At 49.1% G+C, this 172907-nt stretch carries 174 protein-coding genes and 1 tRNA gene (1 of these 175 running past the window's edge); 68 read left to right on the forward strand and 107 right to left on the reverse strand.

The window, feature by feature from the left end; genetic code table 11:
• A protein-coding gene (locus CWI84_RS01100) for an efflux RND transporter permease subunit (RefSeq protein WP_126840729.1) crosses the window boundary here: on the reverse strand, positions 1-2008 show its 5' portion. 323 nt of this gene lie to the left of the window's left edge; 2008 of the gene's 2331 nt are visible here — the first part of the coding sequence; the start codon lies at positions 2006-2008; the stop codon falls past the left edge of the window.
• Between the two features lie 9 nt (positions 2009-2017).
• Positions 2018-3163, reverse strand: a complete 1146-nt coding sequence (locus CWI84_RS01105) for a YCF48-related protein (RefSeq protein ID WP_126840730.1) — start codon at positions 3161-3163, stop codon at positions 2018-2020.
• 250 nt (positions 3164-3413) lie between these two features.
• Here CWI84_RS01105 and CWI84_RS01110 point away from each other — a divergent pair, with 250 nt between their 5' ends.
• Positions 3414-4763 (forward strand): DUF1329 domain-containing protein, encoded by a 1350-nt coding sequence (locus CWI84_RS01110; RefSeq protein ID WP_126840731.1) that lies wholly within the window; start codon positions 3414-3416, stop codon positions 4761-4763.
• Between the two features lie 75 nt (positions 4764-4838).
• Here CWI84_RS01110 and CWI84_RS01115 read toward each other — a convergent pair whose 3' ends face one another.
• Genes CWI84_RS01115 through CWI84_RS01130 form a run of 4 tightly spaced genes read right to left on the reverse strand, consistent with a single transcriptional unit; the run spans position 4839 to position 8103 of the window.
• Positions 4839-5708 (reverse strand): NAD(P)-dependent oxidoreductase, encoded by an 870-nt coding sequence (locus CWI84_RS01115; RefSeq protein WP_126840732.1) that lies wholly within the window; start codon positions 5706-5708, stop codon positions 4839-4841.
• Positions 5705-6577 carry a diacylglycerol/lipid kinase family protein gene (locus tag CWI84_RS01120; RefSeq protein WP_126840733.1) on the reverse strand — a complete coding sequence of 291 codons (873 nt, stop codon included), beginning with the start codon at positions 6575-6577 and terminating at the stop codon, positions 5705-5707. The genes CWI84_RS01115 and CWI84_RS01120 overlap by 4 nt, the downstream gene beginning before the upstream one ends.
• Positions 6574-7341, reverse strand: coding sequence for a methyltransferase domain-containing protein (locus CWI84_RS01125; RefSeq protein ID WP_126840734.1), 768 nt, complete (start codon positions 7339-7341; stop codon positions 6574-6576). The genes CWI84_RS01120 and CWI84_RS01125 overlap by 4 nt, the downstream gene beginning before the upstream one ends.
• Positions 7342-7347: 6 nt before the next feature.
• Complete coding sequence (locus tag CWI84_RS01130; RefSeq protein WP_126840735.1) at positions 7348-8103, reverse strand: Nif3-like dinuclear metal center hexameric protein; 756 nt, start codon at positions 8101-8103, stop codon at positions 7348-7350.
• 134 nt (positions 8104-8237) lie between these two features.
• Between CWI84_RS01130 and CWI84_RS01135 the strand changes: the two genes are divergently transcribed.
• Entirely contained in the window at positions 8238-8645 is a 408-nt protein-coding gene (locus tag CWI84_RS01135) for a hypothetical protein (RefSeq protein WP_126840736.1), read from the forward strand.
• A gap of 61 nt (positions 8646-8706) precedes the next feature.
• Here the strand turns inward: CWI84_RS01135 and CWI84_RS01140 are convergent, their stop codons facing one another.
• From CWI84_RS01140 to CWI84_RS01190, 11 genes are all read right to left on the reverse strand, one after another.
• Positions 8707-8958: a DUF3912 family protein gene (locus CWI84_RS01140; RefSeq protein WP_126840737.1), complete on the reverse strand. Its 252-nt coding sequence runs from the start codon at positions 8956-8958 to the stop codon at positions 8707-8709.
• A 77-nt stretch (positions 8959-9035) separates the two neighbouring features.
• A complete protein-coding gene (locus tag CWI84_RS01145; RefSeq protein ID WP_126840738.1) occupies positions 9036-9572 on the reverse strand; it encodes a DUF3833 domain-containing protein in 537 nt (178 codons plus the stop codon).
• 1 nt (position 9573) lies between these two features.
• Positions 9574-10092, reverse strand: coding sequence for a chalcone isomerase family protein (locus CWI84_RS01150; protein WP_126840739.1), 519 nt, complete (start codon positions 10090-10092; stop codon positions 9574-9576).
• Positions 10089-10592, reverse strand: a complete 504-nt coding sequence (locus CWI84_RS01155; RefSeq protein WP_126840740.1) for a DUF2878 domain-containing protein — start codon at positions 10590-10592, stop codon at positions 10089-10091. Before CWI84_RS01155 ends, CWI84_RS01150 begins: the two co-directional genes overlap by 4 nt.
• The gene (locus CWI84_RS01160; RefSeq protein ID WP_126840741.1) at positions 10577-11821 is read right to left on the reverse strand and encodes an SAM-dependent methyltransferase; all 1245 of its coding nucleotides are present in this window, start codon (positions 11819-11821) and stop codon (positions 10577-10579) included. The genes CWI84_RS01155 and CWI84_RS01160 overlap by 16 nt, the downstream gene beginning before the upstream one ends.
• A gap of 5 nt (positions 11822-11826) precedes the next feature.
• Positions 11827-12609, reverse strand: coding sequence for a DUF1365 domain-containing protein (locus tag CWI84_RS01165; RefSeq protein WP_157980977.1), 783 nt, complete (start codon positions 12607-12609; stop codon positions 11827-11829).
• Entirely contained in the window at positions 12584-13873 is a 1290-nt protein-coding gene (locus CWI84_RS01170) for an NAD(P)/FAD-dependent oxidoreductase (protein ID WP_126840743.1), read from the reverse strand. The genes CWI84_RS01165 and CWI84_RS01170 overlap by 26 nt, the downstream gene beginning before the upstream one ends.
• Before the next feature lie 12 nt (positions 13874-13885).
• Complete coding sequence (locus CWI84_RS01175) at positions 13886-14605, reverse strand: SDR family NAD(P)-dependent oxidoreductase (RefSeq protein ID WP_126840744.1); 720 nt, start codon at positions 14603-14605, stop codon at positions 13886-13888.
• Complete coding sequence (locus tag CWI84_RS01180) at positions 14605-15039, reverse strand: nuclear transport factor 2 family protein (RefSeq protein ID WP_126840745.1); 435 nt, start codon at positions 15037-15039, stop codon at positions 14605-14607. The genes CWI84_RS01175 and CWI84_RS01180 overlap by 1 nt, the downstream gene beginning before the upstream one ends.
• Positions 15032-16438 carry a cryptochrome/photolyase family protein gene (locus tag CWI84_RS01185; RefSeq protein WP_126840746.1) on the reverse strand — a complete coding sequence of 469 codons (1407 nt, stop codon included), beginning with the start codon at positions 16436-16438 and terminating at the stop codon, positions 15032-15034. Before CWI84_RS01185 ends, CWI84_RS01180 begins: the two co-directional genes overlap by 8 nt.
• A 3-nt stretch (positions 16439-16441) precedes the next feature.
• Positions 16442-17374, reverse strand: a complete 933-nt coding sequence (locus CWI84_RS01190) for a YbgA family protein (RefSeq protein WP_126840747.1) — start codon at positions 17372-17374, stop codon at positions 16442-16444.
• A gap of 143 nt (positions 17375-17517) precedes the next feature.
• Between CWI84_RS01190 and CWI84_RS01195 the strand changes: the two genes are divergently transcribed.
• The 3 genes from CWI84_RS01195 to CWI84_RS01205 all read left to right on the forward strand — a co-directional run bounded on the left by CWI84_RS01195 (position 17518) and on the right by CWI84_RS01205 (position 19485).
• A complete protein-coding gene (locus tag CWI84_RS01195; RefSeq protein ID WP_126840748.1) occupies positions 17518-18096 on the forward strand; it encodes an LON peptidase substrate-binding domain-containing protein in 579 nt (192 codons plus the stop codon).
• Positions 18097-18245: 149 nt separating this feature from the next.
• Complete coding sequence (locus CWI84_RS01200; protein ID WP_241968695.1) at positions 18246-18827, forward strand: sigma-70 family RNA polymerase sigma factor; 582 nt, start codon at positions 18246-18248, stop codon at positions 18825-18827.
• Entirely contained in the window at positions 18820-19485 is a 666-nt protein-coding gene (locus CWI84_RS01205; RefSeq protein WP_126840750.1) for a ChrR family anti-sigma-E factor, read from the forward strand. Before CWI84_RS01200 ends, CWI84_RS01205 begins: the two co-directional genes overlap by 8 nt.
• Positions 19486-19559: 74 nt before the next feature.
• Here CWI84_RS01205 and CWI84_RS01210 read toward each other — a convergent pair whose 3' ends face one another.
• The 7 genes from CWI84_RS01210 to thrS all read right to left on the reverse strand — a co-directional run bounded on the left by CWI84_RS01210 (position 19560) and on the right by thrS (position 26494).
• On the reverse strand, positions 19560-19859 hold the full coding sequence (locus CWI84_RS01210; RefSeq protein WP_126840751.1) for an integration host factor subunit alpha: 300 nt from the start codon (positions 19857-19859) through the stop codon (positions 19560-19562).
• Between the two features lies 1 nt (position 19860).
• Entirely contained in the window at positions 19861-22254 is a 2394-nt protein-coding gene (gene pheT, locus CWI84_RS01215) for a phenylalanine--tRNA ligase subunit beta (RefSeq protein ID WP_126840752.1), read from the reverse strand.
• A 13-nt stretch (positions 22255-22267) separates the two neighbouring features.
• On the reverse strand, positions 22268-23248 hold the full coding sequence (pheS, locus tag CWI84_RS01220) for a phenylalanine--tRNA ligase subunit alpha (RefSeq protein ID WP_126840753.1): 981 nt from the start codon (positions 23246-23248) through the stop codon (positions 22268-22270).
• Between the two features lie 122 nt (positions 23249-23370).
• Entirely contained in the window at positions 23371-23724 is a 354-nt protein-coding gene (rplT, locus tag CWI84_RS01225) for a 50S ribosomal protein L20 (RefSeq protein ID WP_006955397.1), read from the reverse strand.
• 15 nt (positions 23725-23739) lie between these two features.
• Positions 23740-23937 carry a 50S ribosomal protein L35 gene (gene rpmI, locus CWI84_RS01230; RefSeq protein WP_054487561.1) on the reverse strand — a complete coding sequence of 66 codons (198 nt, stop codon included), beginning with the start codon at positions 23935-23937 and terminating at the stop codon, positions 23740-23742.
• 77 nt (positions 23938-24014) lie between these two features.
• Entirely contained in the window at positions 24015-24557 is a 543-nt protein-coding gene (gene infC, locus CWI84_RS01235; RefSeq protein WP_126840754.1) for a translation initiation factor IF-3, read from the reverse strand.
• Between the two features lie 17 nt (positions 24558-24574).
• Positions 24575-26494 carry a threonine--tRNA ligase gene (gene thrS, locus CWI84_RS01240; protein WP_126840755.1) on the reverse strand — a complete coding sequence of 640 codons (1920 nt, stop codon included), beginning with the start codon at positions 26492-26494 and terminating at the stop codon, positions 24575-24577.
• A 175-nt stretch (positions 26495-26669) separates the two neighbouring features.
• Here thrS and CWI84_RS01245 point away from each other — a divergent pair, with 175 nt between their 5' ends.
• Positions 26670-27563, forward strand: coding sequence for a DMT family transporter (locus CWI84_RS01245; protein ID WP_126840756.1), 894 nt, complete (start codon positions 26670-26672; stop codon positions 27561-27563).
• A 63-nt stretch (positions 27564-27626) separates the two neighbouring features.
• A complete protein-coding gene (locus CWI84_RS01250; RefSeq protein WP_126840757.1) occupies positions 27627-27836 on the forward strand; it encodes a CPXCG motif-containing cysteine-rich protein in 210 nt (69 codons plus the stop codon).
• Here CWI84_RS01250 and CWI84_RS01255 read toward each other — a convergent pair.
• Positions 27830-28444, reverse strand: a complete 615-nt coding sequence (locus CWI84_RS01255) for a riboflavin synthase subunit alpha (RefSeq protein WP_126840758.1) — start codon at positions 28442-28444, stop codon at positions 27830-27832. The genes CWI84_RS01250 and CWI84_RS01255 overlap by 7 nt on opposite strands.
• On the opposite strand from CWI84_RS01255, the gene CWI84_RS01260 reads away from it, so the two are divergent.
• The 5 genes from CWI84_RS01260 (at position 28406) to CWI84_RS01280 (ending at position 31538) form a co-directional block, all read left to right on the forward strand.
• The gene (locus CWI84_RS01260; protein WP_126840759.1) at positions 28406-29536 is read left to right on the forward strand and encodes a DUF3080 family protein; all 1131 of its coding nucleotides are present in this window, start codon (positions 28406-28408) and stop codon (positions 29534-29536) included. The genes CWI84_RS01255 and CWI84_RS01260 overlap by 39 nt on opposite strands.
• Before the next feature lie 118 nt (positions 29537-29654).
• Positions 29655-29731, forward strand: a tRNA-Val gene (locus tag CWI84_RS01265).
• 168 nt (positions 29732-29899) lie between these two features.
• Positions 29900-30412, forward strand: coding sequence for a DUF6436 domain-containing protein (locus CWI84_RS01270; RefSeq protein ID WP_126840760.1), 513 nt, complete (start codon positions 29900-29902; stop codon positions 30410-30412).
• A gap of 115 nt (positions 30413-30527) precedes the next feature.
• A complete protein-coding gene (locus CWI84_RS01275; RefSeq protein ID WP_126840761.1) occupies positions 30528-30929 on the forward strand; it encodes a Kelch repeat-containing protein in 402 nt (133 codons plus the stop codon).
• 24 nt (positions 30930-30953) lie between these two features.
• Complete coding sequence (locus CWI84_RS01280; protein WP_126840762.1) at positions 30954-31538, forward strand: Kelch repeat-containing protein; 585 nt, start codon at positions 30954-30956, stop codon at positions 31536-31538.
• Positions 31539-31549: 11 nt separating this feature from the next.
• Here the strand turns inward: CWI84_RS01280 and CWI84_RS01285 are convergent, their stop codons facing one another.
• Positions 31550-32800 (reverse strand): DEAD/DEAH box helicase, encoded by a 1251-nt coding sequence (locus CWI84_RS01285; RefSeq protein ID WP_126840763.1) that lies wholly within the window; start codon positions 32798-32800, stop codon positions 31550-31552.
• Between the two features lie 190 nt (positions 32801-32990).
• Between CWI84_RS01285 and CWI84_RS01290 the strand changes: the two genes are divergently transcribed.
• On the forward strand, positions 32991-33569 hold the full coding sequence (locus CWI84_RS01290; protein ID WP_126840764.1) for a hypothetical protein: 579 nt from the start codon (positions 32991-32993) through the stop codon (positions 33567-33569).
• Between the two features lie 937 nt (positions 33570-34506).
• Here the strand turns inward: CWI84_RS01290 and CWI84_RS01295 are convergent.
• From CWI84_RS01295 to CWI84_RS01305, 3 genes are all read right to left on the reverse strand, one after another.
• A complete protein-coding gene (locus CWI84_RS01295; protein ID WP_157980978.1) occupies positions 34507-34950 on the reverse strand; it encodes a toll/interleukin-1 receptor domain-containing protein in 444 nt (147 codons plus the stop codon).
• Positions 34951-34981: 31 nt separating this feature from the next.
• Complete coding sequence (locus tag CWI84_RS01300) at positions 34982-35656, reverse strand: hypothetical protein (RefSeq protein ID WP_126840766.1); 675 nt, start codon at positions 35654-35656, stop codon at positions 34982-34984.
• Between the two features lie 272 nt (positions 35657-35928).
• The gene (locus tag CWI84_RS01305; protein WP_126840767.1) at positions 35929-36243 is read right to left on the reverse strand and encodes a hypothetical protein; all 315 of its coding nucleotides are present in this window, start codon (positions 36241-36243) and stop codon (positions 35929-35931) included.
• Between the two features lie 75 nt (positions 36244-36318).
• On the opposite strand from CWI84_RS01305, the gene CWI84_RS01310 reads away from it, so the two are divergent.
• The gene (locus CWI84_RS01310; protein ID WP_126840768.1) at positions 36319-36576 is read left to right on the forward strand and encodes a hypothetical protein; all 258 of its coding nucleotides are present in this window, start codon (positions 36319-36321) and stop codon (positions 36574-36576) included.
• Here the strand turns inward: CWI84_RS01310 and CWI84_RS01315 are convergent, their stop codons facing one another.
• The 3 genes from CWI84_RS01315 to katG form a co-directional block, all read right to left on the reverse strand.
• Positions 36577-36774 carry a helix-turn-helix transcriptional regulator gene (locus CWI84_RS01315; RefSeq protein ID WP_126840769.1) on the reverse strand — a complete coding sequence of 66 codons (198 nt, stop codon included), beginning with the start codon at positions 36772-36774 and terminating at the stop codon, positions 36577-36579.
• Complete coding sequence (locus CWI84_RS01320) at positions 36771-37178, reverse strand: hypothetical protein (RefSeq protein WP_126840770.1); 408 nt, start codon at positions 37176-37178, stop codon at positions 36771-36773. Before CWI84_RS01320 ends, CWI84_RS01315 begins: the two co-directional genes overlap by 4 nt.
• 169 nt (positions 37179-37347) lie before the next feature.
• Positions 37348-39528, reverse strand: coding sequence for a catalase/peroxidase HPI (katG, locus tag CWI84_RS01325; RefSeq protein WP_126840771.1), 2181 nt, complete (start codon positions 39526-39528; stop codon positions 37348-37350).
• A 307-nt stretch (positions 39529-39835) separates the two neighbouring features.
• Between katG and CWI84_RS01330 the strand changes: the two genes are divergently transcribed.
• The 4 genes from CWI84_RS01330 (at position 39836) to CWI84_RS01345 (ending at position 43525) form a co-directional block, all read left to right on the forward strand.
• A complete protein-coding gene (locus tag CWI84_RS01330) occupies positions 39836-40453 on the forward strand; it encodes a porin (protein WP_157980979.1) in 618 nt (205 codons plus the stop codon).
• Positions 40454-40556: 103 nt separating this feature from the next.
• Complete coding sequence (locus CWI84_RS01335; protein ID WP_126840773.1) at positions 40557-41504, forward strand: HlyD family secretion protein; 948 nt, start codon at positions 40557-40559, stop codon at positions 41502-41504.
• Entirely contained in the window at positions 41497-42426 is a 930-nt protein-coding gene (locus tag CWI84_RS01340) for an ABC transporter ATP-binding protein (RefSeq protein ID WP_126840774.1), read from the forward strand. Before CWI84_RS01335 ends, CWI84_RS01340 begins: the two co-directional genes overlap by 8 nt.
• Positions 42410-43525, forward strand: coding sequence for an ABC transporter permease (locus CWI84_RS01345; RefSeq protein WP_126840775.1), 1116 nt, complete (start codon positions 42410-42412; stop codon positions 43523-43525). The genes CWI84_RS01340 and CWI84_RS01345 overlap by 17 nt, the downstream gene beginning before the upstream one ends.
• A 10-nt stretch (positions 43526-43535) precedes the next feature.
• On the opposite strand, the gene CWI84_RS01350 is transcribed toward CWI84_RS01345, so the two are convergent.
• The 6 genes from CWI84_RS01350 to CWI84_RS01375 all read right to left on the reverse strand — a co-directional run bounded on the left by CWI84_RS01350 (position 43536) and on the right by CWI84_RS01375 (position 50524).
• On the reverse strand, positions 43536-43922 hold the full coding sequence (locus tag CWI84_RS01350; protein ID WP_126840776.1) for a YchJ family protein: 387 nt from the start codon (positions 43920-43922) through the stop codon (positions 43536-43538).
• The gene (gene prpF, locus CWI84_RS01355; RefSeq protein ID WP_126840777.1) at positions 43922-45100 is read right to left on the reverse strand and encodes a 2-methylaconitate cis-trans isomerase PrpF; all 1179 of its coding nucleotides are present in this window, start codon (positions 45098-45100) and stop codon (positions 43922-43924) included. Before prpF ends, CWI84_RS01350 begins: the two co-directional genes overlap by 1 nt.
• Positions 45101-45112: 12 nt before the next feature.
• The gene (gene acnD, locus CWI84_RS01360) at positions 45113-47710 is read right to left on the reverse strand and encodes a Fe/S-dependent 2-methylisocitrate dehydratase AcnD (protein WP_126840778.1); all 2598 of its coding nucleotides are present in this window, start codon (positions 47708-47710) and stop codon (positions 45113-45115) included.
• Between the two features lie 86 nt (positions 47711-47796).
• The gene (gene prpC, locus CWI84_RS01365) at positions 47797-48924 is read right to left on the reverse strand and encodes a bifunctional 2-methylcitrate synthase/citrate synthase (protein ID WP_126840779.1); all 1128 of its coding nucleotides are present in this window, start codon (positions 48922-48924) and stop codon (positions 47797-47799) included.
• Between the two features lie 30 nt (positions 48925-48954).
• Entirely contained in the window at positions 48955-49836 is an 882-nt protein-coding gene (gene prpB, locus CWI84_RS01370; RefSeq protein WP_126840780.1) for a methylisocitrate lyase, read from the reverse strand.
• A gap of 1 nt (position 49837) precedes the next feature.
• Entirely contained in the window at positions 49838-50524 is a 687-nt protein-coding gene (locus CWI84_RS01375; RefSeq protein WP_126840781.1) for a GntR family transcriptional regulator, read from the reverse strand.
• 159 nt (positions 50525-50683) lie between these two features.
• Here CWI84_RS01375 and CWI84_RS01380 point away from each other — a divergent pair, with 159 nt between their 5' ends.
• Both CWI84_RS01380 and CWI84_RS01385 read left to right on the forward strand, forming a co-directional pair.
• Complete coding sequence (locus CWI84_RS01380; RefSeq protein WP_198674463.1) at positions 50684-53167, forward strand: EAL domain-containing protein; 2484 nt, start codon at positions 50684-50686, stop codon at positions 53165-53167.
• Between the two features lie 123 nt (positions 53168-53290).
• Positions 53291-54796: a peptide MFS transporter gene (locus tag CWI84_RS01385; protein ID WP_126840783.1), complete on the forward strand. Its 1506-nt coding sequence runs from the start codon at positions 53291-53293 to the stop codon at positions 54794-54796.
• Between the two features lie 43 nt (positions 54797-54839).
• Here CWI84_RS01385 and CWI84_RS01390 read toward each other — a convergent pair whose 3' ends face one another.
• The 5 genes from CWI84_RS01390 to CWI84_RS01410 form a co-directional block, all read right to left on the reverse strand.
• Positions 54840-55856 (reverse strand): sensor domain-containing diguanylate cyclase, encoded by a 1017-nt coding sequence (locus CWI84_RS01390; protein ID WP_126840784.1) that lies wholly within the window; start codon positions 55854-55856, stop codon positions 54840-54842.
• Between the two features lie 117 nt (positions 55857-55973).
• Positions 55974-58199 carry an NADP-dependent isocitrate dehydrogenase gene (locus CWI84_RS01395; protein ID WP_126840785.1) on the reverse strand — a complete coding sequence of 742 codons (2226 nt, stop codon included), beginning with the start codon at positions 58197-58199 and terminating at the stop codon, positions 55974-55976.
• Between the two features lie 93 nt (positions 58200-58292).
• Entirely contained in the window at positions 58293-58733 is a 441-nt protein-coding gene (gloA, locus tag CWI84_RS01400; protein ID WP_126840786.1) for a lactoylglutathione lyase, read from the reverse strand.
• A 127-nt stretch (positions 58734-58860) separates the two neighbouring features.
• Positions 58861-59919 (reverse strand): NAD(P)-dependent alcohol dehydrogenase, encoded by a 1059-nt coding sequence (locus CWI84_RS01405; protein WP_126840787.1) that lies wholly within the window; start codon positions 59917-59919, stop codon positions 58861-58863.
• Positions 59920-59975: 56 nt separating this feature from the next.
• Positions 59976-60140 (reverse strand): DUF2256 domain-containing protein, encoded by a 165-nt coding sequence (locus CWI84_RS01410; protein WP_126840788.1) that lies wholly within the window; start codon positions 60138-60140, stop codon positions 59976-59978.
• 23 nt (positions 60141-60163) lie between these two features.
• On the opposite strand from CWI84_RS01410, the gene CWI84_RS01415 reads away from it, so the two are divergent.
• On the forward strand, positions 60164-61789 hold the full coding sequence (locus CWI84_RS01415) for an acyl-CoA dehydrogenase family protein (RefSeq protein ID WP_126840789.1): 1626 nt from the start codon (positions 60164-60166) through the stop codon (positions 61787-61789).
• Positions 61790-61795: 6 nt separating this feature from the next.
• Here the strand turns inward: CWI84_RS01415 and CWI84_RS01420 are convergent, their stop codons facing one another.
• From CWI84_RS01420 to CWI84_RS01435, 4 genes are all read right to left on the reverse strand, one after another.
• Positions 61796-62962, reverse strand: a complete 1167-nt coding sequence (locus CWI84_RS01420) for a vWA domain-containing protein (RefSeq protein ID WP_126840790.1) — start codon at positions 62960-62962, stop codon at positions 61796-61798.
• A gap of 1 nt (position 62963) precedes the next feature.
• The gene (locus tag CWI84_RS01425) at positions 62964-63791 is read right to left on the reverse strand and encodes an AAA family ATPase (RefSeq protein ID WP_126840791.1); all 828 of its coding nucleotides are present in this window, start codon (positions 63789-63791) and stop codon (positions 62964-62966) included.
• Between the two features lie 62 nt (positions 63792-63853).
• Entirely contained in the window at positions 63854-64720 is an 867-nt protein-coding gene (locus CWI84_RS01430) for a substrate-binding periplasmic protein (RefSeq protein ID WP_126840792.1), read from the reverse strand.
• Positions 64721-64782: 62 nt separating this feature from the next.
• Positions 64783-66723, reverse strand: a complete 1941-nt coding sequence (locus CWI84_RS01435; RefSeq protein WP_126840793.1) for a PAS domain-containing hybrid sensor histidine kinase/response regulator — start codon at positions 66721-66723, stop codon at positions 64783-64785.
• 100 nt (positions 66724-66823) lie between these two features.
• On the opposite strand from CWI84_RS01435, the gene CWI84_RS01440 reads away from it, so the two are divergent.
• Positions 66824-67303 (forward strand): SEL1-like repeat protein, encoded by a 480-nt coding sequence (locus CWI84_RS01440; RefSeq protein WP_126840794.1) that lies wholly within the window; start codon positions 66824-66826, stop codon positions 67301-67303.
• Here the strand turns inward: CWI84_RS01440 and CWI84_RS01445 are convergent, their stop codons facing one another.
• Both CWI84_RS01445 and CWI84_RS01450 read right to left on the reverse strand, forming a co-directional pair.
• A complete protein-coding gene (locus tag CWI84_RS01445; protein WP_198674464.1) occupies positions 67304-68374 on the reverse strand; it encodes an alpha/beta hydrolase in 1071 nt (356 codons plus the stop codon).
• A gap of 61 nt (positions 68375-68435) precedes the next feature.
• The gene (locus CWI84_RS01450; RefSeq protein WP_126840795.1) at positions 68436-68759 is read right to left on the reverse strand and encodes a DUF3392 domain-containing protein; all 324 of its coding nucleotides are present in this window, start codon (positions 68757-68759) and stop codon (positions 68436-68438) included.
• A 130-nt stretch (positions 68760-68889) separates the two neighbouring features.
• Here CWI84_RS01450 and xthA point away from each other — a divergent pair, with 130 nt between their 5' ends.
• Both xthA and CWI84_RS01460 read left to right on the forward strand, forming a co-directional pair.
• The gene (xthA, locus tag CWI84_RS01455; protein ID WP_126840796.1) at positions 68890-69702 is read left to right on the forward strand and encodes an exodeoxyribonuclease III; all 813 of its coding nucleotides are present in this window, start codon (positions 68890-68892) and stop codon (positions 69700-69702) included.
• A 1-nt stretch (position 69703) separates the two neighbouring features.
• Positions 69704-70345: an energy-coupling factor ABC transporter permease gene (locus tag CWI84_RS01460; RefSeq protein WP_126840797.1), complete on the forward strand. Its 642-nt coding sequence runs from the start codon at positions 69704-69706 to the stop codon at positions 70343-70345.
• Here the strand turns inward: CWI84_RS01460 and yfbV are convergent.
• The gene (yfbV, locus tag CWI84_RS01465) at positions 70342-70764 is read right to left on the reverse strand and encodes a terminus macrodomain insulation protein YfbV (protein WP_126840798.1); all 423 of its coding nucleotides are present in this window, start codon (positions 70762-70764) and stop codon (positions 70342-70344) included. The genes CWI84_RS01460 and yfbV overlap by 4 nt on opposite strands.
• Positions 70765-70983: 219 nt before the next feature.
• On the opposite strand from yfbV, the gene CWI84_RS01470 reads away from it, so the two are divergent.
• The 5 genes from CWI84_RS01470 to CWI84_RS11785 are packed head-to-tail and all read left to right on the forward strand — an operon-like array spanning position 70984 to position 73739.
• A complete protein-coding gene (locus CWI84_RS01470; protein WP_126840799.1) occupies positions 70984-71433 on the forward strand; it encodes a PTS glucose transporter subunit IIA in 450 nt (149 codons plus the stop codon).
• Positions 71434-71781 carry a Spx/MgsR family RNA polymerase-binding regulatory protein gene (locus tag CWI84_RS01475; protein WP_126840800.1) on the forward strand — a complete coding sequence of 116 codons (348 nt, stop codon included), beginning with the start codon at positions 71434-71436 and terminating at the stop codon, positions 71779-71781. It begins immediately after the preceding gene.
• Complete coding sequence (dapE, locus tag CWI84_RS01480) at positions 71760-72920, forward strand: succinyl-diaminopimelate desuccinylase (RefSeq protein WP_420843700.1); 1161 nt, start codon at positions 71760-71762, stop codon at positions 72918-72920. The genes CWI84_RS01475 and dapE overlap by 22 nt, the downstream gene beginning before the upstream one ends.
• A complete protein-coding gene (locus tag CWI84_RS01485) occupies positions 72904-73623 on the forward strand; it encodes a M15 family metallopeptidase (protein ID WP_126840801.1) in 720 nt (239 codons plus the stop codon). The genes dapE and CWI84_RS01485 overlap by 17 nt, the downstream gene beginning before the upstream one ends.
• Before the next feature lie 26 nt (positions 73624-73649).
• Complete coding sequence (locus CWI84_RS11785; protein ID WP_241968704.1) at positions 73650-73739, forward strand: hypothetical protein; 90 nt, start codon at positions 73650-73652, stop codon at positions 73737-73739.
• Here the strand turns inward: CWI84_RS11785 and purC are convergent.
• The 3 genes from purC to dapA are packed head-to-tail and all read right to left on the reverse strand — an operon-like array spanning position 73736 to position 76446.
• On the reverse strand, positions 73736-74446 hold the full coding sequence (gene purC / locus CWI84_RS01495; protein ID WP_126840803.1) for a phosphoribosylaminoimidazolesuccinocarboxamide synthase: 711 nt from the start codon (positions 74444-74446) through the stop codon (positions 73736-73738). The two genes, CWI84_RS11785 and purC, sit on opposite strands and share 4 nt — an antisense overlap.
• Before the next feature lie 18 nt (positions 74447-74464).
• Positions 74465-75556, reverse strand: coding sequence for an outer membrane protein assembly factor BamC (bamC, locus tag CWI84_RS01500; RefSeq protein ID WP_126840804.1), 1092 nt, complete (start codon positions 75554-75556; stop codon positions 74465-74467).
• Positions 75553-76446, reverse strand: coding sequence for a 4-hydroxy-tetrahydrodipicolinate synthase (dapA, locus tag CWI84_RS01505; protein ID WP_126840805.1), 894 nt, complete (start codon positions 76444-76446; stop codon positions 75553-75555). Before dapA ends, bamC begins: the two co-directional genes overlap by 4 nt.
• A gap of 154 nt (positions 76447-76600) precedes the next feature.
• Here dapA and CWI84_RS01510 point away from each other — a divergent pair, with 154 nt between their 5' ends.
• Together CWI84_RS01510 and bcp are read left to right on the forward strand one after the other, a co-directional pair.
• On the forward strand, positions 76601-77155 hold the full coding sequence (locus CWI84_RS01510; RefSeq protein WP_126840806.1) for a glycine cleavage system transcriptional repressor: 555 nt from the start codon (positions 76601-76603) through the stop codon (positions 77153-77155).
• A gap of 9 nt (positions 77156-77164) precedes the next feature.
• Positions 77165-77635 (forward strand): thioredoxin-dependent thiol peroxidase, encoded by a 471-nt coding sequence (bcp, locus tag CWI84_RS01515; RefSeq protein ID WP_126840807.1) that lies wholly within the window; start codon positions 77165-77167, stop codon positions 77633-77635.
• Between the two features lie 49 nt (positions 77636-77684).
• On the opposite strand, the gene CWI84_RS01520 is transcribed toward bcp, so the two are convergent.
• Positions 77685-78761, reverse strand: coding sequence for an AI-2E family transporter (locus CWI84_RS01520; RefSeq protein ID WP_126840808.1), 1077 nt, complete (start codon positions 78759-78761; stop codon positions 77685-77687).
• 146 nt (positions 78762-78907) lie between these two features.
• On the opposite strand from CWI84_RS01520, the gene bepA reads away from it, so the two are divergent.
• Positions 78908-80350 carry a beta-barrel assembly-enhancing protease gene (gene bepA, locus CWI84_RS01525; RefSeq protein ID WP_126840908.1) on the forward strand — a complete coding sequence of 481 codons (1443 nt, stop codon included), beginning with the start codon at positions 78908-78910 and terminating at the stop codon, positions 80348-80350.
• Between the two features lie 2 nt (positions 80351-80352).
• Here bepA and CWI84_RS01530 read toward each other — a convergent pair whose 3' ends face one another.
• On the reverse strand, positions 80353-80799 hold the full coding sequence (locus tag CWI84_RS01530) for a TlpA family protein disulfide reductase (protein WP_126840809.1): 447 nt from the start codon (positions 80797-80799) through the stop codon (positions 80353-80355).
• A 57-nt stretch (positions 80800-80856) separates the two neighbouring features.
• Between CWI84_RS01530 and arsC the strand changes: the two genes are divergently transcribed.
• Genes arsC through CWI84_RS01545 form a run of 3 tightly spaced genes read left to right on the forward strand, consistent with a single transcriptional unit; the run spans position 80857 to position 82186 of the window.
• Complete coding sequence (arsC, locus tag CWI84_RS01535) at positions 80857-81204, forward strand: arsenate reductase (glutaredoxin) (protein WP_126840810.1); 348 nt, start codon at positions 80857-80859, stop codon at positions 81202-81204.
• Entirely contained in the window at positions 81201-81776 is a 576-nt protein-coding gene (wrbA, locus tag CWI84_RS01540; RefSeq protein WP_126840811.1) for an NAD(P)H:quinone oxidoreductase, read from the forward strand. Before arsC ends, wrbA begins: the two co-directional genes overlap by 4 nt.
• Positions 81773-82186 (forward strand): DUF2069 domain-containing protein, encoded by a 414-nt coding sequence (locus CWI84_RS01545; protein WP_241968697.1) that lies wholly within the window; start codon positions 81773-81775, stop codon positions 82184-82186. The genes wrbA and CWI84_RS01545 overlap by 4 nt, the downstream gene beginning before the upstream one ends.
• A gap of 2 nt (positions 82187-82188) precedes the next feature.
• Here CWI84_RS01545 and hda read toward each other — a convergent pair whose 3' ends face one another.
• Together hda and CWI84_RS01555 are read right to left on the reverse strand one after the other, a co-directional pair.
• The gene (gene hda / locus CWI84_RS01550) at positions 82189-82920 is read right to left on the reverse strand and encodes a DnaA regulatory inactivator Hda (RefSeq protein ID WP_126840812.1); all 732 of its coding nucleotides are present in this window, start codon (positions 82918-82920) and stop codon (positions 82189-82191) included.
• Entirely contained in the window at positions 82920-83996 is a 1077-nt protein-coding gene (locus tag CWI84_RS01555) for a DUF2066 domain-containing protein (RefSeq protein WP_126840813.1), read from the reverse strand. The genes hda and CWI84_RS01555 overlap by 1 nt, the downstream gene beginning before the upstream one ends.
• A gap of 194 nt (positions 83997-84190) precedes the next feature.
• Between CWI84_RS01555 and CWI84_RS01560 the strand changes: the two genes are divergently transcribed.
• On the forward strand, positions 84191-85480 hold the full coding sequence (locus CWI84_RS01560; protein ID WP_126840814.1) for an MFS transporter: 1290 nt from the start codon (positions 84191-84193) through the stop codon (positions 85478-85480).
• A gap of 24 nt (positions 85481-85504) precedes the next feature.
• Here CWI84_RS01560 and pgm read toward each other — a convergent pair whose 3' ends face one another.
• Together pgm and CWI84_RS01570 are read right to left on the reverse strand one after the other, a co-directional pair.
• Positions 85505-87139: a phosphoglucomutase (alpha-D-glucose-1,6-bisphosphate-dependent) gene (gene pgm, locus CWI84_RS01565; RefSeq protein WP_126840815.1), complete on the reverse strand. Its 1635-nt coding sequence runs from the start codon at positions 87137-87139 to the stop codon at positions 85505-85507.
• Positions 87139-87627 (reverse strand): replication initiation regulator SeqA, encoded by a 489-nt coding sequence (locus CWI84_RS01570; protein WP_126840816.1) that lies wholly within the window; start codon positions 87625-87627, stop codon positions 87139-87141. Before CWI84_RS01570 ends, pgm begins: the two co-directional genes overlap by 1 nt.
• Positions 87628-87716: 89 nt before the next feature.
• Between CWI84_RS01570 and CWI84_RS01575 the strand changes: the two genes are divergently transcribed.
• The 6 genes from CWI84_RS01575 to CWI84_RS01600 are packed head-to-tail and all read left to right on the forward strand — an operon-like array spanning position 87717 to position 91160.
• Positions 87717-88508, forward strand: a complete 792-nt coding sequence (locus tag CWI84_RS01575) for an alpha/beta fold hydrolase (RefSeq protein ID WP_126840817.1) — start codon at positions 87717-87719, stop codon at positions 88506-88508.
• Between the two features lie 52 nt (positions 88509-88560).
• Positions 88561-88776: a DUF2788 domain-containing protein gene (locus CWI84_RS01580; protein ID WP_126840910.1), complete on the forward strand. Its 216-nt coding sequence runs from the start codon at positions 88561-88563 to the stop codon at positions 88774-88776.
• A complete protein-coding gene (gene ybfE, locus CWI84_RS01585; protein WP_126840818.1) occupies positions 88777-89097 on the forward strand; it encodes a LexA regulated protein in 321 nt (106 codons plus the stop codon).
• A 3-nt stretch (positions 89098-89100) separates the two neighbouring features.
• Positions 89101-89631, forward strand: coding sequence for a flavodoxin FldA (fldA, locus tag CWI84_RS01590; protein ID WP_126840819.1), 531 nt, complete (start codon positions 89101-89103; stop codon positions 89629-89631).
• A 48-nt stretch (positions 89632-89679) separates the two neighbouring features.
• Positions 89680-90123, forward strand: a complete 444-nt coding sequence (fur, locus tag CWI84_RS01595; RefSeq protein ID WP_126840820.1) for a ferric iron uptake transcriptional regulator — start codon at positions 89680-89682, stop codon at positions 90121-90123.
• A complete protein-coding gene (locus tag CWI84_RS01600; protein WP_126840821.1) occupies positions 90123-91160 on the forward strand; it encodes a saccharopine dehydrogenase family protein in 1038 nt (345 codons plus the stop codon). The genes fur and CWI84_RS01600 overlap by 1 nt, the downstream gene beginning before the upstream one ends.
• A gap of 13 nt (positions 91161-91173) precedes the next feature.
• Here CWI84_RS01600 and glnS read toward each other — a convergent pair whose 3' ends face one another.
• The 7 genes from glnS to CWI84_RS11710 all read right to left on the reverse strand — a co-directional run bounded on the left by glnS (position 91174) and on the right by CWI84_RS11710 (position 96242).
• On the reverse strand, positions 91174-92865 hold the full coding sequence (gene glnS / locus CWI84_RS01605; RefSeq protein ID WP_126840822.1) for a glutamine--tRNA ligase: 1692 nt from the start codon (positions 92863-92865) through the stop codon (positions 91174-91176).
• Positions 92866-92959: 94 nt separating this feature from the next.
• The gene (locus tag CWI84_RS01610; protein ID WP_126840823.1) at positions 92960-93910 is read right to left on the reverse strand and encodes a 5-oxoprolinase subunit C family protein; all 951 of its coding nucleotides are present in this window, start codon (positions 93908-93910) and stop codon (positions 92960-92962) included.
• A complete protein-coding gene (pxpB, locus tag CWI84_RS01615; RefSeq protein WP_198674465.1) occupies positions 93903-94637 on the reverse strand; it encodes a 5-oxoprolinase subunit PxpB in 735 nt (244 codons plus the stop codon). Before pxpB ends, CWI84_RS01610 begins: the two co-directional genes overlap by 8 nt.
• Complete coding sequence (locus tag CWI84_RS01620; RefSeq protein WP_126840824.1) at positions 94621-95379, reverse strand: 5-oxoprolinase subunit PxpA; 759 nt, start codon at positions 95377-95379, stop codon at positions 94621-94623. Before CWI84_RS01620 ends, pxpB begins: the two co-directional genes overlap by 17 nt.
• Positions 95380-95383: 4 nt before the next feature.
• Positions 95384-95779, reverse strand: a complete 396-nt coding sequence (locus tag CWI84_RS01625) for a hypothetical protein (RefSeq protein ID WP_126840825.1) — start codon at positions 95777-95779, stop codon at positions 95384-95386.
• A 16-nt stretch (positions 95780-95795) separates the two neighbouring features.
• Complete coding sequence (locus tag CWI84_RS01630; RefSeq protein WP_126840826.1) at positions 95796-96062, reverse strand: hypothetical protein; 267 nt, start codon at positions 96060-96062, stop codon at positions 95796-95798.
• A 21-nt stretch (positions 96063-96083) separates the two neighbouring features.
• Positions 96084-96242: a hypothetical protein gene (locus CWI84_RS11710; protein WP_157980980.1), complete on the reverse strand. Its 159-nt coding sequence runs from the start codon at positions 96240-96242 to the stop codon at positions 96084-96086.
• Between the two features lie 138 nt (positions 96243-96380).
• On the opposite strand from CWI84_RS11710, the gene CWI84_RS01635 reads away from it, so the two are divergent.
• Positions 96381-97331 carry a pirin family protein gene (locus CWI84_RS01635; RefSeq protein ID WP_126840827.1) on the forward strand — a complete coding sequence of 317 codons (951 nt, stop codon included), beginning with the start codon at positions 96381-96383 and terminating at the stop codon, positions 97329-97331.
• Positions 97332-97380: 49 nt separating this feature from the next.
• Here the strand turns inward: CWI84_RS01635 and sucD are convergent, their stop codons facing one another.
• From sucD to sdhC, 8 genes are all read right to left on the reverse strand, one after another.
• Positions 97381-98253: a succinate--CoA ligase subunit alpha gene (sucD, locus tag CWI84_RS01640; protein ID WP_126840828.1), complete on the reverse strand. Its 873-nt coding sequence runs from the start codon at positions 98251-98253 to the stop codon at positions 97381-97383.
• A complete protein-coding gene (gene sucC, locus CWI84_RS01645; protein ID WP_126840829.1) occupies positions 98253-99419 on the reverse strand; it encodes an ADP-forming succinate--CoA ligase subunit beta in 1167 nt (388 codons plus the stop codon). The genes sucD and sucC overlap by 1 nt, the downstream gene beginning before the upstream one ends.
• Before the next feature lie 135 nt (positions 99420-99554).
• On the reverse strand, positions 99555-101102 hold the full coding sequence (odhB, locus tag CWI84_RS01650) for a 2-oxoglutarate dehydrogenase complex dihydrolipoyllysine-residue succinyltransferase (protein WP_126840830.1): 1548 nt from the start codon (positions 101100-101102) through the stop codon (positions 99555-99557).
• 13 nt (positions 101103-101115) lie between these two features.
• On the reverse strand, positions 101116-103920 hold the full coding sequence (gene sucA, locus CWI84_RS01655) for a 2-oxoglutarate dehydrogenase E1 component (RefSeq protein ID WP_126840831.1): 2805 nt from the start codon (positions 103918-103920) through the stop codon (positions 101116-101118).
• A 126-nt stretch (positions 103921-104046) separates the two neighbouring features.
• Complete coding sequence (locus CWI84_RS01660; protein ID WP_126840832.1) at positions 104047-104760, reverse strand: succinate dehydrogenase iron-sulfur subunit; 714 nt, start codon at positions 104758-104760, stop codon at positions 104047-104049.
• A gap of 13 nt (positions 104761-104773) precedes the next feature.
• Positions 104774-106540, reverse strand: a complete 1767-nt coding sequence (sdhA, locus tag CWI84_RS01665) for a succinate dehydrogenase flavoprotein subunit (RefSeq protein WP_126840833.1) — start codon at positions 106538-106540, stop codon at positions 104774-104776.
• A complete protein-coding gene (gene sdhD / locus CWI84_RS01670) occupies positions 106541-106888 on the reverse strand; it encodes a succinate dehydrogenase, hydrophobic membrane anchor protein (RefSeq protein WP_126840834.1) in 348 nt (115 codons plus the stop codon). It lies immediately after the preceding gene.
• Positions 106882-107256: a succinate dehydrogenase, cytochrome b556 subunit gene (gene sdhC, locus CWI84_RS01675; protein WP_126840835.1), complete on the reverse strand. Its 375-nt coding sequence runs from the start codon at positions 107254-107256 to the stop codon at positions 106882-106884. The genes sdhD and sdhC overlap by 7 nt, the downstream gene beginning before the upstream one ends.
• A 426-nt stretch (positions 107257-107682) precedes the next feature.
• On the opposite strand from sdhC, the gene CWI84_RS01680 reads away from it, so the two are divergent.
• The 4 genes from CWI84_RS01680 to CWI84_RS01695 all read left to right on the forward strand — a co-directional run bounded on the left by CWI84_RS01680 (position 107683) and on the right by CWI84_RS01695 (position 117422).
• A complete protein-coding gene (locus CWI84_RS01680) occupies positions 107683-108963 on the forward strand; it encodes a citrate synthase (RefSeq protein ID WP_126840836.1) in 1281 nt (426 codons plus the stop codon).
• A 1023-nt stretch (positions 108964-109986) separates the two neighbouring features.
• Positions 109987-111063 carry an efflux RND transporter periplasmic adaptor subunit gene (locus tag CWI84_RS01685; RefSeq protein WP_126840837.1) on the forward strand — a complete coding sequence of 359 codons (1077 nt, stop codon included), beginning with the start codon at positions 109987-109989 and terminating at the stop codon, positions 111061-111063.
• Between the two features lie 24 nt (positions 111064-111087).
• On the forward strand, positions 111088-114336 hold the full coding sequence (locus tag CWI84_RS01690) for an efflux RND transporter permease subunit (RefSeq protein WP_126840838.1): 3249 nt from the start codon (positions 111088-111090) through the stop codon (positions 114334-114336).
• A complete protein-coding gene (locus tag CWI84_RS01695) occupies positions 114333-117422 on the forward strand; it encodes an efflux RND transporter permease subunit (protein WP_126840839.1) in 3090 nt (1029 codons plus the stop codon). The genes CWI84_RS01690 and CWI84_RS01695 overlap by 4 nt, the downstream gene beginning before the upstream one ends.
• 30 nt (positions 117423-117452) lie before the next feature.
• Here CWI84_RS01695 and kdsB read toward each other — a convergent pair whose 3' ends face one another.
• The 5 genes from kdsB to CWI84_RS01720 all read right to left on the reverse strand — a co-directional run bounded on the left by kdsB (position 117453) and on the right by CWI84_RS01720 (position 123427).
• A complete protein-coding gene (gene kdsB / locus CWI84_RS01700; RefSeq protein ID WP_126840840.1) occupies positions 117453-118208 on the reverse strand; it encodes a 3-deoxy-manno-octulosonate cytidylyltransferase in 756 nt (251 codons plus the stop codon).
• Positions 118205-118396 (reverse strand): Trm112 family protein, encoded by a 192-nt coding sequence (locus tag CWI84_RS01705; RefSeq protein ID WP_126840841.1) that lies wholly within the window; start codon positions 118394-118396, stop codon positions 118205-118207. The genes kdsB and CWI84_RS01705 overlap by 4 nt, the downstream gene beginning before the upstream one ends.
• Entirely contained in the window at positions 118383-119381 is a 999-nt protein-coding gene (lpxK, locus tag CWI84_RS01710) for a tetraacyldisaccharide 4'-kinase (protein ID WP_126840842.1), read from the reverse strand. The genes CWI84_RS01705 and lpxK overlap by 14 nt, the downstream gene beginning before the upstream one ends.
• Positions 119378-121126 carry a lipid A export permease/ATP-binding protein MsbA gene (gene msbA / locus CWI84_RS01715; RefSeq protein WP_126840843.1) on the reverse strand — a complete coding sequence of 583 codons (1749 nt, stop codon included), beginning with the start codon at positions 121124-121126 and terminating at the stop codon, positions 119378-119380. The genes lpxK and msbA overlap by 4 nt, the downstream gene beginning before the upstream one ends.
• A gap of 66 nt (positions 121127-121192) precedes the next feature.
• Positions 121193-123427, reverse strand: coding sequence for a DNA internalization-related competence protein ComEC/Rec2 (locus CWI84_RS01720; protein ID WP_126840844.1), 2235 nt, complete (start codon positions 123425-123427; stop codon positions 121193-121195).
• Positions 123428-123450: 23 nt separating this feature from the next.
• Here CWI84_RS01720 and CWI84_RS01725 point away from each other — a divergent pair, with 23 nt between their 5' ends.
• Positions 123451-123969, forward strand: coding sequence for a DUF2062 domain-containing protein (locus tag CWI84_RS01725; protein WP_126840845.1), 519 nt, complete (start codon positions 123451-123453; stop codon positions 123967-123969).
• 4 nt (positions 123970-123973) lie between these two features.
• On the opposite strand, the gene CWI84_RS01730 is transcribed toward CWI84_RS01725, so the two are convergent.
• The 3 genes from CWI84_RS01730 to CWI84_RS01740 are packed head-to-tail and all read right to left on the reverse strand — an operon-like array spanning position 123974 to position 127132.
• Positions 123974-125212: a lipoprotein-releasing ABC transporter permease subunit gene (locus tag CWI84_RS01730; protein ID WP_126840846.1), complete on the reverse strand. Its 1239-nt coding sequence runs from the start codon at positions 125210-125212 to the stop codon at positions 123974-123976.
• Complete coding sequence (gene lolD, locus CWI84_RS01735; RefSeq protein ID WP_126840847.1) at positions 125209-125907, reverse strand: lipoprotein-releasing ABC transporter ATP-binding protein LolD; 699 nt, start codon at positions 125905-125907, stop codon at positions 125209-125211. The genes CWI84_RS01730 and lolD overlap by 4 nt, the downstream gene beginning before the upstream one ends.
• A complete protein-coding gene (locus CWI84_RS01740) occupies positions 125900-127132 on the reverse strand; it encodes a lipoprotein-releasing ABC transporter permease subunit (RefSeq protein WP_241968698.1) in 1233 nt (410 codons plus the stop codon). Before CWI84_RS01740 ends, lolD begins: the two co-directional genes overlap by 8 nt.
• 89 nt (positions 127133-127221) lie before the next feature.
• Between CWI84_RS01740 and CWI84_RS01745 the strand changes: the two genes are divergently transcribed.
• From CWI84_RS01745 to msrB, 5 genes are all read left to right on the forward strand, one after another.
• Complete coding sequence (locus CWI84_RS01745; RefSeq protein ID WP_126840848.1) at positions 127222-127827, forward strand: PilZ domain-containing protein; 606 nt, start codon at positions 127222-127224, stop codon at positions 127825-127827.
• Between the two features lie 71 nt (positions 127828-127898).
• Entirely contained in the window at positions 127899-131381 is a 3483-nt protein-coding gene (mfd, locus tag CWI84_RS01750; RefSeq protein WP_126840849.1) for a transcription-repair coupling factor, read from the forward strand.
• Between the two features lie 22 nt (positions 131382-131403).
• Positions 131404-132501 carry a CsiV family protein gene (locus CWI84_RS01755; RefSeq protein ID WP_126840850.1) on the forward strand — a complete coding sequence of 366 codons (1098 nt, stop codon included), beginning with the start codon at positions 131404-131406 and terminating at the stop codon, positions 132499-132501.
• 26 nt (positions 132502-132527) lie between these two features.
• On the forward strand, positions 132528-133010 hold the full coding sequence (locus CWI84_RS01760) for a MarR family winged helix-turn-helix transcriptional regulator (RefSeq protein ID WP_126840851.1): 483 nt from the start codon (positions 132528-132530) through the stop codon (positions 133008-133010).
• A gap of 80 nt (positions 133011-133090) precedes the next feature.
• A complete protein-coding gene (msrB, locus tag CWI84_RS01765) occupies positions 133091-134236 on the forward strand; it encodes a peptide-methionine (R)-S-oxide reductase MsrB (RefSeq protein ID WP_126840852.1) in 1146 nt (381 codons plus the stop codon).
• A 786-nt stretch (positions 134237-135022) separates the two neighbouring features.
• Here msrB and asnB read toward each other — a convergent pair.
• The 4 genes from asnB to CWI84_RS01785 form a co-directional block, all read right to left on the reverse strand.
• A complete protein-coding gene (asnB, locus tag CWI84_RS01770) occupies positions 135023-137038 on the reverse strand; it encodes an asparagine synthase (glutamine-hydrolyzing) (RefSeq protein WP_126840853.1) in 2016 nt (671 codons plus the stop codon).
• 18 nt (positions 137039-137056) lie between these two features.
• Positions 137057-138124, reverse strand: coding sequence for an aspartate/ornithine carbamoyltransferase family protein (locus tag CWI84_RS01775; RefSeq protein WP_126840854.1), 1068 nt, complete (start codon positions 138122-138124; stop codon positions 137057-137059).
• Positions 138125-138237: 113 nt separating this feature from the next.
• Positions 138238-139674: a sodium:solute symporter family protein gene (locus CWI84_RS01780; RefSeq protein ID WP_126840855.1), complete on the reverse strand. Its 1437-nt coding sequence runs from the start codon at positions 139672-139674 to the stop codon at positions 138238-138240.
• Positions 139671-140090, reverse strand: coding sequence for a hypothetical protein (locus CWI84_RS01785; RefSeq protein WP_126840856.1), 420 nt, complete (start codon positions 140088-140090; stop codon positions 139671-139673). Before CWI84_RS01785 ends, CWI84_RS01780 begins: the two co-directional genes overlap by 4 nt.
• Before the next feature lie 383 nt (positions 140091-140473).
• Here CWI84_RS01785 and CWI84_RS01790 point away from each other — a divergent pair, with 383 nt between their 5' ends.
• Positions 140474-140863, forward strand: a complete 390-nt coding sequence (locus tag CWI84_RS01790) for a 2-amino-4-hydroxy-6-hydroxymethyldihydropteridine diphosphokinase (RefSeq protein WP_241968699.1) — start codon at positions 140474-140476, stop codon at positions 140861-140863.
• Positions 140860-141567, forward strand: a complete 708-nt coding sequence (locus CWI84_RS01795) for an SDR family NAD(P)-dependent oxidoreductase (protein ID WP_126840857.1) — start codon at positions 140860-140862, stop codon at positions 141565-141567. The genes CWI84_RS01790 and CWI84_RS01795 overlap by 4 nt, the downstream gene beginning before the upstream one ends.
• An 883-nt stretch (positions 141568-142450) precedes the next feature.
• On the opposite strand, the gene acnA is transcribed toward CWI84_RS01795, so the two are convergent.
• Positions 142451-145138 carry an aconitate hydratase AcnA gene (gene acnA / locus CWI84_RS01800; protein WP_126840858.1) on the reverse strand — a complete coding sequence of 896 codons (2688 nt, stop codon included), beginning with the start codon at positions 145136-145138 and terminating at the stop codon, positions 142451-142453.
• A 153-nt stretch (positions 145139-145291) separates the two neighbouring features.
• Positions 145292-146020 (reverse strand): glycosyltransferase family 25 protein, encoded by a 729-nt coding sequence (locus CWI84_RS01805; protein WP_126840859.1) that lies wholly within the window; start codon positions 146018-146020, stop codon positions 145292-145294.
• Positions 146021-146161: 141 nt separating this feature from the next.
• Between CWI84_RS01805 and tesB the strand changes: the two genes are divergently transcribed.
• Positions 146162-147025: an acyl-CoA thioesterase II gene (gene tesB / locus CWI84_RS01810; protein WP_126840860.1), complete on the forward strand. Its 864-nt coding sequence runs from the start codon at positions 146162-146164 to the stop codon at positions 147023-147025.
• A 16-nt stretch (positions 147026-147041) separates the two neighbouring features.
• Here the strand turns inward: tesB and CWI84_RS01815 are convergent, their stop codons facing one another.
• Positions 147042-148250 (reverse strand): NupC/NupG family nucleoside CNT transporter, encoded by a 1209-nt coding sequence (locus CWI84_RS01815; protein ID WP_126840861.1) that lies wholly within the window; start codon positions 148248-148250, stop codon positions 147042-147044.
• Between the two features lie 17 nt (positions 148251-148267).
• Positions 148268-148906 (reverse strand): uridine kinase, encoded by a 639-nt coding sequence (udk, locus tag CWI84_RS01820; protein ID WP_198674466.1) that lies wholly within the window; start codon positions 148904-148906, stop codon positions 148268-148270.
• Positions 148907-149081: 175 nt separating this feature from the next.
• Between udk and CWI84_RS01825 the strand changes: the two genes are divergently transcribed.
• Both CWI84_RS01825 and CWI84_RS01830 read left to right on the forward strand, forming a co-directional pair.
• A complete protein-coding gene (locus tag CWI84_RS01825; RefSeq protein ID WP_126840863.1) occupies positions 149082-151874 on the forward strand; it encodes a M16 family metallopeptidase in 2793 nt (930 codons plus the stop codon).
• On the forward strand, positions 151861-152478 hold the full coding sequence (locus tag CWI84_RS01830; RefSeq protein WP_126840864.1) for a CPBP family intramembrane glutamic endopeptidase: 618 nt from the start codon (positions 151861-151863) through the stop codon (positions 152476-152478). The genes CWI84_RS01825 and CWI84_RS01830 overlap by 14 nt, the downstream gene beginning before the upstream one ends.
• Here the strand turns inward: CWI84_RS01830 and CWI84_RS01835 are convergent.
• Positions 152447-152911, reverse strand: coding sequence for a DUF3429 domain-containing protein (locus tag CWI84_RS01835; RefSeq protein WP_126840865.1), 465 nt, complete (start codon positions 152909-152911; stop codon positions 152447-152449). The genes CWI84_RS01830 and CWI84_RS01835 overlap by 32 nt on opposite strands.
• A 116-nt stretch (positions 152912-153027) precedes the next feature.
• On the opposite strand from CWI84_RS01835, the gene CWI84_RS01840 reads away from it, so the two are divergent.
• The gene (locus tag CWI84_RS01840) at positions 153028-154365 is read left to right on the forward strand and encodes a DASH family cryptochrome (protein ID WP_126840914.1); all 1338 of its coding nucleotides are present in this window, start codon (positions 153028-153030) and stop codon (positions 154363-154365) included.
• A gap of 11 nt (positions 154366-154376) precedes the next feature.
• On the opposite strand, the gene CWI84_RS01845 is transcribed toward CWI84_RS01840, so the two are convergent.
• The 7 genes from CWI84_RS01845 to CWI84_RS01875 all read right to left on the reverse strand — a co-directional run bounded on the left by CWI84_RS01845 (position 154377) and on the right by CWI84_RS01875 (position 161606).
• Positions 154377-155570 (reverse strand): EAL domain-containing protein, encoded by a 1194-nt coding sequence (locus CWI84_RS01845; protein ID WP_126840866.1) that lies wholly within the window; start codon positions 155568-155570, stop codon positions 154377-154379.
• Between the two features lie 9 nt (positions 155571-155579).
• Complete coding sequence (locus CWI84_RS01850) at positions 155580-157028, reverse strand: GGDEF domain-containing protein (protein ID WP_126840867.1); 1449 nt, start codon at positions 157026-157028, stop codon at positions 155580-155582.
• Positions 157029-157156: 128 nt separating this feature from the next.
• Positions 157157-158080, reverse strand: coding sequence for a M14 family metallopeptidase (locus tag CWI84_RS01855; protein ID WP_126840868.1), 924 nt, complete (start codon positions 158078-158080; stop codon positions 157157-157159).
• Between the two features lie 15 nt (positions 158081-158095).
• A complete protein-coding gene (locus CWI84_RS01860; RefSeq protein WP_126840869.1) occupies positions 158096-158458 on the reverse strand; it encodes a DMT family protein in 363 nt (120 codons plus the stop codon).
• 24 nt (positions 158459-158482) lie between these two features.
• Entirely contained in the window at positions 158483-159997 is a 1515-nt protein-coding gene (locus tag CWI84_RS01865; protein ID WP_126840870.1) for a DHA2 family efflux MFS transporter permease subunit, read from the reverse strand.
• Positions 159994-161160, reverse strand: coding sequence for an HlyD family secretion protein (locus tag CWI84_RS01870; RefSeq protein WP_126840871.1), 1167 nt, complete (start codon positions 161158-161160; stop codon positions 159994-159996). The genes CWI84_RS01865 and CWI84_RS01870 overlap by 4 nt, the downstream gene beginning before the upstream one ends.
• Before the next feature lie 14 nt (positions 161161-161174).
• A complete protein-coding gene (locus CWI84_RS01875; protein ID WP_126840872.1) occupies positions 161175-161606 on the reverse strand; it encodes a MarR family winged helix-turn-helix transcriptional regulator in 432 nt (143 codons plus the stop codon).
• A gap of 115 nt (positions 161607-161721) precedes the next feature.
• Between CWI84_RS01875 and CWI84_RS01880 the strand changes: the two genes are divergently transcribed.
• Positions 161722-162585, forward strand: a complete 864-nt coding sequence (locus CWI84_RS01880) for a DMT family transporter (RefSeq protein ID WP_126840873.1) — start codon at positions 161722-161724, stop codon at positions 162583-162585.
• Here CWI84_RS01880 and CWI84_RS01885 read toward each other — a convergent pair.
• On the reverse strand, positions 162582-163427 hold the full coding sequence (locus tag CWI84_RS01885) for a mechanosensitive ion channel domain-containing protein (protein ID WP_241968701.1): 846 nt from the start codon (positions 163425-163427) through the stop codon (positions 162582-162584). The genes CWI84_RS01880 and CWI84_RS01885 overlap by 4 nt on opposite strands.
• 231 nt (positions 163428-163658) lie before the next feature.
• On the opposite strand from CWI84_RS01885, the gene CWI84_RS01890 reads away from it, so the two are divergent.
• The gene (locus CWI84_RS01890) at positions 163659-164063 is read left to right on the forward strand and encodes a BON domain-containing protein (protein WP_126840874.1); all 405 of its coding nucleotides are present in this window, start codon (positions 163659-163661) and stop codon (positions 164061-164063) included.
• Positions 164064-164230: 167 nt separating this feature from the next.
• Positions 164231-165121, forward strand: a complete 891-nt coding sequence (locus tag CWI84_RS01895; RefSeq protein WP_126840875.1) for a sensor domain-containing protein — start codon at positions 164231-164233, stop codon at positions 165119-165121.
• Between the two features lie 11 nt (positions 165122-165132).
• Here the strand turns inward: CWI84_RS01895 and CWI84_RS01900 are convergent, their stop codons facing one another.
• A complete protein-coding gene (locus CWI84_RS01900; protein WP_126840876.1) occupies positions 165133-165483 on the reverse strand; it encodes a VOC family protein in 351 nt (116 codons plus the stop codon).
• A 27-nt stretch (positions 165484-165510) separates the two neighbouring features.
• Positions 165511-166137, reverse strand: a complete 627-nt coding sequence (locus CWI84_RS01905) for a YiaD family glycine zipper/OmpA-like lipoprotein (RefSeq protein WP_126840877.1) — start codon at positions 166135-166137, stop codon at positions 165511-165513.
• 162 nt (positions 166138-166299) lie between these two features.
• Between CWI84_RS01905 and CWI84_RS01910 the strand changes: the two genes are divergently transcribed.
• Together CWI84_RS01910 and CWI84_RS01915 are read left to right on the forward strand one after the other, a co-directional pair.
• On the forward strand, positions 166300-166575 hold the full coding sequence (locus CWI84_RS01910) for an autorepressor SdpR family transcription factor (RefSeq protein WP_126840878.1): 276 nt from the start codon (positions 166300-166302) through the stop codon (positions 166573-166575).
• A gap of 9 nt (positions 166576-166584) precedes the next feature.
• The gene (locus tag CWI84_RS01915) at positions 166585-167226 is read left to right on the forward strand and encodes an SdpI family protein (RefSeq protein WP_198674467.1); all 642 of its coding nucleotides are present in this window, start codon (positions 166585-166587) and stop codon (positions 167224-167226) included.
• Between the two features lie 19 nt (positions 167227-167245).
• On the opposite strand, the gene CWI84_RS01920 is transcribed toward CWI84_RS01915, so the two are convergent.
• The gene (locus CWI84_RS01920; protein WP_126840880.1) at positions 167246-167941 is read right to left on the reverse strand and encodes an MgtC/SapB family protein; all 696 of its coding nucleotides are present in this window, start codon (positions 167939-167941) and stop codon (positions 167246-167248) included.
• Between the two features lie 148 nt (positions 167942-168089).
• Between CWI84_RS01920 and CWI84_RS01925 the strand changes: the two genes are divergently transcribed.
• Entirely contained in the window at positions 168090-168293 is a 204-nt protein-coding gene (locus CWI84_RS01925) for a putative periplasmic lipoprotein (RefSeq protein ID WP_126840881.1), read from the forward strand.
• A gap of 55 nt (positions 168294-168348) precedes the next feature.
• Entirely contained in the window at positions 168349-168942 is a 594-nt protein-coding gene (locus tag CWI84_RS01930) for a DUF938 domain-containing protein (RefSeq protein ID WP_126840882.1), read from the forward strand.
• 77 nt (positions 168943-169019) lie between these two features.
• Here CWI84_RS01930 and CWI84_RS01935 read toward each other — a convergent pair whose 3' ends face one another.
• A complete protein-coding gene (locus CWI84_RS01935; RefSeq protein WP_126840883.1) occupies positions 169020-169229 on the reverse strand; it encodes a cold-shock protein in 210 nt (69 codons plus the stop codon).
• A gap of 213 nt (positions 169230-169442) precedes the next feature.
• Positions 169443-169868 (reverse strand): hypothetical protein, encoded by a 426-nt coding sequence (locus CWI84_RS01940; protein WP_126840884.1) that lies wholly within the window; start codon positions 169866-169868, stop codon positions 169443-169445.
• Positions 169869-170153: 285 nt separating this feature from the next.
• Between CWI84_RS01940 and CWI84_RS01945 the strand changes: the two genes are divergently transcribed.
• The gene (locus CWI84_RS01945) at positions 170154-170819 is read left to right on the forward strand and encodes a DUF6624 domain-containing protein (protein WP_157980981.1); all 666 of its coding nucleotides are present in this window, start codon (positions 170154-170156) and stop codon (positions 170817-170819) included.
• A 6-nt stretch (positions 170820-170825) separates the two neighbouring features.
• Here the strand turns inward: CWI84_RS01945 and CWI84_RS01950 are convergent, their stop codons facing one another.
• Both CWI84_RS01950 and CWI84_RS01955 read right to left on the reverse strand, forming a co-directional pair.
• Positions 170826-171386 carry a DUF924 family protein gene (locus CWI84_RS01950; RefSeq protein ID WP_241968702.1) on the reverse strand — a complete coding sequence of 187 codons (561 nt, stop codon included), beginning with the start codon at positions 171384-171386 and terminating at the stop codon, positions 170826-170828.
• Complete coding sequence (locus CWI84_RS01955) at positions 171370-171555, reverse strand: hypothetical protein (RefSeq protein WP_126840886.1); 186 nt, start codon at positions 171553-171555, stop codon at positions 171370-171372. Before CWI84_RS01955 ends, CWI84_RS01950 begins: the two co-directional genes overlap by 17 nt.
• Before the next feature lie 159 nt (positions 171556-171714).
• Between CWI84_RS01955 and CWI84_RS01960 the strand changes: the two genes are divergently transcribed.
• On the forward strand, positions 171715-172206 hold the full coding sequence (locus tag CWI84_RS01960) for a hypothetical protein (protein WP_126840887.1): 492 nt from the start codon (positions 171715-171717) through the stop codon (positions 172204-172206).
• A gap of 344 nt (positions 172207-172550) precedes the next feature.
• On the opposite strand, the gene CWI84_RS11855 is transcribed toward CWI84_RS01960, so the two are convergent.
• Positions 172551-172718 (reverse strand): SEC-C metal-binding domain-containing protein, encoded by a 168-nt coding sequence (locus CWI84_RS11855; protein ID WP_420843701.1) that lies wholly within the window; start codon positions 172716-172718, stop codon positions 172551-172553.
• Positions 172719-172907 lie beyond the last annotated feature (189 nt).

The raw sequence follows: 172907 nt of genomic DNA on the forward strand, positions 1-172907 counted from the left end.
CAACTTTGATACCTATACCCATTACTGCCATTAGCCCTTGTGACATTACCGTGGTAAACGCCAACGGTAGGATGATACAAGCAACAGTACGGAAACGCCGGAAGGTGATGAAACACAACACAATCACTACGCCATACACCCATAGCAACATCTTGGTTTGCGCCGATTCAATAACCGAGTTGGTTGCCGCCTCAATACCGGCATTACCCGCCGCCATTAGGAACTCAACACCTTGAGGCTGGTATTGTTGCTTAAACTCTTCCACTGCAGCAACAACCGTCTTCAGGGTTTCGGCTTTATGGTCGTCTAGATATATAATGATCGGTGCCATCGAACACTCAGGGTTTATCAAGCCATCTGGCGCTTTGCCCACCGACGCGTTGATCACATACTGATTGCGATTTAGGCTAAACCACTTTAGGTTGCCCTCGTTTAACCCAAACATGCCCATTTTAGACACATAAACGATGGATTTAACGTCTTGAACACCCTTCGTGTTTTCCATGACCCAACTGAACCGATCCATCATTTCCAGATTTTGGTACGCTATACATTTTTGCGGTTCGGTTTTTGCCATCACCACAAAAATGTCGGTACTGGAACTGTAGTTGTCTACTAAGAAGGCATTATCTTTGTTGTAGCGCGAATCTTGACGTAATTCTGGCGCCCCTGAATCTAAATCACCAATGGCCAATTGTTGGCTGTAATACAGCCCCCACGACAGCAACACTAGCGATACGGCTATTGCGCTATATGCCCATTTGGGTTTGGCGAAGCGTGAGAAAAAAGTCAGCAATGGGTGCGATTGTTGCTCTGATTTTTGTAGATATTTCACGCCGTGCTCTGACACCCCAACGTAAGACATTAATACCGGAAGCAGACCAAGGTTGGTTAACACGACAACCGCAACACCAATACTCGCCGCAATCGCCAGTTCTTTTATAACCTCAATGTCTATGACCATCAGCGTAGTAAAGCCAATCGCATCCGAGGCTAACGCCGTTAAGCCGGCAATATACAAGCCTCTAAATGCCAACCGGCTGGCTTGCAATTTATCATTGCCATGAATTCGATTGGCACCGACGGCATTGATAATTTGCACACCATGCGACACCCCAATGGCGAATACCAAGAACGGCACCAACATTGAGTACGGGTTAATTCCGCTGCCAATCAATTTAATGATGCCCAATTGCCAAATCACGGCGATGATGGAACAACTCAGCACCGTCAGGGTGCTGCGCCAACAACGGCTATACCAATAGAGCATCACCAAGGTTATGACAATAGCTAGCAAAAAGAACAAGCCCACTTGCTTGGCACCTTCAATCAGATCCCCGATTAATTTGGCGAACCCGGTAATGTGAATGGCGATATCTTTGCTGGCATATTTGTCGCGAATGGTGCTTTCTAACTTGTCAGAAAAAGCGCTGTAATCCAGTTGTTCTCCGGTGTCTGGATTAATTTCGTCTAACGGAATATAGATCACTGCCGACTTGAAGTTGTTGGCAACCAAGTTACCGACTTCGCCCGAACGCAATACGTTGGTGCGCAATTCTTCTAACGCATGTTCACTGCCATCGTAGTCGTCAGGAATTACCGGACCGCCAACGAAGCCTTCCTCGGTGACTTCCATCCAGCGAACATTCGGTGTCCAAAGGCTTCTGAGACCGCTGCGATTAACACCCGGAATATAGAACACCTCGTCGGTAATTTTCTGCAACGTCTGTTGATAAGACTTTTCGAAAATCGTACCGTTTTTATTCTCAACCACCACCCGAACGACGTTACCTAAGGTGGCAAGATCAGAACGGTAATCAAAATAGTTTTGAATAAATGGATGCTTGGCCGGAATCATTTTGCTTAAGCTCGCATCGGGACGAACTTGTGCAGCCTGATAACCTAGAAACACGGTCAGAATGGCGAAAATAATAAACCACGTTTTGCGGAAGCTAAACAGTAGCTTCTCAATGGCACCTGGCTTCTTTTGTGTTGTTAAATCTTCCATCCTGGCTCCCTACTTCTGTGCCGCTTGTTGTGATTCTGACCACGACAAAACACCTTGCCGACCGACTAGCCACCAACCACCATTGGGGTTGGGGTGAATGTTAGTGAGCACAGCACCTGATGGATGGGTGTATACCTTAACGTCGTCGGCGCGCCATTTAACGATGGTTCCCGAGTGACCGACAAGATAGGTTGTGCCATCGGCTGTACTGTAACCGCCAGATAAATTGACCGAGGTATTGGTTGTCACTGCGCTAAAGCTATCCCCCCAGTCGCTTGAGCGAAACGCATGACCGCGTAAACCATAAATCCAAAGGTTATCTTGCGCATCGACATGGCAACCAAAAAACGACCCATTATAGGGTGAGGTTAAGGTTTGCCACGTTGCCCCCGCATCGTTACTGCGGAACACTAGTCCAGCCTCGCCGGCAATAAACAACTTATTGCCAGAACCACACAGCGCGTTTAAGTGAAAACCGTTTGGGTTATCAATAGCATCCGACGCTAAGCGCCACTGCTTACCGCCGTCATCACTTTTTAACAAAGTGCCGTAGGCTCCGCTAGCAAGCAAAGTATTAGCATCCACCGCGTATACACTTAGCAGAGGCTTAGAAGGTCCCTCTTGCTGAGCAATCTCAACGTTCTGCAATTGGAACTGCGCATCGTCAAGTGCGTAACTCAAATCGCTATCATCGGGGTTCGCGGCAAGTTGCTGCTGTAATTGCTTGACTTTATTTTGATAAAACTGCGCTTCTAGGCTGATCAGATCAAACCCGGTGAACTGTCGTTGCCAGCTCTGGCCGCCATCACTGGTATGGATAATGACACCATGGTGGCCTACCGCCCAACCTTGTTTGGGGTTGGCAAAATCAACCGAGGTTAACAACACACTGGTTGCGACTTGCGCTTTCTGCCACTGATCTTGCTCATTGCTACGAAATAGAACATCGCCATGAGCACCCACCGTAACAGTGCGCGAACCAGCGTCTGCAAAATCAATAAGAACGGCCTGATCGGCAATATTCGATGGCAAAGAATCGGCATAGATAACGTCAAACCCTTGCTCTGCTTGTTGTTCGTTGTTCGATTGAGCTGCCGTCACAGCGCCGCTAAACAGCACGACAACTAACCCCCAATGCGCGGAACGCAAACGCATGGAACCTCCTGCGTAAATGAAAATACCGTCTGATTGTATAAGGTGACCAGAATTTGAAAACCTTTTTTCGGTAATTTCCCGTAAATTTCCGATCAGTTTGCCGATTTTTCAAACATTCTCAAGAAACATCGAAATTGTTTTACGCAACGGTTGCAAAAAAACTGCAGTCGATACATGCTTAGCCTATTGCCTTACAGGTCAGTCCTCTGGCAAAGTTGAACAACAAGTAGAATTAACAAGGATAACTACAATGAATAAACTGATCCTTAAAGCCAGTTTTTTCGCGCTTTCAGTGGTTTCAGCCAGTGTTATTGCTAAGGTCAGTCCAGAAGAAGCCGCCCGCTTAGGACAAGACTTAACCTTCATTGGTGCAGAGAAGGCTGGCAACGCCGACGGCTCGATACCAGCATGGACTGGTGGTTACAGTGATCATAGCGTCGAAGAAGTTCGCGGCACGAATCCATTTGCAAGCGATAAAATTCTGTTTACCATTACTGCGCAAAACGTTGCTCAGTACAAAGACCAGCTTAGCCCGGGACAAGTCGCGATGTTCAAAAAATATCCCGACTATAAAATGAACGTGTATCCAACGCACCGTTCTGCCACTTACCCAGACAAACTAATGCCGGTAATTCAGAAAAACGCAAAAAACACCGAGTTAGTTGCAGGTGGTAATGGTTTAGAAAACTTTGATACCACCATACCGTTCCCAATTCCGCAAAATGGTTTGGAAATTATATGGAACCACATTACCCGTTATCGCGGCGGTAAAGTGACGCGTCACGTGAACCAGTTTCCTGTGCTAGCGAATGGCGATTACGTTCCTGTGGAATTGCGCGAAACCTTGGTATTCCCGGAATATTTGCGGAGTGGCCGCCAAGCTGCAGACGACAATGTATTGTTCTACTTCATGCAAGAAGTTTTAGCCCCCGCTCGATTAACCGGGACAGTATTGTTGGTTCACGAAACCATCAACCAAGTTAAAGAAGCGCGTCGTGCGTGGATTTATAATGCCGGTCAACGTCGTGTGCGTCGCGCGCCGAACGTTGCCTATGACGGTCCAGGTACCGCATCTGATGGTCTTCGTACATCGGATAACCTTGACATGTTCAACGGTGCGCCAGACAAGTACAACTGGAAGTTGGTGGGTAAAAAAGAGATGTATATCCCATACAACAACTACAAAATGATGGATCCGAAACTCAGCTATGATCAAATCATTAATGCTGGGCACATGAATCCAGAATATGTTCGTTACGAAAAACACCGTGTTTGGGTGGTTGAAGGAACCCTGAAAGACGGCGAACGCCATATTTACTCTAAACGTACCCTGTACGTAGACGAAGATACTTGGACAGCGTCTGTAATCGACCATTACGACGGTCGTGGTGATTTGTGGCGTGTAGCAGAAGCCTACAACGTACAATTCTACAACCAAGACGTTCCGTGGATGGCTGCTGAGGCACTTTATGACCTTAACTCTGGCCGCTACTTAGTGCTCGGTCTTGCTAATGAAGAAAGTGAATACATAGACTGGGATATTGAACCAGAGCGTGATGACTTCACCACCAACGCCCTTCGTCGCATGGGTATCCGCTAAGCCATTAGCAATCCATTGACAGAAAAAAGGCCAACAAGTGTTGGCCTTTTTTATTGTCGTTCTTTTACCGCGGGATTAATCGTCGCGTTCTAAACGCGCTAACAGACTTGAAGTATCCCAACGGCTTCCGCCCATTTTCTGCACTTCCGCGTAAAATTGGTCAACCAGCGCGGTTAACGGCAAGCTAACGCCTTTGGCATCGGCTTCAGTAAGCGCAATTTTTAAATCCTTGCGCATCCAGTCTACGGCAAAACCGTGTTCATACTCACCCTGCCACATGGTTTGGTAACGGTTAACCATTTGCCACGAACCGGCAGCCCCTTGGCTGATGGCAGCAATCAGCGAGTCAGGGTTTAACCCAACTTTGCGAGCGAATGACAAACCTTCCGCGAGTCCTTGTACAACGCCAGCAATACAGATCTGATTCACCATTTTAGCTAACTGCCCGGTTCCAGCTTCGCCCATCCATTGGCGGGTTTTAGCGTAGCACTGGAGCAGCTCATCGGCTTGTTCCGCGATGCTCTGTTCGCCACCGATCATTGTGGTTAATACGCCATTTTCGGCGCCCGCTTGGCCACCTGAGACGGGTGCGTCAAGGAAATGTCCTTGCTGTTTTGCCACTGCCTCAGCCAGCTCACGCGCTAACTCGGCCGACGCGGTGGTATGGTCGATCACTACTGTACCAGGCTGTAATCCGGCTAGAATGCCATCTTCACCGTAAAACACTGAACGCACATCGTCATCGTTACCCACACAGACCATCACGTAATCTGCATTCTCAGCGGCTTGTCGCGGTGTTTCAGTGAACGCTCCTGAGTAGGTTTGCTGCCAGGTTTTGGCCTTTTCTTGGGTGCGGTTGTAGACCGTCACCTGATGGCCATTATTCTGTAAGTGTCCAGCCATGGGGTAGCCCATGACACCAAGACCGATAAAGCCACATTTCATTGTTCTGTCCTGTCGTTATTTTGCGAATGAATGGGAACACGAAAACGTGCGGGTTGTGGTAAAATACGTAAATGCTTTGGCGATAGATGATAGGTTTCACCATCCATTTCTACCATGGTGGCATCACTTAGCAACGGCTGTTCTTGCTCCTGCACCTGTTCTGTCAGCCATTGGCGCGGGTAACGCCGACGTAGCACGGCACAAATTAAACGGCACTGCTGCCAGCGCGAGATCTTTTCTACTGCAACCTGTGTTACCGATTGACGCTGGCGATCAGTATCTTCAGCGAGGTAAAAGCCACCGCCAAAGCGCGGTCCAATATGCCAGGTCACGGCAAGCATGGCCTTGCCATTAAATTGCACACTGCGCTGATTGAATAACCACACCAGCAGGCCAATGGCGTAACTGAGGTGCGCAATGCCGAGCTTTTGTAGCAACCGTTTAACAACGCGCGGAATGTTATTATTCACCTGTGGGCTTAAGCCGATACCCGCCGAATTGATAAACCGAATACCGTCGATTTCAGCGATAGCAGAAAGCACCACCGTAGATTGCGGCAGCCACCGCCAATCATTATCGGCTAACCCTAAACCCGCTGCCGTATCATTGCCTGAACCACAAGCAACCAACGTGATCACCGGGCGATTATTACCAAGCGCGTTAATGACGGCGTGTAAGGTACCGTCGCCACCGTACACCCAAACCGCCTCGCAATCGTTGAGCAACGAGCGTAACGCCGCTTTATCCTCTAAGCCATTGGCTGAGGTAAAAAACGCCCTAACGTCGCCGTTGGCTTGCAGCTTTTGCTGGTCGGCGTGAGCCAATCGTTTAGCCTGCAATGCAGGGCCTGCAACCTGAAGGGTGGTCACTCTGCCGTTTTCCTAATCAGCCAATGTTGATAGCGACCCAACGGCTGAAACGGTTGGGTTTGGTTATAGCGCATCTCAATCGCCAGTAACTCATGGTAGCGCTGTTGGTCAGCCGGGTCGCGCAAGTAATCATGAAAGCAGCGCACCCCGGTTTTGCTGATAACCTCAAGCTTCTGCTGGTCCAGCCAAGACGTCATATCGGCTAACGCAATGGGATGCTTAGGACTCATCCGCACGGTCTTTTTTACCTTTAAGCCGCGTTCAATGTAATCAAAGTTACCGTATATTGCGTTGGCGAGCAGCTTGGCATCCCGGTTGTAAAACATCAGCGATAACTGCCCACCCGGCTTTACCCAAGATAACGCGTCCAGCAGGCCCTGTCGTGGGTCATCTAACCACTCTAGCACCGCATGACAGAGCACAAGATCAAACTGTTGCTGACCTAAATGCTGTGGTAACTGCTGCAGCGGACAGGCTAAATATCTGACGTTGTCAGTCAGTCCTTGTTGTTGATGATAAGCTTTGGCATCCGCCACCATTTCCGCGGCTATATCGCTATGCACTAAGCGATGCCCCGCGGCTAAAAACCAACTGTTCACCTGCCCCAAGCCGGCGCCAATATCTAATACGTCCAGCGTCGGAGCTTGAACGAGTGGCTGCAAATCCCGCGCTAATACCGCCATCCGCAATTTACCCTTACTCGAAGCGTAAATTGATTTTGCGAATTTCTCGCTGATGCCGTTAAAATTCCCTTTATTAGCCATCTTGCACTACGCTGGGTTATCGATATCGATAAAGCTAACATCAAGCTGATGTTGCTCAGCAAGGTACCCGCCCAGAGCTTTTACGCCGTAGCGCTCGGTCGCGTGGTGGCCTGCCGCGAAAAAGCCCAACCCATGCTCGCGCGCACTGTGTATGGTCTGCTCTGAGACCTCGCCGGTAATAAAGGCATCAACGCCGTAATCGGCAGCAGCATCAATGAAGCCTTGCCCACCACCGGTACACCAAGCCAACGTTTTGATCTTACCCGGAGCCGCTTGCATTGCCGTTAGCGACCTCCCTAATCGTTGTTGCAACGACTGTTGTAGGGTTTCGCTATCGACTGCTTGCGCTAATTCGCCTGTCATAACACAAGCCAGTGGCCCTTCTGTTGCCAAACTACCGGTTACCTGCCACTGCATCAGTTTTGCGAGTTGCGCGTTGTTACCCAATTGCGGATGGATATCCAACGGTAAATGATAGGCATAAAGGTTAATATCATGGGCCAACAACGCCGCGATACGGCGCTTTTTCATACCAACGATAGCGTCCGCTTCGCCTTTCCAGAAGTACCCATGATGAACCAACAGAGCATCTGCGTTTTGCTCAATCGCTTTGTCAATTAACGCCTGTGAAGCGGTAACGCCGGTCACAATACGTTGCACCTCAGCCCGCCCCTCTACTTGCAGGCCGTTTGGGCAGTAATCTTTAACCTTGGTTGGCTGCAGTAGCGCATTCAGAGTCTTAGTGAGTTGTTGACGTTGCATAACGCCCCCTTTTTACTTCGAATGCGTCGATTTTACCCGAAATTAGACAATAATCCGAAAAAACGGTATAAAAAGTACGTAGGATAAAGTTTGACCATTAAATTGATTACGATGACATAAATAGGACGACTTGAATGAGCAAACTGGATAAAGAGAAAGTACTTGCTGAATACACTGAAGCTTATAAAAAGGCTCACGGCAAGGCGCCTAAAATTGAGAGTAGTAACGGCTGGTATAGCGTCGACGGCGGTAAAAACGTACGTTTAACTGCACTAGCTGAGGAAGCAAAATCTTTGTCTTCAGGCGGTAACGCTAAAGCTGAGAAGCCAGCGGCCAAGAAAACCACAACGAAAAAAGAAACGGCTGCAAGCAAAAAGGCACCCGCTAAGAAAACTGCTGCGAAAAAATCAACAGCGAAAAAGCCTGCCGCTAAAACAGCCACAGTGAAAAAGTCATCAGGTGGTCTTACTGCGAAAGAACTTTGGAAACAAAAACTTGAAAGTGACGCATCGGCTTGCCGCTTGCCTCGCGGAAAGTTCTAATCGAGCAAGGTTAAAACAAAAAAGCGACCTTCGGGTCGCTTTTTTATTGGTGTTTTATCGCTTATAACACTTCTGGCGTTCTGCCGGTTACCCGGTCAATCGGTACCTTGATTTTACGGAATCGATAGACCAAAAACTCTTCGCGTTTAAACGATACTTCGTCTTTACCGAAGTCGCCTTGCGACACAACGTATTCTTCGTTGTCGATAATTTTACTAACAATTCCCAACTTACCCTGATGCTGGCCACGTTTAATAAAAACCGTCTGCCCTTGAATTCGTGGGTTGTTGTAACTGAATGTTGGACCGGTCATAAATGCGATGCGTGGTTCCGAAAAGTGTTGATACTTAGGTTATCGCCCAAGCCGCATTATTCTTTAGCTAAGGACGCTTACAGGCGCCCAATATACAGCGTAATTTCACCGACGGGCAAGCCATATTTATACATTTGCGACCGATTGATTAGATTATTTTCATCAACCAGATACATCCAGTCGTCCAAGGTGATCGTCATGGGTTCGCCGTCCACCTCAACCTGCAACTGATACTCCCAATTCAATGCGTTGCCTTTGGTGGTGCCAACCGCTACCCCGTTTACGTCACCTGCCCGCCCCTCATAAGTATCTGGGCCGGTTTTAGTCAGTTTCCAGACCCGTTCTTGAGTACGACCATCGGCGTAAACGAAGTGTTCTTCCAACGTTCCTTTATTGCCTTCCCAACTACCTTCAAGCTGCGCAGTGAAACGCTGAATAACTTTGCCTGAGTAATCTTGGACAATGCCATGCGCTACCAATTTACCGGAAAAGAACTGCTCAAGTTGTAGCTTCGGTTGCTCCCCTTGGTAGTCATCAATACTCGCTGAACAGGCGCTGAGTAGCATCAGCGCCGACAGTGCGGCAAACAACGGTTTGATCAATGCAAATCGCATATTACTCTCCTATTAGCTCTTTCCGTTCATCTGGATAATCGGTTTGCGGCGACAGCCAAATGGCTAAAAATTGCTCGGTAAAGGTTTCGCTATCAATGGTGCCTAAAAGCGTTGTTCCCTGATAAAACTGGCTAGCGCCGGTTTCGGTTTGTAGTAGCAATAAACAGTCATTTTCTTTGATGTCAGGCCAAATATCTCTGAGGGTCTGTAACCATTGTGACTGCCGCTGGTCAGAAAAACCCATTCGTTGCCATTCTTCGGCGGTTTTATCGACCAAATCGGCAGCGTCAATATCTCGCAGGTAGTCTAATTGGAGTGCCACCTGTTGTTGCCCCAATGGCCAATTAAAATCTCCGGACTTGCTGTACAGTGTGGCGTCATAGACATCCCAAAACAGCACACTTAGGCGCGTTTTACCGACGCTTTTGAAGTCGCTGGGCACTTCACTTTTACATTGGCTCAACGCCCATGCAGGGCTCGCCAGTAGAGCCAGCGCAAGCAGCGCTATTCTTGCCTTCATGTCGTCCTCCCCATGCGTTGCATTAGGTGACTGAATAACCACAGGTATATACCCCAAGCGATGGCATAACCACACACCATGGCTAGCACGGACGGCGTCGTCGCCGCGCCGAGTTTTAGCCCGGCGTAATAAGTGCTCGCGCCAGCCAATGCCCCCAAACAACACGCTAACTTCGGCATGCCAACCAACCAAGTTAATGCCACTGGCGCCATCACCGCGAAGCCTAGCCACAAACACAGCAACCAAGCAGGGAACCACCAAATGCCGTTAAAGCTGACTAAACCAAGCACTTGCATCAACGATTCCATCAGCAAGCCGAGGAACAGACAGCTCAGCACCGCAGCGAATGGCGGGCGCCAAAAGTAACTGCCGATAACAACAAACAACAGCGTTAATGTCGCTGTTAATGCAATGCCTTGGTCGCCACCAACCACGGCTAAATACCAAATAAGGTTAAAGCCGATAAAGCTGCTGACTTTATCGATTACACGCTGAGACATCGTGGTTTGGTTGCCATTAGCTGTACCACCGAAATGGTGCGTTCACGGAAGCCCCCCTCGCAATAGTGGAAATAGTAATTCCACAACCGCGCAAAACGTTCGTCGTAACCCAATGGCCGCAATTCCTCAAGCCGCTGATTAAAGCGTTTAGACCAATCGCTGAGCGTACGCGCGTAATCCAACCCGTGATCGTGGATTTGCCGCACCACTAAATCGGTGTGGGTGCGCAACAATTCACTCATCATCGTAATTGAGGGCAAAAAGCCGCCAGGGAAAATATGCTTTTGGATAAAATCCACAGAGTTGGCATAGCTTGCCATCCGTTGATCAGCAATAGTGATAGCCTGCAGCGCCATGCGTCCGTTGTCTTTCAACAACTCACTGCATTTAGCGAAAAAGGTTGGTAGAAAAGATTTACCAACGGCCTCAATCATTTCTACCGACACCAATTTATCGTATTGCCCGGTCAAATCACGATAGTCTTGTTTCAATAACGTGATTTGCTGTTGCAATCCGTGTTTTTCCACCTGCTCTTGGGCATAGCGATATTGCTCTTCCGAAATTGTGGTGGTGGTGACCTTACAGCCATAATGTTGAGCCGCATAAATCGCTAACCCACCCCAGCCGGTACCGATTTCCAATAAATGGTCATCGGCGGTTAATCGCAAGTCTTCGCACAGGCGGCGGATTTTGTATTCTTGCGCCTCATCCAAGCTGCTGTCAGCGGCAGGGTACACTGCACTGGAATATTGCATGCGTTGGTCTAAAAACCGCGTGTAGAGTTCATTACCCAAGTCGTAATGCGCGGCGATGTTGGCTTTTGCTTGTTGCTTGTTGTTGCGATTTTTCCAGTGGGCGAACTTTTGGAATGGCAAGGTTAACCACGCAAAGCGTTGTTCTAATTTATCCAACGCAGGTAAGTTGCGAGCGAATAAGCGGATAACCGAGGTTAAGTCGGGCGTCTCCCAAGCATGCTCAACATAAAGTTCACCCGCGGCAATACTACCGCCCATCACTAAACGGCGGTAGAAGTCCGAGCGGCGGACATTCACTTCGGCGTGGATATCACTGCCTTTGCGACCGAACTCGGCAATCAACTGATCATTTTCGCGTAAAACCAAATGACCGTCTTGCAAGTGTGCTAATAGTTTTAGCGCTAACTCACGAAACGTCTTATTTAGGCCCTTATAGCGCAACTGCTGGGTCATCACATTTTCACCATTCGACATCTACATTAATCCTTCTCAGTGTTCTTATTATTCGTTTTCGGGTGCCCATACACGGGCACGCCTTTTATAAAGAGTTTCAATGCCTGCCAGTAAATACCCCCGAGCACTTGCAAGGTCATTAGCGGAAAGCGCTTAGCGAATTTCCGAATCGCTTTAGACGTTAGCGCCTCTCGCTCAAGTTGTATACCCGCATAGAAGGCTTTTTCACTGGTTTTCACATCAATATGAATAGATACGTTGGAAGTAGGAGATTGGATGCGCCAATGGTAGGTCATTGCCATCGGGTTAAAGGGAGAAACATGCAGTTTTTTTTCATCAACGGGACGTTTTTCAGCAAGATCCACCACATAGTACTGCTTCTCTAGCCATGGAGTGTTGGTCACTTCGGCAAGCATGTAGCGGTAACGCGGAATATCCTCGGTGTTGGCGCTGCCTGCTTCAGCAATAAAGAAACAATTAATCGGGCTAAAATAGAGCCCCATGGTTCGCACAGCACCGAGAAAGAACACCTCCCCCGCCAAGTATTCTCCGGTCTGCTGGTAAACCTTGTCACGTACTGCCTGAGCGAGATCGCCGTTATGCCCTGGCAAATAGTCAGCACTGTTAAACCGAAAAGGTGCCCATTTATTTACCGAAAATGCGCGTGAAATGCTGTCAAGTTGCGGCAATTCCGATAAAGCGATCCCCCACAGTGTTGTGGGGTAGCTAAATTTATGGGGCTTTGGAATGAACCGTTGGTGTACCACCCGCCCCGAATACAAACTACTCAGCATGGTGGACAGCTTCATAACACGCCGGCAACGCATCAAAGCGCTCGAGAACGTCCATAGCGCTACGCACACCATCTTCATGGAATCCGCTATACCAGTACGCCCCGCAGAAATGGGTATGGTTTTTACCGCAAATCTGCTGCCGTTGTTCACGCGCCCGGAATGAATCGATGCTATAGCTCGGATGGTCATACTGAAAGCGTTGGCGAATTTTAGCCGGATCAATGGCTTGTGTATTGTTTAGTGTTACACAAAAAGTTTCCGACGCTTCAATGCCCTGCAGGATATTCATATTGTACGTTACAGAGCTAGGCTGTTGTTGCGCATCTTCAGCTTCGCGCAAGCGGTAGTTCCAACTCGCCCAAGCGGCTTTACGCTTTGGCAGTAGCGCCGTATCGGTATGCAACACAACGTCGTTGGGTTGGTAGCCAATACGACCAAGGATATCTTTTTCGTCGGCGCTTGCATCAGCCAGTAACCGCAATGCTTGGTCGCTGTGACAAGCCAAAATGACCTCATCAAAGTATTGTTCTTCGCCTTGCTCAGTCACTAACATAACTTGCTCTTGCTGACGCTCAATTCGCGCGATACCGCACTGCAGGTGAATATTATCCTGCCATTGTTGGGTTAACGCGGGAATGTATGCGCGAGAACCACCAATCAAGGTATGCCACTGCGGTCGGTCAGCAATATTGAGCAAACCGTGATGGTTAAAGAAGCGCAGGAAAAAGCCTAACGGAAATTGCTCTGCCTCTGCCAGCGTCGATGACCAGATAGCGGAAATCATTGGTAGTAAATAAAGCTCTGAGACCCGTTTGTTAATCCGCTTCTCGCGTAAAAACTCCCCTAAGGTCTGGTGGTCGACATCCTCACCCTGCTCCAGCGCTTGCTTTGCTAAGCGGTTGAAACGCACAATACCGAACAGCAGTTGATAAAAACTGGGGCGCAATAAATTGCGCTTCTGCGCAAACAGTGTGGCTAGTGTGTGACCGTTGTACTCTAACCCGGTTTTCGGATCTTGCACCGAAAAACTCATTTCGGTATCGCGCCACTGGACATCTATCTCATTCAACAACTTTTTAAAGCGCGGGTAGGTTCTGTCGTTAAATACAATAAACCCTGTATCTATGTAATAGTGGCTAGCACCAATTTTTTCATCGACCGTGTGGGTGTGGCCACCGAGATAATCATTCTTCTCAAACAGATGTACATCAAACTTCTTTGCTAAAAAATGGCCCGCAACCAGACCAGAAATACCACTACCTACAATTGCAATTTTCATGGAAATCCCAAATTACGAGGCCATACGACGCGAAATTGCGACTTGCCAGCTCTGCGGCATTAACGATAAACATTTTAACAAGGTGGCAAATACCCAAGGGAAAGCAATATCGCGCTTACCTTTGGCAATACCCTTACGAATAGCACTAGAGGCAAACTCTACCGACACCTCCATTGGCATTTCAAAGTCATTTGCCGCCGTCATTGGAGTTTTCACAAAGCCGGGCGATACCGACGAAACCTTAATGCCGCGCTGCCCCAAATCCACTTCCAGCGAGCGTGTAATATAATGGATGGCGGCTTTAGAACTGCCGTACACCTCAGCTTTGGTAAACGGCAGTAGTCGCGCTGTGCTCCCGACTAAGACCAAGTGACTGCCACGTTTCAAATTAGGTAGTAGTGCTTGCACACAATACATCGTGCCAAAAATATTGACCTGATAAACCCGTTCAAACATCGCGGCATCAAAATTTTCAACGTCTAGATATTCACAAACGCCAGCACTCAAAATGACCAAGTCGATGCCCGTTAAGGTACGCAACTTAGCCAATGTTTGCGCTTTGTCGGCGATATCAAACGCCAAGCTGCCAATGCGATCAGGGTACTTCTGCGTTAATTGCTGCAAGGTCTCTTGGTTGCGACCGCAGGCAATCACTCTATGGCCTTGTTCGGCATAATCCAGCGCGAGTTGCTGACCAATGCCCGAAGTTGCTCCGGTAATTACGATGTTCATTAGTCACCAATCAAGCGTTGTTTAATTTTGTCGATGACATAACCAACGAGTGGCACGTGCTCATAGAGCATTGCACCCATGTCGTAGTAGTCTTCTTGTTCTAACACCTTGCCGTCTTTAAGACGGACTTTTGAAACGCCAGGCAGCACAATTTCTTTGCCGTCGGCGAGCTTAGGATGGCTAAAACGCATCTGCCAAGACAAGAACGCGCGGTCATCATTGACCACTTGGTCATCAAAGGCAAAATGACAATATTTGACATTTTCCATGGTGTTTTTTAGATAGCCACGCAAATCTTCCAACCCTACCACTTGGTGAATAGGGTCAGAAAAAGAGACATTATCGTGGTAAATCTCATCTAACTCGTCCAAACGTTCTACGGTAAATTCGTCGTATAACGACTGCAATTTATCTAACACGTCTTCCTTAGCCATTTTTCACCTGCTTGAAAGTCTCTAAAAATCGTTTGCGAGCGTCTTGGTGGTCAACCATCGGTTGTGGGTAACCGTTTAATTCGTTCCCAGTGAGTTGCTCATGCGGCCAGTGAATATACTTAGCTGGCACTGCCTTCAGCTCTTTAACCCATTTACGAATGTAGTCACCCTCGGGATCAAACTTTTTACTCTGCGTAATTGGGTTAAATACCCGAAAATACGGCACTGCGTCAGTCCCTACAGAGGCACTCCACTGCCAACCGCCATTGTTTGCCGGAAAGCTGCCATCAATAAGATGCGTCATAAAGTGCTTCTCACCCCAGCGCCAATCCAATAGCAGGTCTTTCACCAGAAAGTTTGCCACTATCATGCGCAACCGGTTATGCATGTATCCTTCATGCAGTAACTGCCGCATGCCGGCATCAACAATCGGGTAGCCCGTGCGCCCTTCACACCAGCGACGGAAGTCTTCCTCGTTATCACGCCAGCGAATGTCATCGCCCATTTCAATAAAGCTATTGCCGCGACTGAGTTTGTCCTCATGAAACATTAAATGTTGATAAAACTCACGCCAGGCAATTTCGGTGAGCCAGGTGTCTGGGCCCGGCGGTAAGCCGTGAGGAAATTCCGGCGAAAATTGTTGCAAGCCTCTGGCCGCGGTTTTCGGCGACAGCATTCCTAGTTCCCAGTACGGCGATAACCGAGACGTAGCATCTTCATAGGGAATATCTCTAAGCTTTTTATATGTGCTCACACTGTGGCCGATATACTGCCCTAATTTACCGAGCACTTGTTGCTCACCAACCACCCATGCACTGCTGTCCTTACGCGTTAACGGACAGTCTGGAAGTGCAGGAGCGCTGACGGCCTCACGGCCACTGTATTGTTTCTGTTGCCAGTCGACTGCCTGGCTTACATAGTCGCGCCAAGCCCGATTAAACGGAGTGAACTTCTGGTAGTAATGGTGGCTTTGTGTTTTGACACATTCAGGCGGCACGATAACCACCCCGTCATACAGTTCTAACGACACCTCATCGTAACTCAAACGCGCTTTTACATTCTTGTCACGGCGCCGCTCATGCAGCGGATATTCGCGATTGGCAAACACCTGTTTCGCACCGTGACGGCGACAGAAGTCCGCTAATGCTTGCGGAACGTCGGTAAAACTGTCGATGACTTGCACCTGCAGCGGCACCCCCTTGGCGGCAAGTTCTTGCGAAAACGCTGCTAAATGCCGCCACAACAAGTCAACTTTTATCGGTGCCCAGTCATGCTCTTTAAAGGTCTGCGTGGTAAAAAAGTACACGGCTTTAACGTCGTCTGTTGTCGCCATTGCCGCTTCAAAAGCCGGTTGATCAACCGTTCGTAAATCGTTTTTAAACCATACAATTCGGGTCATCTTTTACAGTCCATAGCGAAGTTTTAATTGCTCTGGGTAAGGCACCAAATACCACTGTTGCTCAAGGTAGTCACTGGGGAATTCGCGTAAGTAGTGGCGTAACAAGGTGAGTGGTGCCATCAACGGCATAACACCATCGTGGTAATCATCGATCACCTGACGCAACTCTGCTTTCTGTTGTTTACTCAGTTGCTGTTTAAAGTAGCCCTGAATATGTTGCAGAACATTGGTATGGTTGGCGCGGGTTGCGGGCTTACTCAGTGCTGCCATCACATCTTCGATATACGCAACGCAAAACGCCTCATCAATCGCTTTTGCCTCGCCCAGACGCTGGCCTAATTCGCGATAGGCGGGTTGATTATGCGCTAACAACATCAGTTTTAACTGTGAATGAAACTGGATCAACTGCGCTTTAGTGAGTGGCTTAGGCAAGTTTTGCCAGCGCGCGTAAACAAACACACGCAACACAAAGTTCTCGCGCAATAGCGGATCGTTAAGGCGCCCATCTTCTTCCATGGGCAGTGCTGGAAACCGTTGTTTTAGTCTCGCAACAACAATGCCTTCTGCGGCTTTCTGCGCATGGCCTGTTTCCGGGTCGTAAAGTTTAACCCGCTCCATACCGCAACTCGGCGATTTTGCGCACCAAACATAACCGCTGAAGGTCCCAACCTTATCGGCGATTTTGTCGGCATAAGCAGCCAGCTTATCGGTCACATCTTCCCCGGTTTTCGGAATAATGGCTCTGATTGTTTGGTGTTGTTCTAAACGAATGGTCGGTCGGGGTACGGGCAGACCAATGCCCACCTCTGGACAGAATTTTACAAACTCTACGTACTTGGTTAATTCATCATCGCAAAATGCCGAGCGTTTGTGGCCGCCGTCGAAACGCACGGTATCCCCTAGTAAACAAGCGCTGATCCCAACTTGTATTTTCATTCGTTATTATGACCTCACTGCGTTATTTAGCCCTGATACGCCGCGATTCGTAAATTAGATTGCAGCAATCGGTTTTTTTAGATCCAATTTGCTTTGCTGTCTCGTAATGACACTAGCAATACCCTAGTTTTACGTTGGAGATTATGTCATTTAGCCAAGAAATCCCTTTGTTTCCGCTGACTGCGCAAGTTTTGCCAGGCGGCAAAATGAAGCTTCGAATATTTGAGGCTCGCTACACGCGCATGGTTAAAGAAGCGTTGCGCAATGCCAGCCCTTTCGCTATTTGCATGATCAATCAAAGCGTCGACAAAGACCATGATAACTATATTTTGCCTCTTGCGACATTAGTACAAGTTATTGATTTTGAACCCTTAAACGACGGCTTCTTAGGAATTACGGTGGAAGGTACGGAGCGCTGTCGGGTGACTCCATTGAGAATAGAGAAAGACGGTCTGCGGATCGGCAACGTCGAGCCGTTGGGGCAATGGCAAGAGCTGCCGTGCAGCGATAAAGACCAAAGCTTACAGCAGCGTCTTAAAGAGATTTACCGCGTCTACCCTGAGCTTGGCGAGCTTTATCCCGAGCCGGAACTCAACAGTGCGACCTGGGTTTGCCAGCGTTGGCTTGAAATTTTGCCGCTGGAGCCCGAAGTTAAACAGCAGCTTCTTGATCACGATAGCTGCCAGTCAGCTCGTGAATATTTGCAACAACTGGTACAATGAAATCACATTCATCGACTAAGGGCTGTCTGGGCCTCCACAAGTGATCCAATTAGCTAACGTATCCGTAATCGTTTTTACAACAGGCTAATAAGCAATAATAGGGCTACACTATGGAAACCGTGTCAGGACACGCATCGCAACGGAAAGTTATGAAACGTGCTCAGCAAGACACTGCCGAAAGAGCGGCAGAGCTGCTCGCCACTGTGGCCGAAAAACGCAGTCGTGCAGCATTTAGTGAGTTGTTCAGCCATTTTGCGCCAAAGCTCCAAGCGTACGGCACGCGTCAGTTTGGCAACGAGCAAACAGCAATGGACTTGGTTCAAGAAACCATGACCAACGTTTGGCACAAAGCACACCTTTTTAAGCCGGATCGCGGCTCCCCATCTACGTGGATTTTTACTATCGCTCGAAACATTCGTTTCGACTTGTTGCGTAAAAATAAACGTCGTAAAGACGAAATCAGTGCAGATGAGTTGTGGCCGATTTTGTCAGAACAAAACGATAATTTGGATGATGACTACGCGTTAGATCATGATGTGCTAATGCAAGAAATCAAACACTATTATCATCAGCTTCCTGATGCGCAGCGCATCGTTGTAGAGAAGATATATGTGGAAGGGAAATCTCAGCAAGAAGTCTCGGACTCGCTGAATATTCCTCTAGGTACGGTTAAATCCCGTACCCGTTTAGCGCTAAAGAAATTGAAAGAGTTGATTGTAGAACATGATTAAAGCACATCCTTCTGAAGCACTGCTCTACCAATACTCGTCGGGCGAATTGAGTTGCGCGATGTCGTTAATGGTGGCAACCCACATTGATATGTGCCCGAGTTGCCAAAGAGTGAGTGCCGAAATTGAACAGCATTTGTGCGAGAAGCACTTTGATGAAATTGCCGCTAAGTGGGATCAAAAGCAATGTGATGACATGCTGGCAGCCATTTTTTCGTCAGAGTCTAGCCACCCGCTGATTCATAATGACCCGAACAATATGATTTGCTTGCAAGGTCGACGATTTAATTTGCCGCCAACGCTAGCGAACAATGCCTACCGCATTGGTGATTGGAATCATATGTTAGGAAAGTTATGGCGTGCCCCGGTCTCTATTGGTGGTGTTGAGAATACGAATCTCATTTACATGGAGCCCGGCGCCACAGTGCCAGAACATACGCACAAAGGTGTAGAGGCCACATTGGTCGTCAATGGCACCTTCAGTGATGAATACGATAGCTATGAAGATGGCGACTTTATTATGTTGGACGCGTCACGCAAGCATTCTCCGCGCACTGTACAGGAAGATTGTTTAACCTTGGCAACACTGGATGCGCCACTACATTTTACTTCGGGTATTAGCCGCCTTCTAAACCCATTTAGCAGCTTATTTTTTAAGTAAGCCAAGGGGTTGTACAAAACGCCATCAAAAAAGCCGACATTACGTCGGCTTTTTTATTGGCTAAATTGACTGACTTAATCGTCTTTTGGGGTTGAGCCCTCAACGCGGCTTTTGAATTTCTGACCCGGCCGAAAAGTTACCACTCGACGCGCCGAAATGGGAATGTCTTCACCCGTTTTCGGATTACGCCCTGGGCGCTGATTTTTCGTCCGCAATTCAAAATTACCAAAGCCGGAGAGTTTTACTTCTTCACCACTCTCTAGCGTCGCCCGAATTTCTTCAAAGAAGTCTTCGACAAGTTGTTTCGCGTCTGCTTTATTAATTCCAAACTTATCAAACAATTGCTCTGCTAACTCGGCTTTGGTTAGTGCCATATCATGAATCCCTTAACGTTGCGTCAAACTCGGCTTGCAAGGTATTAATTAACGTCGCCATGATGTTATTAATATCTTGCTCTTCCAGCGTTCGTTCGTTGTCTTGTAACGTTACCGACAACGCGAGGCTTTGGCGCCCTTCTGGCACTCCCTCACCACGATAAACGTCAAACAAGTTTAGGCTAACAAGTTGTTTTACGCCAACATTTTCGAGAGAGGCAAGAACTTCACCGGCTGCAATATTGGCATCTACAATGACCGCAAGGTCACGGCGTATGGCTGGGTACTTAGACACCGCTTGCGCCTGAGCAATATGGCGTTGGCTGACTAACGTTAAATCTAACTCAAATACGTAAGCACGGCCATTTAAGCCAAGCGCTTTCTCGAACTTAGGATGGATAGCACCTACGACACCGACTTTTTGACTACCGAGGTAAACGGCAGCCGTTTGCCCTGGATGCAGCGCATCGTGTTGGTCAGCAACAAAACGGAATTCAGCGGCGCGCCCGGTGCGCGCTAACAACGCTTCTACGTCGCCTTTAATGTCGTAGAAATCGACTTGGCGATCACCATCTGACCAGTGCTCTTGGTGCGCTTTACCATAACGAACGCCAGCAATAACCGGGGTTTGTTTCACCCCTGAAGCTTCACTGTCGTCAGGAACGAAACGTAAACCAGTTTCTACAAACGCCAGCATCGACTGTTGGCGTTTTTGGTTGTGTGCCACAGCACCCAATAGTCCTGGCCACAGACTAACTCGCATCGATGACATATCCACCGAGATCGGGTTTGGCAGTGTCAGTGCTGCGATATCGTTAAACAGTAACGCTTGATGCTTTGGATCGACGAAACTATAAGTAATGGCCTCTTGATAGCCGCGCATCACCATGGCGTCGACTAATTGATGACGCGATAGCTGTGCTTCGCGGTGCTCACTCATGCGCAATTGCGCCGCAGGAGCTGCCGCTTGAATAGTGTTATAACCGTAGACCCGCGCAACTTCTTCAATCACATCTTCTTCTATCGCAATGTCGAACCGGTAAGACGGCGCTTGAATCACCCAACGCGTTGCGTCCTGTTCAACAATCGTCAAACCAAGGCGAGTAAGAATATCCGTGACTTTTTTGGCATCAATACTGGTTCCAAGCACTTTCGCTAACCGCGCTGCGCGTAATTCGACTTTGCTACGTTGTGGTAATTCCGCTTCATTGACCGCTTCCACGATAGGTCCAACCTTACCACCACAGATATCAACCAATAGCGCAGTAGCACGCTCCATCGCTTGGCGCTGCAAAGCGGGGTCAACACCGCGCTCATAACGGTGCGAAGCATCGGTATGCAGACCAAAACGGCGTGCTTTACCCAAAATCGCTTCAGGGGCAAAAAAGGCACTTTCTAAGAAAATATTCTGTGTTGCAGCGGTGACACCTGATGCCTTACCACCGTACACACCGGCCATAGCCAGTGCCTTGTCTTCATCGGCAATAACCAACACATCGTCATCTAAGCTGACTTCTTGCTCGTCTAACAATGTGAGCTTTTCACCTTGTTTCGCATGGCGGACATGAATATCGCCACTCAGGGTATCAAGGTCAAAGGCGTGCAGTGGATGGCCCAGTTCCAGTAATACGTAGTTAGTCACATCTACCACTGGGTCAATACTGCGAATGCCGCTACGGCGCAGACGTTCTGTCATCCAGATTGGGCTTTTCGCGTCGAGGTTAATGCCTTCGATCACTCGGCCTAGATAACGCGGGCAGTCACTGGCGGCGTCCAAATGAATCGCTTTTTGGGTGTCTGAACTGACGCTTACTGGAGCAATTTCTGGCTCGTTAACAGGAAGCTGGTTCAACACCCCGACTTCGCGAGCGATGCCGCGAATGCTTAAGCAATCACCACGGTTTGGGGTTAAATCGATGTCGACAGTAACGTCGTTAAGCCCTAAGTATTCGCGATAATCGGTTCCTACCGGCGCGTTTTCTGGTAATTCGATAATCCCTTCGTGTTCATCAATCAGGCCTAACTCTTTAAACGAGCACAACATGCCATGAGAAGGCTGACCGCGAAGTTTGGCTTTTTTAATTTTGAAGTCGCCAGGCAGCACTGCACCGACAACTGCAACGGCGACTTTAAGCCCTTTGCGACAGTTTGGTGCGCCACAAACGATATCAAGTAACTCGCCGGTACCGGCTTCGACCTTCGTTACCTGCAATTTATCAGCGTCAGGATGCGGCCCGCATTCAACCACTTCACCCACCACAACACCGCTAAATTCGTCTGCAACCGGCAATAAATCGTCGACTTCAAGCCCAGCCATACTCAGCTGCTCGGCCAATGCGTCGCTGTCGATTGCAGGATTAACCCATTCCCGTAACCATTTTTCACTGAATTTCATACTGGACTGCCTACTAATTAAATTGCTTTAAGAAACGAAGATCGTTCTCGAAGAACGCACGTAAATCGTTGACGCCATAACGCAACATTGTCAGGCGCTCAACGCCCATGCCGAAGGCAAAACCGGTGTACTTTTCAGGATCAATGCCTACCGCTTTTAATACGTTGGGGTGCACCATGCCGCAGCCCAAAACTTCTAACCATTGACCGTTTTTGCCTTTTACGTCCACTTCTGCTGAAGGCTCGGTGAACGGGAAATAAGAAGGACGAAAACGTACTTCCATGGAAGCTTCAAAGAAGTGGTTCAAGAAGTCGTGCAGAATACCCTTTAGCTGGGTGAAACTGACATCGGTATCGACCATTAGCCCTTCGACCTGATGAAACATCGGGGTATGGGTTTGGTCGTAGTCGTTCCGATAAACACGCCCGGGAGAAATAATCCGCAACGGCGGCTTTTCCGTTTCCATGGTACGGATTTGTACCCCCGAGGTTTGCGTCCGCAACATCGTGCTGGGGGTAAAATAGAACGTATCGTGATCGGCTCTTGCCGGGTGGTTAGCTGGAATGTTCAAGGCATCGAAATTGTGGAAGTCGTCTTCCACTTCTGGGCCTTCCTTCACGCTAAAGCCTAAGTCGCCGAAAAAGGTCTCGATACGACGAATGGTTTGCGTAACAGGGTGCACGCCGCCGACCGCTGATGCCCGGCCAGGTAACGACACGTCAATGCGCTCGGCATCGATTTTGGCTTGCAGTTCGGCCTCTTTAAGCACCTCTTTGCGTGCATTAATGGCGGTTTGAACTTGCTGTTTGGCTTCGTTAATTTTTTGCCCAGCTTCTCGGCGTTCTGATGGGTCTAGTTTGCCTAGCCCTTTGAGCAGTTCGGTTAACCGCCCTTTTTTGCCCATATACTCGACCCGCACTTCGTCCAGTGCGGCGGCTGACGACACCTCAGCGATAGCTTGCTGCGCCTGTCCTACAATTTCCGCTAACTCCATGATACCCCTCAAAGCCGTTCACAATCGGGTAAAGATAAAGCCGCTATCATACCGAAAAGCCAACAAAAAAGGGAGCCATTTGGCTCCCCTTTTACCGCTTTTCCTCGTTTAAGAAGAAAAACTTATAAAGCGCCTTTCGCCTTCTCTACCAACGCAGCGAAGCCACTTTGGTCGTGAACAGCGATATCCGCTAGGATTTTGCGATCGATTTCTACTGACGCTTTTTTCAAACCGTTGATAAAACGGCTGTATGACAAACCATTTTGGCGAGCGGCCGCATTGATACGCACAATCCACAATTGACGGAATTGACGTTTCTTGTTGCGACGGTCGCGGTATGCATACTGACCCGCTTTAGTGACAGCTTGTACCGCAACGCGATATACGCGACTGCGAGCACCATAATAACCTTTCGCCTGCTTCAGGACTTTTTTGTGACGCGCGCGTGCGATCACTCCACGTTTTACTCGTGCCATCTGCTAATTCCTCCCTTATGCGTACGGTAACATACGAGCGACTAATTGAACGTCGGCCTCATGGACCATGTTCTTAGCGCGCAGCTGACGCTTACGCTTAGGGCTCTTCTTAGTCAGAATGTGACGCAAGTGCGATTGTTTACACTTAAAGCCACCCGAGGCAGTTTTCTTAAAGCGCTTTGACGCGCCCTTGTTTGATTTCATTTTTGGCATGAAATTAAACTCCGCATTGTTGATTAAAAGTGTGACAGGGTGAGACCGACTTACGCCGACCTACTTGTGTACCACAATCACTTCTTAGCAGGCGCCAGAACCATAATCATCTGGCGACCTTCAGCCCGTTTTGGGAACGACTCAACAGTTGAGATTTCTTGCAAATCGTCTTTAACACGATTCAACAATTCAATCCCAAGCTCTTGGTGCGCCATTTCTCGGCCACGGAAACGAACGGTGACTTTCGCTTTGTCACCTCCCTCTAGAAAGCGAGTCAGGTTGCGCAGTTTTACCTGATAATCGCCTTCATCAGTGCCAGGACGGAATTTGACTTCCTTAACCTGAATCTGTTTCTGTTTTTTCTTCTGTTCCTTTTGATCTTTACTTTTTTCGTAGAGGAACTTCCCATAATCCATCAAGCGACAAACTGGTGGCTCTGCATTAGGACTGATTTCTACCAAGTCCACACCGGCTTCTGCAGCCTTATCCAGTGCCTCTGCTAAACTGACAATACCAGCCTGCTCGCCGTCCGTGTCGATTAAGCGTACTTCATCGGCACGAATTTGGTCGTTGATACGGTTTTTATCAACAGCTTTCTGAGATTTTCTTCCGCCTTTAATGGTTCATTCCTCCAAAATTATTGATCAATGGTGCGCTCAGCCACTTGTTTTTCCACGCTTGCGATAAAGTCATCTAGGCTAAGTTTTCCTAGGTCTTCACCCTTGCGTGTGCGCACGGCCACCTCGTTTGCCTCGACTTCTTTATCGCCGACAACGAGTAAATAAGGAACACGTTTAAGAGTGTGCTCGCGGATTTTAAAGCCTATTTTCTCATTTCTCAAGTCGGCTGTCGCGCGAATTCCCTTTTTATTCAGGGTTTTCGTGATATTTTTTACATAATCGGCCTGATTATCGGTAATATTCATCAAAACCACTTGCGTTGGCGCCAGCCACAATGGGAAGTGCCCTGCATATTCTTCGATCAAAATTCCGATAAACCGTTCTAACGAACCGACAATGGCACGGTGAATCATCACCGGCGTGTGACGTTCGTTATCTTCACCTACGTATGTGGCGCCCAAACGGTTCGGTAACACGAAGTCTAATTGCACGGTACCGCACTGCCACGCCCGGCCTAAGCAGTCATACAAGGTGAATTCAATCTTCGGCCCGTAGAAAGCACCCTCGCCCGGCAAATATTCAAATTCAATGTCATGGCTCTTTAATGCTTCTGCAAGGGCCTTTTCCGTGCGATCCCAAGTTGCATCGTCGCCTAAGCGCTTCTCTGGACGCGTCGACAACTTAACATCGACTTTATCGAAGCCAAATGTGCGGTAGGTGTCGTACACCATCGAGATACAGCTCGAGACTTCTTCCTGCACTTGCTCTTCGGTACAGAAAATATGGGCATCGTCTTGGGTGAAGCCACGCACACGCATCAACCCGTGTAATGCACCCGATGGCTCGTTACGGTGGCAACAGCCAAACTCTGCCATTCGCAATGGCAAGTCGCGATAAGACTTCAAACCTTGGTTAAAAATCTGCACGTGCCCTGGGCAGTTCATCGGCTTAATTGCATACTCGCGTTTTTCCGATTCTGTAGTGAACATGGCATCGGCATATTTATCCCAATGGCCTGAGCGTTCCCACAGGGTGCGGTCCATCATCAATGGGCCTTTCACCTCTTCGTATTCGTATTCGTTCAGCTTTTCCCGAACAAAGTCTTCCAACTCGCGGAAAATTGTCCAACCGTTATGGTGCCAGAACACCATACCTGGGGCTTCTTCCTGCCAATGGAATAAATCTTGTGCTTTACCAATTTTACGGTGGTCGCGCTTTTCAGCTTCTTCCAAGCGTTGTAAATACGCTTTTAATGCCTTTTTGTCGGTCCACGCAGTACCGTAAATACGCTGCAACATTTTGTTTTCTGAGTTGCCACGCCAATACGCACCCGCCACCTTCATCAGTTTAAAGTGCTGGCAGAATTTCATGTGAGGCACGTGCGGGCCACGACACATATCAATGTATTCTTCGTGGTGGTAAAGTCCTGGGGTCGCATCTTTTGGAATATCTTCATCCAAGATCGCGACTTTGTAAGGTTCATGACGTTCAACAAAGGTTTCCCGTGCCTGCTCCCAGCTCACCACTTTTTTGACCACCTGATACTCGGTTTTAGCCAGCGCTTTCATCCGCTGTTCAAGCTTATCGAGATCTTCTTGGCTGATGGTGTGGTCTAAATCGATGTCGTAGTAAAAGCCATTATCGATAACCGGGCCAATCGCCATTTTCGCATCCGGAAATAGCTGCTTCAGTGCGTGCCCCAATAAATGGGCGCATGAGTGGCGAATAATGTGCAGGCCATCAGCATCTTTTGGGGTGACAATCTCAACGGCAGCGTCTTCTTGAATAAGCTCACAAGCATCGACTAATTCGCCATGAATGCGCCCCGCCACTGTTGCTTTAGCAAGGCCAGGGCCGATATCTTCGGCAACTTGCATAATAGTGACAGGTTTATCGAATTGGCGTTGGCTACCATCGGGGAGAGTAATTAACGGCATGAAATATCCCTTTGTACAGTGGTGACACCTACCAAGTGCCACGTGCGAAAAAACTTTGCAGCTCAGGCAGTTAGAAATAAGGCCTGAGAACAACGAAAATCTGACGTTCGGTACCATCGAACGGAAAACGCTACTATAATCGACCGCCTCAATCACCGCAACCCTAGGGCTGTAGATGGAAAACCTCGTGGGCCAACTGGCAGCGCTGTGTGCTGCTGGCTTTTGGGCTGTCGCTACATTGTTGTACCACCGCGCTGGACACCACTTTTCGCCAGTGCAGTTAAACTTGGTTAAAGGCGTGATCGCGACACCGCTGCTATTACTGTTCGCCTACTTTGGCGGCAGCGCGTTGGTCGCGTTCGACAATACCCCTGGGGTACTCCTCCTGATCAGTGGCGTAATCGGCATTACCATTGGTGATAGCTGTTATTTTGCCGCACTCCGGCGCTTAGGGCCGTGGTATGCGATGTTACTGGAATACTTGGCGCCGCCCCTTGCGGCTGCCCTAGCTTGGATTGCCCTAGGCGACACCTTGGGTCCATGGCAGCTTATCGGCTCTACGGTAACCTTAATGGGGGTGCTCACCGTGGTAATCGAAAAGCCCAATGGTGAACGCCAACGGCTATCATTATCCGGCGTACTATTCGGTATATCCGCTGCCGCTTGCCAAGCGGTGGGCTTGGTGATGTCGTTTCACGCCCTGCAAAGTTTCGAAGTGAGTGCCGCCAACGCGGCATTGTTACGATTGTTTGCTGGCACAGCGGCACTGAGCATCATGATTATTGCTTGGCGGCCGCGCTTGCTGCCGGAAACCTTGCACGCGTTTCGTAAGGTCAGTGTGCTGCCGTTACTGTTAGCGGTGATATTCGGCACTTTCTTGGCCATTTGGCTACAGCAGCAAGCGATTGCACGAATAAACCCGGGTCTTGCTCAAACCTTACTCGCCACGGCTCCGTTGTTTATGTTGCCGATAGCCTGGTGGCAACAGCAAACGCCGTCGCTACGTTCAATCAGCGGCGCAATAATTGCCTTAGCAGGCATCGGCTTACTGTTTTTAACGCCCTCGTGAGTGGCAAATTAGCCTAGAGCAACCATACTCAAAGCATCATTGAATGAACACGAGGAGTCGGTGATGCAAAACGACAACATCAAGAACACCACCGTTAAGTGTCCGCACTGCGGGCACCACACGCATTTGGTGTTAGACCCAACAGAGGGCGATCAAGATTACCAAGATGAGTGCGCAGCCTGCGGTGAACTCATCCACGTACACATGGAAGTTGACCAGCTACGCGAGAAAATTCGGGTCAAACTCGACGGCAACGACGAGCAGTTTTATTGAAGTCCATCGCGTTGCAGCATCCGTTTTACCGTGGCAACAATCGTCATGGTTTGCTGATCCATCTCTATATTCAGTGCACTGCCCGGCTGTGCTTGCGCCAAGTTGGTTAGCCGCAGGGTTTCTGGAATAAGGTGCAAACTAAAGCGGTTTCCATCGACTTCTCCCACCGTTAAGCTTGCGCCGTTTACGGCAATAAAGCCTTTACTGAACAAATACTCTTGGTGCGGCTCAGGAAGTTCTATCCAAATCGCCCAATTGTCTTCGCTTTTACGCACATCTACGACCTTACCCACGGTATGAATATGCCCTGACACATGGTGGCCACCGATCTCGTCGCCGACTTTTAATGAGCGTTCGAAATTGACGTTATCGCCCTGCTGCAACTGGCCCAGATTGGTTAACCGCAAGGTTTCATCAATAACATCGAATTGCACATGGCTATCGTCGAATGCTACCGCCGTTAAACAACAGCCGTTAATGGCAATGCTTGCGCCTTTTTCCAGCGCAATGAGGAACTGGGGTTCCACCTTTAACGTCAATTGCCTAAACTCGTGCTTATCGGTAATCGCATGAACAGTGGCTTGGGTTTGAACAATACCAGTAAACATAACTACAGAACTTTTGGCGAGTTAATCATAGCCCGTAGTTTACGTGTTTTTACGCGTTATGACTACGGCTGCTGGCTAGCAACGCTGCTGCTGGCGATTGCTTTGACTGGCTGCCAGCCCAACCGTGAAATTAGCGAGACGTGGCAAACTTATCAAAGCCGCTTAGCCAATACCCTAGCCATTACCACTCCGCCCTCCACTGAATTTAACCAAAATCGTTGGCGTTACCCCGCGCGGCGCGAGCTATTCCAAGCGCTGCCGCCTGTGACCATGAATTTTCTTGATAGCTTTCGCTTAGGTCACTGCCGCGCCGCACAATTACTCGCTAAACGCAACAGTGCCCTTGGTAAGTTGCAACAAGGCGTTGATGGCTACTTACACAGCGTGCAACTGATCGAGTCGCTGGCAGCTTGTGTTGCTGAGGGTGATTTAGATCGAGACGTTGCAAGCGATTTACGTGCAGTGATAGCAGCCAAACGGCAGCAACGTGAGCAGGCTTTGGCGAATGCATTAGCAACAGATGATGCGCTGCGTTATGCACTTACCCCCGCAACAACGGGGTTAGTGCAATTAGACCGCGCGGCGCTACAGCCCGAAGCCGCAGCGCTAAAAAACATTGTTAGCCAATTGCAGGCTAGCCTGCGCGGCGATGTTGCTGACGATGCCGAGCAATGGAACCAGCGCTTAAAAACCCTCGCACAACAGCGTTACCTGCCGCAACTCTGGCATAGCGCTATTGTTTTGACCGAACGCATTAACGCACTCACCCCACAATTAACGCAGATCAGTGAACTTGCTGGCTGCACGCACAAGGGACAACCCAAACGCGCGACGGTCGCAAGAACCCTATTCCTTAAATTCTTCAGTGCTGGCGTGCAAAAACAGTCGGCTGAATTGGTGTACCAGCTTAACGTTATTGCTCCAAGCCTGGCGCAACTCCAGCAATTGAGCAATCAACCAAAGCTAATGCAGCACATACAGCGCCTACAACACCTTGCTGAAGCACTGACCGCCGCGAACCGCGCGCATGTGCAACCTTGGCAACAGTTCTTTGCCGACTGTGGCTTCACTCCTGGGCAATCTGGCGCCTGAACGAGGCAAATAGATGAAGAAATAGGCAAACGCACAGGCAGCCTAAAAAAAGACTTGCGTGGCGGCGGCTGAATCACTAATATACCGCCCGTTCCAAACGCTTACTCAAGCGCATTGTGCGTCCGTAGCTCAGTTGGTTAGAGCGCTGCCTTGACATGGCAGAGGTCGGTAGTTCGAGTCTACTCGGACGCACCACTTTCTCCTGTTTTTATCCTTTCCTTTTGTTTTTTCTCGAAATTAAAAAAAACCATAGTTAACAAATGTCACTATAATTGCTCGTGGCAATCGAGCGTGTCAGAGACCACCGAAAAGCTGGCAACGGTGTTGCAGCGCTTTGCGATTTAGCACTTTAGGTAGGTAGCAGTGGAAACAGCCAAGGCGAAAATGCCGAGTAAGCGCGCGTGGTGGATTCTGGCCATTTGGCTGTTGGCCACTACGATATTTTTATTCTGGTGGCGGTTAATCAATTACGGGGTGTTTGATCCACATTCGGCGTGGTTGGATAATGCGCCACTGACGGTTAGCGGAGAACAAACACCGTTAACCGGCAAGCATATCTACCATGTGCGCTCAGGGTGCTATTGCGACGTGTTAGCAAACCGCCATGTGGATTTAATGGCGGCCTACCCAGACTACCAACAGCACCGTGTCAGCGCGACAGACATGCGAAAAATGGGTATTCCAGTGCCGTCAACGCCAATGTTAGTGGTGGTTGAGCAAGGCAACGTGATTTATGCCGGGCCTTACGCGGCGGGGCCGAATTGCAGCCCCTCCGCCAGTTTTATTCCACAAATCATTGGCCCGGAAAGAAACATCACCACACCTTGGTATAACGGTAATGTCAGTGCCTGCCGTTGCGCAGAAACGGCTGGCTGACACAGATAATTAAGCGCTGCATAGTTCCCTAAAATTAACAATATTGCAACTTTTCTTGTATTAGAAAGATCAGAAGGTAAAATACCGTTTTTAACTTGGGTTACAGGATGTAGCTGTGTTGTTTAAACGTATTTCGATGAGAATCATTTTGGGGTTAATGGGCAGTGTGCTGTTAACCGGTTGCGCTTCAACTACCGCGGACATTGATAAAACCGCCGCGACGAAGACCAGCAACAGTGCACAACCATGGAACGGCCCGACGCTTGACGTTGCCCGCTACGGTCATGCTGCAGCCGCCGACAATGAAAACATTTACGTATTCGGCGGCGCTAATAAAGATGGCTTTTTATCCAGCATCGAAATCATAGACCCCAAAACTAACCAGGCTACACTGCTGGAAGATAAAATTATTCCACGCCGTTACTTTACTGCGGTTTGGGACGGCAAACAGTCAATTTACTTATTCGGTGGTATAAGTCTGCGTAATGGAAAAGTTCGCCAAGAACCCACCGTCTAAGTCTTTAATACCCACACCCATAAAGTGACCACAACCACACCGATGGTTCTACCACGGCGCACTAATAGTGGTGTTCGGATTGGCGATAAAATTTATTTAGTCGGTGGTACAGCCTATTACCCGACCTACCATGAACGAGGCTTCAGACAACACGCGACGGCAGTATTAAGCGTATTCGATTTGCACACTAAGCAATGGGCCCCCTTGCAAAACCTACCGGCGTCGCTTGATACGCGTGCGGTAAAATTCAAGGGCATGGTCTGTGCCATGGGTGGCTACGATGGTTACCACACATGGAAAACCTTCCAGTGTTATAACACCAGAACCGGACAATGGGGCTTAATGCCGGATGCGCCACTGCCCGCAAGTGCACACTCGCTCGCGGTGCATGAGGATAAACTCTATGCCTTTGGTGATTACACGCAGATGAGCCAAGTGGAAATGTACAATGCTGCAAACCATCAATGGTCACAACCAAGCATACCGTTTCAACCCGCTCGCCACGCCGCCGCGGTGACTTTTGGCAATGACATTTATGTGATCGGCGGCAACACTGGCAGCAACGGCCCGTACTTGGACAAGATACAAGTGTTCTCCGTGGCAAACTAAAAACTGGGCACCTAGCTTGAGTGCCCTTTTCCTTTCTTAACCGCCGAATCGCTGTTACGGGCTGGTCTGCGCCGTTGTTGCCGACGAGGCTGTTGGGTCTTTTTCGGTGGTGGCGTTTTGCCGTTCAGTTCAACCTCGGTAAATCCCGCCAACGAACGGCGCTGAATAGGTTGCCCGATTAACTTTTCAATGGCTTTTAAGGTTTTGAACTCCTCATCCATCACTAATGAAATAGCATGCCCCACCTGCCCGGCGCGGCCCGTACGACCAATTCGGTGCACGTAGTCTTCAGCCACTTGCGGCAAATCGTAGTTAATCACATAGGGCAACTTATCGATATCCAAACCACGTGCGGCAATATCGGTAGCGACCAACACTTGAACATCACCCGCTTTAAAATCCGCTAACGCTTTGGTTCTTGCACCCTGGCTTTTATTGCCGTGAATGGCTGCGGCTAAGAAGCCGTCGCCGTTAAGCTGCTTTACCAAACGGTTGGCACCGTGCTTGGTGCGCGAGAACACAATCACCTGCGGTAGTTTGAGATCACGCAATAACTGCATCAGCATGCGCGGCTTTTCGCTTTTCTGCGCTGGGTAAAGTTCTTGCTCGATACGTTCCGCAGTCGAATTCGGTGGCGTTACCGAAATTTCGACCGGATCATTCACTAAACCTTTTGCCAGCTTGCGAATACTGTCGGAGAACGTCGCTGAAAACATCAAGTTTTGACGCTTCGCCGGCAACAGCCGCACAATCTTTTTAATATCATGGATAAAGCCCATATCTAACATGCGGTCGGCTTCATCCAGCACCAACACCTCAAGCTTGGGAAAACGCACCGCATTTTGTTGGTATAAATCCAATAACCGCCCTGGTGTCGCGACCAGAATATCGACCCCCTTACGCAGCTTCATCATTTGCGGGTTAATCTTTACCCCACCAAACACCACCGCGTAGTTTAAGCGTAATTCGGCGCCATAGGTTGCCACGCTCTCGCCCACCTGCGCAGCCAGCTCGCGCGTAGGCGTTAAAATAAGCACCCGTGCAGTGTTGGCTTTCGCCCGCTCACCGTCTTTAAGCTTCTCTAAAATCGGTAAGGTAAAGCCCGCCGTTTTGCCCGTGCCTGTTTGCGCCGCCGCCATCACGTCTTTACCGGCAAGCACCGGAGGAATGGCTTGTGCTTGAATGGGGGTTGGTTCGGTATAACCTTGGCGTGTAAGGGCGGTAAGGATTTCAGGGCAAAGCTGGAGTTCAGAAAATGTCATGTATAAAAGTGCAACGTAATAATTATAAGAACCACCATTCTACCCTACCACAGCGTTAGACGCAGTTTATTTCCGCTAGGTGGCCATCTACGCACCGAAGATCTCGCTGTAATCGAAACTTTTTATGCAGTTGGCAGTCTTTAGGTATGCTTAATTACATTTTTTTAACATCACGTAAGGGAATACACCGATGACAGCATTAAGATACCTAATGACGGCGGTATTGCTCACCGCTCTGACCGCCTGCAGCAGTATACCGCTGACTACCATGGTTAAACTCATGAACCTTAACCCATTAACAACCAACCCGAAAAAGCTATTAGTCGCAGTAACTGGGGACGAAGACATTGAAATAACCAGCGGCGATGTGGTGCTTGATTTTAGTTTCCGTACCGATGACCCCAATGTGAGTTTTAATCATCACTTTCCTGTAGTGACCTACCCTAATTATACAGTCCCGAGCGAGTTACAGGATGAAATAGATAGCGGTGAACGTATTACCATAATGCACCTGTCCGATACTGATGCCGCAACCATGCTGGCCGACCAGCAAACGATAAAACGTTATCGAGAAAAGCACGAAAACGGCGGTGCCGGCAGCATTAACGTAAGACTGGTTTCTGCCTGCAAAAAAAGCCGAGAAACCCCAGAAAATTCGGAACTCAACGTTTATCTAAAAACCGAAAACGACACGGAATTTTTCTTATTCTTGGAAGACATCGATCTTGAAAGTCTTGATGAGGCGGCAGGTTGTGATGCTGGTCGATAACATTCGATAGTCTGGTGAAAACGTCTGTTTTGTGCCAATAGCGGACGTTAACGCCGCAAACAGTGGCAGTTTTGAGTGGCTTATAGCGTAACGACGGGACTCTTAAAACTGTCCGACCTCTTTGTTTTAAAATGCAGCACCGGCATTACAGGTTTCCGTTCTTTAACCATGACCCCACTACAACCTCAATTATTCGTTCGACCTGCACCGAATCTTTGGAGCTACCGCCGTGCGCCTCTAGGGCATCGAGAGTTTTTATGGCTATATATCTCGCCTGAGATTTGGAGACCGCATACCTAGACTGGATCTTAGTAGCAGTTCTTTTAATCAACACGTTTCCGTACTTTTCTTCTGCGTTCACTATTACCCCGATATCATGTAACGCCCACCTAAACGGAGAGAAAGCTGTTGCGAGTCGAGCGGTCGCAGGAGGCAATATTTAAGGCGTTTGTTAGGTTTTTGCAATGTACGCATATATAGCCAGTTCAGCTAGTAAATACCATAATACACATGCGAGCGAAATTCCGACGGATATAATTACTTCCTTTTTACCGTAATGTTCTTTTTCAAGTCGTCGACTAAAAATAATGAAGCCAACAATGAAAAAACAAATTAGATAAGGAGGAATGAAAACTCGGAAACCTTGTAGGTTTGACGCAATAGCCATTTGCGGTGCAGCAATAAGCGCTCGAACAACAAACGTAATTATTGCTGTCAGATAAATAGTACGAAATGGCTTATTTACCCTAAATAATCGATAACGCTTCCCTAACCACTTTAAAAAAATGACAGGTATCAAGGTAATAACAAGAAACCCAACGCAGATAACCAGCCCGATCAGAAAGAATGTAGGAACAGAAGTCATAATTGAGACCTAACGCCAAGGTAATGGCCACCAACGGAGAGGAGCGTAGTTCGCGTCCCGTTGACCACCTTGTTAGCTTTCGATTTGTTTAATTTTTTCAAATATAGACTCAGCTACTTCAAGGCTAGCAATATCAATGTTATCCCACGTCGAAATAGGCTTCCCATCTGTGGGCAGCGCCTGCAATTCTCCATAGGGTGAAGCTGTCCAAGCACAAGGCCTAAGAATGACTGGTATTACAACTGCTTCGCCACTCGCACTCCTCTTCAATGCCTCTTGGCCCTCAATTTCGTAGCAATAACGAGAATCAATAAAGTGCGGGCTGAGGAAAAGTAAAATGACCTTGGCGTCTCTTAAACGGTCATCAATCGTACCTTTCCACTGATCTCCCGGAGGAATCATGCGATCGTACCACTTCAGCAAATATCCTTCCTGCTCATAAACGATCATCTGCCTTCTAACTTCATCCATAAGTTGTTCATCTTCGTGTGCATACGAGAAGAATATTTCGATCATGCCTGATCCTTTTTGAAAGCTAACGCCGCATTCAGCGGCTCGTCCGCTGCAATGCATTGTTAGGCATTTCTATGCCTGTTGTGATGACATGAAAGTCGCCACCGTCAATTTTGTATAGTTCCTTCACAGGGTCATAGAACAAGTTTAAAGTCCCAATCTCACACTCGAGAAAATCGTCGCCCAACAATTGCCCAAGTCGATGCAATTTACCATCCTCCTTGATTCTCGTTCGATCCCCTTCGGCCTGAATTACATCTTTCGCTCGGCAGGCTCCATAGCTCACGCTATTAAAGTCTATTACTATTCCTCCAGGTGTGTATTGCTCCATGTCCCTAACCTGATCGGAAAGTTTCCTATTTTTACCTTTCCAATTTTTCTTTGACTGAAAAGGCAAACCTTTAGAGCGAATCACGTTCCCATTTGCATCGTAAATACGAATCTGGAATATCCCATCCGAGCCATATATGCGCTCAGGCGCGTTCTTACCCCTACCTCTTAATTTTGTGTATCCAATGTCAACCGTATAAAGCCCTTCCGGAGTGGAAAACTTCTGATTTCTCGGCATCGCCACGGCCTGACCCAGCGCTCCAGTAAGGGCATCTTCATCTCCAGAGTTCATCCCGAAAGTGCTTTCCGCATCTGAAACAGCGGCCAAGTATCTATCTCGGAGTGATTCCATTATAAATTCTGGAAGGATGTCTCTCATATTCGCCTAACACTTGTATATTGTGCATGCTCAATTAAATTCTAACGAGCGCATAATACCTAACTTTGATTTTTAGTTATGTAATTGATAGTAAAAGACTTAAATACACAACACAATAACAAAACTTGCAATAACGCAGAGATAAGTGTGCTGTGCCTAATTCGCCCCCAAACTTACTAATGACAGGAAGGCGAGTAACCAATTAAGTTCAACAAAATCCCAAGGGCCGGTCTTCGCTCAAAGCAGACTCTCAATGATCGCCACCAAAAGTCTTAAACCTGCCCCAACGTCTGCTTTCCGAACTGCCGTTTGATAACTTGATAGCAAAAATAAATAATAAATCCGGGGCCTAGAAAAATCGACTTATAGGAGAAAGTTTGGACGTAGGTTGTTGGAAGTGTCTCACCTAATATCCAAGCAAAGGATAGTATTAACGCAGAAAGACCAAAAATAAAAAGCAGGCAAACAGATAAGGCTCTGGTTGCCGTTGGATAACGGCGTAACAAACCACCTTTTGCAACGCCTCTGTACAAAAGGATGTAAAAAGTGGCTATCAGAATATTAGCGAAAAATAATGGGTCATCCATTCACTTAGCTTTGATATGATTAACTAATATCCCCATCATTTCAGACAATCTAAGCAAGCACAAGCAGGATAAAACATGCCTTTTACCATTCAGCAATTAAGCTGGCATAAGCGCCGCAAGGCGACGGTGGAGCCGCAACCTGTGGCTATTGAAGTGCCTGACTTTAAAAAGCAGGTGAACCATCTGTGTGATATTACGGTGCAATTCGATAATGGTGAGAGGTTGGTGCTTACTGGGCGCGTCACTCAACACCCGATTACTGGCGTGTGGTCGGTGAATGGCATCAATGGTAGCGGCCAAGCGGTGTCGGCGCGCTACCATGATGAGGGCTAATTAATCCTCTTGGTCAGAGAAAATGTCTTCAATCGGTAGTTGGAACAACCGAGCGGCTTTAAACGCCAACGGTAAACTGGGATCAAACTTCCCGGTTTCTATGGCATTCACCGTCTGCCGCGATACTTCTAGCGCTTGTGCGAGATCGTTTTGGGTCCAATTACGCTCTGCCCGTAACACCTTTAAACGATTTTTCATTGGTACTTCCTCATGCCCAAAAGCAACGCCACAATATAAGTTACACCCAGCAATAACATAAGGTGGGAGATATCAAACTGAAAGCCGATAACGCCCTGCTGCTGCAATGTGGTCGCTGCTAAGCCTAACACCACGCTAATGCCTAAGGCTAAACTCATTGCTTCTAACTGCACTTTGCGTTGCAGTTCATCTTGGTTTCCCAAGTGGCGTTTATTGGCAATGATCATCGCCACGCCCAAAATAATATTAATCACCACCGAAACAATGCTCAGCGCTGAAGAAGCCCACAAGTACGAAGGGTCAAAGGTGGCAAGCGCCAAACTGAGCACCCATAATCCAGTCCATAAAGCTAACGAGCGGTTCGATTGACATTGCTGTTGTTGCCAAGAGGTTTTGCTATTCATAGGTAAATCCTTATTGTCATAAAGTAAAGTGTGCTTTACCAAGATAGCGCAACCGAAATTTATGTCAAGCACATTTGACATAAAGTTAATAAAACTTTTCTTTTACCTTTACCAAACCCATAAAAAAGCCCCGGGGCATAACCCCGGGGCTGGTACTTTCCTACCGCGCTTATTTCACATCAAAGCGGTCAGCATCCATCACTTTCACCCAAGCGTTAACGAAGTCTTTCACAAACTTCTCTTGGTTATCGTCTTGTGCGTACAATTCCGCATAAGAGCGCAAGATGGAATTCGAGCCGAACAACAGGTCAATACGCGACGCGGTCCACTTCAGCTTATCACTGGCGCGATCCCGCACTTCGTAATGGTCACCGGCCTTTTTCCAGGTGTTATTCATGTCGGTCACGTTAACGAAAAAGTCGTTGGTTAAGGTGCCCACACGGTCGGTAAATACGCCCTGTTGCGATTCGCCGTAGTTAGCGCCCAGCGCTCGCATACCGCCAACCAATACCGTCATCTCTGGCGCGGTGAGCCCCATTAACTGAGTACGGTCGAGCATGAGCTCTTCTGCCGGTACCGCGTAATCCTTTTTCAGGTAATTGCGGTAACCATCGTGCAGTGGCTCTAACGGCTCAAAGCTTTCTGCATCGGTCATCTCTTCCGTCGCATCACCACGGCCTGGGGTGAACGGTACAGTGATGTTATAACCGGCATCATGCGCGGCCTTTTCAACCGCCGCCGTACCACCCAGCACAATCAAGTCTGCTAAGCTCACCTTTTTATCTAAGCCTGCTTGCAGCTTTTCAAGTGTTTGCAGCACCTTCGCCAGTTTCGCCGGTTCGTTGCCGTGCCAATCTTTTTGTGGCGCTAAGCGAATGCGCGCACCGTTGGCACCACCGCGATAATCTGAGCCACGATAAGTTCGGGCGCTGTCCCACGCGGTCGAAATGAGCTCGTAGCTGGTCAACCCGCTACCGAGTAGCTGTTGCTTAAGGTCTGCTATTTCTTTATCCGACAAGGTGTAGTCCACTTTCGGAATCGGATCTTGCCAAATCAAATCTTCGCTCGGCACATCAGCACCCAGATAACGGTCTTTTGGCCCCAAATCACGGTGCGTCAGCTTAAACCATGCGCGGGCAAAGACTTCACGGAAGTATTCTGGATCGTTATAGAATTTTTCCGAAATTTTGCGATATGCCGGATCAACCTTCATCGCCATATCGGCATCGGTCATAATCGGATTATGGCGAATCGATGGGTCTTCCACATCTACCGGCTTGTCTTCCTCTTTAATAGCCACCGGTTCCCACTGCCAAGCACCGGCGGGGCTTTTCTTGCTTTCCCACTCATGGTTTAACAATAACTCGAAGTAACCGTTATCGAATTGTGTTGGGTGGGTGGTCCAGGCGCCTTCTAAGCCACTCGACATGGTGTCGCGGCCTTTGCCTTTTCCACCACTGTTACGCCAACCCATGCCCTGCTCTTCAACATCTGCCGCTTCTGGCTCTGGGCCAAGATTTTCTTCTTTGCCGTTACCGTGGCATTTACCTACGGTGTGGCCGCCAGCGGTCAACGCCACGGTTTCTTCGTCATTCATTGCCATGCGCTTGAAGGTTTCGCGCACGTCTTGCGCGGTGCGCATGGGGTCGGGTTTACCATCTACACCCTCTGGGTTTACGTAAATCAAGCCCATTTGCACTGCCGCTAGCGGGTTCTCTAACGAATCGCGTTGCTCATCAGAGGCATAACGGTTCTTGGTTTCCGCCAACCATTCTTTCTCGCTACCCCAGTAAATGTCTTCTTCTGGGTGCCAAATGTCTTCACGGCCACCGGCAAAGCCAAAGGTTTTTAAGCCCATGGATTCATAGGCCATATTGCCCGCCAGAATAAATAAATCCGCCCATGACAATTTGTTGCCGTATTTCTTTTTAATCGGCCACAGTAAACGGCGTGCTTTATCCAAGTTTACGTTGTCGGGCCAACTGTTTAGTGGCGCGAAACGCTGGTTGCCGGTACCACCGCCGCCGCGGCCATCGGCCAAGCGGTATGAGCCCGCTGAGTGCCATGCCATGCGGATCATTAAGCCGCCGTAATGGCCCCAATCTGCTGGCCACCACTCTTGGCTGTCGGTCATAAAGTCTTTAAGGTCTTGCTTCACCGCTTCCAAATCGAGTTTTTTGAATTCTTCTGCGTAGTCAAAGTCTGCGCCCATGGGGTTTGCTTTGGTGTCGTGCTGACGCAAAATTTCCAGCTTTAACGAATTAGGCCACCACTGAGTGTTGGTTTTACCTGTCGAGGTCATGCTGCCGTGCATGATTGGGCATTTACCGCCTGAATGTGAATTACTCATAACGTCCCTTGCTGTTTCTGTTGAATCACTCGGTGAATGAATAAGTGAATGATTTTGTTGGCGTAAGTATTGTTCTGTTCATTAAAGCGTCTACCTAATTCCTACGCCCTTTAGGTGTATTTAGATTTATAGCAACGGCTAGGGAAATAGCCAAAGGGATTAAAGCGGTTAGCCTCATAGAGTTAGCCGATTGCCCACTGTCATGTCCGCTCCCAACCCCGTTATTCCTTGCTTTTCAACCACTAAGCTTGCTCGGTTTGGGACAAAACAAACACCCTTTTACCACCTTTTTACTGGGAGACAATGCATGGAAAATGGATTCGAAAAACTCGCTCACTGCGTTTTTGCCTGCTTAGTATTGCTGCTTTTAGGCACAGCAAAGCCCGCAGTGGCGCAACAACAAAACTGGAATAATGTTGACCTTTCTTACCAGCGCGACAGCGTGAGTAGTAAGGGCAATAGCCAAGATTTTCAAGGTTTTGGTATTGGCGCAACCATGGCGCTAACCAATAATGTGTTGGTACTGGGCGATTATCATTCGCTCAGTAGCGATAAGCCAGCATCACTCGATTATCAAGAATGGTTAGTCGGCGTTGGTTACCGCCAAACTGTCAGCCCCAACACCGACGTTTATGCTGCGGTTCGTTACGACCGTCTCAACGCCGATGCGGGTAATAATTCTGCCGTCAATGACGGCATTGCCGTAGGTGCGGGAGTGCGCTCCAGTGCAAGCCCTGGCTTAACCTTGCAAGCACATGTGGACTATTCAATGATGGAATTAAGCAACGCTTGGCGTGCTGGCGTTGGCGTATTGCTTAACCTTAGCCAGCAATTCTCTATAGGCATTGGTTATGAGCGCCTTGCCGCGAGTGACACCGATGAAACCATAAACTCGCTTAACGCCACGGTGCGTTACCACTTTTAATGGCCTATAACGTGTTGAAACAGTGCGGCTTGTATTTGCACACAGGCCGCTTATTCCCTTATGCTGATAACTACACGACTTCTTTAACCTGCAGGTTAACAGCATGTTCAGCCATCGTTTGTTTATTGTCGCCCTGTCATTGATTGTCAGTGGTTGCCAATTTGGCGAAGATTCCCAAGCTTTCGGTACGGTTGAGCGTGAACGTTTCACCTTATCCGCCACCGCCGACCAAGTGATTACCGAGGTCTATGCCGAACAAGGGCAAACACTGCAACAAGGCGACCCGATTCTGCAATTAGATCCGCAACTTCAGCAACCGCGGGTGGCACAAGCTCAAGCGCAGTTTCAGCAAGCGCAGGCACGCCTGAGTGAATTACAGAACGGTAATCGCCAACAGCAAATCGCCAGCGCTAAAGCCGAGCAACAACAAGCGCAAATAGAACTCGCAGAAGCACAACGGCAACTCCGCCGGCAGCAGGCGCTGGTTCAGCAACAACTGGTCTCAGAGCAGCAACTAGAACAGTACCAATTGGCGGTTGATGTTGCCGAGCAGCGTTTGGCCCGCGCAACGCAACAATACCAATTGCTCCGCGAAGGCAGCCGAACTGAAGTCCTTCGCCAAGCAGAGGCGGCGGTCGCAAACGCGCAAGCGGCTGTGACTGAACAACAGCGGCTGCTAGACCAGCTCACTGTGCGCGCCCCACGTGCGGCGTTGGTGGACGATATTCTTTATTACCGCGGAGAACGCGTGCACAGTGGCACGCCAGTGGTGTCACTGCTAGCACCGGACTCAGCTTATGTGCGGGTCTACTTGCCGCAAGCATGGTTAAGCGATTACCAAGTGGGCGACCAGGTGCAGTTAACGGTTGATGGTCGCCAGCAGCCACTCACTGGCACTATCCGTTGGATCAGCGCGGAAGCCAGCTTTACCCCGAATTTTGCCTTACATCAGCAAGAACGTGCGCGGTTGATGTATTTAGCCGAAATTACGTTGTCGGGAGACGTCACGCTGCCATCAGGCACACCTGTTCAGTTGCACCACAATGGCTGACGTGGTTATTCAAGCGTCGGGGTTAACCCGCAAATTTACCGACGTGACCGCCGTGAATGCATTGGACTTACGCGTCGAGCGTGGACAAATTTATGGCTTTCTAGGGCCTAATGGATGCGGCAAGTCTACCACCATTCGTCTGCTCACAGGGCTGCTTACGCCGACCGAAGGCGAAGTTGAAGTATTGGGCTATGTGTTACCCAAGCAGGCCGAGGCGCTGCGCCAAAAAGTGGGTTATATGACCCAACAATTCTCACTGTATCAAGATCTCAGCGTGGTAGAGAATTTGCGTTTTGTTGCGCGCATCTATGGCATCACCGGTGCAGAACAACAGCAGCGTATTGAACAGCTACTGCAACAATACCATTTAGAAAATAAAGCAGAGAGGCGCGCTTCGGCATTGAGTGGTGGTCAACGCCAACGCTTAGCGTTAGCCGCCGCTGTGGTGCACAATCCCCAGCTACTGTTTCTCGATGAACCCACCGCAGCCGTGGATCCAGAAAACCGTCGCGATTTTTGGGAGCGGTTATTTGACCTTAGCGATGCCGGCACCACCATTTTGGTCTCTACCCACTACATGGACGAGGCCGAGCGCTGCCATCGCATTGATATTTTAGAACAAGGCCACAAACGTGCCGAAGGTGCACCCGAGCAGCTTATGCAAGAGCTCCCCTGCGAGGTGTTTGAATTACGTGGTGATGGGCTGCGCAATGTGCGTAAACAATTGATGCAAGAGCAAGCGGTACTCTCTACTGCCCAAATTGGGCAAAGCTTACGGGTGCTGGTTAACAAGCAACAACAGCAACCGCAGCAGTGGCTAGAACAACAACTATCCGGTGAAATAGACGTCCAAGCGGTAAGACCATCGCTAGAAGATGTGTTTGTTGCTAATACAGGAACCCGCCATGTTAGCCGCGATTAGAACCTGGGCGATTGCGGTAAAAGAATTCCGCCAACTATCACGTGATCGCATTACCTTTGCGATGATTGTAATGATCCCGCTGATCCAGCTCATGCTATTTGGGTATGCCATCAATACCGAGGTTCGGCATGTGCCGAGTGGCGTTGTTAACCTTAGCCATAGCGCCGTTGCTCGGCATGTGATTGCCGACCTGCAAGCATCTAAAACCGTTAACTTTATTAATAGTTACGATTCGGTTAAGCAAGCCGAAGATGCGCTCCGCCGCGGCGATGTGCACGCCATTTTATATTTACCCAGCGACTTTCTGCGGCGCTTCGAAGAGTATCGCCTAGGCATTAGCCAACGCCCGGTGGCACAGTGGATAACCGATGCCTCCGACCCATTGCTCAGCAGTGCGATTGCCAGCCTGCGGCAGGTGCCGCTAGCAAAATCCGGATTACAGTCGAGCAATGGCTTCGCGACTCCATTTCGGGTGGTGCAGTTTTATAATCCCGAGCGCCGTAACCCAGTGAATATTGTACCGGGATTAGTCGCCGTTATTCTTACAATGACGATGATTTTGTTTACTTCTGCGGCGATCGTCCGTGAACGTGAACAAGGCAACATGGAATTTCTGATCAATACCCCAGTACAACCCATTGAGCTTATGCTGGGAAAAATCACCCCCTATGTGGTCATTGGCTTTATTCAGACCGCGATTATATTGAGCTTGGGCGCGCTGCTATTCGCGGTACCTTTGCCTGAGAATATCGGCTCTTTGCTGCTAATGACGCTACTCTTTATCACCGCCAGCCTAACCCTGGGGTTACTGATATCCACCCGTGCACAAACGCAATTGCAAGCGATGCAACTCACGGTGTTTATCCTGTTGCCGTCGATACTATTGTCGGGTTTCATGTTTCCGTACGATGCCATGCCAGTGCCAGCGCAGTGGATAGCAGAAGCCCTTCCGGCGACCCACTTTGTACGGAGTATTCGCGCCGTGGTATTGCGTGATGCGTTATGGTGGGAACTGTGGCCAGATGTGGTATTTTTGGCCGGATTCACTTTATTGGGAATGTTAGTAGCAACATGGCGCTTCCAAAAACGCCTCGATTAGTTCGCCTCAATTAAATGGCATCAACATACCACCAACGTTGGTCTTCGAACACGAATTGCGAACGTTCTTCAAGCATATCGACATCACCCCCGTTGTCGAAGAAGGCACGAAAATGTACGTATCCCTGCTCGCCACGTTGCCAATGCTCAACCAGTTGTAGCTGTAACCAGTGTGGATTGTCATCGCTGGCTAGTACTTGTGGCCGGGTGCTGGGGTGCCACGTCGCCAGCAAGTAATCGGTTAACTGTGGTTGCTGCGCCAGCAGAGCGTAAGCGGAATAGCGCGATCGCATTAGTTGCTCTGGGGTAGAAGCTGTGGCCGCTCCACGATGGAAGCGGCCACAACATTTTGCGTATTTGCCGGCCAGTTTACCGATTCCGCAGGGGCATTTCGCCATTAAAAGCTATCCCCAGGAACCCGTACCCAACCTTCCATTAACACCCGCGCACTGCGGCTCATAATGGCTTGCTTGACCGTCCACTCACCATTCACTTGCGCTGCTTGTGCGCCAACTTGGAGTGTCCCTGATGGGTGGCCAAACACGATTTGGGTGCGCTCACCGCCACCGGCAGCTTCACTGACTAAGGTGCCAGGCACTGCTGCTGCGGTCGCAATCGCTACTGCCGCGGTGCCCATCATGGCATGGTGCAGTTTACCCATCGACATCGCCCGCACTAACACGTCAATGTCATTGGCGCCGACTTCTTTGCCACTGCTGGCAATATAAGATTTGGCAGGCGCAACAAACGCAATTTTCGGGGTATGTTGTCTTGCAGCCGCTTCTTCGACATTACCAATTAAACCCATTTTCACCGCCCCATGCGCACGCAGCGTTTCAAACATCTGCAGTGCTTCTGGGTTGCCATTGATATCGTCTTGCAGCTCAGTGCCTTGGTAGCCAATATCTGCGGCGCGGACAAAGATGGTTGGAATACCCGCGTTAATAAAGGTCGCTTCCAAACTGCCAATACCGGGCACCTCAAAGCGGTCAACCACATTTCCCGTGGGGAACATTTGTTCGCCGTCGGCAGATGGGTCAACAAAAGCGACCGGAACTTCAGCGGCTGGGAAGATCACACCGTCCAGTTCAAAATCACCGGTTTCCTGAACTTCACCATTCACCATCGGCACTTTATTGATCAAGGTTTTGCCGATATTTGCTTGCCAGATGCGCACTTCACAGATGCCATTTTGTGGAATTTTATCGGCATCGATCAGGCCGTTGGCAATCGCGAATGGGCCAACCGCAGACGATAAGTTGCCGCAGTTACCACTCCAATCAACAAATGGCTTATCAATAGAGACCTGGCCAAATAAGTAGTCAACGTCGTGGTCGGCACGTTCACTTTTCGACACAATCACGGTTTTACTGGTGCTCGAAGTGGCGCCACCCATGCCATCGGTTTGTTTACCGTAAGGGTCTGGGCTACCAATCACGCGCAGCAGCAGGTTGTCCCGTGCCGCACCGGGTTGTTGTGCCCGCTCTGGCAAATCTTGAAGGCGGAAAAACACCCCTTTTGAGGTTCCGCCACGCATATACGTGGCGGGGATTTTTACTTGCGGAACTGCTGTCATAACCTTCTCCGCTTAAGCAACGCTTTCATTAATGAAATCTTGCGCGAAACGTTGCAACACGCCACCTGCCTGATAAATTGAGACTTCTTCGGCGGTGTCGAGGCGGCATTTCACTGCGACCTTGTCGCTGTCACCATTGGCACGGTGAATCACCAAGGTCAAGGTTGCGCCGGCTTCTGGCTCGCCTTCAATATCAAAGGTTTCGGTACCATCAATATTCAGCGACTTGCGGTTATCACCGCCAGTAAACTCGACCGGTAATACACCCATACCAATCAGGTTGGTGCGGTGGATGCGCTCGAAGCCTTCCGCAACAATCACTTCTACACCCGCTAAGCGTACACCTTTGGCTGCCCAGTCACGTGAAGAACCTTGGCCATAATCCGCGCCAGCAACGATGATCAGAGGTTGCTTACGTTCCATGTAGGTTTCAATTGCTTCCCACATGCGCAGGTTTTTGCCTTCAGGCTCTAACCGCGCCATCGACCCCTGAATCACTTCGCCGTTGTCGTCACGAACCATTTCATTAAACAGTTTCGGGTTGGCGAACGTTGCACGTTGTGCCGTTAGGTGGTCACCACGGTGGGTCGCGTAAGAGTTAAAGTCCTCTTCCGGTACACCCATTTTGGCAAGGTATTCACCCGCTGCACTGGATGCCAAAATCGCATTCGATGGCGACAAGTGGTCAGTGGTGATGTTGTCACCCAATACCGCTAGTGGGCGCATGCCTTTCATTGTCCGCTCTGCCGCTAACGCGCCTTCCCAATATGGCGGACGGCGAATATAGGTACTTTGTAGACGCCACTGGTATAACGGATCGTTCTTTTCGCCGTAATCAACCGACAATGAGAACATTGGGTCATAAACGGTGCGGAACTGCTCCGGTTTAACCGATGACTTCACAATGGCATCGATTTCTTCATCGCTTGGCCAAATATCTTTTAAGGTAATCGGATTACCTTGGTCATCGTAACCGAGCGGATCTTTTTCGATATCAAAGCGCATGGTTCCGGCAATCGCATAAGCGACCACCAACGGTGGTGACGCTAGGAAGGCCTGCTTCGCGTAGGGGTGAATACGGCCATCGAAGTTGCGGTTACCCGACAACACCGCGGTCGAATAGAGGTCACGATCAATGATCTCTTGTTGGATTTTCGGATCCAACGCACCACTCATACCGTTACAGGTCGTACAGGCGAATGCCACAACACCAAAGCCAAGTTGTTCTAACTCTGGCAACAGCCCTGCTTCTTCTAAGTACATTTTTACCGTTTTAGAGCCCGGTGCCAGCGACGACTTAACCCACGGCTTACGCAATAGGCCTTTACGGTTGGCATTACGCGCAATCAGACCTGCGGCAATCATGTTGCGTGGGTTACTGGTATTGGTACAACTGGTAATCGCGGCAATAATGACCGCGCCATCAGGCATTAGCCCCTCGGCTTCCGGCTCCACGTGCTTGGCAATACCGCGCGCCGCCAACTCTTCCGCAGGCAGTAACGCGTGTGGGTTTGACGGCCCCGCCAAGTTACGTTTTACGCTAGATAGATCAAACGTCAGCACGCGCTCGTATTCTGCTGCGTTCAAGCTGTCAGCCCACAACCCGGTTTCTTTCGCGAATTGTTCAACCAATGCAACTTGTTCATCATCACGACCGGTCAATTTCAGGTAATCGATGGTTTGCTCATCAATGTAGAACATGGCCGCCGTAGCACCATACTCTGGCGTCATATTAGAGATGGTTGCGCGGTCGCCAACGGTCAGCTTCGACGCGCCTTCGCCAAAGAACTCAAGGTACGCACCCACTACACGCTCTTTACGCAAAAACTCGGTCAATGCTAACACCAAGTCGGTACCGGTAATCCCCGGTTGTAGCTGGCCAGTCAGTTCTACCCCCACGATATCCGGCAAGCGAATATAAGACGCACGGCCAAGCATGACGCTCTCAGCTTCTAAACCACCCACGCCAACAGAAATAACGCCTAATGCATCCACCATAGGTGTGTGGCTATCGGTACCCACGCAGGTATCTACAAACGCCACGTTATCGCGCACTTGCACCACCGGAGACATTTTCTCCAAATTAATTTGGTGCATAATGCCGTTGCCCGGAGGAATCACATCGACGTTTTTAAACGCCGTTTTGGTCCAATTAATAAAATGGAAACGGTCGTCGTTACGGCGGTCTTCAATCGCGCGGTTTTTCTCGAACGCGTCTTTTTCAAAACCCGCGTGTTCAACCGCTAACGAGTGGTCGACGATCAATTGCGTCGGCACCACTGGGTTCACTTTCGCTGGGTCACCGCCTTTATCTGCAATGGCGTCACGCAAACCGGCTAAATCCACTAATGCGGTTTGGCCAAGGATATCGTGACAAACCACCCGCGCAGGAAACCACGGTAAATCGCGTTCGCGCTTGCGCTCGATAAGCTGCATCAAACAGGCGTCGCGTTCTTCTGGCTCACAACGGCGTACTAAGTTTTCCGCCAATACGCGCGAGGTATATGGCAAGCCATCGTAGGCTCCCGGCTTTAACTTTTCTACGGCTTCACGCGCGTCAAAATATTGCAGCGTGGTTCCCGTTAGGTTTTTCCGAAATTCAGTTTTCATTTGCTAACCATGAAATTATTCAGTCGTTGAATCAAAAGGAGCAGCACCCGGCTGCTCCTATTTTACCCTATCTGCATTGGCGCAGTTTAGCCACGGTCTGCCATGGCTGGCACTGGGCGTGCTTCAGGGCCGGTATAATCCGCACTTGGACGAATAATCCGGTTATTAGCACGCTGCTCTTTCACGTGTGCTGTCCAACCCGTTACCCGCGACATTACGAAAATTGGGGTAAACAATTTGGTTGGGATGCCCATGTAGTGATAAGCAGAGGCATGGAAGAAGTCAGCGTTCGGGAATAATTTCTTCTCCCGCCACATGACTTCTTCACAACGCTCAGACACGTCATACAGACGGCTGTCACCGACTTGATCTGCCAATTTCTTCGACCACGCTTTGATCACTTCATTACGTGGGTCGAATTCGCGGTATATCGCGTGCCCGAAGCCCATGATTTTTTCTTTGCGCTCTAACATACCCATCAAGGTTTTCTCAGCGTCTTCTGGATCTTTCATGTCTTCAATCAGATCCATCGCCGCTTCGTTTGCCCCACCGTGCAATGGACCACGTAGTGAACCAATGGCGCCGGTTACGCATGAATGGATGTCAGATAAAGTCGACGCACAAACCCGCGCAGTAAAGGTAGACGCGTTGAACTCGTGCTCTGCGTATAGAATCAATGAGGTATTCATTACCGCAGCGTGCAACTCAGACGGTGGTTCGTCGTGCAACAACTTCAAGAAGTGCGCGCCAATCGAATCTTCGTCGGTTTCAGTGTCAATACGCACGCCGTCGTGAGAGAAGCGGTACCAGTACAATACGATGCCTGGAAATAACGCCAACATACGTTCAATCGCGCTATCTGCTTGGTCAAAGCTCTCTTCTGTTTCTAAGTTACCCAACATCGAGCAACCAGTACGCATAACGTCCATCGGATGCGCTTCTTTCGGAATGCGCTCAAGCACGTCTTTCAACGCTTGTGGAATAGCGCGCATAGATTTCAAGCGTGCTTTATAGTCACTTAACTGTTGCGCGTTTGGCAACTCGCCTTTAGCCAGCAAGTACGCCACTTCTTCAAAGCTAACTTTTTCCGCTAATTCTTTGATGTCATAACCACGGTAAGTAAGGCCAGACCCGGTTTTACCCACGGTACAAAGTGCCGTTTCGCCAGCGACCTGACCACGCAATCCTGCGCCACCTAACTTCTTATCGACCATGTTCCTGCTCCTGGTTATTAAACTAATGACTTATTTTTTTGAAAATAGGTTATCGAGCTTTTCTTCAAATGCGTGGTAGTTCAAGAAATCATAAAGTTCTGCACGCGTTTGCATATCATCAACGACCGCTTTCTGGTCGCCGTTTTCTAAAATGCTATTGTAGACGTTTAATGCCGCTTTGTTCATCGCACGGAAAGCACTCAGTGGATACAACACCATGTCCACACCCACTTCAGCCAGCTCTTGCTTGTTGAACAACGGCGTTTTACCAAATTCGGTAATGTTCGCCAATACCGGCACGTTCAATGCGTCAGTAAAAGCTTTGTATTGGTCTAGCGTATGCACTGCTTCGGCAAAGATAGCATCGGCACCAGCTTCTACGCAGGCACGAGCACGGTCTAATGCCGCGTCCAATCCTTCCTGTTGCAGCGCATCGGTGCGTGCCATGATCACGAATTGCTCGTCCGTACGAGCATCGACCGCCGCTTTCACCCGGTCAACCATTTCGCCTTTGGTCACAATTTCTTTATTTGGGCGGTGACCACAGCGCTTTTGTGCCACTTGGTCTTCAATATGGAAGCCCGCCGCGCCCGCTTTGGTCATGTCTTTTACCGTACGCGCGATATTGAAAGCGCCACCCCAACCCGTGTCTGCATCAACTAACAACGGCAGATCAGACGCACCGGTAATGCGGCGAATGTCTTCACATACGTCATTTAACGAGGTCATGCCCAAATCTGGAAAACCAAATGACGCATTGGCAACGCCTGCACCCGAGAGATATAACGCTTTATGACCAACGCGCTCGGCCATCATTGCCGTGTAAGCATTAACCGTTCCGACAATCTGTAATGGATTCTCTTGCTGAATTGCTTGGCGTAAACGTGCGCCTGCACTCGTTAATTGACTCATGTTACTTCCTCTCTTGCAATAATTGGCGTTCAATATTAGTTTTTGATGCCGCGATATGGCGGCGCATTAATAAATCGGCGAGTTCGCCATCACGGTTGGCAATGGCCTGCAAAATAGCACGATGTTCGTCGAAGGCGCGCGACACGCGTGGTCCTATCATGCCCATTTGCACACGGTACATGCGTACAAGGTAGTACAACTCGTTGCACAGCATGTTAATCAAATAAGGATTTTTACTGCCTTGGATAATGCGGTAGTGAAAGTCCACATCTCCGGCTTCTTGGTAATAGCTCTCACCCTCTTTCACCCGTTGGGTCGAAAGGTGCTGCTCAAGTAACTGCTGTAACTCAGCAATCTCGCTATCAGCCATTTGCTCTGCCGCCAGTCTACAGGCTAGGCCCTCAAGTTCTTCACGTAACTGATACAGCGACAGTAAGCCTTCAGGGCTGAGCGTCACCACCCGCACACCGGCATTGGGAATCCGTTCGACTAAGTGACAACGCTCTAACCGCGCCAGCGCTTCGCGAACGGGTGCACGGCTAACGTTAAAACGGCGAGCTAACTCTTGCTCACTCATTTTGCTGCCAGCGGCGATGTCACCCTCAACTATCGCCCGTTGCATTTCTTGCAACAAGCGATCAGAACTGGTGATCGCTAGCGGTTGATTGGTTAATTGCGGTTGGCTCATTAATTGTCGACACTTTTTGTGATTTAGGTGGCAAATAATAGAGTAATCCGCGATTTTATGCAATTCCCTCGCTAGAATTGTCGACAATGTAGCAGTGGTCGCCGTTACCGCATGAAAACCATTAGGATCTTTCAAAGATCCTTTGGTAAAGTGCTTACGATGAACAGTTGGCTCTCGGCATTTTTTGATTTTGGTCAATTCGGGAATTTGCCCCTTCCCGCGCATTACCATTTTGGCTTGGTATTGTTGTCCTACCTGACCGCACTCACTGGCAGTTATACCGCACTGCGTATGCTCGACCGTGCGCGCGCTTATACTGAAGTTGAAACCAAAACCATTTGGCTAGTAGTCACGGCAATGATCGGTGGAATCGCCGTATGGAGCATGCACTTCATCGGCATGATGGCGTACGAAGTGCCTATTCCGATGAGCTACAGCCTGAGCCTCACTTTGTTGTCTATTATTCCGGCGATGATCGGTGTAGGCATTACCTTTGGCTTACAAATTTTTTATCCGCAACAACACGTGCCGAACTGGGTGTGTCAGCTTGGCGGCGCGGTACTGGGTGCAGGTATCGGCGCAATGCACTACATTGGCATGGCAGCTATGCTGATGCCCGCGGAGCTGCGTTACGACCCGTTACTGTTCGCCTTATCTATCGTCACGGCAGTCGGCTTAGGGATTGTTGCCGCCTATAGTTATCGAGCGTCCATTCAGCGTGCCCAAGATCGGGAAAAACCCTCTTCGCGCTCCAGCTTTTTCACCGCGATTGTTATTTCTGTGGCTATCAGTGGCATGCACTATATTGCCATGTTTGCGGCACGCTTATATGCGCCCTCCAGCGCCATAGCACCGAGCGCAGAAATGCACAGCGACTGGCTGCCAGTGGTTATCGTTGTTGGCGTCTGCATTCTTGCCTTTTTTGGCTTTGTTGCCAGCCGCATCGATTTAAAAATGGTGCGTAATTTGCGCTTGCTACGAATGTCCGGCGCGCAGTTGTACGAAGTGATCGGCGCCATCGACGATGCGGTTATGCTATTTAACAGTGAGCGCAAATTGGTGTTATGCAATGACGCGGTAAGCAATATCCTCGGCTACTCACAAAAAGACATTGTTAACCGTCAGCTATTGCTTGACGATTACCTGGTGGATGGCGCAGCCATTATTTTAGAAATTCGGGAAACCTTGGTTTCAAAGCCTAGTTGGCGGGGCGAGGTAAACGTACGTCATAGCGATGGTCACCCAGTCCCTGTTCGGTTGAGTGTCTCTATTGTTCAGTACAACGATAGCAATGAGCATCATTATGTTATTTTGATGACAGATCTCACTCAGCAAAAACAATCAGAAGCACATATTCGGCAACTCGCATTCGAGGATAGTGTAACCGCGCTGCCAAATCGACGAGCGCTGCTAGACGAGCTCGACCGACTCCTAAAGCGCCAACACTACGGCACCCTGCTACTCATCGACATCGATAAGTTCAAGGCCCTCAACAACACCATGGGAACCAAAGCTGGCGACGATTTCTTACGCCAATTTGGGGCGCGATTGCGGGCAAGCTTCGACGACGATTGCGTAGTCGCTCGGGTAGCCAGTAACGAGTTCGCAGTGGCGTGTTCTAAGCGATTTAGCTCTGCAGGGAGCGACGAACTTCATGAAATTCGTAATGCATGTAGAATGCTGCAAGCAGAGATTGCTGAACCGTTCCAGTTGCGTGATTATCAGCACAGCTGCTCGGTTACTATGGGCGTGACCCAACTGCGGCAAGGGGTTGATGCGAACCAATTGATGATAGAAGCAAGTTTAGCCTTGTCGCAGGCGAAAAAAGAAGGTCCTGCCTCGGTGGTCATTTACTACCAAGGCCTAGCCACCGCAATCAGTGAACGCGTGGTACTCGAGCAAGAATTACGTGCTGCCATTAGCGACAATGAACTACGACTGTACTTGCAACCTCAAGTCGACACTGATGGAAAAATTATTGGCGCCGAGGGTTTACTGCGTTGGCCCCACCCCACCCGGGGTTGGATTTCACCGGGGCAATTTATTCCATTAGCAGAAGAATCCGGGCTGATAGTGGCGCTTGGCGATTGGGTCGCTGACCAAGCTCTGGAGATTCTCGAGCGTTGGCAAAGCCAGCCGCACTTGGCCAATCTCATCTTGTCGATTAATGTCAGTGCACCGCAATTTCAGCAACCCGACTTTACTAGCAAAATGCGCGGGCGAATGAATCAACACCCCGGTGTACAGTCACGGCTCAAATTAGAACTTACCGAAAGCGTATTGATGGAAAACATCGACAGCACTATCGATACCCTGCACCAGTTAAAGCAACACGGCGTACTTTTTGCGCTGGATGATTTTGGTACCGGCTACTCGTCGCTTTCTTATTTAATGAGAATTCCGTTCGATACCCTCAAAATTGACGTCGCATTTGTCCGCGATATGCATGAATCGGCACAAAAAGCCGCCATTGTTAGAACCATCACTGAGCTATCTCGGGTGTTATCCATGGATACCATTGCCGAGGGTGTAGAACGCCCAGAACAGCGTCATCAGTTAGAAAGTCTGGGTTGCCATATTTACCAAGGATTTTTATACAGCCCAGCGGTAAGCCTAGAAGAATTTGAAAAGTTAGTCGGTTAAAACCTACCATCAAGCGCTTTTGCTCTAGCGTTTAGTGCAAGATTATGCGAGTCTATCGGCTGTTTTTGCCACGCCAACCGTTGGCGTTGAAGGTTTATTATTAGAAGAAAAGGCATAACATTAATGACAACCAAACAATCAAGTAAAAGTGATAATAGCTTTTTCGGTCAGCCTGCTGGCCTGCAAACGCTATTCTTCACCGAAATGTGGGAGCGCATGAGTTACTACGGCATGCGCGCGCTATTAGTCCTGTTTATGACCGCGGCATTACAAGAGGGTGGCTTAGAAATTACTGTCGCGTCGGCAACAGCCATTTATGGTCTGTATACCGGAGCAGTCTATTTCATGGGCTTACCCGGCGGCTGGATGGCTGACCGCTTAATCGGTGGCCAAAAAGCTACTTGGTATGGCGGCATCATCATCATGTGTGGCCACATCGTATTGGCCATTCCGTCTAACGACACCTTCTTTATTGGTTTGATTTTAGTGGTTCTTGGAACCGGACTATTAAAACCAAACATCAGTGCCATGGTTGGCCAGTTATACGACAACGACGATGACCGTCGTGACGGTGGCTACACCCTGTATTACATGGGGATTAACCTCGGCTCGATCATCGGCTACCTAGTGTGTGGCTGGTTACAAGCCGATGCAGGCTGGCACTATGCGTTTGGCGCGGCCGCTGTGGGTATGGGTATTGGCCTTGTTCAATATCGCTTAACCCTACCCAAACTGAAAAGCGTTTCTGCAGAACCTGCGAAGCCACTATCACCAGCGGGTGCAAAGAAAGCTTGGGCAGTGATTATTGCGTTGCTGGCGCTGTTGGTCGTGGTGACCGGTTTAACGATGAACGGTACCTTAGTTATAGACCCGGTAGCGATTGCAGAGAAAGTCGCTATTCTCTTTACCGCGATCTTCTTTATTTATTACTTAGCTATTTTCCTTTTCGGAAAATTGACCAAGCCTGAAGCTAAGCGATTAATTGCCCTATTCTTGGTTTGTATCGCATCATCGTGCTTTTGGGCAGGTTTCGAGCAAGCGGGTTCATCGTTTAACTTATTTGCCCGTGACCTAACGGATCGTATGGTTGGTGACTTCGAAATTCCAACAGCATGGTTCCAAATGTTGAACTCGCTGTTCTTAGTTACCCTGTCTCCATTCTTTGCCGCACTATGGATTAATCTGGGCAAACGTATGTTGAACCCATCTTATGGGTTTAAGAGTGCGCTCGGTTTAGTCATCATGTCATCGGGCTTTATTGTCATGTTTATGGCATCGCAAATTGCCGCCAGTGGCATGAAAGTGGCTCCAACTTGGTTGGTCGCAGTCTACTTCATTCACACTGTTGGCGAGCTGTGCTTGAGCCCAGTCGCGTTAAGTGCGGTCAGTAAGTTGGCGCCAAAACGTATGGCGGGCCAAATGATGGGTGTATTCGTGCTTACCTATTCAATCGGTAACGTGGTTGCTGGATTGATGGCCGGTGGTATGGACCCAGACGAGCCATCTGCAATGGCAGACCTCTACTTACAAATCACCTACTTCGGTGTAGGCGTAGGCTTAGTGGTGTTCTTATTTGCCCTGAAAACACGCAAATGGGAAAAACTGGCAGACGCGTCAGATGCGAGCTAACGCACTGCAGTGAATCGCAAAGGCCGCTAATCAGCGGCCTTTTTTATGGGTTCGTAGTTTGCGCCGATTTTCGTGCCCGCTTTTGCTGATACATTCTGGCATCAGCGACCGCCAGCCACTCCTCTATCGACGCACTGTTATCGCTGATAGCAACAATTCCGACGCTACCCGAACGGTAAACAATGGTATCTGCGGGCGTTTTCACATCACTATTAATCGCCGCAGTCAGTTGCCGTTGGAAATCTGCTTCACTATCTTCGGTTAGGGCTTCAACCTCACGAACAACAACAAATTCATCGCCGCCAATACGGGCAATGATGTCGTTATCGTCGAGTTCATGCCGCAGGGTGTCAGCTATCGCTAGCAAAAATCTGTCGCCGATGTCATGGCCATACTGATCATTCAATTGTTTGAAATCGTCTAGGTCAATGTAGGCTAACAAATAGTGCTGTTTCTTTGCTGCCAGTTTCAACGCAATTTGCGCCAAACGGCTCATCAGTCCGCGCCGATTCAGCACGCCTGTTAACGGATCGATTTCTGCATCTTTATGCAGTTTCGCTTTCTCGGCTTTTAATTCAGCGATCAGGTTTTCGCGAGAAATTTCCTTACCGATAATACGCGAAAACATCACCAGCCACTGGGTGGTTTCTTCGTTCAACAACACTCGGCTGCGGCTGGCACCACAGAGCGTCCCAAACACATCACCAGCGCCATCGTAAACCGGCTGGCTTACGTACGACTGCAACTGTAACTCACGTGCGGCATCCGACTCTGGCCAACACTTTGGCACATCATCGGTGGCGAAGGTTTCGCTTTCAAGCGCACGTTTACACAGGGTATCTTTCCATGGCACGGCAAGGTTTTCAGGAATGTTTAAGGCGCCGGTGTTTTTAGAAAAAATGATGGTTTGCTGCAGTTCGGCAAAGTCGATACGGGTTAAATACACCGAGTCTAATCCAGTAATCTCTGCCAACACATCAAGCAATGGTGGTACAAGGCCCTCAAGGTTTGGAGCCAATAGTGCTTCGCTAATGCGTTTGACGATCGCTTTTTCGTCCATAACCTTACATTACGTTCGTTGGCGTTCTCTTAGCGTGAGCGTAAATAGGTGTAAAATCAAGCAAAAAAAGCCAGCGCTTTATCAGCGCCGGCTTTTTGTTTTCTCTAGGACTGTAACTTACAGTGCGGCTAAAGCGTCGTTCAGCAGCGCACAAGGGCGCATTGCACGAGACACTTTGTCGGCTTCTGGTTCATAGTAGCCACCGATGTCCACTTTAACGCCTTGAACATCGTTAAGCGCTTTGATAATCGCCTGTTCGTTGTCCTGCAATGCTTTCGCAAGTGCTTTGAAACGTTCCGCCAGGTCACTGTCTGCTGTCTGCTCAGCTAAAGCTTCTGCCCAATACATGGCCAAGTAGAAGTGCGAACCACGGTTATCAATCTCGCCGACTTTGCGCGATGGCGACTTATTCTCTTCTAAGAATTTTGCCGTCGCCTTATCGAGGCTGTCTGCCAAGATCTGCGCCCGCGCATTGTCGGTCGCGCGACTCAGGTGTTCAAGAGACGCCGCCAATGCAAGGAATTCACCCAGCGAATCCCAACGCAAGTGGTTCTCTTCTACAAATTGCTGCACGTGCTTAGGTGCAGAGCCGCCCGCGCCGGTTTCGAACAAGCCACCGCCGTTCATCAATGGCACGATAGATAGCATCTTCGCAGACGTACCCAACTCAAGAATCGGGAATAAGTCAGTCAGGTAATCACGCAATACGTTACCCGTTACCGAAATGGTGTCTTTACCTTCTTTGACCCGTTGCAAGGTGTGGCGAGTCGCTTCTACTGGCGCCATAATGCGTAAATCTAAACCGTCAGTATCGTGCTCTTTTAAGTACATTTCGACTTTCTTGATGAGCTGTGCATCGTGTGCACGGTTGCTGTCTAGCCAGAATACTGCAGGCATTCCGCTTAACCGTGAACGCGTTACCGCCAGTTTCACCCAGTCACGAATCGGTGCGTCTTTCACTTGGCACATGCGCCAGATGTCGCCTTTTTCGACCACATGCTCAAATACCACTTCGCCCGATTGATTAACTACTTTCACAGTGCCCGCTGCAGGAATTTCAAAGGTCTTATCGTGCGAACCATATTCCTCGGCTTTCTGTGCCATCAAACCTACGTTAGGCACCGTACCCATAGTTGCTGGGTCAAACGCGCCATGTTCTTTACAGAAGCTGATGGTTTCTTGGTAAACCCCCGCGTAGCAGCGGTCCGGAATCATCGCTTTAGCGTCTTTCTGGCCGCCTTCACGGTCCCACATTTTACCTGAGTCGCGAATCATGGCAGGCATTGACGCATCAATGATGATGTCACTTGGAACGTGCAGGTTGGTAATCCCTTTATCAGAGTTTACCATTGCTAGCTCGGGTTGCTGCTGGTAAACGGCATCCAAGTCTTGTTGCAATGCTTGACGCGTTTCAGCCGGCAATTGATCCAGTTTGTTGTAGAGATCACCAATACCGTTATTTGGATCAAAGTCGATCGCTTTCAGGGCATCGCCGTATTGGTTCATGATGTCTTTAAAGTACACCCGCACCGCATGACCGAACATGATCGGGTCAGAAACCTTCATCATGGTCGCTTTCAAATGCAATGAGAGCAGAATGCCCTCTTCTTTCGCTTTTGCCGTTTCTTTTTCAAAAAACGCCTGCAATTTATTTTTACTCATTACCGCAGCGTCAACGACTTCGCCGTTCAACACTTTTACGCCTTCTTTTAGCACAGTTTGCTGGCCATCGTGGTCCAAAACAATGCTAAGCACATCATCTTTTGCCATTGTCGCCGACTGTTCAGTGGCGTAGAAATCACCGTCGTCCATGTGCGCAACATGCGATTTTGAGTCTTTACTCCAAGCTCCCATGCGGTGTGGGTTTTTCTTGGCGTAGTTTTTCACCGCACTTGGCGCACGACGGTCAGAGTTACCTTCACGCAGTACCGGGTTCACCGCACTGCCTTTGACTTTGTCGTAACGCGCACGCACGTCTTTTTCTTCATCGGTTTGCGGATCGTGCGGGAAGTTTGGCAAGTTAAAACCCTTGCCTTGCAATTCTTTAATGCAAGCGACCATTTGTGGAATCGAAGCACTGATGTTTGGCAGTTTAATGATGTTCGCTTCTGGCGTTTTTGCCAATTCACCCAATTCAGCCAACGCGTCAGACTGGCGCTGCTCTTCGCTCAGGTACTCAGGGAACTGAGAGATAATCCGACCCGCCAATGAGATGTCGCGCGTTTCTACGGCTACACCAGCGGCTTTAGTAAAGGTCTGGATGATGGGTAATAACGAGTAAGTTGCCAGACGTGGCGCCTCGTCAGTTTCGGTATAAATAATTTTTGATTTATCCGTCGACATAGTCGTTCCTGTTTCTATGAATCCAATGACTCCGCTTGATAAGCGCGAGATTATACCAGCTAGCGGACAGCAAGCCCAGCTAGCACTCGCCTATTACCAAGACCCCGTATTTTCCATGCTTGCCCAAGGCTCTTGGGGTGCAAGCGCTTCGCCTTTTTGCAGCAACTCAATCGAGATGCCGTCAGGGCTGCGAACAAAGGCCATATGGCCGTCCCGTGGCGGCCGATTGATGGTCACGCCGTTACGCTGCAACTTCTCGCACAGTGCGTAAATGTCCTCTACTCGAAACGCCAAATGGCCAAAATTGCGACCACCATCATAGCTTTCTGGGTCCCAATTATAGGTCAGCTCAACCATTGGCGCATCATCACGCTTGGCGCGCTCCAGATCTTGTTCAGCAGCTAAGTAGACCAAGGTAAAACGGCCCTTCTCAACGTCTTTTCGGTAAACTTCTTGCAACCCGAGCAAGTCGCAATAGAAATGCATCGATTGTTCTAAGTCTGCGACTCGAACCATAGTGTGGAGGTACTGCATAACGTCTCCTTGTTGCTTGCATTGTTAAACTTAGCATGTCGCATCATTGCGCCAGGCTAAAAACAAAACACCGACGCCAAAGGCATTGGCAGTCGGTGCTCTTTCATCGTTCAGCGTGATGCTGAGATTAATCAGCGTTTTTCAACGACTGCATATCAATAACGAAGCGGTATTTTACATCACCTTTCTTCATTCGCTCATAAGCGTCGTTGATGTTCTGAATATCCAGCATTTCTATGTCACAAGTAATGTCGTGCTCAGCACAAAAATCCAGTACTTCCTGAGTCTCTGGCATACCACCGATCAACGACCCTGCAACAACGCGGCGTTTCAACACCAATTGCCCCATTTCTAATGGTGGCTCTACAGACTCTAGAAGACCCACAACAATGTGCGTGCCATCGTACTTCAAGCAATTGATGTAGGGGTTAAGATCGTGTTTAACCGGCACGGTGTCGAGCAAGAAATCAAAGTAACCCGCAGCGTCTTGCATCTGCTTTTCATCGGTAGAGATGATCACTTTGTCGGCACCTTGCTTCTTCGCTTCCGCCACCTTGCTTTCTGAGCGTGTAAAAATAGTCACTTCAGCGCCCATGGCTTTGGCAAATTTAACGCCCATGTGGCCTAATCCGCCCATGCCGATCACCCCAACTTTATCGCCCTTTTTCACACCATAGTGGCGCAATGGCGAGTAGGTAGTAATGCCAGCACAAAGCAATGGCGCTGCCGCAGCCTTATCAAGGCCGTCAGGCACTTTCACCACAAAACGGTCGCTGACCACAACACGTTCTGAATAACCGCCGTAGGTCACCGAACCATCGTGACGGTCTTCACCGTTGTAGGTTGGTGTCATGCCATTCAAGCAAAACTGCTCTAAGCCATCTTCGCAAGCAGCACATTCGCGGCATGAGTCGACCATACAGCCTACGCCAACGTTGTCACCGACTTTGAAATTTTTGACATTTTTCCCAACGGCAGTGACATGACCAACAATTTCATGCCCGGGTACAACCGGATAAATTGTGCCACCCCAGTCATTTTCTACATAATGGATGTCGGTGTGGCAGACGCCACAGTAATCGATTTCAATAGCAACGTCGTCGTCGCGCAGTTCACGACGTTCAATATTATGGGGGGCTAGACCTGAATCTGCGGCTTGCGCAGCATAGGTTTTGGTTGCGCTCATTAGTGTCCTCCATTGAGCTATGGCATGGAAACGTGTTTTGCATCTACGGTTTTAGCCTAACGATTGGATTGCTGGCGCCGAAGTTTTTTTGCCGAATGTGCACAAGCGCGTGAGCAATAGACTACTTCAGACCAGTTTTTTTCCCAGCGTTTGCGCCACGAAAACGGTCGCTTACACACTGGACAGATCTTTTCCGGAAGGTGTACTTTCTTATGTACCATAGCAACAACAGAGCTCCTAAGTAATGTCTCAGCCCTATACACACGTTGTAGAAAATCAAGCCCAGCGCCTGCTTAATTACAACAGTTGGGAGCAAGACCCCGCTTTACAGCAGGCCGTGCGACAGTTTGCCGGCTCTTGGGGAATACCCGAGTTGCAACATTTTGGTTCACAGTGTGGCAGTGCTGAGCGCATTGCTTTGGGCTTTGCCGCCAACCGTTATCTTCCAGAATTTCAAAGCCATGATGAAAGGGGTTTTCCCTTACAACGGGTCAATTTTCACCCCAGTTATCACCAATTAATGACGATTGCTATGCAACAACAATTGCACTCGGCGCCATGGGCTCAACCGCGTGCTGGTGCGCATGTTGTCCGCGCCGCTAAATACTATTTGCATAGCCAGGTTGAAGCCGGCCATGGCTGTCCTATCACCATGACCTTTGCTGCTATTCCGGTGATTGAAAAATATGCCAAGCACTTGCCCGTGTGGCTGCAAAAAGCGCTACAGTCAGATTATGATGCAACTGACCGACCGGTCACGGCAAAATCCGCGGTAACCTTTGGCATGGCCATGACCGAGAAACAAGGCGGATCCGATGTGCGAGCAAACACTACAGTTGCCAAGGCGGACGGCGACCGCTATCGATTGACCGGACATAAATGGTTTATGTCAGCGCCAATGAGCGATGCCTTTTTAACCCTAGCGCAAACCGAAGCCGGACTGAGCTGCTTTTTGGTACCGCGCCGGCTGGATAATGGCGAATTGAATGGCATTGTTATCCAACGCCTAAAAGATAAGGTCGGCAATCGCTCAAATGCCTCTAGCGAAGTCGAATTTAACCGCGCCCAAGGTTGGTTATTAGGCGAACAAGGTAAAGGTGTGAATACCATTATCGAAATGGTCGCTATTACCCGTTACGACTGCATGATTGGTTCCGCCGCAGGCATGCGCCAAGCGGTTTCCCAGGCGATTCATCACTGCCGCCAACGGCGCGCGTTTGGCGAGCTTTTGGTTAACCAACCGTTAATGCTAAATGTCCTCGCCGATTTAGCCTTAGAGAGCGAAGCCGCAATGGCTCTGAGTATGCGGATGGCGTATGCCTTTGACCAACGAGAGGACAAACAGCAACAGTTACTGATTCGTATTGCCACCGCTATTGGTAAGTATTGGATTTGTAAGCAAGCGCCGCAGCACGCCTATGAAGCGATGGAATGTTTAGGGGGTAACGGTGTGGTGGAATTGGATATCCTGGCGCGTATCTACCGCGAAGCGCCCATCAACGCCATCTGGGAAGGTAGTGGCAACATTCAATGCCTAGATGTGATGCGCGCGCTGCATAAGTCACCAGAGACCGTAACCGCGTTATTTGACGAGCTCGACGGTGTCGACAATAACCAGCACTACACAGATGCAGTCAATGCCGCTAAACAGCAACTACAGCAGGCGCCTGACGCTTCGCAATTACGCCGTACGCTAGAACTGTTGGCGAAGCTGTTGCAAGCGAGACAACTCGCGCGAACCAGTCCAGATTGGTTATTTCAGGCGTTTTGCAATAGCCGTTTAGCCCCTGCAGGTTTCCAACAGTACGGCTGTTTACCCGAGTCGACACCGCTAAAGGCTATTGTTGAACGGGCTTTTGCTGCACTGTAGTGGTTGTTAGAGTTTTTCGATGGCCTGTTCAATACCATTCAACGTCAGCGGAAACATGCGTTCCTGCATCAGTTCCTGAATAATGTTGATGCTGGGGTAATAGCGCCACCGTTGCTGCGGCTGAGGATTAAGCCACACCGCTTTGCTGAAGTGGTGTGTTAAGCGGTTTAGCCATTCTGCACCAGGTTCTTCGTTCCAGTGCTCTACACTGCCGCCGGGATATAGAATTTCGTAAGGCCCCATGGTCGCATCACCGACGAAAATTAATTTGTAATCACTACCAAACCGTTGCACCAAATCGCCGGTTGGAATCGCTACTTCACCTCGGCGCGCCGCACTCGGCCATACCGCCTCATACACACAGTTATGAAAATAAAAGGTTTGCAAGTTCTTAAACTCATCGCTGGCCGCACTGAACAATTGCTCAACCTGCTCAATATAACTATCCATTGAACCGCCAACGTCAAACAAAATCAGTACATTGGTGGCATTGTGGCGCTCCGGCCGCCATTGCAGATCCAACAGTCCGCCTTGTTTACCCGTCGCTTTGATGGTGGCGTCTAAATCCAACTCCGTTGCCGCGCCACTGCGGGCAAACGCGCGCAGCTTTCGTAAAGCAACTTGAAATCCTCGTTGTTGTAGCGGCGCATCACGGTCTAAATCGGCAAATTGGCGTTTATCTAGCACCTTAGAAGCGCTGAACTGGCGATTACTCGCCTGCCCTAAACGAATACCTCCTGGATGGTAACCATAGGCGCCAAATGGTGAGGTCCCTCCGGTTCCGATCCATTTACTGCCGCCCTGGTGGCGTTCTTGTTGCTCCTCCAGGCGCTGTTTAAACTGTTCTAATAGCTGCTCCAAACTCTCATATTGTTTGAGCACCTCTTCATCGAGTTGGCCCAGCTGACGGACGAGCGGATCACTGAGCCACTCATTAGGAATCCGCTCGCTAATATCCACCTCATCTAACGCCTGCAGATAGGCGTAAAAGGCCTGATCAAAACGGTCAAAAAGGCCCTCGTCTTTTACCAATATTGTCCGCGCTAAATAATAAAACGACTCAATGGAGTAGCCCGCTAGCCCTTTATTCACAGCCGCGAGCAAATCCAGCAGCTCGGTAATCGACACTGCCACGCCATAGCGTTTCAATAACTGCAGTAAGCCAATAAACATGTTAGCCCTGGCGCAAATAACGTAACTGCGGAAAATCTTCTTCGTGTTTTAATAATGCGCCGTATAGAGACTGGCGTTGTTCGTCACTCATCCATTCTCTCAACTGCCCCGGCTTCGGGGGGTCTAGTAACAACAACTTCAACCAATCAAGCAACTCAGAGGTGGATGGCTTTTTCTTCAAACGCGGCAACTCCCGGATTTGCACAAATAGGTCCAACGCCTCAGTCACAAGTTGCTGTTGAATATTGGGATAATGCACCTCAATAATTTGCCGCAGCGTTTGTTCGTCTGGAAATTCAATAAAGTGAAAGAAACACCGCCGCAAGAACGCATCCGGTAACGCTTTTTCGTTATTAGAGGTGATAATGACGATAGGCCGTTGCTGAGCGGTAACCGTTTCTCCAGTCTCGTAGACATGAAACGCCATTTGATCGAGCTCATGCAGCAAATCATTGGGGAACTCAATATCAGCTTTGTCGACTTCGTCGATCAGCAATACCGGCCGCTGCTTTGCCGTGAACGCCTGCCATAACTTACCGGGCTTAATGTAGTTAGCGATATCATGAACCTTATCGCTACCCAGTTGGCTATCGCGCAGGCGAGAGACCGCATCATACTCGTACAACCCTTGTTGCGCTTTAGTGGTAGATTTTATTGACCAGTGCAGTAACTCAGTGTCCATCGACCGCGCTAACTCCTGCGCCAAACGGGTTTTACCCGTGCCCGGCTCGCCTTTCAATAATAACGGCTTCTCAAGCGCGACGGCTGCATCCACGGCTAACTGCAGAGCGTTAGAGACAATGTAGGTATCAGTACTGGAAAACGACATATCACCACTCCTTATATTGCGAGCGGCTTATGATGCCTGAAAAGCCGGTCTAGCCCAAGCCCCTATTGTTGGCTAAGACTAAACCACCAAGGTTGGGTAGTCTGTTTTGCGTCGAGGTTTAGTGAGGGGTCTGACAACTCAATCACGTGCCGGTCTGCAAGTCGTAATCGTTGGAGCCGTTGACGATAGAACTGCTCAAACAAACGTTCATACTCACCGTTTGCATATAAGCCGAGTAAACCCTTTTTTATCCGTTGCGCGAGTTCTGGATTGCCAGCGTTTACGTAAAACCAATCGGCTAGCGGGTAATGAACAATAATTTGGCTAGCATCAACAATGCCTAAGTTCGGAAACTCTTGACGTTCAGCCCCTACTTCCATCACCGAGCGACTCAACACATCAAAACGGCCATTGGCAAGCATTTGATAAAGGCTTTTGTAGTCGGCGGCAGACTCTACGGCAGCAAAGTAACGCTCCATCAACGGACGCTCAACCCAATCGCTGCCAAACCCAGTAGAGAACTGGCGCAATTGGTTGGCTGTCCTTACCTTATTTAAAGCGGCTACGTGTTCTTGACGGGTCAACAAAATACGCCAACCTAACAACCCCTTGCGAATTGGAAAGTCGATCGCAAACAACCCATTCTCATGGCGATAAGCGGAGGCCATGACCGCTACGTCAATGGTATTTTCCCGCAATGCTCGCAATAATCTGGATTGGGTCATACGCACGGGAAAACGCTCGACCTTTATCACATCGTTAGTAGCTGCTGAGTGGCGCAGCGCAGCGTCCAACAAAGTATAGGCAAAGTCGCGTTGTAGTGTGTCAGTTGACGAGGTGAGATTTATGGTAACGCGTAACGACTCAGCGGCCGCAGTCGGTAGCCATACCCAAGCGAATAAAATGCCTATCATCAAATAGTTACGCATTTACTTTACTCCCAGCGCGTTTCTTTAAAGCTGGCATAGCCGACGCAAAAGTCAATTTTTATTTACTGGTCACCCTTTTGTTGGTTGGCGTCGAGCGCGTCCGCTGCTTGGATTAATATCCGTGCAATATCCTCTCGCACAAACGGTTTTGTCACATAGTTATCCATTCCCGCTCGCAGCGCTTGGGTTTTGGTTTCAACAAACGCATTGGCAGTCAAGGCAACGATATAGGGCTGTTTCAGCGGCATGTCACGAATCATTTTGGTTGCCTGCAAACCATCGAGCTCAGGCATGTGAATGTCCATAAACACCACATCAAACGGTCTTTGCTGCAATAGCTCAAGCGCTTCTGTCGCGTTATTTGCAAGCTCACATTGCTGCTGCAACGTTTTCAACATTTCACTAATAATCAAGCGATTCACTGAGTTATCATCAACCACTAGGCAGCGCATAGGTGGTAGCCTTTCCAGCCCGACAAACGTTGGATCAGCCAGTTCGTTTTCCGCCATCGCTGAGCTCGGAAGCGTGACGGTGAATGTTGACCCTTCACCTAGGCGACTATCAACACGAACCGTTCCATTCATTAGTTGCACCAAATGGCGGACAATTGCGAGCCCCAGACCGGTGCCAGATTGCGCTTGATCGATACCAGAGCGTTCTTGCTCGAACAGCTGCCAAATGCGGCGCGTATCCTCAATGCCAACACCACTGTCTTTAACCGTAACAACCAACTCACCTTTCTTATGGTTGTTATCCTTTTGCCACCCTGCAACAACCTCAACTTCACCGTTCTCGGTAAATTTAATCGCGTTGTTAATGAGATTACTCAACACCTGCAATACCCTTGCTTTATCCAGCAATAGTATTTTAGGCACTTCAGTGTTGACTCTAATACTCAGCTTGATGTCTTTGGTTACTGCAGTTTGCGCGAAAAGTGTTTGCAAATGGTCGAATATGGCTACAACATCGCTGCGCCCGCGATGAATCCGCAATTGCCCTTCCTCCGCCCGAGTGAGGTCGAGCACATCATTTAAGGTATTCAATAAGTAACCGCCGCTCTCCTTAATGGTAGCAACCAAGTTTCGCTGGTTAGCATCGAGGTCGGTATCCTTCAGCACTGAAGCAATACCTAAAATACCGTGCAATGGGGTACGAATTTCATGCGACATGTTCGCGAGAAACACGCTTTTCGCATGGGCCGCTCTTCGCGCTTCCATTTCAGAATGCTTTTGCGCACTAATATCGGTCAAGGTGCCAGCAAAGCGCGTAGCTTTGCCACTGCTGTCCCGCTCTATCACCTTGCCACGGTCCAATACATATAGGTAATGGCCATCACGGTGGCGAAGACGATGCATGCTCTCATAAAAGGGCGTTTCGCCATCTCGATGCGCCCTGACTAATTCCCACACTCTGTCATAGTCATCTGGGTGCAAGCGACTCGACCAAGAATCCACGTGATCGCCTAGCTCGGCAGTGCTGTAGCCGAACATCTGTGCCCAACGTTCATTAAACAGTACCTGCCCTGACTGAGGGTTCCACTCCCATGTCCCCAGTCGCGTTGCATCTAGCAGAAGTTTGAGGCGATTACGTTCTAGTTCGAGCGCCAACTCAAGTGATTTACGTTCAGTAATATCAATAAGGTAGCCAAACATATTGCGGCGGGAACCGTCTTCGTAACGGTCAATTAACGTGGTGTCAGAAACCCACACCCAGTGTCCGTCAGCATGACGAATACGATAGTCGCTGTGATTAACCGATTCACGGGTTAAGTCGGCAACTGCATCGGCCGCCTCAGCTCGAATCCTGTCATAATCGTCTGGATGCACTAAACGTTTATAGTCGACTCGCTGTGATTCAAAGTCTTCTTTACTGTAACCAATCAGCTCTACCACGTTCGGCGAGGTATAGCTTACCGGCCAGTTCGGTCCGTCCGCCCAAACCATCAGTGACATCTTACTGCCGACTGAAAACAGTCGTGTTATATCAATTTCTGAGAGCTTCATAACGTGTATCTATTTGCCGATTGAAGAAAATAGTGACAACAGTTTGCCCTCTACGGAGCTTGATGTACACTGGCAATAATCTGGGTCATTTTATTGGATTATGACGGAAACTCAGCAGCCTAAAAAAATGGACGTTAGCCGTTGGCAGGAAGCACTCCTGACCCAGCTTGAGCAACTTGAGCAGCAAGTTGAAAAGTGGCGCGCCGCTCCAACAAAAACAGTCAGAGGCCCTAACTTCTGGCACAAGGTGGCTGTGCACTATTACTTGCAGGCGGCGGAAAAACTCAAGCAACAGCAAATGTTCGAGGCTGCAAAATACTTCCGCCGAGCCGCCATGCTCGGGCATCCAAAAGCGATGAGTTATTTAGGGCAAATGTTCTTACAAGGCGAACATCTGCCACACAGCCCGTTCCATGCCTATTGTTGGCTAACCTTAGCGAAATTGGCCGGTGAGCAAAGCGCTGCAAGCGCGCTCGACAAACTCACACCGCAACTCACCGCACATGAGATCAATGCAGCATCTCGGCTCGCAGCAGATCGTTTCGAATTGATTGCAGACGCAAGCTTCCAAATGCTCTAACTACGCCGTCCATTGTTCGACGCGATGACGAATTGTTCCGCTTTCTACTGCCTCGGCAAACTCATCCGCTAACCGTTGTCCTTGCTCGACGGCTTGTTTCCAATAACGTTTACGCTCAGCCACAGGCAGCTGTGCAAAATCTTTGCGATCTGGAATTTTGCCGTAAGGTAAGCTCGCTAGGAATTCGTCGGTCGGCGTCAACAGCACTACATTCGGCCACCGCTCGCCGTAGGTGCGACGCCAACGCAAGTGCTTATCGAACCAACCGGGCACAACCTGCTGAGAAAAGTGTGGGTACAACACGAGGCCGTTAACCTTAGAGAGGTCGACATCAAAGTGGTAGTCGGTAATGCCGCCATCCCGATAAAGTCCCGCCGGTGCCCCAGGAATATTTTTCACACCATCAAGTACCAGTGGAATAGCGCCGGTTGCTAATAGTGCCGAGCGAAAATTTTCATGGGTTAAGCTAACAAACTGGGTGTTAAACTCTGTCCAGCCGCGCATAAACCCGCAATCTGATGCCGGGTGATGGAAAATCACTCGTTGGTAAAACGCTTTTAACCACTGCCGGTTAACGCTGTTTAGCGAGGCAGCGGCCAACAACCCCAATGCCTGGCGTCGGTCTTCATGAGCTGACCAGCCGCGGCTTCGAGCAACAATCATATGCTGCCGCACTGCGGTTTGTCCGAGAATTTGACTGACGGCATGCTGCGGCACATATTTCTCTAATAACGCGACCGCTTCAGCGGTAATTTCATGGCGGTCGGGGTTAGCGCTGTATTCTTGGGTCCGATAGAGCTGACAAAATCGTTCACTGGCTTCAACCGGATCATCCTGCCCTAGTGAGGCAAAACGCCAAGCGCCCGCCGACGTTCCAAGCGTATCAAGTGGTGTTTGCCGTTGCGCGAACCAATCACCAAATAAGTAGCGGTCGAGGCGCTGTAAAACAAACCATTTGGGGCCGCCTGAGGCACCTAAAAGCAGTTTTACATCGTCTGCTTGTAGGCCTTGTTCTTTAATCTGCTGGTAAGCCTGCTTACCCGCGCGAATGCTCAGCATTGTTCCTTTCATCAATGAGTTCCCTTTCACAAACACATAATGACCCTTGGTCAACTATATAAATGACCCATGGTCACATTTGTTTTTTGCGTTCTGCTAGCCAGCCTAACAGCAGAAAAATACCAACCACGACAAAGCCAAGGTAAATACTTGGAATCTTTGTCAGTGCACTGGCGACAACGGGAGTCAGTGCAACCAATAATAAACCGTAACCAAAGGCACACACCAACACAAATATGATTGTTCGCACAATAAACGCAGCGTTCGCCACTTGTTTGCGAACAAACGCATTAACGTCATTGCCGTAAATCACCAGAAGTGTCGCCAAAATCATCATCGAAATATTGTGAATATAAGGTTTTAACCACGCGGCAAAACTTAACGCAAACTGCTCCATTAACTTGGCTCCATGGAATTTTCAGAGTGGCAGTATACGAACTTTCGAACGCGCTCGCATCCCTCGCATAGCACCGCAGATGGTGTTAGCATTAAAAGCCATAGTTAAAAGCCGAAATTGGAACCCACTGATGAAAGTTATTTCATTCAATATCAACGGCATTCGTGCCCGTCTCCACCAATTACAAGCATTGATCGATAAACACCAACCAGACGTGATTGGGTTACAAGAAACAAAAGTTCACGATGACCAATTTCCCATTGAAGACGTTGAAGCCATGGGCTATCACGTTGCGTTTCATGGGCAAAAAGGTCATTACGGCGTAGCTTTACTCAGTAAGACGCCGCTGCAAAATATTACACGCGGCTTTCCCAGCGATGAAGAAGATGCGCAACGGCGAATGATTATGGGTGATTTTGCCATGGAAAATGGCGAAACCGTGCGCGTTCTCAATGGCTATTTCCCGCAAGGCGAAAGCCGAGACCACCCAACCAAGTTTCCCGCAAAAGAGCGCTTCTATCAGGACTTAATGAAGTATTTAGAAAACGATTTAAGCCCTAAGCAGCCGGTCATCATTATGGGCGATATGAATATTTCCCATACCGACGATGATATTGGTATTGGTGAGAGTAATGCTAAGCGCTGGTTACGCACCGGTAAATGTTCTTTCTTACCAGAAGAACGAGATTGGCTGAACCGCCTGATAGATTGGGGTTTGGTCGATACTTTCCGGCAACAAAATCCTGAGATCACCGACCAATATAGCTGGTTTGATTATCGATCGCGCGGATTTGACGACAACCGCGGCTTACGCATCGACCTCATTCTAGCAACGAAGACCTTGGCTGAACAATGCAATGACAGCGGTATTGATTACCCGTTACGAGGCATTGAAAAGCCGTCCGACCATGCGCCTATATGGTCGTCTTTTGCGGTGAAGTAAAATGCTATTCGCTTCCGCACTGCCTTGGATAGTTGCTGCTTGCATTATTATGCTGGCAGTGCGGAAGGCGTTTTTCCCTTGGCTACGAAATAGTCGGCTATTTCAACACCTGTTTTTTGGCACGACGGCGGTTACCGCCTTTATCTGGAGCTTCCACGCCAGCATTGCCAACGGATTAGCGTTTCACTTCTTATTGCTAACCAGCATTACCTTAATGCTCGGGTTCAGGGCGGCGCTGCTTGTAGGTGCTCTGGTGGTAACGCTTTATGCATTGTTTATTGGTTTCGAACACGGTGATTGGGCACAACATTTTCTGGCCTTAGCCGTTATACCGGCCGCCGTTACCTACGTTGCTTACGCCTGGATTTACCACCATTTACCACGCCATCCGTTCGTTTACATTTTTCTTAACGCTTTTATTGCCGCGGCAATAAGCCTGCTAATGGCTCAAGTTGCACTAGCACTGTTAATTTTTTGGCAAGGCGCGTTAAATTGGGAACAACTGTGGCAGAATTACCTATCAATTACCCCGTTGCTAATGTTTCCGGAAGCCTTACTTAACGGCATGGCAGTCACATTAATGGTGGTCTATCGTCCCAATTGGTTAGCCACGTTTAGCGACAATACCTATCTAAACGATTAATGTTCGTGTGGCGGCAGCGTATCTAACGCTCGCCGCAGTATACGCGCTAAATCCATATAGGTTGGCTTAGCTTGTTGTGGTTGCGGAACCTCGCCACCACTGCTTCGCAGCTTTTGCTGCAGCTCTTTGTACCAACGGATTAAGTGTGGTTGTAACGGTTGCTTCGACCGCCAACCTAACCAGACTAAACCTTGCAAAGGTAAACTCAGCATCACTAAAGACATTATCAAGCCTTGTGAAAGCTGCTCTTTAGGCAACCACTCTAGGTAAGCAAAAACATTCATCACCGCAATGGCGGGGATCCACTTTATCCCCAACTGGGTCGCTGGAACCACCCGAGATTCGGTCATTGTCGCCACCACCGAATGCTGCGGCCATTGTGTTAAGTAACGTGAGCCATCACGCAGAAGTTTCCACATAAACTCATAACCTGCCTAAAAAAACGCCGTTATGATCATAAAATAGACCATTGTACGTTATTCGAACTAAACCAATAAAGCTTATAAAAACAAACGGTTACAGTCTTATTTTCGGCTAGTTCACAAACATATCCACAGATAATGTGGATACTGTTGAAAGCTTACCAAAGCTTTGCCACTATAGCTCAAGATTTCTGACCGTTTTTGGCATTCATCGTCATGCAATTGTTCGCTCCCGTTAACGGCCGCCTTTGTCCGCCGACATCTCACCCTAGCGCCATTATTCGTCATGGTTTTGCTGGGCAAGGCATTACTCTAACGGTTACCGGCAATGAGATTTTCGCCCCCTGTGACGCGACCATCATACAGAGCTCTGCTGCTGGTCACTATTGGCTATTGCAAACTCCACAAGGAGACAGCGTAACGCTGCTCCTGGGGCAGGTAGAACAATTGCATCCCGCTTGCCAACGGCGTGAAAGCACTCGTAACGTCGAACATATCGCTCAGGGTGAATTGCTTGCTCGCGTCAACACCAGTGTTTTGCGGAGCCTTCCGGCAGCCGCACAGTGTTTAGCAATCTATTGCGATAATCCTCATTGGCAATGGCAAAATATTAGCCGAATTAGGGTCGGAGAAAAGGTTGCACAATTTGAAGATGGAGTGGTTTAAATGATTACGATGTATGGTATTGCTAACTGCGACACCGTTAAAAAGGCACAAAAATGGCTAACGGCTAACGACATCGCGTTTGCGTTCGTTTCCTTCCGTGAACAACCGTTAACGTCTGAAAAGGTCAATCATTGGTTAACGACACTTGGCGTGGAGAAACTTATCAATAAGCGCAGTACTAGCTGGCGCCAGTTGAGTGAAGAACAAAAACAACAAACCGATGCTTCCGCGTGGGTAGATACCATCATTGCTCAACCCACATTGATTAAGCGGCCGCTGCTCGAGTTGGAAGATGCTACCCTAATCAATGGATTTTCGGAATCAGTATGGCAACAGCAACTGAAATGACACAACATCCGACACTGCGCTTAGCCCACGAACTGTTGGCTCGCGCATCGATTACGCCTGCCGATGAAGGCTGCCAAACCGTCATCGCTGAACGCTTACGTGCGTTGGGTTTTAGTACTGAAACGATGGTATTTGAAGATACCACCAACTTATGGGCACGCACCCAATCAGACAAACCCGTTTTCTGCTTTGCTGGCCATACCGACGTTGTACCAACAGGCGATCCGCTTAGCTGGCGATTTCCACCGTTTCAACCGACCGAGCATGACGGATATTTATATGCCCGTGGCGCCGCGGACATGAAAGGAAGCCTTGCGGCGATGATTGTCGCCACAGAGCGTTTTATGGCCGAACATACTGCATTGCCTTTCGATATTGCCTATTTGATTACGAGCGATGAAGAAGGACCGTTTATTAATGGCACCAAACGGGTTATCGAAACCCTGCAGCAACGGCAACAAAACATTGACTGGTGTATTGTTGGCGAGCCCTCTTCTACCCACACTATTGGTGATATCGTCAAGAACGGGCGCCGTGGTTCATTATCGCTGTCATTAACCATTATCGGCCAGCAAGGTCACGTCGCATATCCGCATTTGGCGGATAATCCAGTGCATCGCTTTGCGCCCTTGTTGCAACGGTTGGTGTCTGAGCATTGGGATAATGGCAACGCATTTTTTCCAGCCACCACCTTTCAGATCTCCAATATTCATGCTGGCACAGGCGCCGGCAACGTTATTCCGGGGGAGCTCCAAGTTGAGGCAAACTTCCGCTTCTCCACCGAAGTGACCGCAGAACAGCTCCAGCAGCGCGTCGAAGCGTTGATTGCCGAGGCGGGTATAACGGCGAAATGTCAGTGGAAACTGAATGGTGAAGCTTTTGTTACTGAAGCTGGGGTGCTGCTGGACATCGTTCAGCAGAGCATTAGTCACTGCACCGGTCAGCTACCGCAGCTGTCCACAGCGGGTGGCACCTCAGACGGACGCTTTATTGCCCCAACTGGCGCTCAGGTTGTGGAGCTGGGTCCAGTAAATGCCACCATACACAAAGTGAATGAGTGCGTTAAGATAACCGATCTTATTGCCTTAACCGATATCTATTATCAGGTATTAAAAGGGTTCTATGCTCAACTTCGATGAACGCTATGGTTTAGCAACCACCCATCTGCAGCCCGTGACGGGTGATCAGCAATTGCACTCAGCGGCCATTGAAGCCTGGCAGCAGATGCAGCGTGATGCTCAGCAACAAGGTGTTGAGCTCGCAATAGCGAGCGGTTACCGGAGTTTTCAACGGCAGGCACAAATTTGGAACGCCAAGTGGCAAGGGCAGCGCACCTTGCTCGACCAACAGGGCAAACCACTTGTTAACGAGCAACTGAGTGTTGGTGAAAAATTAGCGGCAATTCTGCATTGGTCTGCCTTACCAGGGCTTAGCAGACATCATTGGGGTAGTGATTTTGATGTTTACGACCCACGCCCATTTGCCGACGAAACGCGGCAATTGCAATTGGTACCGTCAGAGTACGTTGATGATAACGGCCCCTGCTACCAAGCTTGGTGTTGGTTGCGGCAACATGCTAAGCACTACGGTTTTTTCTTCCCTTATGCGCGTTATCAAGGCGGTGTTGCAAGCGAACCTTGGCACCTGAGTTACCGAGCGGTATCAGTGCCAACGTTGAAGCAATTATCAGTAGCGGATTATCGTCAGGTTTTAGCGGCTCAGCCGATTGCCGGAATGGCAATTATTGTTGAGCAACTGCCAGAAATTTTCGAAAAGTACGTTAACAATATATGTGAGGACGACGGATGGACCGATATTTGGTGTGGCTACTCGTCGCCTTAGTGGTCGGCGTGGTGGTAAGTAATATTATGGTACTGAAATACGCGGCCAAATTTAAATGGCCCGGGCAACAGAAGTCTCAGTCGCCCGAGCAGAAAGATTCAAAGGTCGAGGATTAAAGCGATACGCCGAGGCGTTTTGCCACCTCTTCGTAGGCCTCGACTACACCACCAAGGCCTTGACGGAAGCGATCCTTATCGAGCTTTTCACGGGTTTCTTTATCCCATAAACGGCAGCCATCGGGGGTGAACTCATCACCCAAGACGATATCGCCGTTGAATACGCCAAACTCTAGCTTGTAATCGACCAGCAATAAACCTGCATCTTCAAACAGCTTTTTCAATACGTCGTTAACTTTGAACGTGAGCTGTTTCATGGTCGCGATTTGTTCAGCGGTCGCCCAACCAAATGCCTGAATGTGGTATTCATTCACCATTGGATCGTGCAGTGCGTCGTTTTTCAAGAAAAACTCAAACGTTGGTGGATTCAACGTTTTACCTTCTTCGACACCCAAACGGCGCACCAAAGAGCCCGCCGCAATATTACGCACAACGCATTCAACTGGAATCATATCGAGCTTTTTCACTAACGACTCAGTGTCGCTCAGCAATTCGTCAAGCTGCGTTGGAATACCCGCCTGCTCCAGTTTAGTCATAATAAAATGATTAAACTTATTGTTGACCATTCCTTTACGGTCTAATTGTTCAACTTTCTCACCGTCAAACGCTGAAGTGTCGTTGCGGAACGCTAACACTAGGCGTTGTGGATCGTCAGTTGTATAAACCGTTTTTGCTTTACCTCGATACAGCTCGTCACGTTTTTGCATAGGGCTCTCACTCACCAGTTACATCTTGCTTTGCGCTTTAATTGCCGTCGATAGACCTTGGAATACTTTATTAATCCAAGCGCTATCTACCACTTTGTCGTTATACCAAACAGTTACCGAGACCCGCGTACCTTGCTCAATCATACGGAACTCATACTCACCTTCAGCGATACCATAATCGGCGTAGTCGTCGCTGCCAAAGGATAAGAATCCTGAATCTGGCTCGGCATAGTCCGTGTAGTAGACACCCGTTTCACGGTTTAAGTCAGAAACCACAAAGCCACTTTGATTCAATGCAGGCTCCAACACCGACCAGGCGCTATCGAAATCAGAGTCGATAATGTACGCGGGTTCGCCGTCTGCGTTAAAGCCACGTTCAACATCTAAACCATTTTTTAAGCGCGTTTTTAAGTTTAACTGATGCTCGCGGTTAACTTCTGAAATAATATCATTCAATAACGTCGCGGCAGCATTGTGCTTAACATATTCGTCAGCTACAGCCTGCGGCCCGTGGTGCTGAAAATTCTCTGCACTAATGACGATCTCGGTCGACCGACCATGCGCCGCTGTGTCGAACTGGATAACAAAGTTCATCGTTGAACTATTTGGAAAGCTTGACGCATCTTTAACAAAGGTGAAGTACGGTTGATTGTCATCGGCAATTCGCGAGATATAAGTCGCTCGCCCAGTACGAATCTGTTTAAGCATTTGCTGTTCATCAACCGCAATATCAAGCCGATCCAACACGGTTTCCGTTGCGCCCCAAACGAATCCCGCAATTGAATCACCCATTCCATCGACTAAGTCAAAACTGGCATCAACTGCTCCGTCTGTCTCGCTCGTTTGCGAACCTAAGGCTAAAGGACGCACTTGGACTGGTGCCATAACGTTCACGTCATCACCAATGGGTGCGTTGTTATTCGAAGGTTTAGGAATGTTGTAGTCGTCACGAGTATTTGGAGCGGCTAAGCCTTTGGCAATCTTAAGGTCTGGCAGTTGTTGTTCCGTTACGTAATCGGCTTTTCCTTGCACCTGCTGTAGGTCGGTACTACTACACGCGCCAACTATAGCGCTTAAGGCTACAATAACCGCCACTTTACTCAACTTCATGATTGCTCCTGGACATCAATTAAATGCGCTCGCTCTAACACTCTACGGATTTCTGCTTGGTGTCCTTCCGTTGGCGCGGTTAGTGGAAGCCGATAATTCGCTTGTAACCACCCCATCAGTGCAAGGGCCCATTTTACGGGGATAGGATTAGATTCGATAAATAACATTTGGTGCAACGGCACTAATTGTTTATCAATGGCTGCAGCGCGCTCAGCGTCACCGGCACAAGCTGCATCGACTAATGCCTTCATTTGCTCAGGTGCAATATTAGCCGTGACACTGATAACACCATCGCCACCAGCCAACATAAAATCTTTACTGGTAGGATCGTCGCCACTCAGGAGAATGAACGACTCTCCACAACGCTGGCGCAATTGCTGAACGCGTTCAACATCACCGGTCGCCTCTTTTATGCCCACAATATTGTCGATTTCAGCAAGACGTTCGACGATATCGGGTGTCATATCTGATGCCGTTCGGCCGGGAACGTTATACAGGATTTGCGGCTTATCTGAAGCGGCGGCACAAGCACTATAGTGCGCCAGTAAACCATCAGGCATGGGCTTGTTGTAGTAAGGCGTAACATTCAAAAAGCCGTCGATGGGGAGTATGCCCATGCGCTCGGTAAGCTGCACCGCTTCAGCGGTAGAATTTGAGCCATTACCAGCAATCACACCGATCCGCCCGGCGCTAATTTCTGTCACAGCTCGAACAACATCGATATGCTCATCATGGGTTAGGGTCGTTGATTCGCCAGTCGTGCCCACGGCAACGATAGCATCGGTACCAGCTCTTATATGTTGCTCGACCAGAAACTCAAGTTCGCTGTAATCGATATTTCCATATTTCGTAAAAGGGGTAACTAGTGCAACTATGCTGCCCTTAAGCATACAGACTCCGCTATTATTTTTGGCTGACAATGGTAAAGCTAGGCACTGATAAACACAAGTGTCAGAGCACAAACTGACGAAAAGGTTCACGGTTTTTTATTATTCATTTCTCCGCTATTATACCACCGCTTTATCACTAACTAAGGCAGGCCTTGTGAACCAGCAACTAATTGTGACTGCGATGGGCGAAAATCGCGCCGGTTTGGTGAGCGACCTTACCCAGTTGATCCACCAACAAGGTGGTAATATCGTTGATAGCCGCATGGCTCAGTTTGGCGAAGAGTTTCTGATCACGCTGTTGCTGGCGGGCGATCCTGCCATTATCGATCGTCTAGAGGTCATCTTACCCGGTGCTGCCGCAGAGATGCAGCTACTCACCATGACTAAGCGTACCAGACCACGCGCGCCAGTAAATTTAGCGCATATCGTCCACGTTAAATTGCAAGGTAACGATGCACCGGGCGTTCTCGCGGGCGTGAGCGCGCTACTGGCGGAAAGAGACGTAAACATCGTGACGTTGCGGAGTGATAGTATCGGCAAAGACAGTCAGCATCCGCTGCACATATCAATGAACCTTGACGTTCCAGAACGTACTAGCACTAACGATCTAAAACAGGCTCTGCAAGCGTATTGTGCGGAACAACAGATTCAATGTCGCTTTATCGAGACGGACAGTAGCGATAGCGACCACCCGAAGCGTTATCTTTAAGGAGTGTCTATGAATACTTTGCAGGCGGGCGACAAAGCCCCAAATTTCAAACTATTGGACGCCGAGGAAAACAGCGTCGAATTAGTCGAGTTGCTAAAACAACACCGCGTGCTGGTGTACTTCTATCCGAAAGCCATGACGCCCGGTTGCACCGTACAAGCGCAAAATCTGCGTGACCAAAAAGCGGCATTGGCTAAACACAACGTGGTATCGGTTGGCATTAGTCCTGATGCGCCTAAACGTTTGGCAAAATTCACTGAACGCGATGATTTGAATTTCACCTTGTTGAGCGACGAAGACCACAAAGTCGCGGAAGATTTCGGTGTTTGGGGATTAAAGAAATTTATGGGCAAAGAATACGATGGTATTCACCGCATCAGCTTTTTAGTTGATCAAGACGGCACCATCAGTCACGTATTCGATAAGTTCAAAACCAAGGACCACCATCAAGTTGTGTTAGACCATTTAGCTGACAACTAAGCCCAGCAAGCGCCCACAGTTGTTAAAAAACGCGTGGGCGCGCAGTCATTTAGTTTACCGCGCCTGAATCCACAGGCAGTGCTCTGCCAGCCCACGCCGTAATAATGGCCTTAACCAAGCTCGCTAACGGAATCGCGAAGAACACGCCCCAAAATCCCCAAATACCGCCAAACAATATCACCGCAGCAATAATGTATACCGGATTCAGGTTTACCGCTTCGGAAAATAGTAACGGCACAAGTAGGTTGCCATCTAACGCCTGAACCACTAAATACGCTAACACCACATACACAAAGTCACTGGTTAAGCCGAATTGAAACAGTGCAACTAATACAACTGGCAAGGTCACCACTGCTGCGCCAATGTAGGGGATCAACACAGACAAGCCAACCAACACTGAAAGCAACGCCGCGTATCGCAAGTCAAAGCTGATCAACACGATGAAAGTAGCAACCCCAACCACAGCAACTTCAAGTGCTTTACCGCGAATATAATTCATAATTTGAATGTTCATTTCGCTGCCGACCTGGGCGATCAGTTGTCGGTTTTTAGGTAATAGGTAGCTCATGTGGCGAAGCAGTACAGCCCTATCCTTCAACATAAAAAACAGCAGTAACGGCACCACAATCAAATATACCAATAATGCCATAACCGACACCAAGGAGCTTAGCGACGATTTGAGTATGCCCTCACCTAAGCCCATGACTCTGCGCTTAACAGCAAGCAGTAGTTCATTAATTTGACCTTGGTCAACAAAACCTGGAAACATTTCCGGCAACTTATGCAGCCACACTTGTAAGTCGGCAAACATATCCGGTAATTCGGCAATTAAATTGACACTTTGCTGCCAGACCACTGGCACGAGAAACAGCATCAAGGCAATCGCCACACCAATAAACAAGGTGAACGTGATAACCACCGCCGAAAACCGTGGAATCCCTACTTGCATTAATCGTAATACCGGCCATTCCAATAAATAAGCCAAAGCGACAGCGACAAGAATGGGAGCCAGCAATCCGCCAAAAAATACAATCAACAGGACGCCAACTATCACTAACAACAATAGCGTGTTTGCATTAGGATCTGAGAACTTACGCCTACACCAAGTTTTAAGTGCGTCCCACATAGCGGCTGTCCATTTTAAAAAAAGTATGCTGGCATAATACCAGCGCCATTTCCAAGAAACAGTAAAGAACGAGAAAAAGGAACTCTTTTTTACCTTGCTGTTCAAAATGCTATGCTAAAACGCAATAAATGACTGATTGGCTGTTCATGAACACAACTCGACTCTTACTTATCCTGTTTTGCTGCTCATCGTATGTACTGGTTTCAAGCCCTAGCAATGCGCAGCAACGTCAACAACTTCCTGAAATAGGAACGACTGCCGCAGCAGTTATGTCAATCGAAAAAGAGAAACGTGTTGGCGAAATCTACATGCGGCAAATCAGGTTAGCTGCGCCATTGATCTCAGATCCTGTATTACAAGAGTATGTCTCTGGGATCGGCCAGCAGTTGGTTCGAAACACCGATGGTGTAAAATTTCCATTTGAATTTTTCCTTATCAATCAGTCGTCCATCAATGCTTTCGCATTCTTTGGTGGCCATATTGGCGTGCATACCGGCTTAATTGCAGCGGCACAAACAGAGTCGGAACTTGCCGCCGTTCTAGGCCACGAAATAGCTCACATTACACAACGTCACATGATTCGACGTATGCAAGAACAACAACGGTCAACACCGCTAACTATCGCCAGTATGATTGGTGCTATTCTTCTGGGAATAGCAAACCCTGAAGCGGGGGCAGCGGGCCTTTACACGGCAGTTGGCGCATCTGCCCAGTCGCAAATTAATTATACCCGTGCTTACGAGCAAGAGGCTGATCGCATCGGTATGCAAACCTTATATCATGCTGGGTTTGACCCTAAAGCGGCGCCCAACTTTTTCGCCCGCTTAGCTGAGCAGTATCGTTATACTTCTAAGCCGCCGGAAATGTTGCTGACCCACCCGTTACCCGAGTCGCGTATTGCGGATACTCGCTCTAGGGCGGCGGCACTACCATCAGTAGACGTAGCGCCCAGCCTAAATTTTATGCTCGCTAAAGCCCGCGTCCAAGCACGTTATACGCACGACAAAAGCGCGTCTGAGTTTGCTCAAATGGCACAGTCGACACAATTATTTCAGCAGCGTGCTGGGCGTTATGGCCTTGCGATCATTGCGTTAGATAAGGGCAACCCACAACAAGCACAGGACTATCTTAAGCCGCTGTTAGACGATGACCCACAAAACGTTTTCTATCTTGACGTGGAAACTGACATATTGCTCGGATTGGGAGATGCGCAAGCGGCCCAAGATATGCTGCGCACCGCCTATGAACGACGCCCTAATGAACAGACCATTACCATGAATTTGGCCAATGCTGCGCTCAAAAACCATAACCCGCAACTGGCTATTGCAGTGCTACGGGACTATTTATTACACCATTCAGACAGCTATCTGGCGCAACAAATGCTGGTAGACGCTTATGGTAAAGCAGGGAATCTTGCCGCAATGTATGAGTCGCGCGCAGAGGTGATGGTCATGCAAGGACGGTATGACATTGCTATCGACCAACTACAAACCGCACATAACCATACCGACAACGATACCACCCACAACCGTTTGGATGGTCGTATTGAACAAATACGCGAACTGCGCCACCAAGCAGAGCAGCTTTAGGGCTATTTGCGTAGCGCCTGATTTAGTGATTCCACGGTTTGCTCACCCAGTAGTGGCCCAGTGACACTGCCATCGGAATGGACAATATAGGTCGCAGGTAGCATTTTGGGCCGTTCGAATGGGAATTTTGGCGCAGGATTCGGTAGCACCAGAGGGTAACCAATGTGGTGCTTGGATTTTAGCGCTGCAAGTTGTTGATTCGACATCGGGTCGAAGCTAACGCCAAAAAGCTTCACATCATCGCCCTTTTGTTGGTAAAAACGATTAAGCTCGGGAACCTCACGTAAACAAGGCGCACACCACTCCGCGAAAAAATTGACCACCACCGTTTTTCCTTGTAACTGTTGCCACTGATAGCTTTGTTGGTCATCAGAATGAAAGTCGGCTTGCGGCTGACAGCCGCTAATTAACAGCAGAAAACACAGCGCAATTGTTTTGTTAAGGTTCATGTTATTCCTCGGCTAAGGTAAGCTATAGGCTTTCCCCATGGTAAAAGGAATTGATCAATGAACCAAGTCGTCATTTACCACAACCCGCGCTGCTCAAAAAGTCGCCAGACGTTGGCGTTATTAGAAAAAAAAGGTATTCAGCCAGAAGTGGTCGAGTATTTGAAAACGCCATTGGACGAAAGCCAAATTCGCGCATTACTCGCTAAGCTGGACCGCTCCGCGAGCGAGATAGTGCGGCGCAAAGAAGCAGAATATAAAGAAGCCGGTTTAACCGCAGACAGTTCCGAGCAACAACTCATTAGCGCCATCGCAAGCTATCCTAAGCTGCTGGAACGGCCAATTGTGGTTAACGGTGATAAAGCAGAAGTGGGACGTCCCCCTGAAGCGGTGCTAAATATCCTATGAGTTGCCGCATTGTCATTTTCTATTTCAGTCGCCATGGTGCCACTCAGCAACTTGCTGACGCAATAGCCGAAGGGGTAAGCAAGGCCGGCGCTGAACCGCTAATGCGCACCGTTGAGAGTGATAGCGAGGCAAAAAGTGCTCGCGATATCAGCATTAGCCGTGATGACCTGAAACAGTGCGACGGACTGATTCTCGGCAGTCCGACCCGCTTTGGGCACATGGCAAGTGGCCTGCAAAAATTCTGGGAGTCGACCAGCAGTGAATGGTTAGCGGGTGCACTAGAGGACAAGCCGGGAGCGGTATTTACCTCCAGCCAAAGTTTGCATGGCGGACAAGAAAGCACGCTCCTGACGCTGGCATTACCATTACTGCACCATGGTATGACCCTTGTTGGAATACCTTACAGCGAACCCGCCGTACAACAAACCCAATCTGGGGGTAGCCCTTACGGTGCTAGCCATGTTGATGGCATTTCCAATACACTCAGCGCTCACGAACGGCAATGTGCTATCCGCCTTGGCCAACGTGTGAGCCAAATTGCTAAGGCTATGCAGGAGTTACCTAAGCCATGACCGACCGCTCTATTGTGCCTGAAGATTTCCCAAGACGTGCCAAAATCATGCGCCGTTTAACCCTTATCAGCTATATTCCTCTGCTGCTGTTTGTGGCTTTTTGGCAATTTAGCACCCGTGAAGCTAGCCTCGGCCAATTGCCGACCTACCTTAGTGTTGTGTTGTGGGTTGTGCCCCTGTTACTGCCATTGCATGGCATCATTAAAGGCAAACCTTATACCCATGCTTGGGCAAACTTCATTTTGGTTTGGTACTTCTTGCATTCATTGACCACCCTTTACACCCATCCTGATGAGCGCGTTTTTGCTGCCATTGAATTACTATTAACCAGCTTGGCATTTATTGGGGCGACCGGTTATGCACGCTATCAAGGGCGCGTATTAGGCTTAGGACTGAAAAAACAAAAGTAGGATTAAATAGCCAACACTTGTTTGATAAAGGGAATGGTCAAGCGCCGCTTTTGTGCCATCGAAGCGCGATCTAAACGCTCTAAACACTGCATTAGGTCGCGCATATCGCGCCCCAAGCGCAATAGCATAAAGCGCGCAACCTCATCACCTAACTCCAGCCCACGTTGTTCCGCACGGACAATTAACGCTTCGCGCTTTTGCTCATCGGTTAACGGCTCTAAATGATAAGTCGCGGCCCATTGCAATCTTGATAACAAATCATTCAAGGCTGCCTGCAAATGTTGCGAAGACTGTGAAGCGGTGATCAATAATAGACTCCGACTATGGTCAGTTAAGCGATTAATTAAGGCAAACAGTGCCTCTGCCCACTGTTGCTGCTGTAACACTTCATCAATGTCATCAAGGCAGATCAGGTCGTAATGCTCGAGCCCCTCAAACATCGCCGGCGAGGCTTGCCCTGCCAGCTCCCTTAGCGGCATATACATTACCGTCAGTCGTTCTGCGGCGGCGGCACATAGCGCATGCAGTAAGTGAGACTTACCAGCAGCTTGCGCACCCCAAACCAAGCTCATGCGGGCACTGATGGAATCTTGCGGGGGTTGGTGCAACCAGTTTTTTAACATCGACAAGGTTTGCCCATTTGCCCCCTCTATGAAGGTAACAAAGGTTTCATCATCAGGAAGCTGCACCGCTAAAGCAAGCTGCTGCGGTCCAGCAGAGCGTGTTTCAGCCATCAATCGGACCACACATAGCGGTTTGCTGTAAGGGTTTCGGGCATTGCGAACGGTGACCGCTGATGCTGTGTTAAACGACCATCCAGATCGATTGCTTGATAGACCCGCTCGGCACTACCCAGTAGCCATAGTTTGAAGCGCCCTTGCTGATGACCGTATTGTTCCAATTGCACTCGTTGTACTGCAGCGATACTTTTCAAAAAACTTTCCACATTTAATACATCTGCCAGCGAATCTAATCCTTCAATTTCTACTATGAGCTGCGACGCTTCACCGGCGTCAGTGCGGACACTAAACTGTTGCGCCAAACGGTTACCAATGTCGTCCACTAACGGTACCGCCATATAATCTGGATCATTGCCTTTAATTTGCCCATGCAAGCGCTCGTTACCGATTTCTAAATACCAGTTTAGCCGCCAATTCGGCTGTTGCTCAGGTTGATACAGCAAGCGACCCACTACCACCCCATCAACATCATAGCGTTCGCTTGCACGGCGAATGGGGCTGATAAAACGCCCCCACACGTCGGTTAAGCTCACCGCCATAGCATCCCTAAGATCCATCAGTGGCAATGCCATGGGTACACCGCGAATGGTGGCTTGGTTACGCAACTGCTGGGTAAAAATCGATTCGCTGTCGCTGGCGAGAATTTTGCGTTCGCCATCACGGCTTTCGACCGCCATCCACAACATTAACTGAGGTCGGCGTTTACCCCATATGGGCAACTGTGCAGAACGTAATAACGCTGTTATTTTGGTCTCATCGAACTCAGCCTGCAAAAACGTCTGACCGTTATGTTGGGTATAAGCGTACTGAATCAAATAAGTATCAACATCCGCTAGGGCGCGATCAATTGCTGGCGCAACGTTATCCCAGTCACTGATATTACTCACCCTCGCCAACGTTTGCTTAAACGCTTCCCGAAGTGCGCGACTGCGCTCTTGCCCGGTCTGAGTATTCACCGATACTTGGCTTTTATAGAGATCTTCAAGAATTTCGGCATGTGCCGGCAGCGCTGTTACCACCAACAATGACGCGCAAAGTAAGTAACCGCAAAGGGCTCGGGTCAAACGCATGGATATCCTTTTGCTGAAAAAACGTGCTCATTACAAGGCCTATCGCTGCATCATAAACAGCCGCCAGCCAATCGGCAAGTAACAAGCTGTGGATAACTAATTTGGTTAATGACTATCGAAAAAGTTCCCACAGGTGATACAGTTAGCAATTAGCTATCTTCTGTCGTACTGCAGCCACTGGGAGACAATACCGCATGCTTAAACAACAACTTCGTGGCGTTAGCTCATTACTTACCAGCATCAGCTTGATTGGTATCTGCGTGGGGATGACCAGTACCCTACTCAGTTTACGGGCGACCATCGAAGGGTTTGGCACCTTAGTAACCGGTGTGATCATGTCGGCCTACTTTATCGGCTACCTGTTTGGCAGTACTCGCGCGCCCAAAGATATTCGCCGTGTTGGTTATATTAGAGCTTTTGGCGGTTTGGCGGCGCTAGCGGCATTTTCTATTTTAGTGCAGGCCATTTGGGTGAACCCCATTGTTTGGTTCTTGATGCGTTTTCTGACCGGTTTCGCTATTTCAGCGATTTTCGTGATTGTTGAGAGCTGGCTCAACACCATGGCAGACAACCGCAGCCGCGGCACCCTGCTTTCCATCTATTTAGTACTCATTTACGGCGGTTTGGTGGCCGGTCAATTAATTTTGGGGGTGGCCGATCCTGGTGGATTTGTCGCCTTTGCCATCGTCGCATTGCTCATTAATTTGGCGCTGATCCCAATTCTTATTAGCGTTACTGTAGAGCCAACCACGCACGAGTCAAAAAAAGTGCCCGTCAAACTGTTACTTAGCACCGTCCCACTCGGTGTGGTAAATGCGTTTATTATGCAGGCCTGTTATGCCATGTTTTATGCCATTGGGCCAATGTATGCGTCCTATATTGGTTTGAGCATCTTTCAGGTGACGTTATTTATGGCCGCCTTCATCCTTGGTGGATTGATTTCCCAAGCGCCCATAGGGTTACTCTCAGACCGCGTTGATCGGCGTTTGATGATTACCATTTGTGCGTTTGGTGGCACCGCTGTGTCTTATCTATTGTCACAACTTCCTGCCGATCAAGCGGGACTGATTTATGCTGCGGTGGCACTCCTCGGGGCGTTTATTTTGCCGCTTTACTCGCTGGGCATGGCGCATACCAACGACTATCTTGAACGCGACCAAATGGTCGGGGCAACCGGCGCTATTATTAAAATTGGCGGCGCGGGCTCGATCATCGGGGCTCCATCAGTGGCGGCCTTAATGGAGTTCGGTGCGATAGAGTTTTTCTTTTGGTTACTGGCTATTCTCACAGCTATCGTCGGTGGCTACGCGCTTTACCGTGTAACCCGTCGTGCCAAAGCAGAAGATCAATACCATTCAAGTTTTGCGGTATTGCCACCTTCGCAAACATCAGATGAGCTATTAACCGCGATGGCAGAAGAAGTACCAGAAGAGGAAGAAGCGGAATCGGATGAGATAGAGGCGCACGCAATTCTTAAACGCTAGCGCCCCATCAACAGGGTTAACGAGTTATTGCAATAACTCGTTAACCCACGCTTGTGCTTCACTAATAATAGCGTCTAGATGCGCCTCATCGACAAAGCTTTCGGCGTAGATTTTATACACCGGCTCTGTGCCTGAAGGCCTTGCAGCAAACCACCCTTTGGCGGTTTCTACTTTAATTCCACCAAACACCGCGCCATTGCCTTTGGCTTTGGTGTCGATTGCGGTGACTGCGTCACCTGCCAATTGCTCAAGCTTCACTTTATACGCACGAATAGCGCCAAACTGGCGATTTTGTTCTGCGCTCGAGGCGGTATCGACACGGCGGTAATACCCCGTGCCGTGCTGTTGGCAGAGTGCTTGATAATATTGTGCAGGAGTTTTCCCGGTTGCAGCAACGATCTCCGCTGCCAACAACGCCATTACAATACCGTCTTTGTCGGTGGTCCAAACATCGCCGCTGCGGGTCGCTAAGGTGGCTCCAGCACTTTCTTCGCCAGCGAATACCAAACTCCCGTCGTGCAACCCTTGCGCAAACCACTTAAAACCTACAGGGGTTTCTAACAGTGGCCGTTGATGTTGTGCTACCACTTTATCGATCAAGGCACTAGATACCAGCGTTTTACCAATGGCTGCTGTTGCCGACCATTGCCGATGCTGACACAAATAATCGATGGCAACCGTTAGGTAGTGATTGGGGTTCATCAAGCCAACGTCAGGGCTGACAATGCCGTGACGATCAAAATCTGGGTCATTGCCAAATGCTAACGCATAGTTATCTTTGTACTGTAGTAGCGATGCCATCGCCGAAGGTGAGGAGCAATCCATCCGGATTTTGCCGTCTTTATCTAAGCACATAAATCCGAACTGAGGGTCAACCACGGCGTTAAAAATATCCAGATTTAACTGATAACGCTGGGCAATTTGCTGCCAATAGCGACTACCTGCACCACCCATTGCATCAACGGCTAAGGCCAAATTCGCTTGGCTAATAGCGTCCATATCGATGACCGTTGTTAACGCTTCAATATAGTCACTGCGCCAATCACAAAATACCAACCGCGGATGCTTGAGGACATCTCCTTCACAGGTTTGTACGCCCATCAAATCGGAGCTTAGCAAGGCGTTCGCATACTTCTCGATGGTTCGCGTGGCATCGGTATCCGCCGGTCCCCCATGAGGCGGATTATATTTGAAGCCGCCGTCTTGAGGAGGATTATGCGACGGCGTGATCACCACCCCGTCCGCCTGTTGCTTAGGATTTTTGGCATTCCACGCAATCACTGCACGGCTCAAGCTGGGCGTCGGGGTATAGTCGTGTTCAGTTTGCACATGCACCGTCAAACCATTTCCCAAAAACACATCAAGTGCCGATAAGTAGGCAGGCTCGGACAGTGCATGGGTGTCTTTCGCTAACAATATCGGGCCGCTAATCCCCTGCTCTTCGCGATAGGCACAAATGGCCTGAGCAATCGCTAAAATGTGGGCTTCGTTAAAGGATTTGTCGAGCGCACTCCCGCGGTGCCCAGAAGTCCCGAATTGCACCTGTTGTGAACGCTGCCGAGGATCCGGCTCGTTGACATAATACGCGGCTACCAATTGCGCAATATTGATTCGGTCAGATAACTCAGCTGGCTGTCCAGCGCGAGGGTGCATCGCCATTATAAAAACTCCCTAATTCTCTCAGCATCGGCTGCACTGTAACCCAGTTCCTTGGCCACTTGGGTTAACATGGATTTCTTTTTCGTGGTGTTGGTGTTGGTGATCACCCAAAACGGTGAATCCGGAATAGGCTTCGGGTTGGTGCTATTTCCTGAGGTTAACAAGGCTTGCTCAGAGGTTGCAAAGTACTGTCGGTCTCGGCCAGTGATACCCAACACTTTTTCGAAGCTGTCGCTATGGCAGCGATACAGCGTGCTCAATATATACAGAAAACGCCCTACCACACTCTTCTCTATGGTCATGTCTTGCACAGTAATGCGGTTAAATATGGAATCGGATGTTGCGATAGGAGCCGCTTCCGCAACAGCCTGAGCGTCGCCATCAATATTCAATAGGCGGCGCAATATCGTCGATGCACTCTCACCGATTTGTTGGGTATGGCTAGCAATATATGCGTATACATCGTCTTCAACTTCAATACGTTTCATAGCCTTGTCCGACTTCCTTCTTCCGTAAACTTGCAACCACAAGGGATTCTATCGAAAATAGCCGAAAGTCTATCACCAAACGGACAACGATGGCAGATTTACCCTTATTAAACTACGAAACCCTCGGCAATAAACAAGACCCTGCAGTCTTTGTGATTCATGGCTTATTCGGCGACAAAGATAATTTAAAAGCTATCGCGAAACCGCTCGACGGCTACTTTCGCATTTTAGTCGATGCCAGAAACCACGGTGATTCGTTCCACTCTGATGATTTTAGCTACGTAGCAATGGCTGCTGATATTGCTCGCCTTGCCGACCATTTAGGACTAGACACCTTTGCCGTTCTTGGCCATTCAATGGGCGGCAAAATAGCCATGGAAACGGCGTTACAGTATCCGCAGCGCGTCACCGCAGTGATTGCTGCGGACATTGCCCCTGTCGCCTACCCCGCACATCACCAAACCATTCTTGAGACCATGCAAGAGCTGGATTTGGCGCAATTGACATCACGCCGCCAAGCAGACCAGCAGATGGCACAAAACATTAAAGAACAAGGGGTGCGCCAATTCTTATTGAAGAATTTGCGACAAACCGACAATGGCTATCAATGGCGATTAAATTTGTCCGGCTTAATTGATCATTATGAAGCCGTTGCCGGCGCGGTCAGTGAAGGCAATTACTCGGGCCCAGTGTTGTTTATTAAGGGCGGCCAGTCCAACTATCTCACGGCCGATCACCAAGCCGCCGTCGAGCAGCGTTTCAGCAACACCCAAGTAAAAATTATTGAAGGCACCGGCCATTGGTTACACGCTGAAAAGCATCGGATTTTCGAACGTTTGTGCCGCGAGTTTTTCGATCGCGAAATTCGCCATGAAAGCTGACATGTGGTAATCTCGGCGTATCTTTAAAGCGTATTGCTGAGTGAGTACCGTTATGCTGTCTAAGTACTATGAGCAAATCGAAACGATTGGGCTAAACTTTGCGTTAGCCATTTTATTTTTACTCATCGGGCTCGCCATCCGCGACGTGCTCAATCGGGGAAATGTCCCTAAATTCGGTCGCATTATTGTTTGGCTAGTGCTTTTTCTTGGCTGCTTCGGTTTTATCGCCAAAGGCATTATCGAAGTGATTTGGGAAGGTGGATTATAGGTGGCAAAGGAAAGCGCTGATGCGGTAACAATTGATTTGTTCGTGCAGCAAAAGAAACCTGGCAGACCTCGAACAAATCCTTTACCGCGCAACGAGCAACTTCGCATCAACAAGCGCAAACAATTACAGCGCGATCGTAGAGAGGGTCGCCGCCGTATAGAATTAAAAGCAGACCAACAGGTCTACCAACAACTCAGCGAGCTGGCCGAACAATTAGATACTCGTCGTAGCCACCTTGTTGAGGACATCATCAAACTCGCGTTGGCGCATCCTGACATTGCGCCAGCAGTCATTAACGCGTTAAAAGCAGGTAAAACGTAAACTATGGCTACTGTAGGAATCTTTTTTGGCAGTGACACGGGCAACACCGAAGCAGTTGCACAAATGATCCAAAAGTCACTGGGAAAGAAATTAGTGGATGTAAAAGACATCGCTAAATCCACAAAAGAAGATATTGCCGAATTCGACTTATTATTGTTCGGCATTCCAACTTGGTATTACGGTGAAGCGCAGTGCGACTGGGATGACTTTTTCCCAGAGCTGGAAGAAATCGACTTTACCGATAAGTTAGTCGCAATTTTTGGTTGTGGCGACCAAGAAGACTACGCCGAATATTTCTTAGACGCGATGGGCGTGGTGCGCGATATCGTCGAAAGTAAGGGCGGCATTATTGTCGGTCATTGGCCAACTGACAGCTATTACTTCGAAGCATCAAAAGCCTTGGTCGATGACAATCACTTTGTCGGCCTCGGTATTGATGAGGATCGTCAACCGGAGCTCACCAAAGAACGTGTCGAGAAATGGTGCGCGCAAGTTTATGAAGAAATGTGCCTAGCAGAACTGGCAAACGACTAGCATTTCAGAGTAAGCTGACAAATACATTCCGTTACGACAAGCGAAATCATGGCAACTAACGACGAACAATTGAAAAAAGCTGGGCTCAAAGTCACGTCGCCTCGGATGAAAATTCTTGAGATTTTAAAGCAGCCTGATAATCAACATATTAGCGCTGAAGACGTTTACCGCATTTTGCTTGAGCAAAAAGAAGAAATCGGTTTAGCCACGGTATACCGGGTGCTGAACCAATTTGACGATGCCGGTATTATCACCCGCCATCACTTTGAGGGTGGGCGCTCGGTTTTTGAACTCAGCAAAAAAGATCATCACGATCATTTGGTCTGTTTAACCTGTGGACACGTGTTTGAGTTTGAAGACGATGTAATTGAGGAGCGCCAAGAGCGCGTTGCTGATCAAAACAACCTTACACTCACCAACCACAGCTTGTACCTCTACGGCGAATGCCAAAACGCTGACCATTGTCAGCACAATCAGCTCGAGGAAGAGTAATGGCGCTGCGCTGGCTGATCTATGGGGCCTATGGTTACTCTGGTCACCTGATTGCGCAGCAGGCCAAAAAGCTGGGGTACAGTCCGGTACTGGGTGGCCGCAACGCGGCTAAGCTAGAAACCGTTGCTAATCGCTTAGAACTTCCCTTTCAGGCATTTTCACTGGATGATGCAGGCGCTATAGAAAAAGCGTTAAAAGATGTGGATTTAGTCATTAACTGTGCTGGCCCCTTTCAATATACCGCCGCACAGTTAATCGCAGCGTGTCTTGCGACGAAAACGCACTACCTTGATATTACAGGTGAAATCGAAGTCTTCGAATTAGCCCATCAATACGCTCGGCAAGCGCGTGAAGCGGGCGTTGTACTCTGCCCTGGCGTCGGTTTCGACGTTATCCCTACCGACTGCGTCGCCGCGCGGTTGAATGCGCAAGTGCCCGATGCGGAATACTTGGCATTAGGTTTCGATTCAACCTCACGAATGAGCCAAGGCACAGCAAAAACCTCGATTGAAAGACTGAGCAAGGGTGGCGCGGTTCGGCACAATGGCGTTATTGAGAACGTTCCTCTGGCCTATCGTACCCGTACTATCGACTTTGGCAATGGCGAAAAACTTGCTATGACGATCCCTTGGGGGGACGTTTCCACCGCCTACTACACCACCGAAATACCGAACATAGAAGTCTATGTGCCAGCAAGTCCCAAGTTGGTTAAGCGGTTACGGATGCTCAACTGGTTTCGCTGGTTATTCTCGTTCGCTTGGGTGAAAAAGCGTTTAATCGCGAAAGTAAAAGATCAACCTGCAGGACCAGACACACAGGAACGCAAAAATAATCCAACCTACGTGTGGGGCGAAGTTCGTAACGCTAAAGGCTACACCAAAAGCCTAAAAGTAAAAGTGAAGAATGGTTACAGTGTAACTGCTGAAGGTGCAGTAATGCTGGCAGTTTATACTCTACAGAACCCACAAAAAGGGGGCTTTTACACCCCCTCTAGACTTTACGGCGCCAAATTGCTTGACGCCTTTATTGTCGATTAATCAGCCGCAGGCGCTAGGCTTCGGTGGCACCCTGTTGCATTTGCTGCTCAATTTTTGCCCAACTATCGCGCAACCCAACCGTTTGGTTGAACACCAACTGGCCTTCCGCTGCTTGGTTGTCTAGCACGTAATATCCCAAACGCTCAAACTGTAGCGGTTGGTCGCTAGTTGCTTGTTGCAAACTAGGCTCAACAAAGCCTTGCTTGATGACCAATGACTCTAGGTTTAAGGTTGAGAAAAAATCTTCCTCTGCCGCTGGGTTTGGCACCTTGAACAAACGATCATAGACACGGAACTCCGCCGCTACTGCATCTGCCGCCGATACCCAGTGGATGACACCCTTAACTTTACGGCCGTCACTCGGATCGCGCCCTAGGGTTTCGGCATCATAGTGGCAATATATAGTAGTGATGTTGCCGTCAGCGTCTTTTTCAACCTTATCGGCGCGTACCACATAGGCATTACGCAAACGTACTTCTTTGCCTAACACCAAGCGTTTGAATTTTTTGTTGGCTTCCTCACGGAAATCTTCACGCTCAATCCATAACTCACGCGAAAAGGGTACCTTACGTGTGCCCATGCTTTCGTCATTAGGATGGTTTGGCGCGTCCAGCAATTCAGATTCGTCCTCAGGGTAGTTTTCGATAACCACGCGAACCGGATCCATAACCGCCATCGCCCGCGGCGCACTGGCATTCAGGTCATCGCGGATACAGGCTTCGAGCATGCCCATTTCCACTTGGTTATCCATTTTGGTTACCCCGATGCGATGGCAAAATTCCCGAATAGACGCTGGCGTATAACCACGCCGTTTCAGCCCGGCAATGGTCGGCATCCGTGGGTCGTCCCAACCACTGACTTTGCCCTCTTCCACCAGCAAGTTCAATTTACGCTTGCTCATTACCGTGTATTGTAAATTTAACCGTGAGAACTCGATTTGTTGCGGGTGACAATCGATACTGATGTTATCTAACACCCAGTCATACAAGCGGCGGTTATCTTGAAATTCCAAGGTACATAACGAGTGCGTAATCCCTTCTAGCGCATCGGAAATACAATGGGTGAAATCGTACATAGGGTAAACACACCACTTATCACCGGTCTGGTGGTGGTGAACATTACGAATCCGATACAACACCGGATCGCGCAGCACCATAAACGGTGATGCCATATCAATTTTGGCGCGTAAACAACATTCACCCTCATTGAACTCGCCAGCCGTCATGCGTTTAAATAATTCGAGGTTTTCCTCTACGCCGGTATCACGGTATGGGCTGTTGCTTCCTGGCTCCTTCAAGGTGCCACGCATTTCGCGCATGGCCTCTTGAGTAGAAAAGTCGACGTAAGCAAGACCTTTCTCGATAAGCTCTATTGCGTAACCATGAAGCTGGTCGAAGTAGTTTGAGGAGTAGCGCGGCTCACCCTGCCACTGATAACCTAACCACTGTACGTCACGTTTAATCGATTCAATATAATCCACTTTTTCTTTCAACGGATTGGTGTCGTCGAAACGCAGATTACATGTGCCTTGGTAGTCTTCAGCAATACCAAAATTCAACACAATAGATTTAGCGTGACCAATGTGCAAAAAGCCATTCGGCTCTGGTGGAAACCGAGTATGCACAGATTGGTGTTTGCCGCTCTTTAAATCAGCATCAATAATCTGACGGATAAAATTCGTTGGACGGACGTCAGTGTCAGCCATCAGCCAATGGACTCCCTACTACAATAAAAAATAAGCGCCTATGATCGCAGTTTATCGACGCACAGGCAAGCCACAGTCGGCAAAAGCTAAGGTTTTATCCTCTGCCTCCAGCCATTGGCTTAACCCCAAAAAAGCGGTAGAAGCGCCGCGCTTGCTGTTGCGCGGTTTGTTGGTCAATAAAGGTAAAACGAATGTCTTGATCTGGACGCGTTTGTGCCACTTTACCGAGGTCAATAGCACTGACCACGCCCAATTTCGGGTAACCGCCCAAGGTTTGTCGATCGTTTAGCATGATAATGGGTTGCCCATCTGGCGGAATTTGAATCGCACCAATGCTGATACCCTCCGAAATCAATCCACCGTGTTCATAGGCAACTGCAGGCCCTTGTAACCGAACCCCCATCCGATCACTTTGCTGTGAAGCGGTATACACGCCTTGCTCGAAACACGCCTGGGCTTCTTCACTAAAGTCGTCAAACTGGAACGCAGGAACCACACCAACAGTGGCTGCACGGCTATAATTAGGTTTGTAGGGCCATCCAATTCGCCGCCGCACGGCGATAGAGGATGCCTTACAGGCAATTTCATCACCGTCCTGCAACGGTTTACCCATTCCATCTAAACCACCCAACTGCTCGCGCGTGACCGTCGCGCAACTACCCAGCTTAGGCGCCACCTGAAAACCACCAGCGACCGCTAAATAGCTTCTAACGCCGGCGCTGGCAAATCCAATTTTCAATCGTTGCCCTGCTTCCGCGGTGTAAGTCTGCCAGCCATTTAATTGCTGCTTATCCAGCGTCAATGGCACTTCCGCTCCGGTAACAACGAACGCCGTAGGCTGGCTAAATTCCACTTCAAGACCGCCCAACAGGCATTCAATTTGCGCACAATTAAAATGATTACCCAGCAATCGGTTAGCCCACAGGAACGCATGTTCATCTACGGGTCCGCCTCGTGTAATGCCCGAGGCCAAATAGCCAAACCGCCCGAAATCTTGAATCAAGGACTGCATCCCGCTGCTGACAACAATCACACCGTTACTCATCAAGCAGCCCTCCTTGCGCTAAAAATGCCTCTTTACTGATTCCGGTAAAGCGCACCCGGTCACCGCTTTTCATGGTATTCAGCTCACCGCTACTCGGATCGTAAAGGGTTTTTGCAGTGCGCCCAATGATGTTCCAACCGCCTGGAGAAGGTAACGGATAGACCGCAGTCTGCCGCTCAGCTATGGCCACGCTGCCTGCGGCCACTTTTTCCCTCGGACTATCTAAGCGTGGCGTCTGTAAGTCTTCAGCCACCTCGCCTAAATAAGCAAAACCGGGGGCAAACCCTACCGCGTAGACTCGATAACTTTGCTGTTGGTGCTTTTCAATCACTTGTTCAACGGAAAGACCATGTTGCTTAGCCACCCTTGCCAAATCAGGCCCCACGGATTGGTCGTAATAGACCTCGATAACATGCTCGGTCACCTGTTGCTGCTCGCCGCTAGTGGAGGCGTCGTCTAAGCTCTCAAGCAACTCTTTTAAGCTATGTTTGACTTGGCTCTCGGTTCGCTGCAATACATCGTAATAAACCAATAATGAACTATAAGCGGGAACCAGCTCTGTTATCCAATCGCCAGCGTTGCGCTGCATGTAGTCGCGGAATTGTTGCACCCGCTGATTCGCCGACTCGGAAATATGGTCAGCAAAATAAAGTATAATGGCATCGACGCCGGCACGAACCATCATCGGCCGTTCGAGTAAATTGCTGCGGTTATTCTGACGACTCATTATTGATCTCATCTATTAGGCTTCTAATAGCTTTTACGGTTTCTACCGATTTTGGATTGTCGCCATGTACACAAAGTGTATCGATAGTGATATCCAATGGTTCGCCATTAATGCTACTGATTGGGCGTTTTTTCGCAAATGCCTCAACTTGGTCGAGAATCTTCTGGTTATATTGATAAACGGCATCGGCACGGTTGCGTGAGCGTAAACGGCCGTTATCATCGTAGGCTCTATCGGCAAAACCCTCGAACCACAAAGACACACCATGTTGGCGCGCCTGCTCCCTATTCTGTTGGTTGTCTTCGGTGGCCAATACCACCAAACGCATACCCTCACCTAAATCGGCAATGGCGCGCAGTACGGCATCAAATAGCCGTTCATCGGCGGTCATATCGTTGTACATGGCACCATGCGGCTTTACATACTCAACTCTAGCACCCTGCGCCTTCGCTATGGCTTGTAGCGCCCCCACTTGGTATTGCACCATGGCGTAGATCTCGTCCGCCGAACAGTTCATGCTACGCCGCCCAAACCCTTGCAAATCCGGGTAACCAGGGTGAGCGCCAATTTTTACCTCGTGCTCCACGGCTAAAGCTACCGTCCGTTGCATCACTAGCGGATCGGAGGCGTGAAAACCACAAGCAATATTGGCCATATCGACATAAGGCATCAATAATTGATCGTCACCCATGGTCCAAGGGCCAAAGCTCTCTCCGATATCGCAATTCAATCTGATGGTCATACGATTACTGCTTCTCTTGTTCGCTGTCGCCGGCGGCAGCTAACCGCGCATAACTGTATCCAACCAAATACAAACCAATACCTAATGTCGCCAACTGTAATGGCGGCATACAATAAACCAGCTGTTGGTGTTTGGCGAACACCGCCACCGCACCGGTTAATCCCATCGTGGTTAAGCCCGCACTGACGTAGGTCAGAGGCCCTAGCCAACGAGCCACAATCTGCAACCGCAGTAACGCACAAAGCCCTCCTAAAATTACCCCCCAAGCCATGGGCACGCCAACCCTATACCATCCTAGTTGATATTGGTTAATCACCTCGGTTAGTTGCTCGGTTGAGGCCGAATAAAACATCAGCCCAACGGCTCCAGCCAAAATTATAATACGGGTTGTCAGGTTCATTTATCTGCGCCTCTCGTTACATCGCTAAACTCATCAATAACACCACTACCGCAGCTACCGGAACCCATAACACTGGGGATTGATACCAGCGCAGCGGCGCCGACTGTGACGCCTCTTGGTGTTGCTGCTGTTGCGCTGGCATTCGGTATAACCAAATGATCCCGACTAACATCAGTGCCGCGCCTACCAAGCGAATGACATCTGCATGTTCGCTAAGGGTGCCAAGCAAGGCGACTAATAACCCGGCGATAAGTAATAGCAACGGCAACATGCGTTTTAACATTGCGTCCTCTCTTATTATTGTTTATTGACGTTTCTTAGCCCGCGTCCACAGCAAGGCAAAGCCGATGACTGATACCAACATCACTAACAGTCCAACCACTACGGCGACCATCTGTTTTTCTAAAACACCGCTCATAAAAGATGCCAAACCCACGCAAAATGCTAACAGTGCAATAACCATGTGATGCTCCCAAAAAAACTTTTACTGTCCCACAGTAGCGCGTTTTCGCGTGAGCGAAAAGCCACAACGTAATCCTTGCAGGTATAGTCCTTAGTCGTAATACTATCAATAAGTTAAATAGCATCAAAAGGTTGGCTTATGACCCGTGCGCAACAAGACAATGATATTGAGCAATGTGAGTCCGAGTTAATAGAACGCGACAGCACTGTGATTAACCATTTGCGCCGTCCATTAACGCCTTGGTTGACGGTAGATCGAGCGATTCCCCAGCGTACCCTACGGATGGTAGGCCCGTGGTGCTTTGTCGACCATTTTGGTCCGGTTGCCGCCGCTGATTATCAGGCGTTTGACGTGGCTCCACATCCTCATATCGGTCTACAAACCATCACTTGGCTTTTCAGTGGGCAATTATTACACCTCGACTCACTAGGCAATGAACAGCCGCTCCGCGCCGGGGAACTCAATGTGATGACCGCCGGTAAAGGTATTAGCCATGCCGAAGTTGCGGATGTGCAAAACCAAGCGCCACTGCACGGACTACAGCTATGGAGTGCGTTACCACTAAAACAAGAACAGTGTGAGCCGGCCTTCGAGCACCACCGCCAATGTCCGCTGTTTTCTATCAATGGCACAATGGCCACGTTGTTGGTCGGCCATTACGAAAATTACCGTTCACCCGCAAGCTGCTATCATCCGCAAATAGCCATGACCTTAACCTCGCAGCAACCACAAACCAGTAAACTCCATCTAAAACCAGAATTTGAGTACGCTCTGGTTGTTTGTCAGGGTCGTATTTATGTGGATGGGAAGGCAGTTAATGCCCAGCAAACGGTGGCTTTGGGATCATCCAGAAGCAGTGTTCACATCGAGTTTTCAACAGATACTCGGGCGCTATTGATTGGCGGCGAGCCGTTTCCGCAACCCGTTACTATGTGGTGGAATTTCGTCAGTCAGAAAGTCGAGCGCTTAGCGCAAGCGGCTAAGGATTGGCAGCAGCATCAGCCACGCTTTGGGAACGTCAGGGGTTACCAAGGTACGCGAATTGAAGGGCCCGAATTCCCCAACAACCTGAAGCAGCAAGGTGATTAAACAAAAAAGCCCGGCACTGTAGCCGGGCTTTTACTATCGAGTCAGTGGCTTACCAACCGGTTTTTTCACGAACCGCTTTGCCGATATCTGCCAAACTGCGAACGGTTTTAACGCCCGCCGCTTCTAATGCAGCGAATTTCTCGTCAGCCGTTCCTTTACCGCCAGCGATGATCGCACCCGCGTGACCCATACGTTTGCCTGGAGGCGCTGTTACGCCGGCAATGTATGAAACAACAGGTTTGCTTACGTGATTTTTGATGTATTCAGCCGCTTCTTCTTCTGCGGTACCACCAATTTCACCAATCATCACGATGGCTTCAGTTTCTGGATCTTTTTCGAACAACTCAAGGATGTCGATAAAGTTAGAACCTGGGATTGGGTCACCACCAATACCGACACAGGTTGATTGACCAAAGCCTTCGTCGGTTGTTTGTTTCACCGCTTCATAGGTCAATGTACCTGAGCGTGAAACAATCCCCACTTTACCTTTCTTGTGGATGTGGCCAGGCATGATACCAATTTTGCACTCATCAGGCGTAATAACACCTGGGCAGTTTGGACCAATCATGCGAACGCCTTTGTGCGTTAAGTATTCCTTAACGTACAACATATCCAGCGTTGGAATACCTTCAGTAATACAAACAATCAGTTCGATGCCAGCATCTGCCGCTTCGATGATTGAATCTTTACAGAATGGTGCCGGAACATAGATAACAGACGCAGTAGCGCCAGTTGCTGCAACGGCTTCTTTTACCGTGTTAAATACCGGTAAACCTAGGTGAGTTTGTCCACCTTTACCTGGCGTTACACCGCCAACCATTTGCGTACCATAGGCAATGGCTTGCTCTGAGTGGAACGTACCTTGACCACCAGTAAAGCCCTGGCAGATCACTTTGGTGTTCTTATCGATCAAAACACTCATTATTGACCTCCTGCCGCAGCAACCACTTTATCGGCTGCGTCTTTCAAGCTTTCTGCAGCGATAATATTCAGGCCACTTTCATTCAATTTTTGTGTACCCAATTCTGCGTTGTTACCTTCTAAACGAACAACAACAGGAACTTTCACACCAACTTCTTCAACTGCACCGATGATACCTTCAGCGATCATGTCACAACGGACGATACCACCAAAGATATTAACCAATACGGCTTTCACACTGTCGTCTGACAGAATGATTTTGAACGCTTCAGAAACACGCTCTTTGGTCGCGCCGCCACCAACATCCAAGAAGTTTGCTGGTTCGCCGCCACTCAATTTAACGATGTCCATAGTACCCATCGCCAAACCTGCGCCGTTAACCATACAACCGATGTTGCCGTCTAACGCTACGTAGTTCAGTTCCCATTTAGCCGCTTCGGCTTCACGCGCGTCGTCTTGTGACGGATCGTGCATTTCACGGATTTTCGGCTGACGGTACAAGGCGTTGCTGTCGATGCCTACTTTCGCATCTAAGCAGTGCAAGTTACCTTGGTCAGTGATAACCAATGGGTTAATTTCTAACAACGCCAAGTCGTAGGTTTCGAACATCTTCGCCAAGCCTAAGAAGATCTTGGTGAACTGTTTTACTTGGTCTGGGGTTAAGCCCAACTTGAAACCTAGCTCACGACCTTGGAATGGCTGTGCGCCAACCGTTGGATCGATTTCTACTTTGAGAATTTTTTCTGGGGTTTCTTCTGCGACTTTCTCAATTTCTACGCCGCCTTCGGTTGATGCCATGAACACGATTTTACGTGAGCCACGGTCAACCACTGCACCTAGGTACAATTCATCAGCGATGTCAGTGCAGCTTTCAACCAAGATCTTAGCGACCGGTTGGCCTTTCTCGTCGGTTTGGAAAGTGACAAGGTTCTTACCCAACCAGTTATTCGCGAAATCGCGAATTTCTTCGTGGGTTTTAACCAATTTCACGCCGCCCGCTTTACCGCGGCCACCGGCATGAACCTGACACTTGACGACCCACATGTCGCCGCCAATTTTCTTTGCAGCTTCAACAGCTTCATCCGCTGTATCGCACGCAAAACCTTCAGATACAGGCAAACCGAACTCTTTAAAGAGTTGCTTACCCTGATACTCATGCAAATTCATGATGCTCTTCCGATTCGTTTTAACAACAAAAGCAGCCTGATGCTGCTTCCCCGAAATCCGCGCGGGATTTTACCCCGAACGGCAGTAAATTAACAGCCGCAACGACAATCGTTGCGGCGTTATTCGTAGAAAATCCTATACGTCTAGGATTAAGCGTTGTGGATCTTCCAACAATTCTTTCACGGTCACCAAGAATCCAACAGATTCTTTACCGTCGATGATGCGGTGATCATAAGACAGCGCCAAATACATCATTGGCAAAATCTCAATTTTTCCATCCACAACCATAGGACGCTCTTGGATTTTGTGCATACCCAAGATAGCGCTCTGTGGTGGGTTCAAAATCGGCGTTGATAACAACGATCCAAATACCCCACCGTTGGTGATAGTGAAGTTTCCGCCTTGCATTTCGTCAAGCGTCAACTTGCCATCACGGCCTTTAATAGCAAGCTCACGGATGCCATTTTCGATGTCAGCCAAGCCCATACGGTCGGTGTCACGCAATACCGGCGTTACCAAACCACGAGGGGTCGATACCGCGATACTGATATCGAAGAAGTTGTGATAGACGATATCATCGCCGTCGATTGATGCGTTCACTTCTGGGAAACGTTTCAATGCTTCAGTGACAGCCTTCACATAAAAGCCCATAAAGCCTAAACGCGTACCATGGCGCTCTTCGAAGATGTCTTTGTACTTCTTCCGCAAGTCCATGATGGGCTTCATGTTGATTTCGTTAAACGTGGTCAACATTGCAGTATCATTTTTCGCCTGCAACAACCGTTCTGCAATACGCTTACGCAAGCGGGTCATTGGCACACGTTTTTGATCACGATCACCGGCAGCTGCTGGTGCCGCCTTCTGCGAAGCTGACGCAGATGATGCGCTAGACGAAGACTGTTGTTGGCCCTTAACGTGTTTTTCCACGTCTTCTTTGGTGACTCTTCCACCTTTGCCTGTGCCTTTTACGTCACTGGCTTTCAAGCCGTGTTCACCGAGTAAGCGACGCACCGCTGGACCCGCCACATCGGCATCGCCTTCATCGCTGCTGCTTTCGGCTTTACTGTCGCTGCTATCAGCCGTTTTGCTAGAACCAGCAGAAGCGCCGGCTTCAACAATACCAATCACATCATCAGCGCCAACGGTATCGCCTTCGTCATGCTTAATTTCCGCCAACACGCCGTCAGCAGGTGCAACCACTTCTAAAACCACTTTGTCGGTTTCAATATCGACAAGGTTTTGGTCACGCGTTACCGCTTCACCCGCCTTAACGTGCCAGGTTGCGATCGTCGCATCTGATACCGATTCTGGCAGTTGCGGAACTTTAACGTCGATCTTTTCACCGCTGCCCGAAGCGTTATCCGCTGATTTTTGCTTTTTCTCAGCGCTGTCGTCGCTGTTAGATTTGCTGTCAGCTTTGTTATCGCTGCCAGATTTCGCCGCATCGCCTTCTTCGATTTTACCGATGACTTCTTCTGCGCCAACGGTTGTACCTTCTTCAGCAATGATTTCACCGATCACACCATCGGCCTCAGCAACGACCTCAAGAACAACTTTGTCGGTTTCAATATCGACCAAGTTTTGATCGCGCTCAACCTTATCGCCAGGTTTCACGTGCCATGTTGCGATGGTCGCATCCGCGACCGATTCAGGTAACTGAGGAACTTTAATATCAATCGCCATGATTTATCTTCACCTATTCAATGGTTAGCGCTTCGTCAACGAGTTGTTTCTGCTGCTGATTGTGCTCAGACAAGTAACCGACCGCAGGCGCCGCAGAAGCTTGTCTGCCTCGGTACGATAACTGTGCCCCCGCCGGAATCGCTGCCCAGAAGTGATGCTGGCTACTATACCAAGCACCCTGGTTCTGAGGTTCTTCCTGACACCAGACAAAGTCTTTGACGTGCTGATAGTCTTTCATAATTTCCGCAACTTCTTCCGTTGGGAAAGGATAAAGTTGTTCGATCCGAACCAACGCCACGTCTTCTTGTTCGCGTTCTCTACGTGCTGAGAGCAGATCGTAGTAGACCTTGCCGGAACAGAAAACCACCCGTTTTACTTTTTTCGGATCTAACGAGTCGATTTCGCCAATCGCATTCTGGAACCCGCTGTCCGCGAGTTCATCCATTTCTGACACTGCCATTGGATGACGCAGCAACGATTTTGGCGTCATAACAATCAATGGCCGACGCACAGGGCGCAGCTGTTGGCGTCGAATCATATGGAACACCTGTCCTGGCGTGGTAGGTACGCACACCGACCAGTTGTGGTCTGCCGATAACTGCAAGAACCGCTCTAAGCGTGCAGAACTGTGCTCTGGACCTTGGCCTTCATAGCCATGCGGAAGCAACATGGTGAGTCCGCATAAGCGTCCCCATTTTTGCTCGCCGGAGCTTAGGAATTGGTCAATGACCACCTGCGCACCATTGGCGAAGTCGCCAAATTGTGCTTCCCACATCACCAACGACTTAGGCTCTGCTGTTGCATAGCCATATTCAAAGGCAACAACCGCGGCTTCTGAGAGCACCGAGTCATAAATCTCGATTTGCTCTTGGTCGTCGCTCAAATGATTCAATGGCATGTAAGTGCTGGCATCTTTTTGATTATGCAACACTGCATGACGATGGAAGAATGTTCCACGCCCACTGTCCTGACCGGTTAACCGAATATGGGTGCCCTGCGTAACCAACGTTGCATAAGCCAAGGTTTCGGCAAAGCCCCAATCCATGGGTTTATCGCCCTTCGCCATTTTCAACCGTTCTTGGTAAACCTTCGCAACACGAGATTGCAGTTTATGAGATTCTGGGTACTGACAGATTTTCTCACCCAATTCACGCAAGCGCTTGGCATCGACTTTGTGGTCGTAAGCAACATCCCAATCGTTACCGATGTATGGAGACCAGTCTACTGAGTGGGCTTTCATTGGGCGATATTCTTCCACCACCACTTCACCCTTATCTAAGGCGTCGCGGTAGTCGCTGACTCGCTGTTTAGCTTGCTCTTCGTCCAGCAAGTTTTCTTCTTGCAAACGCTTCGCGTAGATTTCGCGCGGTACCGGATGCTTTTTAACTTTGCTGTACATCAACGGCTGTGTAGCACTTGGCTCATCTGCCTCGTTGTGACCGTGACGGCGGTAACAGACCAAGTCGATCATGACATCGCGCTTAAAGGTGTTGCGATAATCCAACGCCAACTGTGTTACGAAGACAACCGCTTCTGGGTCATCCGCGTTAACGTGGAAAATCGGTGCCTGCACCATTTTCGCGATGTCAGTACAGTATTGCGTTGAACGCGCATCTTCCCGCTTCGAGGTAGTGAAGCCGACTTGGTTATTGATGACGATTCGAATCGAACCACCCACTTGGTAGGCCCGCGTTTTCGACATATTAAAGGTTTCTTGCACGACACCTTGGCCGGCGATGGCGGCATCACCATGGATAGTGATAGGTAATACTTTGCTACCCGTGCTGTCTTGCAAGCGATCCATCCGTGCGCGCACCGAGCCCATGACCACTGGATTAACAATTTCCAAGTGCGATGGGTTGAAGGCTAACGCTAAATGCACGTTACCGTTCGGTGTGGCAAAATCGGAAGAGAAGCCCATGTGGTATTTGACGTCGCCTGAGCCTTTATTGGCGGCGTGTTTGCCGGCAAATTCGTCAAACAGGTCTTGCGGCTTTTTACCTAAAACGTTAACCAATACGTTCAAGCGACCACGGTGAGCCATACCAATGACGACTTCTTTCGCGCCCTGTTCGCCGGAGCGAGAGATCAAGGATTTCAATAACGGTACTAAGCTGTCGCCACCCTCTAACGAGAAGCGTTTAGCGCCAGGGAACTTCGAGCCGAGATATTTCTCAAGACCATCCGCCGCAACCAGTTCATTGAAAATCCGTTGTTTTTGCGCTTTATCAAAAGACGGACGTCCCAACACGCCTTCCAGCCGTTGTTGGATCCAGCGTTTTTCTTCGGTCGACACGATGTGCATATATTCTGCACCAATCGAGCCGCAATAGATCTTTTCTAAGGCATCGTGAATATCACGAAGCTTCATGGTGTCTTTACCGACTGCCAACGAACCAACGTTGAACTCGCGGTCTAAATCGTCTTTCGACAGCTCATGAAAGTCTAGCGCCAAGTCTGGAACCGTTTCCTGTTTCCATAAGCCCAACGGATCCAAGTTTGCGTGTTGATGACCACGAAAACGGTAAGCGTTGATCAGCTGAAGGACTCGGACCTGTTTCAGGTCAGGCGCTGCTGCTGTAGCGTTGGAAGCTTTTAATTTGTTCTTCGCAAACTCACGAAATTGCTCGCGAATTTGGCTGTGCTTGGTATCTAAGGTATGACCATCACGTGGCAAAGCATCAAACATTTGACGCCACTCGTCACTGACGGCTGTAGGATCATCTAAGTAAGCTTCGAAAAGCTCTTCTACGTAGGCCGCGTTTCCACCTGCTAGATGCGAGGATTCTAGCCATTCACGCATTACGCCATCTTGCATTGCGTTTCCTTCACACTCGTTTGCAAACGTTAGGATTGTGCTGTTTTTGTAAAAAAATAGCCACCCTCTTTTGGATGGCTATTTATTACATCAAAAAAACCAATGGATAGCCAACTGTGCGCTGCATTAAACAGCGCGGTTCAGTAACATTGATTTAATGTGACCAATAGCCTTAGTTGGATTTAAGCCTTTCGGACAGACGTTGACACAGTTCATGATGCCGTGGCAACGGAATACGCTGAAGGCATCATCAAGATCGTCCAAACGCTCTTCAGTTGCGGTATCACGGCTGTCGATTAAGAACCGATAAGCATGCAACAGACCTGCAGGACCAACGAACTTGTCTGGGTTCCACCAGAATGACGGACATGACGTTGAACAGCATGCACACAAGATACACTCGTACAGACCGTCCAATTTCGCACGATCTTCAGGTGACTGCAGACGCTCGCGCGCAGGTGGCGTTTTCTCGTCGTTGATCAGGTACGGCTTAATGCGCTCGTATTGCTGATAGAACTGACTCATATCAACGATCAAATCGCGAATCACTGGCAAGCCAGGTAATGGGCGAATGACAATCTTACGACCTTTCAACGATGACATTGGCGTAATACACGCCAAGCCATTTTTACCGTTCATGTTGACACCGTCAGAACCACACACACCTTCACGGCATGAACGACGGAATGCTAACGACGGATCCTGCTCTTTCAATTTGATCAGCAGGTCCAACACCATAAGGTCTTGCTTTTCATCGACCTCAAGAGTGTAGTCCTTCATGTAAGGCTTATCATCAACATCCGGGTTGTAACGATAAACTGAAATAGCAACTTTTTTCATCGTTTACCCCTTATTAATAAGTACGTGCTTTTGGCGGAAAGGCTTCACGCAACTTCGGCGCCATATTCACGTCACGGTTAACCATTTCTTCGTCTTCCGGACGATAAACCGTGTGCACCAACCAGTTGTCATCATCACGCTCAGGATAGTCTGCACGGCTGTGCGCGCCACGACTTTCTGTGCGGTAGTTTGCTGACACCGCTGTTGAGTACGCGGTTTCCATTAGGTTATCCAATTCTAGACACTCGACGCGCTGAGTATTGAACTCCCGTGACGTGTCATCCAAGCGTGCATGCTTCAAGCGCTCACGAATTTCTTTCAGTTCGTTCAAGCCTTCAGCCATTGCTTCACCTTCACGGAATACCGAGAAGTTCATCTGCATGCACTGCTGCAAGTCTTTCTTGATTTGCGCAGGATCTTCACCTTTCTGCGTAGACTCCCAACGGTTAAAGCGTGCTAGCGCTTGATCGACATCGTCTTGCGACGCTTCACGCGCTTCCGCATTAGCCGCTAAGCTCTCGCCCAAGTGCATACCGGTCGCACGACCAAATACCACCAAGTCAAGCAGTGAGTTACCGCCCAAACGGTTAGCGCCGTGTACAGACACACAAGCAATCTCACCACAAGCGTACAAGCCTTTAACGTGGCTAGTTTTACCCGATTTGTCGACGTCTAATACCTGACCATTAACGTCCGTTGGAATACCACCCATCATGTAGTGACAGGTTGGGATGACTGGAATAGGTTCTTTCACTGGGTCAACGTGCGCGAACGTACGCGACAAGTCACAAACGCCGGGCAAGCGACTCTCTAGTGTTTCTTTACCTAAGTGGTCAAGTTTAAGTTTCAAGTGCGTGCCCCACGGACCTTCACAGCCGCGGCCTTCACGAATTTCGGTCATCATGGCACGAGAGACAACGTCACGCGATGCCAAGTCTTTGGCATTCGGCGCATAACGTTCCATGAAACGTTCGCCATCTTTGTTCAATAAGTAACCGCCTTCACCGCGGCAGCCCTCAGTAACCAAACACCCAGCACCAGCGATACCGGTTGGGTGGAACTGCCACATTTCCATATCTTGTACTGGCACGCCAGCACGCAATGCCATACCCACGCCGTCACCGGTGTTGATGTGCGCATTTGTGGTTGAGGCAAAAATACGGCCTGCACCGCCAGTTGCAAGAACAACGGCTTTGGCTTTAACAAAGTGCACTTCGCCGGTTTCGATGTCCATAGTGGTTACACCGACGACCGCGCCATCTTGGTTTTTGACGATGTCCAGTGCATACCACTCAGAGAATACGGTGGTCTTGTTCTTAACGTTTTGCTGGTACAACAAGTGCAGTAGCGCGTGACCGGTACGGTCTGCCGCAGCCGCTGTCCGCGCTGCTTGCTCACCGCCGAATTCTTTCGACTGACCGCCAAATGGGCGTTGATACACTTTACCGTTTTCAAAACGCGAGAACGGTAAACCCATATTCTCTAGTTCAAGAATGGCTTCAGGGCCGCTCTTACACATGTATTCGATGGCGTCTTGGTCACCAATGTAGTCCGACCCCTTAACGGTGTCGAACATGTGCCATTGCCAGTTATCTTCGTGAGCGTTACCCAGCGCTACAGTGATACCACCCTGCGCAGAAACCGTGTGAGAGCGCGTTGGAAAAACTTTCGACATCAACGCACAGCTCATACCCTCTTGGGAAATTTGCAGTGCAGCTCGCATACCCGCGCCGCCGGCGCCAATAACGACCGCATCAAACTCTAATGTTTTAACCTTCACTTAAACACCCCACAGTACGAATAAGCCAGTGAGCCACATTGCGATCAAACCAACGCTGACCACAAATTGGATGAGTGCGCGTAAACGCGTCGCTTTAACGTAGTCGGTTAATACTTGCCAGATACCGATCCAGCCATGCATTAACACCGCTGTCAGCGTTAACAGAGTAAAGACTTTTACCCACAAGCTTGAGAACAGCGCGCTCCAGTTGGCGTACGTTACGTCAGGCGTAGTGACAAAGAAGCCGATGATAAACAGGCTGTACAGCGCCATGATAATGGCTGAAGCACGCACCAGTACGTAATCGTGTGTGCCACTACGGCCGAAAGTTGAGGCAACACTTACCATAACCAAACTCCTGCTAGTACTGATAAAATGATGGCTAGGACGATTGCCGCGGTGGCACTCGCATTACCAGACTCCAGTTCTTCCCAGAAGCCTAAGTCCATCACCAAGTGACGTAACCCAGCAAGGAAGTGGTATCCTAACGCTGTCAAAATACCCCATGCGATAAACTTCGCGATAAAGCTAGTCATTACAGCTTCAACGGTAGCAAATCCTTCCGGACCACTCAGTGAGACTGCGAAAGCCCAAGTCAGGAAAACTAACGCCACTAACATGACCACACCAGTTACGCGGTGCAATATGGATGCTTTGGCAGAGGCAGGAAATTGAATTGTTGTTAAATCTAAATTAACGGGTCTTTGTTTCTTCACGGTTGTTTTGCCTTTTAGAAAAGCATGTCAGAAATGCTAAGGACTCCTGATCCACCCTTTGGTGAATCACCCTTCAACTCAACCAGAATAGCAAGCGAATCATTCTCTTACTAATCCAGCCAGAGTATATCTAGCCTCAAGGATAATTACAATTCCCGAAACTTCAAACGGGATTCATCTAGATTTGGATTAACACCAGACCGTAATTGTCATTTTTCTGCAATAAGACATAGGTCTAATTTAGTAATCCGAATAGCGCCTCTATAACGTAATCACAGTACGCAACAAACAAGCCATTTGTTCGTCCCAAATTACATTTTCAGAATCAAACGCACGTTTACAAAAATTGACATTTAGGCGCTATTTCGAGTACAACTAGCGCACTTTTTACTTTGAGAAGAAAGCAGCAAGCGAGGAGAATTCCTTATGGCTGACCGTAAAGCCACACTGCAAATTGATGACCAGTCGATTGAATTACCAGTACTTTCTCCAACTGCCGGTAAAGACGTAATCGACGTTCGTAGCCTTGGTAAACATGGCTACTTTACCTTTGATCCAGGCTTCCTAGCCACCGGTTCATGCGAATCTAAAATTACCTTTATTGATGGCGAAAACGGTGTACTGTTACACCGCGGCTACCCTATTGGCCAATTAGCAACAGAAGCAGACTACTTAGAAGTTTGCTACATGTTGTTGCATGGCGAAGCGCCAAATGCGGAAGAATATAAAGAATTCCGTAAGACCATCACTAAACACACCATGGTGCACCAAGGCATCCATAATTTCTTTAATGGTTTCCGCCGCGACGCGCATCCAATGTCGATGCTGTGTGCAGTTGTGGGCGCCCTGTCATCGTTTTATCACGATGATTTAGATATCCACGATCCTAAGCAGCGCCTGCGTAGTGCGTACCGTTTGGTAGCAAAAATGCCAACCATCGCCGCGATGGCATACAAATTCAGCAACGGCCAGCCATTCGTTTACCCACGTAACGAATTAAGCTACTCAGAGAACTTCTTAAACATGATGTTCTCAGTGCCAGCAGAAGATTACGAAGTGAATCCCGTTATCGCCAAAGCGATGGACCGTATTTTCACCTTGCATGCTGACCACGAGCAGAACGCCTCAACCTCAACCGTGCGTTTAGCCGGTTCATCAGGCGCAAACCCATACGCTTGTATCGCTGCCGGTGTCGCATCACTTTGGGGACCTGCGCACGGCGGTGCTAACGAAGCATGCTTGCGGATGCTGAAAGAAATCGGTTCAGTAGAAAACATTCCAAAATACATCGAGAAAGCCAAAGATAAGAGCGATCCGTTCCGCCTAATGGGCTTTGGCCACCGGGTTTACAAAAACTTCGACCCACGAGCCACAGTAATGCGTGACACCTGCCACGAAGTACTGAAAGAGCTGAACATTGAAGACCCATTATTAGACGTAGCAATGGAATTAGAGCGCATCGCGTTAGAAGACGATTACTTCGTAGAGAAGAAATTGTACCCGAATGTCGACTTCTACTCCGGCATCATTCTGAAAGCGATCGGTATTCCAACCAACATGTTCACCGTGATTTTTGCACTATCACGCACCGTAGGCTGGGTATCACACTGGAACGAAATGATGGGCGAAGACAACCAGAAAATCGGTCGTCCACGCCAGTTGTACACCGGTTACACGCAACGCGAGTTCAAGCCAATCAAACGCTAACGACCGTTGCCATACCAAAAGCCCGCCTCACCGCGGGCTTTTTTGTGCCTGCTGTCTTGGGGTTGGTTGCTCTCTACCTCGGCGATGAGCTTGGGCGCGTCGGCAATTCTTTACCGCGGCCTTAAGCAAAGGCTCGCGGCATCGTCAGGGTTGGGGGAAGGCTCGGGGTGTGGGCGCTGGGGTGGTTAGTGCTCAGCGTCCCGTCGGTTCACGGTGTCTCCGGTAAAAAGACGCTCGAGCCATCCATGGCCGCTCAGTCTCTGGCCCTCCCTGGCCAGAGATGCTTTTTACCGGAGCCCCCGCGCCCCAACGACACGCCAATCAATATCGAGGAAAACGCGCCCACACCCCGAGCCAAATAGGTGCGGAGAAGCGATGCCGCCCACCATCGCGGAAAGCCGCAGTAAAGAAGTATCAGCCTTTATCAGTTAGCCGTTACCCATAAGCTTCAGACAGCCTGCTTGGGGTTGGTTGTTCTCTGCCACGGCGCGCTCGGTGTTGCATCGGCATCGCTTCTCCGTAGCCCTTAGCTTGGGGTGTAGGCGCGACTCCCCCCTCCATTGAAAGCACAACGTTGGGGCGCGAAGCTGGGGAAAAAGTATCTCCGGCCATGGACGGCCGGAGACTAAGCGCCTCATGGATGAGCTTGAGCGGCTTTTTCCCCAGCTTCGTGAACCGGCGGGGTGCCGTGCAATGACCCTCTGAGCGCCTATACACCAAGCGCCCTCCAGCCCCTCACGATGCCGACCCACCCAAGCTAAATCGCCGTGGTAGAGAACAAGCAACACCAATCCCTCGGCCGCAGTAAGGCATTCTTGCGACGTGGTTTGGGGCTTTTTGTTTGTGGTTTTGACTAAGTATTGGTGAAAACAGCCAATACTATTGGGGGATTGTTGCTATGAGTCTTGTTTTGTTAATTTTAAGCTATTGAATTTATTGATTTTTAAATATCTCTTAAGTTGGCACAGCGACTGCATTAGTGGGTCTAACGTTAATAAAAACTTTACTAAGAGGACATTCCTCATGACCGTACAACCGATGACTCGCACCATTTGTGCTGCCGCACTAGCTCTCAGTAGCTTAACCCTGTTGGGTTGCTCAAATGCTGATGCGCAAGACAAAAATGACAAAAAAGAACAGGCTGTTGTGACTATTCCAGTAGAGGTAACCACTGCTGGTGAGGGCGCAATTACGGCTAACTATCAAACTACGGCGGTATTAGAGCCTGAATCTGAAGCGGATGTGATTAGTCGAGTGAACGGTATTGTCGAAACCTTGCGCGTTGAAGAGGGTGATTACGTTAAAAAGGGCCAAGTACTGGCTACTTTGCGTGACGAAGAATATAGGATCAAACGCGATGAAATGGCGGCGGAATTGGCGAGTGTTAAACAAGAGCTTTCACGTCTTGAACAGATGCATAAAGAGGGCTTAGTCAGCGCCGATGCTTACGACAAAGTGAAATACCGTTACCAAGCAACCAAAGCGCAATATGATATGGCGGCTTATCAGCACGACAATACGGTCATTCGTGCGCCAATCAGTGGCTACATTGCTGAGCGGTTCGTCAAAGTGGGTAACTTAGTTACTCAGTACGAAGAGAAAGCGCTGTTTCATATTGTTGCCCAAGAAACGTTACAAGGCATCGTTTACTTACCTGAAAAACAACTTGCTAACGTCAAAGTGGGTCAGACTGCCCTGCTCTACACGGCGGTCAGTAACGAGCACCCGATTACGGCTAATATCGAACGGATTAGTCCAATGATCGATAGCGATACCGGGACCTTTAAGGTGGTATTGCAAGTGAATAACAGTAACGGTCAGTTAAAGGCGGGAATGTTTGCGAAAGTGCAAATGCAATATGAAACCCACAATAACGTAGTGCTGCTACCTCGCTATGCGGTGGTCAGTGTAGACGATAAGCACAGCGTATTTCGGGTAAATAGTGAAAATAAAGCAGAGAAAGTGGACATCACTATTGGCTTTGAAAACGAGAGCTGGGTTGAAGTTCAGCAAGGCATTGCTGCCGGCGATAAAGTGGTAACCAGCGGTCAAAACCAATTGAAAGATCAAACCCAAGTTAGCGTTATTCCGAACGCCTAAACCGTATACCACAGGGAGAGATGTATGCGTATTGTCGATTTAGCGGTAAAGCGTCCGGTCACAATTACCATGATCACCGCTGCGGTGGTGTTATTTGGCTTGGTTGGACTGTCTCGATTAGCGGTAAATTTGTTGCCAGAGCTGGCCTATCCTACCTTAACCATTCGCACGGAGTATACTGGCGCTGCGCCCGCTGAAGTCGAACAATTGGTAAGCAAACCTATTGAGGAACAAGTCGGAACGGTTAAGGGTTTGCGCACCATTCAGTCGGTTTCACGCGCGGAACAGTCCGATGTGGTGCTGTCATTTGCCTGGGGCACCGATATGGATATGGCAAGCTTGGACGTTCGCGAAAAGCTCGATATTGTTGAATTACCGCTCGATATTGAACCACCGGTACTGCTGCGCTTCAACCCATCAATGGACCCGATTTTTCGCGCCAGTCTAACCACCGATAAAAGCCTAACCACGCAACAACTGAAAGCGATGCGTACATACGCCGAAGAGCAACTAAAGCGGCAATTAGAGTCGCTGGACGGTGTTGCTTCGGTGCGCTTAGGTGGCGGGCTTGAAGATGAAGTTCACGTTAATATCGATATGGCCAAAGCGGCGCGATTAAATATTCCCCCTGAGCTCATTGAACAGCGATTACAAAAAGAAAACGTGAACCTTTCTGGTGGACGGGTAGAAACACAACGGCACGAATATCTGATTCGTACGATTAACCAATTTTCAAACCTGCAACAAATTGGCGAAGTGTTTATTGCTCGCCGCGACGGCAGAAATATCCAATTGAAAGATGTTGCTGCGGTTGAAGATGCATTTCATGAACGCGATGCAATTACCCGTGTTAACGGTCACGAAGCAGTGGAATTATCTTTCTATAAAGAAGGTGATGCTAACACTGTCGCCGTAGCAAAACGCATTACTGCGCGCCTTAACCAATTGCAACAAAACCTACCTGAAGGCTACCAACTGTCGCCAACCTATGACCAATCGGAATTTATCGCCAATGCGATTTCCGAAGTGCGAGACGCGGCAATTTTTGGTGGTCTATTGGCGATGGTGGTGATTTTCCTGTTCCTACGCCAAGTTTGGCCAACCATTGTTATCTCGCTCTCAATTCCACTGTCGATCATCGCTACCTTTAACTTAATGTATGCCAACGACATTAGCTTAAATATCATGTCATTGGGCGGTATAGCACTCGCGGTGGGAATGTTAGTCGATAATGCCATTGTGGTACTAGAAAATATTTCGCGCTACCGCAGCCAAGGCCTTTCCACCGTAGAAGCCGCTCGCCAAGGCAGTAAAGAAGTCGCCGGCGCAATAACCGCATCGACTCTCACCACCATGGCGGTATTCTTTCCTTTGGTATTCGTTGAAGGTATTGCTGGACAACTTTTCAGCGATCAAGCGTTAACCGTAACGTTTTCATTGGCCGCATCATTATTGGTCGCGATTACGGTTATTCCGATGCTGTGTTCGCGGGAACGCCGGCAACACGATGCAGAATCCGCAGAACCGTTATTCGCGCCGCGCGAAAAACCCGCGCCGGCAACAACACGCTGGGGCAAAATCATACGCGCTCTGCGCTGGACAGCAGTGCTGCCATTTGTGGTTATTGCTGCCATTATTAAAGCGCTTATTGTCGCGGTTATGGCGTTATGGCGCTTATTCGCACGTGCTTTCCACGTGCTTACCCAACCCTTAGTGCGTAGTTTTGGTTTTGCCTTTGAGTACTTCCACAATGGCTATCAACGTATACTCAGCCACGCCCTTAACAATGCGTGGACGACCTTGACAGTGATTCTATTTGTCGCCGCCTCAAGCTTACTGCTAATCCCCGGGCTGAAGGTAAATGTCCTACCCGACATGGCACAGGGTGAGTTTTATCTCGAGGTTGAACGTGCTCCAGGAACCACAATTGAGCAGACCGATCAATCATTGCAACAACTCGCCGCGGCGATCAGTGACGACTCTAGCGTCGCCCGTACCTACTCTCTAGCGGGAACTGGCAGCTTAATCAATGCCTCTCCGTCGCAGGGCGGCGACTACTGGGGGCGACTGAATGTGGTTATGGCCGACTCGGCAACGGCGGCCGATCAGCAACGCGTAAAACAACGCTTACGTGATGTGGCGCAAACACTACCTGGCGTATCCATTCGTGTGGGTCAGGCGGAACTATTCAGCTTGGCACAACCGATTGTTGTCGAGATCAGTGGCTACCAGCTTGGGCCCATTCGCCAACTCGGATTGCAGCTACAAGAAACGCTGCAACAGCAGTCTCGCTTTACCGATGTGCAAATTAATATGAGCAACGGTCAGCCAGAAATTGCGGTGTATTTTAACCATCAAAAGCTGGCTCAGCTGGGCCTTTCTGCACCGGATGTAGCGCAGCGCTTGGCGATGTCGATCGGTGGTAAAACCGCCACAAAATACAGCTTAGAAGACCGTAAGATCGACGTTGTTGTGCGCGGTGACGAACAACAACGCAATTCACTGCAAGATATTTCAGAATGGATTATCAACCCTGGCGCTCAACAAGAGGTACCACTCTCCTCGGTTGCGGATATTAAGACCATTGTCGGTCCTAGCGAGATCACCCGTATTGGTCAGCAACGCACTGTGCTGGTAAAAGCCAACTTAGCCTACGGCGACTTGCAACAAGCGGTAACGGAAGTACAAAACAGTATCGACCAATTGACGAAAATACCAGGAGTGGATATTCGTCTTGCCGGACAGAGTGAGGAAATGCAGCAATCGTTTCGTTCGCTGCAATTCGCCCTCGCCCTAGCGGTGTTCTTGGTCTATTTAGTGATGGCCTCGCAATTCGAATCGTTGCTGCATCCATTGTTTATTCTGTTCACCGTACCATTGGCTGGGGCTGGGTCGATTATTGGTCTTGCTGTTACCGATAGCAGTCTCAATGTGATGGTTTTTATCGGCCTTATCATGCTGGCTGGGATTGTGGTGAATAACGCGATTGTCCTAGTCGATCGCATCAATCAGTTGCGTCAAGCGGGTAGTAATAAGCTGGATGCGGTCATCGAGTCTGCCAGCACCCGCTTTCGGCCGATTATTATGACCACTCTCACTACCGTGCTTGGCCTTATTCCATTAGCAATTGGGGTTGGTGAGGGCGCGGAAATTCGTACACCGATGGCAATCACCGTCATCTTTGGGTTAAGTTTTGCCACCCTACTGACGTTATTCTTTATCCCTGCACTGTATGTTGCCGTGGGTCGTCGTCAGCAAGGAGGCCACGCATGAGTGCCGTATCGTACGCCGCGGCGCTAGCGCGCTTTGCATTAAAGCGGCCCGTCACCATTTGCATGCTCAGTGTTTCATTACTTTTGCTCGGGCTTATTTCTTCACGGCTGCTGCCCTTAGAAAAATTTCCCGGCATTGAGATCCCAGAAATCGTGGTTTACACGCCCTACCCAAACTCAAGCCCAGCAGAAGTCGAGCGCCTTATTACCCGACCGCTCGAGGAATCGTTATCGACCCTATCTGGTATCAAGGAAATGCAGTCAAGCTCAACAACCGATGCCAGTCGCATTGAAATTGAGTTCGACTGGGACGCGTCTATTAATGCAAAATCTATTGATGCAAGGGAAAAGATAGATGCGGTAAAACACTTACTTCCGGCGGATATTGGTCGTGTTTTAGTGGTGCAATTTAATACCAACGATATGCCGGTTTTTCAGCTGCGAATTTCCAGCCAGCGCGATTTGAGTGATGCCTACGACCTCCTCGATCGCAGTTTGAAGAAACCGCTGGAACGGGTCGACGGAGTATCACAAGTCACCCTTTACGGTGTCGAAAAGCGCCAAATCATGATCCGCTTAGACAGTAAAGCACTGCTGCAACATCACCTTGATCCAGAAACGGTGCTGGCACAGCTAAGATCGCAGAACTTTGCAATAAATGGTGGCTATGTTCGGACATCTAGCGAGAAAATATTACTAAATCCGGTAGGTGAATACCGGTCAGTGAATGAAATTAAGCAACTGCCTGTCGCCCCACACTTGGTGTTGTCTGACATCGCCAGTATTGGCTTTGAAAGTCCTAAACAAGTCGAGGGACGCCATCTTAATCGCACCTATGCAATCGGTATGGACGTATTTAAAGAGTCGAGTGCGAATCTGGTCGATGTTGCTGAACGGGCTATGCAAGTAGTAAAGGAAGTGGGTAATGACCCGGCCTTCCAAGGCGTTAACCTGTTCGTTATGCAGAATACCGCAGACGACGTTAAAAGCTCATTAAACGACTTATTGAATGCCGGATTGGTCGGCGCCCTCCTGTCTTTTGCCGTACTCTACTTATTCCTGCGCAATTGGGCGACTACCTTAATGGTGGTTATTTCAGTGCCAATTTCCTTGTTTATTACCATGGGCTTTATGTATGCCTTTGGTTACAGCCTCAATATTCTATCGCTAATGGGTTTGATGCTGGCGGTCGGCATGCTCGTCGATAATGCGGTGGTAGTGACCGAAAGTATTCAACACGAACGAGAAAACGGCTTAACTGGCGAGGAAGCGACGTTAAGTGGTACGGGTAAAGTGGCGATGGCGGTGATTGCAGGAACCCTGACCACCGCTATCGTGTTTTTGCCCAATATTGTCGGGGAAAAAATCGATGTCACCATTTTCCTTGAGCATGTTGCGGTCGCCATTTGTATTTCATTGCTCGCGTCGTTGATTATCTCGCAAACCCTGATTCCGTATTTGGCAACACGTTTTGCTAAGTATATGGGTCCAAAATCGGGCAAAAAACAAAAAACGGTCGCGGACCGTAGCACTCCTACGCGCTACCAACGCTTACTAAAATGGTGCATCGGCCACCCACGTTGGACCTCATTCTGTGCACTATTGTTGTTAGCCAGTATTGCCGTGCCAATGTCGATGGTGAGTGGTGACCAAAATAATGGCGCATTTAATAACCGGCTATTTATCAACTACTTTCTTCATTCCGAATACCCTATTACCGAGGTCGAGCAAGAAGTTTCGCGGATGGAAGACTATCTGTTTGAACATCAGCAAGAATTTGGCTTTGAGTCGGTCTATAGCTATTACCAAAGCGGACAGGCATCGACGACCGTCATTTTGCCGAAGGACTACCGCGGCGATGTCAATCAATTAATGGAGAAGATCCGCAAGGGCTTTCCTGATTTCGTTCTCAGTGATCCGCAGTTCGGTTGGAACCAACAGAACGGTGGGGTACGGATTACCCTCAGTGGCAGCTCAACAGACGTACTCAAAGACTTGTCGGAACAATTGGTGCAATCGCTGTCACGTGTACCCGGTTTAACCGACGTACGCTCTGAACTGGCTGACGCTCAAAAAGAATTACAGGTTCGTATCGACCGTGAACGCGCTTTAGCGGCTGGGTTATCGACCAGTGAGGTTGCCGAGGCCATTTCACTGGCATTACGGAGTGTGCGATTACGTTCTTACCGCGCCGATGAGAATGGCGAGATCTTACTGTACGTCGGATTTGAGCACGCGTACCAAGAGTCACTAGATAAGCTGAAACTTTTGCCGATTACGCAACAGGGTAACCGTGTTGTGACGTTGCAACAGGTGGCTGATATTCGCTTAGCGCCGCGGCTGGGTGAAATTCGTCGCTACGACCGTCAGACCGCAATAGCGGTTGGCGCAAACCTTAATGACATTACCTTAGATGAGGCGCGTGAACGAATTGGCAATGCGCTGCAAAACTGGCAACTTCCAGCCGGCTACCATTGGTCCTACGACGGTAGTTTCCGCCATCAAGAAGAGGCGGAAAACATCATGCAAGTGAATATGCTGCTCGCGGTTTGTATGATTTATATTGTGATGGCCGCACTTTTTGAGTCGATTTTACTACCCACTGCGGTCCTCAGTTCGCTGTTTTTATCGATTGTTGGTGTATTCTGGGCGCTACTTATTAGCGGTCAGCCAATATCCATTATGGCGATGATCGGTATTCTGATATTAATGGGGATAGTGGTTAACAATGGCATAGTGTTGGTGGACTACATCAACCAATTGGTCAATAACGGGCGTCATTTGGAAGATGCGGTAATCGAGGGCTGCCAGAGCCGCTTACGCCCGATTCTTATGACGGTCGCCACTACGGTGCTCGGCTTAGTTCCGTTAGCCCTAGGGCATACCCAAATCGGCGGTGATGGCCCGCCATATGCTCCAATGGCTATCGCCATTATTGGTGGGCTGGTGTTCTCTACCATCACCAGCCTAGTTGTGGTACCACACTTTTATGTTCGGCTATTGGTTTGGCGGCATCAGTTTGCGCTTATGCGCCAGCGTCTAAAAGCCAAACTTGAGCGTTACAAACTGTTGCAACGGCCGCAGTAAACGAATATCGAAGAGCACACGGAAGCTGACCTATTTGGCCAGTTTCCGTGCGTGCTGCAGGTCGTCCTCGGTGTCAATTCCAGGTGCCGGCGCAATGATAGCTTCCGCAACGTGAATACGCTCGCCATGCCATAAGACTCGTAATTGCTCTAGCGACTCCAGCTTTTCTAGTGGACTCGCCGGCCATTCGACGTAACGCCAAACAAATCCTGCGCGGTAGGCGTAAATACCAATATGGCGCCAATACGCGGCATCCAACTCACAGGCTGAACGCTCCGCGTTAAAGCGCTCGCGATCCCATGGAATAGCAGCTCGACTGAAATATAGCGCGTAGCCCGACGCATCGGTGACCACTTTTACCACGTTGGGGTTAAACAGCTCAGCTGAATCATCGATAGCAACGGCGAGTGTTGCCATTGGTGCTTGTCGCTGGCTTGCCAAGTTTTCTGCAACCTGACGAATAATTTCAGGCGGGATAAAAGGCTCGTCGCCTTGCACGTTGACGACCACTTCATCGTCTGCCAACGCTAAATGATCGATAACTTCCGCGACGCGTTCAGTACCCGATTGGTGGTGTTCAGCGGTCATCATTGCTCGCCCACCAAAGCCCTCGACTACATCGATAATTCGTTGGTCATCGGTGGCAACAATCACTTCCGCCGCGCCCGCTTGTTGGGCGCGTTCAACCACGTGCTGAATCATTGGTTTACCAGCAATATCTGCTAGCGGTTTCCCCGGTAATCTTGACGATTGATAGCGTGCTGGAATAACAACAGTAAAACTCATAACGCCTCCAACTGCTCCGACGTTAAATGGCTTGCTTCATCAACAATTAATACCGGAATCCCGTCGCGCACAGGAAATGCCAACTGCTCACCGCGACACACCAGAACGGCCGATTTTTCATGCCATTCCAATTTACCTTTACAATTGGGGCAAGCCAAAATAGCCAATGTTGTGTTATCGATTGCCATTTTCTTTCCTTTCTATTTTAGTCGCCAAATGATGCGTGAGTTGTTCTGGAAGTGTTGCCCGAATCGGTAAATAAAACCAATTTTCGCCAGCAAATTTTTGGCATTTACCGGCATCTTTTTCGGTCATCACAATAATGTCATCACTGTTAAAGCGCGCAAAATCGCCCGCTTTATACGGGTAATGATCACGGAATACAAGCCGTTCTGAAATCTCGTGTCCTTGCTGCTCTAATAACCGGAAAAATCGCTGTGGGTGGCCGATGCCAGCAACCGCTACCACGTTCAATGGCGATTCTGGCGGCGATTCTTGATCGTCTATTACCCGTCGCCACGGCAAAGCTTCCAACTCCATCACATAGCGAGCGAACGGGTGTTGGGCATTATTAGCGATAACCCAAGGTGCATCGTGCAAACGCCAGGCCCCTTCACGCAATGGTCCACAGGGTAATAGCCAACCATTACCGACACCGCGATCGGCGTCCAACACAATAATCTCAACATCGCGTGCCAGGTGGTAATGTTGCAAGCCATCATCGCTGACGATGACATCAACCTCTGGGTGATGATGCAGCAGATGCTCCACAGCGTTGCTGCGTTTTTTATCAATCACCACGGGGCAACCAGTGCGGCGCCGCAACAGCAGCGGCTCATCACCGGCTTGCTCGCTACTATCGTCTTGCGCGACCGAGAATGGTGTTTGCGCCTTGGCGCCATAGCCGCGACTAATAATGCCAGGGGTGAAGTCTTGCCGTTTCAGCTCTGCACATAGCGCCTCAACCATCGGGGTTTTGCCAGTTCCTCCCAATGTGATATTACCCACAACAATCACCGGCACGGGGGCCCGATAACGCGTCAATATGCCAAGCTGATAAGCGCTACGGCGTAAACTACTGATAAACCAAAACAGCAGGGTTAATGGTAACAGCGGCCACAACAATGGGTGCAACTGCTGCCGATACCAAAGCCGTTGGATAAATTGGCTCATGCACCGTTACCAAATTGCAGATTATGCAGCTGATAGTACATCCCTTGCTGCTTAAGTAACTGTTCATGGCTACCACGTTCTACAATCTGACCAGCATCCATCACCAGAATCTCATCGGCATTTTCAATGGTCGACAAACGGTGAGCAATAACCAGTGATGTTCGGTTTTCTCGCAGCGCGCCGAGTGCCTCTTGAATATGGCGCTCCGACTCTGTGTCCAAGGCAGAAGTCGCCTCGTCTAGAATTAAAATCGGGGCATCTCGAAGCAGTGCTCGAGCAATCGCAATGCGCTGCCGTTGGCCGCCTGAGAGCATGACCCCATTTTCACCGACCATGGTGTCTAAGCCCATGTTCATGTTATCGGTAAATTCGGTCACATAAGCTTGTTCAGCTGCACGCAAAATGTCGTCTTCGGTGACATCGCGCGACGCCCCATAGGCGATATTGTTGGCAATGGTATCGTTAAACAACGTGACGTGCTGAGAAACCAATGCAAATTGGCGTCGTAAACATTTCAGTTTATAATCCTGAATATTGACACCATCCAAGGTAATGGCGCCCTCTTCAACATCATAGAATCGGGTTAGCAGATTGGAAATCGTCGATTTCCCACTTCCCGAACGGCCTACCAAGGCTAACGTTTTGCCATGCTCCAACGAAAATGAAACGTCGTTTAATGCGGGTTCTTCTGCGCTGCCATAACTGAACGTCACGCCATCAAAACAAATGTCACCTGTCGCACGTTCAACCTGTTTACTGCCTTTATCGACCTCGACCGGCTGGTCAAGGATACTGAATACTGATTGTGCCGCGGCAATCCCGCGTTGGAAGTCGCTGTTTACGTTGGTCAGTTGTTTCAATGGCCGCAACAGCATAATCATTGAGGTTAACAAGGTAGTGAACGCCCCTGCCGATAACTCGCCGAGCATATCTGGAAAACTCGCAATAATGAGCACCATAGAAAGGCTTAGAGAGGCAATAAACTGAATCACCGAGGTGCTGATAACACGGGTGCTGACCAGCTTCATATTCTGCTGGCGAGTGTTGTTGTTAATTTTTGCGAAGCGCCCAGATTCTCGTTTTTGGCCTTCGTGCATAACCACAACTTTGTGGCCATTGATCATTTGCTCAGCGGTCGTGGTAACGTTACCCATAGCTGTCTGAATACGACCAGAAACCGTGCGAAAACGTTTCGAAACCACGTTAACCACTTTCGCAATCAACGGTCCCACCACAAGAAACACCAACGATAATTGCCAGCTTTGGTAAAACATTAATCCCAAAAGCCCGACAACAAATGCCCCTTCTCGGATTAAAATAAGTAAAGCGCGACTGCTGGCTTCGGCGATTTGCTGGGTATCGTAGGTGATTTTTGAAATGAGATCCCCAGTAGAATGCTTGTCGTGGAAGCTCACTGGTAGCTTCATCATGTGATCAAACAATTCCTGCCGCATTCGGGTGACAACCTTAAATCCTACCCAGTTTAGAAAATAGTTGGAAATAAAGTTGAATAAGCCGCGGATAATGAAAAATACAGGTACGAAAATCGCACCATAAATCAAAATGGTAGAATCTTGTTCGGTTAAACCGTCATCGATCAAGGTTTCTATTTGAGAGAAAAAATAGGTATCTATTGCGGCATAGCCTAACATGCCGACAATGGCAGTGAAGAATGCGGCACGATAAGGTTTTATATACTGAATCAGGCGTTTAAACGCACTATTTTTTGCGGGTTGTGATTCCATGCAATCCATCATTTGCTACGCAATATCCGTTATTCTAACCGCTTTCTTACCAGTGTGGCTAGCTGATCACTCAAACCAATGCCGTTGGCTTGGTTCAGCGGGTGTGGTCAAACGCCAGTGCAAGCCGTCACTCCAAACCGTAATTTGACCGTACTTTCCACTATCCCACAGGGTGTGCCCACGTTGTTCAACACGTTGCTCAATCACCGCGTTGGGAAAATGAAAACGCGAGTAACGGGCACTGCTGTTAAGTACTACTTGAGGTGCTACGGCATCCAGCCACTGCTCGCTACTGGCGTTGCGGCTTCCGTGATGGCCAAGCACTAATAAATCCGAGCTAAGTTGGTCGCGCTGTTGACGCATTAGCCAATACTCGCCAAGAGCCTGCAAATCGCCAGGAATTAACATGGTGAAGTGACCGAAGCGTAGCTGCACAACGCAGGAACGATTATTCTCTTGCCAGCTATCTGGCAACGCGGTTACTGGCCACAGTATCCTCCACTGCAACTGGTGCCAAACGCCTTGTTGCCCTTGTTGGCAAGGTGTCTCACTGGGTCTGCCGAGCCAGTGCAAATTAGGATAGCGTTGAGCTAAATAACGGTAGCCACCGCTGTGGTCAGTGTCAGTATGGGAAATCATCGCCAATTCAGGCCACAAACCCCGCGCCACCAGCCACGGATCGATTTCGCTAGCCGCGATGCTATAGCCGCTTTCCGCAGCCCACCCAACATCGATTAATAACGCTGCGTTATTGCGCTCTATCACAATCGCCTGACCATGGCCCACCGCCAGCAAGTGCAGTTTCATAACATCGCTTTGGCCCCACTGATTAACTGCTAAATAACCGCTATATCCGACGCTCAACAACAGTCGCCAGCGCCAATGTAACGGCAAAAACCACAAACACCCGAGCGCTAACCAAACAATGTACCCTGAGGTTCTGCGATCAATCCATACCCACGACTCACTGGCCAAGTGCGCCAACCAGGGTTGTAACCACAGTAACGGTTGCTCAGCCAGCTGCCAAATAGCTGCGCTAGCACTCGGAAAAGCAAACGTGAGTAGCGTGCCGAATAGCGCCAAAGGTAAGGTAAAGCTGCTTAGCACGGGTAAAACCAGCAAATTGGTCAGTAACGCGATACTACTAACCCCACCGAATAAACTCAGTGTTAACGGCGCCATGCCAATGGTAAGGGTTGCTTGTAGGTAGACTAATCGCGCGACTGAATGAAGTCGCGGCGCTCTCCAGTAGCTTAAAAATAGCACCGCGACGGCTATTACCGAAAGCCAAAAGCCGCCGTCTAACGGCGCCAGCGGATCAATACATAGCATCAAACCCATGCTGCGTAGCAGTATCCGCCAACCGCTCGTTTTTAGGCCCAACCAACGGTGCATAAATAAGCAACTGAGCATGGTTAATGCGCGAATAGCGGAAATCGGAAAACCGGCAATTGCGGCATACCCAAACGCTATGGTTAAAGCCGCAGCTTCGCAATAGGTTCTTACTGGCAAACGCTCGGTAGCGGCGCCACACCAAGCGCTGAGTCGTAATAATACAACGTAGCCGAGGCGCAATACTAACGCCGCAACTAATGCCAGATGCAAGCCCGAAATTGCCAGCGCGTGCGCTAACCCAAGCCGCTGCCATTGCCGTTTGAGGGTATAGGGAATGGCGTAGCGTTCACCGATTAGCAGTGCCATCAACAATCCGGGTTGCTGCAATTCACTACTCACCAGTGCGCGTTGCAAACGTTGTCTAACCGAGTTGCCTGCGCGCAACCGCTCGGCCTGTAGTATTTGTCCGAGGCTATAAATGCGTTGGCGAATAAGAGTGCGCTGCGGCGCCTGACTCGGACTGTTATAACGCCGGTTATCGGCGCCGATTTTTACCGTAAACCACCATCTATCACCAATTTCCGGCGGTTGTTGCGCCGCTTCTGCACGCCAATAAAACAGTGAGTCCCGACCTTGTAAGTCCTGCGCATGAATCCGCCAAACAGGCTCCGATGCACTACCGTATTGCTCGCTAATGTCGGTTATCGTATAGGCTCTGGCAAAACGAAAGGCATGTGCTAAAGCGAATAAATTCGACGGTTGGGATAAACAAACGTTGCCATACCCCCACACAATACCGCACAATAAGCCCCCAACAAGCACACCTGAGCGCAGCGCTGGAATTCGCAGCATCAAAACCAGCAGCAATAAGCAGGCCAGTGCAATGCATCCAAAAGTGAGTAACGGCTGGTAAGAATAAAGTACCAGCAACATCGCGATAATAGCCGCAATGATTCCACGATCCATGTGGCTTCCAAAGGTAGTAATGAATGGCTAGAAAATTCATCAAACGGTTCATGCCCGATCACGAAAAGATTCGTCATCACAAAGGCTTGAAGATATTTGGGACGTTATTACACGATGCCAACCTATGGCACCTGAATCGACGTTCTGCGTCTGGTGCGTTCGCTGTTGGCTTGTTTTACGCATTTGTGCCGGTGCCCTTTCAAATGTTACTGGCAGCAGCAACCGCTATTCCATTGCGGGTCAATTTGCCGTTAGCCGTTGGTCTGGTTTGGGTATCTAACCCCATCACCATGCCGCCATTATTTTACCTGTGCTACTTGGTCGGTAGTGCGGTTTTACAACAACCCCCTTCACACTTTCAGTTCGAGCTGTCATGGGCGTGGTTAGGTGAAAGTATCAGCACGATTGGTCCAGCATTTTTACTTGGCTGCGCCATATTCGGTACGGTGTCTAGTTTAGTGGGGTATTTCGGCATTCGCTGGCTTTGGCGTTATTCCGTCGTGCGAGCGTGGCGAAAACGCCACAACTCAACACGCATTTAACGCACTAGCCTTTTTCATGCAATGCCTGAGCCGGTGCGACTTTGGCTGCACGCTGCGCAGGGTAAATGGTGGCGAGCAAACTCATCAATAAAGCGACAACGGCGACCAATAGACTGTCTTGCCATTGCCAACGCGACGGGATTTCACTGACGAAATAGACATCGTCTGATAATACATGGAAGCCCCAAAGTTGTTCAGCCCACTGCAGCAGTACTGGTAATGATAGTGCCAGAATAGCACCAGCAACGATGCCAATAGCCGTTCCCCAACAACCGTTTAACAATCCTTGCAGCATGAACACTCTGCGCACTTGGCGGTCTTTTAAGCCCATGGTTTTTAAAATCGCAATCGAGGCGCGTTTCTCTTGCACCGTCATCACGAGGGTTGAGACGATGTTGAAGCAGGCCACCGCCATCACCAAAATGAGCACCAGATAAATCACACTACGCACCAACTGAATATCCCGATAGAGGTGCCCCTGTGTTTGCATCCAATGTTTTATGTAGACAAATTCTGGTAGCGTGTTTCCCACCCGACGCGCAATACTCGGCGCGGCGAAAACATCGGTCACTGCCAGTTGAATACGGCTCACTTGCTGCCCTAGGCCGGCCAACTGCTGTGCCGTTGCCAAACTCACATAACCCTGTTGGTGATCTATTTGGCCGCCGAAGCGAAAGATTCCTGCAACGGTTAAGTGCTGCCGTTGTGGCGCTTTAAACGCCTGTTGACCTTGCTTTGCAACCATTAGCGTGAGGGTGTCGCCGGCTTGCAAATTCAGGCTCTCTGCTAATCCTGCACCAACAATGATGCTGTTCGGCAGTTGTTGGAAACGTTGCCATGTATCAGCATCGACATAATCACTCAAGCCCATTACCGCGTTGGCGCGTTGTGGATCCAAGCCCTGAATCTGCATACCGTAAAACTGTTGCTGTTGCTGCGCCATTGCCGTCATTTCGATGCTTGGCATCGCCGCAGTCACTTGTGGATCCTGTTCAGCCACAGCAACCAAACTCTGCCAATCATCTAACTGGCCATCGACCGCCTCAAAACTGACCTGCGGCACCAACCGCAGTAACCGATGCTGAAGCACATCGCCAAAGCCATTCATCATCGATAAGGCAGTGATAAGCACCGCGCAGCCAAGTGCAATACCGCCAATCGACGAGGACGAAATGAATGATAGATAACCGGAGCGCGTTCGGCTTTTGCGAAATCGCCGCGCTAAGCTGAACAATACACTCACGCCATTTCTCCAGCGCGATCTTCGACTAACTGTCCATGCTGTAAACGAATCACACGCTGGAGTCGTTGCGCCAACGAATTATCGTGAGTCACAACCACAAATGCTGTCCCCATCGCTTGGTTCATATCCAACATTAATTGATAAACGGTTGCCGCGGTATCATCATCGAGGTTACCCGTCGGTTCATCCGCTAAAATAATTTCAGGACGATTAACAAATGCACGGGCAATAGCCACTCGCTGGCGCTCTCCGCCAGACAACTCTGAAGGACGGTGCTGTGCGCGATGCGGCAAACCGACCTGCTCTAACAGTTCAATTGCTCGTTGTTCTGCTTGTTTGGGTGCGTCTCCAGCAATAAGCGCAGGCATCGCGACGTTTTCTAGCGCAGTAAACTCAGGTAATAAATGGTGGAATTGGTAAATAAACCCTAATTTTTTATTACGCCAATCAGCAAGAGTGTCGTTACTCCACTGTTCTATGGCGTCACCTTGGTAACTCACATGACCAGCAGAAGCGCGGTCTAAACCACCCAGTAAGTGCAGTAGCGTACTTTTTCCTGAGCCCGAACTACCAACGATTGCCGTCATACTCTGCGCCGCAATCTCTAACGACACATCGCGCAATACCTGGACTTCACCAGAACCATCGCGGTAACGTTTGGCTAGCTTATCGCAAGCCAATAAAACTTTAGTCATAACGTAATGCCTCTGCTGGCTGAATGTGAGCCGCTCGACTGGCCGGATACCAAGTCGCTAGTAGGGTTAATAACAGTGCCGAGACAACAATAACGGCCACTTGCTGGGGTTGAATAATAATCGGTAATCCTTGCTCGGTACCGGGCAATAGATGAATCCCCAGCAATTGCATCAGGTCATTTAAATACAGACTCAACAACACCCCTAAAATTAATCCTAACAAGGTGCCGACGACACCATTAATGGTGCCGAGCAACAGGAACATCCGTTGGATCCTGCGCTGATTCATGCCCATGGTCTGCAGCACTGCGATATCGTGGCGCTTATCGCCGACGACCATCATCATCGCAGAAATACTGTTGAAAGCCGCTACTGCAATGATCAGCCCAAGCATTAACCACATCATCCGCTTTTCCATGCCAACGGCTGCAAAAAGTTCACCATATTCGCTCCGCCAATCACTGACCTTAAGCGTGGTGTGCGGTGCCAACTGTTTGGCCAGTTGTGGCGCATCGAAGGCGTCGTTAAGGAACCATTGCACGCCAGAGACATGGCCTGCCGGAAGCCGCAGTAAACGTGCTGCATCGGTAATGTTGGTCAGAACTAAGTGTTCATCGACTTGCGAACCTAACGCAAAAATTCCCGCAACGGTGAATTGGCGCTGTGCTGGCATCAAACCAAATGGGGTATAGATTCCGCCAGCGGCAGCAATCAAGCGAATTTTTTGCCCCACCTGAACCCCTAACTGCATCGCTAATGCTTGGCCAATAATTAACTGGTATTCACCGGCTTCGAGGCTTTCCCATTGGCCGCGAATTAAGCTGTCAGTTAACGCAGGGCCTGCGCCACCGTGCCTTTGATCAATGCCCTGAATCATCACCGCTTGCAGTTTGCCTTGGTGTTGAATCACACCTTGGCTGCGCACGTAAGGCAGCGGTTGTGCCAGTGCTCTAAGCGGTGGCAACGTCGCAACCTGCTGTTGCCAGTCAGCCAGGCCTTGCTGGGGATCGGGATTAGATACACTCAAATGCGGAACGGCACCGAGAATACGCGACTTTAACTGCCCCTCAAAACCGTTCATTACGGAAATTACCACAATTAATGCCATCACCCCCAAAGCAATGCCGAACAACGAAAAACGTTGAATAAAGGTGGTGAATGTCGCACCGTGTTTGGAGCGGCTACTGCGCGCGGCAATAAATAGCGTTGCAGGTCTGAACATCATAATTAGGTTTATTACCGGCACTGGTTGCGAAATATTAAAGAGCAAGGATAATGAGTTGAGCAACGGCTGACAACAATAAGGACAAAACAATGACCGACTCTGCGGCTATCGACACCTCAGCTATTGGTGAATACTTCACTATCGCCCAGCCTTTTCCGGTTAACCTGATTACCGTTGCTAATGATGCGCTGCCGAGCGAAGAAGCATTTGCCGAGGAAATTCCGGAACTGTTTGTGATGACGTCGCAGTTAGCGCAGGCCGAAGCCAATAGCGCGCCGAGCCATTTTGACGACCCCAAACTGCGCCAGGTACTAGCGTTAATTAACACCCAAAACCAGCGCCTGAACATCATGCTCGGCTACTTACTTCGCCATGAAGATGATGCCAGCCAGCGCTTTGATGGCGTTGCCTATAGCGGCGGTGGCTTTCGCATCCTCAGTAAGCAGTCGTTTAAGCTGGGGCAAATTTGCCGCGGTAAACTGTTTTTCCGAGCCGAGCAATTGGCGATATATTGCTACGCCGAAGTAATTGCCGCTGAGCCAGCGGACGCAGGCCAACAGCAACTAACCTTCGCGTTTCGGCGCTTGCGTGAAGAAGACTTAGAGTTATTGGTGCGGGCCACACTGCATGAGCAATCTCGGCAGCTAAAACAGCGCGCAGAACAACGCCGCCACGATCAAGAAAACCCAGAGTAACCGCCCTTTTCGCGAAAAATTCGTTATAATGCCCGCCTCCGTTTTTAGCAGTGACATAGGTGTAGGCAGGCATGGCAGAAAGTTCGGTATTTAAACCACCGTTACCGCGCAGTGCGACGCAAGATGTAACTTGGGAAAACCTTGCAGGAAGTAGCGTCGCTTTGGCATTGGCCAATGTATTAAAGCAGCAGCAACGGCGCTGCCTTATCGTGACTCAAGATGCCAACCAAGCCGCCCGTCTAGAACAAGAGCTGCTCGATTTCTGTGCCGATGACGCCGAATTGGCGCGTGATATTCATGTGTTGCCGGACTGGGAAACCCTGCCGTACGATACCTTCTCACCGCATCAAGATATTGTCTCTGAGCGTCTGCAGTTACTGGCCAAGCTCCCACATACGTCACGTGGCGCACTGATTGTATCGCTGAACACCTTGATGCACCGATTGGCGCCTACCGCCTACGTTAGCGCCCAAAGTTTACACCTGCGTTGTGGCCAGAAGCTGGACATTACCGCGTTACGTGAGCAATTAGAACATGCCGGTTATCGCCACGTAAATCAGGTGATGGAACACGGCGAATTCACCGCTCGTGGTTCACTGTTAGATTTATTCCCGATGGGCAGCCAGCAGCCGTATCGTATCGATTTCTTTGACGATGAAATCGACACCATTCGGCCATTTGACCCCGATACCCAGCGCTCACTTGAACAGCAACAGCAAATCGCCTTATTGCCGGCTCACGAGTTTCCAACACATCAAGCCGCGATAGAGCAATTTCGCGCACGCTACCGTGAACTGTTCGACGCTAACACGGCAAGGGAATCGATTTATCAACAAGTCAGCAAAGGCGAGTTACCGGGCGGCATTGAATATTATCTGCCGTTATTTTTTGAGCAAACAGCCACCTTATTCGACTACCTCCCAGAAGATGCTCTACTAGTCACATTAGGCAATATTCAAGGCAGCTTCGAGCAGTTGTGGCGAGACATAAGCCAACGCTACGAACTGCGTCGCTACGACAGCTTGCGACCGCTATTACCGCCGCAGCAACTGTACATCCCTGCCGAGGTAATGCACAGCCAATTTAAGCGCTATCGGCGAATCCGCTGCTGGGTTACGGAACAACAAGCTAAACCGGGAGAAAAGGTCTTTGCCACCAGTCCCATCAGCGGCATTGCCGCTGATCACCAGCACAAGCAACCGTTCAAAAAGTTTCAGCAGTTCCTACAACAAGCGGAGCAACAACAACAGCGAGTTTTGCTTACCGTCGAAAGTCCGGGACGTCGCGAGGCCATGCGCGAGGTGCTCGGACGCATTGGCTTTATCGCTGAGAACGTTGACACCGTAGCTGCATTTTTTAACGCCGATATGCCGTTAGCAATGACCGTTAGCCGTGTGGTCAATTCGTTCTCGCTGCCAAAACAAAAACTGCATGTGATAACCGAAACGGAGTTACTCGGTAATCGCGTTTCTCAGCAACGACGGCGGAAACAGACGCAAACGGTTAGTAACGAAACGCTTATTCGCAATTTAGCCGAGCTCCAAATCGGTCAGCCGGTGGTGCATATTGAGCATGGCGTGGGTCGTTACCAAGGCTTACAAACGTTATCCGCGGGCGGCATTGATACCGAATATGTGACGATCAGTTACGCTGGTGACGCCAAGTTATATGTTCCGGTAGCATCATTACATGTGCTGAGTCGTTACAGTGGTGGCGAACAAGAACATGCGCCATTGCATAAATTGGGCAATGACAGTTGGGAAAAGGCCAAACGCAAAGCGGCGGAAAAAGTTCGCGACGTTGCCGCCGAACTGTTAGATGTTTATGCCCAACGCGAAGCCAAGCCCGGCTACCCGTTCAAACTCGATAACGATGAGTATCAGCGCTTTGCAGCAAGCTTTCCGTTCGAGGAAACCGACGATCAGCAACAAGCCATTAATGCCGTGTTAGAGGATATGCAAGCCGCACGGGCGATGGATCGCTTAGTCTGCGGTGATGTTGGCTTTGGCAAAACTGAAGTGGCAATGCGCGCCGCCTTTGTCGCCGTTAACGACAATAAGCAAGTGGTAGTGCTGGTGCCAACCACACTGCTAGCTCAACAGCACTACGAGAATTTCCGTGACCGTTTTGCCAACGCCCCCGTGAATGTTGAAGTGCTGTCGCGCTTCCGCACCAGTAAACAAACGCAACAGGTTTTAGAGGGCTTAAAAGACGGCACCGTCGATATCGTTATCGGTACCCACAAACTGTTGCAAAAAGACATTGTGCTAAAAAATTTAGGTTTGTTGATTGTCGACGAAGAGCACCGTTTTGGGGTAAGACAAAAAGAAGCGATCAAGCGTTTGCGCGCCAGCGTGGATATTTTAACGCTCACCGCCACGCCAATACCGCGTACCTTGAACATGGCGATGAACAATATTCGGGATTTATCGATTATTGCGACGCCACCGGCAAAGCGTTTGGCAGTAAAAACCTTCGTCCGCGAGTACGACGATGCCACAGTACGCGAGGCTATTTTACGAGAAATACTGCGTGGCGGTCAGGTGTACTTTTTACACAACAACGTTGAAACCATCAACAAAACGGCGCAAGACATTGAGCGGCTAGTGCCGGAAGCGCGCGTCGCTATTGCTCACGGACAAATGCCTGAGCGTGAGCTAGAGCGAATCATGAGCGACTTTTATCACCGCCGTTTTAATGTGCTAGTTTGTACCACGATTATCGAGACAGGGATTGATGTTCCTTCGGCAAATACCATCATCATGGATCGTGCCGACCATCTGGGATTGGCACAGATGCACCAACTTCGCGGTCGGGTCGGACGCTCACATCACCAAGCCTATGCTTACATGTTAACGCCTCACCCAAAACGCATGACCAAAGATGCGGCGAAGCGACTGGAAGCGATTTCACAATTAGAGGATTTAGGCGCTGGCTTTATGTTAGCCACTCACGATCTAGAGATCCGCGGTGCCGGCGAACTGCTAGGCGATGAACAAAGCGGTCAAATTGAATCCATTGGCTTCAGTTTGTATATGGAGATGCTTGAGCAAGCGGTTGCGGCATTGAAATCTGGACGTCAGCCGAGCTTAGATAACTTGCTGCAAAGCCAGACTGAAGTGGAATTGCGGATTCCTGCCCTGTTACCTGAGAACTATATAAACGATGTTAACTTGCGCTTGAGTCTGTACAAGCGTATTGCCAACTGTGAAACCCCACAGCAACTAGAAGATATCCATGTAGAAATGATTGATCGTTTCGGTCTACTCCCAGATGCCGCGAAAAACCTGTTAAAAATTGCTGAAATTCGCCAACGTGCGCAGCAATTAGGGCTTACGAAAGTCGAATTGGGACCGCAAGGAGGAGCCTTTGAGTTTGCAGAACGGACTAAAATTGAACCTCAGCAATTGATTCAACTCATACAGAATGAGCCGCAGCGATTTAAACTCGACGGTCCCAATCGTTTACGGATCGTTGACAAGATCGAAGATACTCAAGCGCGGATAAAACTGATAGAGTCGTTATTAGAAGATTTTACTACCACCGCGGCATAACGCGTTGAGCAAAGGGAACAGAATGAACGCAAAGCACACCTTGCGCAATTGGATCAAGGTTATCGGATTCACGAGCTTAGTCCTCGGCCCGTTAACGGCAACGGCAAATAGCGATGATTGGCGTTGGTTTGAAGTCGAAGTGTTAGTGTTTAAACAAAACCCTAACGTTGACGTTGAAGAACGCTTTCCGCTGACCGTTACTGATATTCCCACCAAGTATAGCCGCGATCTTCTTTCTGCATTCTACCTTAATGACTACAGCGCGATAAAAAGTGGTTTACCGATTTGTTCTGAGCCGCCGTGGCAACAATTAGACGTCGCGTGCCGTTTCGAAGATGAAAATGCATTGTTAACGATTCCCGGTAACCCCTTTGCGCCACCCAATCTGTTGGATAGCATGCAGAGCACGCCGGTTGTCATCGATGGACCTGGCGGCGATATTAATATGGCGCAGCAACCCTTTCTACTACCAAAATCCGCGTTACAACTTACCGAGTTACGGCAAAATTTGCAGCGCTCATATAACGCAAAGCCATTGCTGCACGTAGCTTGGCGACAACCAGTTTTTAGTCGTAATGTCGGTAGGAAAATCCGCCTATTTGCCGGTAAGCAGTATACGCAGTCGTATCGCTATCGCGGCTTACCCAAGGTCAGTTCGACCTTAGCCAACAATAAACCGGTGATTGTTGACCCCATTCAGCACCGCGTTGAACAAGTTGAGCAATTACTCAGCAAACTCAAACTACATCCACAAGCCTTCAAACAACTGCCAGAGGGTGAAGAACAACAAGCGCAAGCCGATAACGTCAGTGCCGAGTTGTTGCCCGATCGGGTGTGGGAGTTTGATGGCCTCATTCATGTGTTTTTAGTCGGTAATTATTTGCATATCGATACCGACTTCAACCTGCGCGAACCGGTCCACACTGACCAAGCTGCAGTGACCCTGCAACAACAGGCAGAGCAGTTGTTGAACGAGGACAATCAACAGCAGTCGTTTTTACGCGCGTACCACTTTAACCAGTTACGGCGAGTGATAAGCCACGAAACCCATTATTTCGATCACCCCAAACTTGGAGTTGTCGTACAAATTCGTCGCACAGACCTATCCGCGCGCCGTTAAGCCCATCACTTGGAGGTAAAGCGACAATGCAAAAATACGAAGAGCTATTGCTTGCCCTGAGAAAGGTTATACGAGCCATCGACCTGTATTCCAAACAGCTCAATAAGTATGCTGGGCTGACAGGCCCTCAGTTATTGATCATGCGCGAGATTTCCGCTGCCGAAGGCATTACTGCAAGTGCCGTAGCGCAACACATCACGCTCAGCCCCGCCACCGTCAGTAACATTATCGAACGGCTCGAACACCGTGAGCTGATTCATCGTCACCGAAGCGATAAGGATAAACGACGCGTTGCGTTGTATCTGACAGAACAGGGGCAAATGCTTCTTGAGAACGCTCCACAACCTCTGCAGGAACACTTTATTGAAAAGTTTTGTGCATTGGACGATTGGGAGCAGTCTCAATTGCTGTCCTCGATGCAACGTATTGCCAATATGATGGATGCCGAACGCTTGGATGCAGCGCCAGTATTGGAAGTCGGCTCTTACCAAACTCGCAGCAAAAATTAACGGCCAGAATTTACCCTTTTGTAATCTTTTTCCACAGCACGGGTCTATTACTATAAACCTGTCTGTAAAAGGAAAAAGCTATGACTGTTATGCGTTGTTTAACTGCGGTCGTAACCCTAAGTTTAGCCGCTCTTGTCGCGCCGCAAGCGGCAGCAAAAGACCAACAACAAGCCGTTGCCACCTTCGCCGGAGGATGTTTCTGGTGTGTTGAAGAAGGCTTCGAAGAGCTTGATGGTGTTAGCGAAGTCATTTCTGGCTACGCCGGCGGCACAGTGCCAAACCCCAGCTATGAATTAGTCTCATCGGGTACGACCAAGTATCAAGAGTCAGTTCAGGTGCATTATGACCCACAAATTGTCAGCTATGCCGCACTAGTGCAGAAGCTGTTTCGGTTAATCAATCCGACTGACAACCAAGGCCAATTTGTTGACCGCGGCGCACAATACCGACCCTCTATTTTTTACCACAATGCCGAACAACAACAGATTGCCGAGACCATAAAAGCGGCGATGGCAAAATCTGGACGTTACGACCAGCCACTGACGCTAGAAATAAAGCCCTTTACCACCTTTTATCCAGCAGAGGATTATCACCAGAATTATTACAGCAAGAATCCCGTTCGCTATAACCTGTATACCTTTAATTCCGGCCGTTGGGACTACATAGACGAAGTCTGGGGCGAAGATCAAGACGTTGACTACCAGCAATTTACCAATGAAAACCCATTAGGAAACAGTGCGCCAAGTAGCGGCGCAGCAGATAGCGACTTGCAAGGCAACACGTACACCAAACCTAGCGATAAAAAGATCCGCGAAATGCTGACGCCGTTGCAGTACGAAGTCACCCAAGAAGGTGAAACCGAGCGCGCTTTCAATAACCCCTACTGGGATAATGAAAAGCCAGGTATTTATGTCGACATAGTAACCGGCGAACCGCTGTTTTCTTCAGCCGATAAATACCACTCAGGCACAGGCTGGCCAAGCTTCACCCGCCCTATCAGCGCAAATGCGGTTGTCGAGCGTGAAGACAGCTCATGGTTCGTGACCCGTACCGAGATTCGCAGCCGCATTGGTGATTCCCACCTAGGCCACGTATTCAAAGACGGCCCTCAACCAACCGGGTTACGCTATTGCATGAACTCAGCGGCAATGAAGTTCATACCTCTCGCGCAAATGAAAGCTAAAGGCTACGGCGAGTATATCGACCAAGTAAAACAATCCCAATAGCCCCCTACCGCGCCGTCGAAGAACAGCGCTAGGCTGCCAGTTCTTTACTGCGGCCGGAGGCTTGGGTTCGCGGCAGGCTTGGGATTGGTTGTTCTCTACCACGGCGATTTAGCTTGGGCGCGTCGGCATCGTGAGGGGCTGGAGGGCGCTTGGTGTGTAGGCGCTCAGAGGGTCATTGCACGGCACCCCGCCGGTTCACGAAGCTGGGGAAAAAGCCGCTCGAGCTCATCCATGAGGCGCTTAGTCTCCGGCCGTCCATGGCCGGAGATACTTTTTCCCCAGCTTCGCGCCCCAACGTTGTGCATTAAATATGGGAGAAGTCGCGCCTACACCCCAAGCTTAGGGCTACGGAGAAGCGATGCCGAAGCAACACCGAGCGCGCCGTGGCAGAGAACAACCAACCCCAAGCAGGCTGCCTGAAGCTGGTGGATAACGGCTAATAGATAAAGGCTGGTACTTCTTTACTGCGGCTTTCCGCGATGGAGGACGGCATCGCTTCTCCGCACCTATTTGGCTCGGGGTGTGGGCGCGTTTTCCTCGATATTGATTGGCGTGTCGTTGGGGCGCGGGGGCTCCGGTAAAAAGCATCTCTGGCCAGGGAGGGCCAGAGACTGAGCGGCCATGGATGGCTCGAGCGTCTTTTTACCGGAGACACCGTGAACCGGCGGGACGCTGAGCACTCACCACCCCAGCGCCCACACCCCGAGCTTTCCCCAACCCTGACGATGCCGCGAGCCCAAGCCTAGGGCCGCAGTAAAGAATTGACAGGCACATAAAGGCCCGCTGTTAGGCATGCCAGCCGAGTTCGTCGGCGCGTTTTTGGGCATCTGCGGGGACGTCTGTGGCAACAAAGTGGTGATGCAGTATTTGTACGCCTAATAGGTGGTTGATCACGGCATCAAGCTGCACTCGTTCTTCTGCTGGCGTTTGTTCATCGTTATGTCGCGCGAAGGTTGCAGTAACTTCGTCGTAATCCAATAATCCGGCTTGCTCGACGGCTTCTTTGCTAAGGAATTGGTCGGCGAGTTTTTCGACGGCTTTCCATTTTTCCGGATCGGTATGCGCTGGCGGTGCCATAAAGGCGAATTTTTCGCGTTTATAAAGGGTTTCTGGCAACAAGCCTTTCATTGCTTCGCGGAGCACGTACTTTTCTTTGTTACCCTTTATCCGCAGGTGTGGCGGCACTTTAAAGGCATACTCGGCGAGGTGGTGGTCGAGGAATGCTGGACGAGCTTCCATCGAGTTTGCCATGTCCACTCGGTCACCGCCCCAGGTTAAAATTTGACCTTCTAACATGGTCTTAATCCAAACATATTGCGCTCGATCTAACGGATGGCGATCGCGCAGCATGGTATCATCTAGGGTATCGGCTATGGCGGCACTGGGGTCATAATCAGCGACTTTATCCCGCATACCTTGTGCCATCAGCTTTTCGGCTATTGGTGAACAGGATAACCAGGGTTGCACGCAACTGGGGGTGAAACCCATTTTCTGATTAAAGGCCTCACTGACAAACTCTTCGCGTGCCAACATCGCGCCCTTAAACAAAGCATTATTCTTCTCTAACAGCTCTTGCCACTCTAAACGTTCGACTTCTGGCAAATGGTCTAAGCCATGCAAGAACATATCCTTACGAAACGCCGGATAACCGGCAAACAATTCGTCTGAACCTTCGCCTGTCATTACCACTTTGTAGCCGGCCTGATTCACTTGTTGGCTCATCAGATATTTAGCCACACCCAGGGTATTGTATATGGTGCGTTCGGTATGCCAGAGCGTCTTCACAAAGTGGTCATAGAGGTCATTCGCTTTCAGCCGCATGATGTGATGGTCGGCTTGGGTGGCTTCTGCCATCTCTACCGCGATAGGCGTTTCATCGTAATCATCAGAGTCAAAGCCGATGGTAAAGGCTTTCACTGAAGTTTGCGTAGACGCTGCGGCTAAGCCAAGAATGGAGCACGAATCTATACCACCAGACAAGTAGCAACCGACTGGCACATCAGCCGTCATGCGGTGTTGCACGGCTTCCAACAGTTGCGCCCTTACCCCTTCAATATAGGCTTGTTCATCCGCTTCATCACCCGCATGCTGATGCTCCAGCGGAAAGTCCACGTCCCAATATTTATGTTCACTGATCTGCAGTTTGCCATTGACACGCTTAAGCTTCACCACATAACCGGGTTGCACTTGTTGCACGCCTTCAAACGCCGTTGAACCAGGAACCATAACCTGAATCAGTTGATGGTAGAGACCTTGTGGAGAAAACTCACGCTTTACCTCTGGGTGTGCAAATAACACTTTCAGCTCAGAACCAAACACCACGCCATTAGCGGTCTCAGTCCAATATAACGGTTTAATACCAAAGCGATCTCGCACTAAATAAAGGCTATCCTCTTTTTCGTCGTATAACGAAAAAGCGAATTCACCGCGCAGCGACTTTAGGGTGGTATCTAACCCATAGCGCTCATATAAGTGCAGTACAATTTCGGAATCACTTTTGGTACGAAAGCGGGCTCCACGGGCAGTCAGGTCAGCTCTAATCCGCTTAAAATCATAGAATTCACCGTTGTGAGCTAACATTAGACGTTGGTCGGCAGACAAAAACGGCTGTCTAGCGCGGTTTTCATCTAAGTCGATAATAGATAAGCGCGCGTGGCTAAAGCCTACGCCTCGAGCATCCTTTATTTGATAGCCAAAACCATCGGGACCTCGATGGTGCATGATGGCCGCCATATTCACTAAGGTTTGCGCATCAATCGCTTGTTCGGACTGATGATGAAAAACTCCAGCAATTCCGCACATCGTTTGCTTTTCCCTCTGTCAAACTACATCAATAACGCGTTCAGCACGCTGAACCATACAAGTGAGTAATGCCATCCTTAAAAATACTGCCCCGCGGGCCTGGCTGAAATACCAATTGTGGTGGGTGTGGTCGAGGTCAGTCGAGAGTTCTTCGCCCCGAGCCAATGGGTGCAAAATAATCGCATCCGATTTCAACGGTGAAGCCGCGGTTAAATGAAAGGCTTTGCCATAGGTATTGAACGAATCGCCTTCCCAAGAAATGGCATTGATATACACCACATCAAGGCTCGGCAGTGTTTTGTCTAAATCGTTACTGGTACTGACGTTTATTCCAGCGCGTTCGAGTTGTTCGCGTTGGTTGTTACCAAACAGTGAATCGGCAACGGCTTCGTCATGAATAATCACCACTTCCGAAACGGCATCGGAAAATTGCACCAAACACTTTAAAAAGCTACGCACGGTGCGCATTTTGTTAGGTACGCCAATAATCCCGATACGAATTTTCTGTTTGTCTTTACTGTCAGTCACCAGATCGGGGCGCCATTTAAAAATGGCGTACATGTCGGCGAGCGCTTGTGTAGGATGCTCATCAACGCCGTTGCCAGCGTTAATAATAGGTATCCGCAAGCAATCCATCATTTCGTGCAAGGAATCTTCATTGTTGTCACGCAACACCACGCAGTCGCCGTAGTTATTGAACATTTCAGCAACATCGGCCAAGCACTCCCCTTTCGCAATACCTGTCGTAGAACGGTCGGTAATCGACATAATATCGCCGCCAAGCCGGTGCCACGCACTTTCAAACGATAACCGAGTACGGGTACTCGGTTCGTAAAAGGCGCTGATCAGAATTTTGCCTTGTAGCGGCGTACTAAAACGGCGCGGATTGGCTTCGTATTTTGCCGCCAACCGGAACAACTGGCGCATACCTTCGCGGGAAAACTGATCCGCCGAGACAATGTGCTGATTGGCAATCTTTAGCAAGTAGTCGCCATCTTCCTGAATAGCCCTTAATAGCGCCTTGGGGTGGGCGTCTCCACACACATCGGGGCGCTCTCGCTCGAACGATACATCCTTTATGTTCATACAGTTACCATAATTTTTTTGTTATCAAATCTTTAATGAACCACGCTAGTAATAACACGGGCGTCGCGCATGAGATCAACGTGGCGCAAATAATTAGTGCGGTAAACACCGACTCACTGATGAGCATCGCTAGTGCCCCCTTCATCTAATTGCTGCCAGTCAAACGTCGGCTTGGTATATAGCAGACCGACAGCGCAAATCAGGCCCGATACCGCACAGGACAGCAATGCCGCGACATAGAAGCCGATAGTAAAATAGCCAATTAATCCCGTTAAGGTTCCCACTGCCATCGCTAACCCGGCATATACACCCGTTAAGCGGCGTTGATAAAGCCCCAAAACAATAGGCCAGATAGTGCTGGCAACAAATGCCCCAGCAAAATTTAATAAGGCCCCGAGGGTAGCGATACGCGGTAAACAAAACAGCCATGTCATAATTCCCAGGGCTAAGATCATCCAGCGATTAACCCGCATTAACTGTGCATCCGAGGCGCTTTTGTTAATACGCTTGTGGTATATATCTTGGGTCAACAAATCGGCACTGGCGGCTAACAAACTATCCAAACTCGACGCTAACGCCGAGAACACCACAATAAACACCACGACCGCTCCCACTTTACCTAACACTGCGGCCGCCACCGCGGGACCGACCATATCCGCACTGGGTGGGAAAATACCCAACTGCGGAGCTGCCAATGCAATAAAACCCGTCACAATCGGAATCGGTAGCCACAATAGCCCACCGGTTAAGTAGGCCTTATAAGCAACATTGCGATGGAACGCCAACGCCCGTGACCACCAAACATTAGAGTGAAATATTTCGCCTAAGCCAAAAAAAATATTGTTAAACAGAAACATTAGCGAAGCGGGAAACAGCACATCGAGCAGCTTCGGATGGTCGTCGGTCAGGTGCTGATGAATGGTGTCGAGGCCAACGTTATCCATCAACCAAAATGCCACTAGCACAACGCCAACAATGATGATCAGCGCTTGAATAAAGTCAGTCGCAATAACCGCGCGCAGCCCACCAAACAGTGTATAAAGCACGCAAATCAACAAAATTGCTGACATGCCCAAGTGGTAATCGAGGCCACTCAAAGACTCCAACAGTATGCCGCCAGCCATACCCAAGCTGACTAGCCAACCAAACGCATAGACGATAGAAATAATGATAAACACAGCCCAGGCAAATTGACCGTAACGGAGGCGAATAAAGTCACCCGACGTGTAGCCATTGGGAAGTAGCTGTTTAATTCGCTTAGCCATAGGTGCGAACAGAATCAGTCCCAGCGCGGCAAAGGAATAGCCTACCATGCCCCAGAGCCCAAACTGATAAGTCAATTGCGGGGCAACTAAGGTGGTATTACTGGTTACCCAAGTCGCCATCGCAGTAGCCGTAGCGAACGCAAAGCCGACGTTGCGGCCGGCCAGCGCAAAGTCCTCGTGGTTCTCGTTACGGCGGCCTAACCACCAACCAAAAACTACCCACGCCAGTCCAAAACCAGCGATAATCCACAATGCCAACGACGTGTCCAATGCAAACTCGGTCATTGCTGCGCTCCATTATTCGGGGATCGGTAGGCATTGCGGTGCAGCAACAATAAACTCACCACCAACAGTGCAAACAATGCCGCCCCAGCAGCGAATAAGCTCAATGCCTGCCACAACGGATAATGCTCAACTGTTACCGTTTGCACCGCGCTATGCTGACCGTCTGCCATAGCGCGCAAGTAATAGGTTCCATCGTCAAAACCGGACAGCGACAATTGCGTAAAATCGCCTAAGGCGGGAATTTTTTGGTAATTTTGGGTAAATTGCGGATCGTTGGCGACTTCAATAAAGAGCCCCGACGTATTATCCATACCGCTCACCGAAACGGTAAAATAGCCTTCGTTGACTGGGGCTGTCGGCACGTCGAGTTGTAACTGCTGCGCCTGCACGGAAGAACTAAAGGCAAACACAAGCACGGTCAGCGCAATCCATCCGAGATGGCGGCTAACGGCATTAAACCAATTGTTGTCACTGCTGACAAAACTATTGATGACTAGGCTCTCGCTTGTTGCTTCGCAATGTTGCCGAAAATTCAGGCTAACAGGGGTACTTTACATTTGCAACTTCACGGCCTGAGCGAACACTCGCCACAACACGGCGAAAAAAAGAGCAGCCGAAGCTGCTCCAAACACAGGGTATCGTTGTCCAGGGAGTGACAATCCTGTAATTTAACGGTGACTAATCTAGCGCCAAAAAATGACAGTTATAAGACAACTCAATGACGTTTTAGTGGCAAACCGTTCTACGCATTTGTACGTACTAAAATAGATTCAAACCACCAAGGACTTTGCAGCACATTATGCGGTACTTATGTAGCCTAGGCTCAAATATTCAACCAGAAAAGCACTTCCGGGAAGTGAAACAGCGGCTGGCAAGCTTGAGTAGCAGCATTCGTTACTCGCGGGCCATTCAAACCCAACCGGTAGATATTGATACCTCGAAACAGTTTCTGAATGCGCTATTTATTATTGAAAGCGCCCTACCAGAAGCCGCATTGAAGCAAAGTTTTAACCAAATTGAGATACTAATGGGTCGCGACCGCAGTGACCCACTGTCTAGCCAAAAAGACCGTCCCATTGATATCGATATACTCGGAATTATTACGTCAGAAGCCGCCTTTCCCGACGTTCCTGACTATTTGCATTCATTAACCGCAGATCTAATGCCACCGCAAGGAGTGACTTCATGAGCCGTACAGCGCTGATTACCGGAGCAGGACGCCGTTTCGGCTATGAGCTTGCTCATGCCTTACTCGATGAAGGCTATACCGTTTACGCGCATTACAACACCTCAAAAGGCGGTGTCGAAGAATTAGAAAAGCGCGGCGCAATCCCTATTCAAGCAGACTTTTCCAACAACGCAGAAATAGCCGCAATGGTGAAGCAACTGCAACAGTCCATTGAAAGCCTTGATATATTGGTCAATAACGCCTCCTGCTTCTTTAATAATGACACTATCGATGACGATGACGACAAATTAGATGCCGTTTACCAAGTACATGCAATCGCCCCATACCGACTGATTACCGGCCTACAATTGGCCTTGGCAGCCGCAGAAGACGGTTTAGTAATAAACATCACTGATATCTATGTAGAAAGACCATCAGTAGACTACATCGCCTACTGCAGTGCTAAAGCCGCATTAGCCAACATGACGCTATCGTTCGCCAAAGTATTAGCGCCTGAGATCCGCGTGAATGCGATCCAACCAGGCCCCATACTGTTTCTCCCCGAACACCAAGACGAATATCGCCGCAGCGTGCTAAGCGAAACACCACTAACCGTCGAAGGCGGGCTAGAGCCCATGATCGAAACCGTAAAGTTCTTCCGCGATAACCGCTTTCTGACCGGCGAATCGATCAAAGTAGACGGCGGCCGAGCCCTCAAAATCTAGCCCACAATCGGCTTGAGATTGGTTGTTCTCTACCACGGCGTCTAGCTCCGGCGCGTCGGCATCGTGAGGGGTCAATTCTTTACCGCGGCCTTAGGCAAAGGCTCGCGGCATCGTTAGGGTTGGGGGAAGGCTCGGGGTGTGGACGCTGGGGTGGTGAGTGCTCAGCGTCCCGTCGGTTCACGGTGTCTCCGGTAAAAAGACGCTCGAGCCATCCATGGCCGCTCAGTCTCTGGCCCTCCCTGGCCAGAGATGCTTTTTACCGGAGCCCCCGCGCCCCAACGACACGCCCATCAATATCGAGGAAAACGCGCCCACACCCCGAGCCAAATAGGTGCGGAGAAGCGATGCCGCCCACCATCGCGGAAAGCCGCAGTAAAGAAGTACCAGCCTTTATCTATTAGCCGTTATCCACTAGCTTCGGACAGTCTGCTTGGGGTTGGTTGTTCTCTATCACGGCGCGCTCGGTGTTGCATCGGCATCGCTTCTCCGTAGCCCTTAGCTTGGGGTGTAGGCGCGACTTCTCCCACATTTAACGCACAACGTTGGGGCGCGAAGCTGGGGAAAAAGTATCTCCGGCCATGGACGGCCGGAGACTAAGCGCCTCATGGATGAGCTTGAGCGGCTTTTTCCCCAGCTTCGTGAACCGGCGGGGTGCCGTGCAATGACCCTCTGAGCGCCTACACACCAAGCGCCCTCCAGCCCCTCACGATGCCGACGCGCCCAAGCTAATCGCCGTGGTAGAGAACAAGCAATCCCGAGCCTCCCCCCCAACCCTGACGATGCCGCGAGCCAGACCATAAGCCGCAGTAAAGAACTGGCAACATCAAAGCCAGCAGACACAAAAAAGCCCGCGGTGAAGCGGGCTTTTGTCGGTTCGCTGGGATTAGGCTGCCAGCATTTGGCGCAGTACGTAATGCAAGATGCCGCCGTTGCGGTAGTACTGCATTTCGTTACCGGTATCGATGCGGCATTTCACATCGAATTCAACGGTTTCGCCGTCGGCTTTTTTGGCTTCGACTTTCAGCGTTTGTCCCGGTTTAAGGTCTTCATTGATACCTTTAATCGAGATTTCTTCGTCGCCCGTTAAGCCATGTGCTTCAACGCCTTGGCCGTCAGCAAATTGTAGCGGTAGTACACCCATGCCAACTAAATTGGAACGGTGAATACGTTCGAAACTTTCGGCAATAACCGCTTTCACGCCCAACAAGGTTGTGCCTTTGGCGGCCCAGTCGCGGCTTGAGCCTGTACCGTATTCTTTACCGGCTAGAACGACTAGCGGCGTTCCGTTTTCGATATACTTCATTGCCGCATCGTAAATCGCCATTTGTTCGCCCGATGGAATATATTTGGTGTAACCCCCTTCTACATCATCAAGCATCTGGTTTTTGATACGAATGTTGGCAAAGGTTCCGCGCATCATGACTTCATGGTTACCACGGCGTGAGCCATAGGAGTTGAAGTCTTTAACGGCAACACCATTTTCTTGCAGGTATTTACCCGCTGGCGAATCGGGTTTAATTGAACCCGCTGGTGAAATATGGTCGGTGGTGATTGAGTCACCGAACACTGCCAGTACCCGCGCGTCTTTGATGTCACTTGGCGCTGCCAACGGCTTATCAATACCTTCAAAGAATGGTGGATTCTTCACATAGGTAGAATCGTCCTGCCAATCGTAGGTGTTGCCTTCAGCAACTTTGATGGCACGCCATTCTTCATCACCTTTAAAGACTTCACCATATTCTTTGCGGAACATATCACCATCGACAGCACGCACTGCATTGGCAATCTCTTGGCTGCTCGGCCAAATGTCTTTCAAGAAGACATCGTTACCATCTTTATCTTTACCCAGTGGATCTTTTTGTAAGTCCGTGCGAGTCGTTCCAGCTAGGGCATATGCCACAACCAGTGGTGGTGACGCCAGCCAGTTGGCTTTCACATCGGGGTGCACTCGGCCTTCAAAGTTACGGTTACCAGAAAGTACCGACGATACGGTTAGATCGCCTTCGTTAATGGCCTTGCTGATGTGGTCTGGCAATGGACCTGAGTTACCAATACAGGTGGTACAGCCGTAACCGACGAGGTTAAAACCGAGTTTATTCAAATATGGAGTAAATCCAGCTTTCGCCAAGTAGTCGGTCACCACCTTAGAACCCGGTGCCAATGACGATTTTACCCAAGGTTTCCGCATTAGGCCCTTTTCGACGGCTTTCTTCGCCACTAAACCTGCCGCCATTAGTACGCTTGGGTTAGAGGTGTTGGTACACGAGGTGATTGCGGCAATCACCACATCACCATGCGATAGCTCGTAATCCTCGCCATCCACGGGAACCGATTTATCTTTTTCGTTGGCCTTACCTGAGGTTTCTAAAATAAGGTCGAAATTCGCACCCAATTGTTCCATATTAACGCGGTCTTGCGGGCGCTTAGGACCGGCTAACGATGCCGTCACATCGCCAAGGTCAAGCTCTAAAGAGTCGGTAAATACCGGCTCTTGTTTGCTATCACGCCACATACCTTGCGCTTTGGTATAAGCTTCAACTAGTGCAATGGTTTCCTCATCACGACCTGAAAGGCGCATGTAATTGAGCGTTTCTTGGTCAACTGGGAAGAAGCCACAGGTTGCACCGTATTCTGGCGCCATATTAGAAATCGTTGCACGGTCTGCTAACGGCAAGTTATCTAAGCCTGGACCATAGAATTCAACGAACTTACCCACTACGCCCTGCTCGCGCAGCATCTGCGTAACCGTAAGTACTAAGTCGGTGGCTGTAACACCCTCTGGTAGCTTACCTTTTAAGCGGAAGCCGACCACTTCAGGGATCAGCATCGATACCGGTTGTCCGAGCATTGCGGCTTCGGCTTCGATACCACCAACACCCCAACCAAGTACACCGAGGCCATTGATCATCGTAGTATGGGAGTCGGTACCAACCAAAGTATCCGGCAGCGCGAAGGTCTTACCGTCTTTTTCTTTGGTCCAAACAGACTTGGCTAAATATTCCAAGTTAACTTGGTGGCAAATGCCGGTACCTGGTGGTACCACGCGGAAGTTTTCAAAGGCTTTTTGGCCCCAGCGCAAGAATTCGTAGCGTTCTTTGTTGCGCTCCATTTCGATGCGCACGTTTTCTTTAAAGGCATCTTCGGACGCAAACTTATCAACCATGACCGAGTGGTCAATCACCAAGTCGACTTGCGACAATGGATTAATCAGTTCTGGGTCTTGCCCCGCTTTACTCACAGCATCGCGCATCGCCGCTAAGTCAACGATGCCTGGAACGCCGGTAAAGTCCTGCATCAACACCCGTGCTGGGCGATATTGAATTTCACGGTCTGATGAACGGTTTTTCAACCAAGCCGCCATGGCTTTTAGGTCATCTTCGGTGACGGTGTCCCCGTCTTCGTTTCGCAGCAGGTTTTCTAACAACACTTTCATAGACACTGGCAACTTGGAAATATCGCCAAGTTTGTCAGCAGCTTTAGGCAGGCTGTAGTAATGGAAAGTCTCTCCATTGACATCCAGCGTGCTTAACGTTTTCAGACTATCTTTGCCTGACTTATCAATGCCTGACATCGTACTCTCCTGTTCGCTAAGCGCTTAAGAAATAGGTAATTTATAAAAACATAGATCAGCAGGTGATGCTAGTCCAACGCCCACAACTGCTGCTTTTTTCAGATATTTCTAAATAGTAGTACGATTTACGCCAAACAGATCATTTTTCTGTGCTTAGTTGGACTGTGGGTGTTGTCGGTTGAGCCACCAAAACTTGGCATTTTGCCACCATTTGACGGTGGCCCTCTGTTGCCGTTGTGGAGGCGTCCAAGCATAGGCTGGGTCGCGACCTAAGCGGTGACTCAGTTGCACAGGATAAGGTTTAAGGCCAATCACATTTAACCCAAACTCCCACCACCATTGCATATCAATATCCACTGGGCGGAAGATTTTTTCGCTGCGTTCGAGCAGTTCTCGCGCCGCGTCCGCTTTAATAGCGTAGGCACAGCAGCCACGTGGTACTCGTTCGTAGCGCACTACGGTGACCGCACCAAACCGATGATGCTGACGTTTTCGCTCCGGACGGAAGGGTTCCGCGAGCTTGATCATGTTCCACGGCACATCGATGGCTTCGATGTAATTCGCCAACACTCGGAAGCTGTCCGTTAGAATGACGTCGTCTTCTAACACCACGCCGTAATCAACCCCAGACTCGACGATCATCTCCCAACTGCGTCGGTGATTAATATATTGCGCCAGTTGCAAGCTAGAGAGGTCATGATGATAGTCACGCCGATTGCGCTCGACATCCACCCAGCGTTGATAATCGCCATCGGTGATTTGGTGAGGATCGACTGCATCCACGCGAGTGAAGGCTTTGCCCGATTTGTTGAACTGATTTTTTAACTGCTCAAGCCGCGTTTTATCACGCTCACGATTGATCACGAAATATTGATAGCGCATAAATACCCGTTGTTAGTGTTATCGTTCATACCTCCACAGAGCGGCGTGGCTGGGTGTAAGTTCCCTCTCTCGACACGGCTTTACGTTTCTTTTACACAGCTTTTCGGTAAACTTAGCCAAAAATCCGTACAAGGAGCCGTTATGAGCAGCGTACTTTCAGACTTACTTAACCTGTTACGCCTAGAAACGATCGAGCAAGGTATCTATCGCGGACAGAGCCAAGACTTGGGCTTTGGTGCCGTATTTGGCGGTCAAGTGATCGGCCAAGCGCTCTCCGCGGCAAAGGAGACGCTCCCTGCAGACCGAAAGTGTCATTCGTTTCATAGCTATTTTCTTCGCCCTGGCGACGCTAGCAAGCCTATCGTCTATGACGTGGAAGTGATTCGCGACGGGAAGAGTTTTTCTGCCCGCAGAATTAAAGCGGTACAGCACGGCAAACCGATTTTTTATATGACCGCCTCGTTCCAAATTGATGAACAGGGCTTCGAGCATCAACAAGCGATGCCTGATGTTCCAGGCCCTGAGGGATTAGTGTCGGATTTAGACATTTATCGTGAACACGCCGATTGGATTCCGGAGAAGATTCGCAATAAATTCATTTCTGAGAAGCCCATAGAAATGCGTTTTGTCACTCCTTACAACCCATTTAAACCGGAAAAGTCAGAACCACAGCGTTATGTCTGGTTTAAAGCCAATGGTGAAATGCCGGACGACCCGCGGATACACAAATACCTTCTGGCCTATGCGTCCGATTTCAACTTTTTACCCACGGCGCTGCAGCCACATGGTGTCAGCTTTGCACAACCGAATATGCAAGTGGCAACCATTGACCATGCAATGTGGTTCCATCGCGACTTCCGCGTTGACGAATGGTTACTGTATTCAATTGATAGCCCCAGTGCTTCAGCGGCTAAGGGATTAGTTCGAGGACAATTCTTTAATCGTAAGGGTGAATTAGTGGCCTCGACCATTCAGGAAGGGGTAATGCGCGACCGCTCAAGCTAAGCGGTCGCTAATCAACTTAACTGATGGAGTAGAAAAAGCCAGCGATTGCTGCACTCATCATATTGGCAAGGGTAGCCGCTAAAAGCGCGCGCATTCCCAGCCGCGCAATATCATGGCGACGACTAGGTGCCATACCGCCCAAGCCACCCAACAAGATGGCAATGGAAGAGAAGTTGGCAAAGCCACACAATACGAAGGTAATAATCACCTGCGCTTGACCACTAAGCTGATCTTTGTAATTAACAAAATCTAAGTAGGCGACGAACTCATTAATCACCAACTTTTGCCCAATAAAGCTCCCAGCAATCTGCGCTTCATCCCAACTTACGCCTAAAATATACGCTACCGGTTGGAACACATAGCCGAACAGTTCTTGCAGGGTTAAGTCGGGGTAACCAAACCAACCGCCAACCCAACCAAACAAGCCATTGATCAAGGCAATTAAAGCGACAAAAGCGAGTAGCATGGCGCCCACATTTAGTGCCAATTGTAAACCGGCAGAAGCGCCTGAGGCAGCCGCGTCGATAAGGTTAACACTGCTTTCATCTACCTCTACTTCATCCAAGTCGTTGCGGGGCTTTTCGCTTTCCGGAATCATCATTTTGGCCATCAGCAAACCTGCTGGAGCCGCCATGAAACTTGCCGCAATCAGATATTTCAATTCGACACCCACACCAGCGTAGCCAGCCAGCACCGAGCCAGACACTGACGCCATACCGCCAACCATCACAGCAAACAGCTCAGAGCGCGTCATTGTGCCGATAAACGGCCGAACCATCATTGGCGCCTCGGTTTGTCCAACGAAGATGTTGGCGGCGGCCGACATCGATTCTGGCCGCGAGGTACGAAGAATGCGTTCTAAGCTACCGCCCAAAATGCGAATCACCCAACGCATAATGCCTAGGTAATACAACACCGCAATCAACGACGAGAAGAACACGATAACGCTCATCACTTGAATGGCAAACACAAACCCAAAGTCCGGACTCGCAAGTTCGCCGAACATAAATTTGATGCCCGCTGAGGTATAACCGATAACGGTCGACACGCCGTTAGCAAAGCTAAACAACATTTCTCGACCGACTGGCACATATAACACAAACCCAGCAAGGCCGAATTGAATGGCCAACGCACCGCCGACGGTGCGCCAATTAATCGCACGCCGATTGGTCGAACACAAATAGGCAATAACTAAAATAACGGCAATGCCGAGTAAACTATTCATAAAATAAGAACCAAAGGTTATTCCGCCAACAACTGACGTATTTTTGTTTTAATAATATCGATGGCGATTTCGTTTTGTCCGCCACGCGTGACGACCAGGTCAGCGTACTGCTTGGAGGGATAGATAAAATCGAAAAATGCCGGACGTACATATTGTTCGTACTGTTCTGTTATTGAAGACAAGGTCCGGCCCCGCTCTTCTAAATCACGCTTCATCCGCCGTAGCAAACAGATATCCAGCGGGGTATCCATGAATACCGAAATATCGAACGCATTACGAAGTTGTTCGTCACTGAGCAACAAAATGCCTTCGACCATGATCACTTTCGCTGGCTTCACACGGAGGGTTTCATCCATACGAGTGTGGACTTTATAGCTGTATTGCGGCATGTCGATAGCTTGACCTGCTCTAAGCTGTTCGATGTGTTGAGCCAGGAGATCATGCTCGAAGGCACTAGGATGGTCATAGTTGGTGAAGGTTCTTTGCTCCAACGTCATATGACTCTGGTCACGATAGTAAGCATCCTCTGCTAAAATCGCGATACCGTCCGTTCCAAATTCCTCAACGAGCTGTTGGTAAACTGTGGAGGCAAATAAGCTTTTGCCCGACGCAGACGCCCCTGCGATGGCGATGACCGTTGTTTTTCCCACGCGCATACTTTTGTTATTGTGATTTCGAAGGCGTAATTATCCTTGATTCCGTCCGCAATTAAAAGGCTTGTGCATTCTCTGATGCGTACTTACAACTTTTGTAACATCTTCTTGGCTAGATTGTTAATAATGAACGCGTATAGTGGGGCTTTCGATATTGTTAGACACCAAGGACCGTGAAATGATCTTTCGTAAAACACTCACCGCCGTGGCAATTACTGCCGCCATGGCGACGCTATCCGGTTGCCAGTTAACCACTGACGCCGAGGCCACCACAAGCCAACAAGCGACAATCAATTATCCTTCAGTGAAAATTCCGTATCAGAAATTTACCCTGGATAATGGCTTGACGGTGATCGTACACGAAGATCATAAAACCCCAATTGTTGCCGTTAATGTTTGGTACAAAGTCGGCTCCAAAGACGAGAAGCCTGGTAAAACAGGGTTTGCTCACCTGTTTGAGCACCTGATGTTCAATGGCTCGGAAAATTACGACGACGAGTATTTTGGACCGTTTGAGAAAGCCGGTGCTACGGAAATGAATGGCACCACTAACAACGATCGCACTAACTATTTTGAAAACGTTCCAACTCCAGCGCTTGATATGGCGCTGTGGATGGAGTCTGACCGGATGGGACATTTGGTCGGCGCAATTACACAAAGCAAACTCGATGAACAACGCGGTGTGGTGCAAAACGAGAAGCGTCAAGGGGAAGCTCAGCCATATGGCCGAGTTTTTGGCTATATTGCAAAGAATACGTTCCCCAGCGAACACCCATACTCTTGGCCGGTCATTGGCTCAATGGACGATCTCAACGCGGCCTCTTTAGATGATGTAAAACAATGGTTTAGCGACTATTACGGCGCGGCTAACGCGGTCTTAGTGATGGCCGGTGACATTGATGTGGAAACCGCAAAAGCCAAGGCGCAAAAGTATTTCGGCGATATACCGGCAGGCAAGCCTCTAAAAAAATTACGCCATTGGGTAGCAAAACGTAGCGGCGAAAAACGTGCGGTGATGGAAGATAACGTGCCGGCCGCGAGACTTTATAAAGTTTGGAACACCGCTGCTTCCGAGCAGCAAGATGCGGTGCTACTCGGAATGTTCGCTGATATTCTGGGTAATGGTAAAAACTCCCGCTTATACAAACGTTTGGTCGAGCAAGAGCAGTTGGTGAGTTCAGTTAACGTAATGCAATATAACCGTGACCTCGCGGGTCAGTTTTTTATTATTGCTGACGCCAAACAAGGCGTATCGCTCGATAAAATAGAAGCCATCATTGATCAAGAAAAAGCTAAGTTAATAGCAGAAGGCCCAAGCGTTGAGGAATTACAGCGCTTAAAATTTGCTGACACTGCCAGCTTTGTTCGCCGCGCAGAGACTATTGGCGGCTTCGGAGGTAAATCAGATATTCTTGCTTCGGGTGAGGTATACCAAGATAACCCTGGCTTTTATCAGCAGCGTCTTGAGTGGCTGCAAAACGCCACGCCGGCTGCAGTGACCGCCGCTGCCAAACAGTGGTTAAGCGATGGTGCATTTGTACTCCAAGTGAAACCACAACCAAACTATGAGACACATGAAACAAGCGTCGACCGCAGTAAGCTGCCGGAAGTCGGCAAGTTACCAAAATTAGACTTGCCGAAACTACAAAGTTTCACGCTCTCTAATGGTTTACCAGTGTATTTGGCAGAGCGCCACGATACACCAACGGTAGAAATGACCATGAACTTTAAAGCAGGTTACGCGGCAGATCCACTATCAGGAGCCCCACTCGGTACCGCAAGCTTTACCCTGCAAATGTTAGAAGAAGGTACAAAACAGTTATCATCCAGTGAATTTGCGGCCAAGTTAGATCGCTTAGGTAGTCAGTTATCGACCTCTGATAGTTTGGATGAGTCCCGCATTAATGTCAGTGCATTAACCGTTAACCTGCCAGAAACACTAGAGCTGTTAGATCAAGTGTTGACTCAACCGGGATTGCGAGATGAAGATATCGAACGCGTTCGCTCGCTTTGGTTAGAAAGCATCCGCAAAGAAAAGGCGCAACCTCGCTCGCAAGCTATTCGGTTATTGCCACAGTTGCTATTCGGCAATAATCACCCTTACGGGCAACCGCTAACAGGCTCGGGAACGCTAGCATCAATTAAGAAATTAACTAAGCAAGATATTGAACAGCATCTTAAACACTGGATCCGCCCAGATAACGCGCGTTTAGTGGTGGTTGGTGATACCGACGTAACAACACTGAAACCACTGTTGGAGAAATCTCTTGGCCAATGGCAGGCGCCCGCAGTTGCAATCCCAAGTCGGGATATTGCCTCTGTCCCGGCGCAAAAGCAGGCGCACGTCTACCTGATTGACCAACCTGGATCGCCTCAGGCGACAATTATTGCCGGGCAGATAGCGCCGTCGAAAGCGACCGACAATGCCACCACAATTGATGTTATGAATACCATCATGGGGGGCGCATTCTCTGCTCGCTTAAATATGAACCTGCGTGAAGATAAACACTGGTCATACGGTGCGTACTCAATGTGGTTATCGGGTTATGAAGGGCCTGGAATGTGGCTGGCGTTTGCTCCGGTTCAAGCGGATAAAGCCAAGGAATCCACCCAAGAGATTTATCAGGAATTGCACCAGTACGTTGGGGCAAAACCCGCAACCGCTGAGGAGCTGGCTAAAGTGAAAGCCAACGAAGTGGCCAAGTTACCAGGCGCGTATGAGGATAAAGCGAGCTTGTTGAGCGCAATTCGCCAAGCACTATCGAATAACAAAGACATGAGTTATTTAGAAAATGAAGCGCAACGGATTGAAAGCATTCCGCTCGAAGATGTACAACAAGCCGCAAACACGGTGCTTCATCCTGATAGTTTAACCTGGGTGATTATCGGCGATCTCGACAAAATCGAACAACAGATTCGAGCTGCCGGGATTGGTGAAGTCACCGTCGTAGACCCTGATGAGATCGACTAAACCCTCTTCGTCCTCAATAAAGCCCGGCGACCTGCTCGCCGGGCAACTGATTTTAGCCGCCATTGCGGTGGTGACCATCTACTGGTTCGATACCCCTGTCCCCATTCCCGTTATTGGTAATCTTAACGCCCTATGCTTAGGCGTAGCGTTTGCTGGACTGAGTTTTTTACTAATTATTGTTGGTCTCAACGGGCCTAAATGGTTGGCAAAGCCGTTACAACAGCAGGTCCAATTCGTTTATCCAATTGTTGCCGAGTTCAATGCGCTGCGGTTGACGGCATTGGCTTTGGCGGCAGGTGTGAGTGAGGAGTTGTTGTTTCGGGTTGCGTTGCAATACTGGAGCGTAGAGTGGTTCGGCACCCTGCTTGGGGTACTGGCAATCGCCCTACTGTTTGCTCTGCTGCATTGTATGTCGTGGACATACGTCGCCACCACCTTTGTGATCGGCTTGGCACTCGGCAGCGCCTACGCCTATTGGCAAAGCATTGCCTTAGTCGTTAGTTGGCATTTTTGCTACGACTTACTTGCCCTATTCGCCCTACGCTACTTTCCGGAAAAGTTAGGCCTAGACATTAAAGGGTTCCAGGAAACTGCAAATCAATAACCACGAACAGTTCGCAAACCACAACGGCAATCGTCAACACTAAGCGCAGCGGATAGTAACTGGCTTGATCGCTCATGATGCTGCCTGGAATTAAGCGCTTCTCGAAAAATAAGACCGCAAGATAACCAACAATCTGTATCCACAAGCCAATAATCATGCTGTCTAACAATAAACTCAACCACGCCGCTAAACTGAACACGTTGCTCAGTACAATCAGTACCTGTGTCTGCTCTTGGTCAGCGTAATGTAACGCCCGCCCCCATAACGTCCCGCTTAAGAAGCTCAGGATGATCGCGCCATAGGTCACAAAAGCGTAAGGCATCGCTAAATTGAATACGGTGGTATCCATTAATTGGCACAGCGCTAATCCGATAAACGGGATCAAGCCGGCGGCTCCTAGCCCCATAATCCAACGATTCTTATAAGATGTCATAGCGTCTCCTTACTGGTTCCGTTACTTAGTGTAACGAAGATAACCACAATTTTGTTCAATAACTGATCCAGGCTATGGTCTATCAAGCTACGGCTAACGTAGCAAACAGCATCAGTATGTTGAAAGGTATAGGTGATAGTTTGGCTCAGTTTCGTACCGGCTTATTTTGGTTTCACAACGACTTACGCTTACACGACCACCCAGCGCTTGCGCAAGCGTGCAAACAATGCGAGCAGTTACTCTGTGTTGTAACCATAGATAATAGCGGCTTTAACACCTCTCGCTACGGATTAACCCAAATCAGTGCGCTTCGACAAACGTTCATCGCCGAATCCGTTAATGCCTTAGCCGAACAACTTGCAGCGTATGGCCAGCAGCTTCTTGTATTACAAGGGCAACCGCTTAACGATATTAGTGAACTGTTGGCAAAATATAACGTCGATGCTGTTTTCCGCAGCCATAGCCAAGATTACTATCACAACCAGCGCTGGCAAAAACTTCAACGGCGTTATCCGTTTTTGCATTTTGCCGAGTACACAACAACCTCGCTGTTTAGCGAGCAACAACTACCCTGCGATCTGCAAAACTGGCCAGACACCTTTAGCAAGTTTCGCAGAAAGTTAGATCAACAACAGCCGCCGCAACCGCTTGAAGCGATTGAAACCCTGCCAGCGACTCCCTTGAAGACCTCAACTCAACGGTTGCCAGTAGCCGCTGATACATCGTCAGAGCTGTTTCATGGTGGCGAACAACCAGCGTTACAAAAACTCAAACGCTATTTCAGCAGTCAGTTACCGCAGAGTTACCAGCAAACGCGTAATCATTTTGATGATCCACAAGGGTCAACGTACTTCTCTGCATGGCTGGCCAACGGCTCGTTATCAGCACGCCAAGTTGTCGCCGAATTACGCCGTCACGAAGCTCGGTTTGGGGCAAATAAATCAACCAACTGGATATACTTCGAATTGCTCTGGCGTGAATATTTTTATTGGTACGCCGTGGCTCATGGCACTAAGTTATTTCAATTTTCAGGAATAAAGGCACAGCCTCCACGCACCTCATTTTACCCTCAACGCTTCGCCAAGTGGTGTTCTGGAAACACTCCATACCCTATTGTTAATGCCAGTATGCGTCAGCTTCGGCAGACCGGCTATCTATCTAATCGGGCTCGGCAACTGGTGGCAAGTTGTTTAGTCCATGAATTAGCCATAGATTGGCGCTATGGCGCCGCCTATTTTGAGCAACAGCTGGTGGACTATGATGTCAGCTCAAACTGGGGAAATTGGCAATATTTAGCGGGTGTCGGTGCAGACCCTCGCGGTCATCGCCACTTTGATCTAGTCAAACAAACCCAAATGTACGACCCAGATCACGCATTTATTCAACGCTGGCAAGGCAACGCCCACGATCAGGCCTTGGATATCAACGATGCGGCTGACTGGCCGATCCAATAGTCAGTGCCGAATTAGGCGATGACCTGTTCCAGCGGCGCCGGTTGGCCATGATAAAAACCTTGTTGGAAATCAATCTCAAGTTGCTGTAAGTGCAAAGACAGCTCAGGCGAGTCGACATACTCAGCAACGATTGGAATGCGGAGTTCTGAGCAAATATCAAAAATTCCCATAAAGATCGCCGCACAAGCCGCACTTTTCATTACTTTTTGTACAATGCTGCCGTCAATTTTTAAATAATTGGGGCTTAGGTCGATTAAACGTGTGAAGTTAGAGAATCCCACACCGAAGTCATCAATCGCAATTTCCCCCCCAGCAGCTCTTACCGCCTTCATGAATTCGTGCATTTTATCGGTATCACGAACCGACTCAGTTTCACTGATTTCAAAGATTAAACGAGCCGTTGGGTGATGCGCCAAGCCCTGAAGAATGAACGCCACCGTTTCTGGGTTGCTGACGTCTTCGGCGCAAAGGTTGACTGAAATTTTAATATTATGTGCAACCGAATCGGTGATTGCCTGCCCCACCACTTTACGGGTAATTTGGGCATAATAGCGGGTGGTTTTGGCATGCGGCAAAAATTGGTCTGGGGTTAGAATTGTATTGCCTAAATCTAGCCGAACCAACGCTTCATAGTAGGTAAGTGACGCATCATAACGTTCAATTTTTTGATAGTAATTTTTGATGCAACGTTCGTCAAAGCCTCGCTGGATAAATTCCATCCAACGGCGCGGCGTCAAGGCTCTGAACTCGCGCTCAGTCATGGTTTGCACGCGGTGGCTGGTATATTGCTGCTTAGCTTTCTCTAAGGCACTTTCTGCCAACGCTAAGGTATGCTGAGAACCCACGCCCATTCCCATCGCCAACTCAAGTGCAATATCAACGTGGTTCACTAGCAGTGGCGTGGCTGTTGCGTGATCGTAAAAGCGCAGCATTTTGCGTTCAAACAGCGGGGCAGGTATCGCATTAAGGCTGACCACCGCGAACTTATCTCCGTATAAGTGAAATAGCTCGCATTGTTGGCGTTTAAAGTAGTCGGTTGCAACGTCACTGAAGGCATGTAGTAATGCGTCACCAAACTCAACACCATAGAAATTAGTAATCGTCCGAAATTGACGAATATCGACCACTCCCACGCATTTCTGTGGTGATTGCTGCAAACGCTTTAGCAGCGCTTTTTTGTCGGGTATATTTTTCAGTAATCCCATTACCACCAGCTACCGCTCATAAAAAACCTGGTTACGTCCACGGCGTTTCGCATCTAGCAGCGCTTTGTCTGCTCTATCCATCGCCGCCAATATATGTTCATTCGGGTCGACCTGAACCACGCCAAAGCTAGCAGAGAATTCATGCGTCGTTCCCTTAAGAAAAGTCTCGCCAATACAACGGCGAAGACGTTCGGCGGTTTCTACCGCTAAGTCTAACGAACACTTCGGTAACAATAACATAAATTCATCACCGCCAAAGCGCCCGAGTAAGTCTTCGTCGCGTAAATTATCAGCAACCAGCTGCGTCACTTGGATCAGCGCTTGGTCACCGGCCAAATGCCCCCATTCGTCGTTAATGGCTTTAAAGTTGTCGAGATCAAATAGAACCAAGCTGGTGGGCTTTCCCGCTCTCGCCGCTGTCCCCCTCGCCACTGTCGCTTGGGTCAAGAAGTGCTCGCGGGAAAATACATGGGTTAATCCATCTTTTGCAACTTTCTCAGAGAGATTGGTATTCACCTCATTCAATACCGGAATGGCCAACCCAAACCACGCTGTAGAGGCGCTTATAGTAACCGCAAACTGCGCCACCAGAGCGTAATCCATTAAATCGAATAGTGCCATAGTCAGCGCTAGAACGGTACTGAAAACGGCTAAACAAATTGCCGTGATCACTGGCACTTCCGTGTATGTAATCCACATCACTGGGAGTACTAAAAAGAATATGGTAAATGCGGCTTCTAGCCGATTCGTTTGCACAATCAGGGTAATACACAAGGCCAAACCAAGTAGCAATATCGCCAACTTGGCGAGCCAGCGCGGCTGCGCTAGGGCATGCCAGGACAAGCGAATATTCAGGCGTCGCTCTTGCGCCGGTAACAGCCATGCTTCGAGTATGCTCACGAATAATGGCGTTAACACAACTATACCCGCCATATCGCCAATCCACCACGGTAACCAGCTCTGCCACAACGTCTCTTGTTCCAACATCTGCTCGGCGGTCATGGCATAGGTGCCAAGGTAGGAAACCAACAGTGAAGCTAACGCTGCAACAAGCAAGAACACCATGATCAACGAGCCTTGCAAGCGTTGATTCTGTTCCGAGCGACGCAAAAACCAGGCACCAAACGCGTAAGGTGTTATATGCGCGGCAGCAAAAAGCAAGCCGGTATAGAGCACATCGGGAGCGGGTGTTTCAAGTTGGTACAGACCATCAATCCAAAAGGTGGCGACAACTGCAGCAGCACCTATCGGCACCACCGCGCGTAACCCTAGCACCCAAAAGGCAGCCAAGGTCAAACCGGCTGGCGGGAACCAAATACTGGCATGAGGAGCGTATTCCAGAACGATTGAGATGCGCCATAGCAGCAACCAACCAATAAAAAGTATCAGCGGCTGAACAAAGGTTAGTTGTATGACATTGGACTGAGCGTTTGCGTCAGAACGGTAACTATTCGTCATTGACGTATTATTATTATGATAATTGTAAGTCGATCACAAGGGTACGATGGCGAACGCCTATAACACAAGCTATTTTTGTGATTATTTTGTTAAGTAACAGCGCGACCATGAGGCCGCGCAACCATCCGCTATTTTGCTTGCTTTAACAAGAACTCTAACGCCCCACGCACTGCCGCCACTTGCGCTTGGTTGCACTCGTCGGGGGTTGTCCGCGAACTGTCAGGATAGACTTCTGTGGTGGTTGAATATTTTGCTTTGGAAAAACCAATGCAAAGCCCGAGTTGCTCAGTTGGCAGAGCAATCACACCATGTTGGGTTAAGGTTTCGCCAATCAAGTTTCCATCATCATCGGCGTCTGCAATATGGGTCACTTTTGCCACTTCTTCGAGTACCGCGCGCTGAAACTCAGGTTGTTCATTAGCTGAGTTAGCTACCAAATAAAAGCCGTCGGGGATATTCCAATTGGTATTCACTTCGCCATCTCGCGCAGCCTTGGCTGGACGAAATTCGCTATTATCGGTATCGGTGGTTTCGTGTAAATCAATATGCGCCAGCAATCCCAGTTCTAATGAGGTAACATAATCAATTAGCGCTTTTGCTTCTCCACTCGGACTGTCGGCGACAAAGTTACGGTTTGGATCGATAGCATCAGGATTCCAACGGTTGATGGTTTCGTAGCCCCAAGGACTAATACAGGGAGCCACGACTAAATTAAAATGCTCTTGATAACGCTCGAATAACTCATCGACCACTCGCAACGCGCCATGCACGCCACTGGTCTCATAACCATGAACGCCGCCAGTCACTAATACGGTAGGCTTGCTGGCTTGCCAATCGTTGCTACGCACCGCAAACAGTGGATAACTATTATGTAGGTAATCTAATACGCCATATTTTTCGACCGTATATCGCCCTCTCAGCCGCTCAATTTGCGTTACCACATCATCAAAATATGAACGCTTGATGGTTTGTTCTGAGAACCACTGAGATTTTTCTTCCTCACCCCAAGGTTGGTTTAACGTACCAATATGATAAATCGTTTGTTGTGTCATAAAATCTTCCTACAATTATTGAAGCATTTGTATGATTTGTGGGCGAAATATAAAAAATACGGCAGCTAAAATACACAATCCTGCCCAAACAAAATCCATCCTAAAAGGCTCTTTCATATAAAATAGAGCGAAAGGCACAAATACCGTGAGCGTAATAACTTCCTGTAATATTTTCAATTGACCTAAATTCATTACCGTATAACCGATACGGTTCGCGGGCACTTGAAACAGATACTCGAATAGTGCAATTCCCCAACTAAGAATAGCTGCCATTATCCAAGGTTTATGGCTGAGCTCTTTCAAATGTGCATACCATGCAAAAGTCATGAACACATTACCAATCAACAGTAATACGGCACACTGTATCATCGCGCCCATTTAACGCTCCCTAAAATAAACGTTCTACGCAGTTTGTGCATTTTCTACGTTTTTTTCCACACGGAAAAAGATCAATAATGGAATAGACAACAATGCCATCCAAGCCATGATTTGAAAATCATTTAGGTAGCCAATCGCCGCGGCTTGTCTGGATAACTCAGCGTTCAATTGCGCAATTGCCACAGCAGGCCCTTCGGTAAGAGCCACGTCGGTAATCTGCTGTTTAACCGGAATACGAAATAGCGTTAACGACTCACCGAGGACTGCATGGTTGGTCTGCGCAAAGCGGGATGCCAGTGTTACCATAATAGAAATACCGATACTGCTACCAATATTCCGCATCAAACTGAACATCGCTGTTGCTTCCGTTCGCAACCGAGGCTCAAGGGTCGAAAATGTGACGGTACTCAACGGGACAAATACAAAACCTAAGCCTAACCCCTGAATAATACCGGTGCGCACAACATCAGACGGTGAAATATAAAGATTAAACTGCCCCATCTCGAACAACGATACGGCCGTTAATAATAACCCGAAACCGACCAAATAACGTACATCCACACGGTTAATCAAACGCCCCACAATCAACATTGAACACATACTGCCAATACCGCGAGGCGCCAAAATTTCCCCTGTCGTAATCACCGGAAAGCCCATCAGGTTTTGCAAGAACGGGGGTAATAGCGCCAATGTTGCCAGCAATATAACGCCAACAATAAAAATAAATACCAAGCCTATAACGAGATTTCGATCTTTAAACAGCTCCGGCTCAATGAACGGCTGTTTCGCGGTCATCATATGCACAACGAAAAGGTATATAAACAGCACCGCAACAATACACTCGAGAATTATCTCCCCCGAGGCAAACCAGTCTTCGCCCTGCCCGCGATCAAGCATTAACTGCAATGCGCCAATGGCTAAGCCAATGAGGGAAAACCCAAACAAATCAAAACGCCGCTTCTCCAGCTTGGTCTCTTCCACAAACGCTAGGATGCCGCCCAGCGCTAACAACCCGACCGGAACATTAATCAAAAACACCCAGCGCCAGTTGTAATATTCGGTAAGGTAGCCACCCATGGTCGGCCCCAAAATTGGCCCTACCATCACGCCTACGCCCCAAATAGCCATCGCTGAGCCATGTTTTTCTTTTGGGTAGGTATCCAGCAACACGGCTTGCGATAACGGCACTAAGCCTGCGCCAAAGACCCCTTGCAGTAAGCGGAAGAACACCAACTGTTCAAGGCTGACAGCAACCCCGCAGAGCACAGAAGATAGGGTAAAACCGATCACGGAGATAACGAACAGTCGTTTGCGGCCAATGATTGCTGATAAATAGCCGGTCATGGGCGTCATTACCGCTGCGGCAACAATATAAGAGGTTAATACCCAGGCAATCTGTTCAGAGGTGGCAGACATGCTGCCTTGCATGTTTGGCAAGGCAACATTCGCAATCGTGGTATCCACCGCTTGCATAATGGTTGCAAGCATTATGGATATGGTAATTAGGCCCCGTTTCGACGAATCCTGTACCGCACTCATGGATGCATTAACGCCCGTTGTTGTGGGTTAGCCAGTTTGTGCATGTGCACAGGCTCATCATCTACAGAGGCTTGCAGCAAATCGACAAGGGGCGCGAGGAAATCTGGGCCACGTTGATGCCAACCAGTATCGATTGACACTTCAACACTCATCCCTGCTCGCAGCGTAAGCTGCTCGTCATTATTTTCAATAGCAATGCGCACCGGTACCCGCTGTACCACTTTCACCCAGTTCCCCGTCGCGTTTTGCGCGGGTAACACCGAGTATTCAGAACCAGTCGCCGCCGCAATGCTTTTCACGTAACCTCTAAACACATGCTCCGGGTAAGCATCAACGTGTAATTCAACAGTCTGCCCCTCGCGCACATGGGTAAGTTGTGTTTCTTTTAGGTTAGCATCGACCCACGCGTTCTGCTGCTTTACCAACATCATTGCCGGATTACGCGGATCAATATACTGACCTTGGCTGGGCGTTTTACTGGCGATGCCGTCAAACGGTGCAACCACTTCGGTCTCGCGTAAATTGCGTTGCGCTTGAGCTAAAGCCGCTTGCGCTTTTTGATAAAGTGGATGTTCAGCCACGGCGATATCGGGATCACCAGCCAGGCTTGCTTTGATACGTGCTAATCCAGATTTAACGGAATCCACCTTTTCTTTCGCGACAGTCAGGTTGTGCTGATATTTGTCTAAAATAGATTCCGATACCGCTTGCGTTTTCGCCAACTTCAATTGCCGCTTGTATTCACGTTGTGCGTAGGCAACATCCTCTTTGGCAATGCTTAACTGCTGTTGCTGTTCTTGATAACTGGCTTTCAGCGTCGCAATATCTGTTTCCACTTGGTGTAACGCCGATTTGGCCTTATCCACCGCAATCTGAAACGGTTCCTGCTCAATCAGTAGCAATAGCTGCCCTTGTTTAACAGGCTCGTTTTCCGCCACTACAATTTTTGCTACATTGCCGGAAATATCCGGAATGATTGCCACTTTATCGTTGTGAATATAGGCGTTCTCAGTGTCGACAAAGCGGCCACTGGTGACATAGAAAAATCCAGACACCAAAAGCACAACTACGGGTACCAAGACCAATAGCAATAAACGCATCGACACCTTACCTGACATGCGATTAACACGGCGCATATTCGCCGCTAACTGAGAGTTCATCATCTGTTGACCTTTACCTAATCAGCTAAGTTTTGCTTAATGGTTTTCAATGCTTGCAGAATGGTTTGACGGCTACCGTCATCAACGCCCGCTAACGCAATGTTTCGGGTTTGTTCACCGAGCGCTCTAAGTTTTTCCAATACCGGTTCCACTTGGTCGGTTAAATGCAACCGCCATGCTCGCCGATCACACGGATCCGCACGACGCTCCACCCAGCCGCCTTGTTGCAAGCGGTCGATGTGGCGCGCCAAGGTAATTGGCTTAATTTCAAGTAACTCAGCGAGTTCCGACTGTTTAACTCCTTGGCAACGGTTTAAACGCGAGAGAATAGACCACTGCGCTCGCGTTAACCCTAAGGTTTGCGCGCGCTGGTCAAAGTCTCTTTTGATAAGTCGTGCAACATCGCTGAGCATAAACATCAATTCTCGGTCGGGAGAAAACTCGTTCATACCTGCTCATACACTGATGTAGAAAGTAAGCACATTATAAGCTAGCTTATTATTTTGTTCAAGCGTCATTTTTTAGTGTTATTATTTTTTCCAAACTCACACCCAAGTTTCTACGATGTTCAAAACCTTCATTTACACTGCACTTGCATTACTTGCTTTTGCGGGAAATTCAGTGCTCTGCCGCTGGGCGCTTGAGGGGCAGAATATTGATGCCTTTTCTTTTACCGCCATTCGTTTGGGCAGCGGTGCAGCCATGCTCATGGCGCTGGTGAGCCTACACAGCCGCATAACATTACAGCGTTTGATAGGATTAGGCAGTTGGCGCTCAGCGTTAGCATTATTTTGCTACGCCGCGTGTTTTTCATACGCCTACCTAGTGTTAAACACTGGTGTTGGTGCACTCATTTTGTTTGCTGCAGTGCAACTTTCAATGCTCTTTATCGCTCGCTTGCAAGGACGCCGTCAGTCATTGCTGGAGTGTGTTGGCGTGTTGATTGCGTTTATCGGGCTTAGTATTTTGTTGTGGCCGAAACTGAAACAGCCTGAGTCTTTGTTAGCCTGCCTCATGATGGCCATCGCCGGGAGTAGTTGGGGAATCTATACCGTTCGCGGGAAAGGCAGTAATACACCACTGCTCGACAGTTGTGGTAATTTTTTGCGCACCACCCCTCTTTGGCTTCTCCTGCTTCTGTTAGCGTTACCGCAGCTATCAGCATCTAGCCTAGGCATTGTATTAGCCATTATTTCAGGCGCCATTACCTCCGCGATTGGCTACGCTATTTGGTATGCGGTATTACCTGCGCTTACAGTGTCCAGTGCCGCAGTAATACAGCTTGCGGTACCAGTCATCGCCGCCGCGGCGGGGGTCGTTATGCTCGCCGAACCACTCACCCTCACGCTGGTGATAGCCGCGGTGTTGGTGTTAGGAGGTATTTACTGGACCCTGCGCGCGGCCAAACGCCGCGGCAAAGCTACCTAAAAAATATTATTACTGAAGGTATCGTTGAGTATGGCTTGCTCAATAATATTACGTTGGTCTTCGTGCGTCGGCACTCGAACCACCAAATGAATTTCGCCAGCGACAGGGACTTGAATACTCACCCTAGGCTCCACTGATGGCGATTCTAGTCCGGTGCGGTAACTTAGCTTGTCGAAATGCTTACGAACGAGAGGCAGGTAGTCCTCGCATTGTTTTTGTGCAGCGCTGAGCAGCGCTTGCTGCGCGAGCTTCCAATTTTCTTCGCGTTTAAACGGTACGGTAAATGCGTGCAATACAAAATTACGACTGTAACTTTCATTCACCACAGGCTCAGAGACAAATATTGAGTTTGGTACCACCACCATGCGCCCACTGCGTTGATTGATGGTTTTGCCCGGTCCGACTTCCAATAACGTAGTGGTTAACAGGTTCTGATCAATAACATCGCCACGAAAGTCTTTGACTTGAATACGGTCGCCCAAATTGAAGCTTCTTGCGCCACTTTTTATCAAGGATCCACTAATACAAATAATCAGTTCTTTGGTCGCAATCACTAACGCTACGGCAATGGCAACAAGCGACAGCGCAAAGGTTCGCAACTCATTGCCCCAAATCATCACCAGCCCAAATAACAGCACTAGCACTAACGCATTACGTAACTGAATTAACCAACGCCGGCGCAAATCGGCAGATTGAATGCTATTGCGAATATAGCGCCGCAACAAACTGCGAACGATTAAAATAGCAATAAACAGCACCAGCGTGCTGCCGAGCAAATGCAGAAACGAGTCTGATGCTTTTAATTCATCGACTATTTGATTTAGCATTTCTTGAATATTCATAGGAATAGTTGATCTTTTGGTCTAAAAAGCGCCGTAATGGCAAGGTAGCATGGGTTATAGTAAAAGCAACCAGATGATTTAATCCAGTGCTTTTTAAGTTGTTGTTTGAGAAGTGAAAATATCTTGTAAATACGCTAATTTTTTTGCCATTTTCTACTATAGTGATAAACGTTAACGGAATGATATTTTGCATCCCACATTTATCGCACATAGCGATACAGGAGGTTAGTTATGAAACAACATAAATGGATGATTTCATCAACAGCAATGGCATTGTCATTGCTGATCTTAGGTGGTTGTAGCGAGGCTTCGCGCGATACCGCACAAGACAAGACCGAGCAAGCTATGGAGTCAGCAAAAGAAACGGCAAGTGATATCGCTGATGCAACGCAAGAAAAAATGCAACAAGCTGGCGAGTATGTAGATGACGCGGTATTGACCACTCGGGTAAAAGCAGCCCTCATCGAAGATGACAATTTGAGTGACTCCAACATCAATGTTGAGACTGTTAATGGTACTGTGATGTTAACGGGTACCGTTAAACAAGAAGCAGACATCGATACGGCAGAAAACTTGGCAAGCAATGTCGAGGGCGTTAAAGACGTTGAGACGGATATCCAAGTTGAAGGCGAATAAGCCCTATTTACCACTCAATTAACGACGCTATGCCCCGCTCCATGCGGGGCTTTTTTTATGCCTATAGCGCCAGCGTTATGTTGCCATCGCAGGTAAATTGGTTCTATTGTTTGTTATAGCAAATTTCTATACGCTAAAACTTTCAGGATTGAGTTGAACCCTAGCCGATGAATCAAGTTGCCTTTGAATATTTAGGTGAATACCTAGATCTACTTCTCGATGTTATCTGTGTTGTTGATCCGGCGCATAAAATTACTTACATCAGCCCTGGGGCTGAGCGAGTATTTGGTTATACGCCAGCAGAAATGATCGGCCACAACATGTTTGAGTTCGTGCACCCAGATGACCGAGAAAATACTCAGCAAACGGCAGCAATCGTTAACGCCGGTGGTGACATCATCGAATTCGAAAATCGCTATCGGCATAAAGACGGCCATACCGTGAACCTGCATTGGTCGGCGCGCTGGTCGGAACGTGACCAAATGCGTATCGGCGTTGCTCGAGATATTACGCTGCAAAAACGTTACTTTGCAGAGCGCGAAGAACTGATTGCCAAACTCGAAAATATGGCACTTCACGATCCGCTCACGCGACTCCCCAACCGTGCCCTACTCTATGATCGTATTGCCACAACTCAAGCGCGCGTCAGCCGCGATGGTAATAGCATGGGGGTATTATACCTCGACCTCGATAACTTCAAGATTATCAATGATGAACGCGGCCACGCGCAGGGCGACTTGCTGTTACAAGCTGTGGCAAAGGCAATGGAGCAAGCGGTGCGGGCCACCGATACCGTGGCACGTTTAGGGGGCGATGAGTTTGTCGTACTGCTTGATGGAATAACCGCTATTGAACAACTCGAAGAGGTTGCCAAAAAGTTACAAAATGCGCTAAATGCAATGGCCATGGAGCCGATGGCGGCAAGTATCGGGGGATTGCTCATTAGTGACCACCAGTTAACCATTGATCAAATGTTGCATTTGGCAGACCAAGCAATGTATCAAGCGAAACGCAAAGGTGGTGGTCAACTGGTCATTGGTTCCGCCACCCAATGCTAACTGGCAAGTGATTATTCAGACCAAACCGCATATTCATTACCCGAAGGGCAGGTAAAGTGGAAACGGCGCCCACCGGGGAAAGAAAATATCGGTTTAACAATAACGCCGCCAGCGTTTTCTACATTCTCTAATGCCTGCTCTAGCGCCTTACTGTAGATCACAATCAACGCGCTACCGGAAGCGCTATTGGCTTGCTGTTCGGAACGGAAGAAACCTCCGTCTAGTCCAGCCCCTTGAATAGCTGCATAGTCCGGGCCGTAATCAACAAATAGCCAATCAAATGCTTGCTCAAAAAACGCTTTGGTTTTCTCTAACTCACGTGCTGGCCACTCGACGTAGTTTATTTTGCCGTTGTTATCCACTACCACGCTCCTCTTGCACGCTTGGCGTTAATTCTCGATTGGAATGATTTTTAGCTCAACCCGACGGTTCTGTTGCCGACCAGATGCCGTTTCGTTTGAGGCAATAGGCATACTCTCGCCGTAACCCACTGCACGCAAACGGCGGCTGTCCACACCCTGCCCAGCTAAAAAGTTCATTACCGCTTGCGCGCGGTTTTCTGATAATTGCTGATTATACGCCGCTTTACCAGTGTTATCGGTATGCCCTTCAACTAGCAACGTGGTTTTTTCATAACGGTTAAGCACCCGCGCCACATCCTGTAAGACCGGCATAAAATCTTGGGCAACATAGGCACTGCCGCTGGCAAAGGTGATATTCCCTGGCATTTGTAAGCGAAGAGTGTCGCCCTCACGCACAACTTTTACGCCACTGTTTGAGAGCTCATCGCGAAATTCTTGCTCTTGCTTGTCCATGTAATTACCAATCGCGCTGCCCGCTAAGGCTCCGACAATTGCGCCCCAGACATAGCGGCTGTTGTCATGATCTCCGGTTGATTTTGCCAAAACAGCTCCGGAAGCAGCACCGATGGCGGCACCTTTCTGGGTGTTATTCATATTGGCACAACCACTCAAGATTAAGCTGCCTGCGACACCGACGACTAATAAATACTTCATTTTGCTCTCCTTGATGACTGATAGCGATTGTTGCTGAATTAGAGTCTAGAAGCTGGGTATTGATTCCAATGATTTACCTTTCTTTACATAAGTCTAAATACGAGGTTGACAAATTTAGATATTTAGACAATCATCTAAATATCTAATTAAAGGAACCGCTATATGCAGCAACAATCGGTTTTTAAAGCGTTAGCAGACCCTACCCGTCGCCAGCTACTCCAACGCTTGCGCAAAGGGTCATTGTCAGCAGGTGAGCTTGCCGAGACAGTCGATGTGACCAGTGCTTCGGTATCGCATCACTTAAGCATTTTGCAACAAGCAGATTTAGTTCGGGTAAAACGCGACGGACAACGGCGCATTTATTCAGTCAATACCACTGTATTCGAAGATGTCGCGGCTATGATGTACGACCTTTTCGGTAATAACGAAAAACTTTGAGGAATGATCATGCCTAATAAACATCGTATTTTTGGCTTAGCCTTAGTCGCCTTGGCATTATTACTGGGTATTATTGTGTACCAACAACTGCCCCAACAAATGCCGACTCATTGGAATATCGACGGCCAAATTGACGGACGAATGGCAAAACCTCTCGGCGCTTTTTTGCTGCCGCTATGCGCGCTATTAACCCTAATCATTTTCGAACTCATTGTACGATTCTCTCCTAAGGGCTACCGAGTTGATGCCTTTACCCATGTGGTGGGAATTATTCAAAACGTTACCATTGCCTTTTTATTGGTGATTTATCTTACCCAAATCCTGATTGCGTTAGGCTATAACATCTCTATGGAGCGTGTTGTGTTGCTGGGGGTTGCCGGATTGTTTCTATTGCTCGGCAATTACATGGGGAAACTGCGAATGAATTTCTTTATTGGTATCCGCACGCCGTGGACACTTGCCAATGAGGAAGTTTGGAATAGAACGCATAGAATCGGCGGTTGGAGTTTTGTGGCTGGCGGCATCGCCATATTAATTGCCGCGCTAGTTTCTGCACCTATCGCTTGGCTGGTAGCTATTATTATTGCGACCAGCTTAGTGCCAGTCGCCTATTCATTTTGGCTCTATAAGCGCTTACAAGGGTTTAACTAATAACCCACACCCAACGGGTCTAATCACCTGTTGGGTGCAATTTAAAACTTTGTATCGAATCTAGCTTCTGAGCAGCTTTCGCAAGGTGCGAAAATGCACCCGGCGACAGAGTTTGAATCATCATTCGATAGTCGAAAAATTCGCCGTTATCTGACATCCGATAACCGATTCGATTGACCAGGCAGTGGTTGTCCCGCATAAACGCTAACAGCGCTTCTTCAGTCATTAACTGTTCGCGATTAAAACGCAGAGTAAAGTATGCGTGTAAACGTGCTGGCAGGCGCGCCTCAACCCAGCGAAATACCGATAAGGTGCCTATCGTTAACACCGTCGTCGCGGCGGCGACCCAATACAACCCTACCCCAACTAATATGCCAATCGCGGCAGTCACCCAAATTGATGCGGCAGTGGTTAATCCTCTAACCGATAAACCCTCGTTAAAAATCACCCCAGCACCTAAAAAACCGATCCCCGTCATGATGCCTTGTGCCATTCGGGTTGGATCGGTGCGAACCACCTCTGCGCCAGCATAGGGCAACCACTGACTCATATCCATGGTCAGGGTCATTAAGCAACTTGATGCCAAACACACCAACGCATGGGTTCGAAAACCTGCGGGGCGTCCTTTATAGCCGCGCTCCATGCCGATTAAACCACCAGCGATCAGCGCAGCAACGAGGTGCAAAGTAATAGCGATATATGCTTGGTCAGCCATGACACGACATCCTTTTATGGCACGCTTTTTTTGCGAGTCTTTATCAGTATAGTCCGCAAACTTGTAATCCCCGAGTTTACGGTTATTATCTTTTTAACATTTTATTAAAAATAATAAACGTTAATTACAGATACCTAGAAACCATCCCATGAAAAAACGCTATCTGCCGTTCATGTTAATTGCCGCATTGCTAACCGGTTGTGCAACGGTTAACCCTCCTAGCCCGATGCTTGAAACCGACGTCTACAAAAAACTGATTGGGGTGAAAGCCGAGAAGCCGAAAGAGAAAATTTATCGCCAATATGTCAGTGGAAGAAGTTATAGCCACCACGAAACGGTAGTGAATAGCTAGCCAACAACGGCGCTTATTTGCTACCGTTTTATTTTGCCTGACGATGGTGCTTACCATGCCCGAACTTCCCTTCTCGCAAGCCTGCGAAAACAACAAAGATACAATTTTAGCCGTGTTAAAACGCGCTTTTGGTGACAGCCAGAACGTAGTAGAAATCGGTAGTGGCACCGGCCAGCATGCGGTCTACTTTGCCAAGCAGTTACCTCATTGTCATTGGCAACCAACAGATCAAGCCCATTACTTACCGGATCTCAATCTTCGCCTGCAGCAACAAGGACCTGACAACCTATTACCAGCGCAGGTCTTTGATGTGTTTGCCGCGCCGCCCGTAGGCCAGTTTGATGCGCTATTCACTGCCAATACCTGTCATATCATGCCAAAAGCCGGCGTAGAGAAGCTTTTTCAGCATCTGAATCATGGCCTAGCGAGCGTAAAAACGTTATGTATTTACGGGCCGTTCAACGATAACGGCGTGTTTACTAGCGCCAGTAATCAAGCTTTTGACCAACACTTAAAAGCCCGTGATCCACAAATGGGATTACGTGATAAGCAGTGGTTGGAGCAATTAGGGAATGACGTGGGTTTTAGCTTGGCAGGGATGCATCTAATGCCCGCCAATAATATGCTACTAGTGATGCAACGGCGATAGGCAAAAAAGAACAACAAAAAAGGAGCGCCGAGCGCTCCTTTTTTAGCTTATTTGGTACTTATAGCATCGCATATAGATTATGCAGCGATGATATTTTCCGCCTGTGGACCTTTAGGACCCTGCGTAATGGTAAAGGTCACTTTTTGACCTTCAGCTAGCGTTTTAAAGCCTGTTGAAGCAATAGCACTGAAGTGAGCAAATACGTCTGCACCACCTTGCTGCTCGATAAAGCCAAAACCTTTTGCTTCGTTAAACCATTTAACAACGCCATTTACTGTATTAGACATAATAATATCCTGAAATTTTTAAAGTTTAATTCCCGCCATAACGAATGAGTTACGCACGGCATAGTGCGGGTAAAGATTAAGAGGTAAAACTACAGGACGAAGATTGACTACAAGTAATGCAACGTAGAGGAGGTTTAACTTTCTGATTCTTATCCAACGCCGCCAAGACTACGCGCTTTTGGCGTTAAGTCAATCGTTATTTAGCCATTAATGTTAATGCTCGTTGCTTTCTGGGGTTGGTAGCCAGTGCGGTTGTGTTTTTCGTAATTTTTTGTTGACGAGATAGCTTAAAAAGACCAGAACAACCGAAATTATCACACCATAAATCGGGACAATAATGAACGCCTTTAGAATCGATTCATCCGAACTTATCGCGTACAAACCAAGCAAAAGTGACAAGATAATTGCAAAGCTTAATGTCCCCAACCCAACCAAAATTCGCTTTTCTTTGCCAACAATTAATCGTCGATTTTTCTTCGCATAACTGTGAAAGGACCACATAGCTGTGGGGATAAAGCAATAAAGCGGAAAATTCCAATCGCCGAAAGATTTACTAATAAGAGTAATCGCCATTAACCAAGCGGAAATCAGTGCGAAATAACTCCAAGTTAGGCGAAGGAAAAAGCCAAAGTAGCCCATAAATACCTATAAATTCATTATGTCTTCTACTATCATTGCACGAAAGCCACTATTTGTTAACAAATTATCATGCCAAAAATATTATTATTAACGTTTATTCTTTTTCTAATAAACTGGCCCGCAGCCGCAACAGCTGACAGTACCCAAAAAGTTTTGGCGCTATCGACCGCCGATTACACGAGCCTCAGACGACACTGTGATTTGTTAGCCCCGTATCAAACGTACAGTAATAAATTTACCGGTGACGAACTATATGTCGTTGGCAAGCTCGAGCTTGCCTGCGCGATGAATACGGAAATGTCTTACCAGCGCCAATACGAAAAAATAACGGCATCCATCAACCAGCAAGCGAATATGTTACGACAGTTAATTGCCGGGACGTTGCCGCAAACACTTGTCGACAACCGCTGGATTAGCGATTTCAATAAAGCTGATACGCCAGAAGCCCAGGCCTTGTTTCTTAGGGTCTATGCCGATCAATACCATTATCAAGCGCCACCGAATAGTTCTGAACAGTTATCCGATATTGGCTGGACCATGTTTTGGAAAGTCAAACGGCAGATTAGTAGTGAAAATGTCGAATGGCTAAAGCAGCAACTCACCCAAATTCCATGGTTTACGATCTCGAAATATGGCGAGGATGCGTCTTTAGCCGCTTGGCTGATTGCACAGCACGCCGACGACGACCAGGCCTGGCAACGTAAGATGCTGGAGATGTTAGACAAGCAGCGTGAAAACGGAGAATTTCAGCCACAATACTACGCGTTGATGAAAGATCGAGTGCTCGTTAATTCAGGTAAAAAGCAAGTGTTTGGTTCGCAAGGACGCTGCACCAGTTCCGGACGCTGGGAGCCTTTTCCAGTCGAAGAACCCGCTAATGTTGACCAACGTCGCGCGGAAATGCATTTAGAGCCACTCGCTAACTATAGAAAACGCTTTCGTTGCCACTAGCGGCTGTTAAAAACTCGAGCCTGGCTGTTTAAGGAACGCTAGCTCCTCTGGCGTTGAACTGCGCCCTAAAATGGCGTTGCGGTGCGGATAGCGTCCAAACTCGTCAATAATGGCTTTGTGCTTGAGTTCGAATTTATAGTTATATTCCAACCCTGGCTGGTCGAATAAATTAACTGCTTGTTGATGTATCAGTGCCGATTCACTGTGCATATATGGCATATACAGAAAGGCTTTTTGGTCATTAGCTAACGCCGTATCAGCCGCCGCTGCTACAGCCTCTTGCGCCAGTACTAAAGCCATCGGGTCTTGACGGAACGCCGCCGCGGTATCACGATAAATATTCCGCGAAAACTGGTCGAGCACAATAATTTCCGCCAACCGTCCCAGTGGCGTTATTCGCCACTGCCAACACTCTCCGTTAGCTGCTGCTGACAGTGTGTTGCCGAAGCGCTCGCTGATGCTGTTATCGAGATCCTCACTTTTACTGAACCATTGCTTTGGTGTTAACTCAGTAAACCAAAAGTCGATAACCGCTTGCGCTTGCACAAGCTTATTTGCAGCAGTCACGTTTGCTTCTTGACGCCACCGCAACGGCTAAAGCAATACCGATGACAAGCCCCGCTCCGGGGTTGCCAGAGGCCGAACCTACCGCTAACCCAACACCCACACCGAGCGCGATTGCTGCGCCGATATTGCGCTTAGGTTTAGTGTTTTTCTGTGGTTGATCTGTGTCCATTGTATGACCCTGTTATGTGGTTTTAACTATCGATACTAAGCCAATTTAGGTTGGAGCGAAAGCCTTACACCAACAACCGATAGAAATTACTCAACCGCCAACTTTTTACGCTAATATGGCTATAAAAGACCCTATAAAACAATAACAAAGGACTGCGTTATGATGTTTCTACTAATTATCTGGATTATTTGCGGCTTAATAGCCTCTAGCGTGGCATCATCTAAGGGGCATAATCCAGGTGTTTGGTTCTTAATCGGCGCCATTTTCGGCATATTTGGGCTCGTTGCGGTGATGTTGCTGGATAACCGCAAGGATCAACAGAATGTCGAAGCGCACGATGCCAATCAACAAACCGACGTAAACGACACTCGGGAATGCCCTTACTGTGCGGAACGGATTAAGAAAAAAGCCAAGATCTGCCGTTATTGTGGCTCAGTCGTCGAACCCTTGGTTACCGATGATACGCCGCAGCGCCTAAGCCCGGCCGAACTGACTCGCGAACGCATTCTTCGCAAAGCGGAGCAATTAGGAGTAGCTGCAGAACCGTTGCAACCCGATGACGCCGTGCGCTTCACCCACAAAGGCCAAACCCACGATTTCTTCATCCTCAAACGCGCCAACGAGTTCCTCGATAGCCTGGAAGACGAGTAGCCTGCCGCTGTTGCGGCAGGTTATCGCTAAGGCTAAGACCTGTTGCAGTAGCAACAGGCTACCAACAGACATAAAAAAGCCGCTCGAGTGAGCGGCTTTTTTGTGGAATGTGGTGGAGCTGGGGGGAGTTTAAATTGTTACGCAAACTATTGTTTGATAGTTATTTTAAAAAGCCACCAAGAAGAAAGGAATGCATCTCGGTAGACATCAATGAAAACTGAACTGCAACATAGTACTAAAACGATAAACCATGAGAATCTGCTTTGTGCCAACAGAGAATGTTGACGCTCCAATAAACCACCGAAAGGAGCGCGGCGGATAACCAGTCCGAAAACATACTATTGTTAAACGATCTTTCCGTGGCACTCTTTAAACCTTCTACCGCTACCACAGTGACAAGGGGCGTTTCTCGGTAAATTTTCAGATGGAGTCAAATCAATTTCATCTAACATGGAAATTAGTTCTTCAGCAGAAACTGCCTCACCGATCATAACTTGAGTTAAGCTCCGCATATGCAGCAGCAGCTCTGCTACTATTTGTGATTCGACGAAGCTTTTTGTTTCACCGTTGCTGCTGTAATCCCCCCATTTTAAGCAGCAGCTATTCGTAGAATTAATGAACCGCTTGCGTTAATTGTTTGGGCGGAATGCCTCCGATGGCCGTGTTAGGCCGTTCGTTGTTATAAAGCCAAAGCCACTGAG

Origin of the sequence: Idiomarina tyrosinivorans (genome assembly GCF_003987475.1) — a bacterium.
Taxonomy (GTDB): Bacteria; Pseudomonadota; Gammaproteobacteria; order Enterobacterales; family Alteromonadaceae; genus Idiomarina; species Idiomarina tyrosinivorans.

Excerpts from the sequence above, each read along its gene's own strand:
- CWI84_RS01760 (WP_126840851.1), top strand. The coding sequence starts at position 132,528 with ATGCAAAAATACGAAGAGCTATTGCTTGCCCTGAGAAAGGTTATACGA.
- CWI84_RS01755 (WP_126840850.1), top strand. The coding sequence starts at position 131,404 with ATGAACGCAAAGCACACCTTGCGCAATTGGATCAAGGTTATCGGATTC.
- pgm (WP_126840815.1), bottom strand. The coding sequence starts at position 87,139 with ATGGCGATGCACCCTCGCGCTGGACAGCCAGCTGAGTTATCTGACCGA.
- xthA (WP_126840796.1), top strand. The coding sequence starts at position 68,890 with ATGAAAGTTATTTCATTCAATATCAACGGCATTCGTGCCCGTCTCCAC.
- msbA (WP_126840843.1), bottom strand. The coding sequence starts at position 121,126 with ATGGAATCACAACCCGCAAAAAATAGTGCGTTTAAACGCCTGATTCAG.
- CWI84_RS01575 (WP_126840817.1), top strand. The coding sequence starts at position 87,717 with ATGGCAGATTTACCCTTATTAAACTACGAAACCCTCGGCAATAAACAA.
- CWI84_RS01150 (WP_126840739.1), bottom strand. The coding sequence starts at position 10,092 with ATGAAGGCAAGAATAGCGCTGCTTGCGCTGGCTCTACTGGCGAGCCCT.
- CWI84_RS01330 (WP_157980979.1), top strand. The coding sequence starts at position 39,836 with ATGGAAAATGGATTCGAAAAACTCGCTCACTGCGTTTTTGCCTGCTTA.
- asnB (WP_126840853.1), bottom strand. The coding sequence starts at position 137,038 with ATGTGCGGAATTGCTGGAGTTTTTCATCATCAGTCCGAACAAGCGATT.
- wrbA (WP_126840811.1), top strand. The coding sequence starts at position 81,201 with ATGAGTTGCCGCATTGTCATTTTCTATTTCAGTCGCCATGGTGCCACT.
- CWI84_RS01410 (WP_126840788.1), bottom strand. The coding sequence starts at position 60,140 with ATGGTACATAAGAAAGTACACCTTCCGGAAAAGATCTGTCCAGTGTGT.
- CWI84_RS01440 (WP_126840794.1), top strand. The coding sequence starts at position 66,824 with ATGACGGAAACTCAGCAGCCTAAAAAAATGGACGTTAGCCGTTGGCAG.
- CWI84_RS11785 (WP_241968704.1), top strand. The coding sequence starts at position 73,650 with ATGGTACTGAAATACGCGGCCAAATTTAAATGGCCCGGGCAACAGAAG.
- CWI84_RS01140 (WP_126840737.1), bottom strand. The coding sequence starts at position 8,958 with ATGACCGGTCCAACATTCAGTTACAACAACCCACGAATTCAAGGGCAG.
- CWI84_RS01790 (WP_241968699.1), top strand. The coding sequence starts at position 140,474 with ATGCGGTACTTATGTAGCCTAGGCTCAAATATTCAACCAGAAAAGCAC.
- acnD (WP_126840778.1), bottom strand. The coding sequence starts at position 47,710 with ATGAAAACTGAATTTCGGAAAAACCTAACGGGAACCACGCTGCAATAT.
- CWI84_RS01485 (WP_126840801.1), top strand. The coding sequence starts at position 72,904 with ATGCTCAACTTCGATGAACGCTATGGTTTAGCAACCACCCATCTGCAG.
- CWI84_RS01695 (WP_126840839.1), top strand. The coding sequence starts at position 114,333 with ATGAGTGCCGTATCGTACGCCGCGGCGCTAGCGCGCTTTGCATTAAAG.
- CWI84_RS01830 (WP_126840864.1), top strand. The coding sequence starts at position 151,861 with ATGAGATCGACTAAACCCTCTTCGTCCTCAATAAAGCCCGGCGACCTG.
- CWI84_RS01775 (WP_126840854.1), bottom strand. The coding sequence starts at position 138,124 with ATGAACATAAAGGATGTATCGTTCGAGCGAGAGCGCCCCGATGTGTGT.
- CWI84_RS01685 (WP_126840837.1), top strand. The coding sequence starts at position 109,987 with ATGACCGTACAACCGATGACTCGCACCATTTGTGCTGCCGCACTAGCT.
- CWI84_RS01720 (WP_126840844.1), bottom strand. The coding sequence starts at position 123,427 with ATGGATCGTGGAATCATTGCGGCTATTATCGCGATGTTGCTGGTACTT.
- prpC (WP_126840779.1), bottom strand. The coding sequence starts at position 48,924 with ATGGTCGATAAGAAGTTAGGTGGCGCAGGATTGCGTGGTCAGGTCGCT.
- pheS (WP_126840753.1), bottom strand. The coding sequence starts at position 23,248 with ATGGAGTTAGCGGAAATTGTAGGACAGGCGCAGCAAGCTATCGCTGAG.
- CWI84_RS01795 (WP_126840857.1), top strand. The coding sequence starts at position 140,860 with ATGAGCCGTACAGCGCTGATTACCGGAGCAGGACGCCGTTTCGGCTAT.
- CWI84_RS01705 (WP_126840841.1), bottom strand. The coding sequence starts at position 118,396 with ATGGCAATCGATAACACAACATTGGCTATTTTGGCTTGCCCCAATTGT.
- dapA (WP_126840805.1), bottom strand. The coding sequence starts at position 76,446 with ATGCTTAAGGGCAGCATAGTTGCACTAGTTACCCCTTTTACGAAATAT.
- CWI84_RS01680 (WP_126840836.1), top strand. The coding sequence starts at position 107,683 with ATGGCTGACCGTAAAGCCACACTGCAAATTGATGACCAGTCGATTGAA.
- CWI84_RS01885 (WP_241968701.1), bottom strand. The coding sequence starts at position 163,427 with ATGAATATTCAAGAAATGCTAAATCAAATAGTCGATGAATTAAAAGCA.
- sdhD (WP_126840834.1), bottom strand. The coding sequence starts at position 106,888 with ATGGTAAGTGTTGCCTCAACTTTCGGCCGTAGTGGCACACACGATTAC.
- bamC (WP_126840804.1), bottom strand. The coding sequence starts at position 75,556 with ATGAAGTTGAGTAAAGTGGCGGTTATTGTAGCCTTAAGCGCTATAGTT.
- kdsB (WP_126840840.1), bottom strand. The coding sequence starts at position 118,208 with ATGAGTTTTACTGTTGTTATTCCAGCACGCTATCAATCGTCAAGATTA.
- sucA (WP_126840831.1), bottom strand. The coding sequence starts at position 103,920 with ATGCAAGATGGCGTAATGCGTGAATGGCTAGAATCCTCGCATCTAGCA.
- CWI84_RS01625 (WP_126840825.1), bottom strand. The coding sequence starts at position 95,779 with ATGAACCTGACAACCCGTATTATAATTTTGGCTGGAGCCGTTGGGCTG.
- CWI84_RS01305 (WP_126840767.1), bottom strand. The coding sequence starts at position 36,243 with ATGGATGACCCATTATTTTTCGCTAATATTCTGATAGCCACTTTTTAC.
- CWI84_RS01660 (WP_126840832.1), bottom strand. The coding sequence starts at position 104,760 with ATGAAAAAAGTTGCTATTTCAGTTTATCGTTACAACCCGGATGTTGAT.
- CWI84_RS01250 (WP_126840757.1), top strand. The coding sequence starts at position 27,627 with ATGCAAAACGACAACATCAAGAACACCACCGTTAAGTGTCCGCACTGC.
- CWI84_RS01190 (WP_126840747.1), bottom strand. The coding sequence starts at position 17,374 with ATGAAAATACAAGTTGGGATCAGCGCTTGTTTACTAGGGGATACCGTG.
- CWI84_RS01195 (WP_126840748.1), top strand. The coding sequence starts at position 17,518 with ATGTCATTTAGCCAAGAAATCCCTTTGTTTCCGCTGACTGCGCAAGTT.
- CWI84_RS01320 (WP_126840770.1), bottom strand. The coding sequence starts at position 37,178 with ATGAATAGCAAAACCTCTTGGCAACAACAGCAATGTCAATCGAACCGC.
- CWI84_RS01920 (WP_126840880.1), bottom strand. The coding sequence starts at position 167,941 with ATGGCTGACCAAGCATATATCGCTATTACTTTGCACCTCGTTGCTGCG.
- CWI84_RS01335 (WP_126840773.1), top strand. The coding sequence starts at position 40,557 with ATGTTCAGCCATCGTTTGTTTATTGTCGCCCTGTCATTGATTGTCAGT.
- CWI84_RS01845 (WP_126840866.1), bottom strand. The coding sequence starts at position 155,570 with ATGGGATTACTGAAAAATATACCCGACAAAAAAGCGCTGCTAAAGCGT.
- sucD (WP_126840828.1), bottom strand. The coding sequence starts at position 98,253 with ATGAGTGTTTTGATCGATAAGAACACCAAAGTGATCTGCCAGGGCTTT.
- CWI84_RS01825 (WP_126840863.1), top strand. The coding sequence starts at position 149,082 with ATGATCTTTCGTAAAACACTCACCGCCGTGGCAATTACTGCCGCCATG.
- CWI84_RS01145 (WP_126840738.1), bottom strand. The coding sequence starts at position 9,572 with ATGCGATTTGCATTGATCAAACCGTTGTTTGCCGCACTGTCGGCGCTG.
- CWI84_RS01635 (WP_126840827.1), top strand. The coding sequence starts at position 96,381 with ATGACCCGTGCGCAACAAGACAATGATATTGAGCAATGTGAGTCCGAG.
- lpxK (WP_126840842.1), bottom strand. The coding sequence starts at position 119,381 with ATGAGCCAATTTATCCAACGGCTTTGGTATCGGCAGCAGTTGCACCCA.
- rplT (WP_006955397.1), bottom strand. The coding sequence starts at position 23,724 with ATGGCACGAGTAAAACGTGGAGTGATCGCACGCGCGCGTCACAAAAAA.
- pheT (WP_126840752.1), bottom strand. The coding sequence starts at position 22,254 with ATGAAATTCAGTGAAAAATGGTTACGGGAATGGGTTAATCCTGCAATC.
- hda (WP_126840812.1), bottom strand. The coding sequence starts at position 82,920 with ATGGCTGAAACACGCTCTGCTGGACCGCAGCAGCTTGCTTTAGCGGTG.
- CWI84_RS01840 (WP_126840914.1), top strand. The coding sequence starts at position 153,028 with ATGTTGAAAGGTATAGGTGATAGTTTGGCTCAGTTTCGTACCGGCTTA.
- CWI84_RS01935 (WP_126840883.1), bottom strand. The coding sequence starts at position 169,229 with ATGTCTAATACAGTAAATGGCGTTGTTAAATGGTTTAACGAAGCAAAA.
- CWI84_RS01805 (WP_126840859.1), bottom strand. The coding sequence starts at position 146,020 with ATGCGCTATCAATATTTCGTGATCAATCGTGAGCGTGATAAAACGCGG.
- CWI84_RS01915 (WP_198674467.1), top strand. The coding sequence starts at position 166,585 with ATGCCTAATAAACATCGTATTTTTGGCTTAGCCTTAGTCGCCTTGGCA.
- CWI84_RS11710 (WP_157980980.1), bottom strand. The coding sequence starts at position 96,242 with ATGGTTATTGCACTGTTAGCATTTTGCGTGGGTTTGGCATCTTTTATG.
- CWI84_RS01185 (WP_126840746.1), bottom strand. The coding sequence starts at position 16,438 with ATGACCCGAATTGTATGGTTTAAAAACGATTTACGAACGGTTGATCAA.
- CWI84_RS01740 (WP_241968698.1), bottom strand. The coding sequence starts at position 127,132 with ATGATGTTCAGACCTGCAACGCTATTTATTGCCGCGCGCAGTAGCCGC.
- gloA (WP_126840786.1), bottom strand. The coding sequence starts at position 58,733 with ATGCAGTACCTCCACACTATGGTTCGAGTCGCAGACTTAGAACAATCG.
- CWI84_RS01430 (WP_126840792.1), bottom strand. The coding sequence starts at position 64,720 with ATGCGTAACTATTTGATGATAGGCATTTTATTCGCTTGGGTATGGCTA.
- udk (WP_198674466.1), bottom strand. The coding sequence starts at position 148,906 with ATGCGCGTGGGAAAAACAACGGTCATCGCCATCGCAGGGGCGTCTGCG.
- CWI84_RS01260 (WP_126840759.1), top strand. The coding sequence starts at position 28,406 with ATGAACAGTGGCTTGGGTTTGAACAATACCAGTAAACATAACTACAGA.
- CWI84_RS01555 (WP_126840813.1), bottom strand. The coding sequence starts at position 83,996 with ATGCGTTTGACCCGAGCCCTTTGCGGTTACTTACTTTGCGCGTCATTG.
- bepA (WP_126840908.1), top strand. The coding sequence starts at position 78,908 with ATGAACACAACTCGACTCTTACTTATCCTGTTTTGCTGCTCATCGTAT.
- bcp (WP_126840807.1), top strand. The coding sequence starts at position 77,165 with ATGAATACTTTGCAGGCGGGCGACAAAGCCCCAAATTTCAAACTATTG.
- dapE (WP_420843700.1), top strand. The coding sequence starts at position 71,760 with ATGGCAACAGCAACTGAAATGACACAACATCCGACACTGCGCTTAGCC.
- CWI84_RS01925 (WP_126840881.1), top strand. The coding sequence starts at position 168,090 with ATGAAAAAACGCTATCTGCCGTTCATGTTAATTGCCGCATTGCTAACC.
- CWI84_RS01610 (WP_126840823.1), bottom strand. The coding sequence starts at position 93,910 with ATGAGTAACGGTGTGATTGTTGTCAGCAGCGGGATGCAGTCCTTGATT.
- CWI84_RS01290 (WP_126840764.1), top strand. The coding sequence starts at position 32,991 with ATGACAGCATTAAGATACCTAATGACGGCGGTATTGCTCACCGCTCTG.
- rpmI (WP_054487561.1), bottom strand. The coding sequence starts at position 23,937 with ATGCCAAAAATGAAATCAAACAAGGGCGCGTCAAAGCGCTTTAAGAAA.
- CWI84_RS01460 (WP_126840797.1), top strand. The coding sequence starts at position 69,704 with ATGCTATTCGCTTCCGCACTGCCTTGGATAGTTGCTGCTTGCATTATT.
- prpF (WP_126840777.1), bottom strand. The coding sequence starts at position 45,100 with ATGACAGCAGTTCCGCAAGTAAAAATCCCCGCCACGTATATGCGTGGC.
- CWI84_RS01340 (WP_126840774.1), top strand. The coding sequence starts at position 41,497 with ATGGCTGACGTGGTTATTCAAGCGTCGGGGTTAACCCGCAAATTTACC.
- CWI84_RS01850 (WP_126840867.1), bottom strand. The coding sequence starts at position 157,028 with ATGACGAATAGTTACCGTTCTGACGCAAACGCTCAGTCCAATGTCATA.
- fur (WP_126840820.1), top strand. The coding sequence starts at position 89,680 with ATGGCAACTAACGACGAACAATTGAAAAAAGCTGGGCTCAAAGTCACG.
- CWI84_RS01310 (WP_126840768.1), top strand. The coding sequence starts at position 36,319 with ATGCCTTTTACCATTCAGCAATTAAGCTGGCATAAGCGCCGCAAGGCG.
- CWI84_RS01905 (WP_126840877.1), bottom strand. The coding sequence starts at position 166,137 with ATGAAGTATTTATTAGTCGTCGGTGTCGCAGGCAGCTTAATCTTGAGT.
- glnS (WP_126840822.1), bottom strand. The coding sequence starts at position 92,865 with ATGGCTGACACTGACGTCCGTCCAACGAATTTTATCCGTCAGATTATT.
- CWI84_RS01175 (WP_126840744.1), bottom strand. The coding sequence starts at position 14,605 with ATGAACATCGTAATTACCGGAGCAACTTCGGGCATTGGTCAGCAACTC.
- CWI84_RS01245 (WP_126840756.1), top strand. The coding sequence starts at position 26,670 with ATGGAAAACCTCGTGGGCCAACTGGCAGCGCTGTGTGCTGCTGGCTTT.
- katG (WP_126840771.1), bottom strand. The coding sequence starts at position 39,528 with ATGAGTAATTCACATTCAGGCGGTAAATGCCCAATCATGCACGGCAGC.
- CWI84_RS01955 (WP_126840886.1), bottom strand. The coding sequence starts at position 171,555 with ATGGACACAGATCAACCACAGAAAAACACTAAACCTAAGCGCAATATC.
- CWI84_RS01530 (WP_126840809.1), bottom strand. The coding sequence starts at position 80,799 with ATGAACCTTAACAAAACAATTGCGCTGTGTTTTCTGCTGTTAATTAGC.
- CWI84_RS01300 (WP_126840766.1), bottom strand. The coding sequence starts at position 35,656 with ATGAGAGACATCCTTCCAGAATTTATAATGGAATCACTCCGAGATAGA.
- CWI84_RS01285 (WP_126840763.1), bottom strand. The coding sequence starts at position 32,800 with ATGACATTTTCTGAACTCCAGCTTTGCCCTGAAATCCTTACCGCCCTT.
- CWI84_RS01580 (WP_126840910.1), top strand. The coding sequence starts at position 88,561 with ATGCTGTCTAAGTACTATGAGCAAATCGAAACGATTGGGCTAAACTTT.
- CWI84_RS01855 (WP_126840868.1), bottom strand. The coding sequence starts at position 158,080 with ATGACACAACAAACGATTTATCATATTGGTACGTTAAACCAACCTTGG.
- CWI84_RS01165 (WP_157980977.1), bottom strand. The coding sequence starts at position 12,609 with ATGAAGCTGTCCACCATGCTGAGTAGTTTGTATTCGGGGCGGGTGGTA.
- CWI84_RS01470 (WP_126840799.1), top strand. The coding sequence starts at position 70,984 with ATGCAATTGTTCGCTCCCGTTAACGGCCGCCTTTGTCCGCCGACATCT.
- CWI84_RS01405 (WP_126840787.1), bottom strand. The coding sequence starts at position 59,919 with ATGAGCGCAACCAAAACCTATGCTGCGCAAGCCGCAGATTCAGGTCTA.
- acnA (WP_126840858.1), bottom strand. The coding sequence starts at position 145,138 with ATGTCAGGCATTGATAAGTCAGGCAAAGATAGTCTGAAAACGTTAAGC.
- CWI84_RS01110 (WP_126840731.1), top strand. The coding sequence starts at position 3,414 with ATGAATAAACTGATCCTTAAAGCCAGTTTTTTCGCGCTTTCAGTGGTT.
- CWI84_RS01295 (WP_157980978.1), bottom strand. The coding sequence starts at position 34,950 with ATGATCGAAATATTCTTCTCGTATGCACACGAAGATGAACAACTTATG.
- CWI84_RS01350 (WP_126840776.1), bottom strand. The coding sequence starts at position 43,922 with ATGGCGAAATGCCCCTGCGGAATCGGTAAACTGGCCGGCAAATACGCA.
- CWI84_RS01205 (WP_126840750.1), top strand. The coding sequence starts at position 18,820 with ATGATTAAAGCACATCCTTCTGAAGCACTGCTCTACCAATACTCGTCG.
- CWI84_RS01560 (WP_126840814.1), top strand. The coding sequence starts at position 84,191 with ATGCTTAAACAACAACTTCGTGGCGTTAGCTCATTACTTACCAGCATC.
- CWI84_RS01690 (WP_126840838.1), top strand. The coding sequence starts at position 111,088 with ATGCGTATTGTCGATTTAGCGGTAAAGCGTCCGGTCACAATTACCATG.
- CWI84_RS01345 (WP_126840775.1), top strand. The coding sequence starts at position 42,410 with ATGTTAGCCGCGATTAGAACCTGGGCGATTGCGGTAAAAGAATTCCGC.
- mfd (WP_126840849.1), top strand. The coding sequence starts at position 127,899 with ATGGCAGAAAGTTCGGTATTTAAACCACCGTTACCGCGCAGTGCGACG.
- CWI84_RS01180 (WP_126840745.1), bottom strand. The coding sequence starts at position 15,039 with ATGGCTAAGGAAGACGTGTTAGATAAATTGCAGTCGTTATACGACGAA.
- CWI84_RS01210 (WP_126840751.1), bottom strand. The coding sequence starts at position 19,859 with ATGGCACTAACCAAAGCCGAGTTAGCAGAGCAATTGTTTGATAAGTTT.
- CWI84_RS01545 (WP_241968697.1), top strand. The coding sequence starts at position 81,773 with ATGACCGACCGCTCTATTGTGCCTGAAGATTTCCCAAGACGTGCCAAA.
- sucC (WP_126840829.1), bottom strand. The coding sequence starts at position 99,419 with ATGAATTTGCATGAGTATCAGGGTAAGCAACTCTTTAAAGAGTTCGGT.
- CWI84_RS01945 (WP_157980981.1), top strand. The coding sequence starts at position 170,154 with ATGAATACGGAAATGTCTTACCAGCGCCAATACGAAAAAATAACGGCA.
- prpB (WP_126840780.1), bottom strand. The coding sequence starts at position 49,836 with ATGAGTCAATTAACGAGTGCAGGCGCACGTTTACGCCAAGCAATTCAG.
- CWI84_RS01135 (WP_126840736.1), top strand. The coding sequence starts at position 8,238 with ATGAGCAAACTGGATAAAGAGAAAGTACTTGCTGAATACACTGAAGCT.
- CWI84_RS01880 (WP_126840873.1), top strand. The coding sequence starts at position 161,722 with ATGTTCAAAACCTTCATTTACACTGCACTTGCATTACTTGCTTTTGCG.
- CWI84_RS01815 (WP_126840861.1), bottom strand. The coding sequence starts at position 148,250 with ATGAATAGTTTACTCGGCATTGCCGTTATTTTAGTTATTGCCTATTTG.
- CWI84_RS01890 (WP_126840874.1), top strand. The coding sequence starts at position 163,659 with ATGAAACAACATAAATGGATGATTTCATCAACAGCAATGGCATTGTCA.
- CWI84_RS01395 (WP_126840785.1), bottom strand. The coding sequence starts at position 58,199 with ATGTCGACGGATAAATCAAAAATTATTTATACCGAAACTGACGAGGCG.
- CWI84_RS01385 (WP_126840783.1), top strand. The coding sequence starts at position 53,291 with ATGACAACCAAACAATCAAGTAAAAGTGATAATAGCTTTTTCGGTCAG.
- CWI84_RS01600 (WP_126840821.1), top strand. The coding sequence starts at position 90,123 with ATGGCGCTGCGCTGGCTGATCTATGGGGCCTATGGTTACTCTGGTCAC.
- lolD (WP_126840847.1), bottom strand. The coding sequence starts at position 125,907 with ATGACTAAAGTTTTATTGGCTTGCGATAAGCTAGCCAAACGTTACCGC.
- fldA (WP_126840819.1), top strand. The coding sequence starts at position 89,101 with ATGGCTACTGTAGGAATCTTTTTTGGCAGTGACACGGGCAACACCGAA.
- yfbV (WP_126840798.1), bottom strand. The coding sequence starts at position 70,764 with ATGTGGAAACTTCTGCGTGATGGCTCACGTTACTTAACACAATGGCCG.
- CWI84_RS01255 (WP_126840758.1), bottom strand. The coding sequence starts at position 28,444 with ATGTTTACTGGTATTGTTCAAACCCAAGCCACTGTTCATGCGATTACC.
- CWI84_RS01930 (WP_126840882.1), top strand. The coding sequence starts at position 168,349 with ATGCCCGAACTTCCCTTCTCGCAAGCCTGCGAAAACAACAAAGATACA.
- CWI84_RS01435 (WP_126840793.1), bottom strand. The coding sequence starts at position 66,723 with ATGAAGCTCTCAGAAATTGATATAACACGACTGTTTTCAGTCGGCAGT.
- CWI84_RS01520 (WP_126840808.1), bottom strand. The coding sequence starts at position 78,761 with ATGTGGGACGCACTTAAAACTTGGTGTAGGCGTAAGTTCTCAGATCCT.
- CWI84_RS01390 (WP_126840784.1), bottom strand. The coding sequence starts at position 55,856 with ATGGACGAAAAAGCGATCGTCAAACGCATTAGCGAAGCACTATTGGCT.
- CWI84_RS01380 (WP_198674463.1), top strand. The coding sequence starts at position 50,684 with ATGAACAGTTGGCTCTCGGCATTTTTTGATTTTGGTCAATTCGGGAAT.
- CWI84_RS01745 (WP_126840848.1), top strand. The coding sequence starts at position 127,222 with ATGACCGACTCTGCGGCTATCGACACCTCAGCTATTGGTGAATACTTC.
- CWI84_RS01420 (WP_126840790.1), bottom strand. The coding sequence starts at position 62,962 with ATGTTTATTGGCTTACTGCAGTTATTGAAACGCTATGGCGTGGCAGTG.
- CWI84_RS01115 (WP_126840732.1), bottom strand. The coding sequence starts at position 5,708 with ATGAAATGTGGCTTTATCGGTCTTGGTGTCATGGGCTACCCCATGGCT.
- thrS (WP_126840755.1), bottom strand. The coding sequence starts at position 26,494 with ATGCCGTTAATTACTCTCCCCGATGGTAGCCAACGCCAATTCGATAAA.
- CWI84_RS01835 (WP_126840865.1), bottom strand. The coding sequence starts at position 152,911 with ATGACATCTTATAAGAATCGTTGGATTATGGGGCTAGGAGCCGCCGGC.
- CWI84_RS01450 (WP_126840795.1), bottom strand. The coding sequence starts at position 68,759 with ATGGAGCAGTTTGCGTTAAGTTTTGCCGCGTGGTTAAAACCTTATATT.
- CWI84_RS11855 (WP_420843701.1), bottom strand. The coding sequence starts at position 172,718 with ATGCGGAGCTTAACTCAAGTTATGATCGGTGAGGCAGTTTCTGCTGAA.
- odhB (WP_126840830.1), bottom strand. The coding sequence starts at position 101,102 with ATGGCGATTGATATTAAAGTTCCTCAGTTACCTGAATCGGTCGCGGAT.
- CWI84_RS01940 (WP_126840884.1), bottom strand. The coding sequence starts at position 169,868 with ATGGGCTACTTTGGCTTTTTCCTTCGCCTAACTTGGAGTTATTTCGCA.
- msrB (WP_126840852.1), top strand. The coding sequence starts at position 133,091 with ATGACTGTTATGCGTTGTTTAACTGCGGTCGTAACCCTAAGTTTAGCC.
- CWI84_RS01630 (WP_126840826.1), bottom strand. The coding sequence starts at position 96,062 with ATGTTAAAACGCATGTTGCCGTTGCTATTACTTATCGCCGGGTTATTA.
- CWI84_RS01620 (WP_126840824.1), bottom strand. The coding sequence starts at position 95,379 with ATGACCATCAGATTGAATTGCGATATCGGAGAGAGCTTTGGCCCTTGG.
- CWI84_RS01570 (WP_126840816.1), bottom strand. The coding sequence starts at position 87,627 with ATGAAACGTATTGAAGTTGAAGACGATGTATACGCATATATTGCTAGC.
- CWI84_RS01170 (WP_126840743.1), bottom strand. The coding sequence starts at position 13,873 with ATGAAAATTGCAATTGTAGGTAGTGGTATTTCTGGTCTGGTTGCGGGC.
- CWI84_RS01870 (WP_126840871.1), bottom strand. The coding sequence starts at position 161,160 with ATGATGAACTCTCAGTTAGCGGCGAATATGCGCCGTGTTAATCGCATG.
- CWI84_RS01200 (WP_241968695.1), top strand. The coding sequence starts at position 18,246 with ATGAAACGTGCTCAGCAAGACACTGCCGAAAGAGCGGCAGAGCTGCTC.
- purC (WP_126840803.1), bottom strand. The coding sequence starts at position 74,446 with ATGCAAAAACGTGACGAGCTGTATCGAGGTAAAGCAAAAACGGTTTAT.
- CWI84_RS01155 (WP_126840740.1), bottom strand. The coding sequence starts at position 10,592 with ATGTCTCAGCGTGTAATCGATAAAGTCAGCAGCTTTATCGGCTTTAAC.
- CWI84_RS01475 (WP_126840800.1), top strand. The coding sequence starts at position 71,434 with ATGATTACGATGTATGGTATTGCTAACTGCGACACCGTTAAAAAGGCA.
- CWI84_RS01860 (WP_126840869.1), bottom strand. The coding sequence starts at position 158,458 with ATGGGCGCGATGATACAGTGTGCCGTATTACTGTTGATTGGTAATGTG.
- CWI84_RS01125 (WP_126840734.1), bottom strand. The coding sequence starts at position 7,341 with ATGGCTAATAAAGGGAATTTTAACGGCATCAGCGAGAAATTCGCAAAA.
- CWI84_RS01865 (WP_126840870.1), bottom strand. The coding sequence starts at position 159,997 with ATGAGTGCGGTACAGGATTCGTCGAAACGGGGCCTAATTACCATATCC.
- CWI84_RS01105 (WP_126840730.1), bottom strand. The coding sequence starts at position 3,163 with ATGCGTTTGCGTTCCGCGCATTGGGGGTTAGTTGTCGTGCTGTTTAGC.
- CWI84_RS01315 (WP_126840769.1), bottom strand. The coding sequence starts at position 36,774 with ATGAAAAATCGTTTAAAGGTGTTACGGGCAGAGCGTAATTGGACCCAA.
- CWI84_RS01725 (WP_126840845.1), top strand. The coding sequence starts at position 123,451 with ATGGCTAGAAAATTCATCAAACGGTTCATGCCCGATCACGAAAAGATT.
- CWI84_RS01445 (WP_198674464.1), bottom strand. The coding sequence starts at position 68,374 with ATGAAAGGAACAATGCTGAGCATTCGCGCGGGTAAGCAGGCTTACCAG.
- CWI84_RS01425 (WP_126840791.1), bottom strand. The coding sequence starts at position 63,791 with ATGTCGTTTTCCAGTACTGATACCTACATTGTCTCTAACGCTCTGCAG.
- arsC (WP_126840810.1), top strand. The coding sequence starts at position 80,857 with ATGAACCAAGTCGTCATTTACCACAACCCGCGCTGCTCAAAAAGTCGC.
- CWI84_RS01415 (WP_126840789.1), top strand. The coding sequence starts at position 60,164 with ATGTCTCAGCCCTATACACACGTTGTAGAAAATCAAGCCCAGCGCCTG.
- CWI84_RS01160 (WP_126840741.1), bottom strand. The coding sequence starts at position 11,821 with ATGTCGAATGGTGAAAATGTGATGACCCAGCAGTTGCGCTATAAGGGC.
- CWI84_RS01875 (WP_126840872.1), bottom strand. The coding sequence starts at position 161,606 with ATGAACGAGTTTTCTCCCGACCGAGAATTGATGTTTATGCTCAGCGAT.
- tesB (WP_126840860.1), top strand. The coding sequence starts at position 146,162 with ATGAGCAGCGTACTTTCAGACTTACTTAACCTGTTACGCCTAGAAACG.
- CWI84_RS01910 (WP_126840878.1), top strand. The coding sequence starts at position 166,300 with ATGCAGCAACAATCGGTTTTTAAAGCGTTAGCAGACCCTACCCGTCGC.
- CWI84_RS01375 (WP_126840781.1), bottom strand. The coding sequence starts at position 50,524 with ATGAGCCAACCGCAATTAACCAATCAACCGCTAGCGATCACCAGTTCT.
- CWI84_RS01960 (WP_126840887.1), top strand. The coding sequence starts at position 171,715 with ATGATGTTTCTACTAATTATCTGGATTATTTGCGGCTTAATAGCCTCT.
- CWI84_RS01130 (WP_126840735.1), bottom strand. The coding sequence starts at position 8,103 with ATGCAACGTCAACAACTCACTAAGACTCTGAATGCGCTACTGCAGCCA.
- CWI84_RS01895 (WP_126840875.1), top strand. The coding sequence starts at position 164,231 with ATGAATCAAGTTGCCTTTGAATATTTAGGTGAATACCTAGATCTACTT.
- pxpB (WP_198674465.1), bottom strand. The coding sequence starts at position 94,637 with ATGAGTCGTCAGAATAACCGCAGCAATTTACTCGAACGGCCGATGATG.
- CWI84_RS01780 (WP_126840855.1), bottom strand. The coding sequence starts at position 139,674 with ATGACCGAGTTTGCATTGGACACGTCGTTGGCATTGTGGATTATCGCT.